Annotated in this window: 174 protein-coding genes, 2 tRNA genes and 1 pseudogene; 78 read left to right on the top strand and 99 right to left on the bottom strand. The window is 43.9% G+C overall.

What is annotated here, in order from left to right; genetic code table 11:
• A partial coding sequence (locus ABIO93_RS06485) for a helix-turn-helix domain-containing protein (protein WP_348065649.1) occupies nt 1-335 on the top strand: 335 nt, incomplete at its 5' end.
• 182 nt (nt 336-517) lie between these two features.
• A complete protein-coding gene (locus tag ABIO93_RS06480; protein ID WP_348065647.1) occupies nt 518-1,618 on the top strand; it encodes a medium chain dehydrogenase/reductase family protein in 1,101 nt (366 codons plus the stop codon).
• A 373-nt stretch (nt 1,619-1,991) separates the two neighbouring features.
• On the opposite strand, the gene ABIO93_RS06475 is transcribed toward ABIO93_RS06480, so the two are convergent.
• The 12 genes from ABIO93_RS06475 to ABIO93_RS06420 all read right to left on the bottom strand — a co-directional run bounded on the left by ABIO93_RS06475 (nt 1,992) and on the right by ABIO93_RS06420 (nt 19,558).
• Entirely contained in the window at nt 1,992-2,945 is a 954-nt protein-coding gene (locus tag ABIO93_RS06475; RefSeq protein WP_348065645.1) for a helix-turn-helix transcriptional regulator, read from the bottom strand.
• A 15-nt stretch (nt 2,946-2,960) separates the two neighbouring features.
• Nucleotides 2,961-3,824 (bottom strand): SDR family oxidoreductase, encoded by an 864-nt coding sequence (locus tag ABIO93_RS06470; protein ID WP_348065643.1) that lies wholly within the window; start codon nt 3,822-3,824, stop codon nt 2,961-2,963.
• A 303-nt stretch (nt 3,825-4,127) separates the two neighbouring features.
• Entirely contained in the window at nt 4,128-5,582 is a 1,455-nt protein-coding gene (locus tag ABIO93_RS06465; protein ID WP_348065641.1) for a sulfatase, read from the bottom strand.
• A 31-nt stretch (nt 5,583-5,613) separates the two neighbouring features.
• Nucleotides 5,614-7,551, bottom strand: coding sequence for a sulfatase (locus ABIO93_RS06460; RefSeq protein ID WP_348065639.1), 1,938 nt, complete (start codon nt 7,549-7,551; stop codon nt 5,614-5,616).
• A gap of 1 nt (nt 7,552) precedes the next feature.
• Nucleotides 7,553-9,148 carry a sulfatase gene (locus tag ABIO93_RS06455; RefSeq protein WP_348065637.1) on the bottom strand — a complete coding sequence of 532 codons (1,596 nt, stop codon included), beginning with the start codon at nt 9,146-9,148 and terminating at the stop codon, nt 7,553-7,555.
• A gap of 25 nt (nt 9,149-9,173) precedes the next feature.
• Nucleotides 9,174-11,243, bottom strand: a complete 2,070-nt coding sequence (locus ABIO93_RS06450; protein WP_348065635.1) for a CehA/McbA family metallohydrolase — start codon at nt 11,241-11,243, stop codon at nt 9,174-9,176.
• Between the two features lie 3 nt (nt 11,244-11,246).
• On the bottom strand, nt 11,247-12,707 hold the full coding sequence (locus tag ABIO93_RS06445) for a RagB/SusD family nutrient uptake outer membrane protein (RefSeq protein WP_348065633.1): 1,461 nt from the start codon (nt 12,705-12,707) through the stop codon (nt 11,247-11,249).
• Nucleotides 12,708-12,723: 16 nt separating this feature from the next.
• Nucleotides 12,724-16,125: a TonB-dependent receptor gene (locus tag ABIO93_RS06440; protein WP_348065631.1), complete on the bottom strand. Its 3,402-nt coding sequence runs from the start codon at nt 16,123-16,125 to the stop codon at nt 12,724-12,726.
• 196 nt (nt 16,126-16,321) lie between these two features.
• On the bottom strand, nt 16,322-17,434 hold the full coding sequence (locus tag ABIO93_RS06435; protein ID WP_348065629.1) for a FecR family protein: 1,113 nt from the start codon (nt 17,432-17,434) through the stop codon (nt 16,322-16,324).
• A gap of 206 nt (nt 17,435-17,640) precedes the next feature.
• Complete coding sequence (locus tag ABIO93_RS06430; RefSeq protein ID WP_348065628.1) at nt 17,641-18,240, bottom strand: sigma-70 family RNA polymerase sigma factor; 600 nt, start codon at nt 18,238-18,240, stop codon at nt 17,641-17,643.
• A gap of 339 nt (nt 18,241-18,579) precedes the next feature.
• Nucleotides 18,580-18,996, bottom strand: a complete 417-nt coding sequence (locus tag ABIO93_RS06425) for a hypothetical protein (RefSeq protein ID WP_348065627.1) — start codon at nt 18,994-18,996, stop codon at nt 18,580-18,582.
• The gene (locus tag ABIO93_RS06420) at nt 18,947-19,558 is read right to left on the bottom strand and encodes a hypothetical protein (RefSeq protein WP_348065625.1); all 612 of its coding nucleotides are present in this window, start codon (nt 19,556-19,558) and stop codon (nt 18,947-18,949) included. Before ABIO93_RS06420 ends, ABIO93_RS06425 begins: the two co-directional genes overlap by 50 nt.
• Nucleotides 19,559-19,712: 154 nt before the next feature.
• Here ABIO93_RS06420 and ABIO93_RS06415 point away from each other — a divergent pair, with 154 nt between their 5' ends.
• Complete coding sequence (locus ABIO93_RS06415) at nt 19,713-21,665, top strand: tetratricopeptide repeat protein (protein ID WP_348065623.1); 1,953 nt, start codon at nt 19,713-19,715, stop codon at nt 21,663-21,665.
• 14 nt (nt 21,666-21,679) lie between these two features.
• Here ABIO93_RS06415 and ABIO93_RS06410 read toward each other — a convergent pair whose 3' ends face one another.
• Complete coding sequence (locus ABIO93_RS06410; protein ID WP_348065621.1) at nt 21,680-22,096, bottom strand: hypothetical protein; 417 nt, start codon at nt 22,094-22,096, stop codon at nt 21,680-21,682.
• Nucleotides 22,097-22,131: 35 nt separating this feature from the next.
• The gene (locus tag ABIO93_RS06405) at nt 22,132-22,542 is read right to left on the bottom strand and encodes a response regulator transcription factor (protein ID WP_348065619.1); all 411 of its coding nucleotides are present in this window, start codon (nt 22,540-22,542) and stop codon (nt 22,132-22,134) included.
• A 562-nt stretch (nt 22,543-23,104) separates the two neighbouring features.
• Between ABIO93_RS06405 and ABIO93_RS06400 the strand changes: the two genes are divergently transcribed.
• Both ABIO93_RS06400 and ABIO93_RS06395 read left to right on the top strand, forming a co-directional pair.
• Nucleotides 23,105-23,746 carry a response regulator transcription factor gene (locus ABIO93_RS06400; protein ID WP_348065617.1) on the top strand — a complete coding sequence of 214 codons (642 nt, stop codon included), beginning with the start codon at nt 23,105-23,107 and terminating at the stop codon, nt 23,744-23,746.
• Between the two features lie 28 nt (nt 23,747-23,774).
• The gene (locus ABIO93_RS06395; RefSeq protein ID WP_348065615.1) at nt 23,775-24,095 is read left to right on the top strand and encodes a hypothetical protein; all 321 of its coding nucleotides are present in this window, start codon (nt 23,775-23,777) and stop codon (nt 24,093-24,095) included.
• Here ABIO93_RS06395 and ABIO93_RS06390 read toward each other — a convergent pair.
• Nucleotides 24,085-25,953 (bottom strand): sensor histidine kinase, encoded by a 1,869-nt coding sequence (locus ABIO93_RS06390; protein ID WP_348065613.1) that lies wholly within the window; start codon nt 25,951-25,953, stop codon nt 24,085-24,087. The two genes, ABIO93_RS06395 and ABIO93_RS06390, sit on opposite strands and share 11 nt — an antisense overlap.
• A 327-nt stretch (nt 25,954-26,280) precedes the next feature.
• Here ABIO93_RS06390 and ABIO93_RS06385 point away from each other — a divergent pair, with 327 nt between their 5' ends.
• From ABIO93_RS06385 to ABIO93_RS06345, 9 genes are all read left to right on the top strand, one after another.
• Nucleotides 26,281-27,678, top strand: a complete 1,398-nt coding sequence (locus ABIO93_RS06385) for a Dyp-type peroxidase (protein WP_348065611.1) — start codon at nt 26,281-26,283, stop codon at nt 27,676-27,678.
• A 91-nt stretch (nt 27,679-27,769) separates the two neighbouring features.
• Nucleotides 27,770-28,738: a hypothetical protein gene (locus ABIO93_RS06380; RefSeq protein ID WP_348065609.1), complete on the top strand. Its 969-nt coding sequence runs from the start codon at nt 27,770-27,772 to the stop codon at nt 28,736-28,738.
• 8 nt (nt 28,739-28,746) lie between these two features.
• Nucleotides 28,747-30,024: an amidohydrolase family protein gene (locus tag ABIO93_RS06375; protein WP_348065607.1), complete on the top strand. Its 1,278-nt coding sequence runs from the start codon at nt 28,747-28,749 to the stop codon at nt 30,022-30,024.
• 74 nt (nt 30,025-30,098) lie between these two features.
• On the top strand, nt 30,099-32,672 hold the full coding sequence (locus ABIO93_RS06370; RefSeq protein WP_348065605.1) for a family 16 glycoside hydrolase: 2,574 nt from the start codon (nt 30,099-30,101) through the stop codon (nt 32,670-32,672).
• A gap of 27 nt (nt 32,673-32,699) precedes the next feature.
• Nucleotides 32,700-34,574: a heme peroxidase family protein gene (locus ABIO93_RS06365; RefSeq protein WP_348065603.1), complete on the top strand. Its 1,875-nt coding sequence runs from the start codon at nt 32,700-32,702 to the stop codon at nt 34,572-34,574.
• Between the two features lie 38 nt (nt 34,575-34,612).
• Entirely contained in the window at nt 34,613-36,964 is a 2,352-nt protein-coding gene (locus ABIO93_RS06360; protein ID WP_348065601.1) for a hypothetical protein, read from the top strand.
• Between the two features lie 13 nt (nt 36,965-36,977).
• Complete coding sequence (locus ABIO93_RS06355) at nt 36,978-37,976, top strand: NAD(P)/FAD-dependent oxidoreductase (protein ID WP_348065599.1); 999 nt, start codon at nt 36,978-36,980, stop codon at nt 37,974-37,976.
• Between the two features lie 26 nt (nt 37,977-38,002).
• Nucleotides 38,003-40,336 (top strand): hypothetical protein, encoded by a 2,334-nt coding sequence (locus ABIO93_RS06350; protein WP_348065597.1) that lies wholly within the window; start codon nt 38,003-38,005, stop codon nt 40,334-40,336.
• Between the two features lie 12 nt (nt 40,337-40,348).
• A complete protein-coding gene (locus tag ABIO93_RS06345; protein WP_348065595.1) occupies nt 40,349-41,383 on the top strand; it encodes a hypothetical protein in 1,035 nt (344 codons plus the stop codon).
• 22 nt (nt 41,384-41,405) lie between these two features.
• Here ABIO93_RS06345 and ABIO93_RS06340 read toward each other — a convergent pair whose 3' ends face one another.
• Together ABIO93_RS06340 and ABIO93_RS06335 are read right to left on the bottom strand one after the other, a co-directional pair.
• Entirely contained in the window at nt 41,406-42,401 is a 996-nt protein-coding gene (locus ABIO93_RS06340; protein WP_348065593.1) for a hypothetical protein, read from the bottom strand.
• A 244-nt stretch (nt 42,402-42,645) separates the two neighbouring features.
• A complete protein-coding gene (locus tag ABIO93_RS06335; protein WP_348065591.1) occupies nt 42,646-42,933 on the bottom strand; it encodes a hypothetical protein in 288 nt (95 codons plus the stop codon).
• Nucleotides 42,934-42,987: 54 nt separating this feature from the next.
• Here ABIO93_RS06335 and ABIO93_RS06330 point away from each other — a divergent pair, with 54 nt between their 5' ends.
• From ABIO93_RS06330 to ABIO93_RS06315, 4 genes are all read left to right on the top strand, one after another.
• Nucleotides 42,988-43,191, top strand: a complete 204-nt coding sequence (locus tag ABIO93_RS06330; RefSeq protein ID WP_348065589.1) for a hypothetical protein — start codon at nt 42,988-42,990, stop codon at nt 43,189-43,191.
• Nucleotides 43,192-43,349: 158 nt separating this feature from the next.
• Entirely contained in the window at nt 43,350-45,878 is a 2,529-nt protein-coding gene (locus ABIO93_RS06325; RefSeq protein WP_348065587.1) for a DEAD/DEAH box helicase family protein, read from the top strand.
• Nucleotides 45,879-45,888: 10 nt separating this feature from the next.
• On the top strand, nt 45,889-48,459 hold the full coding sequence (locus tag ABIO93_RS06320) for an N-6 DNA methylase (protein ID WP_348065585.1): 2,571 nt from the start codon (nt 45,889-45,891) through the stop codon (nt 48,457-48,459).
• 120 nt (nt 48,460-48,579) lie between these two features.
• On the top strand, nt 48,580-49,287 hold the full coding sequence (locus tag ABIO93_RS06315) for a DUF6602 domain-containing protein (protein WP_348065583.1): 708 nt from the start codon (nt 48,580-48,582) through the stop codon (nt 49,285-49,287).
• A gap of 45 nt (nt 49,288-49,332) precedes the next feature.
• Here the strand turns inward: ABIO93_RS06315 and ABIO93_RS06310 are convergent, their stop codons facing one another.
• The 3 genes from ABIO93_RS06310 to ABIO93_RS06300 form a co-directional block, all read right to left on the bottom strand.
• Nucleotides 49,333-50,445, bottom strand: coding sequence for a hypothetical protein (locus tag ABIO93_RS06310; protein WP_348065581.1), 1,113 nt, complete (start codon nt 50,443-50,445; stop codon nt 49,333-49,335).
• Between the two features lie 629 nt (nt 50,446-51,074).
• Nucleotides 51,075-51,701 (bottom strand): response regulator transcription factor, encoded by a 627-nt coding sequence (locus ABIO93_RS06305; RefSeq protein WP_348065579.1) that lies wholly within the window; start codon nt 51,699-51,701, stop codon nt 51,075-51,077.
• A 65-nt stretch (nt 51,702-51,766) separates the two neighbouring features.
• On the bottom strand, nt 51,767-53,698 hold the full coding sequence (locus ABIO93_RS06300) for a 7TM-DISM domain-containing protein (protein ID WP_348065577.1): 1,932 nt from the start codon (nt 53,696-53,698) through the stop codon (nt 51,767-51,769).
• Nucleotides 53,699-53,966: 268 nt separating this feature from the next.
• Between ABIO93_RS06300 and ABIO93_RS06295 the strand changes: the two genes are divergently transcribed.
• On the top strand, nt 53,967-54,746 hold the full coding sequence (locus ABIO93_RS06295; protein ID WP_348065575.1) for a LuxR C-terminal-related transcriptional regulator: 780 nt from the start codon (nt 53,967-53,969) through the stop codon (nt 54,744-54,746).
• A gap of 6 nt (nt 54,747-54,752) precedes the next feature.
• On the opposite strand, the gene ABIO93_RS06290 is transcribed toward ABIO93_RS06295, so the two are convergent.
• The 16 genes from ABIO93_RS06290 to ABIO93_RS06215 form a co-directional block, all read right to left on the bottom strand.
• Nucleotides 54,753-55,235, bottom strand: a complete 483-nt coding sequence (locus ABIO93_RS06290) for a hypothetical protein (protein ID WP_348065573.1) — start codon at nt 55,233-55,235, stop codon at nt 54,753-54,755.
• Between the two features lie 14 nt (nt 55,236-55,249).
• Nucleotides 55,250-55,729, bottom strand: a complete 480-nt coding sequence (locus ABIO93_RS06285; protein ID WP_348065571.1) for a hypothetical protein — start codon at nt 55,727-55,729, stop codon at nt 55,250-55,252.
• Between the two features lie 23 nt (nt 55,730-55,752).
• A complete protein-coding gene (locus tag ABIO93_RS06280) occupies nt 55,753-56,052 on the bottom strand; it encodes a PAAR domain-containing protein (protein ID WP_348065569.1) in 300 nt (99 codons plus the stop codon).
• A gap of 4 nt (nt 56,053-56,056) precedes the next feature.
• On the bottom strand, nt 56,057-57,124 hold the full coding sequence (gene tssK, locus ABIO93_RS06275) for a type VI secretion system baseplate subunit TssK (protein ID WP_348065567.1): 1,068 nt from the start codon (nt 57,122-57,124) through the stop codon (nt 56,057-56,059).
• Nucleotides 57,125-57,177: 53 nt separating this feature from the next.
• Nucleotides 57,178-58,011, bottom strand: a complete 834-nt coding sequence (locus ABIO93_RS06270) for a TssN family type VI secretion system protein (RefSeq protein ID WP_348065565.1) — start codon at nt 58,009-58,011, stop codon at nt 57,178-57,180.
• A 50-nt stretch (nt 58,012-58,061) separates the two neighbouring features.
• A complete protein-coding gene (locus ABIO93_RS06265) occupies nt 58,062-59,030 on the bottom strand; it encodes a hypothetical protein (protein WP_348065563.1) in 969 nt (322 codons plus the stop codon).
• Nucleotides 59,031-60,848 (bottom strand): hypothetical protein, encoded by a 1,818-nt coding sequence (locus ABIO93_RS06260; protein WP_348065561.1) that lies wholly within the window; start codon nt 60,846-60,848, stop codon nt 59,031-59,033.
• Between the two features lie 7 nt (nt 60,849-60,855).
• Nucleotides 60,856-61,479: a GPW/gp25 family protein gene (locus ABIO93_RS06255; RefSeq protein WP_348065559.1), complete on the bottom strand. Its 624-nt coding sequence runs from the start codon at nt 61,477-61,479 to the stop codon at nt 60,856-60,858.
• Between the two features lie 27 nt (nt 61,480-61,506).
• Nucleotides 61,507-63,324 carry a phage baseplate assembly protein V gene (locus ABIO93_RS06250; RefSeq protein WP_348065557.1) on the bottom strand — a complete coding sequence of 606 codons (1,818 nt, stop codon included), beginning with the start codon at nt 63,322-63,324 and terminating at the stop codon, nt 61,507-61,509.
• A gap of 22 nt (nt 63,325-63,346) precedes the next feature.
• On the bottom strand, nt 63,347-64,345 hold the full coding sequence (locus ABIO93_RS06245) for a M23 family metallopeptidase (RefSeq protein ID WP_348065555.1): 999 nt from the start codon (nt 64,343-64,345) through the stop codon (nt 63,347-63,349).
• Between the two features lie 129 nt (nt 64,346-64,474).
• A complete protein-coding gene (gene tssD / locus ABIO93_RS06240; RefSeq protein ID WP_348065553.1) occupies nt 64,475-64,882 on the bottom strand; it encodes a type VI secretion system tube protein TssD in 408 nt (135 codons plus the stop codon).
• A 42-nt stretch (nt 64,883-64,924) separates the two neighbouring features.
• Nucleotides 64,925-66,286: a type VI secretion system contractile sheath protein TssC gene (locus ABIO93_RS06235; RefSeq protein ID WP_348065551.1), complete on the bottom strand. Its 1,362-nt coding sequence runs from the start codon at nt 66,284-66,286 to the stop codon at nt 64,925-64,927.
• Between the two features lie 30 nt (nt 66,287-66,316).
• The gene (locus ABIO93_RS06230) at nt 66,317-66,772 is read right to left on the bottom strand and encodes a hypothetical protein (protein ID WP_348065549.1); all 456 of its coding nucleotides are present in this window, start codon (nt 66,770-66,772) and stop codon (nt 66,317-66,319) included.
• A gap of 106 nt (nt 66,773-66,878) precedes the next feature.
• Complete coding sequence (locus tag ABIO93_RS06225; protein ID WP_348065547.1) at nt 66,879-67,727, bottom strand: hypothetical protein; 849 nt, start codon at nt 67,725-67,727, stop codon at nt 66,879-66,881.
• Between the two features lie 2 nt (nt 67,728-67,729).
• On the bottom strand, nt 67,730-70,237 hold the full coding sequence (locus ABIO93_RS06220) for an ATP-dependent Clp protease ATP-binding subunit (RefSeq protein WP_348065545.1): 2,508 nt from the start codon (nt 70,235-70,237) through the stop codon (nt 67,730-67,732).
• A gap of 75 nt (nt 70,238-70,312) precedes the next feature.
• Nucleotides 70,313-70,921 carry a hypothetical protein gene (locus ABIO93_RS06215; protein WP_348065543.1) on the bottom strand — a complete coding sequence of 203 codons (609 nt, stop codon included), beginning with the start codon at nt 70,919-70,921 and terminating at the stop codon, nt 70,313-70,315.
• Nucleotides 70,922-71,085: 164 nt separating this feature from the next.
• Here ABIO93_RS06215 and ABIO93_RS06210 point away from each other — a divergent pair, with 164 nt between their 5' ends.
• From ABIO93_RS06210 to ABIO93_RS06185, 6 genes are read left to right on the top strand one after another with little or no spacing between them, the layout of a single operon-like run.
• A complete protein-coding gene (locus ABIO93_RS06210) occupies nt 71,086-71,868 on the top strand; it encodes an FHA domain-containing protein (RefSeq protein WP_348065541.1) in 783 nt (260 codons plus the stop codon).
• A gap of 16 nt (nt 71,869-71,884) precedes the next feature.
• Nucleotides 71,885-73,291 carry a hypothetical protein gene (locus ABIO93_RS06205; protein ID WP_348065539.1) on the top strand — a complete coding sequence of 469 codons (1,407 nt, stop codon included), beginning with the start codon at nt 71,885-71,887 and terminating at the stop codon, nt 73,289-73,291.
• Between the two features lie 12 nt (nt 73,292-73,303).
• Nucleotides 73,304-74,026, top strand: coding sequence for an FHA domain-containing protein (locus ABIO93_RS06200; RefSeq protein ID WP_348065537.1), 723 nt, complete (start codon nt 73,304-73,306; stop codon nt 74,024-74,026).
• A gap of 1 nt (nt 74,027) precedes the next feature.
• Complete coding sequence (locus ABIO93_RS06195; RefSeq protein ID WP_348065535.1) at nt 74,028-75,629, top strand: PP2C family serine/threonine-protein phosphatase; 1,602 nt, start codon at nt 74,028-74,030, stop codon at nt 75,627-75,629.
• Between the two features lies 1 nt (nt 75,630).
• Complete coding sequence (locus ABIO93_RS06190; RefSeq protein ID WP_348065533.1) at nt 75,631-76,443, top strand: caspase family protein; 813 nt, start codon at nt 75,631-75,633, stop codon at nt 76,441-76,443.
• Between the two features lie 26 nt (nt 76,444-76,469).
• Nucleotides 76,470-76,952 carry a hypothetical protein gene (locus ABIO93_RS06185; RefSeq protein WP_348065531.1) on the top strand — a complete coding sequence of 161 codons (483 nt, stop codon included), beginning with the start codon at nt 76,470-76,472 and terminating at the stop codon, nt 76,950-76,952.
• A 12-nt stretch (nt 76,953-76,964) separates the two neighbouring features.
• On the opposite strand, the gene ABIO93_RS06180 is transcribed toward ABIO93_RS06185, so the two are convergent.
• From ABIO93_RS06180 to ABIO93_RS06160, 5 genes are read right to left on the bottom strand one after another with little or no spacing between them, the layout of a single operon-like run.
• The gene (locus ABIO93_RS06180; RefSeq protein WP_348065529.1) at nt 76,965-77,984 is read right to left on the bottom strand and encodes a WG repeat-containing protein; all 1,020 of its coding nucleotides are present in this window, start codon (nt 77,982-77,984) and stop codon (nt 76,965-76,967) included.
• A gap of 51 nt (nt 77,985-78,035) precedes the next feature.
• Nucleotides 78,036-78,791, bottom strand: coding sequence for a pesticin C-terminus-like muramidase (locus ABIO93_RS06175; protein WP_348065527.1), 756 nt, complete (start codon nt 78,789-78,791; stop codon nt 78,036-78,038).
• Nucleotides 78,792-78,804: 13 nt separating this feature from the next.
• Nucleotides 78,805-80,256: a serine/threonine-protein kinase gene (locus ABIO93_RS06170; RefSeq protein ID WP_348065525.1), complete on the bottom strand. Its 1,452-nt coding sequence runs from the start codon at nt 80,254-80,256 to the stop codon at nt 78,805-78,807.
• Between the two features lie 14 nt (nt 80,257-80,270).
• On the bottom strand, nt 80,271-81,080 hold the full coding sequence (locus ABIO93_RS06165) for a hypothetical protein (RefSeq protein WP_348065523.1): 810 nt from the start codon (nt 81,078-81,080) through the stop codon (nt 80,271-80,273).
• Nucleotides 81,081-81,082: 2 nt separating this feature from the next.
• Entirely contained in the window at nt 81,083-81,457 is a 375-nt protein-coding gene (locus ABIO93_RS06160) for a hypothetical protein (protein WP_348065521.1), read from the bottom strand.
• A gap of 136 nt (nt 81,458-81,593) precedes the next feature.
• On the opposite strand from ABIO93_RS06160, the gene ABIO93_RS06155 reads away from it, so the two are divergent.
• From ABIO93_RS06155 to ABIO93_RS06125, 7 genes are all read left to right on the top strand, one after another.
• Nucleotides 81,594-85,277, top strand: coding sequence for a T9SS type A sorting domain-containing protein (locus ABIO93_RS06155; protein ID WP_348065519.1), 3,684 nt, complete (start codon nt 81,594-81,596; stop codon nt 85,275-85,277).
• Nucleotides 85,274-86,728, top strand: a complete 1,455-nt coding sequence (locus ABIO93_RS06150) for a hypothetical protein (RefSeq protein ID WP_348065517.1) — start codon at nt 85,274-85,276, stop codon at nt 86,726-86,728. Before ABIO93_RS06155 ends, ABIO93_RS06150 begins: the two co-directional genes overlap by 4 nt.
• A gap of 74 nt (nt 86,729-86,802) precedes the next feature.
• The gene (locus tag ABIO93_RS06145; protein WP_348065515.1) at nt 86,803-87,783 is read left to right on the top strand and encodes a hypothetical protein; all 981 of its coding nucleotides are present in this window, start codon (nt 86,803-86,805) and stop codon (nt 87,781-87,783) included.
• Between the two features lie 28 nt (nt 87,784-87,811).
• On the top strand, nt 87,812-88,960 hold the full coding sequence (locus tag ABIO93_RS06140) for a hypothetical protein (protein ID WP_348065513.1): 1,149 nt from the start codon (nt 87,812-87,814) through the stop codon (nt 88,958-88,960).
• Between the two features lie 45 nt (nt 88,961-89,005).
• Nucleotides 89,006-90,289, top strand: a complete 1,284-nt coding sequence (locus ABIO93_RS06135) for an OmpA family protein (protein WP_348065511.1) — start codon at nt 89,006-89,008, stop codon at nt 90,287-90,289.
• 35 nt (nt 90,290-90,324) lie between these two features.
• The gene (locus tag ABIO93_RS06130; protein ID WP_348065509.1) at nt 90,325-91,572 is read left to right on the top strand and encodes a hypothetical protein; all 1,248 of its coding nucleotides are present in this window, start codon (nt 90,325-90,327) and stop codon (nt 91,570-91,572) included.
• A 69-nt stretch (nt 91,573-91,641) separates the two neighbouring features.
• Nucleotides 91,642-94,611, top strand: coding sequence for a tetratricopeptide repeat protein (locus tag ABIO93_RS06125; RefSeq protein ID WP_348065507.1), 2,970 nt, complete (start codon nt 91,642-91,644; stop codon nt 94,609-94,611).
• Between the two features lie 64 nt (nt 94,612-94,675).
• Here the strand turns inward: ABIO93_RS06125 and ABIO93_RS06120 are convergent, their stop codons facing one another.
• The 10 genes and pseudogenes from ABIO93_RS06120 to ABIO93_RS06075 form a co-directional block, all read right to left on the bottom strand.
• Complete coding sequence (locus ABIO93_RS06120; protein ID WP_348065505.1) at nt 94,676-95,380, bottom strand: IS3 family transposase; 705 nt, start codon at nt 95,378-95,380, stop codon at nt 94,676-94,678.
• Between the two features lie 175 nt (nt 95,381-95,555).
• Nucleotides 95,556-95,867 (bottom strand): transposase, encoded by a 312-nt coding sequence (locus ABIO93_RS06115; protein WP_348065503.1) that lies wholly within the window; start codon nt 95,865-95,867, stop codon nt 95,556-95,558.
• An 84-nt stretch (nt 95,868-95,951) separates the two neighbouring features.
• On the bottom strand, nt 95,952-96,641 hold the full coding sequence (locus ABIO93_RS06110) for a LuxR C-terminal-related transcriptional regulator (protein ID WP_348065501.1): 690 nt from the start codon (nt 96,639-96,641) through the stop codon (nt 95,952-95,954).
• A gap of 433 nt (nt 96,642-97,074) precedes the next feature.
• Nucleotides 97,075-97,632, bottom strand: a pseudogene (locus ABIO93_RS06105) (antirestriction protein ArdA).
• Nucleotides 97,633-97,758: 126 nt separating this feature from the next.
• Complete coding sequence (locus ABIO93_RS06100; protein ID WP_348065499.1) at nt 97,759-97,917, bottom strand: hypothetical protein; 159 nt, start codon at nt 97,915-97,917, stop codon at nt 97,759-97,761.
• Nucleotides 97,918-97,920: 3 nt separating this feature from the next.
• Nucleotides 97,921-98,766 carry a relaxase/mobilization nuclease domain-containing protein gene (locus ABIO93_RS06095; RefSeq protein ID WP_348065497.1) on the bottom strand — a complete coding sequence of 282 codons (846 nt, stop codon included), beginning with the start codon at nt 98,764-98,766 and terminating at the stop codon, nt 97,921-97,923.
• A complete protein-coding gene (locus tag ABIO93_RS06090; protein ID WP_348065495.1) occupies nt 98,763-99,428 on the bottom strand; it encodes a hypothetical protein in 666 nt (221 codons plus the stop codon). The genes ABIO93_RS06095 and ABIO93_RS06090 overlap by 4 nt, the downstream gene beginning before the upstream one ends.
• 199 nt (nt 99,429-99,627) lie before the next feature.
• Nucleotides 99,628-100,623, bottom strand: coding sequence for a hypothetical protein (locus ABIO93_RS06085; protein ID WP_348065493.1), 996 nt, complete (start codon nt 100,621-100,623; stop codon nt 99,628-99,630).
• Nucleotides 100,624-101,079: 456 nt separating this feature from the next.
• The gene (locus ABIO93_RS06080; RefSeq protein ID WP_348065491.1) at nt 101,080-101,784 is read right to left on the bottom strand and encodes a hypothetical protein; all 705 of its coding nucleotides are present in this window, start codon (nt 101,782-101,784) and stop codon (nt 101,080-101,082) included.
• A 449-nt stretch (nt 101,785-102,233) separates the two neighbouring features.
• The gene (locus ABIO93_RS06075) at nt 102,234-102,482 is read right to left on the bottom strand and encodes a T9SS type A sorting domain-containing protein (RefSeq protein WP_348065489.1); all 249 of its coding nucleotides are present in this window, start codon (nt 102,480-102,482) and stop codon (nt 102,234-102,236) included.
• 205 nt (nt 102,483-102,687) lie between these two features.
• On the opposite strand from ABIO93_RS06075, the gene ABIO93_RS06070 reads away from it, so the two are divergent.
• The 11 genes from ABIO93_RS06070 to ABIO93_RS06020 all read left to right on the top strand — a co-directional run bounded on the left by ABIO93_RS06070 (nt 102,688) and on the right by ABIO93_RS06020 (nt 111,132).
• Nucleotides 102,688-103,275 carry a TetR/AcrR family transcriptional regulator gene (locus tag ABIO93_RS06070; RefSeq protein WP_348065487.1) on the top strand — a complete coding sequence of 196 codons (588 nt, stop codon included), beginning with the start codon at nt 102,688-102,690 and terminating at the stop codon, nt 103,273-103,275.
• Between the two features lie 74 nt (nt 103,276-103,349).
• A complete protein-coding gene (locus ABIO93_RS06065) occupies nt 103,350-104,147 on the top strand; it encodes an alpha/beta fold hydrolase (RefSeq protein WP_348065485.1) in 798 nt (265 codons plus the stop codon).
• A 31-nt stretch (nt 104,148-104,178) separates the two neighbouring features.
• A complete protein-coding gene (locus ABIO93_RS06060) occupies nt 104,179-104,982 on the top strand; it encodes a methyltransferase domain-containing protein (RefSeq protein ID WP_348065483.1) in 804 nt (267 codons plus the stop codon).
• Nucleotides 104,983-105,002: 20 nt separating this feature from the next.
• Nucleotides 105,003-105,689: a hypothetical protein gene (locus ABIO93_RS06055; protein ID WP_348065481.1), complete on the top strand. Its 687-nt coding sequence runs from the start codon at nt 105,003-105,005 to the stop codon at nt 105,687-105,689.
• Nucleotides 105,690-105,702: 13 nt separating this feature from the next.
• On the top strand, nt 105,703-106,209 hold the full coding sequence (locus ABIO93_RS06050) for a DUF302 domain-containing protein (RefSeq protein ID WP_348065479.1): 507 nt from the start codon (nt 105,703-105,705) through the stop codon (nt 106,207-106,209).
• Nucleotides 106,196-106,642, top strand: coding sequence for a DUF1304 family protein (locus ABIO93_RS06045; protein ID WP_348065476.1), 447 nt, complete (start codon nt 106,196-106,198; stop codon nt 106,640-106,642). Before ABIO93_RS06050 ends, ABIO93_RS06045 begins: the two co-directional genes overlap by 14 nt.
• A 17-nt stretch (nt 106,643-106,659) precedes the next feature.
• Nucleotides 106,660-107,535, top strand: coding sequence for an NmrA family NAD(P)-binding protein (locus ABIO93_RS06040; RefSeq protein WP_348065474.1), 876 nt, complete (start codon nt 106,660-106,662; stop codon nt 107,533-107,535).
• 14 nt (nt 107,536-107,549) lie between these two features.
• Entirely contained in the window at nt 107,550-107,966 is a 417-nt protein-coding gene (locus ABIO93_RS06035) for a DinB family protein (protein WP_348065472.1), read from the top strand.
• Nucleotides 107,967-108,011: 45 nt separating this feature from the next.
• The gene (locus ABIO93_RS06030) at nt 108,012-108,863 is read left to right on the top strand and encodes an NmrA family NAD(P)-binding protein (protein ID WP_348065470.1); all 852 of its coding nucleotides are present in this window, start codon (nt 108,012-108,014) and stop codon (nt 108,861-108,863) included.
• A 32-nt stretch (nt 108,864-108,895) separates the two neighbouring features.
• Nucleotides 108,896-109,513, top strand: a complete 618-nt coding sequence (locus ABIO93_RS06025) for a TetR/AcrR family transcriptional regulator (RefSeq protein ID WP_348065468.1) — start codon at nt 108,896-108,898, stop codon at nt 109,511-109,513.
• A gap of 71 nt (nt 109,514-109,584) precedes the next feature.
• Nucleotides 109,585-111,132, top strand: coding sequence for a DHA2 family efflux MFS transporter permease subunit (locus ABIO93_RS06020; RefSeq protein ID WP_348065466.1), 1,548 nt, complete (start codon nt 109,585-109,587; stop codon nt 111,130-111,132).
• Between the two features lie 36 nt (nt 111,133-111,168).
• Here ABIO93_RS06020 and ABIO93_RS06015 read toward each other — a convergent pair whose 3' ends face one another.
• A complete protein-coding gene (locus ABIO93_RS06015) occupies nt 111,169-111,735 on the bottom strand; it encodes a TetR/AcrR family transcriptional regulator (RefSeq protein ID WP_348065464.1) in 567 nt (188 codons plus the stop codon).
• Between the two features lie 71 nt (nt 111,736-111,806).
• Between ABIO93_RS06015 and ABIO93_RS06010 the strand changes: the two genes are divergently transcribed.
• From ABIO93_RS06010 to ABIO93_RS05995, 4 genes are all read left to right on the top strand, one after another.
• Entirely contained in the window at nt 111,807-113,228 is a 1,422-nt protein-coding gene (locus ABIO93_RS06010; RefSeq protein WP_348065462.1) for an MFS transporter, read from the top strand.
• Nucleotides 113,229-113,318: 90 nt separating this feature from the next.
• Entirely contained in the window at nt 113,319-114,521 is a 1,203-nt protein-coding gene (locus tag ABIO93_RS06005) for a heparan-alpha-glucosaminide N-acetyltransferase domain-containing protein (protein WP_348065460.1), read from the top strand.
• A gap of 487 nt (nt 114,522-115,008) precedes the next feature.
• Entirely contained in the window at nt 115,009-115,692 is a 684-nt protein-coding gene (locus ABIO93_RS06000) for a hypothetical protein (RefSeq protein WP_348065458.1), read from the top strand.
• A gap of 271 nt (nt 115,693-115,963) precedes the next feature.
• A complete protein-coding gene (locus tag ABIO93_RS05995; RefSeq protein WP_348065456.1) occupies nt 115,964-116,800 on the top strand; it encodes a hypothetical protein in 837 nt (278 codons plus the stop codon).
• On the opposite strand, the gene ABIO93_RS05990 is transcribed toward ABIO93_RS05995, so the two are convergent.
• Both ABIO93_RS05990 and ABIO93_RS05985 read right to left on the bottom strand, forming a co-directional pair.
• Entirely contained in the window at nt 116,767-117,684 is a 918-nt protein-coding gene (locus ABIO93_RS05990; RefSeq protein WP_348065454.1) for an AraC family transcriptional regulator, read from the bottom strand. The two genes, ABIO93_RS05995 and ABIO93_RS05990, sit on opposite strands and share 34 nt — an antisense overlap.
• 121 nt (nt 117,685-117,805) lie before the next feature.
• Nucleotides 117,806-118,654: an oxidoreductase gene (locus ABIO93_RS05985; RefSeq protein WP_348065452.1), complete on the bottom strand. Its 849-nt coding sequence runs from the start codon at nt 118,652-118,654 to the stop codon at nt 117,806-117,808.
• 199 nt (nt 118,655-118,853) lie between these two features.
• Here ABIO93_RS05985 and ABIO93_RS05980 point away from each other — a divergent pair, with 199 nt between their 5' ends.
• The 4 genes from ABIO93_RS05980 to ABIO93_RS05965 all read left to right on the top strand — a co-directional run bounded on the left by ABIO93_RS05980 (nt 118,854) and on the right by ABIO93_RS05965 (nt 122,371).
• Nucleotides 118,854-119,705: an alpha/beta fold hydrolase gene (locus ABIO93_RS05980; RefSeq protein WP_348065450.1), complete on the top strand. Its 852-nt coding sequence runs from the start codon at nt 118,854-118,856 to the stop codon at nt 119,703-119,705.
• 75 nt (nt 119,706-119,780) lie between these two features.
• Nucleotides 119,781-120,359 (top strand): Crp/Fnr family transcriptional regulator, encoded by a 579-nt coding sequence (locus ABIO93_RS05975; protein WP_348065448.1) that lies wholly within the window; start codon nt 119,781-119,783, stop codon nt 120,357-120,359.
• Nucleotides 120,360-120,467: 108 nt separating this feature from the next.
• The gene (locus ABIO93_RS05970; protein WP_348065446.1) at nt 120,468-121,469 is read left to right on the top strand and encodes an aldo/keto reductase; all 1,002 of its coding nucleotides are present in this window, start codon (nt 120,468-120,470) and stop codon (nt 121,467-121,469) included.
• Nucleotides 121,470-121,474: 5 nt separating this feature from the next.
• Nucleotides 121,475-122,371, top strand: coding sequence for a helix-turn-helix transcriptional regulator (locus ABIO93_RS05965; RefSeq protein ID WP_348065444.1), 897 nt, complete (start codon nt 121,475-121,477; stop codon nt 122,369-122,371).
• Nucleotides 122,372-122,530: 159 nt separating this feature from the next.
• On the opposite strand, the gene ABIO93_RS05960 is transcribed toward ABIO93_RS05965, so the two are convergent.
• Both ABIO93_RS05960 and ABIO93_RS05955 read right to left on the bottom strand, forming a co-directional pair.
• Nucleotides 122,531-123,559, bottom strand: coding sequence for an NAD(P)-dependent alcohol dehydrogenase (locus tag ABIO93_RS05960; protein WP_348065442.1), 1,029 nt, complete (start codon nt 123,557-123,559; stop codon nt 122,531-122,533).
• A 128-nt stretch (nt 123,560-123,687) separates the two neighbouring features.
• Nucleotides 123,688-124,740, bottom strand: coding sequence for an NAD(P)-dependent alcohol dehydrogenase (locus ABIO93_RS05955; protein WP_348065440.1), 1,053 nt, complete (start codon nt 124,738-124,740; stop codon nt 123,688-123,690).
• A 248-nt stretch (nt 124,741-124,988) separates the two neighbouring features.
• On the opposite strand from ABIO93_RS05955, the gene ABIO93_RS05950 reads away from it, so the two are divergent.
• Complete coding sequence (locus ABIO93_RS05950) at nt 124,989-125,894, top strand: helix-turn-helix transcriptional regulator (protein ID WP_348065438.1); 906 nt, start codon at nt 124,989-124,991, stop codon at nt 125,892-125,894.
• A gap of 598 nt (nt 125,895-126,492) precedes the next feature.
• Here the strand turns inward: ABIO93_RS05950 and ABIO93_RS05945 are convergent.
• From ABIO93_RS05945 to ABIO93_RS05935, 3 genes are all read right to left on the bottom strand, one after another.
• A complete protein-coding gene (locus tag ABIO93_RS05945; RefSeq protein ID WP_348065436.1) occupies nt 126,493-127,248 on the bottom strand; it encodes a glucose 1-dehydrogenase in 756 nt (251 codons plus the stop codon).
• 327 nt (nt 127,249-127,575) lie between these two features.
• A complete protein-coding gene (locus ABIO93_RS05940; protein WP_348065435.1) occupies nt 127,576-128,490 on the bottom strand; it encodes a helix-turn-helix transcriptional regulator in 915 nt (304 codons plus the stop codon).
• Nucleotides 128,491-128,617: 127 nt separating this feature from the next.
• Entirely contained in the window at nt 128,618-129,376 is a 759-nt protein-coding gene (locus ABIO93_RS05935; RefSeq protein WP_348065433.1) for an SDR family NAD(P)-dependent oxidoreductase, read from the bottom strand.
• Between the two features lie 510 nt (nt 129,377-129,886).
• On the opposite strand from ABIO93_RS05935, the gene ABIO93_RS05930 reads away from it, so the two are divergent.
• Nucleotides 129,887-130,987: an NAD(P)-binding domain-containing protein gene (locus ABIO93_RS05930; protein WP_348065431.1), complete on the top strand. Its 1,101-nt coding sequence runs from the start codon at nt 129,887-129,889 to the stop codon at nt 130,985-130,987.
• A 383-nt stretch (nt 130,988-131,370) separates the two neighbouring features.
• On the opposite strand, the gene ABIO93_RS05925 is transcribed toward ABIO93_RS05930, so the two are convergent.
• From ABIO93_RS05925 to ABIO93_RS05850, 16 genes are all read right to left on the bottom strand, one after another.
• Nucleotides 131,371-132,126, bottom strand: a complete 756-nt coding sequence (locus tag ABIO93_RS05925) for a glucose 1-dehydrogenase (protein ID WP_348065429.1) — start codon at nt 132,124-132,126, stop codon at nt 131,371-131,373.
• Between the two features lie 101 nt (nt 132,127-132,227).
• Entirely contained in the window at nt 132,228-132,956 is a 729-nt protein-coding gene (locus tag ABIO93_RS05920; RefSeq protein WP_348065427.1) for an SDR family NAD(P)-dependent oxidoreductase, read from the bottom strand.
• Nucleotides 132,949-133,434, bottom strand: a complete 486-nt coding sequence (locus tag ABIO93_RS05915; RefSeq protein ID WP_348065425.1) for a nuclear transport factor 2 family protein — start codon at nt 133,432-133,434, stop codon at nt 132,949-132,951. Before ABIO93_RS05915 ends, ABIO93_RS05920 begins: the two co-directional genes overlap by 8 nt.
• Nucleotides 133,435-133,512: 78 nt before the next feature.
• Nucleotides 133,513-134,388, bottom strand: coding sequence for a hypothetical protein (locus ABIO93_RS05910; protein ID WP_348065423.1), 876 nt, complete (start codon nt 134,386-134,388; stop codon nt 133,513-133,515).
• A gap of 97 nt (nt 134,389-134,485) precedes the next feature.
• Nucleotides 134,486-135,082 carry an NAD(P)H-dependent oxidoreductase gene (locus tag ABIO93_RS05905; RefSeq protein ID WP_348065421.1) on the bottom strand — a complete coding sequence of 199 codons (597 nt, stop codon included), beginning with the start codon at nt 135,080-135,082 and terminating at the stop codon, nt 134,486-134,488.
• A 465-nt stretch (nt 135,083-135,547) separates the two neighbouring features.
• Entirely contained in the window at nt 135,548-135,874 is a 327-nt protein-coding gene (locus ABIO93_RS05900; protein ID WP_348065419.1) for a MazG-like protein, read from the bottom strand.
• An 80-nt stretch (nt 135,875-135,954) separates the two neighbouring features.
• Nucleotides 135,955-136,749: an SDR family oxidoreductase gene (locus ABIO93_RS05895; protein ID WP_348065417.1), complete on the bottom strand. Its 795-nt coding sequence runs from the start codon at nt 136,747-136,749 to the stop codon at nt 135,955-135,957.
• 115 nt (nt 136,750-136,864) lie between these two features.
• Entirely contained in the window at nt 136,865-137,743 is an 879-nt protein-coding gene (locus tag ABIO93_RS05890; RefSeq protein WP_348065415.1) for a helix-turn-helix domain-containing protein, read from the bottom strand.
• Nucleotides 137,744-137,787: 44 nt separating this feature from the next.
• Entirely contained in the window at nt 137,788-138,855 is a 1,068-nt protein-coding gene (locus ABIO93_RS05885) for a saccharopine dehydrogenase NADP-binding domain-containing protein (protein WP_348065413.1), read from the bottom strand.
• Between the two features lie 72 nt (nt 138,856-138,927).
• Nucleotides 138,928-139,713 (bottom strand): SDR family oxidoreductase, encoded by a 786-nt coding sequence (locus tag ABIO93_RS05880; RefSeq protein WP_348065411.1) that lies wholly within the window; start codon nt 139,711-139,713, stop codon nt 138,928-138,930.
• Between the two features lie 50 nt (nt 139,714-139,763).
• Nucleotides 139,764-140,381 (bottom strand): hypothetical protein, encoded by a 618-nt coding sequence (locus ABIO93_RS05875; RefSeq protein WP_348065409.1) that lies wholly within the window; start codon nt 140,379-140,381, stop codon nt 139,764-139,766.
• Nucleotides 140,382-140,419: 38 nt separating this feature from the next.
• Complete coding sequence (locus ABIO93_RS05870) at nt 140,420-140,998, bottom strand: TetR/AcrR family transcriptional regulator (RefSeq protein WP_348065407.1); 579 nt, start codon at nt 140,996-140,998, stop codon at nt 140,420-140,422.
• Nucleotides 140,999-141,072: 74 nt separating this feature from the next.
• Complete coding sequence (locus tag ABIO93_RS05865; protein ID WP_348065405.1) at nt 141,073-141,993, bottom strand: helix-turn-helix transcriptional regulator; 921 nt, start codon at nt 141,991-141,993, stop codon at nt 141,073-141,075.
• Nucleotides 141,994-142,019: 26 nt separating this feature from the next.
• Entirely contained in the window at nt 142,020-142,364 is a 345-nt protein-coding gene (locus tag ABIO93_RS05860; protein WP_348065403.1) for a hypothetical protein, read from the bottom strand.
• Nucleotides 142,365-142,372: 8 nt separating this feature from the next.
• Nucleotides 142,373-143,119 (bottom strand): SDR family oxidoreductase, encoded by a 747-nt coding sequence (locus tag ABIO93_RS05855; RefSeq protein WP_348065400.1) that lies wholly within the window; start codon nt 143,117-143,119, stop codon nt 142,373-142,375.
• 2 nt (nt 143,120-143,121) lie between these two features.
• Entirely contained in the window at nt 143,122-143,931 is an 810-nt protein-coding gene (locus ABIO93_RS05850; protein WP_348065398.1) for an SDR family oxidoreductase, read from the bottom strand.
• A 364-nt stretch (nt 143,932-144,295) separates the two neighbouring features.
• Between ABIO93_RS05850 and ABIO93_RS05845 the strand changes: the two genes are divergently transcribed.
• Together ABIO93_RS05845 and ABIO93_RS05840 are read left to right on the top strand one after the other, a co-directional pair.
• Nucleotides 144,296-144,913 carry a DUF2652 domain-containing protein gene (locus ABIO93_RS05845; protein WP_348065396.1) on the top strand — a complete coding sequence of 206 codons (618 nt, stop codon included), beginning with the start codon at nt 144,296-144,298 and terminating at the stop codon, nt 144,911-144,913.
• Between the two features lie 96 nt (nt 144,914-145,009).
• A complete protein-coding gene (locus ABIO93_RS05840) occupies nt 145,010-145,300 on the top strand; it encodes an ArsR family transcriptional regulator (RefSeq protein WP_348065394.1) in 291 nt (96 codons plus the stop codon).
• A 771-nt stretch (nt 145,301-146,071) separates the two neighbouring features.
• Here ABIO93_RS05840 and ABIO93_RS05835 read toward each other — a convergent pair.
• Together ABIO93_RS05835 and tilS are read right to left on the bottom strand one after the other, a co-directional pair.
• Nucleotides 146,072-146,156, bottom strand: a tRNA-Ser gene (locus ABIO93_RS05835).
• Nucleotides 146,157-146,224: 68 nt separating this feature from the next.
• Nucleotides 146,225-147,568 (bottom strand): tRNA lysidine(34) synthetase TilS, encoded by a 1,344-nt coding sequence (tilS, locus tag ABIO93_RS05830; protein ID WP_348065392.1) that lies wholly within the window; start codon nt 147,566-147,568, stop codon nt 146,225-146,227.
• 110 nt (nt 147,569-147,678) lie between these two features.
• Between tilS and ABIO93_RS05825 the strand changes: the two genes are divergently transcribed.
• The 11 genes from ABIO93_RS05825 to ABIO93_RS05775 all read left to right on the top strand — a co-directional run bounded on the left by ABIO93_RS05825 (nt 147,679) and on the right by ABIO93_RS05775 (nt 157,361).
• Nucleotides 147,679-149,289 (top strand): OstA-like protein, encoded by a 1,611-nt coding sequence (locus ABIO93_RS05825; protein ID WP_348065390.1) that lies wholly within the window; start codon nt 147,679-147,681, stop codon nt 149,287-149,289.
• 177 nt (nt 149,290-149,466) lie between these two features.
• Nucleotides 149,467-150,081 (top strand): T9SS type A sorting domain-containing protein, encoded by a 615-nt coding sequence (locus ABIO93_RS05820; protein WP_348065388.1) that lies wholly within the window; start codon nt 149,467-149,469, stop codon nt 150,079-150,081.
• Between the two features lie 75 nt (nt 150,082-150,156).
• Entirely contained in the window at nt 150,157-151,092 is a 936-nt protein-coding gene (gene bamD, locus ABIO93_RS05815) for an outer membrane protein assembly factor BamD (RefSeq protein WP_348065386.1), read from the top strand.
• A gap of 46 nt (nt 151,093-151,138) precedes the next feature.
• Nucleotides 151,139-151,450, top strand: coding sequence for a DNA-directed RNA polymerase subunit omega (locus tag ABIO93_RS05810; RefSeq protein WP_348065384.1), 312 nt, complete (start codon nt 151,139-151,141; stop codon nt 151,448-151,450).
• A 153-nt stretch (nt 151,451-151,603) separates the two neighbouring features.
• A complete protein-coding gene (gene coaBC, locus ABIO93_RS05805; protein WP_348065382.1) occupies nt 151,604-152,812 on the top strand; it encodes a bifunctional phosphopantothenoylcysteine decarboxylase/phosphopantothenate--cysteine ligase CoaBC in 1,209 nt (402 codons plus the stop codon).
• Nucleotides 152,809-153,726: a DUF4835 family protein gene (locus tag ABIO93_RS05800; RefSeq protein WP_348065380.1), complete on the top strand. Its 918-nt coding sequence runs from the start codon at nt 152,809-152,811 to the stop codon at nt 153,724-153,726. The genes coaBC and ABIO93_RS05800 overlap by 4 nt, the downstream gene beginning before the upstream one ends.
• Nucleotides 153,727-153,761: 35 nt before the next feature.
• Complete coding sequence (locus tag ABIO93_RS05795) at nt 153,762-153,998, top strand: hypothetical protein (protein ID WP_348065378.1); 237 nt, start codon at nt 153,762-153,764, stop codon at nt 153,996-153,998.
• A 127-nt stretch (nt 153,999-154,125) separates the two neighbouring features.
• The gene (gene recN / locus ABIO93_RS05790; protein ID WP_348065376.1) at nt 154,126-155,781 is read left to right on the top strand and encodes a DNA repair protein RecN; all 1,656 of its coding nucleotides are present in this window, start codon (nt 154,126-154,128) and stop codon (nt 155,779-155,781) included.
• Nucleotides 155,782-155,822: 41 nt separating this feature from the next.
• The gene (locus ABIO93_RS05785) at nt 155,823-156,260 is read left to right on the top strand and encodes a viral A-type inclusion protein (protein ID WP_348065374.1); all 438 of its coding nucleotides are present in this window, start codon (nt 155,823-155,825) and stop codon (nt 156,258-156,260) included.
• A 4-nt stretch (nt 156,261-156,264) separates the two neighbouring features.
• Complete coding sequence (locus tag ABIO93_RS05780; protein WP_348065372.1) at nt 156,265-156,924, top strand: SCO family protein; 660 nt, start codon at nt 156,265-156,267, stop codon at nt 156,922-156,924.
• A gap of 23 nt (nt 156,925-156,947) precedes the next feature.
• Nucleotides 156,948-157,361 (top strand): cytochrome c, encoded by a 414-nt coding sequence (locus ABIO93_RS05775; RefSeq protein WP_348065370.1) that lies wholly within the window; start codon nt 156,948-156,950, stop codon nt 157,359-157,361.
• Here the strand turns inward: ABIO93_RS05775 and lptC are convergent.
• The 3 genes from lptC to ABIO93_RS05760 are packed head-to-tail and all read right to left on the bottom strand — an operon-like array spanning nt 157,358 to nt 159,950.
• Entirely contained in the window at nt 157,358-157,936 is a 579-nt protein-coding gene (lptC, locus tag ABIO93_RS05770; protein WP_348065368.1) for an LPS export ABC transporter periplasmic protein LptC, read from the bottom strand. The two genes, ABIO93_RS05775 and lptC, sit on opposite strands and share 4 nt — an antisense overlap.
• Nucleotides 157,937-157,945: 9 nt before the next feature.
• Entirely contained in the window at nt 157,946-159,244 is a 1,299-nt protein-coding gene (locus ABIO93_RS05765; RefSeq protein ID WP_348065366.1) for a hypothetical protein, read from the bottom strand.
• Nucleotides 159,228-159,950, bottom strand: coding sequence for a type III pantothenate kinase (locus ABIO93_RS05760; protein ID WP_348065651.1), 723 nt, complete (start codon nt 159,948-159,950; stop codon nt 159,228-159,230). Before ABIO93_RS05760 ends, ABIO93_RS05765 begins: the two co-directional genes overlap by 17 nt.
• Before the next feature lie 501 nt (nt 159,951-160,451).
• On the opposite strand from ABIO93_RS05760, the gene rho reads away from it, so the two are divergent.
• From rho to ABIO93_RS05745, 3 genes are all read left to right on the top strand, one after another.
• Nucleotides 160,452-162,230, top strand: a complete 1,779-nt coding sequence (gene rho, locus ABIO93_RS05755; protein ID WP_348065364.1) for a transcription termination factor Rho — start codon at nt 160,452-160,454, stop codon at nt 162,228-162,230.
• A gap of 119 nt (nt 162,231-162,349) precedes the next feature.
• Nucleotides 162,350-162,703 (top strand): hypothetical protein, encoded by a 354-nt coding sequence (locus ABIO93_RS05750; RefSeq protein WP_348065362.1) that lies wholly within the window; start codon nt 162,350-162,352, stop codon nt 162,701-162,703.
• Nucleotides 162,704-162,705: 2 nt separating this feature from the next.
• Nucleotides 162,706-163,212 (top strand): hypothetical protein, encoded by a 507-nt coding sequence (locus ABIO93_RS05745; RefSeq protein ID WP_348065360.1) that lies wholly within the window; start codon nt 162,706-162,708, stop codon nt 163,210-163,212.
• Nucleotides 163,213-163,284: 72 nt separating this feature from the next.
• Here the strand turns inward: ABIO93_RS05745 and htpG are convergent, their stop codons facing one another.
• Nucleotides 163,285-165,123 carry a molecular chaperone HtpG gene (gene htpG / locus ABIO93_RS05740; protein ID WP_348065358.1) on the bottom strand — a complete coding sequence of 613 codons (1,839 nt, stop codon included), beginning with the start codon at nt 165,121-165,123 and terminating at the stop codon, nt 163,285-163,287.
• A gap of 243 nt (nt 165,124-165,366) precedes the next feature.
• Here htpG and ABIO93_RS05735 point away from each other — a divergent pair, with 243 nt between their 5' ends.
• Nucleotides 165,367-165,918: a hypothetical protein gene (locus ABIO93_RS05735; RefSeq protein WP_348065356.1), complete on the top strand. Its 552-nt coding sequence runs from the start codon at nt 165,367-165,369 to the stop codon at nt 165,916-165,918.
• A gap of 68 nt (nt 165,919-165,986) precedes the next feature.
• On the opposite strand, the gene ABIO93_RS05730 is transcribed toward ABIO93_RS05735, so the two are convergent.
• Nucleotides 165,987-166,688 (bottom strand): MCP four helix bundle domain-containing protein, encoded by a 702-nt coding sequence (locus ABIO93_RS05730; protein WP_348065354.1) that lies wholly within the window; start codon nt 166,686-166,688, stop codon nt 165,987-165,989.
• Between the two features lie 173 nt (nt 166,689-166,861).
• Nucleotides 166,862-169,378 (bottom strand): TonB-dependent receptor, encoded by a 2,517-nt coding sequence (locus tag ABIO93_RS05725; protein WP_348065352.1) that lies wholly within the window; start codon nt 169,376-169,378, stop codon nt 166,862-166,864.
• A 338-nt stretch (nt 169,379-169,716) separates the two neighbouring features.
• On the opposite strand from ABIO93_RS05725, the gene ABIO93_RS05720 reads away from it, so the two are divergent.
• Nucleotides 169,717-170,451 carry a hypothetical protein gene (locus ABIO93_RS05720; RefSeq protein WP_348065350.1) on the top strand — a complete coding sequence of 245 codons (735 nt, stop codon included), beginning with the start codon at nt 169,717-169,719 and terminating at the stop codon, nt 170,449-170,451.
• Nucleotides 170,452-170,522: 71 nt separating this feature from the next.
• On the opposite strand, the gene ABIO93_RS05715 is transcribed toward ABIO93_RS05720, so the two are convergent.
• Complete coding sequence (locus ABIO93_RS05715; protein ID WP_348065348.1) at nt 170,523-171,158, bottom strand: peroxiredoxin; 636 nt, start codon at nt 171,156-171,158, stop codon at nt 170,523-170,525.
• A 501-nt stretch (nt 171,159-171,659) separates the two neighbouring features.
• Here ABIO93_RS05715 and ABIO93_RS05710 point away from each other — a divergent pair.
• From ABIO93_RS05710 to ABIO93_RS05680, 7 genes are all read left to right on the top strand, one after another.
• A complete protein-coding gene (locus tag ABIO93_RS05710) occupies nt 171,660-172,844 on the top strand; it encodes an aminotransferase class V-fold PLP-dependent enzyme (protein WP_348065346.1) in 1,185 nt (394 codons plus the stop codon).
• The gene (locus ABIO93_RS05705) at nt 172,810-174,012 is read left to right on the top strand and encodes an XdhC/CoxI family protein (RefSeq protein WP_348065344.1); all 1,203 of its coding nucleotides are present in this window, start codon (nt 172,810-172,812) and stop codon (nt 174,010-174,012) included. The genes ABIO93_RS05710 and ABIO93_RS05705 overlap by 35 nt, the downstream gene beginning before the upstream one ends.
• A gap of 1 nt (nt 174,013) precedes the next feature.
• Complete coding sequence (locus tag ABIO93_RS05700) at nt 174,014-174,616, top strand: nucleotidyltransferase family protein (protein WP_348065342.1); 603 nt, start codon at nt 174,014-174,016, stop codon at nt 174,614-174,616.
• Nucleotides 174,617-174,709: 93 nt separating this feature from the next.
• Nucleotides 174,710-175,543, top strand: a complete 834-nt coding sequence (locus ABIO93_RS05695; RefSeq protein ID WP_348065340.1) for an ABC transporter ATP-binding protein — start codon at nt 174,710-174,712, stop codon at nt 175,541-175,543.
• A gap of 102 nt (nt 175,544-175,645) precedes the next feature.
• Nucleotides 175,646-176,455: a hypothetical protein gene (locus ABIO93_RS05690; RefSeq protein WP_348065338.1), complete on the top strand. Its 810-nt coding sequence runs from the start codon at nt 175,646-175,648 to the stop codon at nt 176,453-176,455.
• Nucleotides 176,456-176,467: 12 nt separating this feature from the next.
• Nucleotides 176,468-176,848: a GntR family transcriptional regulator gene (locus ABIO93_RS05685; protein WP_348065336.1), complete on the top strand. Its 381-nt coding sequence runs from the start codon at nt 176,468-176,470 to the stop codon at nt 176,846-176,848.
• A 12-nt stretch (nt 176,849-176,860) separates the two neighbouring features.
• Nucleotides 176,861-177,538 (top strand): hypothetical protein, encoded by a 678-nt coding sequence (locus tag ABIO93_RS05680; protein ID WP_348065334.1) that lies wholly within the window; start codon nt 176,861-176,863, stop codon nt 177,536-177,538.
• Nucleotides 177,539-177,617: 79 nt separating this feature from the next.
• On the opposite strand, the gene ABIO93_RS05675 is transcribed toward ABIO93_RS05680, so the two are convergent.
• The 15 genes from ABIO93_RS05675 to ABIO93_RS05605 form a co-directional block, all read right to left on the bottom strand.
• On the bottom strand, nt 177,618-178,457 hold the full coding sequence (locus ABIO93_RS05675; protein ID WP_348065332.1) for an SPFH domain-containing protein: 840 nt from the start codon (nt 178,455-178,457) through the stop codon (nt 177,618-177,620).
• Complete coding sequence (locus ABIO93_RS05670; protein WP_348065330.1) at nt 178,454-178,630, bottom strand: hypothetical protein; 177 nt, start codon at nt 178,628-178,630, stop codon at nt 178,454-178,456. The genes ABIO93_RS05675 and ABIO93_RS05670 overlap by 4 nt, the downstream gene beginning before the upstream one ends.
• Nucleotides 178,631-178,796: 166 nt before the next feature.
• Nucleotides 178,797-179,516, bottom strand: coding sequence for a 6-phosphogluconolactonase (gene pgl, locus ABIO93_RS05665; protein WP_348065328.1), 720 nt, complete (start codon nt 179,514-179,516; stop codon nt 178,797-178,799).
• 3 nt (nt 179,517-179,519) lie between these two features.
• On the bottom strand, nt 179,520-181,028 hold the full coding sequence (zwf, locus tag ABIO93_RS05660) for a glucose-6-phosphate dehydrogenase (RefSeq protein ID WP_348065326.1): 1,509 nt from the start codon (nt 181,026-181,028) through the stop codon (nt 179,520-179,522).
• A 12-nt stretch (nt 181,029-181,040) separates the two neighbouring features.
• Complete coding sequence (gene gndA / locus ABIO93_RS05655) at nt 181,041-182,453, bottom strand: NADP-dependent phosphogluconate dehydrogenase (RefSeq protein WP_348065324.1); 1,413 nt, start codon at nt 182,451-182,453, stop codon at nt 181,041-181,043.
• Between the two features lie 144 nt (nt 182,454-182,597).
• A complete protein-coding gene (locus ABIO93_RS05650; RefSeq protein ID WP_348065322.1) occupies nt 182,598-182,852 on the bottom strand; it encodes a hypothetical protein in 255 nt (84 codons plus the stop codon).
• Between the two features lie 378 nt (nt 182,853-183,230).
• A complete protein-coding gene (locus ABIO93_RS05645) occupies nt 183,231-183,452 on the bottom strand; it encodes a hypothetical protein (protein WP_348065320.1) in 222 nt (73 codons plus the stop codon).
• Between the two features lie 571 nt (nt 183,453-184,023).
• Nucleotides 184,024-184,290, bottom strand: a complete 267-nt coding sequence (locus ABIO93_RS05640) for a hypothetical protein (protein ID WP_348065318.1) — start codon at nt 184,288-184,290, stop codon at nt 184,024-184,026.
• A 53-nt stretch (nt 184,291-184,343) separates the two neighbouring features.
• Complete coding sequence (locus ABIO93_RS05635) at nt 184,344-184,808, bottom strand: hypothetical protein (RefSeq protein ID WP_348065316.1); 465 nt, start codon at nt 184,806-184,808, stop codon at nt 184,344-184,346.
• 192 nt (nt 184,809-185,000) lie between these two features.
• Nucleotides 185,001-185,074 (bottom strand) — tRNA-Ala (locus tag ABIO93_RS05630).
• A gap of 147 nt (nt 185,075-185,221) precedes the next feature.
• Nucleotides 185,222-185,398, bottom strand: a complete 177-nt coding sequence (locus ABIO93_RS05625; protein WP_348065314.1) for a hypothetical protein — start codon at nt 185,396-185,398, stop codon at nt 185,222-185,224.
• Nucleotides 185,399-185,477: 79 nt separating this feature from the next.
• Entirely contained in the window at nt 185,478-186,002 is a 525-nt protein-coding gene (locus tag ABIO93_RS05620; RefSeq protein ID WP_348065312.1) for a 3'-5' exonuclease, read from the bottom strand.
• Between the two features lie 150 nt (nt 186,003-186,152).
• Nucleotides 186,153-187,175, bottom strand: a complete 1,023-nt coding sequence (locus tag ABIO93_RS05615) for a TonB family protein (RefSeq protein ID WP_348065310.1) — start codon at nt 187,173-187,175, stop codon at nt 186,153-186,155.
• A 38-nt stretch (nt 187,176-187,213) separates the two neighbouring features.
• The gene (locus tag ABIO93_RS05610; RefSeq protein WP_348065308.1) at nt 187,214-187,567 is read right to left on the bottom strand and encodes a PadR family transcriptional regulator; all 354 of its coding nucleotides are present in this window, start codon (nt 187,565-187,567) and stop codon (nt 187,214-187,216) included.
• Nucleotides 187,568-187,665: 98 nt separating this feature from the next.
• Nucleotides 187,666-188,136, bottom strand: coding sequence for an Lrp/AsnC ligand binding domain-containing protein (locus ABIO93_RS05605; RefSeq protein WP_348065306.1), 471 nt, complete (start codon nt 188,134-188,136; stop codon nt 187,666-187,668).
• Between the last annotated feature and the right edge of the window lie 355 nt (nt 188,137-188,491).

Raw genomic sequence — 188,491 nt, 5'->3', positions numbered from 1 at the left:
TTTTCGACCCCTGTGTTGACCCGGTAAAGGCCATTGCGGCTGATACCCGCCTCTCCGAGAGAAGTATCCAACTGAAGTTTCAAAAGCATACCGGCTATTCTGTTAAAGAGCTGCTCCGCTTTCTGCGCTTCAAAGAAGTTATTGCCTACATCCTTGCCCGGAGCAATCAGAAAATAGATATTTTTGATTTGATCGTAGACCACGATTATCATGACCAGAGCCACCTTATTAAAGACTTCCAGTATTTCTTAGGTCTGGCGCCTCAGCAGTTTATTAAAAATTTAAACAATGGAAGTTTCTGCGTAATTGCTGATACTTATCCGGCTCAACCATAACATACTTTATTCCTGCAAAGCGTTACTTTAAGTAGGTTACTGGATCATTAGTTCGACCTGAACCATGATACTTGAGGCTATTTGCAGTAGGATAATAGAGCGGCCATTTCGTTTTCTTACAATTTCCCCCAAGTATGTCCTAATACATTTGTACTGTTCATTTAAATTAAACAGCGGTAAAGATGGAATCACTTACAAAAAACGAAAACAGTATTAAGGGTAATACTGGAAATCATCAAAACGTTAAACATTTAGAGCAAACCAGCTTTAATACGACAGAGGTAATCATGCCGGGTATCGTTGAGCCAGAAGGTTTGTTAGTTAGAACCCGTGTATTAAGTGCGCCTGCTGCCGGGCAGGTAAGTGTCAAAGTAGAAGCAAGCGGTATATGTTTTGCCGAGCAGTCCATGCGCCGCGGCAGGTATTATGAGCAGCCCAAGTTTCCTTTCGTTCCGGGCTATGACCTGGTTGGTACGGTCGTTGCAACCGGCCCAGGTGTTGATGCAACTTTACTAGGAAAGCGCGTTGCTGCCCTGACAAAGACCGGCGGCTGGGCAAGCCATACGCTGCTCTCGGCCAGCGACCTGCTACCGGTTCCCGAAGATATTGATCCTCTCGAAGTCGAAACGTTAATTGTTAACGGCATTACGGCCTGGCAAATGCTGCACGTCAAAGCCCGGATCAAGCGTGGACAAACGATACTTGTTCACGGAGCCAATGGTGGCGTGGGAACAATTCTGACACAACTGGCCCTTTATGCTGGCGTCAGGGTAATTGGAACCGCTTCACCTCGTCACCATAAAGCGTTGCGGGCACAGGGCGTGGAGCCAGTAGATTATAACGATACCGATTTAGCTGGAAGCGTACTAAAACTTGCACCCGGCGGCGTAGACGCAGTTTTTGACCATGTGGGTGGGGCAAGCTTTGCGAGGTCTTTTGGCTTGCTTACCAAAGGAGGCGTTCTTGTTTGTTATGCCATTGCCTCGGCATTAAAGGATACTGGTAATACTTTGATCCCGTTTTTAAAAGTACTGATACAGTTAGGTTGGTGGAACATCCTGCCTAATGATCGCAAAGCTTATTTCTACAATATCTGGGACGGAAAAGGTAGCGAAACTTTTCAAGGACAGCTGAGAGAAACTTTTGCGCAGCTCACCTTTTTGCTGGCCAGCGGAGTGCTCAAACCGCAAATTGCTGCCCGGTTTCCTTTGACCCAAATTACAGCTGCCATGAAACTGGCCGAATCACGAACAGCTTATGGCAAGGTTGTGCTTGTACCTTGAACATTTTTTTAATTCGGCCCTTCAGCAGGTTCTCTCCAACCGAGCTGACAAAAGGACTTTTTAAAAACGAGACAAAAAATAAATACATCGAAATAATTGACAAATTAAAGAGCTGCGGAGCAGAGGGAGTCGTATTTGGCAGCGCTGAATTTTTAGTACTGCTTAGTCCAATTGACTGCAGTATTCCAATTTTTGACACGATAGAAATTCATTCTAAGGCTGCGGTTGACTTTGCATTATCCAAATGATGACGTGGCAGCAGCCAACAAGGCTTTCAGGCAGGCGAGCTAAAGTGCAATATTCAATGGCAGTTTTTATTTGAACCGCGCGGCCCCGTTGATCAAGAATATGGGCTTTTGTATCCAGGCAGTCCCTAATTGAATGATTGTCTAAATGCGGCCGGTGAATAACGGGTCTTATTCTTGAACAATTTACTAAACGACTGGGGATGCTCAAAGCCCAACTGGAAGGCAATCTCGTTGACTGACAGATCGGTGGTGGAAAGTTTTTCTTTTGCTAAGTCAATGAGCTTGTCTTGTATAAAATGCCTGGTGCTTTGTCCGGTCAGTGTTGTGAGTAGACGGCTTAGGTAGCCGGAGGAAAGATGCAGGGCCTCGGCCACCGACTCGACGGTCGGGACGCCCTGAGCGGCCAAAACATCGCCTTTGAAATGGTGGGCCAGCACGGACTCCATCCGCTCTAGGATGGTATGGTGGGGAATCCTGCGGGTTAAGAATTGGCGTTGGTAAAATCGCCCTGCATATGTGAGCAGTAATTCCAGTTGGGCAACCATTACTTGGTGGCTTGATGCATCCATGTTGGCGCGGTATTCGTGCTCGATCTGCCGCATCAGCCCCACAACCAGCTCTTCCTCCTTATCAGAAAGGTGTAGTGCTTCCCGGAGATGATAGCCGAAGTATTCATACTGCTTTATTTTGCCCGACAATGGGGTGTTCCAGAGAAAATCAGGATGGATGAGCAAAAGCCACCCGGTATGTTTGAATTCATCTTCGGTGGCCGCCTCAACCGAAAGGACCTGTCTGGGTGACATAAACACCATGACGCCCTCGTCAAAATCAAATTCCTGTTGGCCATATTTGAGTTTGGAGTTGACGTTTTTCTTCAGGGCGATCGTATAAAAATGATGGCTGATGCTTTTTGGGGCCATACCCGGCCGGGCCTCGCTAGGCCGGGCCTCGCCAGGCCGGGCCTTGATATCCTCGAATCGCACCACGCTGATGAGAGGGTGCTCAGGTTTGGGCAATTCCATCAACCGGTGATATTCCGTAATGGTGCGAATGTGCCTAGTCGCTTCAATTGACCTCATAACAAAGGGGATTGTTTATAACCTAAACAGTAACTTCAACCCTTCCTTCAGTGAAGCAGGCGGGCGCCCAAGTTTCTGGGCCAGCTCGGCAGTCACTTCGGATTCCTGCCCGTTTCGAATATCAGCATTAAAATCGATAATTTTTCTTGCCATTGCTTCAGGAATGCCTTTCTGAATCAGGATCGCCTCGAAAGCCGGACTTTCAACCGCAGTGTAGTTCACCTCTTTTCCGGACAGTTCGGTCAATGCGCGGGCTACTTCGTAAAACGAATACGCCTCCCCGCCCGTGAACCGGTACACCTTGTTTTCGCAGGCTTCATCCAACATTACATGGGCAATCGCCTCACCCATTTCCTTTCGTAGCGCAAAGGCTACCTTGCCGATTCCGGCGGACTGGACAATGCCCGTCTCGAATACCTTTTTGCCAACAAACAACGGAATGACGTCCAAGTACAAGGCGTTGCGAAAGATGGTATAGCGCAAGCCACTTTCCCGGATATAATCTTCGGTGGCAAAGTGGTCAACCATCAAGGGGTTAGATAGGCTAGCCCTATCCCGTAACGAGCGGCTTGTGTAGGCAATGCCAGAAACCCCTGCCCTTTTGGCTGCATCCACAACATTACGGTGCTGCTCCATTCTGTCGCCTTCGTCGCCAGCTGAAATCAGCAACACCCTGTCTACCTCCTTCATGGCCCTGTCAAGCGAAGGGATATCCTCGAAACCGCCCAGGTAAGCCTGGAATCCTTTCTCCTGAAATGACAATTGCTTTTCCTCTTTCCGGGTGAGAATGGCAATGCTGCTGGCCGGGATTTTTTTCAACATCGTTTCGATCACGGCGCTTCCCAACGCACCAGTTGCGCCCGTTATTAATATTCGCATTGTTTTGTTTTAAGTACAAAGCAAAGCTCAGCAGAAACCTGAATGCATAGGTAGCCAAATCCTGCTTTGTTGTGGTCTAATCTGACTTAGTGCAAGAGGGAGTCAGTGAAGCGTAGGATGGTATGACGCCGAGCTTCTCAAAAACGTTTTGAACGTGCTTGACGTGGCTACGTTTTGATTTACACTTTTGCGGGTTAGTAAATAATTAAAAACTTCAATTCTTATCCTGTTTGCCGATAATATTCGGCCTCAAAAGCTACTGGATTACTTTCATACACATTGATCCCTGCTTTTTTAATTTATTTATTTAACAAGCCTCTTCTCCCAATAATCAAGATACGCCTCATCCGAAATACCGGGATCCAGACCTTTCTTCTCCATTTCCGTTTTAAACTTCGCCTTCATAAGCTCCTGTGCGTAGCTTACCTCCTCAGCGTCTTCGGGATAAGTACCTTTATCGGCTGTCGCCAACCAGTGGTCCATTTGCCCCCGGAGTTCTTTTAATCTGGTTTGATATGCTTTGTCGTTGACAAGGTTATGCATTTCAAACGGGTCTTTTTTGAGGTCATACAATTCTTCCGCCGGACGCGTTGCAGCCATAAACTTTGCCTGATCCGCATTCAGTACACCTTTTTTGTTCAAGACCTGCATTAATGTCAATACCGGGTAATCGTACTTTTTGTAGGCATTGAATTGCGTATAAGGTCGCTCAGGAAAGAAATTTCTAATGTATTTGAAATCCTTTGTCCGCACTGCGCGGATCTTGTCCAAGGTTTCGTCACACCGGTCGCGGGCTGCAAATGCGTATGGTCTTTCCTTTGAATTTTTGTCTAAAAAGTCGGTTCCCTGAATGTAGGCAGGGATTTTAATCCCGGCGATGTGCAGCGACGTCGCCGAAAGATCAATGTTGCTGATCAGCCGGTCGCTTTTGATACCAGCTTTAATGTTGCCCGGCCAGCGGATAATGAGTGGTGTATTAATACCACCCTCATACAAAAACTGCTTCCCGCGAACATGTGGCTGACCGTGGTCGCCGAAGAAAAAAACCACAGTATTTTCTGCGAGACCATCTTTTTCAAGTCTTTCCAAAATCTCCCCTACCTGCTCGTCCAGCAGCTGGATCGTTTCCAGGTACAACGCCCAGTCTTTCCGGGAAACAGGGTGATTGGGATAATATGGCGGTACCACCACTTTGTCTGGATCAATGGGTTTTGACGAATCACTTTTAAACGGCCGGTGGCTGTAAGTCAGATGTACCTGCGCGAAAAACGGCTGGTCTTTTCCCTTGCCACGCCAGTCGAAACCATCGTACATTTCCTTCCCGTCGTGAACAAAATTATAACCGGTATAGTACGGTCCGGTCATTTTCGTACCGCCGGTATTGGTCACATAATAGCCCGCTTTTTTGAAATAATCGGTCACAGGTACAATTCCCGTCGGGAGCGTGGTCTTATTCTTCGGAAACTGGTTCTGACAATTGATACTCACCGAGTACATACCTGTAATCAACCCCGACCGGCTTGGCGAACACACCGCGCCGACCGTGATCATATTTTTATACAATGCACCTTCGCTGGCCAGTTTATCCAGATTTGGCGTTGAAACAAGCTTATTCCCATAACACGCGAGATCGGGGCTAATGTCGTTCGCCACGATCCATAGTATATTCGGCCGCTTTGGCTGGCTGACCTTATCCTGACCAAAAGCCTGCGAAAAAAGGGTTGCCAATAAAAGCAGCAGTATAAAGTTCTTTTTCATAAATCAGTTGATAATCAATACAGTTGGAAAATCACTCCGCATATTCGGGATTATTAGGTACCAGCCCCAGGCTCCCCAGAAAGTCCATGCAAGCTGCTTTTACCTTGTAATTGCGGCTTTTGGATTCATCTACAAACCGGTTCTCGACTTTTTGGACAGACCTGATGGTTTCAATAAATGGCTTTTTGTCCGACACATATAGCAAGTAATTAATGCTCATCAAAGCGAGTTCGGCATTGTCCGAATCCACATATTTTTTCAGGTTAGCCGCTGCCGTTTCATTTTTAAAAACATCAAAAGCGATAGCAGAACATGTAATTGCAACCGGCTGATAATCATCCTCCATTGCTTCCACAAGTTCCTTTTCAAAGGATTTCAAAACAGGCGCATTTTGTGAGCGAAGCCCCAATGCGGCCCAGTAACGCACGATTTTATTGTTATTTTTCAAAAGTTTGATCTGCTGGGCAGCCATGTCCGCCCCTCGTTTTCCAGACAATGAAGCCGCCGCGAAGATTTCTTTAATCGGATAATTTTCGTCCTTCACTCTGTAATCATACGCATTCCCAGCCTGCGAGATCAGCCCGATCTCGTACTCCGGCAGAAACATTACGTCCCGGGATTTCAACAAGGAGGTACTCAGCTGCTCCCTCATTTTTTCGGCGACCACCTTCATTTTGGGATCATTAATAAGATTTTTGGTTTCCCATGGGTCATTTTTTATGTCAAACAAAAACTCGGCGGGGCGCTCTGTGAACAAGCTGCTTTGCAATCTGTCCAACTTCTGATCTGCCAGGTCTTTCCGCATTTGCTGTTTCATTTCGGATATCTCCATGTAACGGATGTACCGCGCCTCGGGCATAAACGGCATGAAGTTCCGGGAGTACATATAGCGCCCGTCGGTAACGCTCCGGATCATGTCGATCCCATTATCCGAGCGGTCCGAAGACAGTACCAGGTGATCCGTTTTCGGCGAACGATCCGGCCCGATCAGTTTCCGGCCTTTCATATGATCAGGAATTTTCCCGCCAGCCAGACTGATCAATGTTGGCGCCAAGTCTTCAAAATCAATCAGTTCATCCGTAACTGCGCCACTCTCGCCCCAGGGAGAAAGGTGCTTGTACATCGGCGGAAACCAGATCACAAATGGAACGCGGTAACCCAGATCGATCCCGTTTGTTTTGCCACGCGGGATCCCCTCGCCGTGGTCGCCGAAAAAGAAAATAATGGTACTATCGCGAAGGTGGTCGTCGTCAAGCCTTTTTAGCAATTTGGCGATTTTGTTATCCGTCAATTTCAATGAATTGTAGACCCGGGCAAACTGTTTCCGCATTTCCGGGCTGTCCCGGTAAATGGGCGGCATTTCAAATGCATTTTCTGCAATGCGTTCGTTTTCAGGCAATTCATCCAATACTTCCTTCACGTATTTTGGATAAGCATCCGTCATCGTCCGCGACTGATGCGAATCGTTGTAGTTAAAAACCGAAAAGAAAGGCTGCCCCGGTTTCCTGTTCCACCAGCCTGCTTTTCCCGAGCTTTCATTCCAGGCATCGGCGATGAACTGCTTCTCTTTGAACACATTATAATCCGTTTTGGCATTATTGGAAGTATGGTAGCCCGCCTGCTTCATATAATATGGAAACCCATGCATATTGGCCGGAAGCGTGTAGTTGCTACGATGGTTTCCAGTCCCCGTTTCGTACACTTTCACGCCGGTAATGAGCGCAGTCCGGCTTGGCGAGCATACCGTCCCGGTCGAAAAAGCATTGGAAAAACGCACCCCTTCTTTCGCCAGTTGATCGATGACGGGCGTTCTGGCGTCCTTATTTCCATAGCAGCCGATAAACTGCGGCGATGTATCTTCAATCGTGATCCATAATATGTTAGGTTTTTTTTGGGCAAAACAAACACTGGATATGACGGTCAGGAAAAACGGCAACAGACCTATTTTTTTTATCAGGATCTTTCTCATTTCAATTCGTCGGTTTCTCGAAATCAGACTCATTTACCCAGCCTGCCTTCACTTTTTCACCCTTCATAAAACGTTCATAAAAATTCCGGGTAGCAGGTTCGGCATACGGATATTGGTCAAAAACAGCACCGTTTCCGAACATTCTCGGATCTTTCTGGTTTTTCAGTTCTTGTTCCATTTGCTTTCTGAGTTCGGCTTTCACCCGGGTATAATCCGGATCATTTGCCAGGTTTTTCAGCGCATCCGGATCTTTTGCAATGTCATATAGTTCTTCCGCGCCCTTTTTTCCGAAAGACAAATCCCACAATTCCGAACTCCTTCCTTCCCGTTTTTCATTAATGATCTCCGTTTTCGTAGGACCTCCATCGGTATCCAGGTATCCCGTTTCGGGGTTCCCCGCCGGCCACCGGTCCGGCTCATAATTGACCGAAAGTATCATCTGATCCTTCACAATCCCGCGCACCGGATATCCCTGATCGTGCGGCCTGCCGACATCGGTACGCTCTTTTCCAAGTAACACAAAATTGCGTTTTGGGTCGATTTGGCCAGTTTTAGCAGAAATAATGAGCGGCATTAATGACTTTCCCTGTACCTGCATACTACTTTTTGAAGTCACTCCGGCGGCTTCCAGGAACGTGGGCGCCAGGTCAATAAAACTCACCATATCATCAACCTTTCTGCCCGGGTTTTTGAGCCCGTTTTTCCACATGATCGCCAGCGGCAAATGGTTGTCATATTCGTAAACATGGCCTTTGGTGCGCGGAAAAGGCATTCCGTTATCAGAAGTCACAATCACGATCGTGTTGTCCAACTCACCTTTTTCTTCGAGTAGTTTCAGCATTTTCTGCAAATGCTGATCAAAGTATTCCACTTCATACGCGTAATCCAGCATATCATTTCGGACGGTTTCATTATCAGGCCAGTATGCCGGTACTCGGTCAATGTCGGTGATCTTCTTTTTGCCCAATGCCGCACCGGTACCATATTCGTAGACCCGATGGGGTTCGTGGCCGCCATACCAGAAACAGAACGGTTCGCCACCTGTTTTTTCTTTCAAAAATGCTTCCAGGTTGGCGGCGTAATTGGTTGGGGAGATGGCTTTTGTAGGCGCAGCCATTTTAATATCGCTGTAATTTTTCCCGGTCAAAAGGCGAGGTACGCCGTTCTTTTTACCCATATCCCCCGGCGCCCAGCCTTTGCCGGTATAACCTGTTTTATACCCATTTGCGCCCAGTTCTTCCATCCAGGTCGCAAACTTTTCGGGGAAATAGGGAACATGGTTTCCGGCTGCCTCCAATTGCCACGGGTTCCTGCCAGTGAGAATACAAGCCCTTGACGGTGAACATTTTGCATTGGGTGTAAATGCATTTGTAAACAAAATCCCTTCACCCGCAACCCGATCAAACCCCGGCGTTTTTACCCAGCCATTGGAAAGTCCGTACGCACCCATATGCCTGAATGAAGCATCATCGGCAATGCAAAAGAGAATGTTCGGTCTTTTGGCGGGAGGCTGCTTTTCAGTTTTTTGTATTTGAATGGCCGCCAGCACCGGGAATATCAGTACGGCCAGCCAGGTGTGTTTTTTTAAAAAAGTCATGATAATGGGTTAAGAGTTTAGGAATTTAAGGTTTTGGTAAAGAACGCTGGTAATCCTTTGCGAAAGTGTGAAACCCAGCTTTTGTGTTGATCGACGCCGTTTTAAAAGCATCATTTTGAATTAAATTATCAACAGAAAGTCCTTTTTCCTGCAAAATTGCAGCGACTTGTATTGCGACAGCTTCGTCAAATGCATTCAGTTTTTTTATAATCTCCGGAATATTTTCTTTCGACTCTGCGATCAGCTTTTCAGCATAATCATGCGCGCTCGACCAGCTTTTGTCATGGTCTGCATCAATGAAAACGGCGCCCGAAGAACCCATTACTTTTTTAATCCAGGTTGTTGAGGCAGGCTGATAAGGTTTGGCAATCTGCCAGAACGGCCCAACTTCCCCCGGGCCCTCGGCAATCGCAACCAGATGTACGTCATATTCCCGAAAAGGTATATTCCAGGTCGCTGACCATTTCAACCCAGCTTTTCTTCCGTTACTAATCTTCATTTCTTTGATTTTCCTGCCGTTTTCGTATAATGCAACGCGATCTGCGGTTGTCCAGCCGGGGCCGGAAACACGGATTGAAACCGACATTTCTTCGCCCGAAACCTGCGCAGTATCACCTGACTGATAAGTTTTGTTGACAACCAGCTCAGTCAATAAGCCATAACTGACCATCACTTTGCCTTTTATAAACTGATCAATCGCATGGCCAACATCGATTTTGGCCGGATCTTTATCTCCTGTTCTAATGTAAGTCCTCGCCTGCCCGAGCAAATAGCGGCTCACCGTATGCGTGTCGGTACTGCCCACAGGCGTCACGGAATAGCCCCGGTTCAGCAGTCCAAACCAATCGTTATAAAGCTGCATGATATCCGATTGCGTCGCGCCTGAATTGATGACTTCCATCGCATTGGCAGGAAATTTCCAACCAGTCAGCGTCATCCCCGCAGAAGCAACATGCCGCGATGGATCGAATGGCCGGAAGTTGGAATGCAGATCCTTCGGATGGTTCAGGATAATTCCTTTCACTTGTCCGACTTTCGCCACATTGACCGGTAGATCATCCCATTTACTGATCTTATGATCGATCACCGGACTATTCAGATCAATTGGGAACATATTAAAATGGCCGATCGGCGTGGTGACCTCAATGCCATTTACGATGGTGAAAAACGGAGTTAACCCAAGCTTTTCGGCGGCTGGATTGAGATCTGCATATAAATTATGGTCTGTAATAATCGGCAGTTCAATGCCTTCCCCCGCAATCGTCAGTATCCTTTCTTCATCCGTCGCGTCGCCGTGGCGCGAATGTGTAAAAGTGTGAATGTGCGTGTCGCTGCTTACCCAGCCGTCGGTTGAAACCTCCTTTTTGAGTCTGAATTGTTTTTTTAGATTGTCCCCAGGCTTGATCGTCACAAGCGCAGAATCGACCCCATATTCAAAGCCTCGCGTCGCAAATATCCGGTAAATCCCTGCTGGCAAACCGATCGCCGCCTTGCCGTTTCCGGTATAGACAAATCCCTGCCGAACCGCCAATTCCTGGCCTGGTTTCGCTGAAAGCGGCATCAAAACGCCATTTTTATCCGAAATGGTAATTCGGGAAGGGATCAGTTTATTTTCACCATCTCTCACTTCCAATTCAAGCGTAGTTTCCGAAAGTACCTCATTTACGGGTCGGGCATCAATGAAAATTTCACTGACCCTGATATCATTGGAAACATCCGTGGCAGGTTTTTTCGCTGATGTGATCTGCAATCTATTTTTTCCGGTTTTGAGAAGTCCCACCGGGATTTCGAAGAACGAGATCATATCCTTCTCGTCCTCCGAAAGTTTGCCCAGCTTTTGGTCATTCAATGTAACAATCCAGTCGAGCACAACACTGTAATGCCGTACAAACAGACTTTGCGGGCCCGAAACCGGCTTTGCATCGAATGTAAGTGTAAGCTGCTCGCCTTCGGGCGTCCCAGCCGCGAACTCAGCCCATTGCAGCTTGTCCCCGGCCCGCAGATGGTGCACTTTGTCATCAGAAAAAATGCTCTGACTAAAAGTCGGCAGGCAAAACAGCATTAAAATCAATGCATTACAGATTGTTACACGCATTTATTACGGATTTTGTGTCAGGTTTTTATTCAAGACAATTTCCTGTTGCGGAATAAAATAGATCACCCTCGGATCCGTTGGCTGAATCACCTGCGTGTTTTCGCCGCTCAGTAAATGGTAACCCGGATAATTCCTGACCATTGGCAGTTTATTTCTGAAAACATCAAACTTTCGCAGCGATTCAAACGATAGTTCTAGTCTTCTTTCTTCCAAAACTACGTTTAAAACCGAAGTATTTCCTTTGAGATCCGTGGTCGAATACAATTCCGTTCCGGTAAGTCCGGCCCGCATTCTGATCAGGTTTACATCGTCGATCGCAGCTTTGGCATTGCCCAGTTTGGCATTGGCTTCGGCCCGCGTGAGATAGATTTCGGCCAGCCGCATGTAGATCGGCGAACTCAAAGTTTGTATCCCATCCTGACCCGAATATTTGAAAATAAAATACTTCGGAATGCCGTTTCTGGCTGCGATAACATCTTTTCCGGAAGCATCTTTCACATAAGCCGGTTTCACAAAATTCTGCCGCGCATCGTTCGGATATTTGTTCAAAAGGTTACGGTAACTCTCCGAAGCATACATTTCGCCCCAGCCGAGTCCGGCCGTACCGTCATACATTGAGCCGATCGCTTCTTTCGCAAGATCATCGACCACCATATGTTTGATCGCAAAAATCGTTTCGGGGTTACTTTCATTGGAAAGGGTGAAAAACTTCTTGTAAGTCTCCGTATCCACCAACTTATACCGGCCCGATTTGATCACCTTATCCGCGTATTCAATGGCTTTCGCATTGTTTTCCATGTACAGATAAACCCGAGACAGAAGTGCCTGAACAACCTCTTTGGAAGCAAAACTGCTGTTTTTGGTGGCTTTCAAAAGCGTTTCAGCTTTGGTAAGGTCGGCGAGTACAAAATCGTACACTTCCTTCACACTGCTTCGGGGCGGCAATGCGCTCACCTCGGTATCTTTCCGGATCATGACGCCCGGATTATTGCCTTGATTTTGCGCATAAGGCCTTCCAAATGTATTCACGAGGTCAAAATGGATCATTGCACGCAGGTAGAGGTTCTCACCCAGCAGCTGGTCGGTTTCCGGCGATTTGCCTTCTTCTATATTTTCGATGACCTTATTGGCACCGTAAATCGCCTCGTAAGCCCGCCGCCAAAACCGGCTCGTTTGCGTCATTTCGGTAAGGTGGCGGTAATTGTAGGCAAAGAAAAAGTTGTTGCCCGTCGAGCCGCTCAGCGTCACATTATCACTCGGATATTCAGTAATAAAATGGTAGAACGTCGCGTAATCCAGCGTTTTCAGAAAGCTGTAATTTCCCAGCGTTGCAGTTTGAATGCCCTCGGTTGTTGCGAAAATCGAGCTCGCTTCCTTGCCATTGTAGGGGTCCAGCGACAGTTCGCATGAAGAGATCATCACGAACAGCGCGGCGATATTGAGGTATAATAGTAATTTTTTCATCTGATTTGCTGTCCGGTTATAGGCCAATGTTGATTCCAAAAAGGACTTTTTTACTAATAAAATATTTCGCTAGACCTGCGGTAGCATTGTCGAAACCTACTTCCGGGTCCATCCCCGAGAACTTGGTCCAGGTAAACAGGTTATCCCCGCTCACGAACACATTGATATTCGCCAGCTTGATCCGCTGCATCCAGGTCGCAGGCAGCTCATACCCAAGACGGACATTCCGCAGACGGATAAAACTCCCGTTTTCAAGGTATCGCGAAGACATTTTATTGGAATTCAGGTTTCCGCCCAGAACCGATAAGGGATGCGTTGCAATGTCGCCCGGCTTCTCCCACCGCGACTCGCCATCTCTTAAGACAATGCTGTTGACCGTGGGAAATGCCCCGTCGCCTCCCAAATTTTCGCGCAGCGCATGGTTGATCTGCACGCCCTGAACGAAATTGAAAAACACATCCAGGCTCAATCCTCTGTAAGTCAGGTTATTTGAAAAACCTCCTGTGAAATTAGGATTGCTTTTGCCCACGATCTGGCGGGTAGCGAGGTTGTAGTTCGACGTGTTTTCGCGCGCCGTCACATTGCCTTTTTCATCATAAGTGAGCTTTTCCCAAAGTGGCCCGCCCGTTTGCGGATCTACCCCAATCCATTTTTGCATGTACCAGGTTCCCAGCGGCTGGCCAACAATCACACGCTGCGTGCCCAGGTCAATATCCTGACCATTGTAAAGTTCCATCACCTCATTACGGTTGAAACCAATATTGAAATTGGATTTCCACATAAAATCCTTGACCACCACGTTGGTCGTATTCAATTCAAGGTCAACACCCTGGTTCCGGATCCTGCCGACATTCTGTATCTGCGTTTTAAAACCGGTAGCCGACGAAAGCGGCACGTCGAAAAGCAGGTTTTTGGTGTCGCGCTGGTAAGCGTCGATCGAAAGGTCAATGCGGTTGAAGAACCCGATGTTCAGACCAAAGTTGGTGGTATAGGCTTTCTCCCACGAAAGGTCGGGGTTTGCGAGCCTGGCCGGGATCGCGCCGGAAGTTCCCGCATATTGGGTCGAGAAACTGTAAAGTTCACGGGTAATGAAATCGGTAATGTTTGCATTTCCGGTCGTACCGTAGCTTCCGCGTAGTTTCAACAAGGTAATGGTATTGGATTTGGGCATGAAATTCTCGTTTGTCACGATCCAGGAACCGCCAACTGCCCAGAAATTTCCGTATTGGTTATTCTCCCCGAATTTGGAAGAACCGTCCATTCTGAAAGAAGCAGTCGCGAAATATTTGTTATTAAAATTATAATCCGCCTGCGTGAAATACGAGTTGAATGCGCTGCGGCTTTTCGATCCCGCAATCGCTACGGGCGTGGCCGATACATCCATTACATTCAGCCCCGAAGGAACGCCGCCGCCGCTACTATTGGTGAAATCGCCGTAATTTCCCTGAAATTCAGCGCCGATCAATCCGCCTATCGAATGCGGCCCGAAGTTTTTGGCAGCTTTAAATAAATTGGAATTCAATAGGGACTGGCTGTACAGCAAGTTGTTACGCAACAAACCTTTACGGATACCGCCCGTCAGCGTTCTCGGATCATCGTAGATTTCAGCGCGGGAATTGTTGAGGTCAACCCGGTTGGTGGTCGAAAAACTCAGCCAATCGTTGATATCATAATTCAGGACAAAATCACCCTGCACGCCGCTGGACCTGGCCGTACTGTAATTGTACTGCATCGGGTACAGAAAATTGAAACGGTCGCGTCCAAACCAATCCGACTCCGTTCCGATCCGTATACTGCCGTCGTCGTTGTAAGGCCGGTCGGTGGGCAGGTTGTAAAAGGTCGTCCATGCACCGCCGCGCTCGCCCGAATAATCCAGCTGGGTATAATCCATCCGTCCATTTATCCTGCCCGAAATACGAACCTGTTTATTGATCTGATGGTCGAGGTTCATCCTGACATTGAATCGTTTATAACCCGAGTTTGTCAGCGTTCCCTGCTCATTATAGTAATTTCCGCCAATGTAAAAACGCGTTTTCTCATCGCCGCCCGAAGCCGAAACTTCGTAGTTCTGGGTAATGCCTTTCCGGTAAACCAGGTCGCTCCAGTCGGTATCGTAATTGAGCAGACTGGATGGGAAATTGACATTCATATACGCATCCAGCGAAGTAGCAAGTCCTTTTGTCTTCAAAAAAGCATTGATCTGATCTTCTGTCGGATTGGGTGTCGTTTTGGAAAGGTCATTGATAAACGACTGACGCTTACCATTGTAGTCATTTACATAAATCGGCCTGGTATAATCGTAATACTGCTGGGTATTCATCATTTGGAAATTGCCCCGAGATATGGTGCTCACACCAAGCGCGGTATTGACATTGATTCTCGTCTTACCCGATTTGCCGCTTTTGGTTGTGATCACGATCACCCCGTTTGCCGCACGGGAACCGTATAATCCCGTCGCCGCCGCATCTTTCAGGATCGTAACCGATTCAATGTCACTCGGATTGGCTGTTCCGCCAATCACCCCATCGACTACATAAAGCGGGTCGGCACCGGCACTGATCGTACCGTTACCCCTGATCCGCACAGCAGGATTAGCCCCTGGCTGACCAGTGGAGGCCGATACCATTACACCGGAAGCCCGGCCTTGCAGCAAATTACCAAGGCTTGGACTGGTTACGCCGCGCAGCTTTTCGGCACTAACGACGGAAACCGAGCTGGATAATTGGGTCTGGTTTTTGGAACTATAACCCACCACGACTACCTCGTTCAATGCTTTGTTTTCACTTACCAATTTCACAGAAAGTGCATTGCGGTTCCCAACGCTCACTTCCTGAGCGACATAGCCTACAAAACTGAATATCAAAACGGCGCTTTGGTCTGGTACGTCAAAATCAAATGTACCTTCTGTATTCGTGGTCGTGCCGCGCTGGGTACCTTTGAGGATCACGCTCACGCCCGGCAATGCCTCGCCCTGTTCGTCGGTTACCTTGCCGGTAATGTTGATCTCGGCTGCTCGAACTGGTTGACTTTCAGCATTGGACGATGATTTTTTGCCTGGCTCTTTTCGCAGCACAATGTAATCGCCCGATACCTGGTAACCGATTTCCAACGGGGTCAGCAAACGGTCGAGTACCACTTCCAGCCGTTCTTGGTCAGAATGCAGAGATACTTTTTTTTCTGCAGCGATCATTTGCGGGACATAGGTGAATTTCACGTTCGCCACTTTCGAAAGGCGGTTCAGCACGAGGGTCAGGTCTTTGTCTTCCAGGTGCACCGACACAGGCCGGTTCAGCAGCTCCTGCGCTGCGCCGGTACCGGCGAGCGAAAGGGTTGTAAACACCAGAAGCAGCATCATTTGTATAAATGTGATCTTCATAATCAGGTTCAGGTTTGGGACAGAATCCCGAAATTTTTTCATACGTTTATCCTGTTTTTGTTCTCAGAAATTTGAAATAAAAGCGAAAACAACCCCTCCGCCTGCCGAGACAGGCAGTACCTGTGGTAAGCAGGAATGGGAATTGAAACCGGTAATGTGTCAGCATTATCGGTTTTTTGATAAAAGGGAAGAAGGTCAGGGTTTAGTCATAGGCAATTGGGCTTTTTCATATTAAGGGTTATTCCGTTTTACAGCCTTTTCCCGAGATAATGATCTCGGTTCCCCGCACCTCGTAAGTCGCGTCGATCGTCTGGCAAATGATGTCCAGTTTCCTGAAAAGCGGCTCATTGCCAAGCGGGGCGGTCAGATTGCAGCTTTCAACTGTTTTGGCGTCGTAGGCGATCTTCACGCCGTAAGATTCTTCCAGTGTTTCGAACACTTTACTCACGGACGTATTTTCAAAAGAGAAGTCAGGATAGCTTGCTGGCGCATGCAGAATAGCTGGCTCGCTGATAAAGCTTTTTGTTAATAGATCCTGATCCGGGTCGTAAACCACCTGCATATTTGGCATGAGCACGACCATATTTTCAGGCAAACCGTTTGCTGATTTCTTTGAGGGTTCCAGCGCGTAAACTTTCACTTTTCCCGACTTTACGACGACACTGGCGGACGCATTGACGGCGGAGGAAGTTACCGTAAAACTGGTCCCCACAACCTGGGTCAACAGCCGGTTGGCGTAAACAAAAAAGGGTTTATCCGTATCTTTGACCACATTAAAAAAACCTTTACCCGAAAGATAAACCTCCCGTTTATCTCCCGAAAATTCATCCTGATAACTGATGCGGCTACTCGGGGCGAGGGTTACGGTGCTTCCATCCGGCAATGTGATCAGCTTGTTTTTATTGGTGGAATTGACGTTTTCGTGAAGTTTGGAAGTAACCTGCTCCACCTGTTCCGAGTAACTTATCGCCCGTGTTTCGGTTTTTTGATTGAACAAATACCAGCCAAGTGAACAAAACAATAAGGTAATGCAGGCGGCGGCAGCCCAGCGCCAGAGATAACGGACATTGTTAACCGGTGCGATCTCCTCTTCCCATTCCATTTCAGAATTTGTCTGGGAGAGAATATTCTCCCACATCCGGTTTCCCTGCTCCGCATCAGGCATTTTCTGCAAGTTTTTCACTGCGTTCAGGGTGGCTCTCGCAGCTAAAATCACAGGCTGCTTTTCCGGGAAACGACTCAGAAATTCCCTCCAGAACGCATTGGTTTCTACATCATTCGACAATACCCATTTACGGAAACGGTCATCCTGAATAAAATCTTCCGCAGCGTAATCTTTATAACCTTCCAATGGATTTTACGAATAAAAAAATAAAATATTTCCTTTTACCAATGACAAGAGGAAACCGTTTTCAAAATGTCCCCTCGAAAATTGAAAAATATTTTTTAGTTAAAAATATTATCTCTATCGTTTTTATAGACAAAAGTAGTTGTAACCAGTAATCTACCAGGTTTTTCATATTAAATAATGATTATGAAATGAGGTGGGAAAACGTGTTAAACCAATTCTCCAAGTACTGAAAGCAGAAGAAGCAGTTCCATAAACGGCACTAGGTCATGCGTGTTTTCACGAAGGTGGGTTAATGCTTTATACATCGTGTTCCGCACCGATTTTTCTGAAATGCCCATGATGGCGGCGATTTCTTCCGTTCCGAAATTTTCGAAAAAACGAAGTGTGACTACTTCCAGCTGACGTTCGGGAAGTGCGCGAAGGATACCCATCAGTTTGTGCGTCAATAATTTTTCCTGCTCTTCGTGCTCAAAAAAGTACGTCCCCGAATCATCCGAAAATGAATGTTCAACATCAATGTCCTGAAACCGTTTTCTTTTTTCCGATAACCGCGCGATGTCCCGCCGGATGGCGCGAAAAAGGTAAAACTTAACATTGTGGACATCGGTCAGGCTTTGGCGCGTGCGCCACAACTGGATAAAAAGGTCCTGGATGATATCCTCTATCTGGGCCGTATCGGGGAGCAATTTGTAACCATAGCCAAACAACGGGCGATAATGCAGCTCATACAACTGGCCGAAAGCACCCTTGTCACCCTTTTTGAAGGCATTCCAAAGCGTTTCGTCGTATGCATTATGTTGATCCACTTTTGGGAAGTATGAGGGGAATACCAAATATAAATCATAACGCAGTCCTAAAAAAACTTTTTAAATACATATAACATAAAGATACAACAGAGGCGGTATTGGTATTGTTACGAGGATGTATCACCGAATTCTCTCCGGGAGTTCGAAAGCCCGTAAAAAAGTAGTTTTCTCGCGTTCGACTCACTTTACTTCTTTAAAGTCGGAATCTTATGTATAAAAGATATGCGGCAATTTCACCGCCATTCTGATACTATTAGCGATTACCTTAAAGCATATTTAATACTATATATTTTATAACCTATTACCTACTAGCTATCGGCAATTCCGTATATCACATAATTAATTGCCTTTTGGGGTTTTCTCAAACATCGCAAAAAATTTCAATGCGGTAGGGACAGAAATGGTCAGGACCGACAGGTATTTCAAGAGCGTCTCATAAGCCTCTTGTTGTGAAGCAAAAAGGAATGCGAACACAGCCACGATCAAGATTACCAATGGGATTCTTAGGCTGCTCCAAGCACCATTGTCCCTGATCTGGCTGCGGATTTTCATAACCTCGCCGGTACCGATGGAAGTAAGAATAAAATGACGGAAACCAACATTAAAAATCCGCAAACCACTGTCATCCTGCAAAATAAGCCCTTTCAAAATCAAAAGAGAGAGGTTATGGTCGTCATATGGATTAACCAGTCCGTCCTCAGCCAGGTCATATAGTATAAACTTCTCCTCTTTGGTAAGGGACTGCCACAGTCCCATATAAAAGTAGTGGGAAGTAATTTCTCTGAAACGTCTGATAAAGGATCCTCCCCCTTTCTCCGATCAGCAGATAGTTGTCAAACGCCTCCTCGGAAAGCAACGGTTTTATAAATTTTCCCAGGGTATATTTCATACGGATACTTAAACTGTCATTTTGCAATGTGACGGTCACATTTTCATCGCTGAAAGTAATTTGTCGTGTACTGTCCCCTCTTGTCTCCTTTGAAAACGAGCTGTCGGGCGCGATCCTTGACAATTCAAAATTGCTCTTGGAAAATGAATTTATATATGCACTAACAGTATCCTTCTTCTGTTTGTACACCCCTAGCAACTGGTTCATCAACATCACCGAATTGTCAATCTTCTTACCAATATTCTTATCAATGTTCTGAATTGCCCGAAAACGGATTGCCTCCACATTCCTTTGATTGGATGGTATGTAGATAAAAATATATAGCGCAGCGGTGCCGAGGATGAAAAGGATCGTCAACAGGATAACGATTTGCTTTCTGTCCAGTGCGAAGAAATTTGAGAGCGAAAATGTCGGGGTTTCTGGGCTCATACCGAAAGGGATTGTAATAACCGAAACTTCAAAGTTCGCAAGGCAAACACTAGCTTTAAATCCCTGATTACTACTAATTTATATCCTATAATTTAAGGATATTAGCCTTTTTAAATTGCTGAATCTTGGGTAAGTTTACCTAAATACCTCCTCTATGAAAAAATTGCTACTTATCTTATCCATGCTGTCACTGGAATGTTACGCACAGACATCCGTTATCGATAATTTAAAACAAGAATTAAGAACCGCTAAACTCAAATCCAACGGATTTGTAAAGGATACTCTTATATGTTACTATTTAAAATCCATCATGCGGGCTTATGTAGATACAGATATTGATTCCTCATCCAATTACAATCAGCTATTGATTGCGCAAAGTGAAAAGCTTGGATTAGAGAACTACCTCATTTATGCCTATCAATATGCCGGCTATCTTTACCAGGTACGCGGGGATTATCATCAGAGCATCCGCTTCCATTACAAGGCGCTACCGCTCGCAGAAAAGATGCACCAATACACGAGGATGGCAGCTTCCTTCGGGTGGCTCGCGCACGCGTATACCAGTTTGAAGGAATTTGGTAAGGCCGCAAAGCTCTGCCAGCAGGGCCTGACACTTCTGCGTAAATATCCTGATTCTTACATTGAATCATCAATCCTGAATGTCCAAGGTGCGACATTCAGGCAACAGGGCAAATTTGAACAGGCCCTGGCAGTCGATCAGAAACTTTATAGACTTGCTCGACGTGACCACCACACCTGGTATGAAGCCCAGGGATTGCATGCCATTGGGTGGGTTTATAAAGAGATGAACGATATGCCCCGGGCATTAGATCATTTCAAAAGGGCACTTTTGTTGGCCCACAAAACAGGAAGTGTTGATTTGGAAGGAAGTATTTTATTAAACATGAGCAATCTGTATTTCAGGCAAAAAAATTGGGATAAGGCACTTGATTACTGCAACATCGCCAAAGAAACTGCCAGAAAAGTGGGGAACAGCAGTATCGAAGCAGAGGCCTACGAAAATCTGTACAAAATATTCAAGCAGACCAACAAACCAGCCAAGGCACTGGCTGCATACGAAAATTTCGTACTGCTGAAAGATAGTCTCTCCAAAGAAAAAACCGACCACCGGATAGAGACGCTACAGGCACAATATGACAACGTACGCAAAACCAATGAATTACAAAAGAAAGAGGTTGAGCTGCTGGCTAATCAGAAGACGCGCAACGCGCTATTCATAGGTATCATTTTTACATTCGTAATTGCCGGCCTGCTTTTCTGGAACAATAGCCGCCTACAGGCCAAAAACAAGCTGATCAATGGCCAAAAATCACAGTTGGAAGCTACCAAGAAGGAGCTTGCCGATAGCAACAAGACACTTGAGAGCCGGGTAGAAGAGCGGACAGCCGAACTGGTTGAAGCAAACCTGGAGTTGATCAGGAAAAACGAGGAAATCAAGGGAGCGCTTTTCAAAGGCCAGACCATTGAACGCAAGAGAGTTGCAATTGAGCTTCATGATAACCTGAGCAGCCTCCTTAGTGCTGTTAACATGAGCATTCAGTATATCAATATTCAAAATTTTTCCGAATCAGAGCAATCTGTATATCAAAATGTAAGGCACCTTATCCAGAATGCTTATGCAGAAGTCCGGAACATTTCGCATAATATCCTTCCAGCCGGATTGGAAAAAGAGGGTCTGGAAAGGACGCTTGTTTCCCTTGTTGGCAAACTGAACCAAAATTCGCCACTGCAATTTTCATTGAGGATCGCGGGGCTTGATCAGCGGCTGCCAGTCGAAATTGAATTTAATGTTTACAGTATTGTGTTTGAGTTGATAAATAATGTCATCAAACATGCAAAAGCGTCAAATGCGGAAATTAGGATACATCGAACCGCTGACGTTGTTGAAATTGCGGTGACCGACGACGGAATAGGAATAAGAAACAATCAGGTCAAGAGAGGTGTCGGACTACAGAATGTCCAGACCAGGCTCGAATCCCTCGGAGGAAGTTTTACAGCTACAATGTCTGAAAGCGGAGGGACGCGTGTAGCTATAGAAATTCCCATTGAAACAGAAAGCCTCAATGGGAATGTACTCATTTTCTGACAACCTATCATCCACTACGGTTTTGGAGGTCCTGTTGGGTTCATGGTGGGCATTGTTTCAGGGGTAGGTAACACGGCAGTTTCCCATGTTAGCCCAGGAGCAATGATCTTCCAGAGATCTTCATATATTTTAAACATGTCCTCAGTGAATTGCACGTACATATCAATGTCCAAAAACTTGATAGGCGGGTTTACAGGAGGTGCAACGACAGGAGGATTTTTTGGAAATGGTGGGATCCAACCTTTTGATGTCCCCGGGATAAAAGCGAAAAAAATTGGCCTCTTCACCGGATAGGGTGTTCCGGTAGGGTCGCACATGGTGAGGGTTAGGCGACCATCTACGGCTACGCCAATGTGGGCATGGCCCTGTAGACGTACATACTTTACTGTTTCTGTGACAGTTTCCACCATTGTTTCTGGTTCAGTCATCATCGTGAATTATAGTTAAAAGTTGAAGGTTAATTTAATTAGATCTTATTCAACTGGTCCAGCACCTCGGGACTGTAAAACTTATTGCCTGCTACAATCAGGTTAATTGCCATTTCCAGTTGACTTAATTCAGCGTTTTTCAAAATGTAACCATCCGCCCCGGCATTTATCGCCTTTCTGATGATATCCGGCTGATCTTCCGTCGTCAGCAGACAGATCTTTACCTTTGGGAAATGTTCCTTCAACTTACTGGTCAGCTCGATGCCTCCCATACCAGGCATATGTAAGTCAGACATCACCAGATCAATATCCGATTTCTGCTCCAATGCATTTAGTATCTGTAAGCCATTGGTGTGTGCTGACACTGCCTCGACTCCTTTTATACGCGATATCAAAAATGTGAGGCTTTTTAATAACACCTGGTTGTCTTCCGCTATAAGGATCCGCATAGATGGTCATTACCGACAACCAGCTCAATCCGAATTTCAAAGCCCCGGCTAGATCTCTACTGTCAGTATCGTTTGATTAGTTGAATAATAATTTTCACATTGAATCACCTGATCTAAAAATTCCCAATTCTACGGAATGTATTCTGGGCTATTTAGTAGGTTCACATGTGCATGATATAACATAACAAAAGTGCATGATTTATTTGCTTGCCAAAATCCCCGGTTCTTATGATTTTCTATCCTATAATTTTAGGATTTGTCAGCAAAAGTGTCGCGATTACTATTTTCATCCAGACAATACTCGTTGATTTTTTTCTCTTCGTGAACCTGGTGAATTCAAATAGCAATTTCGAATGTTTAAAACAAGTCTAGAAATGAGGCAAAAATCAATTCACTAAAAAAAGATCATAAAAATGGTAGCATTAGCACAATTTCACAGAGAGATTTCCTATCGTTTATGCTTTGTTAGATAGAAAGGTTTTAATATTTTTAGGAATGTCTAAGTGCATTTCTCCCGGATTATTTTTAACTACTGAAAAAGAAATATCTTCTCCAATAAATCATGCGCATTCTGATAGCAGAAGATCATAGAATTTTACTCGATAGTCTTGTATTGCTTTTATCCAGCATGAAAGGTGTAGATGTAATTTCAAAACATACAAATGGGCAACAAGTATTAACGGCATTAGAAATTGAGCCAGATATCGATTTGGTACTATCAGATGTTCAAATGCCGATCATGGGTGGAATTGATTTAACTCTTAAGGTGAGAGAGCTGTACCCGAATGTAAAAGTCTGTCTGCTCACAGTAGCAGATCAGCCGGAAGCTATTAAGGAGGCCATTCGCGCCGGTGCTGACGGCTATGTACTTAAGAGTGCGGAGAGAAACGAATTGGAAACGGCAATTAACCTGATTGCCAAAGGGCATAAATACTATTGTTCCGAAGTATGGACATTGTTGTCAAGGGATACTACTCTGGATTTTGTAGCTAAAAATAATAAACCACAGAGCATTGCCATCACTAAGCGAGAGCTCGAAGTGCTCAGGCTGATAGCAGAAGAATATTCCGGGACAGAAATTGCCGAAAAACTTTTTATCGGCTCAACCACTGTAGAGACACATCGTAAACATCTCATGCAGAAATTAGGTGTTCAGTCTACAATCGGTCTCGTTAAATACGCATTGAAATTTCAGATTATTTAAGCTAACTATTCATTTAATCCCTCTTATTATGGAAGAATACAGGTATTTGCATTTAGAGTGTGAAGCAAAAATTGTACAAAACGGCACTACAACCGAACTCACCATTATTGATAGCACGGTAAATCCCAATAATAAAATTTTACGTTTTGACACACCTCTGGATACTTTGGAGATAGTCGGTCCGGGACCTAACGGCGGCCAAAACATAAAAATGGTAGCGGCACTCAATGAACCTTGGTACCTGGTTCATGTCTTCCGGGACGGATTCGCCTTTAAGGATGCAGATAATGGGCCCATCTCGGATTTCTCCCAGTTGCATAAGCCACCCATGGATCCTGTCAAACCGTAGTACCGGTATCCCCTTCGAAGCGAGCGGTTTCGATGGGGATCTTTACATCTATTCGGGTACCCGAAGGAGCCCCCTGACGAGCATGAATTGTTCCCCCGAGCGATTCTAGGCGGGTATTGACGTTTTGAAGTCCGACGCCGCGCTTTTGACCCAACCTCTGTAAGCCGATTCCATCGTCTGTCACAGAAAGATCTACACCCCAGTCCGACCTGACCAGTTGGATAACAATTGAGTCCGCTTTTGCATGTTTGGCAGCATTATTAACTAGCTCCAAGATGATGCTATATAGGTTATATTCGATCTCAACGGGAAGGCGATCAACCAAATCGATGATGTTCAAGGTAAATTTTATCGGTAAATTCTGATTCAACCGTTCTACTAGCTTTTCCAATGCTTCGCAAAGCCCCTCCTTTTCCAATTCGGCAGGAAGTATATTATGTGAAATGTTGCGCACTTCTGCGTAGGCATTCTTTATCAGATGCCTAACATTTTGGTATACCGATTGTTCCGGAACGGTTAGATTTTGCGGGTTCATGGATTGTACGCTCATATTGACAGCACTCAACAAACTGCCCAAATTGTCGTGCAATTCCAGAGCGACACGTTTGCGTTCAATGGTTTGTCCTTTGAAAAGTGCCTTCTTTATTTCCTCATTTTTACGTCGGAGCTCGCGATTCTTGCCTTGCAATTTCCGATTATTCCAAACGAGCAGACAAGCAATCAGTAAAATAACCGTGATTCCGAAAAACAGATAGTTGCGGGTTTGTTCAAGATGTTGACTATAAGCTTTTTCAATCATTAATCTATATCGCTGCCGCCACAGGTTAACCTTCTCGATATTAGCATATTTTTCCTCCAGATCATCGATACGCTGCTGGTTCTTTTCCTGCAGCAGGCTATCTCTTAGCGAAACGAATTTCTCATACGCACTTAAAGCCATATCTGGCCGATTTGTGGCCTTAAAAAGAGTGTAAGATTTTTCGTAAGACTCGGTGACAATTCCGCTATTCTGGACACCTAAGGCCAGACGCCTTGCGCGATTAATATAATTTAATGCCTGGCTCCACCGCTTGCTTCGCAAACACAGATCTGCAATGTTGATTAAAATATTTCCTTCCAGCTCTACACTACGCGCTTGCGCAGCTATCCTCAGTGCTTTTTTATGATAATCCATTGCCCTCGGCAAATCACCCAATTCTTTATAAACCAAGCCAATCGCATGCAAACCGTGTGCCTCGTACCACGGATCATATGGCTTCGCACGCGAAAGATTGTACATGGCTATATTAACTTTTAACGCGTCATCGAATTGATCCAGCTTTCGGTATATCACGCCCTGAACATTGAGAAGTGCCAGGCGCTCGGAATAGGAAGTCGAATCAGGAAGGCGGTTTAACATACTCAACCCCCGTTTGCAGTTAATTAATGCCCTGTAGTTTTGGTCTAGGCGACTATAGGTATGCGCTAATCCGGCATATGCAGATGCGACCGCATTATACTGCTTCCGCTCCTTTGCAAGAGACAGTGCTTTATGGTAAAATCGGACACTTTGATAAAACTCACTTTTGATCTGATACAAAATGCCTGTATAGTAATAAGCATAAATAATTTCATTTTCCAGACCTTTTGCCTTACAATGCTTAATGATTAGATCCTTGTAATGAAATGCAGAATCCAGGTTGTTATCCGCATAGTATCTCATAATATTCCTGAGTATCCCAAATCTCAGTGTATCCTGACTATATCCCTGGGGTAGTTTCCGAACATTGTCCAACTGCATTTTCAGATCGTGGAGATCTGCTGATTCAGAACCGCCTGCATGTGCAAGCAGATAAAACAGGATAAGCCACTTTTTCATGGAAGAGGGGAATTTGACGAATATACATAACCGGCAGCTATTTTCAAGTAAAATATCCCCAAATTATAGGATACTAAATCGTCATAATCCAGTATTTACTTCCGCCCAATTCATGACGAACTTTGATTCGTTGAAAATGCATTTGGCTTGCCTCTATTGAGCATAAAATAACTTTTCGAGAAGTTTTCTGGTAGGCATAAATAATGAAATTTCAGTATTGACCATCTGGTGGAAAGCCAGGACTTTTTGGACAACCACTATATACAAGTATTAACCTGAGCCGCCGAAAACAGGATTTAAAGTAGGCAATGTAAAACCCTATCCGAAATGCCAACTAATATTCAATTAACCGATCCAATTTTAGACAATATCCAAGCTAATATTCTGAAAGGACATGGCAGAGACTTCGCTCATCACCTTTTCTTTCAATTTACAAAAGGCCAAGCTTTAAAAGCAAAAAAATGGATAGGCTCCTTCGCCTGGACTAGCGCCAAAAATCAACTCACCGCCACCGAACAATTCAAATCCGGAAAAATTACAGATGGGGGCCCAATCTTTACCTTATCGTTATCATCGACCGGATATGACAGATTAGGACTTACAGATTTAAAGCCTGGCGATACCAGTTTTGATAAAGGAATGAAATCGAGTGCGGGACTGCTTGGAGATGATACTGCGCTATGGGATGAAGCATTTGGTGGTCCGGTAGACATGATGGTTCTTGTAGCTGATGATGATAGTAAAAACGCAAAAACGTTAGCGGCAAACATCATCTCGCAAACAGCCGGATTCGCAACTCTATTAGCGAATCAAAGAGGGAATGTATTGAAAATGAAGGGCGGTAGCGGTATTGAGCATTTCGGTTATGCAGATGGAATAAGTCAGCCGCTTTACCTCGCAGGCGATATCGCAAGTCAACCTAGTACTGATCAATGGAATGATGAAACAGATACCGCCCGTTTATTGGTAAGCGATAAAGAAGAGCCACATCATTTTGGCAGCTACCTTGTGTTTAGGAAATTGGAACAAAATGTTAAAGCTTTCAAAGATGCAGAGGGCGACAACCCACCAATTCCCTCTAATCTTCCTACTGTTAAAGCTGTTGATGGAAAACCCAATCAGGAATTGGCCGGAGCGATGATTGTAGGAAGATTTGAGAACGGCACGCCGACCGTTCAAAGCAGTATTGAATTAAATCCAAATCCTTTCAGTGTTACGAACGATTTCGACTATAGTAGTGATTTGTCTGCTTTGAAATGCCCGTTTCATTCACACATTAGGTTAATGAATCCACGAAACGGCGATACCATTGCAGGAGATGTCTCTGCCCAAAGAATTACAAGGCGGGGAATACCATACGACGACGTTCAAAGAATTCCCGAAGACAGAATAACCACAATTTCGGATGATCTATTGGACGGTAACCAGCCCAAAGAGGGAGTTGGACTATTGTTCATGTGCTATCAAAGCAGTATTAAAACCCAATTCGAAATTATGCAAGGTTTCTGGGCTAATGAGGGAAATATTGCCGGTCATGTTGTTGACGGGCAGGACAGTTTAATCGGCCGGGGAACAAATCCTCCCAAAACTTTACCGAAACAATGGGACCAACCTGCACAATCCAATCCATTTTCATTTCACGGATTTGTAAAAAACAAAGGCGGGGAGTATTTTTTTACGCCTAGCATTGGGTTTTTGAGGGGGTTGGCCATAAAAACCACTTAGAAAAGGAAATTAGTTATCCGATAACTAAACATTTCTTAGTTGTAATGAATCCCGGCTTCGGCTGGATACAGTAATGTAAAACTCTTCCCCAATGAACCTCCCCGACATCCCTATCCTCGCCACCGCAATAGCCATCGTAATCAGCTGGGCTTTGTATGCCTTATTTTGTAGCTATATCCTCGAAGCCTGGGTGCAGATCAAGGCGGAGCGGGGGCGGTTTATGAAAGAATATCTCTATCAGCAATTAATGGACCATGTGAATGGCATTAATTGGGCGGATAGGATTTATTCTCATGGAACAATTGACTTACTGAGTCGTGATCCAAAGAAGCCTTCCAATGATATATCACCAAAGCTGTTCGCAGAAACACTTATTGAAGTTGTCGGGAGTTCACATTTGGTGCAAAGCGGAATCAATTCATTCGAAGGGCCACCTGTCGCTTATCAGTCTTCGCTCTTGCGTAGTTTTAAATATGGGATACTCCTACTCAATGCAAGTGACGTTGTTTCACTTTTCAGACAGGCCATTAATTGCGCTGAGTTGAAAGCCTCGAAAGATATTAATGGAAATAGCAACGAGGCCGAAATCAACAATTATCTCGTCGGATTTTTCGAAAATTGGTTTACTGAATTTACGCAAAGGCTCACTCTTTGGTATAAAAAGAAAACCAGGGAAACACTATTCTATCTGGGAGTGATCCTGGCCATTTTTATTAATGTGGACAGCCTCCAATTATTCACTTTTTACGATAATAATCCTACGGCAGCGGCAGAGGTAACCCGGTTTTATAAAGAACATCCAAACTGGGGAAGTGATACGACTTTAAATAAGAAATCACCTCGCCTGGCAAGCACCCTGGACAGTCTAGTTAAGGAAACCAAATTACCCGTCGGTTTTCAACATAGTGTATTCAAAGACAAGACATTCCAGCAGCGCGTGAAATCCAATTGGTGGGAGGGCGCACTTAAATTCCTGGGCATTCTTATTTCAGGCTTTGCCGCCAGTTTTGGCGCACCTTTCTGGTTTGATCTTTTGAAAAAAGTGACCTCTAAACCCTAGCTCAGGCCATGCAGTTCTACAATGTCCATAGCCATATATTTAATATCAGGAATGCGCCAAAAAGATTCCTCAATCTGTTCCTTCCGGATTTTGCCGCATCCCTGGTAGATCGACTTACTAATACTGACACCGGATCGGCCATGTTCCAGGCCATTTTGTCGCGATTCGGAGGGAATTTCGGGAGGAGATATGCCAGTTTTTTGCAGGTTGGGAAAAGCAGAAATCAACGCGAAATTTTTGAGAACCTCAAAACCCAATACGACGACCCACACCTGAAAATCGTGGCGCTGACGATGTACATGGAAAAATGCGGCGCAGGACCGTCAGAAACCGGGTACGAGGGTCAGCTGGAAGGTATCATCGAGATCAAAAGGGAAAACCCCGACAATCTGCTGGTTTTCCTTGGCATCGACCCCCGCTGGAAAACGACAGGAAAAGACTTGAAAGAAACTGTTGAGCAGTACTTTGAAACGAAAGTCAGGGTGAGTGAAGAACGCTCCGAATATCCATTCGTGGGTCTGAAAATCTATCCGAGCCTTGGTTTTTACGTTTTTGACGAAAAACTGAAAGAGACATTTGAATGGGCCGCGGAAAACGGTGTCCCGGTTTTAAGTCATTGCAGTTACCTGGGGGGAATTTACAATAACGAAACTGAATTTGTCAATGAGAGTCTGGACCCTATTGATATCTATTCTGGCAAAAGGTATTCTAAAACATTTGGAAGCAAATCGACTCCACCATCGCCCGATCAATCTTTTAACCCTCTCAAATGGATTTTTGGACAGAATGACAATAACCGGAACCTTAACACTTGCTCCTACTTTCTTGAACCTGCTAGCTACCGGTCTATCCTGGAATATTTCAAGGAAAAAGAAAACCCTTTAAAAATTTGTCTGGCGCATTATGGAGGTGACAACCATGTGCTGGATGAAGCCGGAGAGAAACCGTCAGGAAAACTTTTTGGCACGGAGCAAAAAAACTGGTGTGCTCAAATTAAGGACCTGATTCGTCAATATCCTAAAAGCCTTTATACTGACATTTCATTCACCGTAGGTAATCCGAAAACGCATCCGGCATTCTTTAAGGATTTAACAGATCCTATCCTGAAAGACCGCATGATGTTCGGCACTGATTTCTTCCTGACCGAGCGACTGCTTCCGGAAAAAGATGATTATACCACTTTCAAAAAAGCCGCTCTGAAACAAGTAGTTGGAAATTCAAATGCCTGGGAGATTATGGCTTCAAAAAATGTGGAATCGTTTTTAGCCAGTAAGTACTATCCCTGATTGCTGACGTAAAAACCCAGACTGCTTCTCAACTGCATCCGCTTATTATTTCACTTCTAAATCACTCCATGACTATGGCACTTCCTCGTCTTACGCCTACCAATGATACTGTTGATGTCCAGCAAACAACGTTTGGGCTTGATGTACTGCCCCGTTTCGTTTGTAGCACCTGGCAGGAGGCTACGGCGAATCCAGAGAATATTGATGTGGTTGTTTTGGGCTCCGGCATGTATGGCGGTTACTGTGCTTCCAAAATTTACAGTTTGAGCAAAGAAAAATTCAATGGAAGAGCCCTGAGAGTTCTTGTGCTTGAAGCAGGCCCCTTTTTGGTCCCTGAACATGGGCAGAACATTCCTGATCTTGGTCTAAACGGCCCTTCGGAAATCAATGTTAGTTCCGGACAAAATCCCGGAATCCGTAATTTAGTCTGGGGGGTCGGCTGGCGAAGCAATCAGAATTTCGTTGGGCAGGCCTATTGTGTCGGAGGTAAAAGTGTTTTTTGGGGTGGCTGGTGCCCGCGCCTACAATCTGACGATCTACGAAACTGGCCGATAGAAATTCAGGATTATTTAACGAAAGTAAACACGGAAAACCCTGTTGGGAAAAGACCCATTAGTCACGAGACGGCTAATAAGTTTTTTGAAAAGGGTGATCCGTTGACCGCATATGAAGCCCTCGAATACGAGATTGGCGTAAACCCACAGGATGATTTTATTTTCGACCCTGTTGACCTGGTAAAAGAAAGCGTATTGAAGGATAAAGCAGGTTTATTGGGTGCTGACAAAATTCAAGCAGGCTTGAATGAGACCTTACAGTTCTTCCTTAGCTCCGATAAAGCGCAAATCAGCAATGAGATTACCGAAATTTTACCTGCTCCTCTGGCAATACAGACTCAATCATTTATTTCCGGGCTTTTTTCTCTTGATAAATATTCCAGTGTTCCTGCGCTTATCAGCGCTACCAGGGATGACCACAGGGACCCGAATATCACCGATTTGAGAATGAGCCTTGTACCTAATGCCCATGTTGTTAGATTAGAGTGTGCCCCGTCCGGAGAAAGCTCCATTGGAACCAGATTGGTGAGTAAAATAGTCGTTAAGGTGGATGGAGAATTTAAATCCTTACCCATTAGCCCGTTTTGTCAAGTGGTCCTTGCCATGAGTTGTATTGAATCGACAAGGCTGGCCGTGGAATCGTTCTCTCTGGAATCGTCATTGCTCAAAGAAAAAGGCGACGAGCTGATGGGACGTAATTTTATGTTTCACCTCCGCAGAGAAATCGCCTTTAAAATTGACCGGGCTAAATTCGCTGACTTTGTGTCCAGGGTGTGGCCCACCAGACGTTTGGCCGACGTTTTGCAACAGGCATCTTTACACATTCAATGTAAAGGCGAACATGGCACATACCAATACCAATTATATGCCGCAGTAAACAAATTCGGGCCTGATGCGAACCTTTACAGGATGATTCCGGATCTCGAAATCCAAACGAAAATTGCCGATGGATTCGACGAAAAAACCGTCCGCTTTGTTTTGAGGGCAAGCGGGGAAGTAATTGGTGGTAGAAATGCGCCTTTTAAAGATCCGGGTTTTGACTATATAGATCTAGCCGGAGATGCAGACTTTGATTCGGAATTTAATCATCGCAGGGCGTGGGTGCAATTCAAACAACCTGATAGTAGCCATACCAACGATGCTATTTGGAATGATATTGAACGTACTGCGATAGCCATTGCCAAGGCCTTGGATGGTGGCCAGGTTCCTCTGGACCTGGATATTCAAGCCAAGCAAGGTGTTGGCACGACCTACCACGACTCAGGCACGCTGTGGATCGGCGACGATCCGAATAATTCAGTCACAGACGTGAACGGACATTTTCACCATGTTACTAATGCCTATTGTGCAGATCAGGCATTATTTACAACTGTCGGGTCCGCGAACCCGGTTCTGACAGGGTTATGCCTGGCCCGCAAAGTTGCTGACGATATCGTATCACGCCATGGTACTTTTTCGCCTTCTGCATCAGACTTAACCGGTTTCCGGGCTGAATCCCTTAACCCAAACCGAGGGTGGAAAACAGCTCCGTATAATGGTATCCGTTTGCTCGGTTCCGATATTATCGAAACAAACCCTGATCAGGGAATCGGGATTTATTACCTGCCGGAAGAGCTTGGAGACTTCGAGCTTTCCGTCGAATGGAAAGCATTCCGTACCCCGGCATTCCCCAATTCCGGCATATTGCTGCGAATGCCAGACCCGTCGACAGTCAATTTTAACGACCAGGCCCAATTTGACGCATTTTATGAAAGTGCCATTGAGGTGCAAATCGATGACTTAGGGAAAAATTTTAAAAAGGACAGAAGCCCGCAATCGATTTTTGGTGATTCAAAATATAAAACAGGGGCTATTTATGGCATATCTCCGGCACGTCAGTGGGCGTCGACTGTACTCGCACCTGATGGTCCGTTAACGACAGAAAGATACTGGAACTTGTATCAGATCTCAGTCATCGGAAGCGAGATAACTGTGCTGCTGAATGGGAAATTGGTCAATAAAGCAACTTTACCCACCTCGAAACGAACTAAGGGCTTCCTTGGATTTCAGTTCCATACTGGCCGGGTGCAGTTCAGGAAATTACATATCAAATAAATTCTTTAACCTATAAAAATTAAACATATGAGCAATCCGGCACAAGATGTGAAGGACCCAAACAAAAAATCGACAGGGGTCCCTATTAAAGACAATGAGCGACGTATTACCAGGGGCCATGGATTTGGCACGCGTACAGAAGAATACCAGCCACAAGGACAATTTTCCCAAACCGGCAAATTCGGGAGGCTGTTTCCCTTGCTGAAACCCTTGGTTCCACCTGCGCCAAGTCTTGAAGCCCTGGGTGCTGCCATGATTGACAGTGTTACTATTGATGAGAACGGGCCGGTGGCTAACCCTGCCGGAGACAATCCAGCACTCCCGGCAGGATACACTTATTTTGGGCAGTTTGTAGATCATGACATTACACTGGACACCACCACACTACAGGAAATATTGGTTGATCCCCTGGCGGTTACCAATTTCCGGACACCTATGCTTGATCTTGACTCCATCTATGGCTCAGGGCCGGTAGCCAACCCCTATCTCTATCAAAGGACTAATAATGGTTTGTTCCTAATAGGGAATACAAGCAGCACGACGCCCCGTGGCGACGGCACGGTTCCCGTCAGTCAGCCAAACGATCTTCCCCGAAATTCGGAAGGCTTCGCACTGATAGGTGATCCCAGAAATGATGAGAATCTGGTGGTAGCGCAATTACATCTGGCATTTCTCAAATTCCACAATAAAGTTGCAGAAGGGCTATTGGACAGGTCGATTCCCCGAGAGTCGCCATTGCGTAAATCAACATTTGAGGAAGCCCGAGATCTGGTGATCTGGCATTACCAGTGGATTGTTTTGCATGACTTTCTTCCCCGGATTTCGGATCCGGAGCAACTGAGTGAGGTTCTTACAAATGGACGAAAGTATTACAACGTCGGCAATGGTCAGCCTTTCATTCCCGTGGAATTCTCAGTCGCAGCTTACCGCTTTGGGCATAGCATGGTGAGGGAAGCATATAATTACAACCGTGTTTTTGGTTTTGGAGCTGGGGCAGTTACACCGGCAACATTGGCGCTGTTGTTTCGATTTAGCGGATTGTCAACACCTGATCCGGAAAACAGTGTACCTATACCCAGCGACTGGATCATCGACTGGAGGCAGTTTTTGGAAATCGACCCTCAGATACGACCAGAATTCAGCCGCGGGATTAATCCATTGATTATTCCGCAATTGCATCAGATTCCGGAATTAGGAAGCCTTGCCGTCAGGAACCTCAAACGCGGCAGCAGCATGGGATTACCTCCTGGTCAGAGTATTGCGAGGCTTATGGGCTTCACGCCATTGACACCTGAGCAAATAGCTACCGGCCCAGATGGCGAAGTAGCCGCAGCTCATGATTTACATTTAGAAACACCACTTTGGTATTATATTCTGAAAGAGGCCGAAATCCAAGGAAACAGTGAGCGGCTCGGCCAGGTAGGAAGCCGAATTCTTGCTGAGGTGTTTATTGGATTGCTTGAAGCAGATTCCAGCTCCTTTCTTGCCCGCAAACCGGAATGGGCCCCAACGCTGGGAGCACCAGGATCAGGAAGCTTTACGCTGGCAGATCTGATCAGGTTCGTGGACGAAATAAACCCGATTGGTGACGCATTTGACTGGCGTGCCACAATCAATCTACAACCGATTCAACCTACGGCGGGTGGTACTTTGAGCGTAACTGCCAAGATAAAAATGCACCACGAAATAAAGGTGGCTATACTTCAAAAACGCATTCCACAAGGAATAAATCCGTCCATTCTGCAATTGGAAATTGTCAAAGTTGATGCAGAATTCGAAGGAGATATTCAGGAAATAAGATTTGAAGAAAATCTTAATACGACGGACCAATACAGTTTGATTGAGGTTTTTGTTGGTAGCGACGTCGTCGCAAATATCACTGATATTCAAATTGTTCAATAGAAAAAAGAAAGTAATTTCCAATCACAACTTTGTGAACAATGTCATCCCTAACACAACTTTCAGAAATCTGCCAGCGACTGGCGCCGTTCGGATGGACGGCGCTTTTGAAAAGGCACGGCCTTAATATTGAAGCTCCAAACCTGGAAGCGGAGATTTATAAGGATATTTCAGCAACAATTGATCGCAACATATCTGGATTCGAGGATTTTATCTCATCTGGTCGCCGGGCAGTTGAACCTTATATTCCGTGCAAAAGCCTTCTTTTTCACGCATTTTCCAGCCCGAATGTGCATCCCGGGCCTGGGAATTCGATGGTAGAAAACCAGGACGCCTATCCGACACTCGCTGAACTGGATGTTTTGGAGAACTTCATTTTTTCCACTCATCATGGAGCGTCCGGGGTTGCTGTTCGCGATAAGGCCTTTTTTGAAGCTAATTTCCAGCCTGCCAACCTGTCGATTGCTGTTTTCGCCTATCAGTACCGGACAGGAATAAGGAGTGTCAACGAGAGATATGCCGATTTTGTTTATTCCAGAACAGGTGTTTCCCGCGTGGGAACGGCTGGTCCCGTGTATGTGCCGGCGCGACGAAGCTTTTGGACGCTTCCCGAAAATGGAGATGATACCATTCCTGTTCTGCCTGCGAGATATGGTTTGTTCATAGCGGAAAAAAGACTTGCAACACGCCGGGAGGATGTATTGCGTAACCCCAATGATAACAGGGATTACATATTTCCTATTCATAAAATTTTCAGCGGAGACGACTGTGTCAGGGACCTGACCATTCCAGCATTCGAATTTGCCGAAAACCACCTTTCTGAGAAATTAAGACGGGCATTTCAGGCGATAGATATACAGGGAAGTGGTTTCAACATCAATCAGGCTCCATTCATCACCAATTCTAAATCCGGCGGAAATTTAGTCCGCCTGGAACCTATCGGTTCCTCAGCCATTCTGGTGTCGGAGCATGAAGAGTCTCTGGTTCAGGTTGCCGAGCAAAATGGAAGAAAAGTCAGTTTCAATGTTCCCGCAGCCGGTAACAGAAACCGGTTTTCAACTTCCTTTCAAATACCTACACTGGACAACGGGGAGGTGAGATTGGGGCCTGAATACTTGAATATCCGTTTCCAGCTTAAAGATAATGGGGAAGTCGAAAATGTCTCCGATCAATTTTCAGCCGCGCAACACGACGCGTTTTTGAGAAAAGTCAAAAATGGCGGATATAATGCCGTCCTGTTCACAGACAAAACTTGCGACGGCTGCATTGTTCCCCAATTTGATGGACCAAATCCTCTAACCGGTCAAATTCTACCTGCTTATTCGCTTGTAACGGCGCCGGACTTTTTCCCGTTATGTGACCAGCTCGAAATTGTCAACTGGCTAACTGAAAATAACCTCACTTCGAGGGAGCATTTTGCGCTCGGAGCTCCGGAACCGCTTTTCGGCGAGAGGTTACACATCAATCCATTCATTCAATTACCCGACTCAGCGGCAGCAGCATTCCCTAGTAACCGGCAAAATCAAACAACCGTGGCGATCGTAAGTATGTCTGTTTTCAGCCATTCCAATCCAATTGTTGTAAAAGACCATAACCAGGTTAGCTTTCTAACTGATGCGGCCAGTGGGGTGTTTGCGCCAGGCTGGGATGTGTCTCTTGTCTTCGACAGGGGGTTGAATAAAACATTTTTAAGTTCCAGCGGACTGGGAAGTCCATTCCCGGAAGACGCGAAGCTTTGCGCAGCTCTAAATTCATTTTGGCCGGCAGTAGCGCCGGATGCTTCCCAAACTTTTATTGATGACAAAATCCGCGGCGCCATTGCAACCGCTTTTCCGATGATGAATTCTGAATTGGGCTATCATCAAGAACACCCGTTAGTCATTTCAGGAGCTAGAGAAGTTTCAACTGGCTGGGATGGCGAGCAGGGGCCCTTTTTTGAGGGACCGTTTAGATTTGTGAATTACACAAACATCGAAAGGTCCGACTACACGGCAAACGCCTTGAAAGGAACGATATCCGTGAAGCAGTTATGCATGGTTGGCGCCAGCGAATGGATCGATCGGATGACTGTCTTGAGAAATTGCATTTTTATCTTACCCGGTACAGGTAGTGTACCCGATTCTCGGGAAATGCGGTTAGTTTCCGCAGAAAAAATACCGGATTGGGATCAAGCCCCGGAAAAGGTTGACGTTCGTCTAACAGGAACCGGCTTTATCTTTCAATTTGCGGCACTTGAAGGTAATGAGCTGCTTACAGATGAAGTTTTGCGTAGAAAAAGGGCGGTAAAAGAATCGTATACGTGTCAGATTTCCGAAACTTTTATTTTTTTCAGAGAGAATTCGCAGCTCAATTTTCAGGCGGTGAGAAGGTCGGCAATACCAATCAGACCTTGATCCGCAGCAAGAAATGAATGCATTGATCATTGGTGCCGGCCCGGCCGGTACCTCCTGCGCAATTCAACTTTTGAAAGCCGGTATTGAGGTTACCATATTGGATAAGCAGCATTTCCCCAGATCAGCTCCTGGGGAAACATTGCACCCTGGAATCGAGCCGCTTTTGAAGGAATTGGGGGTTTGGGAAGAAATTGAAGAGCATTCCTTCCTGAGACATTCGGGAATTATAACCGAATTCCAGGACTCAGCTAAGCTGGATTTATACCATAGTGAAGGCGATTGGGAAGGGTTTCAATTTCCTCGGGAGACTTTCGACCAGCTTTTACTGAATAAGGCAATTACGTTGGGCGCGAAATTCTATCCCGGCACCAAGTTAATCGATGTTGTGCTAGACTCTGCGGGCATTGCTACGGTCATTACTGATTCCCGAAACTTCAACGCCAGCTTTTTCATTGATGCTTCGGGGAGAAATGCAGTGCTTCCAAAAAAATTGAACATCAGGTACCAAAATTTTTCACCCCCATTATTCGTGCATTATGGATACGTGGAAACCGAAGATTCCAGCTCCTTTCCAACGCCCCGGATTATCTGGGATACCAATGGCTGGTTATGGGTTTCCAGGATCTCTGAGAAGCTCGTAAACTGGAACCGACTTTATCCACTCAACCACAAAATTGCTAAAAACTGGCTGCCGGAATGCCTGCAAAACTTAAAACCAACCGGAACACCTAATGCAGCAAATGTTACCTGGCGCATTGCCGAAAACGTTTCCCACAACAACTACTTTTTGATCGGCGATGCTGCATTTACACTTGACCCACTATCATCAAAAGGTGTGCTAAAAGCCATCATGAGCGGTATGATGTGTGGCTATTTGCTTGGGCAATTAAAGCTTTTAAAATCCGACATCAGTGAACTTCATTCCTATTACAACAACTGGATGAATGACTGGTTTTTGAAAGATCTGGCGAAGATGAAAAGCATCTACGCAGAGAAAGGATTCCAAATTTAAACTCCATTATTTTCGACCTTATTTCAATGAAAATTCTCTACGTTCTCTCGATGATTTGCCTTTCCCAATGTATCGCTTTCGCTCAGAAAACGGCAAAACATGATCAAACAATCATATTCGATTCTGAAGGAAAAATTAAGAGTAGTTCAATACCGGAAGTTTCGGTGATTCTTCCGGGAGAGTTGCCCGTGATTAATGTAGATGCACTTAAACACTCTGAGTCGAAATTGTTTAGGAACATAAAGTTGCTCCACGCTAGCCTCGCTACGTACCAAACAATTGATACTTACAATAAAAAATTACTACCTCCCTTCAATGATCCCAGCTTCATACAATGGCTAGCAGCAACCTATCGACAAGAATATTGGAAGGATTCGTTGTACAACTCAATAACTCCACTCATTTTCAATAACTTATCTGATATTGTTTCTGCGGACGCTATTAAAGTATTTGCGCATAACGAAGCTATGCCCTACCTGCCCCTCAGATTATTGCAGGGAAAAGAAGCTATTCCGGCGGTAGTGAACGAAATCTCATCGCAGGATGACAGCTTGGTTGGTAGTAGCACTATCACTAAACAACAGTTCGACAACCAAATTATCTCTGCTCATTTGGACGCCACCCGTAAATACTATAAAGGATGGCCTGCATCTTACAATCCCATTTTAAAAGATCTTGCTACTACTATTAACGGATCTGCCCCACAGATAAATGCTCTTTTGGATGCGGATAGCCTTAAAAACATTCAGGAAGGAACTGAGAACACGATCCGGTTTAATTTGGAAGTTGTAAATAAGATAGTGAATATCTACGATTCATTCGGCACGATCAGGAGTTTTTACGACAAAGTCATGGCTGAAAATTTCCTTTGGATCAAGTCATGGCTATGGTACACTGGTGGCGAAATATTATTAAATCCCTTTCTTGTTTCTGATCCGGCTGCTATGACAGCAGAAGTTGAAAATGCCATTGCATTGCTCGAAGAAAAGCAGAAAGTGCTCCACACTTTTATTGATTGTTGCAAAGAAAATAAGCTAAAATATGAAAGGGCACTGGCTGAGCTCGAATTTCTAACGAAGGAGTTAGACATTCAGAAAGAAAAGAAAGAAAAAATAATCGTACTCCTCTCAACCTATAAAAAATGGATTGTAACCAAATCAATTAAAAGTAAGGCCCTTTACCAATACAGTTGGGTCACTTCCAATTCGGAAAAAATAAACTGGATGCATCATTACGATGCGGCCGACCGGTTCCGCTTTCATACATCAAAATCTGATTTACCAAATCTGGTCGCAGGATCGGATCAGGTAGTTGTTCTTGTCCATAATATACCGGCGGGGGATACAATTACCCTGAAAACCTTAGAGGTCACTTTTGAACCAAAATCAAAATTTAATGAAATCATCGAACTAGCACTAGGCGGCATTGCAGAAGCTGTATCATCTGTCAATGGTGTGAATAATCTTTTAAACGCGGGTCCATATAACTATTTATTTAGTCCTAAATCTGAACTTATAAAATTCTTTAAAGCGCCTCCATATGAAGCCAGATCGGTAACACGGGCATACCTCGAAGGGAGGATAAACAAAGCTGACTACGTAAAAAAATTATGTACCGATTTTGATTTTTACGATTACGTCGATTACTCCCAAATCGTCGCCGAATACATGCATGCCCAGTACCAGCTCCACTGGCTGCTCAGTCAAACCAAACCGCTATTATCCATTGACCTAAAAGATGATCTTGACCCGACATTCCGTACTGAATTGCTTTTCCCGACCGATACACTGGATTCGTCTAAAAAAGTAACATACGCAGGATATGTCAATGACAAAAAGGAGCCTGATTTTAAAAAGACTTTTACAAAGCATAATCTAGGTCAATGGATACCTTCCGTCGGAGTTGCTTACGTTTTTGGCAACAGAAGCGCCGCGGTCTTTAATGATACCACCGGCACTTTCAGATCCGGGACTGACTTTGATAACTTTGAAGTATTAGCGGGTGTCAAGTTTTATCCCTGGATGACCAATACGGTGAGAGACCGTGCAACTACCAAATTGATCCGCAATAAGTTTGATACCAATGCGAACCTGCTGCGAGGAAACAGCTTCGCAAACACCTTCTTTTTTACAGGCGGACTAGGTGTGAGACATCAATTTTTGCGGAACTATTATCTGGGAGCAGGCAGTGACATTACTCCGGGTTTGAGCTGGCAGGCCGGCGCGAACTTCATTTTCCCAAAAAGATATGAACTTCAAAATGGTTCGATCCAAAACCAATACGAACGCCTGAGACCTTTCCTTTTTATAGGGATTAGTATTGATCCGAGTGTGGTAACAAGCCTAGTTAAGCTCTTTTAATAAAATCCAGATATGAAGACGATTTATAAATACCTGTTTTGTTTGATTTTTACGCTGGTCGGATGTAATAAGGAGGCGCTCATTTACGAAACTGAACCTGTTAAAGGTAAGGTTTGGATTGAGGACCGATTTATGGAAAACCCGAAAAAGGTTGTTTCCGGTGGCACCGTCTATCTGGCAAACAATGCGGCCGCCGAAACGTATCTATTTAAGACAGACGTAGCAAAAGACGGCAGCTTTACGATCAGCCATCAACCAACAAAAAAAGAAGGAATTTATCTTGTAGCCAAATTCGACACTCTTGGAATTTCCTATCAGGGTTCTTTTGATCTGAACGCATTACCGAAAGATGGCGACGGAACAACATCGTTGGTATTGAACCCGCAATACCCGTTGGGCATCTTAAAAGTAATGCTGTTAGGTCCTACTCCTTCCAACCAGCCAGTGAAAGATGCTGAAATCTTTCTGTTTGAAAATGAAGCACAAGCATTGTCGATAAAAGACCCCGGCCTCAACGGAGTTGTCAGGCAATCGACAACCAACTCGAAAGGAGTCACGTTTTTTTATAATCTCCTGAAAGGAAATTTCTTCGTGGTCGGAAGGCTCAAAACATCTAAAGATACACTTTACACGAACCAGGTACAGGTAGCTGTCGATGACGCTTTAAATCAGAAGGACAAGAAGCCGTCGGATATAACAACGCTGACTCTTCGGCCAAATATTCCCAATGCCCGCCTGGCGGTTACCGTGAGAGATGCGAGCAATTTATTATCTAATCCATTGAAAGGCGTTGATGTATACTTGTTCAGCAGCCTTAGTCAGGCCAAATCCATTTACGATCCTGATGACCCGAAAACTGCCTACTATGTTGACAAAAAAACAACAAACGAGAAGGGACAATCAACTTTTGAAGGCTTGGAGGCAATGACCTATTTTGTTGGGGTGCGTGGTAATTTATCTGCCAGCGTTCCTCTCAGATACCTGAGACCTTTATCGATAACACTAACTTCGGGGGCAAAAGCAACTCTGGTTGTAAATGCCAGGTAAGGAAGAATTGGGGAGTCGAATTTCAATTATCCAATTTCAGAATCCCCAATTTATATCCTATCCCAAATCCAATCCAGGGCTTGTAGGCATAATCCCACTTCCTACCTTCTTTTGACAATGGAAAATCGATGCCGCCGAAAAAGCCCAGTTCTATCTTTTTTATGCCAAGCCAGCCGCCGAGACCGAGTTGCCAGCCAAGCTGATTGGAGTTCTTCTTAATAGTATTATCAAGAGTATCGGCAGCAAGTGAGATTTTGATCGGGCCGGTGAACAATGATGCCATAAATGCCAAATGCTCTCCGCTGCGCTTTGTATCGCTGTAAAATGACGAATTTCCCCATTTGACACCCGTATAAAAACCGACATTGACCTCCGTCGACACGTCAGCCGGAATGTCAACCTTTCGCCCGTCATCCATTGTTTTTGTTCTTGAAAAGCGATATTTGAGCGGCATCGTCGCAGCTCCAAACTCGACTTGTCGATACGAGAATCTTTGGACGTACAATGGAGCGGAAGTTAGATCTTTCCGTTTCTTGAATACAAAATAATATTTGCCTGCTTCTGAAGGGTTTATTGGGATAGGGTCATTTGCATTTTTAGCAACGTATAAACTATCTGCGAGCTGTTTAAAAGAAGCTTCTCCTTTTCGGCTATCCATAGACCAGAATTCCACCTCGATGGAATCACCCTTTGCGTTCTGGATCAGGTTTGCCCGAGTATAACCGCCACTCTTTCTTCCCTTATAATTAACGGCCGGCGCGTATACGAGCTTGGTTTTTAATTTCGAATACTCCTTTCTAACAGTTTCGGAGATAATTACAGTCGTTTCATTCCCGTCCTCACCCATTACTTTCCTTTGCGTCACGGTAGTCACATCCTTTTCGCAAGGTTCGTAGAGCACGTGAACTAATGTCGTTGTGGGTCGGATCTTGTAGAACCTGTTAAATGCCTGCCCATAAAGGAAGTGAGAGTATCCGCAAAGAAGGGACAGCAGAAACACTGATAGCAATTTTTTCATTCCAAGAAAATAGTAGAGGTTGGGAGTATGGAACGTAAGATAGGTAGAGAATTGCAGGCAATTAGACCCTCGACTCTTTTTTTGCTTTCGAGTATTGGATAACTTATCGAACGGACATAATTAGGTTAATCATTGACAAATAAGCATGTTCTGAATACATTTCAGGCATCGCCAAACTGCCTGATCTCCTCTCGAATGCTGACCTAAAAAACAAAAAGGACTGTCGCCAACAGTCCTCCAATTCCTAAACTTTCTCCCCCATCCTTTCAAAACCCTCCCAAAGTACTTTCAGATCAAAAAGGGCAGTTTTTTCAGCTGTATCAAACGGAACATCCGAATGATAAAGCGCCAGATCGTGAACCATTTTGAGCGAATGCGCCAGCTCCTTACAGCCCTGACATTCTACAAGATACCAAAACTCGGCTTGGGATTGCGTCAGCGGATCGCCGACATTTGATGCGTGACGTGCATCATTCGTTGGGTTGGTCGAATGTTCGTTCGCGCCAACACCTTCGCCATTCGACGTTTGCATGGTGAAATGGATTTTGGTAAATGAATAAAGGAGAGGTCACTGCAAACGTCAGCGATGGAACACATCGACCAGGCTTCGGGACTTGCACCCGTATGCCTCTCCAAGACCATTTTCTCCTGGTTACTATTACTTGTTCCATACTTATTAATCAAAAACGTTTGCGGGGCAAATATAGGGGAAAGATTTGAACCAGATTGGATCATTGAACTATCGGTTGCACTGGGGGAACTGGCGACACAAAGCGGTAGGGATGAATAAATCGCAATGATCGGATGATAAGTTTGAGCGGTGAGCGGTGAGTTGCAGTAGATTTTGTCTTTAAGAGTAATTTTGGTTCTTGTAGCACTTCCTCGTAAAGCCAAACAAAAACAATAAGCTTAACTTTACCAACGCTCGACAAATCCTCTTCAACGAAAATGAAAAATGAAGCTCATGCAAGAATTAAAATAAATCAACTTCTTGAAGAAGCAGGATGGAGATTCTTTGATACAGAGGAAGGGAGAGCAAACATTCTGCTTGAAAACCATGTAAAAATAACAAAGCGCGAAATCGATGCATGGGGCAACGACTATGAGAAGACCGAGAATGGTTGTTTGGATTTTCTTCTTGTTGATACTGATAACAAACCGATTTGTGTTCTTGAGGCAAAAAAAGAGAGCCTTCACCCGCTTGTCGCAAAAGAGCAGGCTAGGAAATATGCTAAAACCGTTGGCGCGACACATGTAATACTTTCCAATGGAATTGTCCATTATCTATGGGACACGACCAAGGGAAATCCAAAGCCGATTTTTAAATTTCCTTCTCCAGAAGAAATTGGAGCAATTAAAAACTGGAATCCTGACAGAAATTCCCTTGCTGCCGAAGAAGCAACTGCTGATTACATCGTCAAAGTCCAAATGCCCGACTATGTCCAAAAGCCAGAATGGAACGGGAGCATTGAGGCAAGTAGAGATTTTATTTGGTCCAACGGACTAAGATTTTTAAGGCCTTACCAGCTAAAAGCGATCCAGGCTTTGCAAGGTGATGTTGCAGAAGGTAAAGACAGATTCCTTTTTGAAATGGCAACTGGAACTGGAAAAACACTCACTTCGGCGGCGGTGATCAGACTATTTCTAAGAACCCAAAACGCAAGAAGAGTTTTGTTTTTGGTTGACCGTCTGGAGTTGGAGGACCAAGCCTGGAAAGCATTCACAAATTACCTTAAACCTGATTACACTACTCTAATATATAAAGAGCACAGAAGTGATTGGAGGAAAGCAGATATCCTGGTAACTACCATCCAGTCATTAATGCACAATGATAAGTTTCGATATGACTTTTTACCAACTGATTTCGACCTGCTGATTTCAGATGAAGCGCATCGTTCTATCGCTGGAAATGCCAGAGCCGTTTTTGAATACTTTCATGGTTACAAATTAGGACTAACTGCTACTCCCAAAGACTTCCTGAAAGGCGTTGAAGCTGATAAGGTAAAAGAAAATGATCCAAGAGAGACTGAACGGAGAATGTTGCGTGACACTTACTCAACCTTCGGCTGTGAGGGCGGTGATCCAACTTTCCGCTACTCCTTGATTGATGGTGTGAAAGATGGGTATTTGATTAACCCAAAGGTTTTGGATGCCCGGACCGAAATTACCACTCAACTACTTTCAGATCAGGGTTATGCGGTCGAAATTCCAACCGAAACAGGAGAAGCAACGGAAACTTTTGTCCCTCGCCATTTCGAAAAGAAATTTTTCTCTGACAAGACAAATAGCGTTTTTTGCCAAACCTTTTTAGAAAATGCGCTGCGTGATCCAATCACAGAGGAGATCGGCAAAACAATCATTTTTGCAGTGAGTCAAAATCATGCACGCAAAATAACAGAATTATTGAATGAGTTTGCCGAGCAACTTTTTCCCGGAAAGTACAATTCTGATTTTGCTGTTCAAATAACCTCACAAGTAGGTGATGCTCAACAAATGACAATTAATTTCACCAATAACAATTTAAATGGAAAGACAACTTGGCTAGAAGGTTATAAGTCCTGTAAAACACGGGTTTGCGTAACAGTTGGCATGATGACAACCGGTTACGATTGTACTGACTTATTGAACATCTGCATGATGCGACCGATTTTCAGCCCAGCTGACTTTGTTCAGATCAAAGGCAGAGGAACGCGAAAGAATACGTTTGAATACAAGTTTAAAAATGAGTTGAACGATGAAGAAGCCATTCGACAGGAGAAGGAAATTTTCTATCTGTTCGACTTCTTCGCCAACTGCGAGTATTTTGAAGAAAAGTTTAACTACGATGAAAAATTAAAGCTACCTCAACCTAAGAAAGAAAATAACGCGACTGGTGGCGGTGGAGTTGATATCGATAAGTTCACAAATTACCAACCCGACCCTTTGCATACTTTGACAGAGAAATCAATCGGGTATGAAGGAATGCGTATTGATAGAGAGCTGTTTAAGAAGTTTGGGGATCGCATTATCATGGACGATATCATTAAGAAAAACGTAGAACTCGGAAACTGGGAACAAGTTGCTAGCCACATTCAACATGAGATTTTCGACAATCCTTCTGAATACTTCAACCTTGAAAAAATAAGAAAAGCGGCTGGGATAGACCGTAAGATTTCTATTCGTGAAGTAGTAGAAAAAGTCTTCGGTATCATTCCTAAATTCAAATCGAAAGACGACCTATTAGAAGAAGAGTTTGACAAATTTATTTCAATTTATCCACCTGAGGAAGATGTTAATCTAAGAGCATTAAAGTATTTTTTTAAGGCCTACATAGTCGACCAGGACATACGGAAAATTATTGAGGCCAAAGATTTTCACGCCTTGCAGACGCATCCAACACTTACGATTTCACAGTTCAAGGCAGTTACCAACAAATACAGGGATGTCATTCCTGTTTACATTAAGGATTATATCAATTTAGAGCGGTTCGCTGCTTAGCAAAAATTTCATGTTAGATACACAAACAAAAAGAAGAATCGACGATTGCAGAGACATTTTAGTGGGAAAACTTCCCGATCCAAAAGCTCAAATTGAGCAAATTACAATTGGGTTAATATACAAGTTCATGGACGACATGGACAAAGAAGCAGTTGAATTGGGGGGTGACGCCAAATTCTTTTCTGATTATAAAATACCAGACCCTGAATTTCCCAATGATCGAAATAAAGATAAACTAATTGAATTCAGCAAATATGCCTGGGGCCATCTGATGCACCCCAAAGTGACAGCTTCGGAAATGCTTACGCTATACTCGGAAGCCATTGCAGGAATGGAGAAAAACCCAAACATTCCACAACTCTTTCGGGACATTTTCAATAATGCTTATCTGCCATACCGAGATCCAGAAACATTAAAGCTATTTCTGAAAACGATTGGGGAATTTGAATACTCCCACAGCGAAAAACTAGGTGATGCCTTTGAATATTTGCTTTCGGTAATGGGTTCGCAAGGTGATGCGGGGCAATTCAGAACACCACGACACATCATTGATTTTTTGGTGGCCATCATTGATCCTGATAAAGGCGACACAATAATGGACCCAGCATGTGGAACCGCAGGCTTTTTAATTTCCGCCTACAAGCATATACTGCTCAAATACTCAAAAGATAATAAAGAGAAACTGAATATTTACGAGTATAACAAATTCGACAGGAAGCCATTCAATAACTTAGGTGACCAACTTACACCTGACGAGCGAAAAAAGCTGATTCAAAATTTTGTGGGCTATGATATTTCGCCCGACATGGTGCGATTGAGTTTGGTGAATTTGTATTTACATGGATTTAATACCCCGAACATTCACGAGTATGACACACTGAGCAGCGAAGAGAGATGGAATGAAAGCTTTGATGTTGTTTTGGCAAATCCGCCATTTATGAGCCCTAAGGGTGGAATAAGACCTCACAAGAAGTTCACCATTACCAGCAACAGAAGTGAAGTGCTATTTGTGGATTACATAGCTGAACATTTAAATCCAAACGGAAGAGCTGGCATCATTGTTCCCGAAGGCATCATTTTCCAGAGTGGAACAGCTTACAAAGAGTTACGAAAAATGCTAGTGGAGAACCATCTATTTGCAGTTGTGAGTTTGCCAGCAGGTGTTTTTAACCCTTACAGTGGTGTCAAGACTTCCATCCTTATAATGGATAAAGAAGTTGCCAAAAAGCGAGAAGAAATCCTTTTTATCAAAATTAATAATGACGGTTATAACCTTGGTTCACAGCGGACAGCCGTAAAAGGCAGTCAGTTAGAGGAGGCGATAAAACTAGCCCATAAATTTGTTGAAACGGGAGAATTTGAGGAGACTACTATCGGCCACCTTGTTCCGAAGACCGAAATTGCTAAGAACGGAGATTTCAATTTGGGCGGAGAGCGGTATAAGTCAATCCTTAATACTGTTTCTAACTTTGAAATGGTAGAATTATCAAACGAAGACATTTTCAAAGTTGTTTCAGGAGGAACTCCAAGCTCCGGTATTGATGAATACTGGAATGGCGATAATAATTGGGCTACTTTAGTGGACTTGCCTCAATCAAATTTTATTTCCTCAATAGAATCAACCGAGAGAAAAATCACAGAGGAAGGCTTGAAGAGCTCTTCGGCAAAAATTTTACCCCCAAATTCTATCATTGTTTCAACCAGGGCTACAATTGGACGAATTGCAATAAATAAAGTTGAGTGCTCTACTAATCAGGGATTTAAGAATATTATCATCACTAACTTTAATAAAGCCAACACTTATTTTGTCGCATTGATGATGACAAGGCTAATTGATAAAATGAATTCAATGGCTACTGGCGGTACATTCAAAGAACTTTCAACTTCAAATTTCAAAACTCTTGAAATCCCACTTCCCCCCTTATCCATTCAGGAAGAAATTGTTGCCGAAATTGAAGGCTTCCAAAAAATCATAGATGGAGCTAAAGCCGTAGTAGCCAACTACAAACCCAAGATTGACATTGACCCGGATTGGGAGATGGTGGAGTTGGGGAAAGCTTGTTCGATCAATGGTGAACTCGTCAGAGAACTTGATGCTCAGCTAGCTTACATTGGCGCGGATAGCATTGAATCAAATACTGGCATTCTACTGAAAAAAGAAAACTGTGAAGTGCAAGGTGTAAATGGGCCTGTCTACAAATTCTCCGGAACAAATATCCTTTACAGTAAAATTCGACCTTATTTGAATAAAGTTATCTTCACAGATTTCGAGGGATATTGTAGTTCTGATATGTATCCAATTGTTACCAATGAGAAATTGGATTTGAAATATCTATTCTACTTTTTGCTTTCAGATAATTTCAATAATGCTATAAAAGGTTTTTACGAGCGGGCAAGCATTCCTAAAATCAATCGTAAACAATTATTTTCCGTGAACATACCTCTTCCGGATATCGAAACTCAACGCCAAATCGTAGCCAAAATCGAAAAGGAACAGGAATTGGTAAATGCCAATAAACAACTGATTGAAATTTTTGAACAAAAAATAAAAGATAGGATCACAAAAGTTTGGGGAGAATAACCATGAGCGTATGACAAAAATATCACAAACCAATATCATCGAGTTGCCTTTCTGGTTGGCAATGGGCCAATCTCGTTGTCGACATTATGTCCTCTTGGAAAGACCATTTAATTTAGGGTAATGGAACCATTTGAGCAATATCATCATTACAGCCAAAATCTTTTGCTCGCTCAGCACGAAATCTCTGAGATTATCAAGCATCATTTGACGAGAGGAGAAGTCCGTGAAGATTTCATTATTCAGTATTTAAACAAATCTATTCAGAATTGTGCCTCCCATTTAAAACGAGGTTTTATTGCTCTTGGAAAAGAGGGACAAAGCGGACAAGCGGACATTCTTCTTGTTAAGCAATATGCGGAGCTAATTGATTTGGGCAACAGAGGAAATGTAATAGTCAATCCAGAAGACTGCTTAATGATGATTGAAGTTAAAAGTACATTGACTGGAACATATCTAAACGACTTGAACGTAACAGCTAAACTAATAAAAACAGCAAACCCGAACATAATATGCGGAATGTTTGCCTATAAATCCGAATTAGGCAAAAAGGCAATCATGAAGCGCTGTGGTCATGACTACGATTCTGCTACCGCAACCTATTTTGACTCAAAAGAAGAGCCCTCACCAATAATGTATCCTTTTATTGACTTTATCTTATTGCTTGACAAAATTGACGGGGATGAATCAGAAGAGGAATTGGAAATGCAGGGACGGAACCAATTATTTCTGAGAAAAGGACTTGAAATCGAAGCGAGATATTTCAGAGGAACGTACGATCCAATCATTAGAGATCTCGTATCACTCGTGAAGAGTTTGCTGATGCGATGAGTGGGCCGTTGGGTAGAGAACTTATCATAGAATGGCGGTAGCTTTTCAATCCAAATCCCCCGCCCGCTCCTGATACTCATCCAACACCTTATCATTCATATATTCAAGCCTCTTCTCCAAAGACAAATCAGTAACTGCCTCATAGGAAATAAAAGTGCAGGACTCTTTCAAAGGCCCTTTCTCTAAAAGCGCGAAAACCGGACGGGAGATTTCTTGCAGCACTTTTTCGCGCCGTTCGGCTGGGGCGACGATGTGGGCTTTAATGTCAAGATTGGGTTGCAGGGCCATCAGATCGGCCATTCGAAGGATGCCGGAATAGATGGAAGTCGTGTGTTCCACTTCAAAAGCACGAACGATCGACCGGCCTTTGATCCAGAGTACATCGATATTTTCAATGGTTCGAAGCGTGATGGTATCATAATTCAATGGCAGCGTGGTGAGAAGTGAGTCGGTTTCAGGTTTCCAAACTGCCAGGACTCTCTGCCTGTCACTTTTCGGCAGCCAGATTTTCAACTTCATTCTTTCGCCAATTCTCGATAGCATTGCCTGAACCCGGATCGACTCGCGAACATCCTCTTTTTCAGACTTCGGAGCAAATTCCTGCTCTTCCTTCGTCGGTACCGACACTTCGACTTCCTTACTTTCCTGCGTTTTGACGGTCAACGTGACCAGCTTTCGATTATCACTTTCACTGAGCGGAAAACGCTTGGGAGTTGATAGTTGTCTTTTTAAATAGGATTCGATCCAATTCCCATCCTCCTCTTCAAAACGACGTAAGTTTCCCCGCACCATATTGGTCCATGCGGTGCTCTTTTTGGGCAGGTTTTTAGTAAACGAAAGGCTGGCCCAACATTCCTCATTATCCACCGGAAGCGCCTGATGAAACGGGAGCCATGCGATTTCTTTCACCGGGAACCGCAGTGTGTAAATATCATCCTCTGAGCTGTAAACCGGTGTGTTGCTTATGAAGTAGTCGCCCGTAACTTCCAGGATACCAACCCAGCGGGATAACTTGGTCACATAAGCAATGAGCTTATCCCCTTTTTTGATGGCATTTGCCTGCGTTTTTTGAGATTCACGAAAACCGGAAATCGATCGCTCGGTTTCAGTGAATGTCTGGTAGGTGTCGGGAGAGAATATCGTGATGTAGTAAGCCATTTGCGTTTTCAAAGGAACAAGATAGCTGCAAATATGCTATTTGGCAACTACGCATGATGCCGATGAGCAATCCGAAAAATGGGAACGTCAGGCTAAATAAAAAAGTCCAGCATTACCTTCCCGGCAAGTCCGCTTTGATGAGGCACTTACTTCTATGAGTAGCAGCCAATATGGCGCATTCCATCTGCTAATCTGGATCGGACTTTTAAAAAAGAAAATCAACCCGAAGTTTTTTATGGGAATTTTTAAACGTCTTGGTGTTGCCCAAAAACCAAAAAACCCCGTTTAAACGGGGTTTTTGTACGTTACGCACTCTCGGCAGAGAGAGAGGGATCGGGGATAGTCAGATAACTAATTCAATTACAAATAGTTGCCTGCCCTTATTTCCTAGTTCCATGATTCACGACATTCACTCAAAAAATACCCGATTTAAGCATATAACTTTCTGACTATCAATGCATAACAATCGATATTTTCGATAAAATTACAAAATTGTTTTTTAATGGCAAAAATCCGTCGAATTTTATTGATTACTAAGGTTCGAATCCCTTCTCTCCGGGGGTTCGAAACCTTCTAAACGAAAGGAATAACCAAGAATTTTGACACCAAAGCATGTAAGAATATCCATTCTACTGCCTTCTAATAATCAGCATTCTGCTATCATGCACTTGTAACTTTTCATAAATGTGCTCCAAATGCTTTCTAACTGTTTTTTCGGAAATGAACAGCTTTTCTGCAATTTGTTTCACACGCCAGCCTTTCTGCAAGTAATCCAGCACTTCGGTTTCTCTTGGAGTTAATGATCCGATTTCGAATACGTTTACATCATTTTTACCCCTAAGTAACTCCAGGGCCTTGGTAGCCATAGTTGGTGACAGCGGAGATCCTCCTTCCAGCACCTCTGTTATTGCATTAATCAAACGGGCCGGTTTCTCGTCCTTTAACAAATAACCAGAAGCTCCCGCAGTAATTGCTTCAAACAGCCTTTGATCGTCGTCAAAGACCGTTTGCATAATTATTTTTATTCCCGGGTACATACGTTTGACTTCCCTGGTAGCCTTGACGCCGTCCATTTCGTCCATTTCAATATCCATTAAAAGCACATCGGGTAACGCTTGCATGCTAAGCTTCTCTAAGAGATCCCTTCCATTTCGTGCTTGTAACATGACATTGAGATCGTCACTTAACGATAATTTTTCTGCCAGGATCGCGGCCAATTCAAGATTGTCTTCAACTATACCAACAGAAATTGCCATTTGGTTTTTTTTTCAAAGTACGGATATGCGGCGGTCTAAGTAAATACGTCAAATGACGTATTTACTTAGACAACAGGCAATTCTACCCTGATTACTGTACCCTGTTTATCAGATATCAACGCAAACTTCCCGCCAAGTTCCTCTGTTCTGGCCTGCATATTTGCAAGTCCATAGCCCCGGCGTATTTGTTCCGGATCGAAACCTTTTCCATTGTCAGAGATAGTCAAGATCAACACGGTATTTTGGAATAGCAGTGAGAAGACGATATGCTCGGCATCAGCATATTTCAATGCATTATTTACAGCTTCCTGTGTAACACGAAAAATCGTATTCGCTACTGTCGGGCCGAGATTAAATACATCTGCGTAGTTGAATTCGGTATGCAATTGCGGAGTTTCCCTGTCTTCCCACACTTTGGTAAGCCAGGCCAATGTCCGTTCATACCATTGCTGTGCGGTGATATTTTCCTGGTTCAGGATCCAGAGCGTATCACGAAGATTTTGGTTTGTGGCCCTGGTGAAGTCTCCCAATGAAAGAAGAGGCTGCTGCTGATTGGATTTGAATGCGAGAATATCTAATCTATTGATAATATGGGTCAGCTCTGAACCAATCCCGTCATGAAGGTCCCTCGCAAGGCGCACTCTTTGTATCTGGATTTCTTTTTCGAAGTTATTCGACTTTAACTCCTCCATTCTCTGCCTATATATAGCTTCCTCAACAGTTCTCTTTTGCGACATGTACTCTATTTCAAGCACGGTGTTCTGCTGTTCAACAACTCGTTGCCTGTAAACCCAGCTAATGAGAATGACAACAATGTCAATAGCAATTGCATAACGGAGCACGAGCATGTCCGGAATTGCTTCTGTTAGGAAGCCAGTATTGACAAATATAGTGTTGAGGCAAAAGAACGAAATGAAGACAAACGCGCTCGCGACATGTAACCAAACAGGTTTAAAACCACGCTCGACTGCGTCTTTAACAAAAAGCAGCCAGCACAAAAGGTACCCGAAAGCAAGAATCAGCCCGGCATTATACCCTACAAAAAATAAAATCTGACTATTTGTCCATTCTCCTAAATGAACAACAAAAATTGCAACTTCTACCGCCAGTGTGATGAATAGTGGATTGAAACCTGCCAGCAACTTTCGTTTCGACTCCTGAATGTTTAAAAATTTCCCGCTGAACAACATAAAACATCCGATTCCAATATTGACCCAGTGCCCCAGCAAAGTATTCTGGTCCAGATAATTCAGAAAAGAAGGTAAAAAAAAACCCCAGCCGTCATTCAGAAGTGCGTATGCATTAATAAAACCCACATAACCCGCAAAATAGAGATATGAGATATTTGTATATTTCAAGCCGAAATTGATCAGGCTCAATATGATAGCCACCAGCATTGCCCCTACAAACAAGGCCCAGCCCCAGTTGTCAACACGATTATATTCTAAAAAAGACCTGGGTTTCCACACTGCTACGGGAATCTTCAATACATCAGGGGCCCGGACAAACCCTTTCAGAAAGATTACATAGTTTTCATTTTTTTCAAGAGATACCGGAAACAGAAAATACCTATGCTTAATGGGTTGATGGTCAAAGCCTGACATTGTGGTAATTACATTCGACGCCCCGGCCACATCTTTTGTGATAAATATGGTTAGCGAATCTATAAAATGGCTTTGCACTTCGATCCAAAGGGATTGATTTTCAGCACTATGCAAAGGAAATTTAACCCAGCCATAGCCGCCCTGCTTTCCGAAATTCGGAGAAGTTACTTTTAGCCAATCGCCAATCGGCTTCCCCTGAATTTGCTGAAAAGAAGAATTTCCCGACGGATCGCTAAATTGGTGAATACTTGCAACTGGTACCGGAGTGGCCCATGTCCGGCATTCGGAAAGAAGAAGTAATGTGAGTGTCAGGAATATATAACCGCACGAAATTTTATCTTTCTCAATTTTTTTTATTGGACGTGCACAAAAAGCAAGTAGAGGTTTTTCCACATTCAATGTCTTTTTAAGAGGAGGTAGTAATTAATCCTATAATTTACGCAATAAATGTTATTCTCTGTCACAAAAAATTTGCATTCGCTAAACAGTCGTTAGTTGTGATTCCAAAAGCGGTTTAAAGGTCAAAAGCAAACTAAACTGGCAATCCTCAAGTTCATTTTGTATGTTTTCGAAGCGGGATCAAATATCCGTTGCCATAATTAGCAAAGCAATACTCATTATTCAGTATTTTGTGCGAGGATCTTGAAATAATCGGCTAATTGTGGAGAAAGAAAACACTTTTGATTTGAGTTCCTTTAGGAAAATATGGAAGTCAGACGTACTTGAATCGGATATTGCGGAAATAAGTGGATTTTTAAACGATAGCCCTCTCCTTCGGGAAGCTCTCAACGTGAGAAATTCCTCCCTGGCAATTATAGATCTGAAACGTATGGTCTACATCAGTTGTATCGGTGAGTCAAAGCCCGTTTGTGGGTGGGATACAGAAGTTTTGTTAAAGGGAGGTGTAGGATTTTTCCTTTCTAACCTTAAACCTGCCGATTTCGATGGCCTCCAGGTAATGTCTTCGATTATGACAGATCATGTTTCTGGACTAAGCACAGAAAGGTTAAAAACCTTTAAGGCACTGTTCGATTTCCAAATGGTCGGTGAAGATGGCAGCATTAACAGGGTTGTGCAGGAAGGAGTTTCGTTAAAAAGAAATTCTGATGGTCATATCGTATTTTTACTCGCCCTTATTTCAAACATCACAAGTATGAAGCGGGAAAACAGGCAGCATTTACGACTTACCGACCAGCTGGAAGACTTAATTTTCGAGGTAAATAACGAAACAGGCAAATGTCGCCGGTTAGAAAATCTGAGTAGAAGGGAACTTCAAATTGCCCGATTGATCGGGAAACAGTTAACCAGCGAGGAAATCGCCAAGTCGCTGTTTATCAGCGTCCATACAGTAAACACCCACAGACAAAATATGCTCAAAAAACTGGATATGGGAGATACTATGGAATTGTTGAATTTTTTAACAGCTTATCATCTTATATAGCCCGGCCTACTTCGTTTGCGCTTTCTTTTCCGATAACTCAGCTTGCAATCTCAGGTTCTCTGCCAATAGTTGTTCATTTTGGCCTTTAATCGTTATGTAAGTTTTTTCGAGGCTTACAAGCGTAGTATCCTTATTTCTTCTGTTTTGTGTATCGTCTGTTTGTTTCAAATAACTGTCCAGAACATTTACGAAGATCTTACTGGAATAATTGCTCTTCAGCTTATTTACCCATTCGTAATAAGCCACTACCGACGACTGCTTTACATCTGGAGAATCCTGTATTTGAAGGGTCAGCTGCTTAACTTCCTGGGTCTGTTTTAAGAAATCCGTCAACTGGGAAGTCCGTATAACCCGGTCCTCATGATAAGTTTTGGGGACTTTAATGAAACCCCAATAGCAGAAAAAAAGTGACAACAAGATCAGTCCGGAATAGACTGCCGCGAAGGACTGTATCTTTCTCTTTCTTGCTATAATGTTTTCGGCCTCCATAGGTAAATCTTAATTCATAGTTTGAGTAATGCTTCTTTGATCAGAACATTATCGGTTTTCAACTGCTCATTTTTAGTCTTTTCAATTTGAATGGCCTCGTTTATTTCGTTTGCCTTCATAACCGATGCCGATTTGACTTTATACGAATCCTTCATCATTTTGATCCGGTTACGGAAATTTTCAAGCACTTCATTGGCCATTTGCAATGCCATCTGATTTTTTTGATGTTTTGCAAGAAAATCATCCTTACTTCTCTCCCAGAGCACATTTATTTGCGCGGTAGCATTGACGTCCCTTTTGTAAACTGCCTTTTCCAATTCGTTATAAAGGCTGTCTAAATTATTCATCCCGTTAAGAAATGTATTCTCATCGCTGGCTGAAAACTCCAAACTATCACCCTTCTTTACCTGATGGCGGGCAGTGAGATAAAAGCTTACCACCATTGTAACCAGCAATACCAAAGTTAAGCCGATGAATAAATACTTCCTGCTCATGCGACGTGTCGTTTTTTTCTTAGTTATCCAATGATCACAGTGGGGCACCCAGCTACAATAACACCCCCATGGGCAGTTGTATCGCCGACCCTTAGTGCAGGAGCGCCACCGATCATGACGGTGGTTGAGCCCATAATAGTAGAATCAGGCGGGCCAATGCAGACGCACATGTCTCCAACATGCGCAGCGGGCTGACCGCCTATTAATACATTGGGAACACCAGGCCCTATCACAGGCCCCCCCACATGAGGAATGGGTGGTAACCCGGGAGTTACCATTGGACAAGTATGCATGTCCCCGATCCTGGCAGCGAAACTTCCCATAGCGTTATTTGTTTTTACCGTAAATATCCCAGCCCCCTTGATTGTCAGCGTAGTTAAGAGGAAGTAATTTCTGACAGAAAAACTCCATGAAATCCAGAAAACGGACAATACTGTCGAAAAGCAGTGTACTGTCGTTATGATTATATTCATTCACCAGCACATTATCGATCATTGAATCGATCATGGATTTGGAAGCAGCGGAAATGTGCGTTTTAAAAATATTGGTCGTACCAGCGATATTGTTGTGAAAATAATTAAAAAGCATCGATGAGTTGGCCTCAGGAAGACTGTCAAATGAAATTCTCAGCATCCGGGCCATTTTCATGAAAGCTTCTGCCATGTGAATCGGCGGCAACTCTTTCACAATCAAGTGGTAATGGTCTACTGATCCGGCGCAGAAGATGAGCATTTTTTCCAAAATCCGGTGGATATCGGCGGCAATGCTGCTGCGGCTCTGCATTCCGCCAATTTTTCTCACAATTTGAATGGCCAGTTGCTGAAAATTATTGAATAATGTCCCGCAGCTTTCATAATACCAAAGTAAACTTTCTCCATGAATGTGGACGGACGGCGGAATGTATTCATGATCAATAGAAAACCGCTGGCTCTCAAACCGTATTCTGCAGATAGGAAAACTGTAAGCATCTGAAAGCATATCATGGACCGACAACAAATCGAGGCTGGGCTTAACAGCCACGTAAGGTCTCCGGCCCAATCCGGCAGTTTCATAATCACCGATCTCAATAGTTTGAAACGGGTTTGCTTTAATGATCACGTAAAACACGCCCGCTGTACCCAATTTCATCTTGTACTCAAGCAGGGACAATGTAAGTGCCGGATGATCTTTCGAAGCTGTCCATTCTAATCGCACCCCGCCGGGGGTAATGCCCCGGCATGTTGTGATCTGGATGACATCACCCGAAAATACCGGTGAAGTCAGGCTCGAAGTCAAACCATCGTCAGCTGAAAGCAGTCCGTAGTTATGATTATTGATTTGAATTGCTGAGATATCCCTGATCGAATCTTTGATGGCAAAATCATGATCAACAAAATGCTTCTGGGTGATCTTCATGCCATCACGCCAATTAACAAATGGATGTTTTATTTCTGGTAAGATCATTTTTATTAATCGGAATAACTTTGTGCTAAAATTGTATCATGATCCCTAACGCTGTTTTGTCTGAGACTTTTAGTGCTGTCCAGATAAATTCGTTCGTTAGAAAGGCCTTGTTTAAACATTAACCACCCGAGGGGCCTTCCGTCATTGCTATGCATAATCGGACTCTTTTTGTAGTCCCGGTGCCGGTTGTTATGGGAATAAATGAAGTATTGGTATAAAGTCCCAAGATCAACATCCCCCGGAAACTCTACCAAATATCCTTCGAAAGTCGGTTCCACTTCATCCGGAATTTTGGTAAACTGAATATTCACCTGGATGACGTTGATTGGTTCGAGAATGGGCAGCACCCTTTGCCCGTCATAATGCCATCTCCTATAACGTAATTCCGGAATGCTCATCCAATAATCGTAGGACAACCAGCACAAATATGGAATGAGGAACGGCAATATACCAATGATCAAAACCGGTAAAAATAAAGGCGCTTTTACGGACCGTAAGCCATAAATCGCTGCAAAACCAAATGCTGACCAGCCGATCCAGGTGCATAATGTAAGAAAACCAGGTTTAAAATCGCCCGGATTAAACCATGGAAACACATAATGCCCCCAGATTAAAGATACCGTTCCAAAAACCAGTGATATGAGGGATAACAGGATGAATGCGTTGATTAATGACACATAAGCCAGTAACAGCCCAATGCCTCCAAAAATGAGCAAAAAGCCAAAAGCGCCTATACCTAGTCGAACCACGCGAATTTGAGGCACATTCATTCGGAACAAGAGTACCATTGCACATATCGTCATCAAAAGAATGCCCGCCAGGAGGTATACCAAGCTCATATCACCAGATTATTTTAAGTATTATCATTTTCTACCAATGAAATTTCACGTCATAACAATGTTGTATATCCAAGCACCGGATATTTCCCTAAATCATCCATGAAAAAACAGATCTGAGTTTCCTCTTCCTGTTCGCTACCAGTGCTGGGAATCAAGTCTATCATCCAATCAATCTCCGTCGGGACCAGAACGTCACAAAGAAAATGGAGTAGTCTTTCACATTTATGTCCAGGGAAATAAAGGCTCATTTTTTCGTAAGACAATGGCCCAACCTGAATGATCAGCCTATTCCATTTAGCAAAAGATTCTACGGTTAGCATTGCATCTACCCCTAGTACCGCTTCTCCCATTGACGGAAAATCGTTTAAAACGGAAGTTTCGAATTGCCTGTGTTCGTAAAACAATTTAACCGGATCATCGATCATCTGATTAAAACATTCCTGCATACGTGTGATATTTCCCGCAACTTCATGTGCAATGATCGTAAGATGAAGCAGGTTGACTTTCTGTTTTTCAGTTAGCTCCAATTCTATGGAATCAGGCCAAAAGATTTTTAGAAATTCCCTTAAAAAGCGATGGTCGTTTCCGGCCAGTGCTTTCTTTTCAAAGCGCTCTATCTGAATAAGCTGCTGACTGACAGCGTTGTCAAACGGAGAAAAGAATAATCTCGCATCTTCCTCCTGTCTCGATTCCTCCTCACGGATATCAAGCCATTCGTCATTATTTCTCACGCGCCCCATAGGCCGATGGAACAACCTTTCAGGGAGGGAATCATAAAACCCGTCCCTGGGTATATTGGCTTTAAACCAGGAATTACCACTGTGAGGGTTCAGCATCTCCTCAATCCCACTCACATCCCGCTCAAAGAAATAAGACGAGGACCTGCCGGGGGAAACTACCAAATCCTCCCTTCTGCAAAACCCTGCCTCAATGAGTTCGTCCAGTACAAATTCCGCCTTCAAACGTTTTACCGGCATTTGATCCAGCAGCGTGTGGATATCCTCAGTTGTTAAATCCATCTATCCGATACCATTAACTGTTATGCTGATTGGTAAAATACCCGGCGATTGCTCTTCAAAAATGACATTCAGCTGTTTCTTACAATCCAGCCACTGGTCCGCGGTGAGTGGCTTTTCCTGATTGGGTATCAAATAAATTTCCAGAGCTGGCTGCAGGCCTTCAAATGGATAACTTCCCAGGGAAAAGCCTCTTTTTACTTCCACCTTTTTTACTCTGTCACCCAACTCGGCGAAACACGCAGCTTTGTAGTCCTCAACCGTTACCAACCGGCCCCTCGTCAAAATCGCTTTCTTAAAAACAGGCAGATAGTCGTCTCCCTGAAGCGGACGGCTTCCGCCGAGAGAGGTTGTAAGCAACACATTATCATCTGTGAATGCTGCATTTGAGCGGTCGCGGTTAAGCTTCATCCCAAAAGCAATGTTGTTGGCTTCCTCTGCCCGGGTCGACCAGTATTTCAGGTTGATCCTTCCAGTTTTCTCGGCCGTTTTAGTAGTCAAAAACCAATTAGGAAAGTTATCCTTCATAATCATGTTCGTAATACGTTCAAGGCGTTTTCGGATCTCTTCGACATCCGCATCGATCTCACTTTGCCCGATCGCCTTAAAAACCGCACTTTCATCCCGCAACAGATCAACCAGATAGGAAAGCATGTCTGTCGCATCACGCTCATCAAACCGGGTTACCCCACGTTGTCTTAGTAAATACTGACTCGAATTGTCCCGGGTGAACTGCTGGGTATTTGTAAGTTTTATCCCGGAAGGAGCTTCGACTTCTAACATTCCTAAAAACTGCTCACCGCCCTCGACCCGAATCGGGAAAGTATTGAACAGTGGCTTCAAATCATACGCCTGACTGATTGACCGCCGGTTCATCACCGGAATTGCATTCAGATCAATCACAATTCTGGAAATGACGTCAGGCGCGATACTCCCAGGAAATTTGATTTTTACCCACAACAGATCCTGCTGGAAGTATTTCTGCAAATCATCAGGACTTAGCAGTTTTACCAAGTCGGCGGGATACTTGTTTTTTTTCAGCGGAATGTGTTCTCCTGTAGAAACATTCCGGCTGCTTAGGCTGAAAAAATTAGAATGGTAGTACCGTTCAATCATCCGTTCCTGCCTCTCAATAGCATGAGCATCGGCTGTTACGAATTCCTTTGCCTTATTGTTGACCAAACCCGGCGTTACCTGTAATTCCTGGTCCTCCAAAAATATTCGCAATCCCGCTAGCCGGCTTAGATTCAGGTACCGGTTAGGATCATTACGCCAATCGAAAAATAAGGGAAGGTTATCGAAATTTTCTATGTCCGGATCCAAGCCTAACCCAAGCCATGCTTCGTCAAGGGGTAAGGATTCGTCCATGAAATTTTCCTTTGGCGAGGTGCCCATTTCCCTGATCCTGCTTTGGGTAATCAAAGAATTCAATTTTGCCTTATACAGAGAATAATTCCCGGCAGGTGAAAAGAATAATTCTTTGCCCATTACATTACAGCTAAACGAATTCAGCGAAACTGCCTCATGGACAGAATCTACAATAGCCGCTTTCATTACAGCATGAGCAGGTTGCGGACCCGTAAATACTTCCGGTGTCAGCAGGCTCGCCAACCGCATCACAATGCGATTGGCAGAATTGTCGAGCTCGTGGTAAACGCCTTCAAGGCCGGTTGCAAATGCGCCCAGCAACATGCCGACCAACGGATCAAAACCTTCAATCGCTAATTCGCTTTCATCATACTGCCACAAACGCGCTATCTCCCGGATCATTTCGTTCCGGATAGTTTCACGTGTTTTGTATCGTTTCGGGTCAGTATACATACGATTGTTAAGAATATCTCACAAGTCTGAACTTCATATCAGGTAGCCTTTCCTGCGTTTGTACCAATGTGCTGCCGATGTTGATTGTGATGTAGCGACAGATACGCGGTGTTCCGCCTTCCATTACTTCCTGCACATCATTGATATCGACATTGACATTATTGACAGCGATCCGTGTCTCAAATTTTTGCAAATAATCCGAAACCGAACGTTTGAGCTGGTCTTTGCTTGGCGTATCATTCAACTGCCGGAAGTCAAAATGATGTACAATGCAGCCATAATTGGAATCGAAATAATACTCCTTTGGTCTTGTGGCCAGGTATAAGGAAATGTTTTGGTGAATGGATTCCTTAACATTTATTTTTTGAATGACCGTTTCCTCAACTAAATAATCTACAACCTCACTGAACATCATTTGCTGCCTTAGTTCCTGAAAAGTGAGACATTTTCGGGCGTTCATCAATTTTTTGATGATCTGGTAATCTTCCAGCTTCTTACCATCGCCAAACCTTTTGATCAGCTCGTCGTATGATCCCAACAATCTGGCTATTTCGACAAAATTCCTTTCCGTACCCTGTCTTTTCATTAAGGCGCCGAAAGAAGGCGGAACGGGATAGAAGTCGTCAGTCATTTTGATAGCGTTAGTCTATGCCAGGAATTAATTAATCTTCACCATTCCACCTTTCAAACTTGCCGCAGCTCCCCCATCCAGGTCCAGACTTGCCGATGCTTTAAATGTTCCTTTTCCGCTGGAATTGACCTCAACGCTGGTACCGGCACTGATTTCAATGCTCTGATCATTGGCAAACTGCGTTTTACCAGCCTTAATGTTAAGCTCATCGCTGGCTTCCATTTTAATTTTCGGGGCTTTCATTTCAATGCTTTTTGTCGCTTCCAGAAAAATCGTCCCCTCACTTTTCACCTTAATGCTTTTGTCTGCCATAGACAGCACAATTTCATTTTTGTTGTCTTTATTATAGATATGGATTTTCTCACTGCCGCTGGTATCGTCGATAATAATATGATTGCCACCTTTGGTAATGATGCCTTTGATGTTGTTTTCTGTGTTGAAAAGATTCTTCCCCGGTAAAACCTGCCCGTGATACATGCTGCCGGTAACAAAAGGAATATCCGGGTTACCAAATTCAAAATCCACAAACACAACCTCATCGATTTCGGGAATGAAGTAGACACCCTGTTCTTTACCAGCCATCGGATTCACGACCCGGATCCACGGTGTCATTTCATTATCAGCTTTTTGCCATGGAAACTGAACCATTACCCGTCCCATGCTTTTTTCATCGTCAACCTTCATGACCACCGCCGCCTGCGGCTCGGCATTGGGCTGGATAATGCGATAATCCACTGGCGCAAAGTCAGTGTCTTGGGGTAGTGCCTCAAAATTACATTGGTAAACGCCTCTCGTATCGAGGTAATGGCTCAGTTTTGTGACAACAAAAGCCCCGTAGTCAATCACTTCCGATTTATTTTCCGCATTAGTAAAAGTATCCGTAACCTTCACCGTGCCGCCTAGCTTGATCTGCATTTCCGGCGTCCGGCCGGTGAGTACCGCCAGTTTATTCGCCTGCTCGCTTTTTTTAAGTTTAATCGCTTTTTTTAATAGCCCGTTTTCGTGAAAATTCTGGTATCCGATTTCGATCAACTCATCTTTAAACAACTTTTCCGACTTCCCTAAACCCACCTGCGCATAAGATCCAAGCCCCGAAACACTCTCCCCGGATGATGGTGCCTCATAACTTTTATCGGTCAGATAATCATAGTAAAATCCTTTGAAATTCATAGGCGTGGCTCTCAGGCTGTATTGCATATCAAAAATGTTCTCGCCATGCTTCAATGCAATCACATCACCTTTATCCCGCTTATCTTTACCAAAAACAAAATGTTCTCCGTCGTAGAACATCCATTCGCCATAATCTTCGGCCAGGCGCTGCAAAAAGTGAAAGTTATCCTCCTCATATTGCGTTACAAATGGTATCGCCGTTTTATAATTTGCGCCAATTTTCTTTGGAAAATCGCCAAAGGGGCTCATCACCTTATCAACGATTCCATCAAGGTTTTTTTCAGTAAAAGACCGTGTAGTGCGCCCCGCACTCAACATAGCCGTCGGACTCATACCTGAAATGACAATGGTATTGGATGTACTGGAACCTTTGCTTAACCGGACCGATGATACGAAACCTTTGAACATCAGTTTTTGCTCATCACTGATGTTACCATTTTCCTGTTTCAAACCCTGTTTAAGGTTAATTATCACCGACTCCCCTACCACCTTTTCAGCCAGTTTCTTAATATCCACAGTCAACGGTTTACCCGGCAGCATATCCGGAGAAATGCTGATCTCAAAGCTATGGTGATTGTCAAACGGTTGGTTAATGGAAATGCTGTTGATGCGTTTGATAACGAAGCCGTTGATAGTAATTTCTGTCGATGCTAGGAACTGGGTGGTCGAGGGCATGGTTTCAGCTATATTCAGTCGGTTACTGTTGATTTTCGATTTTTTTAGATTGTATAGCCACTGGCCCGAATATTCTTACCGGATCTATGCGTCCTGCACCACCTCCCTGTGGCACTTTTAGTTTGCTGATTTCGAGATGAAGATGGTTTTCATCTTCTGGCATTGGTAGGGTTATTCCAGACCTGCCTGTGCGACCTATAATACGGCCTATCAGTATTTCATCTCCACTTTTCACGTCGATCTGATCCATATGTGCGTACAGTACATAAAGCTTAGTCCTATCACATTCGAATTCCTGAACTACACACAATCCGTACCCTTTCAAATCAGGATAAATTTCTGATATCTTTCCATCAGCAATCGCAAACACGGCAGTTCCCACCGGTGCGATAAGATCCCACCCCCAATGATCTCCCTTACCTTCCCTTCTAACACCTGCACCAAAAAGATTTGAGGCAGGGTCATATCGACCAAACTGATACATGCGAATGGACATGAAGGTAAGCGGCTTTCTAATTTTGAATTCATTATGATAACCTACACTAACTTCAATTTTACAGTTGGGCTTTTGATTTAGCTCGTCCTGCATGATTTCAACAAAGCGGTCAAAATTTGCTGCAAGGTTGATCGCCGATCCAGAGGAATAATAATAGTTTTCCTGACCTTGGATAAAAAAATCTGCCGATCCCCCATATGAATGAAGATTGACTTTGCTAATTGGCATACTGAAATTGCGCGACTGTTTTTCTGTTCCTACTCGACTCATCATTAACTCTGGCTTTTTTCGCGGGCCAAAATCTGATGGATTGATCCAGTATTCACCTTTTGAAATTCGCCACCCCTTGCTCTCAACTCGATTATATATATCGGATCTTTCCCAATCTCCTGAAACAGCAAGAAACCGAAAGTTTCGAACTATATTTTCTGTCCAGAAGAACTTACCGTTAAAGTACAATTTGATAGGTTCAGCACCATTTCCTATGGAGAAATCCGAATCTCTTCCTTGCGGTTTTTGTCCCATCTGATCACTACATCATTAAGATATCTGGAAGTCACATTACAAATAAAACTTACTTGACTCTTCATCTCAGTTTTGAGAACAATATAAACTACAAATGAGGGCTCTCAACATCCTGAAAGCCCCCTGTATTTACTCCCTCTTCAATTTGAGCGGCGTGCCATTAATGTCCAGTGATCGGGATGAAATTGTAAATGACTGTACACCTGCATTGTCGCCGGAAAGCGAAAATGTCTCGGTAAAATTAACAACAGCCGCATCCTTGAACCCGATTTGACGAATAGACTCTCCTTTTTGGTTGAAAAACTCAACCATTCCTTCCGAACTGTCATGATGCGGCGATAGCATCAGTTTAATAATGGTATTCCCGTTACCCATTGTATCATCCTTCCTCGTGGCAACTGTTAAATCAATATTTCCCCCAAATATTTCAGATGTTGTCTCATTAGTATGCGGGTTAACGTGCTGGTGAAACGAATAGGAACAATGTAAAACTTCGAAGTTGACATTATCAATTTTAAGCGTAGCCTTATGTGCCATGATTGTTTGAATTTAAAGTTATTGTGATTGAAAAGTTTAGTACTACTTGATTTCGGTGTCCCAATCTCCTTTGGTTCCGGTAAGACTGATGTTAAATACTTTTGCCGGAAAGAATGGCTTCATTTCTACGTTGATTACAACGTGGGTTGGTTTAAGCGGATCTCTTTTAACTGACAAGTTCCTGTATCCTTCGATTACTTTACCAGGTCCTTCAATCGAACTCAAAAACCGCAAAACTTGCTTTTGAATGTCTGCTAACATCATGATGTCGACATTTTCAAAAGTCCGCCGGTTCAGGAAATCCTGCATAATTTTACCCACCCAGTCAAAAACACGCACCACACTATACGTCTGCATACCTATATTGTCTCCGGTGAATAAGGTGCGTGCAGACTGTGGCACGACTCTCCCCCATTCGTAGATCAAGGGAATAAGTCCCCGGCTTTCAAGTTGAGCTACCTCGTTCTTCCGCATCATAAACCGGGTACCGCTTGCCATTTTTAATTTTCCATGCGCCAAACCCGCCACTGGCTGGGCTATGTTCCCGCCCCAGATTAACCCGGCGAGGGCCATGGAAGGCGGCACGTACAAATGTTCTGTTTCGCCAATATCCGTATTTGATTCGCGGCCGATGATCCAGTTGCAGGGCATCATCACATGGGCCTTATGCGGATCCGAGCCGGTCAATTTGTCTTTATCAAATGTAGCTTCTACATCTTCTGCGCTATCCAGATGACGATAATCCGTGATCAGCATCACCTTGTTCTGGTGCGCCAGCTCAGCCCACTTATCGACGATAATATTCTTTTTAAGCCAGCCTGGAACGACTATCAGTGAATAATTATTGACCAGGTCAAAGCGATCGTAATTGTCGCGCAGCTGTTTTGCGACTTGCTCAAAAATCCCCCTGGGATTGCTAAAACCGTCGATATCCGTGGTCATATCGTTCCCTGCATCAAAAAGCACCAGGTTTTTGACCTTTTCCTCAGCAGTATTTTCGAAGAAGAGCGCGAGAGAGCGATATGATTTTTCGAGTTCTCCTGTCTGTTCGAGGCAATTGAGAAGATTGGTTTTCAGGGTTTGGCTGGCAGAGGATGCTTTGGCTTCTGCATCCGCAATCATATCAGCCGCATTGTCATGCGATGTTACCAGATCAAGGATACTCTGCAGGCGTTTTTTAAGCTTTTTACGATCTGCCTTATTCTCCTCTTCTTCCAGAAACATAGCTTTCCGTGCCTTTTTTGTCGGATCCATGTTTTCAGTACCATCAACGACGGTTTTGATGAAATCGAATCCTCCGAATTTGGCCAGCTGGGGCAATGTTTGGGCAAGCGGACGTGGCGCAGCTCTCTCGGTTACAAGTTCCTTAACCTTGCTTAAGGATTCCTGTTCTTCTTGTGCCATAGGAAATGAATTTAGGTTAAATGTTAAAATTTACGCTTCGTCCGCCGCGTCCAGTTCTGTGATCAAAGCTTCCAATGCTTCAACAAATGCCGCTTTACCGGCTGGATCCGCCAATAGTTTTTGAAAAACTTTATTGGTTGAAAGTCTTTTAACTATTGTCTGAAAATCGTCTTCCTTACTTTTGAGATCCTGCAAAAAACTGCTTTGCTCAATCATTCCTTTCACAGTAAAGGCGCTCACATTGGAGAAATGCAGTGTTTCGTTCACATCCTGGCCGTCTTCCGTAGTGTGCGATATGTCTACGCTCGGTTGAAAGTGATCGAATGCATCCTGTAATTTCTGGATACCCTCCACAGGTTCCTGACTGATTGAATCCGTCGTGAACTTGTTAATGATTGCCGTTTTGTTGTCATGAAGCAGCTTGATAGCTTCCGAGGTGCCTTCGTCGATCACGACGCCACCGAGTTGGGGTTTTTCTATTGCCATTTTTAAGAAATTATTGACGTAATTAGATTAATATGAAATTAAGCCGCAGATCTCCACTATTGTATCCTTCTCTGCATGTTATTGCTAACCCACTGACCATTTGTCACTAAGCATAAAATCTTGCATTCCACTGTTCGACAGAATACATAGAATTTTTATTCACTATGGTCGAGGCGCTGGGTACGGAAACTTTGTTAATTACCCCCATCTTGTCTAAATGCACCTTTGCTGTGTAGTTTCCCATAGGGGTTTTCATATCCCCTAGTAGTGCTAATACCGGCCCCGTATTCGGTCCCCAGTCTGACTTAAAAGTGTGCAAAAAGATTACATTGTTTAATGAATCAACCAACAGCACCTCAGCCCAAGGAAATCTATCGCCAACCAATGAGCCTTTTATTACCATACTAGTTACCTTATTATCAACAACTTCCAAATTAATGACAATGTTATTGGTTACATCAATATCACCAGCCAGAACGTCGACTAATGGTATAGAGCCATGATAAGATTGTTGGATTATTATATTTTCCCCTTCTTTTCTGACATCTGACGTTCCGTACGAAAATTCCTTAGACGTTACGGTGTGCCCTGTCCGGTCGATCCGGCTGGGTTCATGATATTCCCTCTCCCGCCTTTCAACTATCCCGCTTAGATTGAACGTTTCGCCAATTGTGCCAATCGTATCAGCTAAATATTCTGTTGCTTTCGAGGTTATCTTTGACGTCATACCAAAACCGCGAGTTGGATGACTTTGTACTATATCTCCCAGATTTTTTAATGGATTAAGCGTCAGGTGCAAACTGGAACTTACCCTGGAAGACACTTTTAAGCTGGTACTGAAAGTTCTATCATCTCCTTCATATTCCCCCCAATAGAAGTCTCCATATACTACCATCCGTCCAAACCGTTTAAATGGGGCGAAGGAACGCGCAATAATCTTAAATACATTACCCATTTCTAAATTATTAAATTTGCCGCTGAATGTTTGTCCCACTCAAACTCCCCACTCTCCCCAACCCGCAAACTCACCTCCGAACCTTTTCCAATCTCCCCCGAAACAATCATCCGGGAAAGTGGCCTTCTCAGCCTGTTCCGGATCACGCCGCGAATGGGGCGGGCCCCATATTTTGGTGTAAATCCTTCCAATGCCAATGCTTTTGCAGCTTGGTCATCAAGATGAAGAGTGATACCTTGTTTTTCAAGTAATGCAACCAGTGGTTTCAGCTGGATCTTGAAAATGTTGACTACCGCTTGTTCGGTGATTGGACTGAATGGAATGATCTCCGTGAGCCGTCCCAGGAATTCAGGGCGGAAATGGCGCGTCATGATATCCAGCAGGTCATTCGATGCAGGTACTTTACCTAAACCAAATTGCTCTACGATCCAGTCGGCACCGATATTGGATGTAAAAAGAATGATCGCGTTTGAAAAATCACCTTCACGTCCAAGCCGATCGTGCAATGTTCCTTCGTCCAGTATCTGCAAAAACAGGTCAAATACCGACGGGTGTGCCTTTTCGATCTCGTCAAATAATACTATGGCAAATGGCTGCTCCTTGATTTTTGTTACCAGTAAACCTCCTTCTTCATAACCGACGTATCCCGGAGGTGCGCCATACAACACGGCTGCCGAATGCTCCTCCTTAAATTCCGACATATCAAACCGGATCAGCGCTTTTTCATCATTGAAAAGGAAATCAGCCATCGTTTTGGCAAGTTCCGTTTTTCCGGTACCCGTCGGACCAGAAAAGAAAAAAGACCCTATGGGTTGTCCAGGGCGGCTAAGTCCCGAACGATTTTCCAGAATAGCATCGGAAATCACTTTAATAGCATGATCCTGGCCCACAACACGCTTTTTCAGGTGGTCGTCCAGCTGCATTAATTTTTCGCGCTCCTTCGCCTGTATTTTCCCGAGCGGAATGCCGGTTTTATGTGCTACAACCGCAGCAACGTCACTTTTTTCAACGGTTTCCTTTTTTTGTCCGCTCAATCCTTCCAATTGATTCAGAAGCTCCGCCAGGTAATCAGCAATGCTTTCCGGCACTTCCATTTGTGCAATTTCAGGTTGTTCTTCAAGTTGACCCAGCAATATTGGGCTCAGGCGGTCTTTTGCCTGGCTTTCAAACCAAAGTAGTTCTTGGCGATACAATGTCGGATCGCCGGCGGCGTGTATTTCAAGCAATGCTGCCAATTCGCTTCGTAGAAATGTTATTTCCCGCTGCGATGTCTCGCTCATCAGCTTCATCGCCGCCATCGTCCTGTCGATCAGGTCAATAGCTGCATCAGGCAGGCGGCGGTCTTTGATATATCTTTTTGCAAGGCGTACCGTTTCACCAATGGTTCCGTCCGCAACCTTGATTTGGTGATGATCTTCAAACAGTGAAACCACCTTTTCTATCATCCTGCTGGCGGTCGTCTCATTAGGTTCCTCCACTTTGACGAGCTCAAACCGGCGTGCAAAAGCCTCGTCGGGCTCCATAAATTTCCGGAATTCGTCCAATGTAGTTGCCCCGATCACGGTCAGCTCACCTCGGGCAAGTTCTGGTTTCAGCAAATTGGCCAATCCCATTGCGCCGCTTTTCGGGTCCATCAGTACATGGATTTCATCGATAAAGAGCAGCGCGCGATCATACTGTTTTATTTCGGCAATGATATTTTTGAGCCGGTCTTCAATTTCTCCTTTGTAAGATGCACCTGCAATGAGCGCGCCCATATCCAGCTGGAACAAATACGCATTCATCAGATGCCCGGGCACTTGTTCTGCGACGATTAATTGGGCCAGGCCTTCTACCAGCGCTGTTTTTCCTACGCCGGGCTCTCCCACAATGATCACATTGGGTTTGGTGCGCCGGCCCAGGATTTCGACCGTCATCCGGGTTTCTTTATCCCGGCCAATGATCGGATCCAGCTTTCCTTCCCGTGCAATGGCAGTTTTATCGACACAAAATTTCAGTAATGCCTGAGATGTGATACTTCCTCCCGCGGATGACTGCGTTTTGGCAGCCCCGGCAGATGCGGCTGGATTTACCGCATTCTGAATGCTGGTTTCGGCCAATGCCTTTTCAAGCAATGCTGATTCGGTTACCGGAAAAGATTTAAGCTGATCCTTTTGAAATGCTACTCCTGGACGAGCAATTGCAATGAGTACTGTCAAAGGTGCAACCTCATCCTCCCCCAGCTTCATTCGTATGATATCTGCTACTTCAAAAGTCGCCTGAACCTGGGCGTCACCTCTCGGCTCACCTTCAATCCGTGCTGATTTCGGATATTTCTCGATCCGGATATCGGCCCAATCTCTCAGATAATGTACATCAATTTCCCACGTCGCCAACAAGCTTGATAAGCCTACATCATTATGCAGCAGTCCTTTCAGCAAATGACCGGGAGAAAATGCAGCATGCTGATTTTCCTTGGCTATTGCCTGGGCTATTTGGACTGCTCGTTTGAGGTCGGGGCTGAAATTCATGAGAATCATTAAAACAAAAATTTGGCTTTTATCTAAACCTGAATATGCTTCACAGTGATATGTTATAGATAGACGTCATATCAAACCACTGCTTTTTAGAAAATTAATTATATCATCTATCGGGTCCCTTACGTAAACAGTTTCAGCACTGATTACATCTTCAATGTGATTGCGTTCTAGTCGAGGTATGCAAACCTGATCTGCTCCGCCGAATAGATTTATAGGAGCCGAAACACCTGGTCGGCTTTTATAACCGACATAATTTTTCTCCGTTTGCGGGCCAATATTTCCGGTCCAACCCCAAACTGTCTCTTTAAGTCTCACCACTAAAAGCGAGTTCAAACCATTCCAGTTGTGCAAAACTGCATTACGCTGCCTGATACAACTCAGGAGCGATCTGTTTGTCTCTTTTGAATAAATTAGTATGTTTCTCAAATCATCCATCGTGCCCCAATACTGAGATGCAACAATTAATGGCTGGCCTTTTTTTTCGCCTGTTTCGTGGTACTGAAAATCGTAAAACTTGGTTACCGGGTTTCTCTTGGTCGCCCAGAAAAAAACGTCACTATCAGTGAATTTATAAAGAAGAGTGTTTTTTTTTATTTCCTCTTTTTTTGCTCTAAGTCCACTAAAAGATCTCCGCGCCTCTTCGCTAAAATTTCCGTCATTTTCGTTATGCATCATGAAGGTATCCTGAGTGAATGTTCTTCTTGAAGTCCAGCAACTTCCCCACAATGTTAGAGAGGAAAATACACGAATAAAATACGTCAAATGACGTATTTTATCGAAATACTATATATCTCATATTTGCAATATGCTATCGAAAATTCGCTGCTAAGTGATTGTATATGAGTAACCAACCAAAGCGGGTGACAGTTGGCCGGAAACAGGGCAACACGATCGTTTTGCCTGGTGCTGATGTGAGCGGAGATCACGCGGTGCTTACACTTAAAGAGCCACAGACAAATACATGGGAAATTCAGGATCTCGGATCCCGGAACGGCACCTTTGTGGATGGACAAAGGGTTTTGAGGAAAGAGGTCACCCCAAAAAATCAGGTCGTTTTTGGCAGCACACCTCTGCCATGGAATCAGATTAATGAATTGGCTGAAACTCAAAAAAATACACATTCGATTAAAGAACAAGTAAAGCCGAAAATTGACTTAAACAAGGACACGCCAGTTTCCCGGCCAGCAGTCAGATTCCACGAGACATTCAAGGCCATCGAGGAAACAGAAGAGAAGCGTTTACAAAGGATATATGAAGAGTATATTGCAAAAAGAGCACAATTGGAAGAAATTCAACGCAATGAAGCGCTTAATGCGCGATACCAATCGTTGGGGATTCCATTTGCAGCTTTGTGCGCCGGGTCAGCCGCTTTTGTTCCAAAGGAATTCACATATATTTCTGTAATCGGCTCCGTTATTTCGATGCTGCTTGCAGGCTGGTCTTTCCAAAAATCAAAAAAATATGCTCTTGAAAAGCGCGAGCTGAACATCACCAAAATGACAGAGCAATACGACATCCACTATCGTTGTCCACATTGCCGAGTAAAACTCACTGACCCTTTCCCGGTGCTGGTTCAGATAAAGAATTGCAGAAGTTGTAAAAAGGTTTTAATAAACGACTAAATAAATAGGAGGCATTATGAATCCCATTGACTTTGAAAAGACCCAACTATTTGCCGACCGGGCAAAAGATATGCATGCCTCTGCCGGAGATACTCCGCCCGCACCCGCGCAAGCGGCCATACCAATTCCTACTCTTGTAAAGCCAACTATCAAAATATTAAGCAAGGAGGAAAAAATCGCGCTGGCGGCAGGAGGTGTGTTAGCCATGGGCTTGGGTACCATCGTGATCGTGGGATTAAATGGCACGGAAGCCGGGGCTCCTGATGTGGATCAAAATATAGAGATCGAAAAACCTATACTGGAGACTCCCAAAATAGAGACAAACGGCGGTGCCGTTGATACCGAACCCGCCGGAAAGGATAAACCTGAAATAATTAGCCACAAAACTTCGCACCAGACTACACACACAAGTAGTGGTAATACAGGAGGAAATTCTCACGCCTTGTTTACAATGCCCGACGAATTGGAGGTTGCTACCAATGTAACCGACGATATGCCTTTTGAATCTGCATTCAATTCCGCAAGGTCGGAAGTAGGTCCGGGCGGTCTTTTTGTTTGGAACAATACATATTACGGTACTTTCAGGGAAAGTGAATGGAGCGATCTTTCGGATGAGCAAAAGGAAATCTGGTTAGAAGCAACTGAGCCGATCCTGGACCCCGTTATCCCTGAACCTGACCCGGTGATAGATAACCATGTGGTTGTAGCAGAGCGCGGCGAAATTACCTGGACTGGTATTGACAAGGATGAGGATGGAATTGCCGAAGTTTTGATCGCTCATGCAAAGGGTAATGCACCCATTGTGATGATGGACACGGATGGCGATAAGCTGCTGGACACCCGATACAGCATGGATGAGAACGGACAGGTCGTAACAGCTGCTTTGGAAAAAACCTCATTCACATTAGCCGATGTGCATCAGATCCCGGAGATGGAGAGCGGAAGTGTATTTGGAAATGTTGTGGGGGCGTATGCGCAGGATTCTCACGATCTTCCTGTTACGATCATACAAGAAAATGGAAGCTATGTTGTAGGAATAGACCTTGATAAGGATTCACTTGTAGACGTGATCTCATTGAAACGGGAAAACGAGTCGCCGTTCGTCGCATTAGACCTGGATAATGATGGACAGGTGGAAACCAGCTTCGTATATAATGCTGACGCCCAAAGCCTGCAGTCCATGAAACTGGAACCTATGCAGCCAATGACGGTATACGAACAAGAAGATTCCTCAGCAAATTTATATAGCAGCGGCGATGAAGAAACACCCGATTTTGATGCGGACCGCGATCCCGAGGATGAATTAGCAGATGAAACTACTTCCGATCAATTGGAGACGGGAGATTTAAATGCGTATTCAGATACGAATGAAGATCATTACTTCAACAACAATGCAGAGGCGGCCGAAGATTTTATCGGATAAAATTTTAATAGAATGGAAATTACCTGTAAAAAGTGTAACACCAGGTTAACAATCAGTAATGCAAGTAGTCTGATCGTCAAGTGTGGTAACTGTGGCTATCCTAATCCCGTTGTTTTGAATGGCAACGAGCAAGAAAAGGCTGCCAAAGCACCTCAGCCCATCATTACTCCCCCGCCAAGACCAAACAACCCCACCCCGGCACCCAATCCCAGACCAGTTGTTAACCCTGGAATGCAATCATCACGCACCTCCGGCACTGATCAGGACAATGCAAAAAGTACATCGGGCAAAACTGACGTGGGCTGGCTGGTAGTACATGATGAAAATGCACCGTTGCAAACTTATCCCCTGAAAATCGGCAGACAGATTATCGGGCGACATAACAGTGCGACGCCTTGTGATATAATGATCATCACACAGGATGTCTTTATGAGCCGCAACCATTGCATTCTCGAAGTAAAGCCAGTTCGGTCAGGTGGATATGATTACCTGGTTTCCGACCGCAAAATGAGTAATGGCGTACCGCAAAATATGAGTACAAATGGCACATTCGTTAATGCTTTTGAAAAAGGACTTCAGCCAAACGATGTAGTTTATCTCAACGACAGTGATACCATTCAATTGGGACAAACAAAAATGGTGATCAAAACGATACGTACGGTTGCCAATTCGGACGACGCAACCCGACTTGTTAAAGATTCTGAATATAGCCCAACTGTAATCATCAAGCATTAAAATGAAAGTAGATATTTATCAGCCAACAGGATTTACAGAGGTAGGGCAGCGTACCAATAACGAGGATTCCATTTTTCCTCCCCTAAATGCTGTACACAAAGATGCCAGGTTGTTCCTTGTTTGCGATGGTGTTGGAGGCCAGCACAAGGGAGAAGTTGCGAGCTTGCTGGCTTGCGAGTCTTTGAACACATTCTTTGAAAACAACCCTGTTGATGTCGCTGATGATATCTACATTAAAAACGCGCTCAAATTTACTACTGATCAATTCAACGAAAAGGAATCGGAGGATAAAGAAACGAGCGGGATGGCGACGACCCTGACGCTCGTTCACTTCAATGAAGCAGGTGCTACGATAGCACATCTCGGGGATAGCAGGATTTATCAGATCAGGAAGGGAAGGGTGATCAGAGTGAGTGATGATCATAAATTGGTGCATGAGCTTGTTAAGGAAGGTCACATTACCGAACAGGAAGCGCAAAATCATTCTCAAAGAAACGTGATTACCAAAGTAATTTCTGCGGACCGGAATGATACGCCCGACGTGAAGATCATTAATGATGTGATCGCAGGGGATTATTTCTTTCTATGCACGGATGGTGTCCTTGAACTGATCTATGATGATCTGCTTGTTTATCATTTGCGTGAAACCGAAGACAATAACATTTCCGATTCTGAAAAACTTGAAAATATCCGGCTGGAATGTGCGGGAAAAACGCGGGATAACTTTTCTGCCTATTTGATCCGGATTCAGGCTGTTTCAGGAAGCATACCTCCCGCTTTCAGGGTTATCTTGCCGCCAGTGGAAGATGCCCCGGTGGTGCCGGTAGCGCAGCCTGTTCGCAATCCCGATTTTCGAAATAACTACGAACATGACTCGCCAACAGAATTTTCGCGGCCGGTAGTACCGAAGATCAATGCGGCTCCCGACCCACCTTCTATATTCAGGCAAACCCCTCCTACTCCGGCTCCTAAAAGCAAGAAGCTTAAACTTTTGCCATACGCCATTGGTATTTTCATTGGAATAATGGCCACTGCGGCGGGAATGCTATATCAGCGGAGTAAAGTTTCGCCCACTCAGGCCGTGCAGGAGGTAAAAGTCCCTGAAACTATAAAAATCGAATCAGAGCAAGAAAAAAAGGGCTCAGAAACCCTCACTAAACAAAAACCGGAGGCCATTAAAGAACAAGTTGAAAGCAAGACCAATGCCCAGTCTGATGTACTGGCGGAATCGAAATCCTATAAGTTCACATTGGTGAAGCAGAAAGACGAATTTTATGCCATAGAACCGCAAAAAGGAGGAAAAACCAAGATCAAGTACGAACAGTTGTTAAGTATTCCAAACGTATTACATTATTACAGCTTTCCGGGAAGCGAAAAAAGTTATCTGTATTTGTCCATACCGGACAAGCGTATAGGTAATATCGACAGCGTGGATATTGGTACGAACGAAACGGTGTATTTCATAAACGGTCAAAAAAACAAAATTGAAAACACTACCGGCAAAAAGGTAAATCTGTCCGTGAAAGACATGAAAGAAAAACTTACTGACCAGGCCAGTAATGAGTTGGTACCTGTATCCGAATCGCAAAAAAAAGAAAAGTAACATGATGAGGTCCAAGCAGCCGGTAACGATTATCGGATCAGCCATTTTTGTGTTTTTTCAACTAATATTTTGGCCCTGCTTTGTTCATGCTGCCACCACTTATGCAGTTGTAGTTGGCATTTCAAATTATCAGAAGTTCCAGTCTGACTCGGGAGACCTGCGTTTTGCCAGCCGGGATGCTCAGCTATTTTACAACTATCTTATTAACCCAAGCGGACAAAATGTCCCCCGGGAAAATATAATTCTTCTGGTAGATGAAAAAGCTACCAAAGAAAACATTCTTACCGCTATGCAGCTTTTCCGTGGTGCCAGCCCCGAAGATCAGGTCATATTCTATTTCTCCGGCCACGGAAATTCGGGGGTATTTCTTCCTTATGAAAGCAGCGGCATTAAACCCGTGCTAACTCATAAAGAGATCAAGCAGGGTTTCCGGGAATCGCGATCTAACTTGAAATTATGCATTGCGGATGCTTGCAAGTCTGGTACGATTAAGATGCAAAATTTCCCGACGGGCGAAGGAATTCATGACTCCTCCAATGCGAATGTCATTGTTTTTTTGTCCTCGCTGGCCAACCAGTTATCCTCTGAATATGTGAAATTAGGCCAGGGGGTTTTTACATTTTATTTATTAAAGGCACTCAATGGAGAGGCTGATGCCAATAAGGACAGCCAAATTACCGCACTGGAACTTTACAAATATGTTAATTTGAAAGTGAGGGCCTACTCTAAAAAAAACAATCCCGAACAACCTGAACAAATCCCAACCATGTACGGGAAATTTTCCAGGGATCTGCCATTGGCGTATTTAAAATAACATCATAAATTCAAACAATTAAACAAATGGGAGCCGGAAACACTCAGTTAGAAAATGCCTATAACAGCAGTTACCTCGCCGACACACCGAATAGCGGTAATTGCTCTGGTTTTCTAAAATCTTTGGGAAGGAGCCTCGGCATTAACATACCAGAAAAGGATGCTGACGGGATTATTGCCGAACTTAATTCACTTACGCAAAACGGAAATTTTTTAAGTGTCTGGGAGAAGTTGGGAACAGGGACCGAAGCATTGGAATCAGCTAAAAGACATGCTGGCCAGGGCAGACTAGTGATTGCGGCAATGACGGCCGCAGACTACGGGCAAAATAATGGTCATGTGGCAGTGGTGCTTCCAAAAGTTGGCCAAAATAATGCGCCGTTGATGTATGGAGGAGGTGCGGCCAGGACGCAAGGAGATAAAACAATCCGTCAGGTCTGGAATCCAACCAAACATGACAAACTTCAATTTTTTATGCACCGGACCATATTTCTTGGAGCGTACGAATAGTCCGCTTGCAGGTCATTTGACCACCTTTCCGTTTAAATCAATGTTCAAAGGCTTTCCGCCGAGCTGAACCAGGGCTTTGTTTTTAATAAAAGAAAAAGGCAAATCGTAGATGCATTCAATAACGATTTTGCCTGATGTGTCGATGCAACCCCATTTACCGTCCAGGCATACAAGAGATCGGCCATTGGCAAATTCGTTAATTTCGCAAAACTGAGGCTGCAAGAGCACTCTTTTATCGTTATCCTCATCAATGAGCAAACCCCACAAATCATTATCGTTAAATGCTTTTAATAGCGACGGGCTTCTACTTACATTTTTAATATCGGGTGTATTGATCACGTCAGCGAATTTGATGTCCACACCTAGCGTTTCCTCCAAAATAGGTACATTTCTTGATTTATTTTCAACCCCAATGTCCGGATTGAGAAATCTTAATGACATGATATAAGGTCTCCAATTTTTCCCTTCTCTTTCCAATCGCAATTCGGCAATCCGTTCAGCTGGCTTGAAAGCAAATTTATTCCGTGCTATACCATCGTATTGAATGTCAAAAGCAACATTAACATACATCGAATCCTGATCAGAAATAGCTTGAATTCTTGAAACTTTGGTAATCGTAATTTTAACTGACTTACCTTGATTTGGATCATCGCCGTTGTCGTATACTCCGTAATTTTCCGCTAGCCAGTCGAAATAATTTCCTACTAATTTATCTCGTTCGTTTTTATCGAGATGGTTTATTTCCGAAATATAAAAGTCATTCTCAATGACGACTTTATCATCATAAAAAGATCTCTGAGCACCGGGAATAGTGAGCGTAGCGAGTCGACTGCTCCGCTGTGACGACGGTTCCGTTAGAAAAAAAAGATACTCTTCCTCCAAACTTTGAATCAGTTCTCTCGCCTCCTTCTTAATTTTATTTTCATCCGCTTTCGTAATTTTTCTAGTTATCTGCGCCCATCCGAAAGTGGTGAAACTGCATACAAAAACAAAAGAAAGAAGCGTGCGGGTATAGTTCGAAAAAAAATGCATGGCTTAACTAGTCAACTAAAAAAGACTCAACAAAAAACATCCAACAGCAATTTACCATTCTGATTCGTCCAAAAGCTGATCGATATCAAGGTCTTTGTCCCTATCGTGCCGGGCAATATCAGACTCATCTTCCAAGCCCTCGGACATCATACCGTCCAGTAGTGCGTCTATTTCAAACAGCTCAGGTTCCTGTTCAACAGCAAGGTTGATATATTGTTCGATCCCATCAGAAGAAAGAAAAGTGGAATAAAACATTTCGTTACGGTACGTGAGAGGCTCGTCGTTTGAGAAACGTTCGTAATGTGCCGCTGCCATTTCCCAATCTTCATTTAAAACGGCATCCACTAACGTGGGAAACCGGCTCAGGCCCGCATTATAGGTAAAGTCAAACAGTATTTCTCGCTGATGGACAGACAGTTGGGTGATATCAATTGGTTCATTGGTGCCATGAGCGCTGTTTTGCAGTACACCGTTAATTTGAGAAACCATCCGTTCTTCATATTCAGGAACCAATACTTCCTCGAACAATGCTTTTTGCTGCTCGTCAGTAATGTACAATCCACCTTGCCGAGAGATCCACTGCTGCGCCTCAGGGCCTGACTTGGAGGATGCTTGTGAAAGTGCAACCGCAATATCCTCGTCAACACCTACCCTGGTCAGATCTGCAATGATTTGTTCCGGACTCCTCATAGACATATCATATCCAGGGCCAATTGTAACACCCGACTTTCCTCCTGGATAATGTGGTACTAAACTTTGTCCCTGATGCCCAATTTCGTGGTAGTATGTAAAATCATAGCGGCCCATTTTTCAAAATTGTTTAATTCAACTTTTCTGTGAAGTTTCTTTCAAAAACCTGTCCGGCACTTACAGTTAACGGCTCTGCATTGGGAGTCAAACCAAATTCGACATATTCCACCTTGAAGATAATACCTTGTCCCACAGGCAATGCATAGGTACTTCTCCGACCAGCCGGAGCAATTTTAGCCTGAGCAATACCATCTATGTACACCCTCAAATCATGGTATTTTGTGTAAACCTCCATTGTCCCATGATTAGATATTTTGGGTTTTTTGTTTGTCTTCGGTTTAACAATGGGGACTATTTTCTTCTTAGCAGTATCCAAAGTCGGAGGTAAACTGTCCACAATTACCGGTTTTACGACAATCTCCGACGGCTTCCCAAAATATCTGGTAACCCAATAAAAGCTCCCGGTCAAAAGTGCGATTAGCACAGCCCATAATACAACTCTTCCCATATTTCTGGGTTTTTGCCTGGTAAGTTCTGGTTCAACAACCTCCTGCTTAGTAGGTACTTTTATCTGGGTAGGCGGATCAAATACGGCCTTTATTTCCTTACCCATCACCTCCGTTTTCCCATCAAAGCCCACAATCGGCTCTTTAGGTTGAAAGCTTTCCCGCTCTGCAAGAAGGACTAAAAGATCCTCCGCACGTTTTATACGCTTTTCAGGATTTACGACAAGGCACCTCTGAATGATGGTTTTATACGGTTCCTGAATGTTCGTGATATCGTTTGGTAGTTTGCCTTCCAGCACCAAGGTCCGAATCCTATGCGATGTGTCCTTCTCCGCATTTTCACCATCCACCCGGAAAGGCAGTCGGCCCATCATCATCTTATAAGTCATTACTCCAAAGGCCCACAAATCGGTATTAGGCCGCAGCGCGTCGTTTTCTGCGTATTGCTCGGGAGATGCATAATTGGGTGTGATGGCAATTTGCGAATTATTCAGAACGTAGCTCATATCCGCATCCACCATACGGCTAAGTCCGAAATCAGCGATGACAGGCATCCAGTTGCCTTGCGGATCCCGATCCATCAGCACATTCGCAGCTTTGAGGTCGCGGTGGATAATGGGTACTTTATGCAAGTGAGCAAGTCCATTCAAAATGCCAGTTAGAATTTGCCTTTTCTCTTTGTCCGTCAAGCTGTAACTGCTCAATACGTTGTCAAGGTTTCCTTCGCTGTAATATTTCAAAATTGCATAATCATAGACGCCAGCCCGGTCACTAATCCGTTCCACGTTCTCGTATCGGATAATGTTGGGGTGATGCTCGATTTCATTTGCAAGCTTTACCTCGCGCTCGAGATCGAATTTAGCAAAGACGCCAACCTCACTTCTCTTAATAGCAACGTACCGTTTCCGTACCTTATCATATACTTTGTAAACACTGCTAAACCCGCCACGTCCCAGGAGGTTCCCGGAAATAGCCGGATTAAATTCGAAGCGTAAATAGAAGTCTTCAGCGGTCATGTGATTTCATCATTTTAAAACTTCACTTGAAATCCAGCAGAGGCAACCATCCCAGGATCTACATCCAGATAAAGACCTACCCTTTTATTTTTCCGGTTTTTAAGCATTGGAATCGTGAAAACAGCGTCTGCAATCACGATGGCGATCCCCCCAAACAGCAGCGCCTTGGATACAGTTTGCTGTCGCTTAGCTTTATTGTAGTCCGATTTAGCCTGGTCCAGTGCCGCGTCTGCCAAATTTTTGAGATAGGGGTCGTTACCAATCAATGTGATATCACTTTTATGATTCCAATTGCGCTGTTTATAATCCTCATAAGCCTCAGCACTCTGTTTTTTTTGGACTGTACTTAAATAATACATTCCTCCACCAGCAGCAAGCCCGGCACCAAGCGTAACTAAGGCGATTCCATTGATTCCCCTGCTAACCTTTTCCTTTTTCACGATTGGAGGTTTACGTCTGACTGAATCAGCGGCAGCAATCATTGGCAACGGGGCCAGTAATACATTCACTTTGATAACCAGATCGTCGTTAATTTTCAGGCTGTCGGCAAAGAAATCCCAGACAATCTTCTTATTTTTTCCAGATCTGATGTTTTTTCCAAAGTCTCCTGTCATACTTCTGGGTGTTATAGCTCCCCGTCTCACTGCATTTACCTGGATGTATACAGAATCAGCATCTTTTATCTCCGATACGTCGTATTTGATTTCGATAGATTTAGACTTAGAGTTCAGGTCGAAACGTACATTGCTGACGCGAGGCTGGCAGATTGCAGCGACAGAAAAGCATAGCGATAAAAAGCAAATAACGTAAAACGTTCCTTTCATACTCAGTTCACCTTTATAGTTATTTCCTTGGCCGTTTGCATGAAACAGCGGTTGGTCATGATGACAGATATTTTTTGATCACCCTTGCTTTCGAACTGGTACGAGACACGCTGGGCGACAAACGAAGTGCCCTCAATCATCCAGACTGTCCGAAAATTCTCTGTCTCGACACTTTTACCAGTTCCCTCCAGTTCGAACTCCCACCTGAAATGACCTTTGTCAGTGACTTTAATGTTGCCGGTCGGCTGCTGTTTGCACCGCTCCGTCTGAAAGTCAATTTCTTTATAAGAACCGCAGCCGCTCAAAATAAACAGCAGGCCCAATGAGGTAATTGCAAGCGCGAATGACTGGTTTTTAGAAAGACCCATTTGCTTCATTAACAGAACACTTGATAAAGAATTTTTCTCCAATCTTATGCAAATAAGCCAATTCTGAAAAAACAAAAAATACGTCAATTGACGTATTTTACGGCTCTGGGTTTTTGGGTAATCTTGTATTGAAAACCAGCCTAGTATGAAGAGAAGTTTTATTTGCAACAAATTATATATCTCCTTACTGTTTATTTTTAGCAGCTTATACTGCATTGGTCAGGAATTTGTCGCCACACCGGTAAATGTATCAATCGTGTCGACCGAAGGGGGAGGCTGCAGTAACCCAACTTACGTCTTTTCTAATATAAAAATCAGGATACTAAATGCTTCATCTGCCCTAATTACATATAATGAAACCTTTGCCTCAACGGGGTGTGCGAATGGTGTTTGCGCTATTGAAGTATCCCAATATAGCACTGGTTTTAGCGTCATTAACAATCAGTTGACAATCAGTTTTTCCAGGATATTTGTAAGTAGCTGCCCTGTTGTTAACGACAATACGTACGCGGGCATAACCTTTACCAGCTCCTACTACAATTCAAGCCCTTTAAATCAAGACCAAATTTACGGGTCTCTGGACTTCGAATTATACGGGGTGCAAACCGGTAAGGGTTACGCGCCGGCTGAATTCAATTTTCGTTCGTGGGAAATCTATTTTTCCCTTCGCGGACCAAAAAAAGAAGTGCCTCAGGATAATGGCAATTTCATAGTGTGCAGCAGTGATAATATTTTCGCGGATGTTACGATTTACAGTCCGGTAGAGCGCACATATCGTATCAACATTGAACAAGGGAAAACTGTACTGTTAGGTCAGACAATCACCACCTCTTCAACCTCCTTCAATAGCAACTATTTCAGTTCCACTTTTAAACTGAGTGATCTCACGAGTAATTTCAACGGCATAAAACTTAGGGTTGTGGAAATTATAAATGGGCGCGAGGATAGGGGAGGTTTTCGTGAAATTGATGTTAGTAAAGCCGCGAATACACCACTAATATCATCAAATAAATCGCTGTTATGCTCATCGAGTGAATCAGCAGAACTTACGATTACCAATGCCGAGGTAGGTGTGAATTATTCCTGGAGCAACGGTGCAAATGGCGCAAAAATCTCAGTTAACAATACAGGTACATATAGTGTAATCGCCCAACCAGTTTCTGCTGGCGGCGACCAGGTCTGCGCTAACGCTAAATCCGCAGATATAAGCATACAGGCCCTCACTTTCGATCCTGTCATTATCAGACCAGAGACCATTGCCAAATGCGAAGGTCAATCAATAGAGTTATCGGTAGATCCCAAAGGGAATGGAAGTTTCAGCTACATCTGGACAAGGGAGGGTCAAGCCGTTGGCGAGGGGCAGGTTATTCAGGCAAAGCAATCTGGTAATTACAAGGTCAATGTACAACCTAGCGGCAACAACTGTCAAGCCAAAGAAGCATCAAATTCGATTACACTAAAATTTGACGCACCTATCCAGGATGGGAAAATCTCTACCCCCGATGATAAGAAAGTAATCTGCGGCGCACCCGAACAACCGTCTATCGAGCTCACCGCTATGCCCAGCGGCCTAACCTATAACTGGACCCATGACGGAAAGGATTTCGGTTCAACCCAAAAAATAACTGTCAGGCAAGGCGGGCAATATGCAGTACGGCTAAGCAGAGGAGCCTGTACAGACACACAAGTAATTGAAATTCTTGACAATAATTTTGACCCAACTATTGCGGCAGCGCCGCCATCTTATTGCTCAAATTCACCAATAACGATTTCGGCTAACACCAAAAACGAGGGAGTATATGATTATGCATGGAAAAAGGATGGCACAAGTGTTGGAACCAACTCGTCTGCACTCACATTGCCCACCGAGGCTGGTAGTTTCAAGTTCCTGGTGGAAATAACAGCAAAAAATTCCGGTTGCGCTAAAAAAATATCCCAAGAATTGACAATCAAATCCGATCTTGGCATTGCCGGAGCTAAGATTACCCCCCCAGCCAGCAAGACCCGGGCTATCATTTGTGGCGGTAGTGAGTCATCAATAGAGCTGACTGCATCTGCTGATGCGTCCCTGGACGGCATAGTGTATTCGTGGCAAGGAGTGGCAAACAGCAATGCCCCCATATGGACAGCAGGCCAGGCCGGCGAGTATACAGTAACTTTGGCACGCGGAAGTTGCTCAGCAACGGCCTCCATTAGTGTTCAATCAGGAGCATTTACGCCTGTCATAGCGGTAGCCGCAGCAACGATCATATCGTCGCCGACAGAAGCAAGGATTTGTCAGGGCGAAGGTGCAGGGATCAAGTCAGCCATTTCCGGGACTGTTTTCCCTAATACTACCGAGTATTTCACCTACGAATGGTTTGGTGGTGCGAATGCAACGGTACCGTTGACAGGTCAGACCGGGCCAAACCTCTCCATCAACGGTTCGGGCAGCTATTCGTTAAAAATGACCCTGACCAATAGTGGGTGCGCAGCGAAAGATGCCACACCCCAAGCCATCCGAGTTCTGGCCGATCCGGAGATCAAAAACCCTAAAATCACACCAAATCCAGCGATAATTTGTAACAAAGAACAGGGATTAACGCTGACCGCACTTGCCGACAGTAGCGCGGGTATAACCTATTCTTGGAGCGGGAACGGTAAAGTTGGCAGCAGTCCAACCAATTACGTCGTCTTCGACGCTGGCTCTTATACTGTGACATTTACCAGAGGAGCCTGTAAAGTGACTGAAAGTGTGTCCCCTCGTGAGGAAGAGTTATTAGTCAAGCTTGAGCCCACTGGCAAAACGGAACCTATCATTATTTGTAGCGGCGACAATAACCTGCCTGTTGAACTCAAAGCAGTATCTAACCTGAGCACCGCAAACATTAAATGGTACCTTGAAAATGGAACTGAAGCTCCCGGCAACAATACTGAGAATCCTTATAAACCATCTCAAACCGGATCCTACTACGCAACAGCCCAGTTTAATACTTGTACTGCCAAATCTCCTGAAAAGATAGCAATCGAAGCATTAACCTCCTTTTCGGTAAACATTATACCAGAAACGATTGAACCTATATGCGAAGATAGGTCTATCAAATTGCAGGCTCAGTTTTCGCAGGCCCGCTTCTCGCCGAAACTAACTTATACATGGTTCCAGGATGGTAATATTATTAAATCAGGGAAGGGAGATTCTGGAAATAATGTTACCGTTTCAAAAAATGCCACATACACGGGAAATACGTTGGCAAATCAAAATGAGGCCGAATTCACACTAAAAATAGAAGCTGATGGCTGTAAAGCGACCTCTTCACCCAAAAAAATCGTATTGAAACCCTCACGTCCCGGGATAATTGTATTGGATTATACAAGTTTAGAGGCAACCGAAAGTATTGATAAGAAATATCAATGGTATTATAAGGAAGGTCTGGCAGCCTCAGTAAATGACTCGGTAGGGTACGAACCAATCAGTGGCGCCACATTGAAGACCTATTTAGGTGCCCCTGTCGGAAGCTATTTAGTCAGGGCCAATCGAAATGAATGTGGAACGAAATTCTCTTTCGCCTATTTCGTCGACCGGATTACAGCAGCTAATCCATCCTTTGATACACAATGGAAAATCTATCCAAATCCCACAAGCGAGGCGATCACGGTCGAGCAAGCTTCAAGAACCGGAATTCCGGCTATCATTAGCCTCAGAAATACCGAAGGTCAATTACTCAGAAAGATTTCACAGACTAATCGACTAGAAATCTACCCGCTTGACAATCTTCCCAGCGGGGTTTACTTTCTTGAAATCAGTCAGGGAAAAGAGAAGAGCAACAAAAAATTTGTGAAGCTGCAATGAAAAGCAAAGCCCTTCTTTTATTGGTCCTTTTAGCCAAGGTGCATTGCACTTATGCCCAAAATAAGCTTCCATCGCTTATTTCAGCAAAGAGTGAGCTTAAACGGGTCAATACTTTTCCATTTTTTGAAGCGCTTCCGGAGAAGCCAGCCAAAGAAGAAAAGAAAAAAGAGGAGATCGTAAATAGCCCGGCAAAGGACATTGCAAAGGTTGATAAACGCGAAATTGCGCCGCCTCCAGCCAAGCCCGCCATTCCCAAACCTTCATCAGACACTAAACCAAATGTTGATCCTGAGGCAATCAGCACAGTATATTTCAGCAAAAGATTAGCCAAAACATCGATCAAAGAGAATCCTTATTTTTATCGTCTGGTCAAATTCGACCGCGCCACCAACCAGCCAAAGGGAACTGTCCAGGACTTCTATGTTGCCAGCGACAAATTGAAGTTTGAGGGGCAATATAATAAGTACGAAAATATATATGAGGAGCGGAATACCGACTATAATGGCGTTTGTAAGTTTTATGATGAAAACGGGTCTTATGTTTCTCGTACCTATATTAAAAAGAAAGTAGTAAAAGAAATAAAACACAACGCAAATGGAGACCCGGTCGGAGAGACAACATTTGACAACGCCGGGCGAAAAAAAGCTTTCAGTGACTATATTCTGGATGCCAATGGTAAACAAATAGGATTGATAAAAGGAGCTTTCAACCCAAAGACAAATCGCGAGGAGGCCGTCAAACAACTTCAATATGAAAATGGGAAATTAAAATCCGAAGTCGATCTGATTGACAACTGCCCTGTAAGCAAAGCTTTACATTATACAGAGGGCGGTTTGGTACACGAAGTCTATTTTCAGGATTTCACATGTGAGCCCGGAGGCCAGTGGAAGTTTACCAACAAAAGTTTCTTTTCGACAAGTCTCAAAAAAACACCCGCAGGTTTCCAAATCAAGGCAGTAGGCGAAAAAGGAGAAGTAGGTACTTTCCAAATGCCTATCAATTACGATTTCAGCACAAAACACTTCGAAATAGTCGCTGTTTTTGACTTGGCAACTGAAAGACCAATGACGGAATTTGGGATCATTTGGGAATATATAGACAAAGACAACTATTCATATTTAAAAATAAATACTGCGAAAAAAAGCTTCGAAGTAAATTCCGTCAAATTTGGAATCACCCAAAAATATATGACAGGGGTACGGCAACTACCTCTGGAAATCAAGCAAAGCGAACTAAAAATTTCTTTCAAAAGCGACTACAATGGAAAGCAGTATACCGTAAATGGTGAGCCCTTGAAATATCTGAGGGGTAACGATGCTGTCAACTTTGACAAATTTGCAAGGACTGATCCAACCAAGGAATCGAAAATCTGGAATGTTGGTGTCTATTTCAAGTCCTCAGCAATTAATGACGGGATTATCCTGAAAAGCATCGAAGTTAAAATGTTGTAGGATCGCTAAGTTTAATTATCCAGTTCGAAGAATTGCAAATGCATTCAATCAAAACCATCCAATATCTCAAATTTATGAAAAGATTAATTTTTTGTGTGTTGCCAGGTTTCTTCATATTGGCCTGTTCGCCAAAAATGTACGAGAAAACGTCCGATGGTGAAAGTTTTGAAACGCTAACTCAGATCAGTGATTCGGAGAAACCCTCTTTGTATCCGAATGGCGGGGACCTTGGAGAAAATTTGGTATACGTTTCCAGGGAAGAGGATGCATCCTATAATATCTATATGAAAGAAAAGGTTCTTACCAAGGCTGTAATTCAGAAAACGGCCGGTAAAAATATCATACTGAATCCCGCCTATTGTAGTGCAAATAACCGCATCGTATTTCAAACTTTTGATAAGACCAATTTCGATATTTACTATATCGATGCAGCGAAAGGAAAAGCGATTACTCAGGTTACAAACACCGATGACGAAGACGAATACAATCCTTCATGGTCATCGGATGGAAACCTGATTATTTTTGAGAGAGGTGCTACGCCTAAAACTTACGCCGTTATCAATCAAAGGACAAGTAAAGCTGCTGGTGGTGTTTCTGTTAAGAAAAATCAAATCTGGATAAAGGATTTAAAAACCAAAGAATTGAAAATGATCGGCGAAGGGAGCTTTCCTAAGTTTTCAGCCGACAGTAAAAATATTGTTTTTGTCAAGTACGATCTGGATAAAAGCAGGTCAAAAGAAACCGGCACAATTTGGATCATGTCAACCGAAGGTGACTCGCCACGGCAAATTACAGATGTGAATTTGGGATATGCAACCAATCCCAACTGGAGCCCCGATGGGAAAAATGTCATTTTCCAACTAACCAAGAAAAACAAGCAAGATTCCGATATATATGTAGTCGATACTAATGGTGAAAATCTACGGCAGTACACCCTTAATAAATCCAGTGATTTCGCCCCTTACTGGTCAGTAGACGATTACATTTATTTCAGTTCAGACCGGGGTGCCAAGGTATCCAAATATCAGATTTGGAGATTTAAAATGAAGAAATAGATTTAAGCAAAATTAGATAGAGCCTATTATGAAAAAATTATACTTTCTGATTGTTGGTCTGCTTTGTTACACATTTTCGCTGGCTCAGGGGCAGGGAGAAGAGAGTATTTACTTCGCGACAGGGACCAAAATCAAAGGCAGAATTGAATCAGCCGACGATGAAAAAATAAACACAATTCTTGAAAACGGAAGCCGCTATGTCGGTTTGAGAGATAAATTTGTCATTTTCTTCAGTAAGTCAGGAGACTACTTAACCGAAAAAAATATTTCCAAAGATCCAGCCAAAGCACAGATTGAAATTCAGGAATTCTATTCCGCAACATCTGCTACAAGACCGTTGAACGACATACTATTTAAAGCATCTCCCAAAGAAGTAATAGCCTGTAGTATTAGCAATGAGTTAGAGGAAGTTGTTAATTATCTTACCCTGGATGGCAAATCGGCGTCTATCAATAAAGAGAATTTGTTTGCAATACTACGTCGCAATGGAACGCACGAAATGCTTCGGGACCTACCGGAAGTAGCTGATAATTTATCAGTTATGAAAAAGGACTTTACAAGAGTCAGGACACAGGAAAAGAAAACTGAACCGATTCCGGTCCCCGTCGTGAGACCGGCGGCAACGACTGCCGCGATTCCCGAAGCCAGGCCCACTGAAACCGCGGCTGTTCCAGAAAGAGAAAAGAAAAGACTTACGTCAGATGAACAAAAAACATACATGGCAAAGTCCGAAGATAAGATGCTCGAACTGGCGGCGCTACTCAATAACATTGTGGATACTAGAAGAAGCAGAAGCGAAAAAGATAAGGCAATTCAAAAGGCCGTCAAAATGTTTGTAAAAGACGCAACTGTGGAAGTCTCAGCAGTAAACAACCCAAATAGCAAAACCAAACGAAATGTGGAAGAGTACCTTACCAGATTAAGCCGACTAAATTATTCAAAAGTTAATATTACTTACGCTGAAATCAATTTTGTGCAGGAATTTGAGCCAGATGATCAAGGCAACTTCTGGGGTATAGCGGAATATTCTCAAACTTTTTCAACTAATAATTTTCAGGATTTGACGCAAAAACGTCAGAAAATAAAGCTTCAACCATATGAAAAAACAGTTGCCGGGCTTAGACAGGACAAATTTGAAGTTTTGATGGGGAATATTTCTATCAATGTAAGTCAATAACGGATGCACAGGCGACTTTTAATATTAATTATATTCTTAGTCCAGATGCCAAATGCATGGGGTCAATGTTTTACGTTTAATGGTATTGTCTTCAATGCGGTTGACAATAAACCCATCAGCGCCAGTTTCAGTGTCAGAACCGAGAGCCGAAAGCTAGCGATCGGCAAAAGTAATGAGAAGGGAACATTTTCACTTCAGGCACCATGTGACATCACTACGCTTGTGGTGGAAAAGCAGGGATTTCGGACTGTGTCCATGCCGGTAACAGGGAAGGATGGAAAATATTTTTTTGAGCTAAGCTTATTTCCGGTAGACAAACAAACTAACGATCGTCCTTACTTCCAGTCAGAGCAAAAAGATCTGGTACTCAATAATTCAGACTCATCTAAAATTGACAAAAAAGTAACGAGACTTTTTAAGTTGGTCGATGTCCAAACCAGGGAAAATATCGAAGGTGAAATTTGTCTTTACTATACAAAAAGCGGGGCGAAAAATTGCTTCGTTTCGGGGACAAAGACTCAGTCAAAAGAATCAAAAATAACTTTTACTCATGAAGATATTATTGGCTTAGTAGCCACCGTGAATGGTTACCAGCCGTACAATGGAAATTTAATTATAGATCGTATTGACAACAGCAGCTCCATATATGAAATAGCTATGAGCAAAGTGACCTCAATTCTGGCATTTTCCATTGATCCAATCGACATTAACTACAAATACAAAACCGAGATTCTGGAAGAACAAGGAAAGAAACTAACTGCAAAAATGCTCGATATGTCGCATGGTTTTGCAACAATAAAACCGGGTGCACAACACAAGATTACGGTTACTTCCAATATTCGTAACAGTAAACCGTTTTCTTCCACTCTCCCATCAACCAATGGACTTCTCCTTGTCAAGCTTGTGCTGCCTGAGCACCAGACGGCTACACAAACTTTAATAACACCTCCGGCTCGTCCACAATCCCCTGGTATTGAACCCACTACATTTGTCGCTTCAATCGGGAGAACCATATACTTTGACCAAAGCAGTTATGAGCTCAGGCAAGAATCTAAACAGACGTTGGACTCTCTTGCTATCTGGTTGTTGCAAAATCCCGAATCTAAAATAGAAATCATTGGGCACACAGATAATATCGGAGATCGAACCAGGAACATGACGCTCTCCGAATACCGTTCGAAGGTTACTACTAATTATCTTGTGAGCCATGGAGCCTCTAAAAATCAGTTGCAATGGAAGGCGAGAGGTGGCGAACAACCTGAATTTTCAAACGATGAAGAAAAGACCAAGGCTTTAAACCGTCGTGTCGAGTTAAGGATTTTGAAATAGAGCTAACACTTTGCCAAACCGCGATTAATTATACTATGAAAATTCTCTACTGTGCAACATTAATGTTATTCTTCCATCTCAAAACTCTGGGGCAGGAAACGCTCTATTGGATTAACGGGAGCAACTTCCCCTACAAGCTTACGGCTGCCACGGAGAGCGTTGTAAAAATAGCTGAAGTAAAGGGAGATCGTATTTTAACCAGAAGCGTTCCTAGGGAAAATGTTATCGTAGCATTTAATTCAAAAGGTAATTTCCTGATGGTTTCCCGCCTCAGCCCTGATCCGAAAGAGTCTGATCAGCAGATTCAGGGCTTTTATGACCAACCCGGCTCAGCGTACGATCTTTTAATTTGGGCAAAACCGGTCCAGGTTGTCGAATGCAACATCAGTTACAAAAGTGAATATGTTGTTAACTATACCACAAGGACAGGGCTAGCCGGATCCGTGAACAGAAAAGATCTCGCATTGATCATTTACAAAAACGGTATTCATGATTTTATAACTCCGCCCGCAGAAGCGGCTGAGATACTGGATCGTGCCACTTCGTTAATAGAGAAAGCCAAAGATCCTGGCGCGTTCTCAACCCCCGCTGACTCAGCAAGCCAGGTTGCCGCAATTGATACTTCTAAGCGGCTTTCGAAAATGACGTTAATCGAGACCAAAAGTGCAGAAGGCATTAAGTCAATCAGTGATACCAATACTACTGCTAAGGATTCTCTTAATAAAAATGCGATTATAGAAAGCGAAAAAAGATCCGTAAAGGAATCTGATCAACCTGGACTGTCAGCAGAAGATATCGCTGCGTATAGTGCCAAGGGTATCAAAAAAGTTGATGAGTTTGTTCAGTACCTGAACACAATAACTGACAGAAACATTAGCCCCGACAAAAAAGACGAAGCTATCGAACAGGCGATTGATCTATTCTTATCTGACGCAACTATCGAAGTGACATCGTCAAACAGGCAAGGAAAAAGACGATATCCGATTAAAGACTACCTCACCAGATTGAAATTATTGCCGTATAGTGCGACTAAAATCTCCTGGAATGAAATCAACTACATCAAGGACCTCAAGCAAGAAAGCGACGGGAATTATTATGGATTAATATCTGGTACTCAAACTTTTATGGGATTCGACACAAATAGTCAGGATGTTGTGTACAGTGACATCACCACAAAAAATGTAAAAGTAAAGCTTCGCAGCTATAAAAAATCGTCGGAAGGGCGACAAACCACAAATTGGGAAATTTTACTGGGAAATATAGGTATCAGTGCAAATCCATAACTATTAGGTTGCAATCCGTCGGTTCCCAATGATATCGAAAAAGACAAAGAGAGAAATAGAAGAGTGGAGATGAAGATCAAAAAAACTTTTAAACCTTTGGTTGTGCAAAAATCATACGCTTGTTTTCTATTATTGATTTTGATGTTCTCCGCAGCTTTCAAGAATGTACCAACACGTATTTCTTTGAGGCACAATTCTTTATCTACCGAGCTACAAAATCGCCAAATAATATCTGCCCCGAAAGTAAATATTTCGGGTCTTCTGGACACGCTCAGTCAGAAGGACAATAATGAAGTGAAACTATTAGCTAAGCGTAAAGTAGAAAAAGGGCTGAACGATCTGCTCAATACCATTATATTTGAAGATTTGGGGACGTTTGAAAGAAAAGCAATAATGGCCGACAGTTATGGCAATTCGCCCAACAAAGTCTTCTATGATGATAAGGTTATTATTGAAGATGATCTTAATCCAGAATTTACCTCAGCAGCAAACACCACCGACCTACTGGTCAATAAATACCTAAATAATTTCGACCTTTTTTATCCCAAAAGCATTGACAGAACAATTTACTTCTCCGATTTCAAAGTATCCGACTTAAAAAAATCGGAGTACTATTATGTAAAGGTTTACTTTAAATCCCACTTTAAAGGTCAGCATGTTCAAATCAATATGCCCTATCAGCCCACACAGAGGGTTGCGGAAATAAGGGCAGAAAAAACCGGTAAGAAGTGGACAACCTACATATCGCAGGTCGCCTTTTACGCGGAAAAAGATTCGGTAAATTCACTACTGAACAATGTGGTAATTATCGCTGATACCATACCCAATGTGAGCGACCAACCAATAGCCGCATTATCAAGTGAGGTTGAAATTGGTCGTCAGAAAGAGAGGGAGTCAGAAATAAAAGCGCAGGAAGTTTATAATCAATGGCTCACTAGTGGTGACCAGGCGTTTGCCACCGGAGACTTTGAAAAAGCACTTGAAGCATATACCGAAGCTGAAAAGCTAAACGTGTACGAGGACCTGCTGCCAAGAAGAAAGATATACCAGGTAAAAAGGGCATTCGAGAAAGGAAAGCAAACCCAGGCCGAACTGATAAGTCAATACTTGGCAAAAGCTTCCATTGCTGAGAAAAAACGAAACTACAAAGAAGCAATTACCTATTATAAAAAAGTTCAGGATGCTAAACCTGACTCTACGGCACTTAGAGAAACAATTAAATTGCTAAATCAAAAATCCAGTGTTAAAACTGAACTCGACGAAAAATACAATTCAGGAAAGTATGCAGAAGTAATTAAAGATTATTCGCGCATTTTGAAAATCGAAAAGGATAATTCAGATTACTATTTGGGCAGAGGTCTGGCTTATGTTATGAACGATGACATAGACAAAGCTTTGAAAGATTTCAATAAAGCAATAGAACTGGATTATGCGAACCTCGCTGCTTTACGTGCACGGATTGAGCTCTTTACAATAAAGAAAGACTACCCGAAGGCGATTGCCGACTTGACAAGTTATTTGAACATTGATAACACTTCCAACGAAATGCTGACAAAGCGCGCAAAGCTTCGCATCATGACGCGTAACACACCGGGAGCTTTTGAAGATTATAACCAGGCTGTCCAGCTAGCTCCCGGCAATGCTTTATATTATCATAATCGCGGTTTGCTGTATTTCGATTCTAACGAGCTCTCAACGGCCGTCCTTGATTTTTCGTCCGCCATTGAGCGAGATACGCAAATGGCAGAATCTTACTACTACCGGGGCTTGTGTCAAGTAAAACTTCATAAAATTCCGGATGCAGGAAACGATTTTGCTCGCCTTCGAAAGTTAGCAATGACACCTAACCAGGACGAGCAGATATCCACTATTGCCCTTTCGTTCTTCAAAGAGGGCAATAATCGACTGACTACTATGGAATTCTCAACAGCCATAGAGCAATTCAACAACGCGATCCACATCAAACCAACCATTTCAGACTTCTGGTTTCAAAAAGCTCGGGGACATCTTTATGCTGGCGATTCCACTTCCGCGCTTGAGTCTTTTCAAGCAGCAATACATCACAATGCCCAATTTGCAGAGGCATTTTTAGAAAGAGCCAAATTGTGGTTTTCATTAGGGAAATATGAAAAGGCAGCGACTGATTTTAACCGCTCGTACCAAATTTCATCAGTGCTGTATGAGGCAAACGCGGGAGAAGGCAATGCGTATTTTGAGCTCAAACAGTACGAAAAGGCCGCAGCTGCATTTGAATTTATCCGATTAAATGAAAAAAAGATCAGCTCAGGCCTATCAGATAGCTTATTCGCAATGGTATATAATCGTCTTGGCCTCAGTTATTTTGCAATTCATCAAAATGAAAAAGCAATAGAAGAGTATGGAAGAGCCATAAACAAACGAGCTAGTCATCCGGAAGCCTTTTTTAACCGAGGCGAAGCCTACGTTGCTGCGGGTAATTTAAAAAAGGCAATAAACGATTACCGGCAAGCCTCAATACTTAGCCAAAAAAATCCCTTGCACTTTTTTAAACTAGGCCAAGCACTTGAAAACGACAAGAGATTTGACGATGCAATCACTGCGTTTTCAGAAGCGATCAAACTTGATACCAATAACATTTGCTGTTTATATCCTGCTATGGTTGAACGAGCGGACAACTACTTTTCACTTAATCGGTTTTCTGAGGCCATCACAGATTACACGGATGCATTCAAGATGGATACTGCCACAAAATCACCAGCGGCACTACTAAATGCCGGAACGGCTTTGATAAAGACAAACCGCCCTGCCGAAGCTATCAAAACGATATCACAAATCAATAGCAGGGATGAGATGAGGGGACAAGTCAATTATGTAATGGCATGCGCTTTTGTACAACAACGAAGACCCGACGAAGCACTTAAATGGTTCGAAAAATCGTTTACGACCGGCCTGATCACCAAAGCGTATTTGCGCAAGGACAAATTATTGGACGGCATTGACAAGGCATTCTCTAACACAGCTGCATTTAAAGAGTTGGTCAACCGGAATATTGTGAGGTAAATGTGACGTGGCTCCGTTTTGGTTTACACTTTTGCGGGTGAGTAAATAATTAAAACTTCAATTCTCATCCGGTTTGCCGGTTATATTCGGCCTCAAAAGCTGCTGGATTTAGATAGTTCAATGACGAATGCAGCCTCCTAGTATTGTAATATCCATCAATGTATTCAAATAAAACAGACTTTAATTTCTCAATGCTTTCGTAACCGCCTTTTGGCATATCTAATTCGGCTTTCATCCTGCTCCAAAATGATTCAGCCCAGGCATTGTCGTACGGATCATCGGCGCGGGACATACTCTGTCTGAGCTTGAAAGTTTTGATCACTTTCTTCATTTTTCGTGACAAATATTGTCCGCCGCGATCCGAGTGCACAATCATTCCGCGTTTGGCCCGTCGTCTTAAAAGCGCCCTCACCAAGGGTTCCCTGACAAGACTTTCTTCCATATTGTCTGCTAACTGCCAGCCAACGATCTGCCTGGAATATAAATCCATCCAGGTGCACAAGTAGGCCCATTTTCCGCCCTTTAAGGGCATGTAAGTAATATCTGATGTCCAAACTGCATTGGGCCGACTTGGCTTTGGCTGATCAGGTAGCAGGTTCCGACAAACTCGTTTCCCGTGCTTGCTATCTGTCGTCCTCGGAATAAACTTTGGCGGCTGAATAGCTCTCAGACCTTCTTTTTGCATGATTTCAGCGACTTTTCGACGACCAATCCTAATACCTTTTTGTTTCAGGGATTCTTTGATTCGTCTGCTGCCGTATCGCTTCAAATTGCGGATAAACTCGATCCGTATCTCATGCTTAGGACGGTTATATTTTTGTCCGCATTATGACTTTCTCCTCGCCGATAACGATAATAAGCGGTTCTGCTAACCTCGAAAAGAGAGCATAGGTGGCTTACTTTATCTGCTTTTGAAAGCGAGAATATTAAGTCATAGACGTCCTTCAGTCGGACTTGCTGAAAAGACCTAACGCCTTTTTTAAGATCTCACGGTCGGTTTTAAGACGTTCATTTTCCGCTCGTAGCCTAGCATTTTCAGCAGCCAGTTTTCCAGCATTGCTGTCCTCATTTTGCCCGTTCTTTGTTTTTGTCTTCATAGTTGCCATTCTCTTCCAACGATATAGAAGATTCTCAGCAATTCCAAACGTCTCTGAGATTTCCTTGGCGCTCCTTCCTGAGGCCAACATTCTGGTTACCTCCTGCTTAAAATCAGCGTCATAACTCTTTCGGGTCTTGATACCTTTCTGAACTCCCATTTCGCATCATGTTGTGCAAAAATGTGTGCCGCTTTTTGGAACCACCTCAATGTTCCATGTTGCACGCTATTAAGTTCTGTCATCTTATATGATTTGATATGTGCTCAAGAAACTGATAAGCTCCATCATGTCGCTCATATCCATTTTCCTTAGCATGTTTTGCCGGTGCGTGTTGACAGTGTGGGTACTCAGGAACAGTTTCTGAGCGATTCCATGGCTTGAGATTTTTTGACCAACGAGCTTGGCTATCTCGAGCTCTCGTTCGCTTAATAATTCCAATCGCATGTATTCGCCTGTTTCACTGTCTACTTTATAAATCAAATTTTCTTTCCCGTCGGTTAATCTCAGATGCTGGGTGTCGCCCCGTTTTAAATGGGAAATGTCCGAAATCAACCCTAGAAGAAAAAGTATGTTTCCGTCGGCGTCCCTTTTCAAGGCGGAGCTTTCGTGCAAGATCCTCCTAGACGTACCTTCGGGGCGTACCATTCTGAAATCAAAAAACGCTTTGAATGAAGCGATATCCGCCCCTGGCACATATTGATTTAGAAGTGCTGACATTTTTTCGACACCCGCATAATCCTTGGACGGTAATTTGGACATAAAAAAACTAACCCCTCCTTTTTGAAAATCATCACCACTCCATCCGGTAACCGCAAGCGGATCACCAAAAGTACGAAGATATTTCATCGTCCTCAGATCAATCACTGCTAACGAAGCTTTTCTAATCCGAAGTGTTTCTTCGAGTAAAGGATTGTTTTGGACGATTTGATCCATCTGTCGAATTTCAGATTCAATTAAATCAGACTTCCAAATTTTCCTTAAAAGGGATAGGTCAATGAGTGAATTTTCGGGCAAAGTCATAGTGAATAGAATAAGTACATAAGCACTATAATAAATCGAATTTGTTTGGTTACCCAAACTTTGGAAAATTTTATTCGACATCCCCAAGCAGCCGACGAGATTTATTCGGCAAAGCGGTATGTTTTCGCATAAACACCTCATAAACTTAAACTTTTTATTTTACCAGGAATTCAGCGAGGGATTGAAACGAGCACGTCAATCATTTGCTAGCCAAGTAGTTCAACTCTTAAACAAGTATCGATCCATGATTCACGACTCATATTGCATTTGCTCACATTGACAAGGATTCAAAGTATTAATTTACAGCGAGTTAACCGTCGATTGTCGGTTAACTCGCTGTAAAAACTCAATAATCAGCAAACACATATCCATCCACTTCAGTATACCCTTCTAAAAACAAATCCCTCGCAAAAGCTTCATAATCAAAATACCGTTCAAGCGTCGCAGGTGCATCAGCTAGCATAACAGTCTCCTCAACCTACTGATAAACATATTCCAACTTCGCATCCTTCATCGATCCTCCAAAGTACCCGCGGTAGCTCTCCTGAAAACTCTCTGCTTGCTCGTCTAGTAACTTTCCATTACTTGGCCAGTTGCTGATCTGTTCGCTGTAAAGCTTGAAAGCCTCTGCTGTCTCATCATCCATCTTGTCCAGCGCTTGGAAGTATTCAAACGCCTTATCATCCAAGCTGCATTCGGAAATCAAAAAATCCGGAACGTTTTCCCAGTCTTGAAACATGAGTTCTGGATCAAACTCATTCCGATGGTATTCATAACAATCCTGATAAAACTCCTTTGCATCAGCGTAGTTTGTCAGGTCAAACCATTTGCCGAAGAGTGAACCGCTGTTGTACATTCCGTAAGTGCAAACATAAATCCTTGGAGCGTTTTCTGATGATTTCATGATTGAAAGTCTTTAAAGTTACGAGTCCTGGCTTTGTGCTCAGGGCAATCGCTTTCTTCAATCGAAGAAAAAGTGACGGGGCTTGCCCCTTGGGTGCAAAGTCGGAGGGGGTGGCCCAAGCGCGGTTTAAGGAGCGGCTATCGCCGCGGTAAATAGCCGTGGGCGACCAGCCGGAGACTTTGCAGCCGTCACTTTTACTTCGTAACTTTCGTTGCACTGACTGACAAGTGTGCGCGTGGTTTTTGACTCAGGAAAACATATTTCAGCTGCTGCTCTTTTTGACATTCGTTAGATACTTAGTCCTTGTTGTTTGCGACGAGACTTTTTCTTCCGTTTTACAGGCACAAAAGCTTGCGACATATCCATAGCCATTCGCTTATCAAGATTTTGCAATGAATAGTCTTTCCCCAGGTCAGAACCTTTCACTTTCGTCCGATTTTGCATATTGAAAAAGGCGACACCTCTTCCTATATACGTCTTGAATCCGTGGGTTTGCATTTGCTTTCCGAACTCATCGATTGAAGATACCTTAGCTAAAACTTGGTCTACCAAACTCCGGAGGTTGATGATTGCTGAATCCTGCCTTGGCACTTGCTGCTTTCCTTTTTGATTTAAGCTCATGTCAGGAGTTATAGTAAGACCAAGCTCCAATTCCATCCGTCTTGAAAACTCGCCAGTCCGCGTATAGTTTTTAAAATGATCAGCAGTGTTTTTGCCATTGTAATTAATCCGGTTTGCGACAATATGGATGTGCTTATGCTTCGTATCATTGTGCTTGAAGACAAGCATTTGATTTTCCGCAAAACCAAATTCCTTTGCAAACGCTATCGCCAAGGTGGTGAGCTTCTCTTCGGGCGGATCTTCCCCTGGCGGAAAGCTGAACGATTGATGCCAGACATATTTATTAAGGTTTCTATTCTTATCCCTGTTATCCAGCATTTGCTTAGCGAGGTAATCCAAGTCAAGCCTCCCATCCTGCATGTTTTTAATGCCAAGGTGTTGGATGTAGATGAGTTCTCCCCGAACATCGTCAATCGTAACTTCTTTCAATTGTTTTGCTGTCAACTCCTTTTCATAATAGCAGTAGCTCAATATGCCTTTGGCGAAGTTTCCCAAGCCCACTTTTCCAATCATAAGTCGAAACGTTTAAGCATTGCCGTGACCTTCTCTTCAATGATCCTATGCACTTGATCGGGATAATCCGACACATCCGATTTCCATACCCGAAGCTGTCCTGCCAGCTCAGCTGGCTGATAGTAGCTCTCATACTTTGCGAGTAGGTCTTGCACATTACGAAAGATGTTTTCAGTTGTTACGATAATACTGGTCTTATTTTGAGATTCCGGCAGGATCCGCTGAATGTATAGCGTCAACTGCTGCATCCACTCCTGCACATTGTTGAGCGTCTTATGAAATGTCCTGATCTCAAAATCCTCAAATATCCAGAGTGTGATGATTTGTGCAAGTAATCGCACATGCTGACTGCTCTGCATCCATTGCCGACTTTGCATTTGATGATCCTTTGTTTTCAAAACTGCAAGAGATAGAATGCCGCTAAGCTGTTCGAGCGTCCGGATCATCTCCGCTGTTCGTGCGGGCAATGTTTTCTTTTGCGGCCGTTTGATAGGCGTGTCCAGTGCCAGTGTTAAAAAGAATTGGCTTGCTGAAAGTCCGCTCTTTTCGACCAGCTGGTTGATCCCGATTTTTTCGTCTTTGGTTACCCATACAGAAAAGTGGTCCCTTCGCACAACCTTCTCCTCTTTCGGTGGTCTTCCTTTTCTTTTGCTTTCCATCATGTCTGTGATTTACGCTATGAGCCGCGAGGCGAATAGCAGGGGTCCAGGGGTTTTCCCATGGCCAGCCGCCGGGGAGTCGCTTTTTGCGACGTACCGGCGATAGCTGGCTGTGGAAAAACCACCGTGGTTCCCGAAAATATTTGAGTTTGTTCGTCTTTGTTTGAAAATGTTCGAAACCTGTTCTCAGGCTTACAAGGCGTTACTTCCGTCCCAGCGGAATACGCATCTCCTTGCTCTTCTTGTCAAAAACATACTCTCGCCCAATCAACACATCTCCCTTTTTTGCCTGAGGTCGAAGCTTTAAATAGTTGCTGCCATCTTCCTGCACGATTTCTCCATTCTCCATTAAGATACGGTACTGCGGCGCATTCTCATAGGCGTTTACAATCCGGCGACGCTCTTGGTACTCCTCGCCGGTTGATATCAACCAGGAAAACAGACACAATGAAACAATAGCAACAACAGACCACGGAAGACTAGTCGCCAAGCCATAATAGAAAGCTTGCCTTTTGTCGGAAAAATGAACCGGCCGCTGGTTACTTTTAATTGCCGCCGCTGCTTTGTCGATTGCATCAACAGACTGGTCAACATCTGCCTTTATGCGTTCAAAGTGTTCCTCGACCTCTGCAAGCAACAGAGCAGACCAGTCATCGATTTCCTGGGCGTATTTCTGCCCGTACTCAAATTGTGAGATGAATTCGAAGTCCAATTTTTTGATATCGAAATCATCCTCGTTGTACTTCCACTTGATGTACTCCCGCGTGTGTTTTAGAGAAGTCTCATATCGTTCAAGTGTGCCCGCCGCAAAATCGGCCCCTACCAATGCGGAGATCTGATCATTATGTTCCTTGAAAATTGTAAGAATTGTCCTTTTGTCCTCATCTTTTCCAAGGAGCAAATTCTTGATTGCATCCGCGGTGACTTCCTTGTCCGTTTCGAGCAGCGCTTTTTTAGCCTGAAAAACTTTCGCGCTGAGCGAGTCCAAGTAGCTGTTTAATTCCTTAGAATCTTCCTTGTTTCCTGTGGCTCTTCCTGCGCGGATGTTCCATTTCGACGGGTGCCATATTCTTTTTGTGGCAATGTCTCTGGGTTGGCGATTTACGGTGATCCGCATATAAATATGCCTGGTTCCATCTGGACTTTCATTGCGTGGGGTCTTCAAAAAGAAGTTCAACCCGAAGCTTGTTTCTAACATGGTAAAAAATGTTTAAGATGAACAAAAATCGACTTGTTATCATTGAAACGCAAGATGTTTACCGCGTAAACATCTTGCTTACCAGCTAGTTAAGTGCTTTTCTGTGCGTCATTTAGTGAGACTTGTGGAGTTCCACGATTGGCGCATAAAAACATTGGGAATTTTTGAATATTTTGGTATACCTCAAAAACGCAAAAACCCCGTTTAAAGCGTTTAAACGGGGTTTTTGAATGTTTTGACATCATGTCCTGCAGAGAGAGAGGGACATGAAACCCTCCTATATCTAACTGAAAATCAATATCTTACAATCACATGAAAAAGTCTGCTCACCGAATTGCTCACCTTGATTTCCTGGGCTGCAACTGCTCTCAAATTTAATGATGATTTGATCAAATGGCAAACCATTTTGGCACCAAAAATCTCTAGATTTCAGCAGTCTCGTTTGCCTGGGAGAGGTCAATTGATTACCTCTCCTTTGCCGTCCAGTATTTGAATGATGGGTTCATTTTGTTTATTGATAAAGATCCGGATTCGTGGCCTGCCTTGTGAATCCTGCAAAAATAGCCCCACTTCTTCTGCCTTGTTCTTCCCTACGAACATCCTTTCCGTTCCAAGTCGTCCTTGTTGTGTCAGATTTGCAATGCCGCGCTCGTAGGAGGTCTGGTTGTTAAGCATTTTCAACGAGTCCGTATAGGTGATTAGATTTGCAAGGGTAAAATCGTCGTTCCTATCCCATAGTTTGAGGCCGTAGTTCTTGACTGGCTTTCCACCCATATTAGTCTGATTGTATTGTAGCTGCATGAGCTGATCATTTTCATACTGATCAACCGAGAATACCATGTCCGCACCTATCGTATCTCCGGTGTACATCAAACCGCCACACTCATCGCCTTCATCATTGAAAAACACCAATCCGGCTGGGCGGTCGCGTGGCGGCACTATATTTCCTCCAACAATGCCAGGATGCTGCAACCCGCGGTTACTGAGGACCATACGAACTTTACCATTACTTTCGACAATGTTGATACGCTCTGCTGTAATTTCCTTGGACAGGCTACGGTTAATCAGAAATATATTGAGAACAACAAGCACCACAACGGAAGCAGTTAATAATCCGGTGAGCATCTTGTACAGTTTGAGCTGTTCTGTTATTTGTTTCATGTTCTAATGTAAAGTGGTAAAATACAAATGATGAATTAATACCAGTTGGCAAAATAACAATGTAGTAAATCATTTGCCTAGTTTACCGATTTGTATTAAACAAAAGAGAGGAGACAAAGTTGTCACGATTTCCGTCTACGGTTTTGTTTTCACAAGCCCTGTATAGTCTATGCTGAAGCATCATGTCGACATTTACGATTAGTTCATAGCCTCTGGAAAGAAATTCTTTGATCCAAAAAGGAAAGATGAAACATTATAGCCACTGAGTGTAGGTCTTTTGGCGGATTATGAGTTTAAAAAATTTAGGCAAACAGATGCGAAGTGAGAAATAGTTTCATAAAAAGTTTTCTATAAACAGGGAACCGCATGTTTTTTAATGCCACACAAAGGGTAAACTACTTTCGGAGGTATATAAATTTGCGAGAAGATGGATTCACTAAACAAGCGAATTAACGTCCCAGCTTTACGAATATCTGCACTTGTGTTTTACCCGTCTCGTTAAGCATCTGGATTGTGTAAATTCCAGTTGGCAAGGCCGATGTTTCAACCTGGTAAAGCGCTCCGGAGAATTTGACATCTTTGGATAAAAGCATTTTGCCCGATGCATTGTAAATCCGAAATTTCCCAGCTGAGGTTGCACCGCTTGCTTCCACGATGAGCTGATCAGCGACCGGATTGGGGGTATACCGAGAACTCATTGGGCTGGTCAATGTTGACGCTACGGATTGTACTGAACGCAAATAGCTGAGCCTTTACGGGCCAATGGCGGAACAGCGCTCACAATGCTGTAAAGCTCTATACAAGGTCTGGAAATCCTTATCTTAACAAAAAAATAAAATATTTTCAAAAAGATTAGGAATTAAAGACCGATCGGTCTATTTTTGTTCAGTTAATTAAAACAATATGAGCAAGGCAGAACGTACCCGGCAATTTATCATCGAGCAATCAGCACCCATCTTCAATACAAAAGGGCTGGCTGCAACTGCTATGAGCGATGTGATGGAAGTCACCAAAATGGCCAAGGGAGGCCTTTACGGGCACTTTGAAAGTAAAGAAGCGCTTTCACATGCCGTTGTTGATTATAACCTCTCCAAGCTGATATCCAAGGTTGGGCAGGCGGTCGGTGGCGCGCATACTGCAAAGGATAAGCTTTTTGCATTCCTGGACGTTTTTGCTACCCCCATGCAGTTCCCGGTAGAAGGCGGCTGCCCTATGCTCAACTTCGGCACAGAGGCCGACGACACAAATCCAATGATAAAAAAGAAGGTAAGGGAAACAATATTAAGCGCACAAAAGCGGATCGTGGGTATCATTGAAGCGGGGATTGCAAGCGGTGAACTTAAAGCCAGCTTTGATGCCAGGACATTTTCCATCAAAGTAATGACCATGGTCGAAGGCGGCACTTTGATAGGCCGGGTGCTGGAAACCAACAGCCAGATGAAAGTCATCGTGGATATGCTCAAAAAAGAAATCGAAGAAGAAATAACCTAATTTTTTTGTCTATAAATAGACCGATCGGTCTTTAATGCTTTACTAAAAAATCTTTAACCATTAAATCAATTATTATGAAAAAGTTAACCTTAACGATTGCCATTGTATTGATGGCCACATTGTTTGCCCCTGCGCAGACCAACATTAAAACCGGCACCCCAAGCATTGTGATCGTGCACGGTTCATGGTCGGCCGCTTCTGATTGGGACGCGGTATCCGGTAAACTCAGGGCCGATGGAAACCAGGTAACGGTCGTTAACCTGGCAGGGCACGGGACAGACCAGACGCCGGTCACATCCATCAATCTTCAAGGTTATGTGGATGCGGTAAAAAAAGCGATCGGCAACAAAACAGGTGTCGTGCTGGTCGGCCACAGCTTTGGAGGGATCGTGACCAGCCTGGTCGCCGAGCAGATTCCGGCCCAGATTAAAAAGCTGGTTTTTGTAGCAGCTTATGTGCCCCAGAATGGTCAGAGCTTGCTGGCTATTGCCAATACGGATCCTGATAGTTATGTGGGCAAATATTTAAGGCCTGATGAAAAGGCGGGTGTGGCAGGGATCGCAAAAGAAGGGATCGCAGAAACATTCCTGGCCGATGCGCCGAAACCAGTGCAGGATTACGTAAGTGCGCACCTGAGGGCAGAACCATTACTGCCACTGACAGAACCCGCAACCGTCACCCCGGCCAATTTTGGACGCATCCCTAAAACCTATATACATACCTACCAGGACCATGTAAACAGTTTTGCTTTGCAGCAGCAGATGGTCAAAGCGGCGGGTATTACCCGGTTTTATGGGTTACCTTCCAGTCACACCCCATTCGTTTCGATGCCTTCGACGCTCGCAGCCATTATTGGCAACGAAGCACGCTAAGTTGATTTATAAATTTCTTAAACAAAGTATCATGAATACCAACCTTCAATTCAACGGTCAGATCCCGCAGCAATACCAGGATGTACTGACCCCATTCCTGTTCGATGGCTTCTCACAGGACCTGATCAGCAGAATCGATTTTACAAATGTGAGTAATGTGCTGGAACTGGCCAGCGGAACGGGCAGTGTGACAAAATACCTCCTTGAACATTTGCCTATGGACGCCCATCTGATCGTTACTGATCTGGAAGCGGATATGCTTGACATTGCCCGGCAGAAGGTTTATTCCCCCAACCTGTCCTACAATGTGGTGGATATGACCCAAATCCCTTACATCGATGAGCAGTTTGATCTAATTATTTGCCAGTTCGGGCTGATGCTGGTTGCCGACAAACAAAAAGCGCTCAGCGAAATGTACCGGGTCTTGAAGAAAGGCGGAAGGTTGGCCTTCAGCGTCTGGGGCGATATAGAAGCCAACCCGGTATGGGATATCAGCGGGAAAGTGATCGCAAATTTTCTGGGGGCCAATCCGATGCTGCAAGACCCAGGCCCCTTTTCGCTGGCAGACGAAGGCCGCGCCCTTAAACTGCTTGAAAACGCAGGATTTGGAAACAGCAAAGTGCACCGGGTCAGTCAATTGGGCTCTATTGAAACTGCGGTTATGGCAGCCGATGGTTTTATCGAAGGATTGCCTGTGTTTATGGCCATCAGCAAAAAAGACCCCGCCCTGGTACAGGTTATCAAACAGGCATTGGCACCGCAACTATCTGCTGCTCTGGGCGACCGGCCCACCTTGTCCCCTTTGCAGGCGTGGGTATTTGAAACTACAAAATAGAACCCCTAAACATTAATAAAATGGAAAATATAGCATGGTACATCAATGTACTCTTTGGCGCTACCGTAATCTTGTCGATCTGGCTTTTCATGAAAGCAGCCAGATACTCAAAAACTGCCTTATTTCTTATTCTTGGCTGGGCCCTGGTCCAGACTGTGCTCGGGCTTTCCGGTTTTTATGAAAACAGCTCTTCCCTTACTTCAAGGTTTCCACTTCTGGTCGTTTTCCCGTTGATCTTTTTGGGTTCACTTTTTTTTACGACAAAAGGGAAGGCATTCATTGATGGCCTGGACCTGAGATGGCTCACGATTTTCCATATCATCCGTATCCCCGTTGAGATTACCTTGTTATTTCTCTTCCTGGGCAAGGCGATCCCGGAAGCAATGACATTTGAGGGCCGGAATTTTGACATATTCTCAGGCCTGACTGCCCCATTGATTTATTATTTCGCCTTTGTCAAAAAAAATATTGGCAGCACCCTAATGATCATTTGGAACGCTGTCTGCATTTTATTGCTGCTCAGCGTAGTTTCCAGCGCCGTGCTGTCGCTTCCCGAAAGGTACGTTCAGTTCGGATTTGAGCAGCCCAACATTGCCGTTGGGTTCTTTCCCTTCCTTTTACTACCTGCCCTGCTGGTCCCGCTGGCCCTGTTTTCCGGTGCGGCCGCCATCAGGCAGCTGATTGTCAAAAAAACTGTTACACTTTAAATATTTACAAATAATGGAAACCCAATATTTAGTGACCCATATTTCCGTCAAGCTCACCTCTGGATACGAGGCATTTACCCAAGCTTTTGAAAAGGCACTCGGCAGACTCGACCTGCCCGCATTACAGCAGGCAAAACATGATCCGCAAGCCGTAGAAGCAGCAATAAAGGCCATGCAAGGCCAGGAAGGAATGAGCTTGTTTGGCATAGATAACCTTGGGCAGCTAATTAGTCTGACCGGTCCACCGAGAACAGCAAAAAAATATTTCGTTGGCAACTTTCTGCGTGCATCCCAGATCATTAGCGGCGAGATACGGCTCGGGCTTTATGCGCCTTTACGTGTCCTGGTGTATGAAAAAGAAGATAAGACTGCGTATGTCGAATACGAACTGCCATCTTCCCAGTTTTCACGTTTTGGGGACCCACTGATCACCCAATCCGGTATCGGCCTAGATGGAAAACTGGAAAGGCTTATTGCCATGTGTGACCAAACCCAGGCGAATACTGATGAAAAACCATAGCCCTAACCCACACCAAATTTCAGGACGGACCGGGCTTCTGATCAATATCGTAGTGATCGTCCATTTGATGTTTTTCCTGCTGGAAGCGGTACTCTGGATGCAGCCCGCAGTTTATTCACCGTTGATAGTGCTTCTTGACAACCCGGTATCATCCCCATATCCATTGCAGGCGCTGGTTTTAAAAAACCTGTTCATCAACCAGGGGTTTTATAACCTTTTTTTAGTAGGAGCCGGGCTCGCGGGCCAGTGGCTGGTATACAAAGGCAGGTCCTCTGCCGGGCTTGCATTGATCCTTTTCATGTGTTTTGCAGCTACCGGTGCCGGCATTGTCCTGGCCGCCAGTACCAAGGCTTATCTGTTGGCTGCTTTTCAGGCCCTGCCCGCGATCATTACCATTGTCCGGATATATCCGGTTTTTAAGGCTTACAACTAGTAAAATCAAAAATAATCATGGAAAAGAAAGTCTTGGTAACCGGTTCCACCGGCAATACCGGCGGATATGCCGCGCGGTACCTTTTAAAAGCAGGGATTTCCGTCCGGGCCCTGGTACACAACTTAGATGGGCGGTCAGAGGAACTGGCCAGGCTTGGGGCGGAAATTGTGCAGGGGGACCTGTCCGATCTGAATTCGGTTGCCGCCGCAATGAAAGGTATTTCCAGCGCATTTTTTGTCTTTCCGATCACCCGTCCGGGTATCATTGAGGCGACTGCCTATTTTGCCCAGGCGGCAGCAGAAAACCAGGTGGGGCATATCGTGAACCTTTCCCAGTTCGGGGCCCAACGGGATGTCAGAAGTCACGGTGCGCAAAATCACTGGATTGCTGAACGGGTATTTGAACGTTACGGCGTGCCGGTCACCCAAATCCGGCCGACACTTTTTGCCGAATGGTTCCTTTATCAGGCTTCGATGATCAAATCGCAAGGCAAATTCTTTCTTCCCTTTGGGGCTGCCCGCTTTGCGCCGATCGCCACCGAGGATATAGGCCGTGTGGTGGCGGCAGTCCTGGCCAATCCAGCACCTCATGCAGCAAAAAGCTATGAGCTATTTGGGCCGATGATCTTAAACATGGACCAGATCGCTTCCATCTTCTCTGAGCAGCTCAACAGGGAAATAAGCTACGTGCCGGTTGACAAAGACACTTTTGCAGGGATCGTCCAAAATGCAATGAACGCAGGTCCTTATTTTATCCAGCATGTATCTTCCCTGGGACAGGACCTGAATGAAGGCCGGCCAGCCGGGATGAATGACCTGGTAGAAACACTCACAGGGCAACCGCCCTTGGATATGTCCGCCTTTATCCAAAAACACATGCAGGCCTTTGCCTGACAACCACTTTTGTCATGATAGATTATTTCGACGCGTTGTCGGCCTGGAGAAAACTTATTCTGGAGACGACCAGCGAGCTGGAAGAAAGACAGCTCAACCAAATCCCTGCTGGTAGATCCAATAACATCATCTGGAATATGGGGCACCTGGTCACTGTGAGCGAAAATATCCTCTATAAACATGTCCTGGCGCAAAGGCCACAGCACGGCTTTGAGCTCAGCCAATTTGCAAAGGGCACCAGACCAGAACAGTTTATTGATGAGAACCAGATCCTTCTGATCCGCAACGCGCTGCGGGAGACCTTTCCGGCTTTTAAAATGGAACACGGCAGTTTGGTGATTTCCGAGGAAAGGTTACAATTCCTTATGCTGCACGAACACCTGCATTACCAGGCGATCGTGGCGCTTATAAGGCAGCTCACAACAAAATAATAAATAATACAAACAACAAAATTCACAATTATGGAAACCAAGGTATTGATAACAGGTGCCACGGGCGCCACGGGCAAAAACGCCATTGCCAATCTGATTGAAATGGATATCCCGGTAAGGGCACTGGTACACCGAAAAGACGGGCGCTCCGACCTGCTGGCCTCCCAGGGGGCCGAAATTGTTGAAGGCGAGCTATCCGATTTTAAGTCTGTTAGTGCAGCCTTGGAGGGGATAACATCCGCCTATTTTGTCTATCCCATCCAGGTCCCAGGCATTATCGAGGCCACTGCCTACTTTGCTCAGGCGGCTGCCGAGCAGCATGTCGTCCACATCGTCAACATGTCCCAGCGGAGCGCAAGACGGGGTTCACCAAGCCACGCAGCACAAAACCACTGGGTGGCTGAACGTGTATTTGATCACTTCTCCGTCCCAGTGACCCACCTGCGGCCAACCCTTTTTGCTGAATGGCTTTCCTATTTCGCCGAAGATATCAAACACAACAACCGGCTGGTGTCCCCATTTACCAATGCCCAATATGCCCCGATTGCCGGGGAAGATATCGGCAGGGTTATCGCATCAGTACTTGCCCGGCCACAAGAGTATTCAGGAAAGACACTGGAACTATATGGCAACCAGGAGGTTACCCAGAACCGCATTGCCGAGTTGTTATCTGAGAGCCTGGGCCGCAGTATCACATACATGCCTGTGGATATCGAGCATTTTAAGAAGGTGTTGGAAGGCTATCCGCCTTACTTTATACAACATGTCACAGGTATCGTTCAGGAATTCAATACCGGCAATTTTGCAGGGATGAACAGCCATGTTGAAGAGATCACGGGGCGCAGACCATTGACGGTTGGTAGTTACATCCAAAAGAACATCGGGCTTTTTAAGTAATCAGGCTTTATCCCGGCCACATAACCAATAACATGTCCAGCAAGATATCAAAAGCCGGGCGGACCCGGCAGTTTATCATCGAAACAACAGCGCCAATCATCAACAGAAAGGGCTACTTTGGTACATCGCTCAGCGACATTATTACAGCAACCGGCCTAACCAAAGGGTGTATCTATGGCAATTTTGCCCGTAAGGATGCCATCATTTCAGCGGCCTTTGAGTACAATCTTCTGGCGCTGCGCACCGAACTCTCCAAAGGATTAGACGATGGGCTTACCATTACTGAAAAACTGCTCGCATACCCTGTCGGATACATGCGCTATTTTGACAAGCTGATGGAAAATGGTGGTTGCCCGATCCAAAATACCGCCATTGAAGCAGATGACACAAACCCTGGGCTCAGGCGACTCGTCAGCAGCGCGCTTGAACAATGGAAGCAGCAAATCATGGCCCTGGTTGCCTCCGGGATCGATACCAGCGAGTTCAGGACTGACACTGATCCTGAGCAGGTCGCTTTGACGATGATCGCGACAATCGAAGGGGCGGTGATGCTGTCGGGCCTTTCAGGCAAAAGAAGCGAGCTCGGATTGGTGATGGATGCTTTGAGCAAACTAATAAGAAACCTGTCAAAAAATTTTAACCCGTCATAAACCGATCGGTTTATGACGGGTTAAAATTCAATGCGTATATCAATGATAGTTCAACAAATAGAAAGTGTTTTATGGGTTCTTTTAAACGAAACATATTAATCATTACCGTGATCGCCGCAGCAGTCATGGAGCTGATCGACATCTCGATAGTTAACGTGGCACTCTCCCACATGAGCGGTAACCTGGGTGCAACCCTGGAAGATACTTCCTGGGTGATTACTGCCTATGCCATCGCCAATGTGATTATTATCCCGATGACCAGCTTTCTGGTAACCAACCTGGGCCGCCGCAACTATTATATCGGATCGGTTGTCCTGTTTGTGTTCTGCTCGTTCATGTGTGGAAACTCATCTAACATTTGGGAGCTGGTCGCTTTCCGCTTTTTCCAGGGTTTGGGGGGTGGGGCTTTACTTTCTGTTTCCGCAGCCATCGTCTATGAAAATTTCCCAAAAGAGAAACAAGCCACGGCCAGCGCGATATTTGGCTTAGGCATATTTCTGGGGCCTACCATAGGACCTACCCTGGGAGGCTACATTACCGAATTTGCCTCCTGGCCATGGATTTTCTACATCAACGTGCCCATAGGTGTATTGGTAGCCGTCTCTTGCTACGGCCTTTTGACCGAACCTGTCCTGAACGGAATCAAAAGCAAAGTGGATTGGCTTGGAATAGCGCTGCTGGCCGTTGGAATTGGCGCCTTGCAGATCGTCTTGGAACGGGGCCAGACCGAGGACTGGTTTGAAACCAGGTACATCGTGGTGTTAGCCATCCTCGCCGTATTTTCACTACTGGCGTTTGTAGTTTGGGAACTGTCCATCAAATATCCCGTCGTTGACCTCCGGGTACTCAAAAGTAAAGAACTGCTCATTGCCGCCGTGCTGACCTTTGTGACTGGCATTGGCATGTTTACCTCCATCTATCTGACCCCGGTATTGTCCCAGCGCCTGCTTCTATTATCGCCTTCGCAGACAGGGGTCTTGTTGCTCCCGGGTTCACTGGTCGCCCTTTTTGTACTGATCATTTCGGGAAAAATTCTCCAGCGTGGCGTTTCCCCCACGGTAATCGTTTTTCTGGGTTTCGCTTGTTTTATCTATTTCAATTGGATGATGTCACGGATCAATCCGCAGACATCATCCGCCTATATTTCAACCGCGTTAATATTCCGGGCTGCGGGTATGGCCCTGCTCACCGTACCGTTGACGACCCTTGCCATTTCGTCACTTGAAGCAAAGGACATGCCCCAGGGGGCGGCGCTCAATAATATGATGCGGCAGCTTGGTGGTTCATTTGGGATATCGGCCCTGAATACCTATATGGCCAGAAGGATGGCCGTGCACCGTACGGATTTGGTCAGTAACATTTCCGAATACAACCCAATTTCAATGGAAAGGATTTCAACCCTTACCAACGCTTTCAAACTGCGCGGTCTGGGACATCAGGAGGCCTACGTTAAAGCATTGAAGCTTATTGACAATACAGTGCAGAAACAGGCTTTGCTGCTAACCTATATTGATGGCTATCTGTTCATTGGCGCCCTTTTTGTCCTGGCCATACCACTGTTAGCATTGGTTGCAAAAAAAAGAACAGGGCCTGTCGTTATTGCGTCTGCCGATCACTAACCCGCCGGAACGCCGGTTATTTTTATATGTCCTGGCTCAACCAAGTAGTATTTCGGCAATTTTTCTGGCATCCTTTAAGGGCTGCGAATCCTTGTAAGCACTGGCGGCAACGGTTGCTCCCTCCATGAGCAGGAACAGCGTATCCAACAGCATCTCTTTCCCTATAGCTGCTGGCTGAACAGGTGTGACTAGCCCAAGAAGGGCCATGATATACGTTTTGAGCCTGTCTTTTTGATGTTGAACGAGCACAAATGCGTCCAAGTCATCCCCGGATACTTCCGCTCCAATCTTGTTGAAATGGCACCCACCAAATTTTGAACGTAGTTGCCTGTCAATACGGTAATCGAACATGGCCAACAGTTTTTGTTTAGGATCTTCGATTGGTTTAAGAAATTCATCCAACCCCATAAACCAAAGATTTTCCGAGTTTTGAATGTAAGCGGTCAGCAGATCCCTCTTGGACGGGAAATGGTTATACAACGACCCCCTGGCAATCTCTGCCTCCTGGATGATCTGATTGATGCCCGTTGAATTGTAACCCTGTTCATAAAACAGTCTCGACGCTACCTCAAGAATACGCGTTCTTATTACTGATTCTTTCATGGTGCAAAGATATCTAAATAATATATAGACAAGTCTATCTATTTTCTAATCAATACAACTACATTTGCTTTATGAAAAAGGAAACATCCCCGTGGACCTCCCTCATTATTGTCCTGACCGCACCCTTGCTATCGGTGATTGACGTATTCATAGTCAACGTGGCCGTCCCATCTATTAAACAAGGTGTCCAAGCCACCGATGGGGAAATTCAACTGGTCATCGCGGGTTACCTTCTGGGGTATGCTTCTTTTTTGATCACAGGTGGCCGTGCCGGGGATTATTTTGGAAGAAAAAAAATATTTTTTTGGGGAATGCTTGGCTTTACGTTATTCTCTTGCCTTTGTGGCCTGTCCCGCACACCATTTGAATTGAACATAGCCCGCTTCTTCCAAGGGATAAGTTCCTCATTCATGGTACCACAGGCAATTGCATTTATACAGGTACTTTTCACAGACCCAAAAGAGCGTGCAAAGGCAATCGGCTGGTTTGGTATTACGCTGGGTATCGCTTCCATTTTGGGTCAGGTATTGGGAGGGTATTTGTCGGCTGTCCACACCATTATTGACGGGTGGCGCCTGATATTTTTCATTAATTTGCCGATTGGTCTAGCCTCGCTGTGGGCGGCACACCGGTTTTTACCGGAAACAAAGCAACAGGAAAATGGGGGCTTCGATTATTCCGGCATAGCCATTTTAACGGCAGGGCTTTTCTGTCTGATTTACCCATTAGCGCAGGGCCGTGAAGCGGGATGGCCCCTTTGGAGCATGTTGCTGTTATTGGCATCCATTTTGATCCTTGCTTATTTTATTTACGACCAGAAAGCAAAATTGAAAAGGGGCATCAGTCCCTTGATCGATACCGAGCTTTTTTCAAATAAAAATTTCAGCATCGGCTTGATCGCCGTGCTCTTCCAGTTTATGATGCATACCTCCTATCTTCTGACCAGCGCGGTATTTCTCCAAAATGGATTAGGTATATCTTCGGTAAACTCAGGCCTTTATTTTGTACTGCCGGGGCTGCTCTTCACATTGTCTTCCGTTACTTCCTCCAAACTGCTTGCCCAATACGGCAGGCTTGTCCCCCAGATCGGAATCGTGATTACCATCTTTTCATTCTCTCTGCAGATCCTATTTTTTGAAACGCGGGTCAGCGGAAGTGTCATTTTTGTTTTGCTGGGCATTTACGGCTTGGGCAACGGGCTGGTTTTACCTTCCTTATTGAGCCTTGCATTGAGAGGTGTGCCTCAAAGATTTGCGGGCGCAGCGGCTGGTGTTTACAGTACGTTTCAGCAAACGGCATCCGCGCTGGGGATCGGCATCATTGGTGGCATCTTTTATAGCGTGGTAGGCACAGGGCAAGATACCTGGGATTATGGCAGGGCATTTCATTACAGCACCTATGCAAATATTGCCTGCCTGGTATTAACGGGTTTAATGCTCAGTCTGCTGCCAAAAAGTAAAAACGAAACCCGTGAACTGCACCTGGCAGAATAGCAGGTGAAAAATGAATCAATGATTTACGGTAACCTGGCTGCGGGCACAAAAAACGAGGTCGAAAATAAAACATTACCTAATTATATAACTATGGAAAACGTTCTATCAAGTTCTGCTGCCCAACCTGAGTTGAATTCAAGATCGTCAAGGCTGACATCCATTGATGCATTACGTGGGCTGATCATCGTTTTGATGGCCCTGGACCACGTTCGGGATTTCTGGAGTGCTACCCCATATCGTGCAGACGATGTAGCGCAATCTTCTGTAATCTTGTTTTTCACTAGATGGGTCACCCATTTTTGCGCACCCATTTTTGTCTTTCTGACCGGAATAAGCATTTTTCTATATCAACAGAAACAGCCCCAAAAGCAATCGGTCAGCAAATTTTTGCTTATACGAGGTCTATGGATGATATTTCTGGAACTTGCCGTGGTTGGTTTTTTCTGGCAATTCAGTTATGATGTGATTTTCTTACAGGTAATCTGGGTAATTGGATGGTCGATGCTGTGCATGGCTGGTTTGATCTGGCTGCCGAGATGGTTGTTGACTGCACTCGCCATTGCGCTGATAGCAGGCCACCAGCTATTGGTTTACGTGGAACCTGCCCAAATGAGTGCTGATACGCTTGGATGGGTTTTCCTGCACAGGCCTGTACAATTTTTGTCAATAGGTGCCGGGCCACCACCCCTATTTGCTGTTTATCCTTTAATCCCCTGGGTCGCTGTCATGATCAGCGGGTATTTGATTGGCACATTGTTTACAGCTTCCACCACCTATCGTAACAGGAGACTGATCCTGATTGGCGGAATTTTGGTCACCTTCTTTGTAATCCTGCGCGCTATCAACCTGTATGGTGACCCTAAACCCTGGGCTTTTCAGGAAAGAGGCATCATTTATAGCATACTATCATTTATCAGCATCAGCAAATACCCTCCCTCTTTACTTTATGTGTCATTGACATTAGGCATGGCATGCCTATTATTATCTGTCCTGGAAAGTGTGGGCAAGAAATTCACCCGGGTTCTGATTGTTTTCGGGAAGGTGCCACTATTCTTTTACCTGCTGCATATTCCACTTATTAATGCGGGCGCAATGGTATGGACTTACCTTTCATTTGGCCATTCAGTTAACTTCTTTTTTAGCCCTTCTGCATCTTGGCCGGTAACCTACCAACCAAATTTGATCCGACTTTATCTGGTATGGGCAATTTTGATTTTGGGTTTGTATTTTGCTTGTCGCTGGTATGGGGATTATAAACAATCTCATTCGGCTTGGTGGTTGAAATACCTTTGACAGGCATTTGCAAGCCCTTTAGGGTTAAATTAAAAGAAAGTACAAAAAGCGCCACGGGTTTCGCGTAGCAAACTGGCGGGGCGTTGATCTGGTACATTCAAATGTCGGCTTCATCTTTGGAGATATCTTGTGAATAGTCCGGTATGAAGTTTAGCTATTGTGTTTCATTATGTCATTTTGATTCAATGAACTTATTTCAAAAGCCAATAGGTTGATCAAAAATACGGGAATAACGTCTTAGGATTGGATATGCCAAGCTTATGGCAAAGAAAAATTGTACACGGCGGCCGTGACGGTTTTGCTCCTTTCTTTTAATTTAACCCCTTATTGATATTCATACATACATAATGACATAACATTTTAGGGATGCCCCAAACATCCCATCTGTGTCTTTCATCTTTGAAATTAATAAAACGACCTTTGATTTTCATATTATGCGCGATACCGATACTATTCATCTTTGCAGCCTCATTAAACGCTAAACAAGATGGAGAGTATTACAGCAATTAAAAGCGCACAGCATGTGCCAATCAAACTTAAAAACACACAAACAAGTACCAGCAGCAATAGCCAATCTTTGATGAAAGATCTCATTAAAGGATTTTGCCTTTTGTGGATTGGTTTTTCATCTATGACTGCGAGGGCACAAAACCTGGATGATCCAAAGGTTTCAACTTATGAATCGCAGGCCAAAAAATTCAAGCCCGAAAACGGATTGGCCGCCAGAAACGCAAACGACATCAAAATGTTCGTCTATGAATGGTTTACCCATTTTGAACATGCGTCTAACGTCGACTATTATTTAGCGCACCTGAATAACAAGGATATGAGCCTTTCATTCCCCGGGCAAGCGCCGTTAGTGAGTCATTCCGATTATGCCAAATGGTACAATAATCTATTGACACAAACGCTCTGGAATTTTCATGATATTTCAAAAATCCAAGTTAAACGGGCAGCTGCTCATGAATTTCTTGTCAGTTTTGTAATTGACTGGTATGGTGAAGTGAAAGCGACAAGTGACCAGCTGGCTGGCTGGCAGAGCAGAAAAGACAGTTTTATCTATCATTATAATTTACGGCAAACCTGGATAATTAAGGATATGGATAACCAATTGATCATCCGGAACCTGGTGGTCACAGGCGGGGAAACGCCCTCTCTTATTGTTGATTAAACAAACTGTGATACAAAAGAACACGGTCAACCTGCCGGTTGTGATCGTATTCTGATCTGTCCTTCCAATCAAATATTATAGCTTCCTAACTTTTATTATGACAGCAAAGAATCATCTATCAATCCGGCCCTTCTGCGCCGCCGTGCTATTATTTGTTGGATTGGTTGATTTATCCAGCAATTCCAATGCACAAAGTCTGCCCCAGAACCATTCATCATCTAATAGTCTTGAAATTTAGCGTGAATACGGATTAGACCCTGCGAAATCTTTAATGCAAAGGTTGCAGCCAGCCTCTGAAAAAACGTTGCAAATCTTCAAAGATGCGGGGATGTCGCCCATTGAGCATACGTTAACTGCTGAAGAATCCGGCCAGCTTGAAAAGGTATTTGCAGAACTACCCCCGTTGCATCAGCAGGTTTTAAAGGAGCATCTGGCAAGCATCAGCTTTCTGGACGATATGCCCAATACCGCTTTGACTTCGACTTTAAATTTTGGTTCGGATTTTCCTGTTTTTAACATCACTATCCGCGCAGCGATCTTCAAACAAAATGCCTCGGAATGGATGAGCGAGAAAGAACGCACCTGTTTTAACGCTGCGAACTCGCCACTCGTAGTATCCTGTGAAATTGGCCAGTTGAGCGCGTTACTTTATGTCATGCTGCACGAAACCACACACATCGTCGACGGCGTTTTACAAATAGCGAAAGGAAATTTTGGTACTGGAACCTGGCATGATATCACGAGGATCGCACCCGAGTTCAGCGACGCGTTGATCGACAGCACAAGATACCGGGGAGGCAAGCCGCTGCCCATTGATCGGGCAGAAAAGTTATACCAGGCATTGTCACTCACACCGTTTGTCTCTTTGTTCAGTACCAGCAGATGGCATGAGGACCTTGCCGAATACCTTTCGGTTTATCATTTTACCCAAAAACTCGGACAGCCGTTCCGCATTACAATTCGTGATAAGGGCAAAGAAATATTTATTTACGAGCCTATGAAGTCCAATTATTACAAAGCCGGCTTTTGCAAATGCAGCAATTTTATCAGCCACCGGCACCCAAAGGGTAACGCTCAGAACGTCTTCCTGAATTCTGCCGGGGTGTAACCTGTATTCTTTTTAAAGAACATATTAAAATTGGGTTGCTCGGAAAAGCCAATGCTGTAACTGATATCCTGAAGACTCCAGTCCGTCTGGACCAGTAATGCTTTGGCTTCGTCCAGGATACGGTTCCGGATGTGCGTACTGGCGTTTTGCCCGGTGTGTTTTTTAAGTAGCTGGTTCAGATAGTTAGGGTGCATTTGCAGGCTACCAGCAAATTCCTTGGCGGTTTTGATCCGGATCGGTGCGCTGAAATTGATGCCCGAGGTCTCTTTTTCAAGTAGGTCAAAAAAATGGTGGATATGTGTAAAGTCATCGCTCACCTTGTCAGGTTTTGGAAAGCGCGCCACTTTCATGCTTTCTACCATTAAAAGTTGAAGATATGCCTGCATCGCATCCTCTTTAAAATCGCTGTCGTCCGCTTCTTCCTGTTGCATCTTCTCAAAATACTGGCTGATCCGCGGCACCTGGTCATCATCAAGGCGGATCACGCTTTTTGTTTTTTCTGAAAACAGTCCGAACTTATCGATCACCGCTTTGAGCTGCGCATGGTGGTTAACAAATGCTTTTTTGAACAGCACGTAATGCCCGCCCGATTCCTGGGACAAGTTCCGCCAGGAAATAATATCGTTGGGGTTTATAAACAGTAGCGTCGGTTCTTCAATATAATACGTATTCAGGCCCAGGGTAAATACGCCGGTGCCTTTTGAAATGAGCAGGATCTTGTAGAATTCCCGTCTGTTGGGAGAAAGGTAATTGCGGCATGCGTGCTGCTCACGGTTGAAAACCCGGATTGTCCATCCTTCAAAATATTCACGAAAAACCGGGATCATATCCGGCAGGTCGCGCAAAGTATCAATCACTTTGCTGTCAAGGGTTGACTTGATCATAAAATCTAAGGAGTTATGCAATTTATTTAAAATGGATTGTCTCTGAAATTTTTGCCACGGATATGTGAATTTACACGAATATAAACATCCGTGTAAATTCGTGCATTCGTGGCTAAAAAAGTCACTCGGCATCATCATGATCTGTGCCCGTGATCACATCAAGCCACGTCGTAATATCTTTCTCAAAATCAGCTGTTTTGCTCCTATATCTTTCAAGCGTATCTTTTCCCAATGGCAAATGCACTGGCGGATTTTCGGAGCTGGCCAACGTGATAAATGCCTGTGCAAGTTTGAGCGGATCGCCGGGCTGTTTATAATTTACCTTCGAAGCGAACTCGCGCATAGCACCGACCGTATCCGCATAATCGGGGATAATTTGTTTGCTGCTGGAAAGCGAGGATTCGTCCAGGAAGTTGGTGCGGAAAAACCCGGGCGCTACCACGGTGGCGTGAATACCCAGCGGCGCAGTTTCCATCGCCAATGCCTCGGTAATGCCTTCGATGGCGAATTTGGTAGAACCGTAAAGTCCCCAGCCCATGTAGGCACCAAGCCCGCCAACAGACGAAATGTTGATGATATGTCCTGATCTTCTCGCCCGCATCGTGGGCAGCACGGCCCGGATCACATTCAAAGTACCGAACACATTCACCTCGTAATTCTGCTTAACTTCTTCATTCGTAGCCTCTTCAATCCCCGACAGCAAGCCATAACCCGCATTGTTGACCAGAACATCAATCTGACCGAAATGCTGTATCGCCTCGGCGACCGCCCCGGCTACCTGCGGCTCATTGGTCACATCCATGGTGACAACAAGTAGGTTAGCATCCTGGCCAAAACCTGCATGAAAGTCTGCCGCGTTGCTGCGGACGGTGGCCACCACCTTATCGCCTGATGCCAGTACTGCTTTTGTGATTTCAAGTCCGAACCCTCTTGATGCCCCGGTAATGAACCATATTTTTTGCGTTTTCATATCCTGATCGCTTTTGTTGTGTTTTTGATAAGACAAAATTGGCCACAATCAGCAGCAAGTATTATATCAAAAGCAAAGCTGCTCTTATGAATTTCAAAGATTAAATATTGCTTGAAAAAACTTTACCGATATGCACTTAAGTGAAATTCCGTTTCCGTCAACGCCCTGAAATTTGTCGTGTAATCAAAACAATAACACGATGAATCATTCAATAAAAAGAGTACAGAGAATACGTAGTTTGTTCGCAGGGCTGGTACTAGCCACCGTTTCCACATTGGCATTAGCATCTTGCACAGAAGACCATCAAATACCTGATGAAGCAAAACGCAAAACGTTTGTGCTTGTCAATGGCGCTTTTCAGGCTGCTTATGGCTGGGACAAGGTAAAGGCTGCACTAGAGGCCAAAGGAAACCAGGTCGTAGTAGTTGAACTTCTAGGCCACGGAACAGATCAGACAAACCCGGCCGGTATCACCATGGACAGCTACCGCGACAAGGTGGTGTCCGCCATCCAGCCCTTACAAGGTAAAGTTGTACTGGTAGGGCATAGTCTGGGCGGGATCATCATTTCGGCAGCAGCGGAAGTAGTGCCAGAAAAAATCGAACGCCTGGTTTATCTGGGCGCTTTTGTACCCCAAAACGGAGAATCACTATTTGCGATAGCAGGCCAGGATACCGAAAGTGAGCTCAGCCCGCTATTTGTCCCGTCACAAGACCACCTGACGGTTGGCATCAGCGATTTTGAAAAATTTCAGAATGCGTTTTGTGCCGATGCAAGCCAGCAGGATAAAAAAGCCGTGCTTGATCGTTTTCGCCCCGAACCAGCAGTACCATTGACCAATCCGGTAACATTAACATCTGCCAAATTTGGGAGTGTCTCAAAAAGCTATATTAAAACCTTGCAGGACAAAGCGCTGGGAAAAACGCTTCAAAACAAATTGATCACTGACCATAAGATCACCGACGTGCACGAGATCGACAGCAGCCACTGTCCGTTCTTGTCCAAATCACAGGAGCTAAGTGATTTGTTAATCTCGATTGCCAATCAGTAATTTGAAATCCATGATAAGCATTGCGCTACATTTGCCTTGATTGATAATCAGATAAAGATTGAACAGGTGGATAAATTGGCACTACTTAACGAAGTGATCGCGCCATTTGCAGGTCTTGCGGAAGATGAACTTTCCGTAAGCCTGCCTTTGTGGCGTACACGCAAGATCAAAAAAGGTGAGTTTTACAACCGGCAAAATGTGGTTTGCAAAGATTTGGGAATTGTGCTCAAAGGTATTTTCCGGATTTACTTTTACGATCCAAAGGCTGACCAGGAGAAGAACGTTTACTTTTTTTCCGAAAAACAGTTTCTCGTTTCATTCCGTAGCTTTATTTACCAGTACCCGTGCAGCTATTATATTGAAGCCCTCGAAGACTCCGAGATCATGTACATGGATTATCACGATCTGCAAAAAATGTATACTGCCTCCAAATCTTGGGAGCGGTTCGGAAGGCTTCTTGCCGAACACTTTTTTAACCATTCACAGGGACGGGCAGAAGACCTTTTGTTTCTAACCCATGAAAAGCGTTACCTGAATCTGTTGGAAGAACATCCCAATATCGTCAAGCGCGTACAAGGGTATCATATTGCCTCATACCTGGGCGTTAAAAATCAATCGCTCAGCCGCATCCGTAAAAGGTTGATAGAAAAGTAAGATCGCCCGTCCGATAATCTGAATACACAATTCAGGGATATGGATACTTTTTGGTTTTACATCGATTTTACCTTTGTCTTGTCTTAAAAATCAATTGAAACAGGAAACATGAAGAAAGTAAAATTAGGAAGCCAGGGATTGGAGGTACCACTGCTGGGTTTAGGCTGCATGGGAATGACCGCCTTTCACGGAACGGATATGTACGGTAAAGCCGATGAAAAGGAAGCAATCGCCACCATACACCGATCATTTGAACTGGGAGGCAACTTTCTGGATACTGCCGACCTTTACGGGCCATTCATCAATGAGCAACTCATAAAAAAAGCTGTTGAACCAAACCGGGCGGATTACATCATTGCTACCAAGTTCGGCAATGAGCTTGAAGACGACGGCACGGCCACCTGGAAAATTAACGGGACGAAGCAGTACGTCAAAAAAGCTGCTGAACGTTCACTCAAAAACCTGGGTACGGATTATATTGACTTGTATTACCTGCATCGGCTGGACAAGAATACACCCATTGAAGAAACCGTCGCGGCCATGGGCGAGTTGGTCCGGGAAGGTAAAGTCAGGTATATAGGTCTCTCCGAAGTCTCAGCTGACACTGTGCGTAAAGCACACCAGATTCATCCGGTCACGGCCGTGCAAAGTGAATACTCGTTATTCGAGCGCAAAGTGGAAGAATACGGTGTATTGCAGTCACTGCAAGAACTTGGGATTGGATTTGTGGCCTATTCACCGCTGGGCCGGGGATTTATAACAGGACAATTTCGTACGCCGGAGGATTTTCCGGAAGACGATTTCAGAAGGACAGTTCCGCGTTTTCAAGGCAAGCAGTTCTATAAAAATATCGAGCTGCTGGAGGCGGTCGAAGCGATGGCAGCGCAAAAACAGATTACTGCCTCACAGCTCGCGCTCGCCTGGGTACTTGCAAAAGGTGCCATCGCCATACCAGGCACCAAGCGTGTTAAATACCTTGAAGAAAATATTGCGGCGGCTGGTGTCGTACTTGACGCTGCCGACCTGGATAAACTCGAAAGCATTTTACCTTTGGGGATCGAAACTGGCAACCCATACAACGATTTTGGGATGGCCATGAACGATTATTGACATCCATGAAAAAGATCAAATCTATTTCCGAATTCCATCGCCTGATTGGCTTGCCATCCCCTTCGCATCCCCTGCTAAGTGTAATCCGTTTGGCTCAGATTGACATTACCTACGGTGACCACTGGCAGGGTTTCCATACTGACTTTTATTGCATTGCATTGAAAAAAGACGTGTCGTGTGCAATCCGGTACGGGCAGCAATATTATGATTTTGATACCGGGGTGATGAGCTTTACCGCTCCTGGTCAGTTGCAACATCTTCTTCCTGACCAGATCCGGCAGGCCAAAGGGTATGTGCTGCTTTTCCATCCCGATATCCTGGTCAGGCATCCGCTTGCCGGTATAATCAAAGGATATAGCTTTTTCTCCTATTCGGTGAGCGAGGCGCTGCATCTTTCAGAAAAAGAAGAATCCCATATTATCGGTCTGTTAGAAAAGATCAGTGAAGAAATTGAACGTATCGACGTGCACACACAGGACATCGTGCTTTCACATATCGATTTGCTGCTCAACTATTCCAAGCGCTTTTACGACAGGCAATTCCTGACCCGCAAACTGGTCAACCACGAGCTGGTTGATAAATTTCAGCAGGCCGTTTATGACTATTTTGCTAAAAACCTTCCTGATAAGAACGGTCTGCCAACAGTACAATACATTGCTGATCAATTGAGTCTGTCCCCCAATTACCTGGGTGATATGTTGCGCGTGCAAACCGGGCAAAATGCACAGCAGCATTTACAGAACATCGTCATCGAAAAGGCAAAGCAGCTACTGGGTATCACTACCATGTCCGTCAGTGAGATTGCCTTTCAACTGGGATTCCAATACGCACAGTCATTCAACAAGTTGTTTAAATCTAAGACCCAGCTGTCCCCTCTTCAATTTCGTAGTAGTTTGAATTAACGACATCTATTCATTTAAATTCACGCCTCTTAGGCTCAGATGCCTAATCTTTTAGGTTTATGCCGTTAAAAACATAACCCCTGTTATACAACAAAATATTATTTGAAAATCTCTGTATGCCCGTTACTCCGAGGGTCAAGAACCTGCACCAAACTAAAATCAGGAAACCCTAATTACGATCTTACCCAGGCTCCCTTTCGCCAGGTGATCGTATGCTTCGATAACTTCATCGAAACTGTAAATTTTTTCAATAACTGGCTTGATACCCTTTTCGGCAAAAAAATTGATCATTTCACCCAATGCTCTTAAATGGCCGACTGCTATGCCTTGCAGTTTGATCTGTTTGCTCATTACTGTGATAAGATTGAAACTGGCGGTTTGGCTTTCTAGAAAACCAATGATGAAAATTTGACCATTGTGTTTAACCGCTTTTGCAGAGTCATTCAGGCCGCTACCGCCAACAACTTCCAGCAAATGGTCCACACCTTTACCTTCGGTAAGCCTAAGTGTTTCTTGAACCCAATCAGCTGAATTGTAATTGACAACCTCATCAGCACCTATATATTTCAATTTTTCAGCTTTCAGCTCGCTGCTTGTAGTAGCTATCACACTTGCACCCAAGGCTTTGGCGATTTGAATACCGAAGACAGAAACACCGCCGGAACCCTGAACAAGAACGGTGTCACCTGCCTTAAGTTTTCCATAATTCATGAGTGCAAACCATGGCGACAAGCCAGCTGTTGGAAAAGTACAGGCTTCCTCGTAGCTAAAAAAATCGGGGATCTTTACGACACCCTGCGACTCCAGCACAATATACTGGGCCAGGGCTCCCTGTAATGCAGAGCCCAATAAATATTTGTATTCGTCCGGGGTGGCCTCCCCATCAAGCCAATGTGACCAGAGATGAGAAATTATCCGGTCTCCAGGGTTGAGGTTCGTCACATCAGATCCGGTCTGTACTACTACACCTGCCGCGTCCGATACCGGAATCAACGGCAATAAAATCTCACCCATATATCCGTCAATAACGGCTTTGTCTCGATAATTTAACGACACCGCGCCAACTTTCACGAGCACCTCATGAGGTTTTAGCTCAGGAATGCCTATCGTTTCAAGTTTCAGATTATTTATCCCAAATCCATGAAGTCGCCATGCTTTGGTCTTTGAAGGAATTGCTATTGTTGTCATCACTTAAATTATTTATAAAATTCACAAACAAGCTTTATGGCAGTCAGGAACACGGCTAATAATTCCTGACTGTAAAAAAAGTAGCCGGGTTAATCTTGCGGGCCGTAACTTTTTCTTGCTTTTTGAAGCTATTGTATCGATGCAACATCAATCACAAAACGGTACTTCACGTCACCTTTTTCCATGCGTTCAAAGGCTGTTTTGATATCTTTAATGTCGATGATTTCAATGTCCGAAACGATGTTGTGTACTGCGCAGAAATCCAGCATTTCCTGTGTCTCTTTAAGGCCACCTGAAGCCGATCCAACAATACTTCTGCGGCCAAGTTGTAATCCGAATACCTGTTTGATTTCTAATCCTTGCGGTGGAATGCCTACAACAATATGAACGCCGTTCAGTCTGAGCAATGAACCATAAAAGTCGAAATCATGCTGCGCACTTACGGTGTCAAGAATGAAGTCAAACGAGTTTTTTACTTTTTCTATTTCTTCGGTATCAGAGGTCACCACGAAGTGATGTGCACCTAATTTTTTAGCATCAGCCTCTTTTTTAGGAGACGAGCTCAGAATGGTGACTTCAGCGCCCAAAGCCACACCGAATTTAACCGCCATGTGACCAAGGCCGCCTAATCCAAGTACAGCCAGTTTGTGCCCTTTGCCGACTTTCCAGTGTTTCAAAGGAGAATATGTTGTGATGCCCGCACATAACAAAGGAGCTACTGCCGGTAAATCCAGATTCTCCGGTATATGGACGGTAAACCGCTCATCGGATACCATAGTATTGGAATAGCCGCCATAGGTGGGTTGATTGTCCAGATATTTGTCTAAGCCATTATAGGTCGGAATGACACCATTTTCACAGTAAACTTCCTCGCCATCATTGCACGGCGCACAGTGCCGACAGGAATTGGCAAGTGTGCCAACGCCGGCCAGATCACCTACCTTAAATCCCTTCACGTGGTCCCCCACTTTTACGACACGTCCTACGATTTCATGACCGGGCACCATGGGAAATATACCCGGGAACCATTCATTGTTAATCTGCGCAATATCTGAGTGGCATACCCCGCAAAACAAGACATCAATTTGTACGTCATGTGGCCCGACATCTCTGCGTTCAAAATTCCAGGGGCTCAATTCCTGGTTAGCACTTTGCGCCGCATATCCTTTTGCTGTTATCATTTTTAGTCTTTGTTATGTTTGTAGAAAGCACAAAATTACCAGCTGGCCTGGCTGGCCACTTGTATAGATCAAAGAGAAAACTGAAAAAATCAAACCTCCGAAATGGATGAATTTACACAACAACGATTATTTGATTTTTACAACTATTGCTTTGATTTTATAAATTTGCAACGCCAATTATTAGTTACTTTTGCAGCTGTTCTGTAAGCATAACAGTGATTGGAACAACCATAAAATGGTTATCAGAAATGAGAGATATTGATTTACATGAGGACCTTAAAGATGATGAGCGCGTCTGGATGCCCGGCGAGATCGGCAAAGATGTTCAGCGTTTCAACGTTTTTTGTGTAAAACATGACAGGGATGAAGAGTTTAATTGCAAACCCTTCAACCGGAAAGCATTATATAAGATCAGCCTGCTGAAAGGGAAAACAAAACTATACTACGCCGACAAAACCGTTGATTTTGACTGTGCTTTGTTATTTACCAATCCCAATATTCCTTATTCCTGGGAACATCTGGAATCTGAACAGGTCGCTTATTTCTGTGTGTTCACGGAAGATTTTTTCGATCAGTTCATGCCCATTAAAGATTACCCTGTTTTCAAGCCGGGTAATGTTCCCCTGTTTCACCTCAATAAAGAACAATTTGGTGCATTTGAAGATATCTTTAAGCTGATGCTCAGTGAGATCACGCTTGAATTCAGTTACAAATATGATTCGCTTCGGGCGATGGTGCTTCAATTAATTTTCGCCGCACTTAAAATGGAGCCCGCCACTTTTCAGCCTTATAAGGATTCGAATGGGTCACAACGCATCGTTTCCATTTTTACGGAACTGCTCGAGAGACAGTTTCCAATTGAATCGACCATCCAGCGTATGGAGCTTCGTCATCCCACTGAATTTGCCAATCAGTTGTCTGTTCACGTCAATCACCTGAACCACGCATTAAAGGCTGTCACAGGAAAAACCACCTCACAATTGATCGCCGCAAGAATCATGCAGGAATCCAAAAGCCTTCTTGCGCATACCGACTGGAATATTTCTGAGATTGCATGGAGCCTGGGATTTGATGACCTTCCGCATTTCATTAATTTCTTCAAAAAAAACCAGCACCTCACACCAAAGCTTTACAGAAAAAATCAACCTGTTTGATTTTTCCAGCTTTCCATTTGATCTGACCAACTTTTAAGCAGACCATTTACATAATTTTACGTCGATACAAAATGCGCTCGGCTTATCCGAATTTGCCAACATAAAACACGATGAAATATGACTGTTGAAAACAAAACAGTGAAAGCCTTGCGGATGAAAAGTGCCGGTTTGGTGTCATCGATAGGTGATCCCGACTGTTCAATCTGACTATGGATGTAAATGAAGTTAACAGGATATCAAAAGCACTAAGTGACAATCATAGGATTTTAATGCTTTTTGCAGGTCGGAAAATATGATTCGACCGAATACGCAGATCTTGCGGCAAATTTTAATCTTGCCCAACCCACTATCTCGCACCATCTAAAAACCCTACGGGACGCAGGCTTGCTGGTTACAAGAAAAGAGGGTAAAAAAATAAAATGTTCACTGGGACGCTCCGTAATCGAAGAATACAATAAATTCTTTACTGAACTCGTCAAGCGTCAGGATCATAAGTAACCTCGGCAATTGTCAGAACTCGCCTGTCGATCATGATGATGTTAGTGGGATAAAAATCGAGTTGAGAGCGATCATGCTCAGCTCATTTTGCCAGCATTACTTAAAGTGTCAGCCCACCATCAATCAGAAGGGAAGCTCCATGTATATAGCTGGAATCATCCGAAGCCAGGAAGAGTGCTGCATTAGCAACATCAATCGGGTAGCCAACACGACCGGCAGGAAGTTTTTCTGTTGTATCCCGGACATCTTTCTGCTGCTGTTCAGTTACATTGCCCGTAAAAAATTTAGTTTCAATTACGCCTGGCAGGATTATGTTCGTTCTGATGCCTTTTTTACCATAATCGTATGCCATTTGCTTGGTATACCCCAGCATCGCATGTTTTGCAGAGATGTAGGCAGCCCCTCCAAACTTGGCAAAACTGCTCGCAACGGATCCGATGTTGATGATCACGCCCAATTTTTTATCGAGCATGCCTGGCAGGGCTGCATTTGTGACCATATACGTTCCTTTCATGTCTGTGTCAAAGACTTTGTCCCAGAGCTCCTCCTCTGCTTCCAGCGAAGGAGCAAACTTATCAAAATAGCCCGCATTGTTGACCAGAATATCAACTGGTCCGAGTTGCTTCTGAATTTGTTCAAACATTGCTTCAATGCTTTGCTTATCAGAGATATCTGATGCCACCGCTATGGCCTGTCCCCCGCCAGATACTATTTCATCAACGACGAGCTGCGCCTTTTCAATTTTTGTGGCACCTACAACAACTTTGGCACCTTCTTTTGCAAATAACAGAGCAATTGCCTCTCCGATTCCAGATGAAGCACCTGTGACAAGCGCTACTTTTTCATGAAGTTTCATAGTATTGATTTGTTTGTTTAAGTATTGTCTTTTTAGATTCTCTAATAAATAATTTGTAACCCAGAACATGACCGAAGTCACATCCTCAAAGACTCACTTGGAATCAGATATGGGTATTGCGGGTAACCGGTTTAAAGGTCACACAAATTTCTGGACAGCAGATAACGCCTGCCTAAGACCATGAAATGTAGTTGAGCGGATGCTTTGTCCTATCCTGGGAGAAAACAGGGATTATCAGTAATCGGTTACCATTTATGATGTCGAACAGGTTTTTTTGACCCGCTGACCGCTGTTACCTTCAAAGTAAAAGTCATCCAGAAACATATTTTAATTAAATGACTCTCTAAATTCCAGAGGTGACATTTCAGTCCTTTTTTTAAACAGCTTGTTGAAGGATTGAGGATACTCAAAACCCAATTGAAATGCGATCTCGCGTGCAGACAGGTTCGTTGTCGTCAATAATACTTTGGCCTTTTCCATCAGTTTGTTGTGGATGTGCTGCTGGGTAGTTTGACCGGTTATGCTCCTGAGCATATCACTCAAATAGTTAGGGGAGATATTTAATTGGTCCGAAAGTGACTTTACTGTCAGCATTCCGCTTTCCAAGGCGGAATCGTTGTCGAAGTAAGCAGAAAGCAGATCTTCTAATCGGATTAGAATCTCATCGTTGGCGAGCTTTCGGGTTATAAACTGGCGATTGTAGTACCTATCTCCATATTGCAAGAGCAATTCAATATTTGAGACAATCACGTTCTGGCTGAATTTATCTATATTCGACAGGTACTCGGATTCAATATTTTTCATAATATTTCCCACAGTCAGTTCTTCTTGTTCCGAAAGATGCAGGGCTTCATTCAACTGGTACGAAAAAAAGCCATGGTTTTTTATAGCCTTATTCAAAGGAAATCCTGCCAGAAAATCCGGGTGGAAGACCAGACTTATTCCTTCTTTCGGGGATGAGTCTCCTTGTTTGTGCTGCATGACCTGATGCGGTGCAATGAACGACATGACGCCCGAATCAAAATCATAGTTGCGCTGACCGTATTTCATTTTTCCTTCAAAATTCTTCTTAATGGAAATTGCATAAAAGTTGAACATATGGACTTCCGGCAAAGTCAGTTTTGGGATTGTGTTTTCAAGCCGAAAGACACTCACCAATGGATGCTTCGGCTTTCCTATTCCCCAGAATTCATGCAGTTCCCCAATGGATTTGATCAAATATGGAACCTGTTGATCTTTCATGGATTGTGTTTTAATAAATGAATGTCAATTTTTATCCAGTTGTAAGTTAACCAGAGGTCGGCACTCATAAAAATATAATTTTAGGAGCATCTTGGCTGGCTTGACGTTTGTTTCTGACCAGTGAAGATCATGCCTGATCGGTTGGCCGGATGAGCATTTCGTTTACTGCAACTCGCCGGGGATTGGTAACAATGAATGCGATACCCTCGGCGATGTCTTCTGCATGCAGACGTTCAACCTCGCCGAACATGGATGTAAATCCCTCCCATTGCCCATCCTTTGCTTCAAATAATTCGGACACGGTCGCTCCCGGTTCGACTACCGAAAATCGCAAAGATTGTTTCGTGAATTCCTGTCTCCATGCTTCTGTCGCGGCTGTCACAGCAAATTTGGTTGCGGTATAGATTGCAACTTCGGGTGCTGCTACCCGGCCGGATACCGATGAAATGTTGACTACATCTGCTACCTTCCGTGGACTTGTAGCAACAGCTGCCAGAAGGTGTGGTAAGGCGGCCTTTGTGATATACATCAGTCCCCGGAGATTGACGTTGACCATATGGTCCCATTCTGACAAAGGTGAATCAACCGATGGCCCGTTCATCATAACCCCGGCTGCATTAACAAGTGTATCAAGCCTGCCGAATGCTGCTATCGTTTTGGTAATTACTAATGCTGCTTCATCTGCTGATGTAAGGTCCGCTGCAATTGAAAATGCCCTTCCGCCCGCATCAACGATTTGCTGTTCCAATTTTTTAAGGCGATCCTCACGCCTGGCTACCAGGACTACCTGCGCACCTGCCGATGCAAGACGAAGTGCGGTTGCCTGCCCAATGCCACTGGACGCCCCTGTAATAATTGCTACTGTCTGATTAAGTTGCTCTGCCATGACTTTTGTTTTTAATTATGATTAAATATTACCCGCTAACCATGTATTTGTTCGTGCTGGTTAACATTACAAAAGTCATCAAACTCATTTTCCGCAGATAGTCCATTTCTCAGAAATGATTATCCAAAAAACTGCAATTGAGCATATCTCAAATCCACTCAAAAGGGGAAACAAACCCACATGGCCGCCTGGCGGTAAAGAAATCAAGGTAATAGATAGTCAGAGTCCAGACAAGTTTCTTACTTTTCGGCAGGCCGAAATCCTTGCATAACAGACCTAGTTATACTGCCGAAGATTTACATGTACGGATCTTCTCTTGGTCTTTTGCAACAAATTCGGGTACTAATAGAGTTACAAGTATACGCGTGTTTTCACGCCGCTTACAAAGAACCCTAATCGTGTTCAAAGATCATTTGGTTTGGCGGTGCCCAGCCAAATTCCGGTCTGTGATGGCGGATTTCGACCCTCATTTCGGCCCCGGAATTGGAACGGTTCTAAAAACAATGATAAATGGCAGATAAAATCCGATATAAGACAAAGATTGTAGTCATAGGTGCTGGTCAAGCCGGACTATCCGCAGCTTACCATTTAAAGAAGCTGGGCTTATCAATTGGGCCCGATTTCATCGTGCTTGATGCCGCGCCCTCAGCAGGTGGTGCCTGGCAATACCGCTGGCCTTCTCTCACGTTAAGTACCGTAAACAGAATCCATGATCTGCCTGGTATGTCTTTTCAGGAAACGCTTGATACGCGTAGCGCGACGGTACAAGCCAGTATAGCGGTGCCACATTACTATGAGCTGTACGAACAGAAATTTGGTATCCATGTTTATCGCCCGTTGAAAGTAGAAAATGTTTATCTCCACAAAGAGCGGTTTTACATTGATTCGTCCGAAACTCTATTTTCTGCATTAGGCATTATTAATGCCACCGGTACCTGGGAAAATCCCTACATCCCTAATTACCCGGGAGCAGATCTCTTTACTGGTGAACAGCTGCACACACGGGATTTTAAAACTGCCGATTACTTCAAGGGAAAGCATGTCGTCGTAGTCGGTGCGGGCATATCCGCCATTCAGTTACTCGACCAAATTTCAAAAGCGACTACTACAACCTGGGTTACCCGGCGTCCTCCCGAATTTAAAGAATTACCTTTTGACGATGTAGCGGGCCATCATGCAGTGGCGTTGGTGGAAGAACGGGTCAGGAATGGGTTGCCGCCTTTGTCGGTCGTTTCTGTTACCGGTTTACCACTTTCGCCAGAAGTTTTAGACATGAAAAAAAGAGGTGTGCTCAAGCGCTTTCCTATGTTTAGCGAGATCACAAGTAGCGGGGTAAAATGGGAAGATGGCAGGGAAGAAAAAGCCGACGTAATCCTATGGAACACGGGCTTTAGGGGAGCGCTGCAGCATTTGAAAATGGTTTTACCCAGAGAGGAAAGCGGCGGAATACTGATGGCCGGCCGATTCGCAACAATGGTTGCCAAAGAGCCCCGTATCCATTTGCCTGGATACGGCCCGTCGGCTTCCACTATTGGCGCCAATAGAGCGGGACCGGTAGCTGCCAGGGAGTTGATGGCCACATTGGGACTGAGTGGAGGTCGGGAACTGTAATTCAAACCGTCGAATAACAACTGCTTGGTTCCGGCTAATTGTGCAATGTTTGATTTTGTTACTTTCATTATATGCTCGTGTTTAGCACTCCTTCATATAGAACAAAGCGCAATGCCAAAAGGCTGTCAAAACAATATTCATATACATAAGCCCTGTTATAAAACAAAATATTATTTGGCAGAAGCTAACATAGATAGTTCTTTTATCGGCAAATTGAATATGACTATTTGCGAACTGAAGCTGATCCTTCATTTCAGTATAGAGCAAAACTGACGTCCATTGTAACTTCTGGAAAACAGGCGTGCCAATCAAACTTGACAAGAGTATATTGACATGCCTGTCTTTTCAAACTTTTTGTCTTTCTTAAAATCCAGGCAACTTAGTTAAAGTCCGAAAATTCCTCCTGAAACAGATATTTTCTCTCCCGTTATCCATCCCGCCTCGTCCGAAGCAAGAAATACGGCAACTTTTGCAACGTCTTCTGGCTGCCCGGTTCGGCCAAGAGGCGTATTGGCAACTACTTTTGCTTGAAAATCACTTCCGATAAAACCATTACTGTGGGTTCCTTCCGTTTCAATAGCCCCAGGTAAAAGAGAATTGATACGAATATTCCTGCCACTAAATTCCTTCGACAAAGAAATCGTAACCGCATCTAATGCTGCCTTGGATGCGGAATATATCGATCCTGTCGGAACTGGTGTTTTGCTCGCTCCTGAGCTGATGTTAATGATATTTCCGCCCTTACTACCAAACAGTTTCAAAGATTCCTGAATGGCAAGTAAAGGACCTAGAACATTGATATTGAACTGCTGATGAAAAGAATCTGCTGTGGCATCTTCAATGGGAGCGTACTCGAAAATGCCGGCATTGTTCACCAAAATATCTAATGAACCGAATGCCCTTCTGGTCTCGTCAAAAAGTCTTGTGACATCACTCTCTTTGGATACATCGCCCTGCACCGCAATAGCGATTCCTCCATTATCAGTGATAGCTTTAACCACTTTTTCAGCTCCTTCCCTACTTGAAGCATAGTTAACCACAACCTTTGCGCCCTCGGCTGCAAAATAGGTTGCTATTGATGCCCCTATTCCTTTTGAAGCTCCTGTTACTATTGCTACTTTGTCCTTTAACTTATTCATTTCTAAATGAATTAAAAATTAATTATTACTAATATCTCGTCCGCAAATTTTTAGATCTAACCGGAAATTGTCAGCGGCATATCAATCCCCACCCAATCTGACTACCAGGGGAGTATCCCATCAGGCCCAAAAAATCCCCCGTTGGCAGCGTCCAGCGTCATTGTTGCATAGCGCAGCGGGACGGCAGCACCCTCTTCCGTACTCAGCGTTCCTGTATGATCGTTCAGCGCGGTTCGTATGTGTCCGGGTTCGATAGCATATACCTTGATACCCAAAGGGCCAAGTTCCTTTGCAAAAGCAGCCGTGATCATATTCAATGCTGCTTTGGAAGCGGAGTAACCCATAAAATTGACCTGCCCGTAAATAACATCAGGATCTGAGCTCAGGCCAATCGACCCAACAATACTGCTTAACATGATGACCCGCGCCTGATCGGCGGCTTTGAGCAAAGGCAATAAAGCTTGTGTCACCCGGATTGGGCCGAAAGTATTTGTCTCAAAAGTTTGCCGGATCAAATTCATGTTTTCACCGCTAGGCAACGTTTTCAAGTCCAGGGCCACACCTGCGTTGTTAATCAGAATATCCAGATGCGCGGTCTGCTCTTTCAAAATGCGCGCGGCTTCCAATACGCTGCTATCATCTGCAACATTAATCAATAGCAGATGTACATCCAGTCCCTTGGAACGAAGCTGATCGACAGCTGCCTGACCGCGGGAAAAATCCCGCGATCCCAGCCATACTTTATAGCCCAGTTTGCCCAGCCCTTCTGCCGTAGCCAACCCTATTCCTTTGTTTGCCCCGGTTACCAGCGCTGTTTTTACATTATTCATTCTCCTTCAATATTTTTGCAGATGGACCATTCGGGTTTGCGTGGTGCGACAAGTCTCCGGCAAAACCCATAGAAAGGCTTCTCTCTTTGAAATGCCATTGGCCGTCAATCTTTGCAAAGATGTCATCATACGTACCTGTCATGACCGGTTGTAACGGAAATGACCGCTCAACGTCCTGTTGAAAAATAATGAGGTATGATTTTGCAGTAGCCGATGTTTCATCCTCATTGATTTCAATAACAGTATTAGTTGTTATGTGCGCTGTCTGAGGCGTACCGTTAGGATAGACCTGAAGGTTCGATTTAAGCATTGCTTCAATATCCGCACCGTCTGTAAATTCTCCGAGAGAACCTATTCTTCCATGTGCAAACAATGCCCCTACTTCAGCAAAGTCACCTTTGTCCAATAAGTAGGTATAACGTGCGATTAGATTTTCGATCTCTCTTTCGCTGCTGATTTTATAAGTAGCCTGATTCATTTTATTCGTTTTTAAATTTATGTTGGTTAATTTTTATAGTCGAATCATACGGTAGGGTTAATTCCGCCGTCTATGATGTTAAGTCTTGTAGAAAATCTCTAGCTGCTTTAATCTCTTTCTGACCAAGACATTTTTCATCGGTTCGAACCTGATAAGCTCCACATTATTCTTTCTGACCGTTACACAAAATGGTTGCTTCAATTTGCTGGTGAGATGATAGATGGTTTCAAGTTCGGCAAGATCTTCCTGCCAGCTTGCCATTCCATATAAGGATGCAAAAGGTTTATCCCTGAGCTTCTTATAAATGGCAGTGGCCAATTCGATAGGGACCGTGTTACCACTGCGAAAAAGTGTTTTCTCCGTTAAGGAATCTGTAAATGCCGGATCTGGCAGCGTTAGTTGCCGCCAAATGTCTTTTGTGAACAGGGTCGGGCTAACAAAGGCAGCTTTATCAAAAGAGGGGGGTGTGATCTGTAAAACAGCGTCCGCGACGTGGGTCGCCTCATGCAGTAGTACATATAATATTGCATCCATCTCACCAGCTTCGATTCTGACTTCATAATCTGCATTTCCGGAACGGGTATAACACGTATTTTCTTTCCAGGTTGCCCACTGCGAAATTGTTTCATTAAGAATCCCCGCCCGGAATGTAATATTGAACATCTTAACCGAATCCGTGCTTTCAACAGGTGATGTCAGGGCCGTATTGGGCATATTATCCATGAAGCTGATACTATGAAGGTGCTTGCTCAGGATCTTCTGGTGCAAAACTGGTAAGTGAGAAAACGCATTTTTTACTTTTGCCTTTTCAAATTCCGTCAAATCATGATTAACTGGGTTCATCGCCGCCTCCCGAAACATTTTAAAAACACTTGCCGGAGCTATTGACACCCTTTTTGAGGGATTTTGACTGATATAGCGATCAGGGGTTTGGGCGAAAATTTCAAGGGTCATCAATAGACTCATTATCAACATGGAAGAAATGTGCGCATTCCTGCCCGGTTTAAGTAAATTACTAAAACAGCAATTAGCAAGTTGCATTTTTTGTGATTTAAATGACTATGCTATCTATTGCTTTTTGAAGGGCCGTTTCGCCAATCCCTGGAACGCTTAGACCTTGCGCACGATATATAGTAATGTCAGTGATACCTATAAAGCTGAATATAAAACGCAGGTAAGGCTCAGCAAAATCATAAGGTTTAAAAGGACCTTCCGTAAAAACGCCCCCGGAAGATATACCGATGTACATCTTTTTACCAGTAATAAAACCTTGGGCTCCGTTTTCGGTAAAAGCAAAGGTTTTATTCGCCCGAACAATATGATCTATCCAGGACTTTAATGCAGTGTGGATCGTAAAATTATACATAGGAGCGCCGATCACAATAACATCAGAGTCCATCAATTGTGCGATTGCCTCCTCGGAGTTCCTAGCTGCTTCCTCGAGCTCGGGTGTAAGTTGATCTGCCGGAGTAAAGAAGGAAGTAATGTGAGATGCTTTCAGTTGCGGAAAAGGTTGAGTTGCCAGGTTGCGGGTTGTTATCCTGCTACCGATGCTAGCCTGCATCAATTTTTCGACTATAGCATTACTAAGTTTTGTACTAACCGAGGCCTCGCCGCGGGGACTGGATATCAGATGAAATATTTTCATTATCTAATTTTATTTGTAGGGCAAAAGTGCAATTGCCCAATTGAAATAGCCTTCTAATTGTAAATGATTTACTATGAACTATCGTGCGAATCTGTCTGATTCAAACAAAATTTTACAAATCAAACAACCAGCGTGCGTGAAAACTGACCACCGATCATGTATATACGTTAGACATTTTGAACTCCTATTATTAGAAAGCATCAGGGCGACAAGTGGAAGGTTCTTTGATTTTTCGACCGAAGTCACGCCTTTAAAGGAATTTTTTGACTATGTAAAATTAGCTTAGCCGGGGGAAAGAAAATTGGCATGATCAAACCGAAATATAGCAAAATCAAACAAGCTTCAGCTTCCGGGACCCGCCAGGCGTAGCGCCGGACGGCTGGAAGCCAGGCCTGACAAAACCACGTCTTACACGATAAACAATCTGGATAGCTGTGTTGATCACGGACATTTTTGTCACCGATATCATTTCTTTAGTAAATCTTCCGTCCTGGATAAAAAGCCAACAAGGGCTTCTTGGATATCAATATCCATACGGTCCGCCAGAACGATCAGCCACCAGATACTTTCACCTATTTTATGCGACAAGTCCTGTTGTGGATTCTGTCCTTTTGGCCAGCGGCCTTGCTGGGCCATTGTCAATCTCCCAACTTGCCCCGCATCTGTCAGAAAAGCCAAAGCGTCCTCCTGGATTGTCCAATGGCTGCCATGGTGCTGCAATTCTAACTGGTGGTAAAGCTCCCGGATTTTTAATGAACGGGTCACAGTGTCTTCAAAACTTAAATCCTTCATAGATCAATTTTTAGTATGTTTTCTTGCCTGCATTGTTAGGCCAGCCGCTATTGCGTGTTGATTCGATTTGAACCTTCCAATTATATCGTAGGAATGGTTCCCCCGTCAATAACATAATTTGCGCCGGATAAGTAAGATGCCCTCGGAGATACCAGGTAACCGACAAGTTCTGCAACATCTTCGGGAGTCGCCATCCTCCCCATAGGAATCCCGCCAAGGCTGTTCATTAAGTTTTGGGTGATTGCCTCGACACTCGTGTTGGCTGATTCTGCCAGTGAGCCTAAGAATGCTTCCATTGTGTCGGTTTTGACCATGCCAGGAGATACCGTAAGTACACGCACGCCTTTGGGGGTTACTTCTTTTGAAAGGCTTTTACTGTAATTAATTAAGGCTGCCTTAGCCACAGCATAGGCACCCAGTGATTCGTAAAGCGGTGATATTCCGCTAATCGAGGAGATATGGATAATTACCCCGTTTTGCGCCTTAATCATTTGCGGTAAAACTGCCCTGTCCATACGCACGGGTGCCAGCAAATTCAATTGAATATCATTTTCCCAGTGCAGGTCGGTAAGAGCGCCAAACCCACCCGACGGGCTTGTGGAGCCGCCCATGTTATTGATCAGGATATCTATCGTTCCAAATTTCTCGTTGATCTTACCAATCACCCTGGCAGTTTCACTTGCAACTGTCAGGTCCGCTGCGATAAAATGATGCTGTAGATCAACATCGCCCGGATGATTTCTGGCTGTTACGATTACTTTGGCGCCAGCCTGTGCTAATCTGTCGGCAATTCCTTTCCCAATACCTTTTGTTCCGCCTGTGACAAGGGCAATTTTACCTTTAAGCTCTGAATTATAATTCTGACTACTTTCCATTTTCTATTTTACTGTTGTATGCTATCACTACATTGTGACCGATTCGTTTCATGACGTAAAATTAGGTCGGCTTTTCGCTGCGGAATTGGCAGAATCAAACGAGAATATAGCAAAATCAAACAGCAAGCACTTTCCTCATCCCACTGGGTGTCGTACCCGCGTTTTTCTTGAAAAATTTGATAAAATGAGCCAAATCTTCAAACCCCAGACACCATGCTATTTCGTTGATATTCCAATCTGTATTCTGTAAAAGAAGCTTAGCTTCTAAAAAAATACGGTCTGCAATTAATTGGGAGGTAGTTTTCTCAGTCACTTCTTTCAGGGACCGGTTAAGATGATTTACGTGTACAAATAATGCGTCGGCAAACTCGGCCGGGTGCCTGAGAAGCATTTTATACCCCGGGCTCAGGATCGGAAACTGTCCTTCAAGTAATTCCTTAAAGTGGTGGCTAAGCCGCATTGCACTATTGGACTCCCTGGATCTTAAATCAGGATTAGGCCGTAGTTTGAGCGTGTCCAGTATTAATTGAAGGACCAGAACCCTTATTGTATCATGTTTGTAGGTAAAATCAAGCCCATGCTCAAGCTCCATTTTCTCAAATACTTCCACAAAAGCTTCCATCTGTGAATCAGATATTTCCGTTAAGGGAGACACTCCCGGTTTGAATAGCGGATAATCATTAATGTTCACAAACTGATCGAAAAACTTTTCTGTAAAAACACATATGTAGCCCGAATACTGTTCACCAAGCGGCTCGAAATGGTAAACCATATTGGGTCTGGAAAACAAAATAGCCCTTTCTTTCATTTCCACCACTTTGTCTGCATAATAGATGCGGTTGGCCCCGTGATGAATACTAATCTTAAAAAGGCCTTTCTGATTATAGGGTAAACAACTAAACCCTTGATCCCCACCAGGGACACGAACTATTTGAAAATCATCCTTTATTGGCTGTTTTTCAAAGACCCTGGCCCGGTGATAATTTACATTCATTCGGGGCACTAAAGGCTGGACATCCATATCGTTTAATAATAATTCTACAGGTCGATAATCTCGACTTGCAATGTTTCCAGCAATTGCTCTCCATATACAGAAGCAGGCGACTGGAAGCCTGCTTTATAGAGGCCATCTAACACAAGGGAGGCAACCTGGACTGATGCTGTTACTGTTGGCATATAACCTGACGGCATAATGGCCATTGATTTTGCAACAGAGCCATCAAGTCCTGTAACTTCAGCCAAAATCCTGCTTGGCTCTTCCATCGGATCCGGGCTTATTTCTTCGTCTCCAACCGTTGAATGGTCTGATCCTGCGCTTGCTGGCAATGCCATCTGAAAAAACTCTTCAATATTGGGAATGCCAGTCGATTTGTAACAAAGTACAACTCCGCCCAGTGGCGTTGGAAAGCACTGCTGTAAACCATGTCCAAAATCAAAGTCCGCAGGTGCCGCTTGTGACAGTTTTTCTATTGATCCGTTTCTTCTTACCAGAACCCCTGCATTGATAATGTTAGCGCTACTGGCAATAGAACCGGGCGTAAATCCGCCACTATATTGAAAAGCTGCTCTTAAAGCAACAGGATTTTTTATGCGCTTAGCAGTGTGTAAGATCAGCGGATCATACGTCGAGAAAAGCCCTGCGCCAGCCAGGATCATAACGCCAGCGGCTATGGCAAGCGAATCTTTGGACTCGGCAAGGCGGTAAACATCGACTTCGGCTGTGATATCTACATAGTGAACCTGATGAGTAATGCAGGCATCCATAGCCGGTTCCGCAGTTTCGCTAAATGGCCCTGCGACGTTAAGCAAACACGTTTTATCCAAAAGACTTTTTTCCCAGCCCGGTTTATCTTGCACGGAAAACACGTGGTAAGGGACATTAAGCTGCTGCGATAATGCCGACAGCTTTTCTTCATTTCTGCCTGCAATCTCAAAATTCAGACCACGCCGGGCAGCCTCGTGGGAAATCATGGTTCCGGTATATCCTGTGGCGCCATAAATTAGAAGTTTACCTTTTACGGGTTCTTGTATCATTGTCTTTATTTTTAAAAAGATTTTATGTCTTGGCAAAAAGCCATCTAAAACTGTCCTGATATCAATATTCATGAGGTCAACCAAAACGATCAGCCGCTAGACGCATTCACCTAACTTATATATTTGAGCTACATCTATCATCTATTAAAAAACAGTAGGTATGGTTCCCCCATCTATTACGACGTTGCTCCCGGTGATGTAGGAGGCTTTGGGTGAAACCAGAAACCCTATCAGATGCGCTATTTCTTCTGGCTGAGCGAGTCTGTTCATTGGTACCCCTCCCAGACTGTCCATGATCAGCTGGGCTGTTTCTTCCAGATTTTTTCCCAAAGAAGAGCCATAGCTGTGAAGAAAACTTTCCATGGCTGTGGTCTTTACCATACCTGGTGAGACGGTAATTACACGCACACCTTTGGATGCAACTTCATTAGCCAATGCCTTGCTGTAATTGTTAAGGGCTGCCTTGGTTACACCGTAGGAGAAATTAGAAGCATAAAGCGGTAACTTTCCATTAAGAGAGGAAATATGAATAACCACGCCAGTGTTACGCTCAATCATCAAGGGAACAAGCGACCGGTCCAGCTTGATGGCTGCCAATAGATTCAATTGCAGATCATTTTCCCAGTCCTGATCAGTGAGTACACTAAAACCCCCTGCCGGCGCGGATGTCCCGCCCACATTATTAATTAAAATATCAAGGGCGCCATATTCTTCTAAAATTTTGCTTGCTAACTGTTTATTATCTCCTGGTTTGGTTAGGTCTGCTGCGATAAAGGCGTGCTCCGTATTTGAATCAGGCCTGCTCCTTGCTGAAATAATCACGGTGGCTCCCAGGCGAGCAAGTTCATCTGCTATTGCTCTGCCTATACCTTTTGTACCTCCGGTAACCAGCGCTACTTTCCCGGTTAATTCTTTTGTTAATACTTCCATTACTGATTGTTATTATTGAAACATTTGTTTCACATATGATTAAAAAAAAACTATTGTTGCTTTGCTACGGGATCGCGTAGGATCGTTTGAAGATGTGCCTGACTTTCTCCGACCTCAAAATTTGTCAGATGAATTTCATGATGCATGCCAGATTTTATAAAACCGTTGTCGGTGGCAAATCGTTGCAGCACAGGTAGCCTTTGCAATTCCCCGGCAAGAGGTCCTGTATGTAAAAGCTGTACACAAGTCCCTGCTGTGTAGGTGAAATGTTCAAAGTCGCTGGCGAAGGGAATATCTTGTCGTTGTTGTGCCGTTTGTGCAATGGCCTCACTGGTTATAAATTCAGGAATACGGATCGAAATCCGGTAATGAAGCAAATCTAAATCAACTGTTGTATAAAAGCGGCCAATGTCGACAAATCCAACCTGCTCCTGATCAAACCAGTAAAATATTTCCACGACCCTGCTTGTAAATGCATGATCCGTCAGCGCAGACCTTTTCTCTAATGCCACAATAAATTCTTTTATGGCCGCTTTCTTTTTATAAAAAGCAGCCGTACCAGGGCTTCCCTTACCCAAGATGGAAACATAGCTGGCTTTATCTATTTGCACAACTTCGGGCTTTTCTTTTGCCGTGAAGTAGTTTTTGTACTGCTCCTGTATATTCATATTTTTAAAACATTTGTTTCATATATTTACCAAAAAAATTACAGGCTTATCTGCTGCAACAGAAATGTTGCCATTTTCTTGATGCGTGCCTTGTCCTGGTGAATGATAAACGACTCGTGCCAACCGGTAAAATGGTTGATGATATAGTCCGTTAACATGGCTGCGTCCCGGCTCACTTTTATTTCTCCTTTCTCTATGGCCCTTTCCACTAAACCGATCAACAGATTATAAGTAAAATCATTGTCCGCTTTTATGATCTGTTGAACCTGCTTGTCAGTTGTAGCTACTTCAAATGTCGTTTTAATGGCCAGGCAACTATCTGGTTCATTTGTAATGGTATAGGCGGACGATTGAATAAACTTTTCAATTGCTTTTATCGGCGACTTGATAGGTTCCAACTGCTTTAAAGCAGCTCTCATCCTTGACTCTGTAAAATGCTTTAAGCTTCGGATAAAAAGTTCGTGTTTGTCGCCAATCGTATTATAGAGGCTACTACTGTTAATACCCATCGCCTCTGTCAGATCTCTCATCGTAGTGCCATTATAGCCTTTTCTCCAAAAGACATCCATTGCCTTGGAAACCGCTAACTTTTCATCAAATTCAACATTTCTTGCCATGCCTTAATTTACAAATGGGACACAAATTTAGTTCAATTCTGAAACGTTTGTTTTTTTATGAGCTGTTCCTTAGTTTAATTGTTGAATGATTGCCTAAATTCCAGTGGTGAGATTTTTGTCTTACTCTTAAAAAGTTTATTGAAAGACTGTGGGTATTCGAAGCCAAGCTGATAGGCTATCTCTGCAATGGTCAGATTGCTTGTGCTTAAAATATCTTTTGCTTTCTCGATTAACCGGGCGTGTATATGTTGTTGGGTGGTTTGGCCGGTAAGCGAACGAAGCATATCACTCAGGTAGCGCTGGGAAACGTTCAAATGGTCAGATAACTGCTGGACCGTTGGCAGCCCTTCCAGGAGTGCCCTATCTTCATTGAAAAATTTAGATAAATACGATTCCATCTCTGCAATCAGGTCGTTGTGCACCACTTTTCTTGTTATAAACTGACGGTTATAAAATCGGTTACTATAATTGAGCAGTGTCTCAATCTGTGACACCAGCACATCCTGACTGAAATGGTCGATATTATTATCGAGCTCTGATGCTATTGCATCAAATAAAGAAAAGATTACTTTCTTCTCTTTATCAGATAGGTATAGCGCTTCTGCCACCGAGTAGGAGAAGAACCCATACTTTATCATATTTTTCCCAAGGGGATAATTCCGGATAAAATTCGAATGGAAAAGCAAAGTGTAACCGCTATAATCTTTCTCTTCCTGGGCGGCGGATATGATCTGGTTTGGGGCTGTGAATGAGAGGCCCCCTTCCTCAAAATCGTAATGACCTTGCCCATAACGGAGCTGACCTGCAAAATGCTTTTTAAACGAGATCTTGTAAAAATTCAGAATATAGCCTTTTGCAATATCGCTGGTATCGACGCGGATATCCTTATAATCGACCAGTGCCACAAGAGGGTGCGTCGGTTTGGGCAATCCCAAAGCGCGCAAAAGCTCAGAGATGCTTTGAAAGATATGGGGTTGAAATTCTTCCTTTTTCATAGTCTTACCGGCTGTAACCGCCTGGGTCAAATTTGATGATAGATAGGGTAAATATTCCAAGAAAATGTCCCCTGGTCGATCACATCATGTACAGGTGAACCTGCCAGCTCGTCCATTAGCCGGTGCATGGCATCGGTGCCCTGCTGCTCTGAATCCCAGATCAGCGCATCGACAATCGTTCCGTCTCGTCTCTGGGCAATGTGCCTGGACTGAAAGCCAGGCTGCTTTTTAAGCCAGGTGTCCACATAAGCATTGGCTTCAATAAAATCCTGATAGGTCTTCCCTTTTTCAAGTTGAAAGGTGGTCATTTCCAGGCCACCTGGTTGCAGGCCACCTGGTTGCAGGCCACCTGGTTGTTTTATGTCTGACATTGTTTTGTTTAATAGGGTTGTGCAGTTGGACGGATTATCATTTCACTAATGTCCACATCCTGGGGCTGACTTATCGCGTATGCCACGGCATGTGCCACCGCATCAGCTGATATCGCAAAACTTTCCATGCCTTTTACCATTTCTTTTGAATAAGCATCCGTGATAGCCTGGGTTAGTTCCGACTGGATAATACCCGGCGAGATTATTGTTGACCGGATATTGTAGAGTTTGACTTCCTGGCGTAATCCTTCTGAGAGTGCCCTTACGGCATATTTGGTTGCTGAATATACAGCACTTGTCGGATCTACCCGGTGGCCAGATAAGGAAGAAATATTGATAAAGTGCCCTTCCTTCCGCGCTTTGAAATAAGGCAACGCAGCGCCAATTCCATACAGCATGCCTTTCAGGTTTGTACTGATCATGGCATCCCACTCCTCGTAGCGCAGTTCCTCCAGTTTTGACAGTAGCATCACCCCTGCATTGTTGATGATCACATCCACTTTTCCAAAAATTTCCAACGTATGCTTGATGAGCGCGTCAACCGATTCTTTTTGCGTTACGTCAGTAAGGAAGAATGCCGCTTTTCCACCCTCAATAGTAATTTGGTCTTGCAGCTCTATTAGTTTATCCATACGCCGTGCACCAAGACTGACGATAACGCCCTGGCTTGCCAGATACTTTGCGATTGCCTTGCCAATGCCGCTGCTGGCCCCGGTGATAACAACTACCTTACCACTTAAATTTACACTTTCCATAATCAGTTGATATTATAGAGTTCACTGATTTGTTCACTGTGCGCTTGCAGGCCGAGCTGCTGACGCGTCTTTGAAGCATTGACCGCATCCGGGCCAGCCAGGTAACGCAATTGCGCCTTGCCGTCCGTGGCAGCCTCATACACCACTGCTGCAATAGCAGCCGGCTCTGAAAATACCACATTGGTGCTGCCATCTTCAAAGCCAGCCATCATCTTGTTCCAGAGCGGCTCATATGTTTCATGTGCAACGTAAGTCAATGACCTGCCAACATAATCGGTGTTCATTGCACCTGGTGCAACCGTTTTAAAGGCGATGCCAAATTGGTTGGTTTCATAGTTCATTGCCTCGCTCCATCCCTCCAAAGCAAACTTGGTAGCGCTGTACACCGAAGCAAGGGGATTAGCCGCTATTCCTGCTGCCGAAGTAATTGTTAAAAAAACCCCATTTTTGCCTTGCCTGCGAAATGAAGTTATAAAAGGCTGGCTTACCCTGAAAACGCCCAGCAGGTTCGTATCCAGTTGCCTTTTTATTTGCTCATCAGAATACCCTTCAAATCCTCCAACCAGTCCATAGCCCGCATTGTTTAAGACAACATCCACGCCCATTGATATGGCCTCTTGGGTGGCATCTTTTATCTGTTGCAGATTTGTTACATCCAAAGCCAGTAGGGTCAGGTTCTCTAGCCCAATAAGATCGGTTTCCTTTTCAGGGTTTCGCATGGTGGCGATGACTCTCCAGCCATTAGCCAGAAATAGCTTCGCAGTTTCTTTTCCCAGTCCGGATGATGCTCCGGTAATGAATATGGTTTGCATTGTTTTATTGTTTTTGGTTCGATGCAAAGGTCTCACCAGAGCCGTTCATGCATGTTTCCATTTTGGTCAATGTTGTATCCAAAAGCGTCCACCAAAAAATTTAATACATTTTCTGAAACAATTGTTTCAAAATGGTGTTTACTTGTTAAACTATGGCGACACAACCCAAGTTACCGTAAAAGCAGCAACAATCCGGATAACAGGAATGGTAAGATCCTGGAAATACTTAAAACGAAATTAGCTAACCAGTGCAAATCCAGTAACATACCCAGTCCAAGATGGATACATCTTTTACATTTCTGGAAACCTTGGCGCTACAAACATTTGTGACATTTGCAATGCAAGTTCACAAACCAATATTGCAATGAAAAAGGGATCAAAAGGACTAATCTTTATCGTAGATATCAGTGGTTTCACCAAGTTTGTAAGCAGGACTGCTAACGAAGATGGGAACTGGATTATCAGGCAACTGTTTAACTCGATTATCAATGCAAACGAGCTCTCATTTCAAATCTCGGAAATAGAAGGTGACGCAATCCTGTTTTATCAGTTCGGCAAACCGTTATCTGTCACAAAGATACTGACCCAGTTTAAAAAAATCCTGCACTCCTTTCATGCTCAGCATGCTCAGATTAAAAAGTTAAAAGGCGTTTACCCAATTGTCAAAGATTTAAGCCTTAAAGTCATTGTGCACTATGGAGAGATGAGTGTATATCAAATCGGACGTTTTTTCAAACTCTTCGGACGTCCGTTAATTGATGCGCACAGACTTTTAAAGAACAGCATTGGACTCGACACTTATGTGCTGATTACAAACCAGTATATCAAGGAGCTGACATCTCAGAATAAGCTACCCCTGCCGGGCGGTTATAATGCCTGTGAGCTATATGACGTTGGAAGCCTGTGCTACACATATTTTCCATTTCAGCAAAATGGTACAACAGCATGCGGCGCTAATGCCCGGCAAAGCTTATCATGGTGAAAATAGCGCTTTTAATACTGCACCCATCTAGCCAGTTCGTTTTTGTTAGATGTCTCACTGTTTGCGATCGCTCTGTCAACTTCAAGATCCTCGAGTATGGAATTAAAAGATTTTATTAGGGTATCAAAGGCGTTAAGCGACCACAATCGGGTATTGATGCTTATTGAAGCAGCGAAACAGGAATGGATAGAATACTCAGATCTGCTGGTAACTTTCAACCTATCCCAACCCACGATATCACACCATATCAAGATTCTTCGCGACACGGGTTTGTTGGTTATTAAAAAAGATGGCGCAAGGATAAAATGTTCTCTGGGTTATCAAGTGATCGATGAACTAAATAGTTATCTACAAGAGCTTGTAAATCAACGTCCGAGGCGGAGTTAGGGTTATATGATGGATGAAGAGTAAGATTTTTTTATGGTGTGATTGTTACGTATGTTTAGGCTATGCTGGCAAATTACCGTTAACGTGTGCCACTTCCATTTATCGAATTTGAAAACACTGATCAAGTGATGGAAACGAAGCTTTGGCACTTTCGACGGAATTACGCTTTACCACAGTTAAAGTGTACTAGTCAGCCATATCCAGACGATCAATTTATTTTTCGGCGGCATTCGGTAGCACTTCCGTGTAATTTGATTGAAGCAGAACAGATCTAAACACATTTTGTATCCTACTTTGAACCAGGTACTAATTGGAACTCTGAAGAAGCCACTCGCCGAACAGCTCACTCTTATTCGAGCACTAGGGAGCCCCTACCATCAGATAATATCTGCGTTCAAGCACTGTTCTGCGGACCGACCGATTCTTTAAGGCCTTGCAAACCAGACATGCAATAAATCAAAACTTAATGTAAGCTATGTTATTAGCTGGATAGATTGGTGCATCATTTCTTCACAATACCTTCTAAGCTATAGCGGTATTTGTTGTCCTGAACGAGTATAATTCAACCTAGGTTTTCCACGATCAACCTTTGTTGGTGAGCATCTCAGATATCAAAAATGCTCACCGAATAGCTCACCAACTCGGGCAACTTTGTCCGAGTTGCCCACGAAACTGACTCTGACAATCAACTAGTTAAATGCCATAAAACAGAAATAGCGGAGGAAACACCTCCGCTATAACTAATTGATTATTATACACTTATGTGTCCTGCAGAGAGAGAGGGATTCGAACCCCCGGACCTTTAACAGTCAACGGTTTTCAAGACCGTCGCAATCGACCACTCTGCCATCTCTCTAAATATTTCGCCGTGTGCGAAACGTGGTGCAAATGTAAAAACAAAATCTTTATAGGCAAGAGTTCTAGCTAAATTTTATTGGAAACTGAAATAGTTATGACGTTCGTGGCAGAATCCTCCACCCGATATCGCTCATCTGATCTAACGCCTATCACCCAGATAACCTCTTCGTTACCATTCAAAAGCACATAAATATTCTCCTTCTGAAAGCGATCCATTTTAAGGTCGATAAAAAGATCACTTAGTTTTTTTTTCTTACCCTTCATACCAAAAGGCTGAAAAACATCTCCTAGTGTCCACTTTTTGATAGATAATGGGAATTTTAGTTTACTGGCATCTACAATAATAGTGTCTTTGCTGTTAATGGTAGGGAAATCCGAATCGCTCTCCCCCGCTAGAAAAAGAATTGAAAAGTCATCCAATTGAAAAGTCCCTGCGGCTTCATGGATTTCCAAACTGGCTACCGAATCATTGCTAACCTTCTCTTTAATGATCAAATCGGTTCGATCAATCAGTAAGATATGTGATACTGAGTAAAACTTCCTGCCAGAAATTCCATGTAACCCTGCTACAATTTGCCCGGCTTGCTGGTACGAAAAGCCGAACTCTTCCAACAGGTAACAGAGTCTATACGTGGGCTCACTCGCTGATAACAACGACTGCTTGCTGATGCGGATTTCGTTCTGGCGAGTGACAATTGTCGCAGCCTTCCAATGCTTTAGAAATTCGTTGAGCAAACTATTCGCCCCACGTAACCTTTCAGATGTAACATTAAATGTACGCTCCAGCGAAGGATTCAATTGCTGAAAGACCGGAATAACCTTATGCCTGATCAGGTTCCGTTTATAATCATCCGTATCATTGGACCTGTCCTCACGCCATTCTAAACCATGCTCTGCGGCGCAGGCTAAAATCTCTTCTTTTTTTGCCAGAAGCAATGGACGAATGAGGTAGTTGTACTTACCCGAAATTCCAGTCATTCCCGGCAGCCCGGTTCCGCGAACGAGATTCAGTAATAAGGTTTCCAGGGAATCGTTGGCGTGGTGGGCAGTGGCTATCCAGCGATAACCTTGTTGTTGTCTGATCTCTTCAAACCAGGGGTACCGAAGCTCCCGGGCCGCCATCTGGGTTGACACGGAATGCTGCTTTGCAAAGTGCTTAACATCGAAGCTTTTGGAATAAAAATTAAAACCATAATGTGCAGCGAGCTCCTTTACAAACTTTTCATCCCCCTCAGACTCTTCACCCCTTAATCCGAAATTACAATGTGCGACCCCAGCCTTCCATCCCATTTTGTGGAACAAATGCATCAGCACCACCGAATCCACTCCCCCACTCACTGCTAGCAGGCAAATTTCACGTTCGGGAGCCAATCCCTGTTGGTTAATAAAAGTTAAAAAAGAATCCAACATGAACCTGAGAATCGTATTTGATGTAATTTTGGAAGATATAAGGTCAGATTGTCTTTTACCAAGGTCACTTTGATAGCACCGATTTCAAAGGTAAAAGAAAGAACAGCAACATGAAGAAAAAAAAAAACACTGGAAACTGCAACCCTTTTAAACTTTTACGCGTCATCATTATCAAAAGGAATATATTTCAACTGACGTTCTTTGCCTTACTGATTTTTTCACCTTATCTGTTCGCACAGAAAGCCTTACCGCAGCAACGTGCTGTGCAAAGTGAGGACCTGGTAGAAATTTTAAAGTCTGACGAACTCGAAATCATTAATGAAAATGGCGTCGATTCCAGAAGGGTTACCAACGGGGTTTTCAGACATCAAGGAGCCCTTTTGTATAGTAATTTGGCCATACAAAATATCAACACCAATGTCATTGAAGCATTTGGAAATGTAAAAATTGTCCAGGGAGATACGGTTACTGTCACTGGCGACACATTGTTCTATTTTGGTAACACCCGCCTTGCCATCGTTAGTGGACGTAAAACGGTTTTGAAGGATAGTAAAAGAACGCTTACAACCCGGAAGATCGAATACGACATGGCCAATGGCATTGCCAATTACAAATTTCCAGGGCGCACGGTTGATGAGGAAAACGTGCTGACTAGTAAAGAGGGATTTTACAATACGAGAACCAAGGAATTTACATATTACAAAAACGTCAAGCTTGTCAATAAAAAATATACGTTAACGACCGACACCCTGCTCTATAATTCGATTACCAAATGGTCGGATTTTAACGGAAAGACCAAAATCGTCAATAAAGACGGTGTTGTTCTGGGGACAAAGGGCCGGTACAATACCGAATCAGCAGAATCCGCTTTTCATAAAAGAACTACAGTCGACAATGAAACGTATACGCTTACCGCTGATTCCCTTGTCGTTGACGGCAAGAGTAACAACGGGCAGGGCAAGGGTAATGTGGTGATTGTTGCTAAAAAAGACAAAACGGTTTTGAATGGTGACGAAGGATTTTATTGGAAATCAAAAGGTTACTCCAAAATATTCGGCCACGCTTATGTCAGAAACGTTGTTTCCGAAGATACTTTATACATACGCGCAGACACATTATATTCCTACGAGAACGCCCGGGACAGCACCCGCAAGCTCATAGGATACAAAAATGTTTTCATTTACAAGACTGATTTTCAGGGTAAATGCGATTCCATAAGTTACAATACTGCCGATTCAGTGATACGGTTTTTCCAAAAACCAATTTTATGGAGCGATCAGCATTATCAAATGGAGGCCGATTCGATTACAGCGTTTCTGGTCAGTAACGAGATTAACCGGATGCTTTTAAAAGGAAAATCTTTTGTGATCACGGAGGATACGCTTGTGAAGCAATTTAATCAGGTTAAAGGACGAACAATCAATGCTTTTTTCCAGACGGGCAATAAGCTAAAACAAGTACTGGTGGACGGAAATGGCGAAAGTGCATACTATGCCGTCGACGACAATCAGAAAAGTATCGGACTAAACAGGGTCGAATGCGGAAGGATGAATTTGCTCTTTGAAGACAACCGGGTACAACGTATATCGTTTGTGGGAAAGCCCGACGGAAAGCTTATCCCACCTTCCAAAATAAAGCCAGCAGAAAGGCAACTGGACGGATTTAATTGGCGTATTAATGAAAAACCGACCAAGGCGAAGACAATCTGGGCGGAATTATAAATAATTAATGAAAAGGCAGTAAAAGAGTTTCATACGGCATGATTTTTTACACTTTAAAATAAACATTGCCGTTCGCACAATATATTTTGAATATACAATTATTTCTCTATATTTTTGTAGCGTACTTTTTAACTATATCGCCTAAAATATTGGTCAAAAGTATTCTGATTTGCAGCTATGAGAAAAACTATACTTTACTTATTCATACTAACAGCGTTGGCCTTGCAGGGTTTAAACGCACAATCCGTCTCGAACGGTAGTCGGCTCAATATGGTGAGCAAAAAGAAATCCGTGTCTTCCCAAAACACGAAATTTACCTCAATGCCTACGGGCCTTAGCTATAAACCATTGTCTTTGCAAAATCCAAAAGCACTGAACAGTTTTTACAGATCGTTTCTCTTTTCTTCTGCCGTATCTGCCGAAAGCACCAATGTACTCGCTTCTGAGATTGTAGAAAAAGGTATTGACAAGCGTTCTCCGGCATTAGAAGCACAGTTAAAGGCAGAAGAGCTTTTGTATGTAAGCGATCAGATTTCCGTTTCCAACATCTACCCCAACCCAGCAAGTGAATACGCTGAACTTGATTTCAGCATCGCTACCGGTCTTCGTGATGCAAAGCTAATTTTTTACAATGTGCTGGGTTCAAAAATGGAAGAGTTCACATTGAATAAAAATGACAGAAAGCTGCGCGTGAATACGAGGGATATGCCAACAGGGCTGTATTTTTATCAGCTCTCCATTGACGGCAAAAAAGTAGCGACCAAGAAAATGCTTGTCCGCCATCAGCAATAGGCTTATTTTTAACACTATATCAGCTACGCATTCGTTATGAATCGTGTAGCTTTTTTTATTACCTTTGCAGTTAATATGCGAAAAAACAGTCCAGCAAGCTATTTCTTGCTTTTTATTGCGGTTCTTGTCATTACTTCCTGTAGTAAATTTTCTAGATTACAAAAGACGGGTACGGATCAGGAAAAGTATGATGCCGCGATGTCTTATTATAAAAAAGGAGATTTTTACCGATCGGGGTTACTATTCGAAGAGCTTATTCCTCTTCTCAAAGGAAGTACGGAATCTGAGTTGGCTCAGTTCTATTATGCGTATACCCAGTATCAGCAGGGACAGTACAATACAAGTCAGTTTCTGTTCAAAAAGTTTTTTGATACATACGCCAGAAGTGATTACGCTCAGGAGGCATTTTACATGCACGCATTTTCGCTGTATAAGGATTCCTCTCCTTTCAACCTGGATCAGACCAGCACATTTACAGCCATTTCGGCGATGCAGGATTTCATCAATACCTATCCTGATAGCCCTTTCCGCGAAGAATGTACCCGTTACATTTTAGAACTAAGGTCCAAACTGGAAAGAAAAGCTTACGAGAGAGCCCGGTTATATCACAAGATCAGTGACTTTAATCCAATGTCCATGAAATCAGCGGTGATTTCGATCGAAAACTTCCGCAAAGATTTCCCAGACTCCAAATTCAATGAAGAATTGGCGTTCCTGAAAGTGGAATCCCAATATAACCTCGCTGCTAATAGTTACAGTGACAAGCAAAAAGATCGTTTTCAAGACGTTCTTAAATTCTACAGGGAACTGATCGACAAATATCCTACCGGCAAGTATAACCGGGATGCAGAAAAAATGTTTGACGACAGTCAGAAGCAAATAGAAGTTATTGCAAAGTTGGAACAGGAAAGACAGAAACTAAAAGAAGTCCAGCCTGACCCTGAGAATAAACCAACCAAGGTTACAACCCCAACCCCAACTCCTGCCATTGCAGAGCCTAAGGGACAATAGTTGGTATAATAGTGTTTTAAAGTTTTAAACTATATCAAAATCAAGTATGGCAACCAATCCATCAATCATTACCCGGGATACGGACAAAATTGCGGATGTAACAGGCAACCTATATGAATCTGTATCGGTAATTTCCAAAAGAGCCCGTCAGATATCCGCCAAAATGAAGGAGGAGCTCAATAACAAGCTGGCAGAATTTGCGTCTGGTGTGGATAATCTGGAAGAAGTGTTCGAAAACAGAGAGCAGATCGAAATTTCCAAATTTTACGAGCGCATGCCAAAAGCAGGAAGTATTTCAATAGATGAGTTTATCGAAGGAAAAACTTACCACGCTTTCCGCGACACAACGGAAGAATAATTCCTGAAAACTTTATACAGCCAGTCACAAATCAGTTTTGTGGCTGGCTTTTCATTTACCGGCTATAAATTAAAATTGATAACGTTATCTCTGTAACTTTATGCCTGCTGATGAAAGGCAATATCAATGTTGGCCACCCAAATTATTTAAAAGTTGGATCTCAAAGGAAAGAAGATACTGGTTGGAGTATCGGGGAGCATAGCTGCTTATAAATCTGCGTTGCTAGTGCGGTTACTTGTAAAAGCCGGAGCTTCGGTCAAGGTGGTTATGACTGACGCAGCGAAGGAATTTATTACTCCCCTAACCCTGTCAGTTCTTTCAAAAAATCCCGTTCTGAGCACTTTTACAGATCAAAAAAACGGACAGTGGAACAACCACGTGAATCTTGGGCTGTGGGCGGACGCCATTGTCATTGCGCCTGCTACCGCCAAAACCCTCTCCAAATGCGCTACCGGAAATTGCGATGATCTGCTAACCGCAGTCTATTTGTCGGCACGGTGCCCGGTATTCTTTGCGCCGGCCATGGATGTGGACATGTACCATCACCATTCTACCAAAATCAATATCAGCAAATTAGAAAGCTTTGGAAATATTTTCATACAGCCTGATTTTGGAGAATTAGCCAGCGGCCTGGTAGGTGACGGACGCCTTGCTGAGCCTGAAAAGATCATTACTGAACTATCGGCCCACTTTACAAGAAAGCAAATCGCAACAACCAAAAGAGTTTTAATTACCGCCGGACCGACTGTGGAACCCATTGACCCGGTTAGGTACATTAGTAACAGATCTTCGGGCAAAATGGGTTATTCCATTGCCGAAGCATTTGCCGCCTCAGGTGCGTCTGTGACCCTCGTTACCGGCCCCACGAATTTGAAGGTTACCAATGCGAATATTAAAGTCATTCACGTCGAAAGTTCCAGCGAAATGTTTGAAGCAACGCACGAACAGTTTGAACAAAATGATGTTGTCATATTCTCGGCAGCAGTAGCAGACTACACTCCGAAGCACGTAGCTGATCAGAAGATCAAAAAACAGGGACATGAAATGGTTTTGGAATTGGCCAAGACCACCGACATTGCAGGAACATTGGGCCAGTCAAAAAGAGAAGGGCAATTGCTGATTGGCTTTGCATTGGAAACGGAGAAGGAAATGGAATATGCTTTGGATAAATTACAGCGTAAAAACCTCGATTACATTATCCTCAATTCTTTGAATGATCCCGGCGCCGGCTTCGCACACGATACCAACAAAATTACCGTTATTGACAAGTATAAAAACATTCAGCATTTCGATTTGAAATCCAAAGAAGAAGTTGCGCTGGACATTTTAAATATTGTTTTAGCCAAATGGAGCGAAGCATGAAAAAAATAGGTTTTCTGGCACTTTTGGTGACCATTTTTAGCTTTTCAGGAAAACTGTTCGCTCAGGAATTCCAATTCTCTGTGAACCTTAATTACGAGCAGTTAATAGCGCAGCAGAAAACGGATCCGCAGTCGATGAGCCAGCTGCAAACTTACATGAATGATTTTCTGAACAATACGCGCTGGACTAATGACCAGTTTAACAAAGAAGAAAAAATCAAATGTAAGCTGAATGTGAACCTGACACGTTCGCTGAGCCAAGGCAATTATGAAGGAAATGCACAGCTCGTGGTTTCTCGCCCCGTGTTCAATTCAAATTATGAAACGGTGCTTTTCACCTACGTGGATAAAAACTTCACATTTACCTATTTGCCTAGTACCCAGTTATATTTCAATGAAAACAGCTATACCGAGGAGCTGCCATACATTCTAGCTTTTTATGCCAATGTAGCCCTGATCTTCGACTATGATTCATTTAGCAAACTGGGTGGCGCTCCTTATGTGCAAAAAGCATTTAATCTGGTGAATCAGGCAAGAAATTCTTCTCCCAACAAAAGAGGATGGGACTCAAATGGAGATTCAAAAAATCGCTATTGGCTGATTGAAAATCTGATGAGCCAGCAGTTCACACCATTCCGGGAAGGTATCTACAAATACTACCGTGAGGGATTGGACGTTGCCACTCAAAACCCGGCAGGAACCCGCGCGAAAGTGCTCGAATTCCTGAATACTGTTAAGGACGTGAACCAACTTCGGCCGGCCAGTGTGGTCGTCAATTCATTTTTTGATGCCAAATCCGATGAATTGTACAGAATACTAATCGAAGCGCAGCCGGAAGAACGCGCCCAGGCGTACAGTCTTCTCGTCAATCTTGATCCGAGCAAAACGCAGCTATACCAGCGTTTGTCGATGTAGTTTTTAGGTAGTTTTAAATGGCGATGCCAAAATTTATGAGTAAAAGATTAGTCCGCATTTCGACAGCTAACATATTTCCAGCATTAGAGAAATTAATAAAACAGGAAATTAACGTCATTCTTCAAAACGGAAATACACATTTTGGCAAACTGGCCTCCTTCACCAAGGAAAAATTGATCCTGACAGATACCCGGAACCACTCTCATCAACTGACACTTTCGGAGCTTTACGAAATTGTTTATGATCACGCTGTTGTTCCCACATTAAAATAACCTTCGCTAGCGAGTTATATTTCCAATTTGTTGATATGATACCTATATTCGTATCGGAGACAAGAATTATCAATTTCCTCCTTAAAGGCACGATTGCATTATCTCCGGTAATCCGCTTAAATTAGATATGCTTTCTAATTTACTTATCAAAAATTACGCTCTTATCAAGCAACTGGAAATGTCCCCCGATCCGGGGCTCAACATTATCACCGGTGAAACAGGCGCAGGAAAATCTATTATGCTGGGTGCCATCGGCTTGCTGCTTGGTAACCGGGCAGACGTGAAGTCGCTATATGATGCAGACGAAAAATGTGTCATTGAAGGGAGTTTCAATCTTGCAGGCTATGACCTCGCACCCAATTTTGAAGAGGAGAACCTGGATTTTTCGGATGAATGTATCATCAGGCGCGAGATATCCGTCGCAGGCAAATCCAGGGCATTCATCAATGACACACCTGTCAATCTTGATACATTAAAAAAGATAGGTAGCCAGCTGCTGGACATTCATTCACAGCATGACTCGATTATGCTGGGTAATAATGAGTTTCAGTTGCAGGTCGTTGACTCCTTTGCGGACAATGGTGATCTTTTGAAAACCTACAAAAATGATTATCAGAACTTCCGCGACGCTTCACGTTCACTGGACGAATTAAAGTCAAAAGCTGCCCAGCTTCGTAAGGAATTCGATTATGATCAGTTTCTTTTTCAGGAGCTCAGTAACGCAACACTTTCAGCGGACGAGCAGGAAAAATTGGAACAGGAATTGACTATTCTTGAAAATGCCGTAGAAATTAAGGAACGGCTGCTGCTTGCCCATACTTACCTGGACAATCCTGAAAATTCCATTCTGGATCTTCTCAAAAATTCCATAGCAGCATTGTCACAGGCTTCACGGCTTGTCCCTGCATACGACACGCTACGCCAGCGTGCACAGAGTGCGCTGATTGAGCTGAGAGACCTCGCGGATGAAATTGACCAGGTAAACAGCGGAGTGGAAGTAGACAGGGATAGAAGCTCGCAGGTTCAGGAACGGCTGGATCTCATCTATTCATTTCTGAAAAAGCACCAGGTATCGTCTGTGGAGCAACTTTTAGAAATTGAACAAGAGCTGCAAAACAAGTTGAGCATCGTACTGAATCTGGATGATGAGCTTTTACTGGCAGAAAAGAAAGCTACCCAGGCAAGGGAAGTAATGCTTAAAAACGCAGGAATCCTGTCAGCAAGAAGACAAAAAGTAACAAAAGCGATTGAAAAATTGATACTGGAAAGACTGTCGGAACTGGGTATCCCCAATGCAACATTGTCGATCAAAGTCAGTGAAATCCAGCCAGCATTAACCGGGATTGACTCAGTTGTTTTTCTTTTCAGCGGAAATAAGGGAATTGTCCCGCAAGAGTTAAAACAAGTGGCGTCGGGAGGTGAGTTTTCACGTCTGATGATGGTTATTAAATATATTCTGGCTGACAAACGCAAATTGCCAACCATCATATTTGACGAAATTGACACGGGTGTATCTGGTGAGATAGCGAAAAAAATGGGTAGAATGATGCAGAATATGGCCCATAACCACCAGATTATCGCCATCACCCATTTGCACCAGATAGCCAGTAGCGGCGACGCACATTACTTTGTATATAAGGACCATTCATCCAAAAAAACGGTCAGTAAAGTCAAAAAATTAACCGTCGATGAACGTGTGCAAGAGATTGCGCAAATGATCGGTGGACATAACCCTTCTGAATCAGTTCTGCATAATGCACGTGAGATGATTCTGAAAGATTGAAACAGTACCACAGAAAACTACTCACATAATTAACACCACAAATGAAAAATTTCGTATTAACAATCGCTTTTCTGATCACACTTTGCGGATGTGGCCAGGAGGCGAAAAAAGATAAGGTTGCAGATCTCGAATCGGAGGTTATGACCATTCACGACGAAGTAATGCCGCAAATGGACGCTATCATGACGCTTAAATCCAAGCTATCCAAGAAAATACAGAGCATGGACAGTTTGCAAAACGAAGGAATAAGCAGCAATACGCTTGCCGAGCAACGTATCAAGGCAGCCGATCTGAACCAGAAACTAAATGAATCGGACAAACTGATGATGACCTGGATGCACGAATATCGTGGTGATTCTGCAAAAAAACTAAAACCAGAGGAAGCAGCTTCCTACTTTGAAAGTGAAAAAGAAAAGATACTTCTGGTTAAACAAACGACTCTCAAATCCATCCAGGAGGCCAAAACATTTTTAGAATAAAATTATGAAACTGAATTGCAAGACGTCCTTACTGAATATAACTATCCTTTCCATTGCCCTGGTATCCCTTTTTAGCTGCGGTAGTGACAACAAACTTCCTATTCTGGGAGAGCGTGACTGGGTAAAGAAAACCGTAGATGGGAAAGAAGTGGTGGACACGATTTATAACACCATTCCCGCGTTTTCATTTGTCAATCAGCAAGGTGATACGGTTTCTGAAAAAATCGTTGAAGGCAAGATTTATGTGACTGATTTCTTCTTCACGACTTGCCCTACCATTTGTCCGGTGATGAAACGGCAAATGATCAAGGTTTTTCAGCAATTTAAAGGAAATCCGGAGGTAATGATCCTTTCTCACACCATTGATCCTGAACACGATACCCCGCAGGTTTTAAACAAATTTGCAAAGGACCTGGGGATTGAAGGAACACAATGGCAATTTTTGACCGGCCCAAAAGATAAGATTTACAAGATCGGTCAGGAAAGCTACATGTCTACCGCCAAGGAGGACAAAAGTGCTGAGGGAGGCTACATTCATAGTGGAGCGTTCATTCTGGTGGACAAAGAAAAACACGTGCGCGGCATGTACGACGGTACCACTGAGGAAGGTACCCAGAAGCTGATCGCTGATATGAGAAGGCTGCTCGACGAGTATAAAAAATAAGCGACATTTCCGCACCGATTTGAATGATTAAAGCTAGTGCATTTATTTTGGCTACCACATTGCTTGCTTCCTGCCAGAATGCTGAGGAGTTGAAGAGTGAGCAATATTTTGTGGAAGGCTATCAGTTATATACAACCAATTGTTCCAATTGCCACCAGGCCGATGGCAAGGGTATGTCAAATCTTTATCCACCACTTGTCGGCTCTCCCGCATTGTCCAACAAGGCTCTCATTTCGTGTGTCATAAAAAATGGAATGAAGGACACGATCCTGGTGAATGGAAAAGTTTTTAAACGACCTATGCCAGCTAATCCCAAGCTTACCGAAATAGAAATCGCAGAGATCGTCAGTTTTGTTACTATGAAATGGGGGACAGACAGCACTTATACGAAGATTGAGACGGTGCAGAGTGCTTTGCAGGATTGTAAGATTTACTAGGGTCCGGTAATTTTATAAATGCCGGTCCCCTTTCTGAATTTAATGCGAGTAAAATCCTGTTCGGCATCCATCCCTACCGCATTCGTTACTTCCGCTGAGCCCTTTTTGCGAACGACAAGCGGTTTATCAGTGAATACTTTCCGGGTTCTCGGACTCCAGTTCAGCTCTGACGTGGTCAGAATTTGATTCGTTTCAGACATCACTACCCGCACCTTGCCTTTGACAATGTACACATCTGCATTCTGATCATATCTACCGGAGTCGGAGCGAAGGCGGGTGACTACTGTGCCCAGTGAGTCGAAAAAACTGATATTGATCGTATCGGGGAATACTTTCGTTTCATTCTGGTAGCGCAGTGATTTGGGTGTCCGCATCAGCACTTTCATGGCTCCTTGTTCGCTGTACTTTACCTCGACGTTGTGGACAATTTCCAAAGGCCCTGTATATAAGGCCCCAATTTTCGTCTTTTTTCCTTCGCAAGCCTGTAAAATCAATGCGACTAGGGCAACAAGATAAAAAGGAGATAAAAATTTATCTCCTTTTGCAATATACCTGAAGACCGATTCAATCAACATGAAGATTGTCTAATCAATTTTTTGTTTTGTAAACCAACGTTCAAGAAGCGTTATACCAAGTACTGCGCGTCCATAACGCTCCCTGATCATACCTGCGCCGGCGGTTCCGCGCTGGCCTCCTACCAGTGCTACCGACAGGAAGTTCTGATACCCCCTACCCATCGGGAATGTAAAGCCCAGGCTGACATTGGTGTCATTCACATCATTTTTATTAATGGTATAAGGCGTTTTCCCGTGGCTGAAACCAACCCGGTATCTCACCAGATTGAAATAGTTAAGAGATGTAAAACGCGGTAAATATTCCATTCCAACATGAATGCGGCCTACGTCTTTCAAATTGTCATTTGCACCTGAAAAGCTTCTGAACTGGGACCATGCCTGACGGCTGTAGTCTGCCGAAACGATCAGCTTAAACGGCCATTCAAGACTGGCTCCTACCTGAAACTGGCTTGGAGTAGTTAAGCCTCCCGACAAATTATTTTCAAGTGTATCGGGATCGATCACATTAAAAGAACCTTGCGTCAGTTCGAAGGATCTTACGTGTGTAGAATTGATCGTAGTACTGAAACTATACGCTCCACCCAGATTGAGGTTCAGCTTATTATCTTTTCTAATAGGAATACGAGCTGCTGCTCCTGCCCGAAACGAGATATCCGAATAGGTTGTTTTATCGCTCAAACTCACAATGTAGTCCCCTCCTGAATTGGAAAAAGGAACAGATACGTCGGTTGCTTTACGGACATTACCGAAGAAGTAACTGCTTTCAAGTCCGATGCTCACATACCTGCCCAGCTGTACTGAGTTTGTAATTGACGCTTTGTTTATTCCTCCTTTGCCTGTTGTGTAGTATTGTGCGGGTATCGAGGTTTCAGGAACCAATCTGGTAGACAAGTTCTGATAATCAATGAAGCTGTAAGGTTTCAGACTGACCCCGATCGCCCATCTGGGGCTTACGGGAAAGGATAATGACACATACGCGAGGTTTCCGCCTGCATTCCGTTGGTTCTTGTTACCAGCAACAATCTCTTTGTATTGACCGATCAAACCAATGTCCAGGGTCGTGAACCTGTTACGCACCCAAAGCGCAGGGTTCAGGTTGTTGATCTGAAAACCACTACCTGTGCTTACGCCAGACTGCCCCATTCCTGTGTTGTCAGAATATGACTCTCCGTAAAACTCTCCCATACCGATGGACGAGTAGGGGGAATTGCCTAAGCCTTGTGCTTTTAGCGCTGTTGTCAAGTCTGTACAACTCCATCCAAGTGTAATTGCAAGAGTAAGTATTCCGATTTTACTGTAAAGAGACATTATATGTTAAAATTCTGTTCAATCCTATTAAAACCAATTCTGGCACCGCAAAGATGGGTGGTTTCAGGCTACTTTCAAAAAAAGCGGCATCCCCTCCGCATAATACTACGCGTAAAGCGGGTGATTTGTGTCGATACCTCTCAATAATTCCTTCTATTTCTGCCAACACCCCATTCATTACCCCACTTTGCATCGCCTGTTTTGTACTTTTCCCGATCAAAACCGCATTCGCTTCGGGTTCTACAAGCGGAAGCCTTTTAGTGAACGAATGCATTGCATTGAATCGCATTTTAACCCCAGGAGAAATTAATCCGCCCTGAAAGGTCGCCGCTGCATCAATCAGGTCGTATGTAATGCAGGTACCCATATCGATCACCACCAGGTCTTCGCCCGGATACAAGAAATTAGCCCCGACGCAGGCAGCGATACGGTCTGCACCCAGTGTTTCCGGCGTATCATAATCTTTCCTGACCGGCAATGGTGTGTCTGGCGTCAGATTTAAAATTCGGACCGGCAGGTCCAGCGCTTTTCTGAACTCCTCTCCTGTTCGGTTGACCGAAGAATAAATAATATTTTGGGGAATTTCGGATCGTATACTATGGATCAGTTCATCGAAACTCAGGCGCGTCGCACAGCGTGTCAGTTTTTCTTCCTGGAACCAGCCAATTTTGGAGTAAGTATTACCTGAGTCAACAATCACATTCATCGTCCGCAAAAGTCTTATTTTTCGGCCATAAAAACTAATGTGCCATGGTTCTAAAATCTGCTCTAAATGCCTCATTCTATGGTTCTCAGCATAAGTTCATTTTAGAATGTGCCCTATGAATGTTGGATTCAGGTTTTTTGCATTTAATTATTTGGAAATAAAATTATATATAAGTACCTTCGTCACACTAAGTCCAGTATCGACTTATAAATCCAAAATCCATCTCGCGGTAACTCTCTATCTCAACGTTATCGAGGTTTAAAAAATCTTGCCGATTTATTGTCAATACTTCTATTGAATCTAATTGCAAACTTTCCCCGGCTGATCCTTCGTTATCTTTTAATTTGTAAGGTCATTTTAAGGGCTGAAACAAAAAATATTTATTTCCTAATATCAATGACCAACACGTGATGTCGAGATATGCTTCTCGGTTTTTATCCAATTAAATTCACAACCTTATTATTCAATTGGTAAAGTGTTACTTTACTTTCCATTTTCTGTATGCCTACAATTGATGAATTGAACATTAAGCTCCTATCTGAGCTTAAAGAAATAGCAGGTAGTCTTGGGATACCTGATCATACAAAACTCCCTAAAAAAGAATTAATTACCAGGATCCTATCACAACAGGAGATTGCACAAGTTGCCGAAGCACCTGTTGCGACCGAAACTTTTGCCGACGATTCCGATTCAGACGAACCTAAGAAAAAAAGGGTACGCAGGCCAGTTGAAACCGCTCCTATTGCAGTTAAACCTAATAGTCGCCCCGCCAGAAGTAAAAAAGACAGCGCATCTGCTAAATCATCCATTTCATTGTTTGATCCTGTTATCAGGAGCGAAAACCTGAAAAGGAATAGCGAAATGTTGAAGAACTTTGAACTGACTGAGGAAAGCGATTCGGAAAGCGACACATTAAACGACCTGGGTAAAGAAGAAGCAGTTGCGGCTGCGGAAGTAGAAACCACGGCGGAAGTGGAAACACAGGAAGAAAAGACCACCGAGGAAAATACCGAAGGAGAGCAGAGTGCTTCTACGAAGGAAGAAAGGACTTTTCCTGCTACCAATGAAACTCCGGAGCGCCAGCCTCAGCAGCAGCCTCAACCCAATCGCGAAGATCCTTCTTCCAAAATCAAACGCAATTATAACAACTACGTAAGGGAATTTGACGGTCTGATCGTCAATGAAGGGGTCCTTGAAATTATGCAGGACGGAGGATATGGATTCCTGCGTTCCGCTGATTACAACTACCTGGCCAGCCCTGACGATATATACGTTTCTCCTTCTCAGATCAAATTATTCGGTCTAAAAACCGGAGATACTGTGAAAGGTCAGATTCGCCCGCCCAAAGAAGGTGAAAAATATTTCGCTTTGCTGAGAGTGGAAACGGTGAATGGCAAAACTACTGAAGAGATCCGCGACCGTATTCCTTTTGAATACCTTACCCCTCTTTTCCCTGATGAGTGCTTGAAGCTCAGCTCCCGTCCCGATCAATATTCAACCAGGATTCTGGATCTTTTTGCACCGATTGGAAAAGGCCAGCGTGGGATGATCGTTGCACAGCCCAAAACTGGTAAAACAGTTTTGCTGAAAGAAATTGCAAATGCCATTACCCGCAACCACCCGGAGGTTTTCCTTCTGATACTGCTCATCGACGAACGTCCGGAAGAGGTTACCGATATGCAGCGCAGCGTGCGTGCAGAGGTAATTGCATCTACCTTCGATGAACAAGCTGACCGTCACGTGAAAGTGGCAAGTATTGTTTTGGAAAAAGCAAAAAGAATGGTGGAATGTGGTCACGACGTAGTGATCCTGCTCGATTCTATTACCCGTTTGGCCCGTGCGTATAATACTGTTGTTCCGTCTTCCGGTAAGATTCTTTCTGGTGGTGTGGATGCAAACGCGCTGCACAAACCAAAACGCTTTTTTGGAGCAGCCAGGAATGTCGAGCATGGTGGTTCTTTGACCATTATCGCTACTGCATTGATCGACACAGGTTCCAAAATGGACGAAGTTATCTTTGAAGAATTCAAAGGTACCGGTAACATGGAATTGCAGCTAGATCGTAAGCTTTCCAACAAGCGCGTATTCCCTGCTATTGATGTAATGGCCTCAGGTACACGCCGCGAAGATTTGCTTCTGGATAAAGAAACCCTCAAAAAGGTATGGATCCTGCGTAAACATATGTCCGATATGAATGCTATGGAATCTATGGATTTCCTTCTCGAACACATGAAAGGAACCCGAAACAACGAAGAATTCCTCATTTCGATGAACCGATAAATAATAAAGAGCCTGGGCCAACACCCAGGCTCTTTTAACTTGTTGCCAATACTATTGCATTTGCTGTGGCCAAAAGTTACTTTTAGAGTACCATTTATCTCTGCATTAATCTTCCGCACATGCTTAAAAGTAAGGCACTCTGGTGGACTTTCCTGACCGTTTGGATCCTGGGTGCCAGCTACTGGCATATATGCAGGATTAGGCTGATGTGCGATATTTTTGCCGATCCTGGTTTTTTGACCACTGCCATTGTGGACTCCAACGGACAGCCTGGCTCTTCTGATACCACCCTTACCTCGTCCCGGCCTGAAACAGATACAGAAGAACTGTTGCAGCATGCTATCATGTTTCTGGGCGCTATCGTACTGGGATTCTGCCTCGGCAATACTTCCAGTAGTAAAAGAAACAGAGACCTTAAATATAAGCTGAACCGTATTTTAAGAGAGATTGATTTCCATCAGTCCAAGCAATAATAATGTCTTTTCAACTTGATTTGCAGAGCTTTCCGGCAATTGCGGCAGAAATATTCTTTCTGCTCTGTGGTGCAGCGTTTCTTGGCTGGCTTTTTGCAAGGCTTATTATCAAGCGTCGGATGCGTAACTTGCGCGCCTTAATTGAAGAGAAGAAATTTGAACTTGCTGAATACAGAACATTCATGAAAAATCCTGTTGATTATCCCATAGCCACCAATGCGTCCAAAACCGTATACCCCGACACCAGCCCGGACCACGAACCAGACGACCTGAAACTCATAGAAGGGATAGGGCCAAAAATTGAGGAACTTCTTAACAAAGAAGGGATACATACCTACGAACAACTTTCCGAAACCGCTGTGATCCGTATTGTCGGGATACTGAAAAAGGCAGGGCCCAGGTTTCAAATCCACGACCCATCGTCCTGGCCCAAACAGGCAGGATACGCAAAAGACAAAAACTGGGAAGTACTCGATCAGTTGAAGATACAGCTGATTTCCGGCAAATAATCTCACACGAAAGACATAGTAAAGGCCCGCCATCGATGATAGCGGGCCTTTCTATTTTTCAATCCGAAGGTATTACAACGTAGTAACCGTTCTCTGAATGAACTGAGTGAGGTCGCTACCTGACAGTAGCCCTTGCGACAGTAATGCCAGATCGTATACCTGCTTAGCAAGTGCTTTCTGACTATCCTCATCCTCGGTTTGCAAAATGCGATTGATCACAGGGTGATTCGAGTTCAGCGAAACCGTGTACATCAGCGGCATATCTCCGAACATGGAACGCTGCCCCGAACTCGCCTGCATATCCGTCATACGACGCATGAACTCAGGGAATGTGATAACAACCGGCAGCTCGTCAACCGGCATAGGTTCAACCAGCACATTGGCGCTTTTGCTGCCTGCTATGTCTTCAAAAATCTTCTTGGCTTTATCTGAGTCTTCCGTCGAAAGAATGCTTTCGAGTTTCACATCCTTTTCCACAAGCTTATCCAATGTATCGGCATCTACCCTTTTTACATTGATTTTTTCAAGCTTTTGTTCCAATGTATTAATGAAGTGAGAGTCGATCATACTCGTCAATGCCAGTACATCGTAGCTTCTCTTCTTCGCCGATTGGATGAATGCATCCTGCTTTTTCTCGTCAGTTGTGTACAACCAAATCTGCGTATCGTTCTTATCTGTCTGATTTTCCTTCACCAGTTCGCGGTACTCGTCAAAAGTGAAGAACTTGCCCTCCGTATTTTTCAGCAGACAGAAATCTTTGGCTTTTTCATAAAACTTGTCGTCGCTGATGATACCATATTTAACAAAAAGACCAATATCATCGAATTTCTTCTCGAATCCTTCGCGATCGTTTTTGAATATTTCTGAAAGCTTGTCTGCTACTTTACGCGTAATGTATCCGTTGATCTTCTTCACATTACCGTCCGCCTGCAAATAACTTCTTGATACATTCAAAGGAATGTCCGGAGAGTCGATCACGCCGTGCAGCAATTGAAGGAAATCTGGTACAATGTCTTTCACTTCGTCGGTGATAAACACCTGGCGGCTGTAAAGCTGGATTTTTTCACGTTGCCCCTGGAAGTCGTTTTTCAGTTTTGGGAAATACAACACCCCGGTCAGATTGAACGGATAATCCACATTCAAATGAATCCAGAAAAGCGGGTCTTCACCAAACGGATATAGTTCTTTGTAAAATGCAAGGTAATCCTCGTCAGTCAGATCAGACGGGCTTTTTGTCCAGATCGGGTTAGGATTGTTAATGACCTTGTCTTCAAATTCGATTTCGACGGGTAGGAATTTGCCATATTTTTCAAGAATTCCACGCAGACGGTGCTCATCCAGGAATTCTTCCGAGTCAGCAGCGATGTGCAGGATAATGTCCGAGCCGCGGCTTTCCTTCTCAGCAGCCGACAGTTCAAATTCGGTCGAACCGTCACATTGCCAGCGAACTGCTTCTGAACCTTCTTTGTAGGACTTGGTAATGATCTCAACATTTTCGGCAACCATATAGGCAGAGTAAAACCCAAGACCGAAATGGCCGATAATGCCTTTGTCGCCTTTGCCGTCCTCACCTTTGTCTTTGTATTTTTCTACAAATTCCGTAGCACCGGAAAATGCGATCTGATTGATGTACTTCTTGATTTCGTCCGCAGTCATCCCGATACCATTATCACTGATCGTGATCGTTTTGGCATCTTTGTCAAGCTTTACCGACACTTTAAGCTCACCCAGTTCACCATTGAACTCACCGTAAGAAGCCAGTTTCTTGATCTTCTGGGTAGCGTCTACTGCGTTAGAAACTAACTCTCTTAAAAAAATTTCGTGGTCCGAATAAAGGAATTTTTTAATTATCGGAAAGATATTCTCGGTGTGAATGCTAAGGTTCCCTTTTTCCTGAATCACTGATTCCATAGTTAAATTGTGTTTGGTTTTTATATTTTAGAATTGTTTTTCTGCTTTGCAATACCAGATTGAAATATGCGTTCCAAATACAATCAAAATGCACAATGGCTGACACATTGTCAGTTGTGAGATAAGCTTGCATTTCGGGCAACGAATCGGTTGGTAACTGACTTGCTTTTTGCTAATATTGCGCTCGGTAAACAACTCAACTAAAATCACCAAACAAGTTCATAAAGAACACTAATTTTAAACATGAATCTGATTAAAAAACTTTTTGCAGGAGTATTTCTTCTAGGCGCCGTTTCAGCCTGCACGACCATGAACTCCGTTCCTCTCTCTAATTACACAGTCTTTACCGAAGATCTGCGACGCGACCTCGAAGCTGCTAATATCCCCATTGAAAAAGTGCAGTTCTTCAACGATAAGTCTATCAACATCCGTCGCGAAGTGTCTGACCCGAATGACATTAAGGTCAATCCCGAAGGACAGATCACGATGAGTAACGGAAAAAGCATTCAGACTATTAATGTACTCCCTTTTACTCCGGGTGTGGCATTGAGTTCGGCCAACGGCGTGGTACATGTATCCTGGGACGATACTCAACAAGATACGAAGGGAATGAAATTTAACCTGAGTGGTCAAAATTACTTCCTTGACGTGCTACCCAGCAACAAATTCGACTATAAAGAGCGTACTTTCGATCTGCAAAGTGGAAACGGTGCCAGGCTGTTTGTTAAAAAGGATCTTTTGAAACAGGTAAAAAATTCAAGAGAGACATTAAAAGGAAGAAAAGTAGGCCAGTAACGGCTGACACTCATAAAAAGCAAAAAGGTCAGGAAATCCTGACCTTTTTGCTTTTGCACTACTTCAATTTAGTTTAGGTTAAAATATTGGCTTTTTTCTCCACTGATCTTAGGTTTACTAATAATTTGTGAATTTCTGATCAATACCAGGATCATCAACCCTATGATCACCGCCAGGGCGATCTGCAAAAAGGATATGATTCCGAAACTGGCGATATTACTTTTAGATTCCTTCATCAGGTTTTTCCCTATATCTGACTGTATACCTGCCAGTTCATTCAGATTGGCAATGGTTCCCTGGAATGTTCTTGCGCCTGTGCCTGCAAAAAGTGCCCTTCCTTCTTCCGCCATGCCAGCGGCGCAAAGACGCAGAATTCGGTTTTCCAGTAATCTGTATTCATCGACTTGTGTCTTAAACACATTCAGGCTTTTAGCCTCCTGGTCAACCAGATAAGTTTTCTCAAAAACGCCAATCAGTGAATCAATGCTTTTATTGTGCTCGTTCAATGCTATTCTCACTGCTTGCGCAGAATGCACATCACGTGCGAAAAGATGTTTTTCCAATGATAATCTTTTACCATATAAATTCTCCGTCAGATAAATGATCGTAGTGGCCGGAATGAGCCGATCCTTGTAAATCGAAGAAAACGAGCGGTCTATTCCTTGCATATTGTAGCGGGAAAGTAGTGTTGCCAGGATGATCAGCACCATTATTCCTCCCAGCAGCAGTGCAGCTTTCAGTTTTTGCTGGATTATGAAAGACCATTTCATGTAATGCTTGTTATCTTTTCCTCAGTCGACCCGTATGTTTCAAAAATACAAAAATATCTTTTTATAGTAACGTTAAAGAACGACAATTAATATTGATTTGTCACCTCAAGATAAAAATAAAATAGGCAGATCTGTGCTGATCTGCCTATTTTTCAAAGGGTTATCTGGTTCTTTTATTTCTGGCTGTCTCCCCCGCCCATCACGTCATTGTTGTTAACCGACTTGGTTTTCTTTTTGGGAGCATTGAAACTCATTTTACCAATCGAATAATTGAATGTGATCTTGAAATTGCGGTTGTACAGCTGCGTTTGGCCGGTTTGTACAAATTGCGGAGAATTTAGGTCGGAAGTAAATTTCACACCTTTGGTCAGGAAGTTCTCTGCGGCAAATCCAACACTTCCTTTCTTGTTAGCAAAATCCTTTTTGAACCCTAATGAATACATGTAAAAGCCTGTGCGTGTTCCTTGTAGCTGAATTTCCTTGCCGCGATAGAAACCGAAAGCCTGTAATCCCCAGCCCTGACGCAACGATATTTGTGACATTAAACGGCCACCATAGTTGAACCCAGAATTGCTGACAGCTATCGAAGTCCCTTCCCGGCTCGTCGTCTGTCCTTCCAAGTAAGAATGCAGGATGTCAAGGCTACCATTCACAGTCCATTTGGATGTCAGGTACACATTGGCGAACACATTCATACCGTAGGCCTGCTGCTTTCCAATGTTTTCATAAGTCGTCACGATCGCGCCCTGCAAGGTATCCACGGCCATTCTCACCTGCGTAATAGAGTTGTTGGTCTGACGAACAAATGCTGACACATTCAGATATGTCTTCTTAACATTCGTGCTCAATCCCAGTTCAAAGTTATCAGTCAGTTCAGGACTCAATGCCGGATTTCCGGTACTGATGTTTTGCGGATTGGCCAGATTTACATTGGGATTCAGCTGCTGAATACCAGGACGTTGAATTCTTCTGTTGTAGGCAGCTTTCAATGTAGTGCTTCCCGAAAGGCTTTTGGAAACGTTGATACTAGGAACCAGGTTACCATAATTAGGGATCGAAACTTTGCCCGCATCGCCCAGGTCGGCTGTGATGCCCGTGTATTCGTAACGTGTTCCCGCCTTGAATGTATATTTGTTTTTGGTAGTCAATGTGTAAGAAACATATCCCGCGGCTACATTCTGACTGTAGTTCAATGTTCCTGAAGGATTGTTGGGGCTCAATGAAAACTCACCGGATTCTCCCGCAGACAGGTATTTGTAATCACTATTAACGGCTCTGAAAATACCTTTTGCACCAAATTCCACCAGCTGATTCTTACCAATAGGAGTTTGATAGTCCGTTTGCAATGTGAATTCAGAGTTGTAGTTTTTGTTCTCGTTTTTCAGTTTGCCACTCACGGCACCCGATTCGTTCAACATATCTGTGTTAAAATTATTGGTCAGTCCGGTACGGCTGTACAGTGTTGAAATACTCCACTCCTGCTGCGGTTTGAAAGTACGGATGTAGTCAATGTTAAAATCAACGGTCCCGGAAAGATCCTTGCGGTTAACCTTTCTGAGCGAAGTAGCATCTAATGTGCTGTTTTCAAACTGGCTGATGGTCAGATCTTGTTTCTGGATAAAGTTTCTGGTACCATAACGCAATCCCGCCGACAGCGCTTGATTTTTCCCCAGGTCATAATCCCAGCCCAATGAGTACTGGCCAAATAATCCTCGGTCCTTCGCAGTAGAAGACTGATTGGTCAGGTAAGAATTTCCTCCTGAAAATGTGGTCTGGTTCAATGTAGACTCGGCTTTGTTATAAAACGCACGTCCGAATCCACCCAATGTAAAACCCATTTTCCCTTTTCTGTAACTTCCGTTCAGTCCAAGGTTAGTTCCACGGTTACCCACTCCCGAATCGATATTCAAAGTCAATCCTTGTAAGTTATTTTTCTTGGTAATGATGTTAATGATACCTCCTGAACCTTCCGCGTCATACTTCGCAGATGGCGAAGTGATTACTTCCACAGATTTGATCATATCAGCTGGTATCTGTTTCAATGCATCCGCAACATTGGCTGCAATGATGGTAGAAGGCTTATTATTGATGAGTACTTTAATATTGGAACTACCTCGCAATGAAACGTTTCCGTCCAGATCTACTGAAAGCATCGGTACTTTACGCAGCAGATCGGCAGCATCGCCACCTTTAGAAGTAATGTCTTTTTCAGCATTATACACCAGACGGTCTACTTTTTCTTCCACTAATGATTTTTCTCCGGTAATGGTCACCTCCTGTAAGTCCTGAGCGCTCGAAGCCAATTGAATGTTGCCCAATGCCACATCTTTTCCTTTTTCAATTTTGATATTTGAAATGGTGCGGTCTTTAAAACCGATAAACGAAATCAACAGCTTGTAACTTCCGGGGGCAACTTTGGTAATGGAGAACTTCCCGGTCTCGTCAGCGGTGGTACCGTCAATGGCCTTGTTGTCAGCAACATTGAATAATGCAATGCTTGCAAACTCTACACCTTTATTGGCGGCTGAATCCAGTACAATTCCTGAAATTTTGGAATTTCCTTTTGGAGCAGTTTCACTAATGACCGGGCTGCCTGGCTGACTCGGTGCCTGAGCATTGATTTGATTGAAAGAAGTCAGAATAAATATTGCAGCGACAATTTTTACTACTGAAAGAATCGGGGTTTTCATGGTTTTATAACTTAGATAAAAGAAGGGATCAAATGTGTTCGTCCTATTTAAATACAATTTCCAATACAAAGAAAAATAATCCTGTCCACTTCTATAATGATAATAGATGGTTGAGTCGTTTTCATCTGCGAACTGGCAGTTTTGAACACATTAATACCTTTCTGCGGAGGTAATCTTCCCGCATCTATCAGGTAGGAGATGCTGCTGGTACAATTTTGGTAAAGTGTGTTGTAGCAACAATATTGTTGCAGTTAATTGCTCATTTGTGGCTTACTTTGGGCTTTGGAAACCCGAGAGCACAGGTTTTCACTCCGTTACCATTAAAAACTCTTCTATTCATGAATGATGTTGCTATTGATTTCAGTAAGGTCCACCAGATCCAGGTTTTCGGGATTACCATCATGGAACCTTCGACTGTAATCACAAGTCTGATGATGACCGTAATATGCATTTACGCATTTTTTCAACTCAACAAACTCGGTCGTGCCCACAGAATGTATAAGCAGATACAGTACTTTTTCCTTTTCATGGCTATTGCTACGGCCATCGGAGGAGTTCTTGGTCACGGATTTCTATATTTAACAGGCCAGAGGGGTAAAATTCCCGGTTGGTTTGCCAGTATGATAGCCGTGGCACTTTTTGAAAGAGCTGCGATCTGGCATATTAAACCACTATTACAGAAACGTGGTGGCGTATTTCTGGGCTGGTTAAATTATGTAGAACTGGCAATCTTCTTTGTTTTGGCATTTGTCACATTGAATTTTGTCGTAGTCGAAGTCCACGCATTTTATGGTTTGTTCCTGATGTTGTTTTTCATTGAAATATATGTCTACAAGCGCCGGAAAGATCCGGGAAGCGTCAACATATTCATTGCGACTTTTATGGGCGCATTGGCTGCCGGGCTTCACGCTTTGAAGTTTAGCTTCGGGCCATGGTTTAACTATAACGATATTAGCCACATCGCGATGGCAGCATCTATCTGGTATTACTATCAGGGAGCGAGAAATATGACGTATTACGGAGAAGAATCGATCGTTCCCCAGGAAGTGATCGAGAGCGAAAGCGAGCGGTAAAAATCTTCTCTAATAACAAAAAGAGGATGTCCAGTGCCGGACATCCTCTTTTTGTTGGTATTGATTACAATTTACTTGTTAGGTTGAGGTGTGTAGCGCAGGTATGGCTTCACAATGTTCAGGCCCTTTGTAAATTTCTTTTGTGCATCTTCCGTGCTCACAGCAGGAACCACGATCACATCTTCGCCGTCTTTCCAGTCAGCAGGAGTTGCTACGGAATAGTTGGCAGTCAGTTGAAGTGAGTCTACAACGCGAAGGATCTCGTTGAAATTACGTCCTGTTGATGCGGGATAAGTCAATGTCAGTTTCACTTTTTTATCCGGCCCTACGATGAATACCGAACGAACAGTTGCTTTTTCGCTCGCGTTCGGATGGATCATATCATATAGCTGAGCTACTTTGCGACCTTCGTCTGCAATGATTGGAAAGTTAACTTCTGTATTATTTACCTCATTAATGTCCGGAATCCAGCGGTGATGTGAATCGATATCATCCACGCTCACTGCGATTACCTTTACATTGCGTTTTTCAAACTCACCTTTCAGAAGAGCAGTCTTGCCCAATTCGGTTGTACATACAGGAGTAAAATCGGCAGGGTGAGAAAATAGCAAACCCCAGCTGTCTCCCAGCCATTCGTGAAATTTAATGATTCCCTGCGTGGTATTTGCCTCGAAATCCGGTGCAATATCTCCAAGTCGAAGTGACATAATGATTAAGATTTAAAAATGAAACATTTAATCTACCAAAGTTGTAGAGTTTAACGCAAAAATAAATAATTAGTTTCATTTAAACGCCAATTGGCACTTAATAAATCTTTTCGTGAGTAGCAATAGTTTTTATCATAGAAGTGCTGATAATGTTGAATTTATCGCGTTTTAACCGCATTTTAAGTTGCCTTTAATTGGGTTTTAATTGCATATCCCCTCCTTTGAATATCATTCGAAATTAAAATCTTAGTTATCGGCGGTTAGTACTCAGTAAGCCGCATTTTCTGATCGCATTGATCGTCGATAGCTTACTCCGAAAGTCATTTTCCAGATCACACGCAAAGTCCATGTGTGAAATGGCTTATCGATCTTCTTAATTATGTTAACCTGTTCGTTTAAGTTATGGAAACCATCTCATGTCTAAAATGAGATGGTTTTTTGTTTAATTTGAACTATTAAGCCGCTTTTCGCTTTCTGAAAACAACACCGTTTCTTTCTTCAATGGCTTTAAAGCTGCCCGTTTACCTGGATAACAATGCTACGACGCCCATGGATCCCAGGGTATTGGAAGAAATGCTGCCCTATTTTTTGGAAAAATTTGGGAATGCAGCCAGTAAAACGCATTCTTTTGGCTGGGAAGCGGAAGAAGCTGTGGACATTGCGCGAGAGCAAGTAGCCGCGCTCATCGGTGCGCATCCGCAGGAAATCGTTTTCACATCCGGCGCTACCGAGGCAGTCAATCTGGCGATCAAGGGAGTTTGCGATAACGTAGCCGGTACGGATTACCATATTATCACCATCATTACGGAACATAAGGCCGTCCTGGACACCTGCAAGCATGTCGAAAAGCTGGGTGGAAGCGTTACTTACCTGCCGGTGAATGCCAATGGTCTGGTTAGTATAGATGAATTAGAAAGTGCAATCACGGATAAAACCATCCTCATTGCGGTCATGTATGCAAACAACGAAACCGGTGTCATTCAACCTATCAGGGACATTGCCGAAATCGCTAAAAAACATGGCATTCTGCTTTTGACGGATGCGACGCAGGCTGTCGGGAAAATACCGGTGAATGTTCACATGGATGGAATTGATCTTTTGACATTCAGCGCGCACAAGTTGTATGGGCCGAAAGGTGTAGGTGCATTGTATGTCCGCAAGAAAAACCCTTCAGTAACACTAACGGGGCAGATCGATGGTGGCGGGCATGAACGGAACATGCGGAGCGGGACACTCAATGTGCCCGGTATTGTTGGTTTTGGAAAAGCTTGTGAAATTTGCAATAATGAAATGGCTGCTGAGAGCAAAAGGCTTTCAAAGCTGCGTAATGCATTCGAGGTGGAACTACTGGTTTTGAAAGACATTAGCATCAACGGACAAGATATTCCGAGGCTGCCGCATGCTACCAACGTTTCGTTCGGGCACGTGGACGGCGAAAAAATGATTTTCGAAGCAGGTAGCGATATTGCTTTTTCAAGAAGCTCCGCTTGTACTTCGGCGACATTAGAACCCAGCTACGTACTGAAAGCAATGGGACTCTCAGATGAGGCGATCCATCATTCTTTCCGGTTCAGTTTCGGTAGATTTACCACCGAAGAGCAAACCGGTCACGCCATTCAGGTAATTTCAAAAATCGTAAAAGAGCATCGCCATGAAGGAGATCACGGACATCATCAAATCGTATGAGCTAGCGCTGGCTGCCGGGAAGAAAATGGCATTGGCAACGGTGGTACACGTGGAAGGTTCCTCATACAGGCGCCCAGGCGCACGTATGCTTGTGACCGATGACGGCCAGCTCACAGGTGCAATCAGCGGTGGTTGCCTGGAAGGTGATGCATTGCGAAAAGCGCTTCTTGCCATTTCCCAGCAAAAAAACAAACTGGTAACTTACGATACCACCGATGAAAACGATACTAAACTGGGCGTCCAGCTAGGCTGCAATGGAATCGTTCACATACTTTTTGAACCTATCCACACTGAGCAGCCCAATCACCCCATAGAATTACTGAAAAAAGCGGTTGCGAAAAGACAGAATGCGATCCTGATTACATTGTTCTCCATGCATTCCAGAACAAGCGACCAGCTAGGAACCTGTTTTTTGCATTTGGAAAATGACAATGAGGTGATCTGCAATTGCAACGAACAGGATTTGCAAAATCTTCTTTTGGCCGAATCGGCAGAGGCTTACAACAAGGAGGATTCTTTTTTCAAGACATTCGATCTCGGAGTAAAAAAGCAGACGGGATTTGTCGAATATCTGAACACGCCGCCCTCCCTCATCATCGCGGGCGCCGGGAACGATATCATTCCCTTAGTTGAAATGACCAGCATTCTGGGCTGGAACGTGACAGTGGTTGATGGTCGCGCGGGGCATGCGACCAGGCAGCGTTTTCCAAAAGCTACTCGGGTTTTGGTATCGCGGGCCGAAGATGTTCTTTCTCATTTAAAGACCGATGAAAGGACGTTTTTTGTCCTAATGACGCATAACTATAACTACGACCTGGCGTTACTCAAACAACTGATACACATCGAAGAATGTACTTATATCGGTACGCTCGGCCCAAAAAAGAAGCTCGAAAGAATGTACGCCGATATGCTGACCGATGGCATTGCTGTTACTGAATCGCAAAAGACGAAAATATATGGCCCGGTTGGTCTGGACATTGGCGCTGAAACTTCCGAAGAAATTGCATTGTCCGTGCTGGCGGAGATCAAAACGGTACTAAACAAAAGAAGTGGCCTGCCTTTGCGTGAAAAAGCGGAGCCTATCCATAATCGTACAGATCAGCAGGTACATTTCTCGGCATCTGAAAAGGAAGAATTTCTCTGCGCAGTAACAACTGCGCTTCCTTGATATGGAAATGTTATCCGAATATGCCATTATCATACTGGCAGCCGGCAGTTCGTCCCGGCTGGGCGAACCCAAACAACTTTTAAAATATCGAAATAAAAGCCTGATCCGGCACATTACCGAAGCAGCAGCAGAAACGGTTGGCAGCAATGTGATCGTAGTGACCGGCTCCAATGCCGAACTGATCCAAAACGAGATTCAGGATTTGTCAATTCAACTGGTCCATAATGCTGGCTGGCAAACAGGCATGGCTTCCTCCATTGTTACAGGTATTGTAAAGCTTACTTCACTGCTTCGTCACTGCAAAGGCGCGGTTATCGCGGTAAGCGACCAGCCTTTTGTCACTTCTACCCTATTCCACGATCTCATTCATGCCAGCATTCAAAATGGTACCGGGATAGTGGCCTCCTCCTATGATCAAACGGCGGGAACTCCCGTATTTTTTTCACCCCCCTACTTTCCAGATCTGACACAACTGACTGGTACAGAAGGCGCTAAGAAACTGATCAAACGATTTCAAAGCGACGCTACTACCGTTCCTTTCCCGCTGGGTAATATGGATATTGATACCCAGGAAGACTATCAAAAGTTGCTCTCGCTAGACTAATTCAAAAATATTTTTAGAAAAAACTTGCACAATGTGACTAATCATATACATTTGCAGTGTACTATTTAACTAGAACACTAAAACAACAAGACTATGATCCACCTTGACGGCGTTTCCTTTGGATATAGTAAGCATCACAAACTGTTTGAAAATTTAAGTCTGAACCTGGAAGCTGGCCACATATATGGTTTGCTCGGCAAGAATGGGGCGGGAAAATCAAGTCTGCTGAGAAATATGGTAGGGTTGCTTTTTCCGCTGGGTGGCAGGATTAAAGTAGCTGGTCATGAACCCGGAAAACGCCAGCCGGCATTTTTGCAAGATGTATTTTTCATTCCGGAAGAAATTTACCTGCCTTCCGTGACGCTTGATAAATACCTGGATATGTTCGCCCCGTTTTATCCGAAATTCGATGAAAAGCAGTTCAGAGGATACATTGCGGAACTGGACATTCCTGAAAAAAACAAGCTTACAGGTATGTCGTACGGCCAAAAGAAAAAAGTGCTGATCGCATTCGCACTCGCGACCAATACCCGGGTACTGATCATGGATGAGCCTACCAATGGGCTGGATATTCCCTCTAAAAGTCAATTCAGGAAGCTAGTTTCTTCGGTATTGGATAAAGACAAAGTGGTCCTGATCTCAACCCACCAGGTGCGTGACCTCGACAATCTGATTGATTCGATCATCATTCTTGAAAACAGCCAGATCTTGTTGCAGCATAGCCTCGACATCGTTACCGAGCGACTGTGTTTCGGAACATTGAGTAATGTCGAGTTCGACAACCGGGTTTTATACTCCGAACCTTCTTTACGCGGTTACAAGGCTGTTTTCGAAAATTCTGACCGGGAAGATAGCCGGGTGGACCTCGAACAGTTATTTAATGCGGTGATGGAAAATCCGGCGCGTATCCAATCCATATTCCGCTAAAACTATGAAGCAGCTACTGATCCTATTCCTGGTTGTACTCATTTTATTGATCCAACACCTGGCACCATCCATTCTCCCAGCCCAACTTTTAACGACCACCCTATGAACCAGACATTTGACATTCACCGTTTTACCCTGATGCTGAAACTGGATTTGGCAGAAAAAGGCAGAAATATGCTACTGTTAGCATCCCTGCTGATCGTCGCTATCTTGCTAATGCTGCTGCCCATTACCATGTCAAAAGAATGGAGTGGCTTTCGGGAGGCACTGCATATTATTGCGCTTTTTTGCGTGCTGCTTTTTGGGAGTACCTTTTACACAAGTTATGCCTTTACTCAATATTCGTCGCCTTCGACGGGCATTGCTGCACTCTTGGTACCAGCTTCGAAGCTGGAGAAGTTTCTGAGTTCACTGCTCATTAACCTCGTTTTCATTATTCCATTTCTATTATTCTTCATTAAACTGCATCATGTCACGATCGATATTGCAAATGCTAAATTGCCTGTTGGAGGCATGAAATACAATATTTTACCAGCTGAAGTATTAACCTATTTTAATTACTGCTACTTTATTTTACACTCCGTTGTATTTCTCGGGTCCATTTATTTTACCAAAGCATCTTATATCAAAACTGCGGTATTTGCCTTTGTCACGGTTTTGGTTGTAGTCTTTTCGAATCTGGGAATTGCAAACCTATTTGTAGGCACTACGGGAAAACTGGTTACTTTCCCCATGAGCAGCTGGAAAATATGGGATAGTAGCAACATGTACATGATCAGGGACGGTCATGCAAAGTTTTTTCACATCGTACATCCCGCTGATGCCATGTATGCTTTTCAGGCCTTTGCTGCACTGGTAACACTCTGCTTCTGGTACATCAGCTATTTGAGGTTGAAAGAAAAAGAAATTTAACCAGAACACACCATGGAATTTAAAGACAAACAGTCAATATATCTTCAAATAGCTGATTACATCTGCGAACAACTCCTACTTGGGAAATGGCCGCCTGGTGAGCGGATTCCATCCGTACGGGACTTAGCCAGCATGCTAGAAGTGAATCCTAATACCGTCATGCGTACTTATGACTTTCTTCAAAATAAGGAAATTATTTTTAACAAGAGAGGTATAGGCTACTCGTCCGCAGAAAACTCCAGTGAGAAGATTTTAGCTTACAGAAGAGAACGCTTTCTCGACAGTGAGCTACCTGAGTTTTTCAGAACTTTGTATCTGCTAAATGTCAGTATCGAGGAACTTCAAACGCGTTACAACAAGTTCATTGCAGAAACCTATCCAGTAATCAACTAGACCTTCGAAACGATGAAAACCAGTAATATTTTACTCGTTGTGTTATTCTCTTTCACCTTCCTTGCACTGCTCGGATCAAACATGGTATTGAAGAAAGAGTACGATAAGATTGATAAAAATGATCCTCTGTATGGCTTTAACAGGAAAATTGTACAGCCTTTTAAGTATGTTAAACTAGAAGGGAAAGCATTCGGTCTGACCGAAATACATCCCGGAAAAAGTTTCGAGATTCTGACGTTACCCGAAAAAAGGCTCCTTGATTGGAGGGTGACGGGTGACACGTTAGTTTTTATCTACAAAAGGGATTGGGAACTGTTCAGGCCATTCTCCGAACAGGATTTGGGCAATACTCCTACGGTCGTCATTACTGCGCCCGAGGTTAGAGGGATCATTGCCAACAATGTGCCATTTTCAATTAAAAACTGGAAAAGCGCTGATATGTTTATCCGGCAGATTGGCGGAGCATTGCTACTCGGCCATAATACGATCGAAAATTTGACGACCGATATGTCATCCGGAGGCTACGCTAAATTTGACCATAGCAATAACCTTGGGAATGTGGCTATTCAGGTAAAGGACAGCAGCAGCCTGAAAATAGAAAAAGACGTCTTCAAATCGTTCAAAGCAAATGTAGACGCCGCCGCTCACATCGATCTACCCGGAAACCTATACACCCCGGCGAATCCTTAACCCAGGTTTTAAACCCTGGGCTGGGGACGTGGGGGTGTCGTGTGGGGATACATGGGGGTGTCTATGGATGCAGTACCTGCTACTTAATACCCAACATCAAACTGGCACCGCCTGCATTGGTAGTAGGCAACACGCCATTCCATTTCGCAACCCATTCTTGCTGGATTAGCAATGGTGTAATGGTTTTCTGGCGAAGCTCGTTGGCTTCTGCTTCCGCCCGGGCTTTGATCAAAGTCGCTTTTGCCTGTCCCTCAGCCCGTGCAATGATTACTTTCGCTTCTGCTTCGGCTTGCTTCGCCATGTTTTCAGCTTTCAGCCTGGCCTGGATCGAAGTGTTCTTTTCATTGATCATTTGACGAAGCGATGGTGGCGGAGTAATCGCAGAGGTCAGCTGGTCATAAATGAAGCCGTCTTTGCCCAAAGTTTTAGTCAACACATTTTGAACCCGGTCCTCAAACACTTCCCGGTTCGACATCACACTGTCGGAAGTGAATGAATTGGCCACGATCCGGTAAGCATCGTAAATGGTATTTTTCATAAAACCCTGCTGAATCTCAGATAACGGTCTTCTGTATTGGCGGTAGATCTGAGGGACTTTATCGGGATTAATGTGGTAGTTCAGCTTGGGATCCACTTTAAATTCCGCGGCGTCTCTGGTAGTGATCACGAATGGATCGTAATCTACACTTTGCGTGTAAGTTGGGAATTCAATGATCTTCGTGGTCCAGGTATTGTACCAGACGCGCCCGGTTACCAGGGTAATGTTATCAACTCCTTTGTCTGTTCCATATAAATTAATTCTGATCCCGACATTTCCTGCGTCGATATTCTCAAAAGTAAATGGCTGGATTGCCATCACGATCACAAAAAGAATAAAGCACGCAGCTCCAATCATAATTTTTCTGCCAAGAGTCATCATAGTTTAGATTTTAAGAGGTTAATAAACTGACTGAAATCCGTCACTAATACGTAAACGGCCGCGCCAATGATCCCCAAACCGCCAAAAACTAGCAGGTCAGACTGGGCATTGACAAGTTGGAGGGAATAGGTAATCAGGATGATTACGGCTATGATTTTAAGAATGTGTATCATGTTTGTGAGGTTTGTTTCCGGTAAATGTAACATTCCCGCATACACAGGTGCAATTGTTTTTATCTAATGGTATCCTGGATTGTTGAACGCATAAAAAGACTTATAAAAATAAAGGAGCACACCTCTCGGTATGCTCCCAAACATTTGATTTTATATTAATGTTGACTTAAATCAAAGCTGCTGCTGCCTCATCGATAAACCAATGCAATTGTCCTGTTGTAGGCTTGATGATCTGCGACGGATATAAATTTAAGTTTTGCCCACCCTTTAGCACATGTTTCAACGTTTCAGCTTTACCAGCGCCAGTAGCCATAAAAGCTACACAGGCAGCTTCATTCACCAAAGGGGCCGTCAGCGTAATGCGGTACATGTCCTGTGCTGGCAGGAAAAATGCTTTTACCCAGTCATTTTGCTCGTGGATAACCTCAGTTCCGGGAAACAATGACAATGTATGCCCATCGTCACCCATACCTAGCAAGACAAAATCAAAAGTAGTTTCAGAACCTTCAAAATACGTTTTCAGTACTTTTTCGTATTCCGCAGCTGCGAGTTCCGGTGCAATGTCGGTACGCATCACGTGGATGTTTTTAGTGACAACAGGTACTTTATCAAGCAATTCGTCGTAGCACATGTGTGCATTGTTGCGCGAATCTTCGAAAGGTACTGCGCGTTCGTCACCCCAGAAAAAATGAATGCGGTTCCAGGGAATCGTTTCACTGTAAGGTGCCTCTGCGAGCAATGCATACAGTTGCTTGGGCGTACTACCCCCCGACAATACAAATGTAAAACGATCTTGCTTCGCGAGTACCTCCTGAATGTAGCCCGAAAGCCATTCCGCAAGCTTACTGCTCAATTCTTTTGAATCCTTACCAATATGTATCTCCATAGATCAGGGAATTGGCGGTACGTTAATCCAGGTATGTCCGTCACGGGCGATCAATGCATCGGCACCATCAGGCCCCCATGAATCTGGCGCGTAATTTGGAAAATCCTGAGGAATTCTGCTTTCCCAAGTTTCCAATATCGGCATGATCACTTTCCATGCAGCATCGACCTGATCATTACGCATAAACAATGTCGCGTCGCCTTCCATTACATCCAGTAGCAAAGTTTCGTATGCTTCAGGAGCATGTTCGCCAGCCACCGCATCATAGTCAAATGTCATGTCCACGGGGTCCAGCGTCATCGTTTGTCCCGGGCGTTTGGCCTGAAAGCGGATACTGATATCCATATTCGGCTGAATGCTGATCGTCAACCGGTTGGAACGCCACGATTCTGCTGATTCCGTTGGGAACGCATAATGCGGTGCAGGTTTAAACTGCAAAGTAATATGGGTCGCTTTCTGGTTCAGGTACTTACCGGTACGAACGTAGAAAGGAACGCCTTGCCAGCGCCAGTTATCAATGTAGAATTTGGCAGCGGCGAATGTATCAATGTTAGATTGTGGGTTAACACCTTCTTCCTGACGATATCCCACTACTTTTTCTCCTTTTTTCCAGCCACCAGAATATTGTCCGCGGACAGCAAAGTCGTGTACCTGGTCTTTGGTAATGCGACGGATCGCATTCAATACATCTACTTTTTTGTTACGAATCTCGTTGGCTTCAAAAGATACCGGCGGCTCCATCGCAATCATACAAAGGATTTGCAGAATGTGGTTCTGTACCATATCCCTCAATGCTCCGGCATGTTCGAAATATCCTCCCCTACCTTCCAGACCAACACTTTCAGCGGCAGTAATCTGAATGTGGTCAATGTAGTTACGGTTCCAGAGCGGTTCAAAAAGCGCATTGGCGAAACGTAATGCCAGGATATTCTGAACGGTTTCTTTACCTAAATAATGGTCAATACGGAAGATCTGCTCTTCGGCGAACATGCTGGATAGCAGTGTATTCAGCTCGTGCGCACTTTCCAGGTCGTGCCCGAAAGGTTTTTCAACCACAATTCTGGATGTTCCTTTGTCCGAGCATATTTTCAACGCACCCAGTTTTTGAGCGATCGAAGGCACCAGTTGCGGAGCTACGGCCAGATAAAATATCACATTGGGATGAACTCCCCACTCGTCTTCTTTTTCTTTAACAAGATCAGTGATCTTATGGTAAGCCGCCTCATCGTCACCGTCCATTTGGAGGTAGGAAACGTGCTGGCTGAACTCCGTCCAATGACCATTTTGCTTTCCTTTGCGACGTGAAAATTTCGTCACACCATCCAGCAAATGCTCATGGTAAGCATCATTGGTATAAGGACTCCGACCAATACCCGCAATCGCAAACTGCTCGGGCATCCAGTTGTCCAAAAATAAATTATAAAGCGCAGGCGTAAGTTTTCTGTAATTAAGGTCGCCGCTTCCCCCGAAGATAAAGACTACCGAGGCAGGAGGACGTTTATTGCTTTGCATATCATTTCCGATTTATTGTTGACCCCATTCTGTATGAAAAGTACCGGGGATATCAGTACGTTGATAAGTATGCGCTCCGAAATAGTCACGCTGGGCCTGGATCAGGTTCGTTGGCATTCTTTCGCTGCGATAATTATCGAAGTATGCCAGAGAAGCCATCAAAGCTGCTGCCGGAGCTCCCGATTTTGCCGCGAAAGCGATCAGGGAACGCGTGTTATCCTCCACCGATTTAACGAGGGAAGCGACTTCTTGGTTCAGTAAAATATTGGATAATTCCGGGGACTGACGGTATGCGCTGGTGAACACTTCCAATAAGGAAGACCTGATAATACACCCGCCTCTCCATACACTTACCACTTCTGGCAAAGGAATGTCCATTTTCAAATCCTTCGATGCCTGGAACAACATAGCAAGGCCCTGCGCATAGCTTAATATGGTCGCAAAATACAATGCATCGTGCACCTGCTGGATCAATTCGGCCGTTTCACCGGAGAATGTTGCCTCACTACCATACAATTCGGATGCCTTTACTCTTTCATCCTTATATCCTGACAATGTACGCATGGCCACCGCCGTATCGATAACTGGCACCGCCACCGGTAATTCCATAGAGTCCTGAGAAGTCCATTTGCCCGTACCTTTTGAACCCGCTTTATCAGAAATGACATCGACCAGATGCGCATCCGTTTTGTCGTCTTTTTGCAGGAAAATATCAGCCGTAATTTCAACCAGGAAAGACTGAAGCTTGCCTTCATTCCAGGTTTTGAAAGTTTCATGTAGCTGCTCATTGCTCAGTCCTGCGTGTTTCAAAATCGCATACGACTCGCTGATCAATTGCATTATCGCGTATTCGATACCATTATGCACCATTTTCACATAATGACCGGCACCTTCCTTACCTAAATAAGCCACGCAGGGTTCGTTTCCAACTTTGGCCGCAATGGCTTCCAGCATCGGTCTCACATTTTCATACGCCGACTGATCTCCGCCGGGCATAATGCTTGGGCCCGTACGCGCACCCTGCTCACCGCCGGAAACGCCTATACCCATAAAGTGAATGTCCTTTTCGCGAAGGTATTTTACCCTGCGCAAAGTATCAGTATAATGAGAATTTCCTCCGTCGATAATCACATCACCTTTTTCCAAAAGTGGCAATAATGATGCAATCACATCATCCACAGGCTGTCCTGCGGGAACGAGCATCATCACCTTCCGCGGGCTTTCCAAAAGCTGGATCATTTGCGAAAGCTCAGCCACACCCTTCACCGTTGTTCCTGGCGTTGCAGAGGCTTCCAAAGCAGAATTTTTGGCCGCATCCTTATCGAAACCGATAACAGAAAAGCCATGATCAGCCATATTGAGCAGCAGGTTTCTACCCATAACCCCCAGCCCGATCATTCCAAAATCGAATAAGTTCTTTGACATAATTTAAGCGTCTTGAATAAAGAAGTTGCAATAATAAAGGAATTTACGCTACCCGATTCGCTTTGTAGGGAATTTTATCCGAAAGTGTAGAATGCATGGTTATTAGTAACTATATATCGTGGTTGGTTAGTGATCTTAATGACATTAGTGCGTTTGAGGCAACACATGTGGATACTTTGAAAACAAGTGACCGCTCACCGTGTCCTTGAACGTCTCCACATTATTGATGTAATGGTTCAATCCGGTAATGCATTTTATCAATCTCAAAGCCATCTGCGTCGTATCCCTGATTTGATCAACCTGAATGGCTGCCTTTGCCAGATCATTCTGTTTATTGCTTTTATAGGTAAACATGTAGTCAGATGCCAGATCACTCAAACCACCAATGATTTCAGACAATCCAAACCATTCGATAAGTTATTTCGTCTCATAGTACATTGTTAGAAGAGATCTGTCGACCAATGAAACGGAGTGACAATCCGGATGATCTGCCTCTATATCTTTTGAATGACAGATATTTACAGAGCTTTCAAAATCCGAAAATCTTTGTGATAATCCCTCATTTGCAATGAATGTTTCAAGTAGTTGCAAACGGTTTTGCTTTGAATGCTGATTTGGGTTCATACCTTTGTAATGGTTTAAATTATTAGATTGATTTTAACTATTCCGGAAAACCAGGTTTCGACGCTGTGGTTTTCCGGTTTTTTTTATTTCTATTTTGTAGGTAAAACCAACAAAAAATTGCCAAATAAAAAGCTGCAATTGCAGCTATCTAATCTATTTTTTTATTGTTGGACTGTAAGTCACTTCCGTTTTTACTTCTACTACTCCAAATTCAGAGAGAATTTGCTTCATCCTTTTCTCTGCAATTCCCAAATTGTGAGTATAGTCTCTCCAAGCCGTTGTATACTTTCCTTTCTTTTCTTCCGGTGACAACGACTTGTAAATATTGTCAATCCACCATTTAAAGGCGTCTTCCACCGATGTAAACTTCATCATAAATCAAATGTACAGCTTGTAGGCTTAACCAACAAAATAATTGATGATTATTTGTGGTTACGTCTTGAAAATATTCTTATAATTTAATTTAGCAATAACTCAGACCGTAAATGGTTAAAGTTAATCGCGTCCAAATTAAGGCCTGCCAAATAATGATATAGTGGCAAATCTACGGTGAGGACTATGACTCCGGTTTCAGCCAACTTGTGTATGACACTGTCGGCCAGTCCAAACTTCACGAATGCCGGATTGTGAATTTCTCTGCTTGGAATATAACTTTCAGCCCAGCGATTGATTAGGACTCCCAGATACGCAAAAAGCCTCCTGTCAGTCTTTTTGTTGAGATTATCCATCAAGTTGGTAAGTTCTGTGAGAGTATTGGGTGTAACTACCAACTCGAAATTTTGTAAAAAGTCTCGTAACAAGAAGTAATCCTCCTTGCTAAAAATGTTTGTATGCTTTTCGTTACTAATACGACCTGGGTCATAAGATCCTACCAAATACAGAATCAGAAGGTTTGTGTCTAATAGAAGCTTTCTTTTAACGGATCCGCCAATGAGATGAGAAAAATTCATTTTATTTCCCTGATTTTAATGGCTCGAAACTTTCCATCGCGAGCATCTATTATCACGGTTTTATATTTTCTCTTTTTTGGATAAGCAAAATCCGGGCTATCATCGTAACTAAAAGTCACATTCCATGACCCCTCTGAACCTGCGATGTTATCTTGTCCAAGTTCGATTTCTTCCAGCAGCACAGAATCCAATCCAAAAAAGGTCGAGATATATTCCTTCGCCGCATTCACAGCTTCCTTAACATCAATCATTGTTTCAGCCATTTGTTGAAATTTCTAAAGTAAAGATAAGGATTAAACCAAAACACATTAATCACTCAATTCCTCCTCACCAAGTCATTGACTTCCTGCTTGTCGGGTAAACTCAAATACACAGACTCAATGTAAAAAGTGGCCTTTTTAAGGCGGAGACACGCCTTTTTAAAATCATCAATTTCCGGTACCAGAATCCCGTTTTGCAATAAGATCTCGTAATCTGTTACCAGCAGTTCCGAATTTTTGGCCAGATATCGACAGGAGGCAATCATAGAAACAATGATCTGCATATCCTCATCACTGGGATTCCGTAATTTCCGGGTTAGCCCCTTAATTTGCTTGCTAATTCCTTCTATGAATTTGGTGGAAAGTACAAACCAACGCCGGATATAATCGATACGGGTGCGGTTTTCCTCCGAGGGGTTGTCGACCAGGGCTTTCAGAGAATTTTTAAATTCTTCCAGATTAAAAGGATTGGAAGAGGAATTACTTCGCATTTCGCCGTCATTTCTGATTGGTTCAGCCATTTTGATAAAGGTTGGTTAGGTATCTGGATTCCGTTTTTTTTACGAAAAGAGAAAATCTAAATCTAGGCGAAGACAAAATGATTAGGAATAAATCCTATCCTGAGGCGGGAATTGTTTATCGATTGGTAAAATAAAGGCATACATCGAGCAAAAAAAAGCCGCCACTGGAAACCAGTAGCGGCTGAGATAATGTGGAGAATAACGGATTCGAACCGTCGACCTCTTGCATGCCATGCAAGCGCTCTAGCCAACTGAGCTAATCCCCCGATTTCAAATTTGCTGGCCGAAATCCTAAAATACCTGCCCTCTTACCCTATTAAGGAGTGCAAAGATGAAACGGAGAATTTTGATAAACAAGCATCCCTACATTTTTTATGTTTTGAGTTCTAAAAACCTTTCACGCTTTCAGATCATCAGCTCCTGCCGCCGCCAAATGCTTTCGAAAGAGCCCAGATAATGATTGCAATAACCGCAACAACCAGGATTACCCCTGTCCACACCCCCGTTTTGAAAATGCTACCGATAGCTTCGCAACTGGTGAGCGTAAATGATAAAAGAAGAATGACGAGGCAGTTAATAAATGCTTTCATTGGAAGGAAATAATTTAGGTTTGAAATTTTAGAAGTATATTCTAAAAAATCATTCCACAGGCTCTCCGGGCAGTAACTGCTACTGATAAAAATCGATAGGGATCAGCTTCTGAATGTCATTCCTCAAAAGCAATTCAAAAAGACGGACCGTTGCTTCCGCATCACCGTGAGCCCTGTGGCGGTTTTCAATCATAATTTCGAGACTTTGGCAGAGGTTACCCAGACTGTAAGATTTGAGGCCAGGGAAAATTTTTCTGCTTAGCTGAACAGTACACAAAATGTCCCGCTGGAAATATTCGTCCAGTGCACCAAATTCCCGCTTGATAAACCCGTAGTCGAACTTGGCGTTATGCGCCACAAACCAGGCGTCTTTGGTCAATGCACGAACATGGTCCTGCACCTCCGAAAATGTCGGCGAGTCCTTCACCATGGCATTATCAATCCCCGTGAGGCGGGTAATGAAGGGCGGAATGAAAATTTCGGGATTAATTAACGAATGAAACACATCGACGATCTGCTCGCCGTCATGTCTGAAAACGGCTATCTCAGTAATGCGCGCTGCCCCTCCTCCCCCGGTCGTTTCTATATCGACAATCGCGTACATGTATGCGTTAAATTGTGAATGTTAGCTGAAAACATTGCTAGTAGCCGTGCTTTTCGAGTTTTAAAATTTAAAACACAAAAAAACGAAAAAATCCCCGCCGAAGCGAGGATTTTGTTCAATAACAGGAGGCATTTACGTAATGCCTGAAAATTAATTCAGCTGAAAAGCAATGGGCAATGTAAAACGAACCCTTACCGGCATACCAGCCTGACGGCCAGGCATCCAGTTTGGCATTAACCTCACAACCCGAAGCGCCTCTTCATCGCAGCCAAATCCAATCCCTTTCAATGCCGAAGCACTTTCCACTTTTCCATCAGATCCAACTGTAAATTGCACAAAAACCTTTCCCTGAATACCCGCCTGAGCCGCTTTAGAAGGATACCTGAGATTTTTCTGCAGGAATGCGCCCATCGCCTCTATTCCACCTTTGTACTGGGGAGCCTGCTCTACAGTCAAAAACGTTTCCTCTTTCTTCACTTCCACATCCGACACGGCTGTTTTTGCATTTCCGGTTTCCGCAGCCGGAGGTACAATGATCGTGATATCATCCACTCCTGCCACCGTTTCCGATGCAGGTTGGGCTGCTTCTAGTTCTTCTATCACCGGCGGTAAATTTTCGATCTGAACCTGCTCGTCGGGCAAAACAACCGGTGGCAATGATCGCACTGTTTTCGCTACCGGCGCCACTTGTTCCTCAATCAAAGGCTTTGGCGGCTCTTCTGGCAAAATATCAATGGGCCTGGCTTCAATAATGTACGCAATATCGTCCGGCTTGGGATCCGGTACCAGATGCGCGTAAAGTTTTGGGAACATGACTAATGATAAAAATAACGTTACCCCCATCAGCACGGAACGCTGGATGGTCTGCCCGTAGCTTTTTCTCAGATCATAGGCTCCGTAAAGTTTGTTACGGTTCTCGAAAACGATGTCATTCAACGATTTTTCCATGGCTAATAGATTTTGATGGTCAACACTCAGGTTCAGGAGGGTTTGCGCATCAGCCGTTTCCATCATGTTATGATAGATCTGCTCAAACGGTTTCCCGTCCCAAAGACGCTCTTCTGCTTCGCAAGCCAGATGGTCTAGTATCTCCGGAAGCAATTCCGGGTCCAGCTTGTTTGTCTGCAAATATTTATTTATCAGATCAATACGGTTTTCCTGAAGGCGTTTCATAGTGTCATCCGTTTTAGATATTAGCCATGTAACAAAATTTATTCAGTTGCGAGACTTTTTGGTGCGAGTAGTAATCTTACCGCATCTATAAAACGTTCAAGGTCATTGGTTTTATTACGCGCTGCCTCGTTTCCGGGAGTCGTTAACGAATAATATTTTCTCAACCGGCCGTCAACCTCTACAGACTCTGTAACCAGTAAGCCTTCTTGTTCCAATTTATGTAATACAGGATAAAGAGCCCCGAAAGTCAGCGCGATCGCACCTCCCGTTCTTTCTTTCACTTCCTGCGTAATTTCATATCCATACATCCGCTCATGTTCTGCCAGTAAATTCAACACAATTGTCTTCAATGTACCGCGGACGTATTCGTTACTCGTTGTGTTATTCTCCATGAATCTGATTTTTATAAAACAAATATATATAAGTTTTTTATATATACAACACAAATGTAGCAGAAATATTTTTCGGAGGCAACAGTTTCCTCAAATTGTTAGCTTTCTGCGAGTGGTATAGAGCGATTAATGCGCTCTTCCAGTGAAATAAACGTTTCAGTTCGCTGAATGCCGTTCACTTTCTGAATTTTATCGTGCAGGATTTCTCTTAAATGGCCGGTATCCTTGCAAACAATTTTTAAGAAAATGCTGTAAATGCCGGTAGTATAATGGATATTTACTACTTCCGGAATGCTTTCCAGCTCCGTCGCCACTTGTTCGTACAACGAACTTTTATCCAGGTAAATTCCTAAAAATGCGCTAATATCCCAGCCTAATTTCGCGGGATCAATGACAAGCTGCGAGCCTTTCACAATGCCCATTTGTTCGAGTTTTTTCATGCGTACGTGTACCGTACCGCCAGAGACAAAAACTCTCTTACCGATTTCCGTATAGGGTAAAGCAGCATTTTCTATCAGCAGAGAAAGAATGCGCAGATCGGTGCTATCTATATCTGAATATTTCTGCATTTAGTATTAAAAGTTTGAATTTTTCATAAAATAGTTAACCAAATTATGAAATAATTGTAAATTTTAACAATTTTAAATGAAAATATTTTATAATTAAAATTAGAAGTTTTAGTTTTGCAGAACCAAAATATGAATGTGGGGCCTCGGCTCCTCAGAAATAAATTGGAAATATCACATTGTAGGGTGATGAAATTGGCAGCCATGCCCTCCTGTCTCGGGGGTGGTGAATAAGGGAAAAACGCGGCATAATGCCGACGCAAGTCGACTGGGGTGGACCACCAACAGTATTTGTACCGTAGCTAACCGCACCGTGGGTGGTTCGAATCCCCCTCCTACAGCAAAAAAAACTTGACAA

This window comes from Dyadobacter sp., assembly GCF_039919315.1.
Taxonomy (GTDB): Bacteria; Bacteroidota; Bacteroidia; order Cytophagales; family Spirosomataceae; genus Dyadobacter.
Note: the sequence above shows the minus strand (reverse complement) of the source record. Positions and strands in the feature narration are given on the sequence as shown.

Excerpts from the sequence above, each read along its gene's own strand:
- ABIO93_RS05795 (WP_348065378.1), top strand. The coding sequence starts at position 153,762 with ATGAGTAAAAGATTAGTCCGCATTTCGACAGCTAACATATTTCCAGCA.
- ABIO93_RS05870 (WP_348065407.1), bottom strand. The coding sequence starts at position 140,998 with ATGGCAAGAAATGTTGAATTTGATGAAAAGTTAGCGGTTTCCAAGGCA.
- ABIO93_RS06165 (WP_348065523.1), bottom strand. The coding sequence starts at position 81,080 with ATGAAAGGAACGTTTTACGTTATTTGCTTTTTATCGCTATGCTTTTCT.
- ABIO93_RS06360 (WP_348065601.1), top strand. The coding sequence starts at position 34,613 with ATGTCATCCCTAACACAACTTTCAGAAATCTGCCAGCGACTGGCGCCG.
- ABIO93_RS05705 (WP_348065344.1), top strand. The coding sequence starts at position 172,810 with ATGAAGGAGATCACGGACATCATCAAATCGTATGAGCTAGCGCTGGCT.
- ABIO93_RS05640 (WP_348065318.1), bottom strand. The coding sequence starts at position 184,290 with ATGGCTGAAACAATGATTGATGTTAAGGAAGCTGTGAATGCGGCGAAG.
- ABIO93_RS05720 (WP_348065350.1), top strand. The coding sequence starts at position 169,717 with ATGAATGATGTTGCTATTGATTTCAGTAAGGTCCACCAGATCCAGGTT.
- ABIO93_RS05670 (WP_348065330.1), bottom strand. The coding sequence starts at position 178,630 with ATGATACACATTCTTAAAATCATAGCCGTAATCATCCTGATTACCTAT.
- ABIO93_RS06245 (WP_348065555.1), bottom strand. The coding sequence starts at position 64,345 with ATGGGACAAAAACCGCAAGGAAGAGATTCGGATTTCTCCATAGGAAAT.
- ABIO93_RS06065 (WP_348065485.1), top strand. The coding sequence starts at position 103,350 with ATGAAAAAGTTAACCTTAACGATTGCCATTGTATTGATGGCCACATTG.
- ABIO93_RS06005 (WP_348065460.1), top strand. The coding sequence starts at position 113,319 with ATGGAAAACGTTCTATCAAGTTCTGCTGCCCAACCTGAGTTGAATTCA.
- ABIO93_RS06400 (WP_348065617.1), top strand. The coding sequence starts at position 23,105 with ATGCGCATTCTGATAGCAGAAGATCATAGAATTTTACTCGATAGTCTT.
- rho (WP_348065364.1), top strand. The coding sequence starts at position 160,452 with ATGCCTACAATTGATGAATTGAACATTAAGCTCCTATCTGAGCTTAAA.
- ABIO93_RS06340 (WP_348065593.1), bottom strand. The coding sequence starts at position 42,401 with ATGAAAAAATTGCTATCAGTGTTTCTGCTGTCCCTTCTTTGCGGATAC.
- ABIO93_RS06470 (WP_348065643.1), bottom strand. The coding sequence starts at position 3,824 with ATGCGAATATTAATAACGGGCGCAACTGGTGCGTTGGGAAGCGCCGTG.
- ABIO93_RS06380 (WP_348065609.1), top strand. The coding sequence starts at position 27,770 with ATGAACCTCCCCGACATCCCTATCCTCGCCACCGCAATAGCCATCGTA.
- ABIO93_RS05840 (WP_348065394.1), top strand. The coding sequence starts at position 145,010 with ATGGAATTAAAAGATTTTATTAGGGTATCAAAGGCGTTAAGCGACCAC.
- ABIO93_RS05910 (WP_348065423.1), bottom strand. The coding sequence starts at position 134,388 with ATGACCCTTGAAATTTTCGCCCAAACCCCTGATCGCTATATCAGTCAA.
- ABIO93_RS05890 (WP_348065415.1), bottom strand. The coding sequence starts at position 137,743 with ATGAATGTAAATTATCACCGGGCCAGGGTCTTTGAAAAACAGCCAATA.
- tssK (WP_348065567.1), bottom strand. The coding sequence starts at position 57,124 with ATGAAGATCACCCAGAAGCATTTTGTTGATCATGATTTTGCCATCAAA.
- lptC (WP_348065368.1), bottom strand. The coding sequence starts at position 157,936 with ATGTTGATTGAATCGGTCTTCAGGTATATTGCAAAAGGAGATAAATTT.
- ABIO93_RS06365 (WP_348065603.1), top strand. The coding sequence starts at position 32,700 with ATGAGCAATCCGGCACAAGATGTGAAGGACCCAAACAAAAAATCGACA.
- ABIO93_RS06090 (WP_348065495.1), bottom strand. The coding sequence starts at position 99,428 with ATGATGGAAAGCAAAAGAAAAGGAAGACCACCGAAAGAGGAGAAGGTT.
- ABIO93_RS06250 (WP_348065557.1), bottom strand. The coding sequence starts at position 63,324 with ATGCCCTCGACCACCCAGTTCCTAGCATCGACAGAAATTACTATCAAC.
- ABIO93_RS05605 (WP_348065306.1), bottom strand. The coding sequence starts at position 188,136 with ATGCAGAAATATTCAGATATAGATAGCACCGATCTGCGCATTCTTTCT.
- ABIO93_RS05905 (WP_348065421.1), bottom strand. The coding sequence starts at position 135,082 with ATGAAAATATTTCATCTGATATCCAGTCCCCGCGGCGAGGCCTCGGTT.
- ABIO93_RS06220 (WP_348065545.1), bottom strand. The coding sequence starts at position 70,237 with ATGAATTTCAGCCCCGACCTCAAACGAGCAGTCCAAATAGCCCAGGCA.
- ABIO93_RS05765 (WP_348065366.1), bottom strand. The coding sequence starts at position 159,244 with ATGTCTCTTTACAGTAAAATCGGAATACTTACTCTTGCAATTACACTT.
- ABIO93_RS05930 (WP_348065431.1), top strand. The coding sequence starts at position 129,887 with ATGGCAGATAAAATCCGATATAAGACAAAGATTGTAGTCATAGGTGCT.
- ABIO93_RS05900 (WP_348065419.1), bottom strand. The coding sequence starts at position 135,874 with ATGAAGGATTTAAGTTTTGAAGACACTGTGACCCGTTCATTAAAAATC.
- ABIO93_RS06450 (WP_348065635.1), bottom strand. The coding sequence starts at position 11,243 with ATGCGTGTAACAATCTGTAATGCATTGATTTTAATGCTGTTTTGCCTG.
- ABIO93_RS06070 (WP_348065487.1), top strand. The coding sequence starts at position 102,688 with ATGAGCAAGGCAGAACGTACCCGGCAATTTATCATCGAGCAATCAGCA.
- ABIO93_RS05980 (WP_348065450.1), top strand. The coding sequence starts at position 118,854 with ATGAATCATTCAATAAAAAGAGTACAGAGAATACGTAGTTTGTTCGCA.
- ABIO93_RS06130 (WP_348065509.1), top strand. The coding sequence starts at position 90,325 with ATGAAAATTCTCTACTGTGCAACATTAATGTTATTCTTCCATCTCAAA.
- ABIO93_RS06260 (WP_348065561.1), bottom strand. The coding sequence starts at position 60,848 with ATGTATACTGACCCGAAACGATACAAAACACGTGAAACTATCCGGAAC.
- gndA (WP_348065324.1), bottom strand. The coding sequence starts at position 182,453 with ATGTCAAAGAACTTATTCGATTTTGGAATGATCGGGCTGGGGGTTATG.
- ABIO93_RS06385 (WP_348065611.1), top strand. The coding sequence starts at position 26,281 with ATGCCAACTAATATTCAATTAACCGATCCAATTTTAGACAATATCCAA.
- ABIO93_RS06410 (WP_348065621.1), bottom strand. The coding sequence starts at position 22,096 with ATGATGACTGAACCAGAAACAATGGTGGAAACTGTCACAGAAACAGTA.
- ABIO93_RS06415 (WP_348065623.1), top strand. The coding sequence starts at position 19,713 with ATGAAAAAATTGCTACTTATCTTATCCATGCTGTCACTGGAATGTTAC.
- ABIO93_RS05895 (WP_348065417.1), bottom strand. The coding sequence starts at position 136,749 with ATGGAAAGTAGTCAGAATTATAATTCAGAGCTTAAAGGTAAAATTGCC.
- ABIO93_RS05620 (WP_348065312.1), bottom strand. The coding sequence starts at position 186,002 with ATGTACGCGATTGTCGATATAGAAACGACCGGGGGAGGAGGGGCAGCG.
- ABIO93_RS05730 (WP_348065354.1), bottom strand. The coding sequence starts at position 166,688 with ATGAAATGGTCTTTCATAATCCAGCAAAAACTGAAAGCTGCACTGCTG.
- ABIO93_RS06080 (WP_348065491.1), bottom strand. The coding sequence starts at position 101,784 with ATGAAACAAATAACAGAACAGCTCAAACTGTACAAGATGCTCACCGGA.
- ABIO93_RS05865 (WP_348065405.1), bottom strand. The coding sequence starts at position 141,993 with ATGAAAAAGGAAGAATTTCAACCCCATATCTTTCAAAGCATCTCTGAG.
- ABIO93_RS06350 (WP_348065597.1), top strand. The coding sequence starts at position 38,003 with ATGAAAATTCTCTACGTTCTCTCGATGATTTGCCTTTCCCAATGTATC.
- ABIO93_RS06225 (WP_348065547.1), bottom strand. The coding sequence starts at position 67,727 with ATGGGTAATGTATTTAAGATTATTGCGCGTTCCTTCGCCCCATTTAAA.
- ABIO93_RS05695 (WP_348065340.1), top strand. The coding sequence starts at position 174,710 with ATGATCCACCTTGACGGCGTTTCCTTTGGATATAGTAAGCATCACAAA.
- ABIO93_RS05855 (WP_348065400.1), bottom strand. The coding sequence starts at position 143,119 with ATGGAAAGTGTAAATTTAAGTGGTAAGGTAGTTGTTATCACCGGGGCC.
- ABIO93_RS05880 (WP_348065411.1), bottom strand. The coding sequence starts at position 139,713 with ATGGAAGTATTAACAAAAGAATTAACCGGGAAAGTAGCGCTGGTTACC.
- ABIO93_RS05925 (WP_348065429.1), bottom strand. The coding sequence starts at position 132,126 with ATGAATAAGTTAAAGGACAAAGTAGCAATAGTAACAGGAGCTTCAAAA.
- ABIO93_RS06460 (WP_348065639.1), bottom strand. The coding sequence starts at position 7,551 with ATGAGAAAGATCCTGATAAAAAAAATAGGTCTGTTGCCGTTTTTCCTG.
- ABIO93_RS06235 (WP_348065551.1), bottom strand. The coding sequence starts at position 66,286 with ATGGCACAAGAAGAACAGGAATCCTTAAGCAAGGTTAAGGAACTTGTA.
- htpG (WP_348065358.1), bottom strand. The coding sequence starts at position 165,123 with ATGGAATCAGTGATTCAGGAAAAAGGGAACCTTAGCATTCACACCGAG.
- ABIO93_RS06315 (WP_348065583.1), top strand. The coding sequence starts at position 48,580 with ATGGAACCATTTGAGCAATATCATCATTACAGCCAAAATCTTTTGCTC.
- ABIO93_RS06475 (WP_348065645.1), bottom strand. The coding sequence starts at position 2,945 with ATGAGGTCAATTGAAGCGACTAGGCACATTCGCACCATTACGGAATAT.
- ABIO93_RS06370 (WP_348065605.1), top strand. The coding sequence starts at position 30,099 with ATGGCACTTCCTCGTCTTACGCCTACCAATGATACTGTTGATGTCCAG.
- ABIO93_RS05965 (WP_348065444.1), top strand. The coding sequence starts at position 121,475 with ATGAAAAAGATCAAATCTATTTCCGAATTCCATCGCCTGATTGGCTTG.
- ABIO93_RS05885 (WP_348065413.1), bottom strand. The coding sequence starts at position 138,855 with ATGAATATTGATATCAGGACAGTTTTAGATGGCTTTTTGCCAAGACAT.
- ABIO93_RS06270 (WP_348065565.1), bottom strand. The coding sequence starts at position 58,011 with ATGAGCTTGGTATACCTCCTGGCGGGCATTCTTTTGATGACGATATGT.
- ABIO93_RS06045 (WP_348065476.1), top strand. The coding sequence starts at position 106,196 with ATGAAAAACCATAGCCCTAACCCACACCAAATTTCAGGACGGACCGGG.
- ABIO93_RS06075 (WP_348065489.1), bottom strand. The coding sequence starts at position 102,482 with ATGAGTTCTCGGTATACCCCCAATCCGGTCGCTGATCAGCTCATCGTG.
- ABIO93_RS06060 (WP_348065483.1), top strand. The coding sequence starts at position 104,179 with ATGAATACCAACCTTCAATTCAACGGTCAGATCCCGCAGCAATACCAG.
- ABIO93_RS05985 (WP_348065452.1), bottom strand. The coding sequence starts at position 118,654 with ATGAAAACGCAAAAAATATGGTTCATTACCGGGGCATCAAGAGGGTTC.
- ABIO93_RS06325 (WP_348065587.1), top strand. The coding sequence starts at position 43,350 with ATGAAAAATGAAGCTCATGCAAGAATTAAAATAAATCAACTTCTTGAA.
- ABIO93_RS05690 (WP_348065338.1), top strand. The coding sequence starts at position 175,646 with ATGAACCAGACATTTGACATTCACCGTTTTACCCTGATGCTGAAACTG.
- ABIO93_RS05845 (WP_348065396.1), top strand. The coding sequence starts at position 144,296 with ATGAAAAAGGGATCAAAAGGACTAATCTTTATCGTAGATATCAGTGGT.
- ABIO93_RS06200 (WP_348065537.1), top strand. The coding sequence starts at position 73,304 with ATGGAAATTACCTGTAAAAAGTGTAACACCAGGTTAACAATCAGTAAT.
- ABIO93_RS06095 (WP_348065497.1), bottom strand. The coding sequence starts at position 98,766 with ATGATTGGAAAAGTGGGCTTGGGAAACTTCGCCAAAGGCATATTGAGC.
- bamD (WP_348065386.1), top strand. The coding sequence starts at position 150,157 with ATGCGAAAAAACAGTCCAGCAAGCTATTTCTTGCTTTTTATTGCGGTT.
- ABIO93_RS06440 (WP_348065631.1), bottom strand. The coding sequence starts at position 16,125 with ATGAAAAAATTTCGGGATTCTGTCCCAAACCTGAACCTGATTATGAAG.
- ABIO93_RS06320 (WP_348065585.1), top strand. The coding sequence starts at position 45,889 with ATGTTAGATACACAAACAAAAAGAAGAATCGACGATTGCAGAGACATT.
- ABIO93_RS06390 (WP_348065613.1), bottom strand. The coding sequence starts at position 25,953 with ATGAAAAAGTGGCTTATCCTGTTTTATCTGCTTGCACATGCAGGCGGT.
- ABIO93_RS06335 (WP_348065591.1), bottom strand. The coding sequence starts at position 42,933 with ATGCAAACGTCGAATGGCGAAGGTGTTGGCGCGAACGAACATTCGACC.
- ABIO93_RS06040 (WP_348065474.1), top strand. The coding sequence starts at position 106,660 with ATGGAAAAGAAAGTCTTGGTAACCGGTTCCACCGGCAATACCGGCGGA.
- ABIO93_RS06085 (WP_348065493.1), bottom strand. The coding sequence starts at position 100,623 with ATGTTAGAAACAAGCTTCGGGTTGAACTTCTTTTTGAAGACCCCACGC.
- ABIO93_RS05675 (WP_348065332.1), bottom strand. The coding sequence starts at position 178,457 with ATGATGACTCTTGGCAGAAAAATTATGATTGGAGCTGCGTGCTTTATT.
- ABIO93_RS06170 (WP_348065525.1), bottom strand. The coding sequence starts at position 80,256 with ATGACCGCTGAAGACTTCTATTTACGCTTCGAATTTAATCCGGCTATT.
- ABIO93_RS05825 (WP_348065390.1), top strand. The coding sequence starts at position 147,679 with ATGAAGAAAAAAAAAAACACTGGAAACTGCAACCCTTTTAAACTTTTA.
- ABIO93_RS06455 (WP_348065637.1), bottom strand. The coding sequence starts at position 9,148 with ATGACTTTTTTAAAAAAACACACCTGGCTGGCCGTACTGATATTCCCG.
- ABIO93_RS06345 (WP_348065595.1), top strand. The coding sequence starts at position 40,349 with ATGAAGACGATTTATAAATACCTGTTTTGTTTGATTTTTACGCTGGTC.
- ABIO93_RS05745 (WP_348065360.1), top strand. The coding sequence starts at position 162,706 with ATGTCTTTTCAACTTGATTTGCAGAGCTTTCCGGCAATTGCGGCAGAA.
- ABIO93_RS05860 (WP_348065403.1), bottom strand. The coding sequence starts at position 142,364 with ATGTCAGACATAAAACAACCAGGTGGCCTGCAACCAGGTGGCCTGCAA.
- ABIO93_RS05990 (WP_348065454.1), bottom strand. The coding sequence starts at position 117,684 with ATGATCAAGTCAACCCTTGACAGCAAAGTGATTGATACTTTGCGCGAC.
- ABIO93_RS05635 (WP_348065316.1), bottom strand. The coding sequence starts at position 184,808 with ATGGCTGAACCAATCAGAAATGACGGCGAAATGCGAAGTAATTCCTCT.
- ABIO93_RS05750 (WP_348065362.1), top strand. The coding sequence starts at position 162,350 with ATGCTTAAAAGTAAGGCACTCTGGTGGACTTTCCTGACCGTTTGGATC.
- ABIO93_RS05920 (WP_348065427.1), bottom strand. The coding sequence starts at position 132,956 with ATGAATAATGTAAAAACAGCGCTGGTAACCGGGGCAAACAAAGGAATA.
- ABIO93_RS05715 (WP_348065348.1), bottom strand. The coding sequence starts at position 171,158 with ATGTCACTTCGACTTGGAGATATTGCACCGGATTTCGAGGCAAATACC.
- ABIO93_RS06190 (WP_348065533.1), top strand. The coding sequence starts at position 75,631 with ATGATGAGGTCCAAGCAGCCGGTAACGATTATCGGATCAGCCATTTTT.
- ABIO93_RS06210 (WP_348065541.1), top strand. The coding sequence starts at position 71,086 with ATGAGTAACCAACCAAAGCGGGTGACAGTTGGCCGGAAACAGGGCAAC.
- ABIO93_RS06375 (WP_348065607.1), top strand. The coding sequence starts at position 28,747 with ATGCAGTTCTACAATGTCCATAGCCATATATTTAATATCAGGAATGCG.
- ABIO93_RS06255 (WP_348065559.1), bottom strand. The coding sequence starts at position 61,479 with ATGACTGACGACTTCTATCCCGTTCCGCCTTCTTTCGGCGCCTTAATG.
- ABIO93_RS05760 (WP_348065651.1), bottom strand. The coding sequence starts at position 159,950 with ATGAATGTGATTGTTGACTCAGGTAATACTTACTCCAAAATTGGCTGG.
- pgl (WP_348065328.1), bottom strand. The coding sequence starts at position 179,516 with ATGGAGATACATATTGGTAAGGATTCAAAAGAATTGAGCAGTAAGCTT.
- ABIO93_RS05700 (WP_348065342.1), top strand. The coding sequence starts at position 174,014 with ATGGAAATGTTATCCGAATATGCCATTATCATACTGGCAGCCGGCAGT.
- ABIO93_RS06265 (WP_348065563.1), bottom strand. The coding sequence starts at position 59,030 with ATGGATTTAACAACTGAGGATATCCACACGCTGCTGGATCAAATGCCG.
- zwf (WP_348065326.1), bottom strand. The coding sequence starts at position 181,028 with ATGCAAAGCAATAAACGTCCTCCTGCCTCGGTAGTCTTTATCTTCGGG.
- ABIO93_RS06355 (WP_348065599.1), top strand. The coding sequence starts at position 36,978 with ATGAATGCATTGATCATTGGTGCCGGCCCGGCCGGTACCTCCTGCGCA.
- ABIO93_RS05950 (WP_348065438.1), top strand. The coding sequence starts at position 124,989 with ATGAGAGATATTGATTTACATGAGGACCTTAAAGATGATGAGCGCGTC.
- ABIO93_RS05610 (WP_348065308.1), bottom strand. The coding sequence starts at position 187,567 with ATGGAGAATAACACAACGAGTAACGAATACGTCCGCGGTACATTGAAG.
- ABIO93_RS05800 (WP_348065380.1), top strand. The coding sequence starts at position 152,809 with ATGAAAAAAATAGGTTTTCTGGCACTTTTGGTGACCATTTTTAGCTTT.
- ABIO93_RS05625 (WP_348065314.1), bottom strand. The coding sequence starts at position 185,398 with ATGAAAGCATTTATTAACTGCCTCGTCATTCTTCTTTTATCATTTACG.
- ABIO93_RS06145 (WP_348065515.1), top strand. The coding sequence starts at position 86,803 with ATGAAAAGATTAATTTTTTGTGTGTTGCCAGGTTTCTTCATATTGGCC.
- ABIO93_RS06155 (WP_348065519.1), top strand. The coding sequence starts at position 81,594 with ATGAAGAGAAGTTTTATTTGCAACAAATTATATATCTCCTTACTGTTT.
- ABIO93_RS05970 (WP_348065446.1), top strand. The coding sequence starts at position 120,468 with ATGAAGAAAGTAAAATTAGGAAGCCAGGGATTGGAGGTACCACTGCTG.
- ABIO93_RS06480 (WP_348065647.1), top strand. The coding sequence starts at position 518 with ATGGAATCACTTACAAAAAACGAAAACAGTATTAAGGGTAATACTGGA.
- ABIO93_RS06285 (WP_348065571.1), bottom strand. The coding sequence starts at position 55,729 with ATGAGCAGGAAGTATTTATTCATCGGCTTAACTTTGGTATTGCTGGTT.
- ABIO93_RS06290 (WP_348065573.1), bottom strand. The coding sequence starts at position 55,235 with ATGGAGGCCGAAAACATTATAGCAAGAAAGAGAAAGATACAGTCCTTC.
- ABIO93_RS06100 (WP_348065499.1), bottom strand. The coding sequence starts at position 97,917 with ATGTCAAAAAGAGCAGCAGCTGAAATATGTTTTCCTGAGTCAAAAACC.
- ABIO93_RS05615 (WP_348065310.1), bottom strand. The coding sequence starts at position 187,175 with ATGAAACGCCTTCAGGAAAACCGTATTGATCTGATAAATAAATATTTG.
- ABIO93_RS06405 (WP_348065619.1), bottom strand. The coding sequence starts at position 22,542 with ATGCGGATCCTTATAGCGGAAGACAACCAGGTGTTATTAAAAAGCCTC.
- tilS (WP_348065392.1), bottom strand. The coding sequence starts at position 147,568 with ATGTTGGATTCTTTTTTAACTTTTATTAACCAACAGGGATTGGCTCCC.
- ABIO93_RS06140 (WP_348065513.1), top strand. The coding sequence starts at position 87,812 with ATGAAAAAATTATACTTTCTGATTGTTGGTCTGCTTTGTTACACATTT.
- ABIO93_RS06050 (WP_348065479.1), top strand. The coding sequence starts at position 105,703 with ATGGAAACCCAATATTTAGTGACCCATATTTCCGTCAAGCTCACCTCT.
- ABIO93_RS06180 (WP_348065529.1), bottom strand. The coding sequence starts at position 77,984 with ATGCATTTTTTTTCGAACTATACCCGCACGCTTCTTTCTTTTGTTTTT.
- ABIO93_RS05850 (WP_348065398.1), bottom strand. The coding sequence starts at position 143,931 with ATGCAAACCATATTCATTACCGGAGCATCATCCGGACTGGGAAAAGAA.
- ABIO93_RS05785 (WP_348065374.1), top strand. The coding sequence starts at position 155,823 with ATGAAAAATTTCGTATTAACAATCGCTTTTCTGATCACACTTTGCGGA.
- ABIO93_RS05680 (WP_348065334.1), top strand. The coding sequence starts at position 176,861 with ATGAAAACCAGTAATATTTTACTCGTTGTGTTATTCTCTTTCACCTTC.
- ABIO93_RS06175 (WP_348065527.1), bottom strand. The coding sequence starts at position 78,791 with ATGGGCCGCTATGATTTTACATACTACCACGAAATTGGGCATCAGGGA.
- ABIO93_RS06025 (WP_348065468.1), top strand. The coding sequence starts at position 108,896 with ATGTCCAGCAAGATATCAAAAGCCGGGCGGACCCGGCAGTTTATCATC.
- ABIO93_RS05710 (WP_348065346.1), top strand. The coding sequence starts at position 171,660 with ATGGCTTTAAAGCTGCCCGTTTACCTGGATAACAATGCTACGACGCCC.
- ABIO93_RS06055 (WP_348065481.1), top strand. The coding sequence starts at position 105,003 with ATGGAAAATATAGCATGGTACATCAATGTACTCTTTGGCGCTACCGTA.
- ABIO93_RS06205 (WP_348065539.1), top strand. The coding sequence starts at position 71,885 with ATGAATCCCATTGACTTTGAAAAGACCCAACTATTTGCCGACCGGGCA.
- ABIO93_RS06020 (WP_348065466.1), top strand. The coding sequence starts at position 109,585 with ATGGGTTCTTTTAAACGAAACATATTAATCATTACCGTGATCGCCGCA.
- ABIO93_RS06000 (WP_348065458.1), top strand. The coding sequence starts at position 115,009 with ATGGAGAGTATTACAGCAATTAAAAGCGCACAGCATGTGCCAATCAAA.
- ABIO93_RS06445 (WP_348065633.1), bottom strand. The coding sequence starts at position 12,707 with ATGAAAAAATTACTATTATACCTCAATATCGCCGCGCTGTTCGTGATG.
- ABIO93_RS05945 (WP_348065436.1), bottom strand. The coding sequence starts at position 127,248 with ATGAAACTTCATGAAAAAGTAGCGCTTGTCACAGGTGCTTCATCTGGA.
- ABIO93_RS06110 (WP_348065501.1), bottom strand. The coding sequence starts at position 96,641 with ATGGATCAAATCGTCCAAAACAATCCTTTACTCGAAGAAACACTTCGG.
- ABIO93_RS06010 (WP_348065462.1), top strand. The coding sequence starts at position 111,807 with ATGAAAAAGGAAACATCCCCGTGGACCTCCCTCATTATTGTCCTGACC.
- ABIO93_RS05875 (WP_348065409.1), bottom strand. The coding sequence starts at position 140,381 with ATGAATATACAGGAGCAGTACAAAAACTACTTCACGGCAAAAGAAAAG.
- ABIO93_RS05820 (WP_348065388.1), top strand. The coding sequence starts at position 149,467 with ATGAGAAAAACTATACTTTACTTATTCATACTAACAGCGTTGGCCTTG.
- ABIO93_RS06150 (WP_348065517.1), top strand. The coding sequence starts at position 85,274 with ATGAAAAGCAAAGCCCTTCTTTTATTGGTCCTTTTAGCCAAGGTGCAT.
- ABIO93_RS05810 (WP_348065384.1), top strand. The coding sequence starts at position 151,139 with ATGGCAACCAATCCATCAATCATTACCCGGGATACGGACAAAATTGCG.
- ABIO93_RS06280 (WP_348065569.1), bottom strand. The coding sequence starts at position 56,052 with ATGGGAAGTTTCGCTGCCAGGATCGGGGACATGCATACTTGTCCAATG.
- ABIO93_RS06425 (WP_348065627.1), bottom strand. The coding sequence starts at position 18,996 with ATGGGACTGTGGCAGTCCCTTACCAAAGAGGAGAAGTTTATACTATAT.
- ABIO93_RS05685 (WP_348065336.1), top strand. The coding sequence starts at position 176,468 with ATGGAATTTAAAGACAAACAGTCAATATATCTTCAAATAGCTGATTAC.
- ABIO93_RS05915 (WP_348065425.1), bottom strand. The coding sequence starts at position 133,434 with ATGAATCAGGCTACTTATAAAATCAGCAGCGAAAGAGAGATCGAAAAT.
- ABIO93_RS06420 (WP_348065625.1), bottom strand. The coding sequence starts at position 19,558 with ATGAGCCCAGAAACCCCGACATTTTCGCTCTCAAATTTCTTCGCACTG.
- ABIO93_RS05725 (WP_348065352.1), bottom strand. The coding sequence starts at position 169,378 with ATGAAAACCCCGATTCTTTCAGTAGTAAAAATTGTCGCTGCAATATTT.
- ABIO93_RS06305 (WP_348065579.1), bottom strand. The coding sequence starts at position 51,701 with ATGGCAATTTCTGTTGGTATAGTTGAAGACAATCTTGAATTGGCCGCG.
- ABIO93_RS05645 (WP_348065320.1), bottom strand. The coding sequence starts at position 183,452 with ATGATGAAGTTTACATCGGTGGAAGACGCCTTTAAATGGTGGATTGAC.
- ABIO93_RS05775 (WP_348065370.1), top strand. The coding sequence starts at position 156,948 with ATGATTAAAGCTAGTGCATTTATTTTGGCTACCACATTGCTTGCTTCC.
- ABIO93_RS05780 (WP_348065372.1), top strand. The coding sequence starts at position 156,265 with ATGAAACTGAATTGCAAGACGTCCTTACTGAATATAACTATCCTTTCC.
- ABIO93_RS06465 (WP_348065641.1), bottom strand. The coding sequence starts at position 5,582 with ATGAAAAAGAACTTTATACTGCTGCTTTTATTGGCAACCCTTTTTTCG.
- ABIO93_RS06135 (WP_348065511.1), top strand. The coding sequence starts at position 89,006 with ATGCCAAATGCATGGGGTCAATGTTTTACGTTTAATGGTATTGTCTTC.
- ABIO93_RS06115 (WP_348065503.1), bottom strand. The coding sequence starts at position 95,867 with ATGGGAGTTCAGAAAGGTATCAAGACCCGAAAGAGTTATGACGCTGAT.
- ABIO93_RS06015 (WP_348065464.1), bottom strand. The coding sequence starts at position 111,735 with ATGAAAGAATCAGTAATAAGAACGCGTATTCTTGAGGTAGCGTCGAGA.
- ABIO93_RS06215 (WP_348065543.1), bottom strand. The coding sequence starts at position 70,921 with ATGATGCATAACGAAAATGACGGAAATTTTAGCGAAGAGGCGCGGAGA.
- ABIO93_RS05940 (WP_348065435.1), bottom strand. The coding sequence starts at position 128,490 with ATGAAAGATCAACAGGTTCCATATTTGATCAAATCCATTGGGGAACTG.
- ABIO93_RS06125 (WP_348065507.1), top strand. The coding sequence starts at position 91,642 with ATGAAGATCAAAAAAACTTTTAAACCTTTGGTTGTGCAAAAATCATAC.
- ABIO93_RS06035 (WP_348065472.1), top strand. The coding sequence starts at position 107,550 with ATGATAGATTATTTCGACGCGTTGTCGGCCTGGAGAAAACTTATTCTG.
- ABIO93_RS06395 (WP_348065615.1), top strand. The coding sequence starts at position 23,775 with ATGGAAGAATACAGGTATTTGCATTTAGAGTGTGAAGCAAAAATTGTA.
- recN (WP_348065376.1), top strand. The coding sequence starts at position 154,126 with ATGCTTTCTAATTTACTTATCAAAAATTACGCTCTTATCAAGCAACTG.
- ABIO93_RS06195 (WP_348065535.1), top strand. The coding sequence starts at position 74,028 with ATGAAAGTAGATATTTATCAGCCAACAGGATTTACAGAGGTAGGGCAG.
- ABIO93_RS05960 (WP_348065442.1), bottom strand. The coding sequence starts at position 123,559 with ATGACAACAATAGCAATTCCTTCAAAGACCAAAGCATGGCGACTTCAT.
- ABIO93_RS05995 (WP_348065456.1), top strand. The coding sequence starts at position 115,964 with ATGCAAAGGTTGCAGCCAGCCTCTGAAAAAACGTTGCAAATCTTCAAA.
- tssD (WP_348065553.1), bottom strand. The coding sequence starts at position 64,882 with ATGGCACATAAGGCTACGCTTAAAATTGATAATGTCAACTTCGAAGTT.
- ABIO93_RS06230 (WP_348065549.1), bottom strand. The coding sequence starts at position 66,772 with ATGGCAATAGAAAAACCCCAACTCGGTGGCGTCGTGATCGACGAAGGC.
- ABIO93_RS06160 (WP_348065521.1), bottom strand. The coding sequence starts at position 81,457 with ATGAAGCAAATGGGTCTTTCTAAAAACCAGTCATTCGCGCTTGCAATT.
- ABIO93_RS05935 (WP_348065433.1), bottom strand. The coding sequence starts at position 129,376 with ATGGCAGAGCAACTTAATCAGACAGTAGCAATTATTACAGGGGCGTCC.
- ABIO93_RS06310 (WP_348065581.1), bottom strand. The coding sequence starts at position 50,445 with ATGGCTTACTACATCACGATATTCTCTCCCGACACCTACCAGACATTC.
- ABIO93_RS06185 (WP_348065531.1), top strand. The coding sequence starts at position 76,470 with ATGGGAGCCGGAAACACTCAGTTAGAAAATGCCTATAACAGCAGTTAC.
- ABIO93_RS05735 (WP_348065356.1), top strand. The coding sequence starts at position 165,367 with ATGAATCTGATTAAAAAACTTTTTGCAGGAGTATTTCTTCTAGGCGCC.
- ABIO93_RS05955 (WP_348065440.1), bottom strand. The coding sequence starts at position 124,740 with ATGATAACAGCAAAAGGATATGCGGCGCAAAGTGCTAACCAGGAATTG.
- ABIO93_RS06330 (WP_348065589.1), top strand. The coding sequence starts at position 42,988 with ATGGAACACATCGACCAGGCTTCGGGACTTGCACCCGTATGCCTCTCC.